Genomic DNA, 230,686 nt, shown 5'->3' on the forward strand with positions numbered 1-230,686 from the left:
GGCCGAGCAGGGCAGGAGCGGCGCCGGCCTCCTGGAACCGCTTGATCTCCTCGTCGGTGATGCCGCCCTCGGGGCCGACCACCACCACCATGTCGCCGCTCGCCGGCGGCTCCAGGCGCGACAGCGGCACGACGGCCTCCTCGTGCAGGACGGCCGCCGCGGCGGCGCCGCGCAGCAGTGCCGCCACCTCGGCCGTGCTCGCCTGCTCGGCGACCTCGGGCAGGTGGAACCGCCGGGCCTGCTTGGCGGCCTCGCGGGCCGTGGAGCGCCAGCGCGCCAGCGACTTGGCGGCGCGCTCGCCCTTCCACTGGGTGACGCACCGGGCAGCGGCCCACGGGACGATGACGTCCACGCCCGCCTCGGTCATCATCTCGACCGCCAGCTCGCCCCGCTCGCCCTTGGGCAGCCCCTGGACGACGACCAGGCGCGGGTCGGGCGCGGGCACCACGCGGCGGCCGACGACCTCCAGCCGCAGAAAGTCCTTCCCGGCGTCGCGCACGGCGCACTCGGCCACCGCGCCCGCGCCGTCGGTCAGGTCGACCCGTTCGCCCGCCCTCAGCCGCCGCACGGTGGCGGCGTGCCGCCCCTCGGGGCCGCCGAGGACGATCTCGTCACCGGACAGGTCGTCGGCCAGGAAAACCGGGACGCTCATCGGCCGTTAAAAGCGTCCCGGAGGCGTGAGAAGAAGCCCTGCTGGCCGGGCGCGAACTTGCCCGGCGGGCGCTCTTCGCCACGCAGCTTGGACAGCTCCTTGAGCAGCTCCTCCTGGGCGGCGTCCAGCTTGGTGGGGGTCTCGACGTTCACGTGGATCAGCAGGTCGCCCCTGCCGGTCTCGTTGAGCCGCTGGATGCCCCGCCCGTACAGCGGGATGACCTGACCCGACTGGGTGCCGGGGCGCACGTCCAGCTCTTCGGCCCCGTCGAGCGTCTGCACGGTGAGGATCGTGCCGAGCGCCGCCGCGGTCATCGGGATCTGCACCGTGCAGTGCAGGTCGTCGCCGCGCCGCTCGAACGTGTCGTGCGGGCGCTCGACGATCTCGAGGAACAGGTCGCCGGGCGGGCCGCCGCCGGGGCCGACCTCACCCTCGCCGGCGAGCTGGATGTGGGTGCCGTCCTCGACGCCGGCCGGGATGCGGACCTTGATCGTGCGCCGGGTGCGCACCCGCCCGTCGCCGGAGCACTCCTGGCACGGGTGGTGGATGACCGAGCCGAACCCGCCGCACTGGGGGCAGGGCCTGGCGGTCATCACCTGGCCGAGGAACGACCGGGTGACCTGGGAGATCTCGCCGCGGCCGTGGCACATGTCGCAGGTGTCGGGATGGGTGCCGGCCGCCGCGCCCGACCCCTGGCACACCTCGCACAGCACGGCGGTGTCCACGACCAGCTCGCGCGTGGTGCCGAACGCCGACTCGGCCAGGTCGAGCTCGACCCGGATGGTGGCGTTGCGCCCGCGCCTGGCCCGCGAACGGGGGCCGCGCGCGCCGCCTCCGCCGCCGAAGAAGGCGTCCATGATGTCGCTGAACGGGAACCCCGCGCCGAAGCCCGCCGCGCCGGGGCCGGCCGCTCCGGCGCCGCCGAAGGGATCGGCGCCGAGATCGAACATCTGGCGCTTGCTCGGGTCCGACAGGACCTCGTACGCCTGATTGATCTCCTTGAAGCGCTCCTGCGTCTCGGGATCGGGGTTGATGTCAGGGTGGAGCTCACGTGCGAGGCGGCGATACGCCTTCTTGATCTCGTCCTGAGTGGCGTCACGGCGCACCCCGAGGATGCCGTAATAGTCGCGGGCCACTTAGGATCCCGCCAGGATCTGGCCGACATAGCGTGCCACTGCGCGCACCGCTCCCATCGTCACCGGGTAGTCCATTCGCGTCGGGCCCAGCACTCCGAGCCGGGCCAGTTCATTGTCGCCCGAACCGTACCCGGCGGCGACGATCGAGGTGCCGTGAAGCCCGGAGTAGGGGTTCTCCGAGCCGATGCGCACGGTCAGGGCGGAGTGGTCGTTCGCCTCGCCGAGCAGGCGCATGAGCACGACCTGCTCCTCCAGCGCCTCGAGCACCTCACGCAGGCCGACGCTGAAGTCGCCCGCGAGATTCGCCGCGCCGGCGAAGACGATCTTCTCGTCGTGCCGCTCGACCAGGGTCTCCAGCAGGACCGACAGGATCGTCGTCGCCATCGGCCGGTCGCCCTCGGGCAGCCGTTCGGGAAGGTCGGCGACCGTCTCGGCCACCCGGCCGAGCCTGCATCCGTCGAGGCAGGCGTTCAGCAACGCCCGCAGGTGGGCGACCTGGTCGTCGGCCACCACGTCCGGCAGGTCGACGACCCGCTGCTCGACGCGGCCGGTGTTGGTGATCACCACGAGCATGATGCGCCGCTCGGCCAGCGGCACCAGCTCGACGTGCCGGACCGTCGAGCGGATGAGCGACGGGTACTGCACCACGGCCACCTGGCGGGTCAGCTGCGCCAGCAGCCGCACGGTGCGGGTCACGACGTCGTCGAGATCGACGGCGCCCGCCAGGAACGTCTCGATCGCACGGCGCTCGGCGGCCGACAGCGGCTTGATCTGGGACAGCCGGTCGACGAACAACCGGTAGCCCTTGTCGGTGGGGACCCGCCCCGCGCTGGTGTGGGGTTGTGTGATGTAGCCCTGCTCCTCGAGCACGGCCATGTCGTTGCGCACGGTGGCGGGCGAGACCCCCAGATTGTGACGCTCCGCCAATGCCTTCGACCCGACCGGCTCGTTGGTGGACACGAAATCCTCGACAACGGCGCGCAGAACGGCCAGCTTGCGTTCATCGAGCAACGTGCTCACCTCCCTGCCTCGCGTTCGTGCCTGCGTAAACGCCTGGTCTGGCACTCAGTGTTCCCGAGTGCCAAGTGTACGGCCATGGGCCTCAGGGTGCGATAACTCAGACCGCACCACCCTCCCCACTCTCCCGCGAATCGGCTCGACTCCGCCCATCCCACCACCGCCCACCGCCCCCCGGCGTGGAAACGTGGCCCCTCCCACCCCCCAGACCTCCACCTCGCCCACCCGTCCTTGTGAAGTTGTGCGGTAGGTCCCCCGGACGGTGGAAGTGATCCCCGCACGGCCGACTCGCGGGTCCGCGACAAGCGACGGCGGGCACTCGCCCGGCCGGATGCCCGGCCGATGGCAAGTGGGTTGCTATTCGGCGGCAAGTCATCTGATCCAGACTCGCTTCATGAGCGAGATCGATCCCCGCCTGACCGACGCGACGAGGCGACCGCCGCGTCCGGACTCCTCGGGTCCGCAGGGCACGCCTCCCCAGCCGCAGAGCGCTCCGCCCGGCTCGGGCCCCGGCCCGCACGGCCCCGCCTCCGGCGGTCCGCCGTACGGCGCTCCCGCCGGGCCCTCCCCCTACGGCGCTCCCGCCGGCTCCTCGCCGCACGGCGCGCCCGCCGGCGGGCCGTACGGCGTCTCAGGCGGCCCCTCGCACGGCGGACCCTCTTATGGCGGGCCTTCGCACGACGGGCCCTCCTATGGCGGGCCCTCGCACGGCGGGCCTCCCTACGGCGGGCCTTCGCCTTCGTACGGGGGCCCCTCCTACGGCGGGCCCGCGTCCGAGGCGGCGCACCCGCTCTACGCCTCCCCCGCGCCCGCCGCGCCCGGACCGGTGCGGCCGCGGGTGCTGTGGATCGTGCTCGCCTGGCTCGTCGCGGTGATCTGCGGCGTCGTGGGCATCGTGGGTTTCGCCGGCGGCCTGTTCAAGACCATCACCGACGCGGCGCCCACGCAGACCTTCCAGAGCGGCGGCAGCGTGTCGGTCCCCATGGACCCGAAGGACAAGCCCATCCTGTACGCCTCCGCGTCCGGGCCCACCGACATCAACTGCCTCGCCGTGGACGGCGCCGGCAAGAAGGTCGATCTCACCTCGCCCAAGGCGTCCCAGACGGTGTCCGCCGACGGCCGGGTGTGGGAGGCCGTGTTCGACATCGGCGTGCCCGCCGCGGGCACCTACAAGGTGAGCTGCCAGGCCGAGGCCGGCAAGCAGGTGCTGTTCGGGGTCGGCAAGTCGCTGACCGCCGACACCGGCGCCCTCGCAGGAGGCGTGGCCTCGCTGTTCCTGATCCCGCTGGCCGGGTTCCTGCTCGCGGTCGTCACCACGATCGTCGTCCTGGTGCGGCGCGGCCGGAACCGCAAGCGGCAGGCGGCGGCCGCCGCCCCCTACGGCGCCGCGTGGCCGCAGGGGGCACCGCCACAGGCATGATCTTTGCTAGCGTGCCCAGGTATGCGGGACTACGGACGGGACGTGCTGGCCGGAGACTGGCGGAGGCCGCTGCGCGGCAAGATCCCCAAGGTCCCGGCCGAGCTCGACCTCGTGGTGGAGGACGCCGAGGGGGGCTTCTGCGGCGCCGTGGTGGCCTGTGACAAGGAGGCCGTCACCCTGGAGGACCGCTTCGGGCGGCGGCGGGTGTTCCCGCTGGCGCCCGCCGCGTTCCTGCTGGAGGGCAGGCCGGTGACGCTGGTGCGACCGGCGCCGGAGGCCGCGTCCACGGGGCCCGGCCGCAGCGCGTCCGGGTCGATCGCCGTCGGGGGGCTGCGGGCGCGTGTCGCCCGAGAGAGCCGCATCTACGTCGAAGGCGTGCACGACGCGTCCCTCGTGGAGAAGATCTGGGGCCACGACCTGCGGGTGGAGGGCGTCGTCGTCGAGTACCTCGAGGGCGTGGACGACCTGCCCGCCATCGTGGCCGAGTTCGAGCCCGGCCCGGGACGGCGCCTCGGCGTGCTGGTCGACCATCTGGTCCCCGGGTCCAAGGAGAGCCGCATCGCCGCCCAGGTCTCCTCTCCGCACGTGCTCGTCGTCGGGCACCCCTTCGTGGACATCTGGGCCGCCGTCAAGCCGTCCGCCGTCGGCATCCGCGCCTGGCCCGAGGTCCCGCGCGGGATCCCGTGGAAGGAAGGCGTGATCGAGGCCCTGGGCTGGCGGCTGGAACCGGCGGATGCCTGGCGCCGCATTCTCGGCGCTGTCCGGACTTACACTGACCTCGAGCCGGAGCTTCTGGGCCGGGTAGAGGAGCTGATCGACTTCGTGTCGATCGAGGAGACGCCATGAGCCACCCTCCGAACGACCCCGAGACCAACGCCCCTCACCCCCGCTCCGATCCCCCCACCACACCGGCCGACCCCCTCGACTCCGAACTCCCCACCACCCCGGCGCCCCACCCCGACGCCGAGCTCCCCGTCGGTCGGCCTGGCGAGGTGTCCTCCGTCGCCACACCGGCCAAGCACCGCGAGTCCGAAGCTCCCGGCGCCCCCGCCGAACCCCCCACCTTCGAACCACCCGCCACGCCTGTCCAGCAGTCCGGCTCCGAACCGCCCTCGTTCCGGCACGCCGATGCCGAGTCGGCCGCCGATGCCCCGCTCCGGCAACCCGGCTTCGAGCCCCCCGCCGGCCGACCTGGCGACGTATCCTCCGTCGCCACACCGGCCAAGGACCGCGAGTCCGAAGCTCCCGGCGCCCCCGCCGAACCCCCCGCCTTCGAACCGCCCGCCACGCCCGTCCAGGAGTCTGGAATCGCGTCCTCCGCCACGCCGGCCGACCGCCCTCGCGACGAGCCCGCCGGGTACGGCGCGGAGCACCGGGACACCGGCGCCGCCGAGCACGGGTACGCGCCACCCCCGCCCTACCAGGCGGCGGCATACGAGCAGCCCGGTTACGAGCAACACGGCTACGGACAGCCCGGTTACGGACAGCCCGGTTACGGACAGCCCGGTTACGGACAGCCCGGTTATGGGCAGCCCGGCTACGGACAGCCGGGGTACGGGCCGGCGGGGTACCCGGGCGGGCCGCACGTCCCTGGCAGGTTCGGGCCGCGCCCGGGGTCGGACGACACGACCCTGGCGATGCTCGCCCACCTGCTCGGCCTGCTGACCTCCTTCCTCGGCCCGCTCATTCTGTACCTGGTCAAGAAGGACGAGTCGCCCTACGTCCGCGACCAGGCGGCCGAGGCGCTGAACTTCCAGATCACGCTCTTCATCGCCTACGCGGTCTCCGCCGTCCTGGTTCTGGTGATCATCGGAATACTGCTGATGATCGTCGTCGGCATCGGCTCGCTGATCCTGATGATCATGGCGGCGGTGGCGGCCAACCGCGGCGAGAACTACCGCTACCCCTTCAACATCCGCTTCATCAGCTGACTCCTGCCGAACCGCTGATCGCCCGCTGGGCCCCGAGTCGCCCTTCAGTGCACATGCCTGCCCCTCGCCGGTCAGGTGAGATCTCGGATGAGGGCGTCGGCCAGCAGGCGGCCCTTGAGGGTGAGCACGGCTCGGCCGCGGGTGAAGGGCCCGGGTTGCAGCAGGCCGTCCGCCAGGGCGCGGGCGACGGCCGGGCGGGCGGGCGGCGCGATCTCGGCGAGGGGGAAGCCGGAGTCGAGGCGCAGTTCGAGCATCAGCCGCTCGACCTTCTGGTCGTCCTGTGACAGCACCTCGCGCGCGTGACCCGGCGATGCGCCCGCCGCCAGCCGGGAGGCGTAGGCCGCCGGGTGTTTGACGTTCCACCAGCGCGTGCCGCCGACGTGACCGTGCGCGCCAGGACCCACGCCCCACCAGTCGCCGCCGGTCCAGTAGAGGAGGTTGTGGCGGCAGCGCGCCTGCTCGGAAGCGGCCCAGTTGGAGACCTCGTACCACGAGAAGCCGGCCTGCGACAGCATCTCGTCGGCGATGACGTAACGGTCGGCGGCCACGTCGTCATCGGGCATGGGCAGCTCGCCCCTGCGGATGCGCGCGGCCAAGCGGGTGCCGTCCTCGACGATCAGCGAGTACGCCGAGACGTGGTCGGGCCGCGCCTCGATGGCCGCGGCCAGGGACGCGCGCCAGTCGTCGTCGGTCTCGCCCGGCGTGCTGTAGATGAGGTCGAGGTTGACGTGCGCGAACCCGGCGTCGCGGGCCTCGCGCACGGCCTGGGCCGGGCGGCCGGGGGTGTGCCGCCGGTCCAGGACGGTGAGCACGTGCTCGGCCGCGCTCTGCATGCCGAAGCTGACGCGGGTGAACCCGCCGGCGCGCAGCCGCTCGAGGGAGGCGGGATCGACCGACTCGGGGTTGGCCTCGGTGGTGACCTCGGCGCCCGGCGCCAGCCCGAACTCGCCGTCGATCGCCCGGAGGATCTCGGTGAGATCGCGGGCGGGCAGCAACGTCGGCGTGCCGCCGCCGAAGAAGACGGTCTCCACCGCGAGCTCGGCCTCACCCAGGACCCTGCGGGCCAGCCGGATCTCCTCGATCGCGGTGGCGGCGTAGTCGGCGCGCGAGGCCCCCGGGCCGAGCTCGGCCGCGGTGTAGGTGTTGAAGTCGCAGTAGCCGCAGCGGGTGGCGCAGAACGGCACGTGGACGTAGAACCCGAAGGGCCGCGAGCCGAGGCCCTTCAGGGCCTCGGCGGGCAGCTCGCCCGAGGTGGGAACGGCGTCGCCGTCGAGAAGTACGGAAGGCACGCCCCCAGTCTGCCGCCCGCGGAGGCGTGCCCCCGCACCGCCTGTGGACAACTCACGGACGACGCAGGAGAGATGTCCCCGATGTCCGGCCTGCCGGCCGCCGCCTGTGGACAACCGCGGAGCTCTGGGAAAAGGCCGCCCCGTCGCCCCTCGCGGTGGGCGGCGGGGCGGAGGTCACTTCTTGGCGGCCTTGTCGGCGGCGCCGCCGCTCTCGGTGGAAAGGGCGGCGACGAACGCTTCCTGGGGGACCTCGACGCGGCCCACCATCTTCATGCGCTTCTTGCCTTCCTTCTGCTTCTCCAGCAGCTTGCGCTTACGGCTGATGTCACCGCCGTAGCACTTGGCGAGAACGTCCTTGCGGATGGCGCGGATGTTCTCACGGGCGATCACGCGGGCGCCGATCGCGGCCTGGATGGGCACCTCGAACTGCTGGCGCGGGATGAGGTCCTTGAGCTTCTTGGCCATCTCGACGCCGTAGGCGTAGGCCTTCTCGCGGTGGACTATGGCGCTGAAGGCGTCGACCGCCTCGCCCTGGAGCAGGATGTCGACCTTGACCAGGTCGGCCTCCTGCTCGCCGGAGGGCTCGTAGTCGAGCGAGGCGTATCCGCGGGTGCGCGACTTGAGCTGGTCGAAGAAGTCGAAGATGATCTCGCCGAGCGGCAGGGTGTAGCGGATCTCGACGCGGTCCTCCGAGAGGTAGTCCATGCCGAGCAGGGACCCGCGGCGGCTCTGGCAGAGCTCCATGATCGCGCCGATGTGGTCGGCGGGCGAGAGCAGCGTGGCCTTCACCACCGGCTCGTAGATCTCGGCGATCTTGCCGGGCGGGAACTCGGAGGGGTTGGTGACGACGTTCTCCTTGCCGTCCTCCATGATCACCCGGTAGATGACGTTGGGAGCGGTGGAGATCAGCGAGAGGTTGAACTCGCGCTCCAGCCGCTCGCGGACGATCTCCATGTGGAGCAGGCCGAGGAAACCGCAGCGGAACCCGAAGCCCAGGGCCGCGGAGGTCTCGGGCTCGTACACCAGCGCCGCGTCGTTCAGCCGCAGCTTGTCCAGGGCCTCGCGCAGCTCGGGGTAGTCGTCGCCGTCGATGGGGTAAAGACCGGAGTACACCATGGGCCTCGGGTGCTCGTACCCGCCGAGGGCCTCCTTCGCCGGGCGCGCGGTGGTGGTGACGGTGTCGCCGACGCGGGCCTGCCGGACGTCCTTCACGCCGGTGATCAGGTAGCCGACCTCGCCGACGCCGAGCGACGTGGAGGGCACCGGCTCGGGCGAGATGACGCCGATCTCCAGCGTCTCGTGCGCCGCCCCGGTGGACATCATGATCGTGCGCTCGCGCTTGGAGAGCTGCCCGTCGATGACCCGGACGTAGGTGACCACGCCGCGGTAGGTGTCGTACACCGAGTCGAAGATCAGCGCCCGGGCCGGGGCGGCGGCGTCGCCGACGGGGGCCGGCACGTGCGCGACGACGTGGTCGAGCAGCTCGCGGACGCCCTCGCCGGTCTTGCCCGACACCCGCAGCACGTCCGAGGGGTCGCAGCCGATGAGGCCCGCCAGCTCCTCGGCGTACTTGTCCGGCTGGGCGGCCGGCAGGTCGATCTTGTTGAGCACCGGGATGATGTGCAGGTCGGCGTTCATCGCCAGGTAGAGGTTGGCCAGCGTCTGGGCCTCGATGCCCTGCGCGGCGTCGACCAGCAGCACCGCCCCCTCGCACGCCTCCAGCGACCGCGACACCTCGTAGGTGAAGTCGACGTGGCCGGGCGTGTCGATCATGTTGAGCACGTGCCCGTCCCAGGGCAGCCGGACGGCCTGCGACTTGATGGTGATGCCGCGCTCGCGCTCGATGTCCATGCGGTCGAGGTACTGCGCGCGCATCTGCCGGGCGTCGACCACACCGGTCAGCTGCAGCATCCGGTCGGCAAGCGTCGACTTGCCATGGTCGATGTGCGCGATGATGCAGAAGTTGCGGATCAACGCGGGGTCGGTCTGGCCAGGGTGGATGCGCACCGGGGTCCGTTTCGGCAGGATTGACGATGGATCGGGAGGCTGGCGGGCCAGCCGCCACCCATGGTGGCACGCCCGGGTGGTCACCCAGGCAGCGTCACCCGGACAGCAGATGCGCGGCAACACGCGCCCGGAGCCGCCGGCCGAATGGGCCCGCCGGCCACGCAGGCGTGTCGGTGCCGCGCTTCGCCCTCCAGTTTACCGGGCACCAAGACCGTCGAGCTCGTCACTGCGCTAGGATGACGGCGCAGGCGTATGCCATGGTCTGTCGATTTGAGGGCGGCCACGGCATGTTGGTAACCTGTTCACCTGCGTGTGGCGCGCCCTCTCTGCCCGCGCGCCCCATCCATCGACTTTCACCGAGGCTTCTTCGTGGCGAACATCAAGTCCCAGATCAAGCGCAACCGGCAGAACGAGAAGGCCCGGCTGCGCAACAAGGCCGTCAAGTCCTCCCTGAAGACGGCGGTCCGCAAGTTCCGCGAGGCCGCCGAGCAGGGCAACTCCGAGGACGCGCTCGTCCTCATGCGCGCCGCCTCGCGTCAGCTCGACAAGGCTGTCAGCAAGGGCGTCATCCACAAGAACCAGGCGGCCAACCGCAAGTCCGCCATCGCCAAGCGCGTCGCCGCTCTGCAGACCGCCGAGTGATCCGCTCGGGCGTCCGCCCGAGCGATCAGGCAGTCCCGCACGTACGGGTATCCCACAACGCCGTGTCCAGGTAGGACGCGGCGTTTTGGCATGCCCGCCCTCCACCGCGCGTGTACGTCCCGGGCTGTAAGCGCTGATGCCCCGACGGCTACGTCCCGGGCGTGAAGGCGGTGACGGCCGGTACGGCGTCCACGGCAAGAGCGGAAGGCCGCCGCGACGGGCGTCTCACGCAGGCCGACGGTGTACGGCGTCCGCGGCACGGGCGAACCGCCGTCCGCCGACGTTACACCTGGGATTGTCCCGATTTCGGTATAACACGGCCGTTGCCAGGTGATATCGGGTCCGTCACCTTCCCTTCCCCATAGCCCTTACCCCACAAAACCGCTCGTAAGGTGCATAAGACGCGAACGGCGCAGGTGGAAGGCGGGCTTCATGCGGGGGCGGACACCTTTGGTGCTGCGGCGTGCCTTCAGTGAGCCGCTCCTGTTGCTGGCGGCGTTCGGCTCGATCCTGCTGGCCACCACCACGCTGGTCGCGCTCACCATGTACGCCTCCTCCATCGCGCAGGTCGGCGTGCGCCGGGCGATGGAGACGGCCTCCCCCGACCTCACCGCGATCCGCGTCACCGCGCCCGTCCAGCAGGCGACCTACCAGCGGATCGACCGGTCGGTCCGCGACCGGCTGGCCGCGCGCGTGCGGGACGGCGGCGCCGAGGTTCCGCAGCGCCTGACCTTCAGCGCCCGCTCCGACTCCTACGCCATGCCCGGGCAGGAGCGGCGCCGGCAGCCCGATCTGACCCGGTTCGGCGTCTACGACGGCATCGAACGGTCGGCCCGGCTGGTCACCGGCGTCTGGCCTCGTCCCTCGGAGACCGGGACGGTGGAGGTCGCGCTGTCCGAGCCCGCCGCCCAGGCGATGAACCTGACCGCCGGGAGCGGGTTCACCGTGGTCGGCCGGCTGGACCACAAGCCCGTGCGCGCGAAGGTGACCGGGGTCTTCCAGCTCCAGGACCCCTACTCCGACCGCTGGAACGGCGAGGACCTGCTCCGCAAGGGCACCGACCGGGGCAACTACACGACCTACGGCCCCCTGATGGTCCCGCGTGCGACCTTCCTGGCCAGGTTCACCGCCACCAGCATCGCCGCCACCTGGACCTCGGTGCCCGACCTGCGCCGGCTGCCGCCCGAGCGCCTGCGGCCGTTCGCCGCCTCGGTGTCCGCCGTCGGCGAGGACCTCCAGCGGGACTGCCGGCCCTGCACGACCTTCACCCGGCTGCCCGACATGCTCACCCAGCTCGACCAGGCCGCGCTGGTCGCCCGCTCGACCATGCTCGTACCGGTGCTGCAACTGCTCCTGCTCGCCGCGTACGCGCTGGTGCTGACCGCGCGGCTGCTGGCCGACCACCGGCGCATGGAGATGGCGCTGCTGCGCTCGCGCGGCGCGGGCAGCCTGCGCCTGACCGTCCTCACCGGCGCCGAGGCACTGCTGGTCGCCGTCCCCTGCGCCGTCGTCGCGCCGTTCCTCGCGCCCGCGCTGCTGAGCCTGGTCAACGCGATCCCGTGGATCCAGGCGGCCGGGGTGCGCATCACCCCCCGGCCGGACGCCGCCACCTTCGCGTTCGCGGCCGGCGTCGCGCTGGCCTGCGCCGTGCTGCTCGCCCTTCCCGCGCTGCGCGGCGCCCGCCGGACCTACGTCGAGGAGCAGGCGGTACGCGGCCGGGGCGAGCGGCAGGGACTGCTGGAGCGGGCCGGCGGCGACATCGCGCTGCTCGCTATCGCCGCGATCGCGATCTGGCAGCTCCAGCACTACGGCGCCCCGGTGACCGCCACCACCGGCGGCGACCTCGGCATCGACCCGCTGATCGTCACCGGCCCGGCGCTGGCCCTGCTGTGCGGCGGGATGCTCGGGCTGCGGCTGGTGCCGCGCGTCTCCCGGCTCGCCGAACGGTTCACCTCGCGGCGTCCTGGTCTGGCGCCCGCGCTCGGCGCCTGGCAGGTGAGCCGCCGTCCGCTGCGCTACTCCGGGCCCGCCCTGCTGCTGACCATGGCGGTGGCGATCGGCGTGGTCTCGATGGCCACCGCCGCCACCTGGCGGTCCTCCCAGCGGGACCAGGCCCGCCACCAGGCCGCCGCGGACCTGCGCGTGTCCGGTCCGGTGGAGGCCCCGGAGCTCGGGCCGCTCGGCCGCGGGGCCACCTACGGCGGGCTGGCCGGGGTGAGTGCCATCAGCCCCGTGTACCGGGGGGTCACCTCCTTCTCCGGCGCCAACCCCACGCTGCTCGCCGCCGACGCGGCCAAGCTGGAACACCTGCTCATGCTGCGTCCCGACCTGTCCTCCGCCTCGGTACCGACGATCGCCGCACGCCTGACCGCCGGACGGCCCGCGGCGCCCGGCCTGCCTCTGCCCGGCACGCCCAAAAGCCTGTCGATGACCGCGCGGTTCGGCGTGGACGCGCCCGCCGACCGGGCCGGATACGACGGGCTGCGGATCCAGGTGCTGCTGTCGGACGCGCTCGGCGCCCACCGCGAGGTCCAGATCGGGCCGCTGCCCGCCGACGGCCGTTCCCACCCCGTCACCGTCGACCTCGCCGCCCTGGCCGGGCGGACGGGCGCTCTCAGTTACCCGCTGAACCTGCGCGGGTTCCTCATGGACGTGCCGGTGCCCGCAAGCGGCAGCGGGCTCACGCTGGCGCTTTCGGGCGCGCGGACCGACACCGGCGCCCCGGTGGTCCTGCCCGAGGCGCTGCGGTGGGGCCCCGTCCTGCGCGGGGAAGGCCACGTCGACGCCTCCAAGATCACCGCCACCGGCGGCCCGGCGCTGCTCTCGCTCGCCGTCCCGGCGCCCAAGGCGCAGAAGCCGCCCCGGCAGAGCGACCCCGAGCACCTGGCCCTCGTCGCCGCGCCCGCCGCGCTGCCCGCCACCGATCTGGCCCCGCACCTGGACGGCTCCGCGGGGGCGATCTTCCGGCCGGTCCCGGTCGTGCTCACCGCCGACCTCGCCTCCGCCCAGAACCTCACCGAGGGCAGGACCGCCACCATCAACATGGAGGGCGAGCAGCTGAAGGTCCAGGTGGCGGCCATCGTCGCGTCGATGCCTGGCACGCCGGCGGGGACGCCCGCCATCCTCGCCGACCTGCCGACCATGCTCACCAGGGACGTCTTCGCCGCCCGGGTGCCGCGCGCGGCCGGAGAGTGGTGGATGGCCACCCGAGACGGCGACACCGCCGCGGCGGCGACCGAACTGGCCCACCACCCCGAATGGGACCAGACCGTGGTGGACCTCGGCTCGCTGACCCAGCGGCTGAGGGACGACCCGCTCGCCAGCGGCCTGCAAGGCGCCCTCATCCTCGGCTTCGTCGCCGCGCTGATCTTCGCCGTGCTCGGCTTCCTGGTCAACGCCGCCGTGGCGGCGCGGGAGCGGACCGCCGAGTTCGCGATCCTGCGCGCCCTCGGCATGAGCTTCCGGCAGATCTTCGGCCTGCTGGCCGTCGAGCAGACCTTCCTCATCGGGCTGTCGCTCGCGGGCGGCACGGTGCTGGCCATCGCCGTCGCGAGCCTGGTCGTCCCGCACATCGTGCTGACCGGGCAGGCGGTCTCGGTGACCCCGTCGGTGCTGCTCGACATCCCCTGGCCGGCCACCGCCGCCCTGCTCGCCGTGGTCGCCGCGCTGCTGTTCGCCATCGTGGGCGGTCTCGCCCGCTCGCTCCGCCGGCAGGGTCTCGGCCGGGCACTGCGGATCGGAGAGGACCGATGAACCCGCTGCTTCTCCTCAGGGTCCACCGGGGCGCCGCGACCGTACTGGCGCTGCTGGCGCTGAGCGCGACGCTGCTGGTGTGCGCGCTGCCCCGGGCGTTCGAGCGGTCCTACGACGACGCCCTGCACGGCGTCCTGGACGACACCGCGGCCAGCCTCACCGACGTCACCGTCGAGGTGCGGGCGCCCAGCACCAGCGCGCTCGGCACCGAAAACGCCTTCGCCGCGGGCGACCGGCACTTCCGCGGCCTGCTGCCCGCCCCGGTGGCGCAGGTCATGGACCACGGACCCGGCGCCGACAGCCACTACGGGGCCAAGACCATCGGCACCCCGGTCGCGGGCCGCCTCGAAGGCGGTGCACGCCCGTACCAGTACGTCGACATGGCCTGGCTGTCCGGCGCCAACCGGCGGATCCGGTACGTGGCGGGCGCGCCGCCCGGGGCCCCGGTCACCCTCGCCCGCGTCCCCGGCCGCCCGGAGCTCACCGACGTCACGCTCTTCGAGATCGCCCTGTCCAAGCAGGCCTCCGACAAGATGGGCATCCCGATCGGCGCCACGCTCATCCTGGGCAACAGCCGTCCCTCGCTGGCACGGGTCACCGGGCTGTACCAGGCCCTGAACCCCCGCGACCGCTACTGGCAGCACAACAACGACCTGCTGACCGTGACCGTCCTGCGCCAGCCCAACTTGGACGCCGAAGAGCTCTACATCACCGGCCTGACCAGCCCGCAGTCGCTGGCCAAGCTGAGCGGCGAGGCCCGGGCGCTGAGGTACCTGTGGGTCCTCGGCGTCCAGAACAGGGCGCTCACCGCCCGCAACGCCGCTCCGGTGATCGACGGCATCGGCGCGTACCTGCGGACGATCGTCACCGACGCCAACGGGCCCATCACCTACGACCCGCAGATCCGCATCGCCCCCTACGACCTTGACACTGCGCTGCCGCAGGTCCTCGGAAAGTTCCTCGACCGGCTCAGCACCGCGCAGACGCTGATGTTCCTCATCCTGGGCGGCCTGATCACGGTGGCCGTCGGCGTCCTGGCCCTGGCCGTGCAACTGCTGGCCGAACGCATGCGGAGCGGCCTCACCCTGGCCCGGGCCCGCGGCGCGTCGCTGCGCCAGATCGTCCTCACCGGCACCGGCGCCGTCACCCTGGCGCTGGTCCCCTCGGTGCTGGCCGGCTACTGCCTGACGTTCGCCTTCCCCGGGCCCGCCACGCCGATCGTGCACCTCGGCCCGCTGCTGATCACCCTGGTCACGATCGCGTTCACCGCCGCCCGCCTGGCCGCCGGCCACCGCAGTCCGATCGAGGACCGCCGCGACGACGTGGTCGCGCGCCGCCCGTCCCCGCGCCGGATCGCCCTCGAGGTCGTGGTGGTCGTGCTCGCCCTGGCCGGCGCCTACCTGCTGCGCACCCGCGGGCTCACCACCCAGGCGCTGCGGCAGGGCGCCGACCCGTTCCTCATGCTCGTGCCCGCCGCGCTCACCGTCGCCGCCGCCCTCATCACGCTGCGCTGCTACCCCTACCCGCTGCGGCTGATCGTCTGGGCCGCCGCCCGCGCGCGCTCCGCCGTCCCGTTCGTCGGGCTGACCCTGGCGGCCCGCGCCAGATCGGTCACCTCGCTGCCCGTGCTGATCCTGCTGCCCGCGCTGACCGTCTCGGTGTACGGAGCGGTCGTCGGCGGCGCGCTGGAGCAGACGCAGCGGCTGGCCGCCTGGCAGGCCACCGGGGCCGCCGCCCGGGTGGAGGCGTCCGCCGAACTGCCCACCGACGTCGTCGAACGGGTCCGCCGCGTGCCCGGCGTTCAGCAGATCCTCCCCGCGGACAAGGGCATCGCCCAGGTCGGCCTCGGCGGCAGGACGGCGACCGTCGTGGCCGTCGACCTCGACGCCTACCGGCGCATCCTGGCCGGGAGCCCGCTGGACCCCCCGCACGCCGCGCCCGGCCTGCCCGGCGCCGCCATCCCCGCCCTCGTCTCACCCGACCTGGCCGGCATGAGCTCCTTCGAGATCGGCTGGCACGTCCGCATGAAGCTCACCAAGGCGGGCGTCATCCGCGAAGGGCTCCCCGGCGTGAGCTTCACGGTGAACAACCTGATCGTGGTGCCCTACGACGCCTCGAAGCGGGCCGGGTTCCGCACCTTCACCACCATGCTGCTCATCGCCGGCCAGGACATCGACGGCGCCAAGCTGAAAGCGGCCACGGGCAACCGTCGCGACATCCTGGTGTCCACCTTCGACGAGTCGCTGCGCCAGGTCACCGCGACGCCGCTCGCCGGCACGATCATGACCAGCTTCCGCGTCGTGACCGCCGCCCTGGCCGTGTACGCGCTGCTCACCGTCATCATCGCGCTGGTGATCGGCGCCGCCGAGCGGGCCCGCGCCCTTTCCTACCTGCGCACCCTCGGCCTGTCCGAACGCCAGGCGTCCGCCCTGACCGTCCTGGAGATCACTCCGTTGATCCTGCTCACCGCGTGCGCCGGGCTGCTGCTCGGCCTCGCGCTGCCCGCCGCGCTCGGGCCTGCCATCGACCTCAGCGCCTACGCCGGCGCCCTGACCGTCGGCGACTACCGGCTCAGCCCCACCACACCCGTCCTGCTCGCCGCCGGACTGGCCGCCGTTTCCGTGCTCGGCGCGTTCCTGCACGCGAGGTTCGGCGCCCACCGCTCCCTCGGCTCGGCCCTGCGAGTGGGCGAATGACCGCCACACCGACACCGCCCACCGGGGAGGCACAGTGAACACACCGGGCGCAGTGAACACCGGCAGCATGGACAGCGCCGGCACGATGGACACCCCGACGCTGTCGGAGCTGGAGGAACAGGCCGGCAAGGCCGGGCCCGCGTTCGGCGAGCACGCGCACATCCTGTGCGACAACCTCGTGCGCATCTACAAGACCGAGGGCGTCGAGGTGGTCGCCCTGCAGGGGCTCGACCTGCTCATCGAGCAGGGCGAGCTGATCGCCATCGTGGGCGCGTCCGGCTCGGGCAAGTCCACGCTGCTCAACGTGCTGTCCGGGCTGGACGTCCCCACCGCGGGCGTCGCACGGGTCGCCGGCACCGACCTGCTGTCCATGACCGCCAAGGACCGCCTTCGCTACCGGCGAGAGATCGTCGGCTTCATCTGGCAGCAGACGGCGCGCAACCTGCTGCCCTACCTGACCGCCCGGGAGAACGTGCGGCTGCCCATGCGGCTGGCCGGCAGGCGCGCGGGCGCGGCGCGCGCCGACGAACTGCTCGAACTGCTCGGCGTGGCCTACTGCGCCGACCGCAAGCCGACGGAGATGTCCGGAGGAGAGCAGCAGCGGGTGGCCATCGCCGTCGCCCTGTCCAACTCCCCGCAGGTCATCCTGGCCGACGAGCCCACCGGCGAGCTGGACACCGAGAACTCCGAACAGGTCTTCGCCGCGCTGCGCCGGGCCAACCGGGAGCTCGGCGTCACCGCCGTCATCGTCACCCACGACGCGCTGGTGTCGGAGCAGGTCGACCGGACGGTGGGCATCCGCGACGGGCGGACCAGCAGCGAGACGCTCCGCCGCGCCTCCTCGGACGGAAAGATCATCGCCGAGGAGTACGCGGTCCTCGACCGGGTGGGGCGCCTGCAGCTCCCCAGGGACTTCACCAACGCCCTGGACATGGAGCGCCGCGTGCGTCTGGAACTCGAACGCGACCACATCGGCGTATGGCCGGACAAGCCACAACCGGGGGACTCCGAATGACCACCCAGCCGAACGACTCCGCCCCCCACGACGCCACCCCCGGCGGCCGGGCTCCCCGCCACGAGGGCGGCGCGCCCCTCCACGAGGCCGGCGCCCACGGCACCGGCGACCACACCTCGCCGGAACCCGCCGCCGAACCCGCCCCCGCCCCCAAGGCGCCACCGGCCCAGCACGCCACCCCCCACACAGACCACCCGCCCAGCGGCCACACGGGCGAAGCACTCGACGACCACCCGAGCGAGACACCCAGCAACCGCACGGGCGAGGCACCGAGCGGCGGCACGTACGAAGCAGCGCGCAGCCGCACGGACCAAGCACCGAGCGACGACAGGGGCGAGGCGGCGACCGATGGCCGCACGTCGGAGGCGCTCGTCCTCGTCCGAGGGCTGCGCAAGGTCTACAACAGCGGCCCCAAGGAGGTCGTGGCCCTGGACGAGGTCTCCTTCGAGGCCTACCCGGGCGAGCTGATCGCGATCAGGGGACGCTCCGGATCGGGCAAGACGACTCTGCTCAACCAGATCGGCGGCCTGGACCGCCCCGACGGCGGACGCGTCGTCGTCGCCGGGCGCACCGTCACCGAACTGGCCGAACCAGGACTGCTGGAGCTGCGCCGGGACGTCATCGGCTTCGTGTTCCAGTCGTTCGGCCTGATCCCCGTCCTGTCGGCGGCGGAGAACGTCGGCGTGCCCATGCGGCTGTCCCGCGTCCCGGCCGCCGAACGCGACGAGCGGGTGCGCATGCTGCTGTCGCTGGTCGGGCTCGAGAAGCACCGGAACCAGCGGCCCTACGAGCTGTCCGGCGGTCAGCAGCAGCGCGTGGCGATCGCGCGGGCGCTGGCGAACCGTCCCAAGCTGCTGATCGCCGACGAGCCGACCGGCCAGCTCGACTCGCAGACCGGCCGCCAGATCATGCAACTGCTGCGCGCCCTGGTCCGCAGCGAAGGAGTGACCGCTCTGGTCGCCACGCACGACCCGGCCCTCATCACCCTCGCCGACCGAGTCCTCCACCTCCACGACGGCGCCTTCACCACCCCCATCCCCATCCCCACCCCGGCCTGAACCTCCCAGGGGGCGTGGTCGGTCAGCGGCCGGTGCGGCTGGCGACGATGAGCTGCACCATTCGCTCCAGCGCGTAGGCGGGGTCGGTGCCGCCGCCTTTCACCTGTTCGTCCGCGGTGGCGACGGCCTGTACGGCGCGGGCGAGCCCCTCCGGGCCCCACCCGTTGAGCTGGCGCTTCACGCGGTCGATCTTCCAGGGAGGCATGCCGAGATGGCTCGCCAGCTGCCCGCCGCGCAGGTTGCGCGGAGCGCCGCCCACCTTGGCCAGCGACCGTACCCCGCCGGCCAGCGCGCTGACGATCAGCACGGGGGCCACTCCGGTGGCTAGCGCCCACCGAAGCTGTTCCAACGCCTCGCCCAGCCGCCCCTCGACCGCCTTGTCGGCGACCGTGAAACCGCTGACCTCGGCCCGCCCTCGGTGGTACCGCGCGACGGCCGCCTCGTCGATCGCCTTGCCGGGGGTGTCGAACGCGAGCTGCCCGCAGGCCGCGGCGAGTTCGCGCAGGTCGTTGCCCACCGCGTCGAGCAGCGCCTGGGCGGCGTCGGCGCTGATGGTGCGTCCGGCGTGCCTGATCTCGTTCTTGACGAAGTCGAGCCGCTCGCCGGGCTTGGTGATCTTGGTGACGGTGACGACGGCCGCACCGGCCTTCTTGACCCCTTCGACCAGGGCCTTCCCCTTCACCCCGCCTGGATGCACCAGGACGACCACGGCGTCCTCGGACGGGTTCTTGGCGTAGGTGACGATCTCGGCGATGACGTCCTTGCCCAGATCCTGCGCGGATCGGAACACGACGACGGCCCGGTCGCCGAACAGGGACGGGGAGGTGAGCCTGGTCAGCTCCCCCGGCTCGACCTTGCCGCCGAACAGGTCATGGACCTTGGTCTCGGGGTCGTCCGCCCGCGCGGCCGCGACGACCGACGCCACGGCCCGGTCGGCGAGCAGCTCCTCGTCTCCGACGACGAGGGTCACGAGTGCTGGTTGCGTCGCCATGCGAGCAGCATCCCACGGCCGCGAGCCCCAGCGGCAACCGACCGGAGACCACCCGGCCGGACCCCGCACGGGCGACCGGACCAAGACCTTCCGGCCGATGACGGCGGCCTGGAAACCTGCCTGCCCACGTGTCTGCGAACGGCGGAAAAGAAGGATCAGACGGGAATCTCCGCCGCACCGATCGGTTCGGCCGGCACAGAATCGGCGTGCGTCATCGAGTTCAGCTTCAGGCTGCACTGCCTCGCCGGCTCAACTAGTGACTTCAGCGATCACGCAGGAAATCATGTGAAAGAGACGACCAGGAAAGGCGAACCTTGGAGGGCGGTCCGTGAACGGTGAGGGTACGTACACCGGCTTAGGCGAGACGATCGGCACCGCGCTCCGGCGCTCCGCCGGAACACGGCCCCGACGGTGGTTGCTCGCGATCACCCTGGTCGTGGGCCTGCTGACCGCCGTGGGGCTGAGCATGACACTGCCTCCCGCGGATCGGACGTTCGCCACGATCATCGAGCCGGTGCAGAGCCTGATGTCGGTCACGGTGCCGTTCCTCGGCGTGCTGCTGGCCGGCGACCTGTGGAAGGCGCCTGGTACGGCCCGCCCCCTGCCGTCCTTGCTGGCCGCGACACTGCTGGCCGCCGCCGTCGGTGTGTTCGGCCTGGTGGTCTGCGCCCTGGCGCTCGCGGTCGCTTCGTCCGGTTCCGCCGCGGATCCATGGCTCAACGCCGGCACCGTCACCGCAGGGAGCGTTCTGGTGCAGATCGTCGGCCAGTTGGTGGGCACCGGGCTGGGCCTGCTGATGCGCTCACCTGTGATCGCGTGCCTCGCCACCCTCGCACCGATGGGCCTGTGGTGGGCGCTGGGCGCCGTCGACTTCCTCCGCCCCGCCCAGGCGTTCACCCCGTACGCCACCCTTCGCAACCTGCTCTCCGGCCACATGAACCCGCTGACATGGACGCAGTGGGTCGCGGTCCTGCTGATCTGGGGCGTGGGCCTGAACGTCCTTGGCGCGGCCCGGCTGAGGCGGAGTCAGCAGCCGACACCGCGAGCGGAATACGCCTGAGCCCGGCGTAACGCCCTCCTCGAACTGACGCGACCCGACGCCACCGGCCCCACGACGCGAAATACGCCTGAACCCGCGTAACACCTTGCTCGAACTGACGCGAGCCGGCACCACCGGCCCCACGACGCGAAATACGCCTGAGGCCGCGTAACACCTTGCTCGAACTGACGCGAGCCGGCACCACCGGCCGCACGACGCGAAATACGCCTGAGGCCGCGTAACATCCTGCTCGAACTGACGCGAGCCGGCGCCGGCGCCCACGATGTGGAATACGCCGCAGACCGCGTAACGCCCTGCTCGATCGGCGTAAACCGGCGCCACCGGTCCCACGATAGGGAGAAGGATCGCCGGAGGGGTGGGCCACCACACACGAGCAAGACGTCCAACCGGCGATTTCCATGTTCCGGCAAAGCCTGGATCCCACTACTCACGGCTGTACCACCGGTAACGCTGCAAGTCATCAGCAATCCAACTGCAGGTAGTGTCGGGCAAGTTGGTAGCAACGGACAACGGAAGAGGAGGTGAATTCCACCATGAACAAGCGCCGTCACAGCTGTCCTCGCTGCGGAGCGATGCTCGACGAGGGTCCCATCCTGTACCGCTGCGCTCCCTGCCGTCGTTCGGTGTATGCCGCCGACCTCGACACCGAGTTCCACACCGAACACACCACCGCACTCCGCTGACCGCCATTCCAGCAGCGGTCGTCGAAGACGCCCAATGACCACCCAGGCTCCGCTCGCCGACACCGCGCCCGGCCGCGAAGAAGCCCGGCGCGCCACCTTCAAACGGCCGCGGACAAACGGCCCCGGATGACGATCGGGTCTGAACGACAGCGAAAGACGATCGTCTCAACGGCCGTGGGTGACGATCGCCAGGTGTCCGGCGTCGGAGATCACCGCCACGTCGCCGTGCTGGTCGGTGCGGTAGACGCGCATGCCGAGGTCGTGCAAGCGGCGCATCGTCACCGGCGCAGGGTGTCCGTAGTCGTTGTCCGCGCCGACGCTGATCAACGCCGCCCGGGCGCCCGTGGCGGCGAGGAAAGCGGGATCTTGGCGTGCCGACCCGTGGTGGGGCACCTTGAGGATGTCGACCCTGGGCAGGCCCCGGCGTAACAGCTCGGCCTGCGCCTCGATCTCGACGTCCCCGGACAGCAGGGCCGACCCGGCCGCCCATCGCGCGTGGACGACGATGCTGGCGTTGTTGGCCATCGAGCCCTCGCCGGGGCCCGCCGACATCGCCTCCGGCGCCGGTCCGACGATGCGCAACTCGACAGGCCCGAGACGCCAGCTCATGCCCGGCGAGGCCACCCACTCGGGCACGTGCCGGCGGCCGAGGTCGGCGGACACCCGCGCGCTCTCCTGATGAGGCTCATGTCCTGGACTGACGACCACGGCACCGACCCCTCTGCCGCGGAACACCCCGTCGAGCCCTCCCACGTGGTCGAGGTGCGGATGGGTGAGGATCACCAAGGGCACCTGTTCGACGCCCAGCGTGCGCAGGCAATGGTCGACGGTGACCGGGTCGGGCCCGGCGTCCACCACCACGGCCCTGCCGGCCCCCGCCGACAGCACGAGTGCGTCTCCCTGGCCGATGTCGCAGCTCACCATGAGCCACCCCCGCGGCGGCCAGGGCGCGACGGCCGGACGGACGAAGATCAAGGCGACCGCCAGGCCCACGGCGAGGGCGCACGCCACCAGCCGCAGAGCCGCCCGGCGCAGCACCACCCACCCCACCACGGCCAGGACGACGAGCAGGAGCAGGCCGATCACCCCGCCGGGCCACGGAATGGCGGCCGCCGGGACGCCGGCCACCTGGCGGGCCACCAGGATGATCCAGCCGACGGCGTACCCCGCTGGACGGACGAGCCATCGCGCGGTCTCCAGGTGGACGGGCGCCACGATGGACGCCGCGAACCCCAGGACCGTCGCCGGGGCCACCGCCGGCCCGGCGAGCAGGTTGGCCGGGATGGCGACCGGTTCGAGCTCCCCCGCCATCAGCACCAGCAGCGGAGTGACCGCGGCCTGAGCCGCGCAGGGCACCGCTATCGCCTCGGCCGCCCAGCGTGGCATCCGCCGGGACATGCGCTCACGCCATCGGGGCGCGAGCGTCAGGATGCCTGCGGTTGCGAGGACCGACAGCGCGAAGCCGTACTCGGCGGCGAGCGCCGGGTCGAACATGACCAGCCCGAGCACGGCCGCCGACAGCGCGGTGACACCGTCTCCGGCGCGTCCGGTGCCGAGCGCGACGGCGGCCACCGAACCCATGACCAGCGCCCGCAGCACGCTCGGCGAAGGGCGGGCGACCACGGCGAAGCCGACCATGGCGGCGATGGTGAGCACCGCCCTCACGGCCAGCGGCAGCCCGGCGACGCGCCCGAACGCGAGCACCATCCCCGCCACGATGGCCAGGTTGGCTCCGGAGACGGCCGTCAGGTGGCTCAGGCCAGCCGTCTTGAGATCGTGCCTCACCTGCTGGTCCAGGAGGGACACATCGCCGACGACCAGCCCCGGGAGGAGTCCGCGCTCGGCCGGGGGCAGGACGGCGCAGGCCTGCCTCAGCCCGTCACGAAGAGCCGCTGCGGCCCGCTGCGGCGGCGACGGGCCGCTGAGCACCTCCGGCGGCCTGCCGGCGAGGATGACGGCGGCCGTCAACACCTCGTCGTCCGCGGGACCGAGCCTGCCGTGGACGCGGACCCGCTGACTCGGCAACAGGGACGCCCACTGCGCCGATCCCTCAGCGAACACCACCACCGGCGCCGACGTGGTGAGGCGCATGCCGAAGGCTTCCACCCGCTCGACGGAGCCCTCGACGATGACCCGTTCGCGGCGTACCAGCCCTCGCCGGCCGGGCAGGACGCGGGGGTCGGCCGTCAGCGACATCTCGACCGTGACCACCGCCCGCTTCCTGGCGAGATCGGCGACCGGCCCGGAGGTCACCGCATGGACCCGGAGGGCGACCGACCCCGAGACGGCGGCCACGCACCCGAGCACGCCAAGGAGCGTGTACCTCCATCTGTGCCACCTGCCCCGCCCCGGCGTCTCACCGCTTCTGCCGGCCGCAGCGCGCAGCGCGGCAGGCGGGCGACGACCGGCGACGATGACCACCACCAGCAGGATCAGGGCAGCGCAGGCCACGCCGAGACCGACCAAGGCCGGACATCGCAGAAGCACACAAGCGGTCCCCCACGCCGCCAACGCCGGCACCGCCAATCGCCACTCCCCCTGCCCAGCCGACCTCTCATCCCCGGCACCCCTCGCAGCTCTGAGCCCCACGCCGCCCACCCCCACACCACCGACCGCCACCCCCTTACGACCGACCGAACTCTCATCCCCAGGCGCCCCCCGCAACGCCGAACACCACGCCCCCCACCCCCACACCACCGACCGCCACCCCCTTACGACCGACTGAACTCTCATCCCCGGGCGCCCCCCGCAACGCCGAACACCACGCCCCCCACCCCCACACCCCCCACCGGGACGCCCTATGGCCGGCCGAACTCTCGTGCTCACGCGCCCCCCACAGCGCGGAGTTCCAGGCCTGCCACGCCCGTACCACCGACCGTGCCTTCCGATGGTCAGCCGAACTTTCGTGCTCGCGTGGCTCTTCGGGAGCGGACACCATCTCGCGTGGTTCCGCGCAGCGGCGGAAGGCGGTCATACGCGCACCTTGTCGCGCAGTTCGGCGAACTTGCGGTCGCCGATGCCGGTGATCTGACGGAGCTGGTCGACGCTCTGGAAGCCGGCATGGCTCTGCCGGAAGTCGATGATGCGGCCGGCGAGGACCTCCCCGACTCCTGGCAGGTCTTCCAACTGGCCGGAGGTCGCGGTGTTGAGGTCCACCGGCATGCCGGGAACGGCGGCGGGATCGACGGGCTGGACGGGAAGGCCCCCGGCGCCGTGGGGACGGCCGACCACGATCTGCTCTCCGTCCACGAGCCTGCGGGCGAGGTTGAGCTCACCGGTCGTGGAGCCGGCCCGGACGCCTCCCGCCGCCGCGAGGGCATCGGCCACCCGGGAACCGCTGGGAAGGGCGACGACGCCGGGCTTGCGCACCTTCCCGATCACATGGACGAGCACCTGGACGGCCACCCCGGCCCCTGTGGAGGGACCACCCAGCGCCGCACCGGACGTGGCGGTCAGAGCAGTGAGAGCGCCGGACGCGGAACTCCCGGCGGACGATGCACCCGACATGGGGCCTGCTGCTGAGGAAGCACCGGGCACGGGAACCCCGGTAAGCGGGGCACCGGGCTTGGAGCCTCCCGCAGGCCGAAGACCGGACGCGGCCGTCACGGCCGGAGGGGCGCCGGACATGGAGTCGACGGCCGGCAGGGCGCCGGATGGCATCGGAGGGCTGAGCGGCTCGACCTGCGGGCGGGAACGCCATGCGTAGACGCCCGCGACCAGGGCCGCCACAAGGCCGATCACGAGCAGCACCCGGACGCCCGGACGGCCGAGGTCGAACCGCGCCCCGTACTCGGTGACCAGCCCCGCCAGCCGGGCGCGCGACGTCAGAGCCGGCAACGGCTCGGAGCGCCCGCGCCCGGCCGGAGCGGCCTCACCCTGCGCGGCCGCGCCGTGCGGAGCCGCGCCGTGCGGGGATTCACCGATGTGGGGCGGCGGGCTCACGCTGCTCCTTCCGGGGGCGTCGTACTGATCGGGCTCGGCATGGTCGTCGTGAGACGGCGGAGACGGGTGCGGGCATCGCCGGCCGAGGGGGCTGAGAGCATGCAGGCGCGACTCGCCGACGTCGCTGCGCAGGAACCGGTCCGCTGATCTCACGTGGGCGACGTTAGGCCGCCCCGCGGCCGGCCATCCGACGCGAACGGCATTCTGTGGATAGAGCCTCGGGAAATGCCCGGGAGTGAGTCACAGACAACACGAGTTGCCGGGGGACACGAAGATGCGCCGGGAGCAAGGCCGCCGCCACGACCGCAGATAGATCTGATGAGGTGGATGAAGCCGCATATTGGGTACAGCTGGCCGGCTGGAGAGAGCCGAGCAGGCTTACGTCCACGTAGGTGCGGGTTACGTCCACGGAGGTGGTGGATGCGTTTCCGCTGGTGGTCAGCGTGGCGTCGTGAAATGAGCACGGCGATCGCGTGATTCGAACGAGGCCGAAGAGCAGGTCGGAGGAACGTCAGCGCACAATTTCCGCGGACCCGCGCCTTTGCGGCACGACACGAAAGGGCGGTGAAGGCGCGGCGAACCGCAGGTCAGAATGCTGGCGGCGAGGTCAGGGGCGTCGGCCCATGATGTTCAGCAGCCGGGCCTGCCGCGACCCGGTGGGGTCGGGCGCGCCATCGGGAGCGGCGAAGAACCGGTGGGTCGTGTGGTCACTGACGGGAGTCTCGGCCAGACCGGCGTAGATCTCGGCGAGATGGTCATCGACCCACGCCACGAGGCCGGCGTCCAGGACGTCGTCCGCCTCGATGGAGCGAGCGAGATCCCAGGTGTGGATCACGGTGTCCGCCGTGCGTACGGCGAGCGCCTGTCCGCCGGTCACCGGGCCTAGCGGGTAATCGAGCACCCGGTCGAGGGCGCCCTGCCGGGCGAACGCCCGCGCACACTCCCCCACCGACCGGATGTAGGCGCCGACCGGATCGTCACCCAGGACATCGGCTTCACGCAGCCGCAGGAACTCCTCCTTGGTGCCGCCCCGCAACAGGCCCACATAGTTGAGGTTGCCCCCCGCCATGTGACCGACGAGCTGACGGACACTCCAGTCCGTGCAGGGCGTGGGCAGGCGCCACTGCTCAGGCCGTACCGCCCGCAGCCTCCGCTCGAACTCCGCACTGGCCAGGACGAAACGGTCGACGATCCCGTCGAATGCGTGGTTCACAGGGACGAGTCTGCTGACGCGCCGGAACCGACGCTGGCAGGAATCAGACCTCGCAGCGCGGGACCCTGGGCTTTGACCATTCGACTTCACCGCCGGCGCCACCAGCGACACGATGATCGAATGCCGGCCATTCCGCTGCCCATAGCGGTGCGGCCATTGATGGCCGGCCGGACATCAGCGTGAGCCATGAAGACCTCCGGCCGGTGAAGACGGCTTCCCACCACCTCCCGGGGTTCTCCCGTTGATCGACCACCTGCCCTAGCGGGCGACCAACCCGCTGACCGAGTACGGCTACCCGTGAGGCGCGCGGCCGGTCAGGCGTTCGGAGGAAGTCCCTCCCAGAAGCCATGGGAGGCGGGCCGTGGATGGCGAACCCTGAGCGGCAAGCCCTAAGCCGAAAGCCATGGATGCGAGCCGTGAGTGGCAGGCCGTGGGCGGCGGACAGAAGACGGCAAGCCATGGGTGTTGGCCGTGAGTGGCAGGCCCTGGGGGCGGGCCGTGCCTGGGGAGGTCAGGTGGTGAGGGCGGGGGCTATGGTGATGCCGAGCATGCCGGGGCCGACGTGGACGCCGACGGCCGCGCCCACCTCCACCACCCGCAACCGACCGAGGGCCGGGATGCGTTTGGCGAGGTGGTCGGCGAGCGTGCCGGCGCGGCCTGCGGCGACGAGGTGGTGGACGGCCACGTCCACCGGATCGTCGCCCGCGGCGCGGACGGCCAGATCCTCGAGTCGCGCGATGGCCCTGCCGGAGGTGCGCACCTTCTCGAGGGGGGCGATGGTGCCCTGGGTGATGTGCAGCAGCGGCTTGATCGACAGGGCGGAGCCGAGGAGGTTGGCGGCGGCACCGATGCGGCCTCCCCTGCGCAGGTGTTCGAGGGTGTCCACGTAGAAGAAGCTCTTGGTGGCCTCGGCGCACGCCCTGGCGGCCTGCGCGACCTCGGTGCGCGTACCGCCCTGGCGGGCCTTCCACGCCGCGGCGAGCACCGGGAAGCCGAGCCCCATGGCGAGCGACCCGCTGTCCACGACCTCGACCGGGATGATGGCGTCGGCGGCCGCAATGCGGGCCGACTCCACCGTGCCGGACATCTCAGCGGAAAGGTGGACCGACACCACGCCGGTCGCGCCCTGGGCCGCGGCCAGTTCGTACGCGTCGGCGAAGCGTTGCGGCGCCGGGCGGGACGTCGAGACCGGCGACCACTGGCGGAGCGCTCCGGCGACGCCCTCGGCGTCGATCTCGGCCACGTCGTCGAGTGCGCGGCCTCCCACGACCACCTGAAGCGGGATCACGGTGACGCCGAAGCGCCGGATCTCCTCGGCGTCGAGGTAGGCCGTGGAATCGGTGACCACGGTGACCGCTTGCGACATGACCGAAGGTTACCCGCCGCCACATCACTCGCCGCCGGTGGAGGCCACCTTGCGACGACCGGCCCTCCAGGCCGTCAGGAGAGGACACCCCGCGACGGCCGGATGCGCCGTACCGCCGCTGGACGCCCTCTGCGAAGGCTGGGTACGCCAGGCCGCCAGGCCGGCAAGAAAGGACACCGCGATGGCCCGATCCGCCGTACCGCCGCTGGACGCTCCCTGGACGGCTGGGTAGGCCAGACCGCCAGGTCGGCGACAGAGGACCCTGCGATGGGCCCATGCGCCGTAGCGTCGTTGGACGGCCTCTGCGATGGCTGGGGTGTCAGACCGCCGGTGGCGGTCGTCCCATCACGACCTGGGGCACCGGGCCGGGGCCCGTGGGTCGAGCGCTACTGGACGGGGGTGCCGCCGCGCCAGACGCGGCGGGGTTTGAGGCCGAAGCCCCAGGCGAAGGCGCCCTCGTGGTCGGCGTCCCACTGGACGATGTCGGCCAGGCGGCCCGGGGTGAGCACGCCGCGGTCGGGAGCGCCCAGGACGGTCGCGCCGCCGAGCGTGGCGGCGCGGAGGGCGTCGCCGACGCTGATGCCGAACGCGGCCACCGCCAGGCTGATCACCAGCGACATCGAGGTGATGCCGCAGTGGCCGGGGTTGTGGTCGCTGCCGAGGGCCACCGTGACGCCCTGGGCGAGCATCCGGCGGACCGGAGGCAGGTTGCCCTGCTGGAGTGCCGTTCCGGGGCACACGACCGCGGGGACGCCGTAGCGCGCGAGAAGCGCGATGTCCTCGTCGGTGGTGTTGTGCAGCAGGTCGGCCGACGCGCAGCCGAGTTCGGCGGCGAGCTGGACGGCGCCGCGGCGCTTGTGGGCGCCGGCGTGGATGCGCGGCAGCAGGCCGACGTTGCGGCCGGAGGCGAGCACCCAGCGGGCCTCGTCGGTGGTGAAGTGGCCGTCGTCGCAGTAGACGTCGACGCTGTCGGCGCCCGCCGCCGCGGCGTCGGCGCACCAGGAGCCGACGGCCTCGACGTAGTCGCGCTGGCGGCCGAAGTACTCGGGCGGCACCACGTGGGCCGCGAGGAAGGTGACGTGCACCCGCGGCATCATCGGCTCTTTCTCGAGCTCGCGCAGCAGCCGCACGTCGGCCAGTTCGCCGTCGCGGGTGAGGTGGTAGCCGGTCTTGGCCTCGACGGTGGTGGTGCCGTTGAGGATCCAGTCGCGCAGGCGCTCGCGGACGCCGTTGCACAGCGTCCACGGGTCGGTGCCGCGGGTCACGGTCACCGTGGAACCGATGCCGCCGCCCGCCGCGGTGATCGCGCTCGGCGTGGAGCCGCCCGAGCGCATGGCCAGCTCGGCGTAGCGGTTGCCGGCGTACACCGGGTGGGTGTGCGCGTCGATGAGCCCCGGCGTCACCAGGGATCCGCCGAGGTTCTCGACGTGATCGACGTCCGTGATGTCGTCCACGACACCGGGCACGCTCTGCGGCAGATCGGCGGCACGGCCGACCCATGCGATGCGGTCGTTGTGAACGAGGATCGCGGCGTTGCTGCAGACGTCGTTGCCGGTCCAGAGCCGGCCGATGTTCGTGAGAAGCCTGACCGTCATGGCATCACCGCCCGGCCCAGGGCCGTGGAAGCATCCGGGAACGCCGCCGGAGCCCAGGTGGTGCCGGGCGCCACGCCCGCTGGGTCCGCTCCGTTTCCGGACGTCATTGGGGGGTCTCCTGATCTCATCCGCACTGGTGTGCGATGACGGTATCGTCCGGATCTTGGCCGGGCGATTTCAGTTCAGTTACGTTATTTCACAGGTCGGCTCGCTGTACAGGGTTATTGAGAAGAACGGCGGTTCGTCTCCCTGCGGCGCGTCGAGGCCCTCTGCACCCCGGCATGTCAGTAATCCGTCCCCGGGAACGCCTGGTGCCGACCTAGCCCCTGCTGTAGCAGCAGTCACACGCGTCATCATGCGAAACCAGCGCCAGAATGTCTTGTCAGGGTGCCCATATCGTAGCAATAATCAAGCCCCGCGGGCCACAGGCACCTTCCTGCGCCTTTGCGAAGTTTCTCTCCCGCGTCGCGCTTCTGTACCTTTTCGGATACTTCATCACGACATCAAGCCGGGACTCCCGTCTCCCCCCGGACGACGGGACGATCTGCGATCGCCGCGCGAAGGCTCCGAGCGAACGCCGCGCCAAGCCCTCCCCGGCACGCCGGCCCGGCTCATCGAGCCTCCGCCGCAGGCCGTCGAGAGCCGTTCACGGCTATCGTTGACCTTTCAACAGAATAGCAGCACGATCTCCGCACCGGGCGGAATCACGCGAGAACGGACCGAGCCGGCCACCGCGCGCAGCGGGCCGGGCCGCTCCCATTCCACGCCCGACCTGCGGCCGGGAATCCCGGCCGGGGACAGAGCCCCGGCCGAGATCAGACGGTTTCGACCGGCTTGGCGGTGCGCTCGAGCTCGGCGTGCAGGCCGGCCGGCACGTGGGCGTGCAGGATGGTGCCGTCCCCCGTGTGGTGGACCGAGTGCACCTCGCCCTCCTTGTGGGCGCGGGCGATGAGGTCGCCGCGCTCGTAGGGCACCAGCACGTGCACCTCGTGGTCGAGCCGGGGCAGCTCGCGCTCGATCACGGCCATCAGCTCGTCCATGCCCGCGCCGGTGCGGGCGGAGACGACCACGCTGTGGCGCTCCCGCGTGGCCAGCCGGGCCAGCACCACCGGGTCGGCGGCGTCGGACTTGTTGACCACCACGATCTCGGGGATGTCGCCCACCCCGTCGATGTCGGCGAGGACCTCGCGCACCGCGGCGATCTGGGACTCCGGATCGGGGTGCGAGCCGTCCACGACGTGCAGGATCAGATCGGCGTCGCCGACCTCCTCCAGCGTGGACCGGAAGGCCTCGACGAGCTGGTGCGGCAGGTGCCGGACGAACCCGACGGTGTCGGCCAGCGTGAACAGCCTGCCGTCTGGCGTGCGGGCGCGCCGGACCGTGGGGTCGAGCGTGGCGAACAGGGCGTCCTCCACCAGCACCCCCGCGCCGGTGAGCCGGTTGAGCAGGGACGACTTGCCGGCGTTGGTGTACCCGGCGATCGCCACCGCCGGCACCTCGCGCCGCGACCTGCGTGAACGCATGGTCTCGCGGGCCGTCGACATGCCGCTGATCTGCCGGCGCAGCTTGGCCATGCGCTCGCGGATGCGGCGGCGGTCCAGCTCGATCTTGGTCTCACCGGGGCCGCGGCCGCCGATGCCGACGCCTCCGGCCGCCCGGCCGCCGACCTGGCGGGACAGGTTGCCACCCCAGCCTCGCAGGCGCGGCAGCAGGTAGCTGAGCTGGGCCAGCTCGACCTGGGCCTTGCCCTCGCGGCTCTTGGCGTGCTGGGCGAAGATGTCCAGGATCAGGGCCGTGCGGTCGATGACCTTGACCTTGACGACCTCTTCGAGCTGGCGGAGCTGACCGGGGGTCAGTTCGCCGTCGCAGATCACGGTGTCGGCGCCGGTGGAGGCCACGATGTCGCGCAGCTCGACCGCCTTGCCCGAGCCGATGTAGGTGGCGGAGTCGGGACGCTGGCGCCGCTGGATGAGCCCTTCCAGGACCTGCGACCCGGCGGTCTCGGCCAGCAGCTTCAGCTCGGCCAGGGAGTTCTCGGCGTCGACGACGGTGCCGCCGGTCCATACTCCGACCAGGACGACCCGCTCGAGGCGAAGCTGGCGGTATTCGACTTCGGTGATGTCCTCGAGCTCGGTCGAGAGGCCGGCGACACGCCGCAGGGCCTGCCGCTCTTCGAGGTCGTAGTCACCGTTGACGAGATCTTCGTCGGACTCGTTATACATATACGTCTTCTCTGTGGCTATGGTCGCGCTCCTCAGCGCTCGTGGGTCACCGCTCGCGGTCGACCGCTCCGCCTAATTCAACACGGGGACCCCTCTGCTGTCTTCCCCCGATGGTGCCACGCCGGTCCCGGCGGTTCACCTGGTTATCGCCCCGCCCTCTTCCCCGTGCGCAGGCGGCTCAGGTGGTGGCGAGAACCTTGGCGTCGCCCGACCCGGTCTTGACGACGATGGTGCGCGGCGAGGAGTCGTCGTCGGTGACGTCGATCTTCTTGTCGCCGGAGCCGGTGCTCGCGGTGACGTTGTAGGCGCCCTTGGGCACGCGCACGGTGCCGGTGCCGGAGCCGGTCTGGACGTCGACCTTGTCCGGCGTGGCGGCGAAGCGCAGCTCGACGTCCCCCGAGCCGGTCTTGGCGGCCGCCTGCTTGGCGCCCAGCTCGTTGGCGTCGACGGTGCCGGACCCGGTGTCGGCGGTGACGACTCCGGACAGCGAGCGCAGCGTGATGTCGCCCGACCCGGCCTTGACCTTGACCTCGACCCCGCGCGGGACCTCGATGAGGTAGTCCACGCCGCAGCTCCCCCCTGAGCGGCAGGTGTAGTCGAGGGTGAGGGTGTCCCCTTCGACCGGGTGCCGCGTGACGGGTTTGTCGCCCTTCCAGTAGAGCTTCTCGGTCACGTGGTACCCGGCGCGGTCGGACTCGGTCACCTCGATGTCCCCGGCGCCGCTGTCGACGCGGAGCACGGGGGCCTTACCGGTCACGTCGTAGGAGTTGGTCTGGTTCTTGGTGGGCGAGGCCAGGTCGGTCACACCGCACCCGGTGAGCAGCAGCCCGGCGCCGAGCACGGCCCCGGCGGCAAGGACGCGTCCCGCCCTCGCCGGCAGGAGTGCGGGACGGGTACGGGGGGAGGTGTCGGTGGGGGAGGTCGGATTCTTCATGGTCCAAGACTGCTGGCCGCGGGCGTGCGGGCCCATCGGGGAAGGCCCGGAGACAACCCTTGGCGATCCCTCAGGGTTGCCTGGCGTTGACCCCCGAGACGGGCACCCGGTAGCGTCGATTCCACAATCTAGAACTGTTTTTCCGCATTATGGAAAGGATGGCCATGGAAGGCGTTGAGATCACCGGCCCCTCGCTGGACCGCTTCGACCAGATCCTCACCCCCGAGGCACTGCGCTTCGTGGCCACCCTCCAGCGCGAGTTCGAGGGCCGCAGGCGCGAGCTGCTGGAGGCCCGGCGGGCCCGCCAGGCCGAGTTGTCCGCGGGCGGCACCCTGGACTTCCTGCCCGAGACCAAGGCCGTCCGCGAGGACGAATCCTGGCGCGTGGCCGAGCCCGCCCCCGGCCTGGTCGACCGCCGGGTCGAGATCACCGGCCCGGTCGACCGGAAGATGACCATCAACGCCCTCAACTCCGGCGCCAAGGTCTGGCTCGCCGACTTCGAGGACGCCAACTCCCCGCTCTGGGAGAACGTCGTCAACGGCCAGCTCAACCTGCGCGACGCGCTCGACCGCGCCATCGACTTCGAGTCGGGCGGCAAGCGGTACGCCCTGCGGCCCGACGAGGAGCTCGCCACGGTCGTCGTGCGGCCGCGCGGCTGGCACCTGACCGAGAAGCACGTGCTGGTGGACGGCGAGCCGTTCTCGGCCTCGCTGTTCGACTTCGGTCTCTACTTCTTCCACTGCGCGCAGCGGCAGATCGACAAGGGCAAGGGCCCGTACTTCTACCTGCCCAAGATGGAGTCCCACCTGGAGGCGAGGCTCTGGAACGACGTGTTCACCCGCGCGCAGGAGCTGCTCGGCGTCCCGCACGGCACCATCAGGGCGACCGTCCTCATCGAGACCTATCCGGCCGCCTTCGAGATGGAGGAGATCCTCTACGAGCTGCGCGACCACTCGGCGGGGCTCAACGCCGGGCGCTGGGACTACCTGTTCAGCGTGATCAAGAAGTTCCGCACCCGCGGCCGTGAGTTCCTGCTGCCCGAGCGCAACGCGGTGACCATGACCGCGCCGTTCATGCGCGCCTACACCGAGCTGCTGGTGCGCACCTGCCACCGGCGCGGCGCTCACGCGATCGGGGGAATGGCCGCCTTCATCCCCTCCCGGCGCGACCCCGAGGTGAACAAGGTCGCCCTGGAGAAGGTCCGCGCCGACAAGACCCGCGAGTCGGGCGACGGGTTCGACGGGTCGTGGGTCGCCCATCCCGACCTGGTGCCGATCTGCCAGGAGGTCTTCGACTCCGTCCTGGGCGAGCGGCCGAACCAGCTCGACCGGCTCCGCGAGGACGTCGTGGTCCCGGCCGCCGATCTGCTGTCGGTGTCCAAGACGCCCGGCGACATCACCGAGGCAGGCCTGCGCAACAACGTCGACGTGGCCCTGCGCTACCTGGCCGCCTGGATGGCCGGCAGCGGCGCGGTGGCCATCCACAACCTGATGGAGGACGCCGCGACGGCCGAGATCTCCCGCTCGCAGATCTGGCAGTGGGTGCACAACGACATCGAGTTGGCCGACACCGGTGAGGTGGTGACCAAGGAACTGGTCGAGCGGGTCATCTCCGAGGAACTGGACAGGATCCGCCAGGAGCCCGGTTTCGACCAGGCCCTGTACGGGCAGGCGGCGGAGCTGTTCACCGAGGTCGCCCTGGACGACGACTTCGCCGAGTTCCTCACGCTCCCGGCGTACGCTCGGATGCCATGACACCGGCACCGGCCGGGCCGTCCGGCCGACTCAGCGCCCTGGTGGACCGCCTCACCTCCGTCCTCGGGCCCGACGGGGTGATCACCGATCCCGTGCGGCTGCGCACCTACGAGTGCGACGGGCTGACCTACCACCGCGCGACCCCGGCCGTCGTCGTGCTGCCCGAGACGGCCGAGCAGGTGGCGGCGGTGGTCGGGCTCTGCGACCGCACCGGCACCCCGTTCGTGGCGCGCGGCTCGGGCACCGGACTGTCCGGCGGGGCCCTGCCGCGCGCCGACGGCGTGCTCATCGTGACCTCCCGCATGCGCCGCATCATCGAGATCGACATCGACAACCGCCTGGCGGTGGTGGAGCCGGGCGTGACCAACCTGGCGATCAGCGAGGCGGCCCGCCCGTACGGCTACTACTACGCGCCCGATCCCTCCAGCCAGCAGGTGTGCTCGATCGGCGGCAACGTCGCGGAGAACTCCGGCGGCGCGCACTGCCTGAAGTACGGCTTCACGGTCAACCACGTCCTGGCGGTCGAGCTGGTCGCCCCGGACGGCGAGATCGTGGAGCTGGACGCGATGGACCCCGGCTACGACCTGCTCGGGGCCTTCATCGGCTCCGAGGGCACGCTGGGCATCGCCACCAAGATCACCGTACGGCTGTCGCGGGTCCCCGAGACGGTGACCACGCTGCTGGCCGCCTTCGCCACCGTCGAGGAGGGCGGCCGGGCGGTGTCGTCCATCATCGGCGCCGGCATCGTCCCCGCGGCCATCGAGATGATGGACGCCCTGGCCATCGAGGCCGCCGAGGCGGCGGTGCGGTGCAATTACCCCGCGGGGGCGGGCGCGGTGCTCATCGTCGAGCTGGACGGCCCCGCCCCGGAGGTCTCCCACCAGTTCGCGCAGGTGGAGGCCATGTGCCGCGACACCGGCGCCTTCGAGCTGCGCGTCGCCGACGACCCGGCCGAGCGCGCCGCCATCTGGCGGGGACGCAGGTCGGCGTTCGCCGCCGTGGGGCGCATCAGCCCCGCCTACCTGGTGCAGGACGGGGTCGTGCCGCGCACCGCCCTGCCCGAGGTGCTCGCGGGCATCGAGCGGCTGTCGCGGCAGTACGGCATCCGGGTCGCCAACGTCTTCCACGCCGGGGACGGCAACCTGCACCCGCTGGTGCTGTTCGACGACGCCGAGGAGGGCGCGGGCGAGCGGGCCGAGCTGGTGTCGGGCGAGATCCTCGACCTGTGCATCGAGCACGGCGGGTCGATCACCGGGGAACACGGCGTCGGGGTGGACAAATCCCGGTACATGCCGAAGATGTTCACGACGGACGATCTGGACACCATGCAGCTCGTCCGCTGCGCCTTCGACCCGAAGAACCTGTCCAACCCCGGCAAGATCTTCCCCACCCCACGGCTGTGCGGTGAGGCCCCGGGCGTGCGCAAGGGCGTGCATCCCCTGGTGGCCTCCGGAGAGGCGGAGCTGTTCTGATGCCCCTTCCCCCCGAGGAGGCCCTGGCCGCGAGCGGCGCGGAGGTCCGCGCCGCCACCCCTGACGACGCGGCCGCCCGCGCGCCCGGCCTCGGCCGGCTCACCCCCCGCTGGATCGCCCTGCCGGAGACCACCGGCCAGGTGGCCGCGCTCATGCGGGCCGCCGCCGAGCACGGACTCGCCGTCGTCGCCACGGGCGGGGGCACCAAGCTCGGCTGGGGGGCGCCCCCCGACCTGTGCGACCTGCTGCTGTGCACCCGCCGCATGGACCGCGTCCTGGAACACGCCGCGGGCGACCTGGTGGCGCGGGTGCAGGCCGGCGTGCCCACCGAGGCGCTCGCCGGCGCGCTGGCCTCCTCGGGCCAGGAGCTCGCCCTGGACGTCCCCGTCGAAGGGGCCACCGTCGGCGGCACGCTCGCCGCCGCCACCGCCGGCCCCCGCCGCCTGCGGTACGGCACCGCGCGCGACCTGCTGATCGGCATCACCGTCGTGCTGGCCGACGGCACCGTCGCCCACTCGGGCGGCAAGGTCGTCAAGAACGTCGCGGGCTACGACCTGGGCAAGCTGTTCACCGGCTCCCTGGGCACGCTGGGCGTCATCACCGAGGCCACCTTCCGCCTGCACCCGCTGCCGGCCGCGCGCGCCTGGATCGGCGTCACCGTCCCCGGCCTGGACGCGCTCCCCGACCTCGCGGCCCTCGCCGGGTCCCAGACCGAGCCGAGCGCCGTGGAGATCGACCGGCCCTGCGCGGACGGCCCGCTGACCGTCGCCGCGCTGTTCGAGGGCGTCGCGGCCGGCGAGCGCGCCAAGGCCGCCGGCGAACTGCTGGGCGGCGCCCCGGTCGCCTCCGAGCCGCCCCCCTGGTGGGGCCGGCTGCCCGGGGAGGAGTTCCTGCTGGAGCTGCGCGTCCGGCCCGCGTTCGCCGTTCCCGCGCTGGCCGCGGTGGCCCGCGCGGCCCGGGAGGCCGGCGACCTGCCGGTGCACGTGCGCGGGTCGGCCGCCTCCGCCGTCCTCCACCTCGCCCTGCCTTCCGACGCCGCCCCCGCCCGCGCGGGGACGTTCGTGTCGGTTCTGCGTTCCGACCTGGCCGCGCACGGCGGCAGACTGGTGGTGTGGACCGCACCGGCGGACGCGGCCGACCGGCTCGACCGCTGGGGCCCGGCCGGGGCCGCCACGCTCATGCGGCGGGTCAAGGAACGCTTCGACCCCGGCGGCCGCCTGTCACCGGGCCGCCTGCCCACCGGCGGGCCGCCGCCCGAGGCCGGGAGCGGGGAACGCGCGTGAGGAGCCGACGGTGATGAACCCCGAGTTGATCAACGACTGTGTGCACTGCGGGTTCTGCCTGCCAACCTGCCCCACCTACGAGCTGTGGGGCGAGGAGATGGACTCCCCGCGCGGACGCATCCACCTGATGAAGCAGCACGTCGAGGGCACCCCGATCACCCCTGAGATGGCCGGCCACTTCGACGCGTGCCTGGGGTGCATGGCGTGCGTCACCGCCTGCCCCTCGGGGGTCCAGTACGACCGGCTGATCGAGTCCACGCGGGCCGAGGTGGAGCGGGCGCACCACCGCCCGCCGGCCGAGCGGGCGTTCCGCGCGCTCGTGTTCGCCCTGTTCCCCTACCCGCGGCGGCTGCGGGCGCTGCGCCTGCCGCTTCGGCTGAGCCGCAGCCTCACGCCGCGGCTGCGCCCCCTGCTCGAACGGGTCGACCCCCGGCTGGCCGCCATGGCCGAGCTCGCGCCGCCCGTCCCGCGCCACCGGGCACGGCTGCCGCGACGGGTGGCCGCGCGCGGCGAGCGCCGGGCGACCGTCGGACTGCTCACCGGATGCGTCCAGGGCGAGTTCTTCCCCGGCGTCAACGCCGCCACGGCGCGCGTCCTGGCGATGGAGGGCTGCGACGTGGTCATCCCGCGAGGTCAGGGGTGCTGTGGCGCGCTGTCGGTGCACTCCGGCCGTCCCGAGGAGGCGGCGAGGTTCGCCCGCCGGACGATCGAGACCTTCGAGCGGGCGGGCGTCGGCACGGTCGTCGTCAACGCCGCCGGGTGCGGGTCCAGCACCAAGGAGTACGCCGACCTGCTCGCCGACGATCCCGCGTGGGCCGCGCGGGCGCGGGCCCTGCGGTTCGCCGACCTGACCGAGTACCTGGCCGAGCTGGGCCCGATCGCCGAACGGCACCCGCTGCCGATCACGGTCGCCTACCACGACGCCTGCCATCTGGCGCACGCCCAGGGCATCCGCGCGCAGCCCAGGGCGCTGCTGGCGGCCGTCCCGGGGCTGCGGCTGCGGGAGATCCCGGACGCGGCGATGTGCTGCGGCTCGGCCGGAACCTACAACCTGTTCCAGCCGGTCGCGGCGCGCGAGCTGGGCGACCGCAAGGCCGCGCGGGTGCTCGGCGTCGGGGCCGACCTGCTGGTCTCGGCCAATCCCGGGTGCACCATGCAGATCGCCGCCGCCGCCCGCCGGCGAGGCGAGCACATCCGTGTCGCCCACACCGCCGAACTCCTCGACGCCTCCCTACGCGGCCTGTCCCCCGTGACCCTCGGCCGGGCGCGATGAGCACGGTCCAGAGCGTCGACCGGGCCCTGGACGTGCTGGAGGCGCTGGCCGACCAGGGCGGGGAGGCGGGGCTGTCGGAGATCGCGGCCCGCACGGGGCTGCCCTACGGGACGATCCACCGGTTGCTGCAGGCGCTGCTGAGCCGGGGATACGTCCGGCAGGAGTCCGACCGCCGGTACGCGCTGGGCGGCGCGCTGATGCGGCTGGGCGGAGCGGCCGAGCGCATGGTCGGCGTGTGGGCGCAGCCGTACCTTTCCAAGCTGGTGGCGCTGTCCGGCGAGACGGCCAACCTCGCGGTGCTGGAGGGCGACTTCGTGGTGTACGTGGCCCAGGCGGCCTCCCCTCGGCGGCTGCGGATGTTCGCCGAGGTGGGCAGGCGGGTCCTGCCGCACAGCACCGCCGTCGGCAAGGTGCTGCTCGCCGACCGGCCGGACGCGGCCGGCATCCTGGCGCGCACGGGCCTGCCCCGCCGGACCGAGCACACGATCACGACGGTCGAGGCGGTGCTGGCCGAGCTGGACGCCGTGCGGTCGCGGGGGTACGCGATGGACTTCGGCGAGGAGGAGCTCGGCGTCCACTGCCTGGCGGTGCCGGTGCGGGACGGGAGCCGGGTGATCGCGGGCATGTCGATCTCGGGACCGGTGGAGCGCATCGAGGCGCTGGACCGCGAGGAGCTGGCCGAAGGCATGCGCGAGATCGCCGCGGACTTCGGGCGCGAGATCTTCCCGGCACACTGACACCGGGCCGCCCGGGGCCGGGTCGTCCGGGACCGGGTCGTCCGGGACCGGGTCGTCCGGAGCGCCTCGCGCCTCATGCTGAGGGGCGGGGCCCGGGACGGGCGCGGGCCGCGGACGAGGGCGAGGGCGAGGGCGAGCCGTGGGCGCCCCGCAGGCCGGCTTCGCGCATGAGCCGTTCGACGCGCTTGCGGCTGACCTCTTCACCCAGATCCGACCGTAGTTTGGCGTAGACGCGCGGCGAGCCGTAGGTGCCGTCGGAGTCGGCGTGTATCCGCCGGATCATCTCGGTGAGTTCCTTGTCCCGGAGGGCGCGCGGCGGCTCCGGACGCCCGAGCCAGTCGTAATAGCCCGATGTCGACACCCGGAGCAGCCGGCAGGCCACCGCGACCGGAACACGGCCGTCGGCGAGCTTACGGATCAGCGAGTAGACCACCTTGGGGGAACGCTCTCCCAGGGCCAGTTCGACCGCCCGCCTGAGAACGTCGTTCTCCGTCTCCAGCCGCTTGTTCCGGCCGCGGAGCTCGGCGAGCTCCTTCCTGACTTCGCGGGCCGGCCGATCCCCGGCGCCGGACCTCGCCTCGGCGGCGTCCCGTTTCAGCCATGTCCGAAGACACGAGCGGCTGATGCCGAGCTCTTTCGCGAGCCTCAGGAGCGATATGTCACCTCGGCGCGCGAGTTCGACCGCACGGCGGCGCAACTCGGGGGGGTGCGGAGGGGGCATGGGCGGTGTGATCTTCTTCTGCTGAGTGCCTGCGGGGCGTCCCAGGGCGCGCACGCGTGCATCCCCCGGTCATCTGACACAGACAAGATGCGTCGCTCACGCGGAGAGTTCGATTTCCGGATCGGTCAACGTGCGGAGTTCCCGGCGGGACGCGGATGGACGAGCCGGATCTTCCGGACCCGGTCCGCGTGCAGGAAGTTCACCCAGACGACGGTGGGCGGGCAGTGGAAGGGATCGTCGGGCGGGTTGATGAGGTCGTTCTCCCAGATGACCACGTCACGGCCGACCACGAGGTCGCCCAGGCGCTGCTGCACACCGGCCTCGAGATCACGGTTCATCGCCCCCAGCAGCCAGCCGAAACCCGGCGTGGTCTCGCCCTTCACCGTGGTGATCTCCACCGCGGGCGAGCAGAGATCCGTCAGCGCCTCCGCGAACGAACCGCTTCCGGCCGCCCGCAGCGTCTCCTCGGCCTGCCTGCGGCGCCTGGTCTCCTGGGCGGCCACGTCGTCGTGGGCCAGGCTCGCCGTCGCCAGCAGTGCCTGCGACAGCTTGGCCCGCGCCTGGCTGAGCCGGCTCCGTACGGTGCCGACGGGGATGCCGCACACTTCCGCGATGTGCTCATAGGCGGTGACCTGGGTGAAATACCGCAACATCGTCACCAGCCGCAGGCGCGGCGAAAGCTCGTCGAGAGCGTGCCAGACCCAGTCCCGCTGGACGTGCCGTTCCAGCAGTTCCGCCGGATCGGGCTCCTCGCGTGGGAGGACCAGCCTCTCCACCGCCTCGACGGGCATCGCTCTGGTGGCGCGCAGGTGCATCCGGCAGACGTTGCGGACGATCGCCCGCAGCCACGGCCCCAGGGCATCGGGATCACGAAGATCCCCGATACGGCGCAACGCGATCAGGACGGCTTCCTGGACGGCGTCCTCGGCATCGGGGCCGTGTCCGAGAATGCTCAGTGCCACCGCCCGCATGTCCGCCTGGTGCCTGGCCAGCAACAGGCCGAGCGAGCAGGCGTCGCCGGATTGGGCCTCGCGAACGAGATCTGCGTCGGCGAACGTGACGGTCCCTCCATATCGGTCAGGTCGGTGACACCGCGACACTGTGCCGAACGCCCGCCGATCTCGCCTCATGGGTCGAGACCGGGACATGGACACGGCCGCGGTGCTCACATGGGGTGCCGGATCCCGATGACCGGCGGCCGTGCCGCGTCCACCGCGACGGACGGCGGCCCGCCTGGTTCAGGCGAGCGAGATGGTGTCGCCGTCGACCTTGATCGGAATCTCGGTCAGGGGTTTGGTGGCCGGGCCGCCCATGACCTTACCGTCGAGCCAGAACATGCTGCCGTGGCACGGGCAGTTGATCATCCCGGAGGAGACGTCGTCCACCAGGCACCCTCGATGTGTGCAGACGGCGCTGAAAGCCCGGAACTTGCCCGCGGCGGGCTGAACGATGACGATCTTGTGGTCCGGGAAGACCTTGCCGCCGTCCTTCGGGATGTCGGAGGTCTTGGCGAGGCTGGTACCGCTCGTCGTGGCGGTGGGTGGGGTGGCGCTCCCGCTGGGTGCGGAGGCACCGGAAGAGGAGGAGCCGATGTCGGCGCTGATCGCGCCTCTGCCGGCGCAGGCGGCCAGGACGGTCGCCAGGCCGGCGCCTCCCACGCCCACGATGGCGGCCCGGCGGGAGGCGCCCGCCGCGGCATCCGTCGTGGACGGTTCCTTTCGCCGGTCGTCGGTCACGGCGCTGAGCGCCTGGCATTCCTGACCAGACTTCGTGCACATACGGTGGTCCTCCAGGTGCTTCCCCTCCGTCGGTCGTGACGCGTGCCGGAGCGGCGTCCCGTGACGGCCGGGGGTGTGTCGGATGGTCGTTCGACTCTCGTCCGAGGTCATCGCGCCTGAACGGCGGCTCCTGAGCGGAACGTCGAGCGGAACACTGAGGAGCTTGCCGGAGTCCCCGTGAAGGTGACCACGTACTTTTCCACACATACCGGACTGTCCGAAAAGCCGTCACCTGCCTGGGCGCGATGACGGAGGCGGAGAGTCGCGACGGGGCGGCGACCGGGCTTGCCGGCGCCGCCCCGAACTCTCCACCCGCGGCGGGAGTCACCCGATCATCGGAAGTCCTCCCCTGCCCCGGCATACGCCGTGTGCGTCCGCGACACGCCGTGGCCGGAGCCCGCGTACGTGGCCCGGCGGTCCGGGAAGCGGACTACCAGCGCCTGCCCGTGTGCAGCTGGCCACGCACCGCGCCGTCGGGGAACTGGGCGGTGTGCAGGTTGGCGTACCACTTCGACGGGTGGTTCTTGATGTCCCTGAGCAGGCTGCTGCTGGCCACGGCGGAGCCGCGCGCGATGTTGCCGCGGATGTCGCCCCTGGACAGCAGGTTGATGACCACGGGACCGTTCACGCCCGCCTTGCCCCGGTGGATGTGGAAGGCCGTCGGCCTGCCGGTCCTGCTCCACTGGACGATGTAGTAGATCCGCTTACCGCTGATGCGGAAGCGGGCCACCGCCCTGCCGTCACGGTCATTGACCTTCTTGCCCGGCTCAGGCACCTCGTTGCGGCCCAGAAGCCCAGCCTCGAAGTAGTACTTCCTTGACGAAGCGGACGTCGCCGTAGTGGCCGTGTGGGCCGTGGCCGCGAGAGTGTGCGCGGCCGACTGGGGCGCCGCGCCGGCGGGCGCGGCGATCACCGTGCCGGCGGCCATCGCCGCGACCGTCCCGGCCGTCGCTCCGACCATGAGTCGTCGCCACGAAATACGCTTGTTGCCGAACTGCTCACCCATGTTGACCGTAATCCTCTCCGCTGCGCCGTGAGTCTGTTTTGTCGCTGTCGACAGCAGGGAAGACAATAGCGGTACTTCTTTGCACAAGACGCGCGATCGACGCCACACGGCTCACCATAAGACCATTGCGGAGGGAGGACCCACACCGTCATCATCAATCACTGATGCCTTTGACCTGGGAAAACATCATTGATGATGATCATCATGAACAATTCCATAGGATGATCTTCAATTCGCCCCATCTCCACCGGTCTCGCGGAAGGACGCCTTTCCCCGCGCAAGGGTGGGCGGCGCGAGAATATCCCCCGTTTCTCCGGACACCCACCCTGAGGCCATTTCGGCAAGGATGCGCGAAACCCGGGGTGCGCGCTTTTCCGGCCCGGTGAACGGCCGACGGAAAAGCGTTCACTACAGGAGATAACAAACCGGCTCGAATTAATTCGGGCCTGTACCTGGACAACCTCGGGATGAAACGGGCCGTGGTCGTCGTCCACAGAGATCGCCGTGTCCACCCGTGCCGGCCAAATTCCAGTGGGGGAGCACTGTCCTGACTCCGGCGAAACGACCGGTCCGTCCGCTCGGCACCGCGAGGTGATCTCAGCTCAGATGTCCGTGCCGCGGGGGAAGATCATGCCCGGGCCGCCCGGGCGTCCCGATGCGCCGCCGGGCGGCCGGCCGGGAACGGCCGGACCCCGCTGCGGGACGGGCGGGTCAGCAGGAGGAGAAGGGCATGGTGCCGACGGGATGGGCGCCGAAGGGGTGCTGGCACAGGGCGAAGTCGGCGCCGAAGGGATCGGACACGACGGCGACCGGCCCACTGCGCGACTCGTACTCGGGGATGTGCACCGACCCGCCCCCCCGGACCACGCGGGCGACCGCCTCGGCGCAGTCGTTCACCCGCAGGTACAGCATCCAGTGGCGGGGCACCCACTCGTACTCGTACGGGACGCGCAACCGACCGCACACCGGCACCTCCCGCACCTTCCAGACGACGTAGTCGTAGTCGACCCCGTCGCCGACCTGGCACTGGCTGTAGCCGAAGATCGAGCGGTAGAAGTCATCGGTCACCCGTGCGTTCCTGGCGTTGACCTCGTTCCAGCACATGGCGCCGACATCCCCGTACAGGCGCGACCCGATGTGGGTGCCCGGCTGCCACAGCCCGAACAGCGTGCCTTCGGGATCGGCGGCCTGGGCGAACCGCCCCTCTCCGGGCAGGGTGGTGGGGAGTATGACCAGCTTGCCGTCGTTGGCCTCGACCCGCACGGCCGAGGCCTCGACGTCGGAGGTCGCGAGGTAGGTGTTCCAGGCCGGGTCAACGTTCTGCAGACCGACCGCCGGCGGGGTGATGGCGGCCACCGGCATGTCGTTGACCAGGCACATCGTGTAGTGCCAGACCTGGGGACCGAGATCGCGGCAGGTCCACCCGAAGACGTCCGCGTAGAAGCGGGCGGCTCGCGGGACGTCGTGCGTGGTGAGCTCCGGCCAGCAGGGCGCGCCGTCCGGGTAGCGCCAGCGCTCCGACATCACAGATCTCCCCCCAGAGACGGTGCCATGTCCTCAGGGGCATACTTCCATCCACGCCGGACCGTGCTTCCGCCGGACCCCCAAGCTTGCCACTACCTGGACATACCCCCACAAATCAACGCATATGCCGTGGGGTCAGCGTGACTGGGGGGTGATGTTGATGGAGCCGTTCTGCGGCACCGGCACCACCTGCACCCTGCCGTCCTGGATGGCCTTCCAGAGGATGGCGCCCTGCGGGCCGAGCACCTTCACCAGGTCCTTGATGGATTCGAGCTCGGTCTTGACCTTGGTGTTGATCTGCTGCTGAGCGAGGTTCTGCTGCTTGGCCGCCTGCTCGGCGGCGAGGGCGTCGATGAGCGACTGCGGCGGCTCGGGCTTCTGGATGGTCAGCACGACATCCCCGCAGTCACCCGAGCCCGCGAAGTTGGGCTGGCAGAAGTAGTCGGCGCCGGCGGTCTCCTTGATGAACTGCCGGGCCAACTGGCCGACCCGCTGCTCCCACTGCTGCTTGGCGTCGGGATCGTTGAACAGCTTCTTCCACTCGAACTCCTGCGAGGCGGCGTCCATAGCACGGTCGAGGGGCTGCTTGAAGTAGAAGTTCAGCATGCGCCGCCAGCCGTCGGAGGACTCGGAACCCTCGAAATACGACCCGTACTTCAGCCCGATCTTCTCGTGGAAGCGGCGCAGGGTCTCACACGAGGTGTTGAGCGTGAACGTCGCCGACCCGGCGACCTCCATCTCCACGTTGTCCTTGGAGACGATGGTGATCGGCTTGGACTCGGCGTCCGGCGAGCCGGAGAAGTCGAAGGTGCGCTGCCCGAACGGATAGGAGTAGGAGGTGTCGCCCGGGCCGAGATAGACGGCGCCGCTGGAGGGGTTGATGCACTTCACGAACTTGATCGCCTCGAAGGGGCCCCCGGCGTAGTGCAGCCTCACCTCGTCGGGCGCCGTGCTCACCTTGGTGCACCCTGTCGCGACGAACCCCAGGACCACGATGGCGATCACCGCGAGCAGGACGCCCCGCAGCAGTAACCGTCCGCGCCTCCCGCCTTGCACGGCGTCACCGGTGCTTTTACGTGCGTTCATCGGCCACCCAATCCTTACTCAGGCTTTACGGTCGGCCGATCCTAGAACACCGGGCCCGAGCGGCGGAGCCACTCTCAAGCCCCTGTGGACAAGCGCCTCCCGCCGCCCGGCGCCTGTGGACGAGCGGCCCGGAGCGCGGAGAGGCGGCCTCAGTCGATCTTCACCCGGGAGACGGGCCTGCCACCGGAACAGTGGACCTCGATCTCGGTCCTGGACTCCCCCTCGAACCGCACCCGCACCTTGTCCCGAGGTCCGCGCTCGGCGTCCTTGACCTCGTAGCCCTGGGCCGGCGTCCACGACAGCAGCCTCACCAGGCCGTCCTCACAGCGAGCCACCACCACTCCCCCTCGCGCCGCGATGACCTTGCTGGTCCCCGCCGGCGTCGACGGCGAGGCGACCGGGCCGGACGGCGAGGCGGACGGGGTGGCCAGCGGGGTGGCGGTGGGCGCCGCTGAGGCGGCCCCTGACCTGGGGGACGAAGCGGCTTCGGGCGAAGAGGCGGCCTGGGCCGCGGAAGAGGACGGGGCCGCGGCAGGGCCGTCGGACGGCGGCGGGCCCCCGGAGAGTGGTGCCGCGGCGTCCAGGGAGCGCCGCACGTCGGCGGGCGAGAGCGCCCTGGTGGCCGAGCCCGTGACGGCGTCCCCGAGGAAGGTGGTCACGACGACGCCGGCGCCGGTGGCCACGGCCGCGGTGACCAGCCAGCCCCCCACCACCAGAAGCGGCCGCCGGTTCACGCCGACCGCGCCCTCAGGCCACCCACGCCCGTGGAGGTGTCCTCGCGGCCGTTCACGTGTGCCTCCGTGGTCGTGGACTCATACGGCCGATGTTCCCTGGCCGAAGCCTAAGGCCGGGTTAAAGGCGACATAACACGGTTCATACCTGTGAGCCGGACCGGTTAGCGTAACCGCCCATGGCCACTGTCCTGCTCGTCGAGGATGACGCGACGATCCGCACCGCCCTCATGCGAGGTCTGCGTGACCGCGGTCACGCCGTGTCCTCCGCGCCGACCGCGCTGGAGGGGCTGCGCATGGCCGTCGCCGAGCGCCCCGACCTGGTCGTCCTGGACCTCGGCCTGCCCGACCTGGACGGGACCGAGATGCTGCGCATGCTCCGGGCGGTCAGCCGGGTGCCGGTGATCGTGGCGACCGCCCGGGACGGCGACGCCGAGGTGGTCCGCCTGCTCGACGCGGGAGCCGACGACTACGTGGTGAAGCCTTTCAGCGCGGCCCAGCTCGACGCCCGCGTCCGCGCGGTCCTCCGGCGCACCGCCGAGAGCCGCACCGACACCTCGGTGACGGTGGGCCACCTGCGACTGGACCCCCGCAGCCGCGAGGCCGTCCTCGCCGGAACCCCCCTGGACCTCACGCCGCGCGAGTTCGACCTGCTGCACTACCTCGCGGTCCGCTCGGGCCAGGTGGTCACCAAGCGGGAGCTGCTCACCGAGGTGTGGCAGGTGCCCTACGGCGGGGCGGACAAGACCGTCGACGTCCATCTGTCGTGGCTGCGCCGCAAACTTGGTGAAACCGCCCAGGAACCCCGCTACCTGCAGACCGTGCGCGGCGTCGGAGTGAAACTGGTCGAGCCGTCATGAGGCGCTGGCTCGCCCTGCTGGTCGCGGCCACCACCTCACTGGTGCTCATCGCGCTGCTGGTGCCGCTCGCACTGCTGGTCCGGGCGCTGGCCGAGAGCAGCGCGGTCACCCAGGCGACCGCCGAGGCGCAGTCGGTCGCGGCGGCGGTCGGGACGGCGGACCTCGCGGGACTCACACTGACCGCCGAGCGCACCTCCGCCGCGAGCGGGCACGCGATCACCGTGTTCCTGCCGGACGGGCGGCTCGCGGGGGCGCCGGCGCCGCGGTCGGCCGCCGCGGAGCTGGCCGCGCGCGGGCAGAGCCTGACGGCCGAGACTCCGGCGGGGCTGGAGGTGCTGGTCGCGGTGCAGGGAGTGCCCGGCGGCACGGCGGTGGTCCGGGCGTTCCTCGGCGAGGACGACCTGCACCGCGGCGTCCGCGAGGTGTGGCTGGGCATGCTGCTCCTCGGGCTCGCGCTGATCGGCGTCGGCATCCTGGTGGCAGACCGCCTGGCCCTGGCGCTGACCCGCCCCATGAGCGGGCTGGCCCGCGTGTCGCACCGGCTGGCCGCGGGGGACCTCACTGCGCGGACCACCCCCGGCGGGCCCGCCGAGGTGCGCGCGGTGGGACTGGCCCTGGACCATCTCGCGGGACGCATCAGCGACCTGCTGGCGGAGGAGCGGGAGACGGCCGCCGACATCTCCCACCGGCTGCGCACGCCCCTCACCGGGCTGCGACTGGAGGTCGAATCGCTGGCCGATCCTGAGGAGGCGACGCGGCTCGGCTTCCGCGTGGACGCGCTGGAGCGCGCCGTGACCTCGGTCATCACGGACGTGCGCCGCCGCTCGCGCGAGCAGGCGAGCTGCGACGCGGCCCAGGTGGTGGCCGAGCGGGTGAGGTTCTGGTCGGTGCTGGCCGAGGACCAGGGACGGACCACGGAGGTGGACGTGCCGCCGGGGCCGCTCACGGTGGCCGTGAGCGCGGCGGAGCTGTCGGCCTGCGTGGACGCGCTGCTCGGCAACGTCTTCGCCCACACCCCCGAGGGCGCGGCCTTCTCCGTGCGACTGGCGCCCGCCGAGGGCGGCGGCGCGCGGCTGGAGATCGCCGACTCCGGGCCGGGGTTCCGTCTCGCCGTGGAAGACGGGCATCTCCTGGAGCGGGGCAGAAGCGGCGCCGGCTCGACGGGCCTTGGCCTGGACATCGCCCGGCGCACCGCCGAGGCGTCCGGCGGTTCCCTGTCCCTGGGACCCGCCCCCACCGGCGGCGCCCGGATCACCCTCCACCTGGCCGCTCCCACCTCACCGGTCACCTGACGCCGCGACCGGAAACGCCCACTGAGTCCCCCGCCGCACAGCGACGCCGAAACCGCCGTCTCCCCGCCGCACAGCGGCGCCGGATTCGCCGTCTTCCCGCCCCGCCGCCCGGCCCCTCGGACAAGAGCTCGGCCCGTCGCTCTTAGGGGGGCCTTAACGTCGCCGCAGCGCGGGGTTAGGGCGGACGGCGGGAGCCTTGGCCCATGACGAACACACACCACTTCGGCAGGACCGCCAGACTCGCCATCGCCGGCGCCGGGATCGTCGCCGTCCTCGGCACCGGAGCCGTCGCCGCCTCGGCCGCATCGGCCCTGGGAGTCTCCTCCGGGAGGACCTCCACCGGCGCCCTGACCCCCGCCGGGACCGGCGGGAGGACCGCCTCGACCACCTCGACGGCCTCCACGGGCTCCACGGGCTCCACGGGCTCCACGGGCTCGACCGTCTCGACGGCGACCGGGACGACGGCCGCGGGCCAGGTCACCGGCTCGTCGATCGGCTACCGGCAGGCGATCAGGATCGCCAAGAAGCGCGTCCCCGGCGCCCGGGTCGGCAAGGTCGAGCGGGAATGGGAGCACGGCCGGCGGGTCTGGAAGGTCGAGTTGCACAAGCGCGGCGTCGAGTACCGCGTCTACGTCTCCGTCAGGACCGGCGCGATCGTCAAGTTCCGCCAGAAGCACGACGACGACTGATCTCGCATCCGTCCCCTACCCCGCGGCGGACGACCGCCGCGGGGCACGGGATGGAGGAGATCCGCACCACGGCCGGCGGACACGACCAGACCGGCGGCCGTTCCCGCCCCCTGAGCCCGCCGCAGCCGCCCGCGTCCCCAGGCCGGCGGTGGTCCGGCCTCTGGGGCATCCGCAACGGCCCGCGTCCCGGTCGGCGACGGTGGTCCGGCCTCTGGGCATCCGCGGCCGCCCGCATCTGGATCAGCGACGGTGGCCCGGTCTCCGGGTCAGCGGCACTGGGTGAGCATGGCGTCTTTGTCGGGGGCGGTGACGGGGAGGTCGTATTTCAGGGCCACCTGGGCGAAGCGGACGGCGTAGGAGCACCGGATGCTCTTGGACGGGGGAAGCCACGTGGCGGGCCCGGAGTCGCCCTTGGAGGAGTTGGTCGAGCCGTCCACCGGCAGCAGGTTCAGCGGGTCGTTGGCGATCTGGACGCGCTGGGACTTGCTCCACCGCGACGCGCCCATCTGCCAGTCGTACGAGAGTGGCATGACGTGGTCGATCTGCACCTCGGCGGCGTCCTGCTTGCTCCACTCGATCGTCTTGTCGGTGTAGGGGTCGTGCAGGGTCATCGAGGTCAGGACGCACTTGGAGCCGGAGCGGTACTTCAGCTTCTCGCCGTCGCGCGCCAGGACGTCGTTCCTGGTGTCGCAGCCGTTGTGCGCGAACGGGATGGACTCGGCGTTGTCCGCCCAGGCATACCCGAACTCGTCGCGGCTGTAGCCGGTCTTGGGGCCGCGTCCCTTGGTCGGCACCTTCTCGATGATCGCCACCGCGGCGGCGCGGTCCTTGGCGGACTTGATCGTCCCGAGGCCGCGATCGGTGCCTTTGGGATTGTCGAGCGGGCTGACACCGGTCGAGCCGCCGCCGCCGTCTCCGCCCGGCCCGCCGTCGGTCCCGATCCCCGCGTTGCCGGCATCGAGGGAACCACATGCCGTGAGCATGACGGCCGCCGCCGCTCCGGCAACGATCGCGCGAGATCCACGCAGGCGCACTGCCACCCCCAGGTAAACGAGAAGTAATGCCTAGGTATAGCAAGTACCCACGAAAGTAGCGATTACGGCAAACCGCGACAGCAAGATCCGCCGACCGGCGGGCCACCCCGACGTCACTACCGACCTCCGAAACGATCAAGCGTGCCGCGCCGGAGGAGCTCAGGACGATCGCGACCTCATGGGGCGACCAGGCTCCCGTCCGCCCGCGGAATCGCCCGTCGAGCCGGAACCGCGCCGGCGACGCGGGGAGGACGAAGCGGCCCCCGGCGAGCGTGACGCTCGGCCGGGGGCCGGCCGGCGCCCCTGAGGTGCTCAGGGGCGCCGCGGTGGATCGGAGTCCGCACTGGACTCAGACGCCGCGAAGGATCAGAGCCCGTTCTGGATCAGACGCCGCGGTGCGGCAGAAGCCCCGGTGGAACGAACGCCACCGTGGCTCAGACGCCACCGCAGGTCCGACGCCACCGTGGATCAGACGCCACCGCAGGTCCGACGCCACCGTGGCTCAAACGCCACCGTGGATCAGACGCCACCGCAGGTCGGACACCGCGATGGGTCAGAGCCCGTACTCCTTGGTGATGCGCTCGTGGCGCTCGACCTCGATGCCGGCGCTCCTGGCCAGGTCGAGCCAGGCCAGAGGGTGGCTCCAGCGCTCGGTGGCGTCGTCGAGCAGGGCGTCGAGCTCGACCGCCTCGACCCCCGGCGGCACGGCGATCCAGCCGTAGACGCCCTGGAGTCGCTCGCCGCTGGAGGGGTGGGTGACCGAGTAGTTCTCGTCGCTGTAGACCCACATGGGCCAGCCGCGCTCGGCCAGGACCTCGTTGAACTCGGTCCAGTCTTCCTCGCTCGGGGCGGCGCCGTCGAAGAACCAGCTGGTGTAGCCGCCCGGGCGCAGCATCGCCACGCCGGCGAACGGGATGACGTAGTTCTCCTGCTCCTCGGCGCTGTCGGGGACCGGCTCCAGCGGGCGGGGGTCGATGACCACGATGTCGCCGGCGTTGTAGTCCATGCCGCGGGGCTGCGGGATGAGCAGCCGCGCGGTGGCCGGGCCGGTGCGTACCGAGAGCACCTCGCGGCGGCTGCCGTCGGAGACGGGCAGGACGACCCGGACGAGGTGCCACTCTTCCTCGATGGGGCCCTCGGCGGACTCGATCGGCATGCCGAGCTTGGCCGCGCCCTCGCGCACGAGCGCCCAGTCTTCCGAGGCGGTCGCCATGACGATCATGCGCCAGACGTCCTCCTCCTCGCCGGCGTCGGACTCGACCAGCTCACGCAGGATGGCCGCGCCCTTGACGTTGTCCCCGAGCTGCTGGGCGGCCCCGGCGAGCAGCCGGCGGGCCTCCAGCGCGACCGTGCCCTGCGCGCCGGAGGAGAGCGACTGCTCGGCCTCCGCCGCGGTCTCGGCCCAGCGCTCGCGCGCCCGGTGCAGACGGGAAAGCGCCAGGTGGGACGAGGCCGGGGGCAGCATGGCCGCGAAGCGCTCGAGCCGCTCGTCCTGCTCGGCCTCGATCAGCACACCGGTGAGGTAGGCGACGTCCTCGTCGTCCGCGGCGGCCGGGTCGGCGTCATCGACGATCGTCTTCCACAGGATGTCGGCGCCCAGCGGCGCGTACCCGAGGAAGCCGAGGGTGGTGGTGTGCCGGCGGGTGGCCTCCAGGTCGGTGCCGGACAGCGGCCACAGCCAGCCGACCCAGCGCTCGGGGTCGGCGTTGTGGCCGTCGGCGGCGTCGAAGTAGGCGACCAGCTCGGGCTGCGGGCCCGGCGGCGGGGGCGGCACGGCGGCGTCGGCCGCGGAGCGCAGAGCGGCCACCCGCTCGGGCAGCCCTTCGGTGACGCGCAGGTCGCCCAGCCACGCCTCGGCGAGGTCGGCGAGCGCGCGGACCTGCCAGACGCCCTGCCGGGCCACGGCCAGTTCTCCGGCGATGAGCGCCAGCTCGACCCGCCCGCGGTGCACTCCCATCGCCTCGAAGTAGGACATCCACTGACGCAGCACCCGGCCGAGCTGCCAGGTGTTGCTGATCACCCCGTCGAGCAGGCGGACGGCCCTGGCCCACTCGACCCAGTCGCGCGGGTGCTCGCCGACCACGTCCAGGTCGGGAAGGGCCTCCAGCCCCTCGGCCTTGCGGCCCGCCGAGGCCAGCACCAGCGCGCGCAGCACCCCCTCGCGGTGGTCCTTCGCCACAGGGTCGTCCGCCGGGAACTCCTTGGCGGCGTCGAGCTCGGTGAGCGCCTCCATGGTGCGGCCGGCGGCGAGCAGCGCCCGCACACCCGCGGCCGCGAGCTCCCAGCTCACCTGCCCGTCGGCGCTCCTGCGCCCGGCGGCGGCGGACTCGTAGTAGGTGACGGCCTGCTCGACCTCGCCCTTGTCGGACAGCGCCGCGATGTACTGGGTGACCAGCCCGCAATAGGCCGGGGAGTCGGGGCGCAGGCCGTCGAGCGCGGCGCCCAGCGCGGCCAGGCGCTCGGCGGCGTACCCGGGGCCGTCGGTGTTGGCCTGGGCGACGGCCAGCGCCTCGATGGCGGCCGGAACGGAAGGACACTCTTTGGTGTCCTCACGGTGCGCGAACTCGACCAGCGCCTCGGCGTCGCCGAGGGCGGCCGCGCCCTGGGCGCGGTCGCCGATGCGGCTCACCAGGTGCCAGTGGCGGGCGAACAGCTCCAGCCAGGGCAACTCCAGCGTCTCCGCCTGCTGGGCCACCGCCGGCGCCATCACGTCGAGCTGGGCGTACCGGCCCTCGAAAGCCTGCGCGGGCAGGTCACCCAGCGCGATCGCCAGCCCGGTGTTCCCCGCTTCGTGCAGTTGCCGCTGGGTGTCTGCGACCCAGGCCCAGATGTCCACGTCCATGGCAGGTCAGTCTGCCAGTTCACAGAGCATGTCCCAAACATGCGGGCGGTGCGGTGGGGATAACTCGCCGCGCGCCCCGCCGGGCCGGCGGGCCGGTGTCAGAGCAGGTGAGCGGCGGGGATGTCGCCGGAGGCCACCAGGACGGCCGGGCCGGTCAGCAGGCTGGTGTTCTCTGTGAGCGTCACCGACAGCAGGCCGCCGGGAACCTCGACCGCCCAGGTGCCCAGCGGGTCGCCGCCGAGCCGGGCCGCCGCGACCGCCGCGGCCACCGCGCCGGTGCCGCAGGACGGCGTCTCGCCGGAGCCGCGCTCGTAGACCCGCATGACGACCCGGCGCTCCCCCACCGCGTTGAGCAGTTCGACGTTGACGCCCTGGGGGAACACCGCCGGGTCGAACGCCGGCGGGGCCGACAGGTCGAGCTGGGTGACCGGCTCGCCGGTGACGCAGGCCAGGTGGGGGTTGCCCATGTCGATGACGAGCCCGTCGTACTCCTTGAGGCCGATGCCGGCCTTGCTCTCGCCGAGCACCTTGGGCATGCCCATGTCGACGGTGACGTCGCCCTCGCGGTCGAGCCTTACGCGGCGGACGCCCGCCCGGGTGACGACGTCGAACTCGCCCGGATCGGCCAGGCCGGCGTCCACGAGGTAGCGCGCGAAGACCCGCAGGCCGTTGCCGCACATCTCGGCCATGCTGCCGTCGGCGTTGCGGTAGTCCATGAACCACTCGGCGGTGGTGGGGGCGCCGGCCTCGCGGGCGCGCTCGGCGATCTGCACGGCCTCGGGGCTCAGCTTGACCGGCACCACCCGAAGGACGCCGTCGCCGCCGCCGATGCCGGCCCGCCGGTCGCACAGCTCGGCGATCAGCGGGGCGTGCAGGTCGAGCCCGCCGTCACGGTCGGGGAGGATGACGAAGTCGTTCTGGGTGCCGTGGCCCTTGACGAAGCGCATGTCACCACATCCTACGCCCCGACGAGGGCCAGCGATCGTTCCAGCAGGTCCGGGGCGTCGAAGGGCAGCCAGATGACGCGGGGGTCGCGCCGGAACCACGACTGCTGGCGCCGGGCGAACCGCCGGGTGGCCCTGACGGTCTCCTCGCGGGCCTGCTCCTCGGTCCACTCTCCGTCGAGGAACCGCAGCACCTGCGCGTAGCCGAGGGCACGGCCGGCCGTGCGGCACTCGGGGAGCCCCCGCGCGGCCAGCGTCCTGACCTCCTCGACCAGCCCGGCCGCCCACATGCGGTCCACGCGGAGCGCGATGCGCTCGTCCAGCACCGGCCGCGGCACCTCGACCCCGATCTGCACGCTTTCGTACACCGCGTCGTAGGAGGGCATCGTGGCCGAGAACGGCTGCCCGGACAGCTCGATGACCTCAAGGGCGCGCACGATGCGCCGGCCGTTGCTCGCGAGCACGGCCTCGGCGGCGACCGGGTCGCGTTCTTTCAGCCGCTGGTGGAGCGCCTCGGGGCCGGCCTCGGCCAGCTCGGCCTCCAGCCTGGCGCGGATGCCCGGGTCGGTGCCGGGGAAGCGCAGGTCGTCCAGGGCCGCCCGCACGTACAGCCCGGAGCCGCCCACCAGGACCGGCACCGTGCCCCTGGCCACCATGGCGTCGATCAGCGGGCGGGCCATGCTCTGGTACTCGGCCACGCTGGCCGTCTCGGTGATGTCCCAGACGTCCAGCAGGTGGTGCGGGACGCCGCGCCGCTCGGCGAGGGTGAGCTTGGCCGTGCCGATGTCCATGCCGCGGTAGAGCTGCATGGAGTCGGCGTTGACCGCCTCGCCGCTCAGGCGCAGGGCCAGGTCCACGGCCAGGTCGGACTTGCCCGCCGCGGTCGGCCCGACGACCGCCACCACCGGAGGACGCCCGCGCCGCCGCTCGCCGTTCATCACAGCTCCCAGTCGAGGGTGGGCGGGAGATGGCCTTCGAGGGTCAGCAGCCAGCGCTTGGAGTCGACGCCGTCACCGCCGCTGAACCCGCCCAGGCCGTTGCCCGCGACGACGCGATGGCACGGCACGATGATCGGGATGGGGTTGCTTCCCATGACCGACCCGATGGCGCGGGCCGGGACGCCCGCGCCGCTGCTCACCGCCAGCTCGCCGTACGTCGTCACCTTCCCGTAGGCGACGCTCTGGTACAGCGTGCCGAGCACACGCCGCTGGAGCGCGGACATCAGGCGCCAGTCGACCGGAACCGTGAACCCGGTGAGCCGCCCGGCGAAGTAGGCGGCCAGCTCCTCGCGGGCAAGGGCGGTGCGGCCGGGGTCGTCCACCGCGCGGGCGCCGAGCCGGTCGAGGATCTCACGGCGGACCCGGTCGCCGTCCTGGAAGGCCGTGGCCGCCACGCCGTCCGGGGTGAGGGCCGCCAGCACGTCACCGAGCGGTGTCGGCACGCTGCCGAAGGCGACGTCTACCATTCGATCATGTCCATCCGCGCGTCGTCGGTCGCGGGAACGGCCCTCGCCGTCCCCCTGTCTTCACCGTAACCACACTCGGAGGCGCCCTCGTCCCGATCGGAGGGACGGCCTACCCGAGGCTCCAGCGGGCCACCAGGTATCCGACGCCGTAGGGGGCGTCGTGGTAGAGCAGTTCCCCGCGCGGCCGGGCCTCCCCGGCCGCACCGGCGAGCACCTGGAACGCCGCCCGCCCCGCCACCCACAGCTCGGCCGCCTCGGCGGCGTCCAGCGCGGCCAGGGCCCGGGCGTCCGCGCCGCCGAGTGCCCGCGCGAGCGCCTCGTCGTAGGCCTCGGCGCGTGGATCATGGTAGCCCGGGGACTTGACGGTCAGCTTGGCCGAGCCGTCGCCCATGACCAGCAGGCCCACCCGCCCGGCCCGCCCCGCCAGCTCCGCGCCCGCGCGCAGGCACTGCTGCGGCGAGGCTCCGGAGGGCACCGCCTGGTACCCGGCCACCGGGCCGGCGCCGGCCAGGTCGGCGAGCAGCCGGCCGACGGTCAGCGACAGCGGCAGGACGGGCGTCCCGGCGCCGGTGCGGACGTCGGCGCCCCAGGGGGCGAGGCTTCCCGCGGCGTCCGGGCCGTACGCGACCGGCTCGGCGATCTCCTCGGCGGCGCCGACGGCGATGAGCACGTCCGGCGCCGCCTCGGCGAGCGAACGGAGCGCCGACACGCACGCCTCCCGGAGCCCGTCCAGCTCCGGCGCGGCCGCGCCCGCGAGTTCGGGCGCGATCAGCGGAGGATGCGGGCACACGGCCGCGGCGACGAGCACAAGATCAGGCTAGCCCCGCCCGTCCACCGAGCGAGCGCCGGGGCACACACGGGCCGGCAGGTCCGCCGGGGATCCGGACCGGCCCTGACACGCGACGCGGACGGGCCGGTCACGCGCGGCGGGATCACAGCAGGCCGAGGACGGGCCGGCGTCGCGCGGGAGAACGCGGACGGGCCGGCCGGGTCCGTGGGGAACCCGGCCGGCCCGTCACGGGCGTCGGCGGCCTGGGGATCAGGTGCCGCCGAAGTCCTGGGTCCACCAGGGGCCGCCACTGCCGAAGTGCACGCCCACGCCGATGGCCTTGAGCTTGCAGTTCATGATGTTGGCGCGGTGACCGGGGCTGTTCAGCCAGCCCTGCACCACGGCCGCCGGCGTGGCCTGGCCGCGCGCGATGTTCTCGGCGAACATGTTGGAGCTGTAGCCGGCCGCCTTGATGCGGTCCCACGGGGAGCGCCCGTCGGCCGAGGTGTGGTCGAAGTACCCCTTGGCCGCCATGTCGTCGGAGTGGCCGCGGGCGGCCGCCCGCAGGTGCTCGTCGATGCGCAGCGGGCCGCAGCCCTGCTCCTGCCTGGCGGCGTTCGTCAGGCGCGCCACCTCGTTCTCGGCGGCCACGACCGACGAGGACCCGCCCGTCGACTTGGTCGGGCTCTTCGACGGCTTCGGCGTCGGCCGGGGAGACGGCTTGGCGGAGGGCCGGGGAGAGGGCCGGGGGGACGGCTTGGTCGAGGGCTTGGTCGAGGGCTTGGTCGAGGGCTTCGCGGACGGCGACGCCGAAGGCTTGGCCGACGGCGACGCGGACGGCCGGGGACCGGGGTCGTCGCCGAGCCCCGCTGACCGTCCGGGCTGCTGCGGGTAGGGCTCGACATAGCCCGCCGGACCGTCCGGGCCGGGGCCGCCGCTCTGGCCCTCGGCCTGCTGATCGGTCTTCGTGCCGGTCTGGCCGGTCATCTTCTGCTTGCTCGCGACCTTTCCGACCGGCTCGGCCTGGTCGGCGTGCGGCGCGGACTGCGTGCCGCCCTCGTCGGCCTGTCCGGAGCCGTCGGAGCCGTCGGCACCGCCGCCCGAACCGGCCGAACCCGGCGAGCCGCCGTCGCCCGAGGAGGCGTCGCCGTCGGACGCGTCGTCCGAGGTGGCGTCGTCCGCCGAGTCGTCCGTGGCGTCGTCCCCGGCCGCCGCGACGTCGCCGGAGCCCGGCCCCTGCTCGGACGAGCGCTGGCTCACCGGCTCGGACCCGCCGGTCAGCGTGATGACCCCTCCGGCGGTGACGGCGGCGGCGAGCACGGCCGCCGCGGCGCAGATGGCGAGGGTGCGCTTCCGGGAGCCCGATGGGGAGGGGGGCTCCGACGAGAGGTACTCGGGGGGCAGTGCAGAGCTGGACTCGTTGTAGCGGCCCGGCGACGGATGGTCGTGCCGATCCATGTGGTGACTCCTGCGGCCTATCGGGGGGAAAGCACTCCGGCTTCCGCGGGCGGTCGTCACACTAGCCCCATAGGACGAATTACCGCACCTCAATCACGGAAGAATCACGACTTGTCATCACTTGGACCGATCTCATGTCGAACTGTGACGCCGCGCGGCGGCGTGGCGGTGATCTTCGGAATATTGGGGCTCGGCGTGACCCTGGGAGCCGGCGCCTGCGCGCCGGGATCCTCGGCGGCACCACCCGATCCGGCTTCCCGGTCAGTGCGCGCGCAGGCCGTCCCGACACCCCGTCCGGGCTCCGGGACGGGCCCGGGTGAGCGCGCCTCGCTCGGCGGAGTTTTCGAACACCGCAAAAGAGGAGGTCAGCCGCCGTCCGTCTCCCCCGGACCGCGGCCGGACGCGCCCGAGCACGCATGGACCGAGGCGGTGCCGCCTCCCGGACGGCCGCCGGCGGCCGAAGACGGGCGCGCCCCCGAGACGAGCCGGCGCGGCGACGGAGGCCGGGCTGAGGGCGGCCCGTCGGGAAGGCATGGCGGGCGCCGTCGCGGGCGCCCGGTGACGGACGGAGGGCGGCTCCCCGACCGGCGGCCCGGCCCCCTGGAGCTCGTGGACCGTCCCAAACCTCCACCGGGAGCCCGGCAACGTCCCCGCCCCGCTCCGCCCGCGTCCCGGCGCCCGAGCGCGCCCCCCGAGCACCGCGACCAGCCAGAACCGCCCCCGGACTCACGAGCCCGCCCCGCGCCCACCCCGGCGCCGGCGCCTCCGCCCCGCCGTCCCGGCGGACCCGAGAAGCCCGGCGGGCCCGCCCGCCGGACGCCGAACCCCTGCGCCACCTTCACCGACTTCCGCAGGGACTACTGCGAACGCCTCATCCACGGCATGGCCGGCGCGGCCGGCCCGTCAACTCAGGCACGGGCGGACGACGCCCCGGCGCCCGAGGAAGGCACACGGAACACCGCGACGCCCACAGAGGACATGCGAGGCGCCGACGTGCCCGCGGAGCGCGTGCCGGGGACCGGCGAGGACGCGGTGTTGATCGTCGTGGAGGTGGGGTGAACGGGCTCGGTCAGGCGCGGCGGAGTGAGGGCATGCCGAGTGACACCGTGCCCGGGCCGCTCGCGCCGCCGCCGGTTCCGCAGGCCGCGCTCTCTCTGGCCTCCCACGCGTCGCCGGCGCGCGTGCGCCTCAGCCCCAGCGCGGGGCCGTCGGCCACCAGGTGGTGCGGCGCGGCGTAGGTGACCTCGACGGTGACCATGTCCCCCGGCCGCGGAGGAGCGGCGTCGGCGCCGCCGTCGCGCAGGGTGGGCACGAAGTGCACCAGGCGGTTGTCGGGCGCGCGGCCGGACATGCGCTGCGTCGCCTCGTCCTTGCGGCCCTCGCCCTCGGCGACCAGCACCTCCAGGGTGCGCCCCACCTGGGCCTTGTTCTCGGCCCACGAGATGTCGTTCTGCAGGGCGACCAGCCGCTCGTAGCGCTCCTGGACGACCTCCTTGGGCACCTGGCCGTCCATGGTGGCCGCGGGCGTGCCCGGCCTGATGGAGTACTGGAAGGTGAAGGCGTTGGCGAAGCGCGAGGCGCGGACGACGTCCAGGGTGGCCTGGAAGTCCTCCTCGGTCTCGCCGGGGAAGCCGACGATGATGTCGGTGGAGATCGCGGCGTCCGGCATGGCGGCGCGCACCCGCTCGATGATGCCGAGGTAGCGCTCGGCCCGGTAGGAGCGGCGCATGGCCTTCAGCACGCGGTCGGAGCCCGACTGCAGCGGCATGTGGAGCTGGTGCATGACGTTCGGCGTCTCGGCCATGGCGGCGATGACGTCGTCGGTGAAGGCCGCAGGGTGCGGGGAGGTGAAGCGCACCCGCTCCAGGCCCTCGACGTCGCCGCAGGCGCGCAGCAGCTTGCCGAAGGCGAGCCGGTCGCCGAACTCCACCCCGTAGGTGTTGACGTTCTGCCCGAGGAGCGTGATCTCAAGGACGCCGAGGTCGACCAGGGAGCGCACCTCGCCGAGGACGTCGCCGGGGCGGCGGTCCTTCTCCTTGCCGCGCAGCGCCGGGACGATGCAGAAAGTGCAGGTGTTGTTGCACCCGACCGAGACGGAAACCCACGCGGCGTAGGGCGACTCGCGCTTGGTCGGCAGGGTGCTCGGGAAGACCTCGAGCGACTCCTTGATCTCGACCTGGGCCTCCTGCGCGATGCGGGCCCGTTCGAGCAGCACCGGCAGCGAGCCGATGTTGTGGGTGCCGAAGACCACGTCGACCCACGGGGCCTTGCGGACGATCTCGCCCTGGTCCTTCTGCGCCAGGCAGCCTCCCACGGCGATCTGCATGCCCGGGTTGCGCATCTTGGCCGGCCGCAGATGGCCGAGGTTGCCGTACAGCCGGTTGTCGGCGTTCTCGCGCACGGCGCAGGTGTTGAACACGACCACGTCGGCCGTCTCGCCCTCGCCCGGGCGGACGTACCCGGCGTCCTCCAGCAGGCCGGAGAGCCGCTCTGAGTCGTGGACGTTCATCTGGCACCCGTACGTAATGACCTCGTACGTGCGGGTGCGCTCCTCGGTGACAGTCATCTCAACAGACAAGGGTAGGCGCTCCTCGCGGCCGCGCGCACGCGGAGCGCCCCGGCGCCGCCCCTCAGGCCGCCGGCGCCCCCGCGCCTGATGAATCGTTCCATCCGCCGGGGCGTCCCGTCGTGACCAGGCCGTGATGCGATCGGTACCGCCTGGTTAGTGACCAGTGCCCCGGACCACTTACGTTGTCCACCATGGAGGACAACGGGGACGCGACTCCTCTCGTCAGAGTCGAGAACGTCAACAAGAACTTCGGTGCCCTGCACGTGCTCAGGGACATCAACCTGACGGTCTCCCGGGGGGAGGTCGTCGTGGTGATCGGCCCTTCCGGGGGCGGGAAGTCGACGCTGTGCCGCGCCATCAACAGGCTGGAGACCATCGACTCGGGCACGATCGTCTTCGACGGGCAGCCGCTGCCCTCCGAGGGGAAGGCGCTGGCCCGGCTGAGATCCGACGTCGGGATGGTGTTCCAGTCCTTCAACCTGTTCGCGCACAAGACGATCCTCGAGAACGTCACCCTCGGCCCGGTCAAGGTCAGGGGCGTGCCGCGCGAGCAGGCCGAGAAGCGCGGCATGGAACTGCTCGAACGGGTGGGCATCGCCAGCCAGGCGGGCAAGTACCCCGCCCAGCTCTCGGGCGGCCAGCAGCAGCGGGTGGCCATCGCCCGCGCACTGGCGATGGACCCCAAGATGATCCTGTTCGACGAGCCCACCTCCGCCCTGGACCCCGAGATGGTCCAGGAGGTGCTCGACGTCATGATCGAGCTCGCGCGCGAGGGCATGACGATGGTGGTGGTCACCCACGAGATGGGCTTCGCCCGCCGGGCCGCCAACCGCGTCGTGTTCATGGCCGAGGGCCAGATCGTGGAGGAGAACACCCCCGACGAGTTCTTCACCAATGCCCGCACGGACAGGGCCAAGGACTTCCTGTCCAAGATCCTGACACACTGACCTGGGCCGTGGACGCGCACGGGCGGCCCGTACGGCAGGCGGCACGGGGCCGCCGCGCCGCCGCACTCCAAGATCGCCCGAGCGAGCACCTAACGTCTCGCGATCACGGGTCGGCAAGGTGGGGCGAGGAAGCCCGTCCGTCCGCACGTCGCCCGTGCGAGAACCGCTCGTCCGCACGCACCGCCGGTCACGCCGTTCCGCACCTGGAACACCGCAGGTCACGCTGTTCGCACGTCACGCTGTTCGCATGTCAGGCACGTCGCACGTCGCGCTCGTCACGCTGTTACGCACGTCACCAAGAAAGCTGAGGTACACGCATATGCGTTCACGACGGTTCGGGGCCCTGCTCCTGTCCGCCGCGGCACTGGCCGGCAGCCTCGCCGCCTGCGGCAACAGCGGCCCGACGACGGCTCTCCAGAAGGCCAAGGACGACAAGAAGCTCACCATCGGCGTCAAGTACGACCAGCCGGGCATGGGCCTGAAGAAGCCGGACGGCACGGTCGAGGGCTTCGACGTCGACGTGGCCACCTACCTGGCCGGCAAGCTCGGCGTCCCGCCGGAGGGCATCACCTGGAAGGAGGCGCGTTCGGCCAACCGCGAGACCTTCCTCCAGCAGGGCCAGGTCGACATGATCGTCGCCACCTACTCGATCACCGAGGCGCGCAAGCCCAAGGTGACCTTCGCCGGCCCGTTCTACATCGCCCACCAGGACACGCTGGTGCGCGCCGACGACTCCTCGATCAACTCCCTGGACACCCTCAAGGGCAAGCGCATCTGCCAGGTCAGCGGCTCCAACTCCTGGAAGAACATCGCCGAGGGCACCAACAAGGAGAACAAGAAGGTCGACGTCCAGCTCGTCCCGGCCGGCGCCTACGACGAGTGCATCACCAAGCTCAAGGGCAACGCGATCGACGCGGTGACCACCGACGACATGATCCTGGCCGGCTACGCCAAGCGTGAGGGCTCCTCGCTCAAGGTCACCGGCGCCCCGTTCACCGACGAGAAGTACGGCGTCGGCCTGAAGAAGGGCGACAAGGAGACCTGCGAGGCCGTCAACAAGGCCATCACCGAGATGTACTCCGACGGGACGATCCAGAAGCTGTTCGACAAGCACTTCTCGGGCACCGGTCTGAAGTTCACCGCGACCGGCGCGCCGCCTGCCGAGGGCTGCAGCTGATCCCCTGTCCACGCGCCGGTGAGGTCACCTCACCGGCGCTCCCCGTCTCCGGTGGAGCCCGATGGAATCGATTCTCGACTTCAGCCCCCTCGTCGAACAGTTCGGCACGATCCTCACCGGTTTCTGGTCGACGATCCGCCTGACCCTGATGAGCGCGATTTTGGCGCTGATCCTCGGCACGGTCCTGGTCGCGATGCGGGTGTCCCCCACGCCCGTGCTCCGCGCCGCCGGGACGATCTACGTCAACACCCTGCGCAACACCCCTCTCACGCTGGTACTGCTGCTGTGCGCGCTCGGCCTTAGCGACACCCTGCAACTGTCGCTGTCGGGTGACTCGGCCACCAACTACTACTGGTGGGCGACGCTCGGCCTGTCTGCCTACACCGCCGCGTTCGTCTGCGAGGCGCTGCGGGCCGGCATCAACACCGTGCCCTCCGGCCAGGCGGAGGCCGCCCGCGCGATCGGGCTGACCTTCACCCAGTCGCTGCGCATGGTCGTGCTCCCGCAGGCGTTCCGCTCGGTGATCGCGCCGCTCGGCAGCATCCTGATCGCGCTCACCAAGAACACCACCATCGTGATCGTCGCCGGCTACATCGAGGCGTCGGCGGTCATGAAGCAGATGTTCGACGACTACGGGGGCACGCTGCCGATCTTCCTCGGGTTCGCCGCCGGGTACATGGTCCTCACCCTGCCCACCGGGTTCTTCTTCGGCTGGCTGGCCAAGCGGATGGCGGTGGCCCGATGAGCACGAGCGTCCTGTTCGACGTCCCCGGCCCCCGGGCCCGGCTGCGCAACAACGTCCTGACCCTCCTGTCGGCCGTCGTGGTGCTCGGCATCGCCTACCTGCTGATCAAGGGACTGACCGACAAGGGACAGTTCGCCGGGCGGCTGTGGGAGCCGTTCCTGCGACTGGACGTGTGGACCGGGCAGATCCTCCCCGGCCTGCTCGCCACGCTCCAGGCCGCGATCGTCTCGGCCGTGCTCGCGCTGGTCTTCGGCGTCGTCTTCGGGCTCGGCAGGCTGTCCGACCATGCCTGGATCCGCAGGCCGGCGGGCGCGGTCGTGGAGTTCTTCCGCGCCATCCCGCTGCTGCTGCTCATCTTCTTCGCCCAGGCCGGGCCGGCGACCATGAGCGGCTACACCATCAGCGTGCCGGCGTTCGCCGCCGTGGTCGTCGGCCTGACGCTGTACAACGGGTCGGTGCTCGCCGAGGTGTTCCGCGCGGGCATCCAGGCCGTGCCGAAGGGCCAGTCGGAGGCCGGGTACGCCCTCGGGCTGCGCAAGGGCGGCGTCATGCGGCTCATCCTGCTGCCGCAGGCCACCACGGCGATGATGCCGGCCATCGTCAGCCAGATGGTCGTCCTGCTCAAGGACACCGCGCTCGGCTGGGTCATCGCCTACGAGGAACTGCTCAACTTCGGGCTCAAGCAGATCCCGGCCAACTTCGGCAACCTCATCCCGAGCGCGATCGTCATCTCGCTGGTGTACATCGCGATCAACCTGGCGCTGAGCTACCTCGCCAACGTGCTCGAGCGGCGCAGCAGGCGCAGCCGCCGTACGAGCGCGGGCGTCGTCACCGCCCCGGCGGCGGTCGGCGTCGGGGTCGAGACCGGAGTCTGACCCGCCTTCGCCGACGGCCGGGGTCCCCTGCGGACCCCGGCCGTTCGCGTTCCTCCGTCCCAGGTACGTCGGACGGGGGAAAACATCCCGCCCCGGCGTGCTTTGCGGCGATACGTGAAACACGATCAGTGGCGTAGCCGCCACGCGGAGCGGGGTTTTCCGGCAGGATGCGGCTATGCCCCCCGATCGCACGTCCGGGCACCCGCAGTCGCCGTTCGGTGCCTGGCCCTCGCCGATCTCCACCGCCGACGTCGTCCGCTACGGACTGCGTCCCGGATACCCCACCGCGCACTCCGGACAGATCTGGTGGGAGGAGGACCGCCCCACAGAGGGCGGGCGGCGCACCCTGGTCCACCACGCGGCGGGCGGCGCCCGGCGCGAGCTGCTCAGCCCGCCCTGGGACGCCCGCACCCGCGTCCACGAGTACGGCGGACGTTCCTACGCCGTGGCGCCAGGGGTCGGCGTCGTGTTCGCCGGCCACGCCGACCAGCGGCTCTACCTGGTCCGCGACGACGGCTCCGGTCCGGCGCGCGAGCCGGTGGCGATCACCCCCGAGCCGGACGCGCCCGCCGCCCTGCGCTACGCCGACCTCACCGTGCACGGCGACGAGGTGTGGTGCGTCCAGGAGCGCCACGCCGGCGGCGGGAAGGTCGTGCGGTCCATCGTCTCGATCCCCCTGCGCGACGGCGGTGAGCCCCGGCAGCGCGTCGCGGGCAGCGACTTCTACGCCTCTCCCTCCATCTCGCCCGACGGCGAGCACCTCGCCTACATCTGCTGGGACCACCCCCGCATGCCCTGGACCGGCACCGAACTCCGGGTCACCCGGCTCGCCGACGGCGCCTCGCGTCAGATCATGGGCGGCGCCGCGGAGTCCGTGCTCGCCCCCCGCTGGAAGGACGCCTCCACGCTGTACGCCCTGTCCGACCGGTCGGGGTGGTGGAACCTGTACGAGATCGGCGGCGGCGCGGCGCGCCCGCTCTACCCGGCCGAGGAGGAGTTCGCGTGGGCGCCCGCCGAGCTCGGCGGCGCCCCGTACGCCGTGCTGGCCGACGGCAGGCTCGCCGTTCTACACGGCAGGCCCGACCTGCGGCTCGGTGTGCTCGACCCGCGCACCGGCGTGCTCACCGACCTCGACCTGCCCTACGACGGCTGGGTGCCGTGCCTCAGCGCCGACGGAGCCACCGTGTGCGGCGTCGCCTACGGGGCGCGGGTGCCCCGGTCGGTGGTGCGGGTCGACACCGCCACGGGCCTCGCCGAGAGCGTGCGCAGCGACACCGGCGCGCTGCCCGACCCCGCCTACCTGCCGTCCTGCCGGCCGGTGGAGATCCGCGGCCGTTCGGGACGGCGGGTGCACGCCTACGTGTACCCGCCCGCCAACCCCACGGTGAGCGTCGGGGAGGCCGCGCCGCCGTATGTGGTGTTCGTCCACGCGGGCCCCGCCTCCCACGCCACCTCGGCCCTGGACCTGCGCAAGGCGTTCTTCACCAGCAGGGGCATCGGCATCATCGACGTCAACCACGGCGGCTCCACCGGGTACGGCCGCGCCTACCGCGACCGGCTGCGGGGCCACTGGGGCGTTATCGACGTGGAGGACACCATCGCCGCCGCCGAGTGGCTCCTGTCGGACGGGCACGCCGACCCGGCCCGCATCGCCGTCAGGGGGGTCGGCGCGGGCGGCTGGACCACCATGGCGGCCTGCTGCTCCTCCGGGCTGTTCTGCGGCGGCGTGGCGATCGCCGGCGTCAGCACCCTGGGGCCACTGGCCTCCTCGACGCACGACTTCGAGTCGCGGTACGCCGAGTGGCTCGTCGGCCCGGCGGACCCTCTGCTGCACGCCTCGCGCGAGCCGCTGGCGCGGAGCGGTCAGATCGACTGCCCGATGCTGCTGCTGCAGGGCCAGGACGACCCCGTGGTGCCGCCGGCGCAGTCGGAGGCGTTCGTGGCCGCGCTGAACGAGCGCGGGGTGCCGTGCGTCTACCTGGCCTTCGAGGGCGAGGGGCACGAGTTCCGCAGAGCCGAGACCAAGAGCGCCGCGCTCGCCGCCGAGCTGTCCTTCTATCAGCGCCTGTTCCGCCTCTGACCTTCCCGCCGGCGTCCGTCCCCGTCTCAGGGGCCCCTCCACGTGAGCGGAGCCGGTTCGGCGGGCACGGAGTCAGCGGGTACGGAGTCAGCGGGCACGAGGCCGGAACTGCCCAGATCACCGCGGCCCGGCCGGCGGGCGAAAGCCGGCGCGGTCGAGGCCGGCGCGGTCGAGGTCAGCGGGCGAACTCGGTGGCGCGCGACTCGCGGACGACGGTGATGCGGATCTGACCCGGGTAGGTCAGCTCCTCCTCCACCTGCTTGGCGACGTCGCGGGCGATCACCTGCGCCTGGATGTCGTCGATGGCCTCCGGGCGCACCATGACCCTGATCTCGCGGCCGGCCTGCATCGCGAAGACCTTCTCGACCCCGTCGTAGGACTGCGCGATCTCCTCCAGGCGCTCCAGGCGCTTGACGTAGGCCTCCAGCGACTCCCTGCGCGCGCCGGGACGGCTGCCGCTGATCGCGTCGGCGGCCTGGGTCAGCACCGCCTCGACCGTGCGGACCTCGACCTCGTTGTGGTGCGCCTCGATGGCGTGCACGACGTCCTCGTGCTCGCCGTAGCGCCGGGCGATCTCGGCGCCGATGAGGGCGTGGCTGCCCTCGACCTCGTGGGTGAGCGCCTTGCCGATGTCGTGCAGCACCGTGCAGCGCTTGAGCAGCATCGGGTCCAGACGCAGCTCGGAGGCCATGATGCCGGCGATGTGCGCCGACTCGATGAGGTGCTTGAGGACGTTCTGCCCGTAGGAGGTGCGGTAGCGGAGCTGGCCGAGCAAGGTGATGAGCTCGGGATGCATGTCGGTGATGCCGAGCTCGACCAGCGCGTCCTCGCCGGCCCGGACGCACAGGTCCTTGACCTCCTCCTTGCTGCGCTCGTAGGCCTCCTCGATGCGCTGGGGATGGATGCGGCCGTCCAGGACGAGCTTCTCCAGCGTGAGCCGCGCCGTCTCGCGCCGCACCGGGTCGAAGCAGGACAGCAGCACGGCCTCGGGAGTGTCGTCGATGATCAGGTTGACGCCGGTGGTGGACTCGAAGGCCCGGATGTTGCGACCCTCGCGGCCGATGATGCGGCCCTTCATCTCGTCGCCGGGCAGGTGCAGCACGCTGACCACCGACTCGGCGGTCTGCTCGGTGGCCACCCGCTGCACGGCCAACGTGACGATCTTGCAGGCGCGCTTCTCGCCCTCTTTGCGGGCCTCGCCCTCGATCTCGCGGACGATCAGCGCCGCCTCGCGCTTGGCCTGGTTCTCGATGGTCATCACCAGCTCGGCCTTGGCCTGATCGGCGGTCAGCCCGGCGACCCGCTCGAGCACCTCGCGGCGCTTGTCCTCGACGTGGTCGAGCTCGGCGCGGCGGTCGGCGAGCTGGGACTCGGTCTCGGCGAGCTCCCTGCCGCGCTCGGCCTGCCTGCGGGCCTCCTCGTCCAGACGCTGCTCGCGCTCGGCCAGGCGGTTCTCGCGGCGCTCGAGGTCGGACCTGAGCTCCTTCAGCTCGTGCTTGAGGGAACGGGTCTCATCTTCGACCTCCTTGCGCATCCGCAGGGCGCCCTCGGCGGCGACCTCGGCCCGGCGGAGCATCTCCCCGGCGTCCGACTCGGCCTTCACGCGGATCTCGACGCCTTCGCGGCGGGCCTGCTCCAGCTCGGACTGGACGTCGGCGATCTCCTCGGCGGTGGGCCCCCGCGTGCCGGACCGGCCGGCACCGGTGCGGCGTATCAGCACGACGAGCGTGACAATCGCGACAAGCGCCAGCAGGACAACGGCTATCGCCAGCATGATCACGACTGTCGAACCCATGCGCGCCCACCCCTCCTCGCGTCGCGAGCTTCAGCACGCGAGGGTTACACGCACAGCACGGACCAGCCCGACCGGGCGATCCTGGTCAGACGAATATGTCCAACGCGTCGGCGCCAAGGCGCCGGTCCGCTGGGTGTGATCGGTCTTGATCGTCCGTCGTGCACCGTTATGGCAATCCGCACTGCGCGGAGTAACTCCTCACTGTGGTCGAGATTAAGCGTCAGAGAGGTAACGAGCAAGCAAAGTCCGCCCGTCAAGCCAGTTTTGTCCTCTCACAGGAACGGGCGCTCGACGGCGCCGCGCCGGATTTATCCCGATATGCAGCGGTAAGTAGTGAAAACGATCTTCTGTCGAGTGACGGAGGTCTCCTTGGTGGTCCGTCTGGTCCTCGGCCCGATTCGGGAGATTTTCCGGGCGTCCGGCACGATCCGGGGACGCCGGGGTATGGGGCGGCCATGGTACAGATCGGTTACTCGCTGATGTGCGAGCAGACACCGCCCAAGCGGCTCGTCGAGGACGCCGTCGCCGCCGAGCGCGCGGGGTTCGACTACGAGACCATCTCCGACCACTACTTCCCGTGGCTGGAGGACATGGACCACTCCCCTTACGCCTGGTCGGTGCTGGGAGCGGTGGCGAACGCCACCGAGCGCATCCCCTTCATGACCTACGTCACCTGCCCGATCATGCGCTACCACCCCGCCGTGGTGGCACAGAAGGCCGCGACGATGGGCGCGCTGTCGGACGAGCGGTTCACCCTCGGCCTCGGCGCGGGCGAGCACCTCAACGAGCACGTCGTCGGGCGGGGCTGGCCGCCGGTCAACATCCGCCACGAGATGTTCGGCGAGGCCATCGAGATCATCCAGGCCCTGTTCGGCGGCGAGTACGTCAGCTACCGCGGCGACCACTTCACGATCGACTCCGCCAAGCTGTACGACCTGCCCGCCGAGCCGGTGCCCGTCGGCATCGCCGCCTCGGGGGCGCAGTCGGTGGACCTCGCGGCCGAGTACGGCGACGCGCTCATCGCCGTCCAGCCCGACGCCGACCTGGTGTCCCGCTTCCACGCCACCGGCGGCGCCGGCAAGCCCGTGTACGGCCAGCTCGCGGTCTCCTACGACACCGACGTCCAGGCCGCCACCGAACGGGCCCACCGGCTCTGGAAGTGGTTCTCAGCCGGGTGGAAAGTGCTCTCAGAGCTGCCCGGTCCGGTGAACTTCGAGGCCTATGCGCAGTTCGTCCGCCCGGAGGACGTGACGAAGAACGTCCCGTGCGGCTCCGACATCGACGCGGTCGTCCGCGCCGTCAAGGAGTTCACCGACGCCGGCTTCACCCACGTGGCCCTGGTGCAGATCGGCGCGGACCACCAGCGCGAGTTCCTCGCCTGGGCCGAGAAAGAACTCCTCCCAGCCCTCCGCGACCTCAACTGATCAGCCGCCCGAGATCGAGGTCGACATCCACCTCGAACCCGATCGAGGTTCGCAGCCGCTTGCGATGGATACCCGTCGGGACATAAGCCCTCACGGCCGGCTCCAGCTCGAAGGTGTAGACGACCGGCGCCTCATCTTCCTGCTCGATCCGCCAGAGGAACCGGATGCCGGCGTTGGAGTATTTGATCGGTTTGGTCGTGCGGTCTCGCTCGGCGGACTCCGGCGACACCACTTCGACGATCAGGTGAACGTCCTCCGGCCTGAACGACGTCGTCGCGAGGCTCGTCATCGCCGTGCGCTTGACCAGGAGGATGTCAGGCTCCGGACGTTGCCGGAGACCAAGGGTCACGCTCATCTGCCGCGCCACGACCAGATCGTCGGGCGGGTCGAGCTCACGCTCGAGAAGCCGGAGCATGAGCATGCGGAAGGCGCTCTGCGGCGACAGCATGATGAGTGATCCATCGATCAGTTCGACGTGCCGGGGCGCGCCGGGAGGAAGATGATCGAGCATGTCGGCCGTCCAGCCGCCGGGCGGCCCCGGATAGGACCAGTCGGGAAGCGCCGTCGACATCTGGTTCCCCCCCACCTCCGCGATCACGTGGCGCTACCATCCTGCCACGGATCGTTACAGCGGGTCACTCCAAGACATCCGGGAGGTCACCCGTCGGCGCAGCGGGTCACTCGAAGGCGTCGGGGAGGTCGTCCGTGGGGTGGCCTTCGCTTTCGAGGGCCTCACGGACGACGCGGTAGGCGAGGCCGCCGGAATAGCCCTTGCGGGCGAGCATGCCGGCGAGCCGCCGCACCCGCGCGGCCGGTTCGAGGTGACGGGTGCCGGAGAGCTTGCGGGCGACGAGCCGGCGCGCGGTCTCCAGCTCCTGGTCGGGGTCGAGCTGGTCGACGGCGTCGCGCACGGTCTCTTCGTCCACGCCCCGGGTGCGCAGCTCGGCGGCGAGCGCTCGCCGGGCCAGCCCCCGCCCGGCATGCCGTGAGGTGACCCACGCCTCCGCGAACGCCTCGTCGTCGATCAGGCCGACATCGGAGAAGCGGGCGAGAACGGCCTCCGCCGCCTCGTCGGGAATGTCGCGCTTGCGCAGCGCGTCGGCGAGTTGGGCGCGCGTGCGGGGCGCCAGCGTCAGCAGCCGCAGACAGACCGCCCGAGCAACCGCCTGCGGATCCGCCGCCGGCCCCTCAGCGGCCGGCGACCCCTCGACCGGCCCGTCGAACCCCTTCCACCGAGCCGACCCCCTGTCCCGCCGTGAGCCCTCCCGCCCCCGGGCCGAACGCCCACCCGGACGGCCGCCGAACACCTCACTCTCCGATGCCCCATGGGACGAGAGACCGTCGTGAAGACCGGACCCCCCGTGAGACGGGAAGCCGTCGTGGGGATCCGGCGCCCAGAGGGGGGCGCCGGTGTCACCGGCCGGGAAGTCGCCTTGGTCGCCCCGGCCGCCTCGGCGGCGACGGCGGGCGGGCTTGCCGGCCGCCTCGTCTTCGACCCAGGCACCCCAGTCTCCCGGCCGTAGCCGGCCGGGTTCGTCGTCGCGCGCGGGCATCGCGGATCAGCTCGGATCGAACATCGACGCGGCGGATCGGCTAGAGACAGGCGTCGGCCTCGAAACAGGCGTCAGCATGACAAGGCGGCTCGGATCAGGCATCGGCATGGCGGATCGGCTCGATCAGACGTCGCCCGGCTTGGGCGCCTTGGAGCCGCGCCCGGACGGGGCGGCAGCGGCGGGGACCGGAGGCGCGGCAGGCTCGACCGGGGTGTCGAGGCGAGGACCGACGCCGAGCTTCTCCTTGATCTTCTTCTCGATCTCGTTGGCGATGTCGGGGTTGTTCTTCAGGAAGTTGCGGGCGTTCTCCTTGCCCTGGCCGAGCTGGTCGCCCTCGTAGGTGTACCAGGCGCCGGCCTTGCGGACGAAGCCGTGCTCGACGCCCATGTCGATCAGGCCGCCCTCGCGGGAGACGCCGAAGCCGTAGAGGATGTCGAAGTCGGCCACCCGGAAGGGCGGGGCCATTTTGTTCTTGACGACCTTGACCCGGGTGCGGTTGCCGACCGGCTCGGTGCCGTCCTTGAGCGTCTCGATGCGGCGGACGTCCAGGCGGATGGAGGCGTAGAACTTCAGCGCCTTGCCGCCGGTCGTGGTCTCGGGCGAGCCGAACATGACGCCGATCTTCTCGCGGAGCTGGTTGATGAAGATGGCGGTCGTGCTGGTGTTGTTGAGGGCGCCGGCCACCTTGCGCAGGGCCTGCGACATGAGGCGGGCCTGCAGGCCGACGTGGCTGTCGCCCATCTCGCCCTCGATCTCGGCCTTGGGCACCAGGGCCGCCACCGAGTCGATGACCACGAGGTCGATCGCGCCGGAGCGGATCAGCATGTCGGTGATCTCGAGGGCCTGCTCGCCGGTGTCGGGCTGGGAGACCAGCAGGGCGTCGGTGTCGACGCCGAGCTTGCGGGCGTACTCGGGGTCGAGGGCGTGCTCGGCGTCGATGAACGCCGCGATGCCGCCGGCCCGCTGGGCGTTGGCGACGGCGTGCAGCGCCACGGTGGTCTTACCGCTGGACTCGGGACCGTAGATCTCGACGATGCGCCCGCGGGGGTAGCCGCCGATGCCGAGAGCGACATCGAGTGCGATGGCCCCGGTGGGGATCACCTCGATGGGAGCTCGGGCGTCATCGCCGAGGCGCATGACAGAGCCCTTGCCGAACTGCCGCTCGATTTGGGCGAGCGCGGTCTCAAGGGCCTTCTCGCGGTCGTTGGCTGCCATGGAGTGCCCCCCTGGAGGGTGAGTCGAAGTCGTTTCCGTCGCTGGCAAGCTACGGGGTGCCACCGACAATTTCCCGGAACGGGCCCAGGGCGCCGGCGGCGCCGGCATGCCCAATATAGCCGAACGACTGTTCGATCACAGCTCAACGGCACGGTCCTCATCCGACTGGCACCTGTGTCAGGGCCTGGCGACGGGGGTGGGCAGCCATGCCGGGCCGCACACCTGCTTGCGGGGTGGGCTCATTCGATGCTCTGGTGACGGCTCGGCCCGGTCAGGTGGGCCGACGGTCGCGAGGAAGCGGGCGCGGCGTGGTCGTCGTCGACATGCTCAGCTCAGAGATGGTGAGCGCAGCTCGCGAGTCGGTCAGCTGCCCAGCCGGGTCGGGTCAGCGCAGCCGGGAGTCGACGTCGGTGACTCCGCAGACCGCGCGCCACACGTCCTTGGCGGACTCGCCGTCGGCGAGGGCCTGGAGCACGGTGCGGCCGCCCAACTCGGCGATGACGTAGTCACGCGCCCAGGACTCGGCGTACATCTCGCCGAAATGGCGGTTCATCCGGCTCCAGAAGTCCGTCAAGCGCATGGTCCCAGTATGGTCCCCGGCCCGCCGTGCCCACGTCGCCCCGTAGCCTGCGGCCCGCCGTACCAAGGCCACCCCCGTAGCCTCCGGCGCGACGTGCCAGACCGCCCGTGGTTCCCGGCCCGCCTGGCTGCGCCGGTCGTGGTGGGGGGGCCGGAGTGTTCGCGCCGGTCAGAGGACGCGGGAGCCGTACATCTCTCCCAGGGGGTCGGCCAGCAGTTCCAGGCGCGCCCCGTCAGGGTCGCGGAAGTAGATCGACGCGTCGCTCTCCACCTGGTAGGGCACCCCGGCGGCGTCCAGCTTCTCCCTCAGCCTCTCCCACTTGCCTCGCTCGACGGAGATCGCGATGTGGTGCAGGCCGCCGAGCACCTCCTGATACGGCCCGAGGTCGAGCCCGGGGAGGTCGAAGAAGGCGAGCAGGTTGCCGTTGCCGATGTCGAAGAAGAAGTGGTTCGAGCCCTTGTAGTCACGGTTCTCGAAGATCTCCGTCAGCGGGAACTCCAGCACGTCCTGGTAGAACTGGATGGTCCGCTCGACGTCTGAACAGATCAGTGCGAAGTGGTGCAGGCCACGTGCGCTGCTCTCTGGCCGTCGTGCTTGGAGGTAGTGCCCGCGGATCCGCTCTCGAGTCGCCTCGATGGCCGCGTAGTCGATGCCCATAGGTCCACATGACGTGCCGGGCGTAGGCCATGTCAAGCCCGCGCGGCGTGGCGGGCCCGGTGAGCACGTCGGCCGGACGGGGTGGCGCGTTCTGTCGGTGGCGAGTTGCATGATGAAGCGGTGACCGGATCCGCGCTCGACCACTTCACTCCGGTGACCCGGCAGTGGTTCACCGACGCCTTCGCCATGCCGACGGCCGCCCAAGAGGGCGCGTGGCGGTCCATCGCGCGCGGCGACAACACCCTGGTCGTCGCGCCCACCGGGTCGGGCAAGACGCTCGCCGCGTTCCTGTGGTCGCTCGACCGCCTCGCCGCCGACCGCATGGCGGCCGGCTCCGATCATGACGCCGGCGGGGGCCACGAGAGCGGCACGGGCGCCGCGGCCGGTGAAGGCCGCCAGAGCGGCGCGGGCCGGGGGAAGGGCGCGCGCGGGCGCGCGCGCGACAAAGGCGCTCCCCGGCGGTGCCGGGTGGTGTACGTCTCGCCGCTGAAGGCGCTGGCCGTGGACGTCGAGCGCAACCTGCGCGCCCCGCTCACCGGCATCAAGCAGACGGCGCGGCGCCTCGGGCTGCACGCTCCCGAGATCTCGGTGGCCATCCGTTCGGGCGACACCACGGCCGAGGACCGCCGGCGTTTCGCCGCCGCCCCGGCCGACATTTTGATCACCACGCCCGAGTCGCTCTATCTGATCCTGACGAGCCAGGCCCGCGAGGCGCTGCGCGATGTCGAGACGGTCATCGTCGACGAGGTGCACGCGGTGGCGGCCGGCAAGCGGGGCGTCCATCTCGCGCTGACCCTCGAGCGGCTGGACGCGCTGCTGGCGCGCCCGGCGCAGCGCATCGGCCTGTCGGCCACGGTGCGTCCCGTGAGCGAGGTGGCGACGTTCCTGGGGGGCTCGCGCCCGACGACGGTCGTCCAGCCGCCGTCCGAGAAGGTCATCGAGGTCGACGTGGTCGTCCCCGTGGAGGACATGACCGAGCTGGACGCCGCCCCCCGGCAGGGCCCGCCCTCCGATGACGAGACGGCCTGGCTGGAGCCCGCGGCCCGGCGATCCATCTGGCCGCACGTCGAGGAGCACCTGCTCGGGCTCATCCAGGCGCACCGCTCGACCATCGTCTTCGCCAACTCCCGGCGCCTGGCCGAGCGTCTGTGCACCCGGCTCAACGAGCTCGCCTACGAACGGTCGAACGGGGGCCCGGCCGGGGCCTTCCCTCCCGACGACCTGTGGACCACCCCACCGGAGGGCGGCGCCGGCACGCCGGTGCCGGCGGCGTCGACCTCCACGCCCGCGGCGATGATGGCTCAGGCCGGCGCCTCCTCCGGGGCGGTGCCCGAGATCGTCCGCGCCCACCACGGGTCGGTGTCCAAAGAGGAGCGCGCCCAGATCGAGGAGGCCCTGAAGTCCGGGCGCCTGCCGGCCGTGGTCGCCACCTCCAGCCTCGAACTGGGCATCGACATGGGTTCGGTCGACCTGGTCGCGTGCGTGGAGGCGCCGCCGAGCGTGGCCAGCGGCCTGCAGCGCATCGGCCGGGCCGGTCACCAGGTGGGGGCCGTCTCCAAGGGCGTCATCTTCCCCAAGTACCGCGGCGACCTGCTCCAGACGGCCGTCGTCTCCGAGCGCATGAAGTCCGGCGAGATCGAGGAGATGCGCTACCCGCGCAACCCCCTCGACGTGCTCGCGCAGCACATCGTGGCCATGTGCGCGCTGGACGAGTGGACCGTAGACGAGCTCGAGAGCCTGGTCAGGCGGGCCGCCCCGTACGCCACCCTGCCGAGGACCGCGCTGGAGGCCACCCTCGACATGCTGGCCGGGCGCTACCCCAGCGAAGAGTTCGCCGAGCTGCGCCCGCGCATCGTGTGGGATCGCGTGACCGGCCGGGTCACCGGCCGCCCCGGAGCCCAGCGCCTGGCGGTCACCAACGCCGGCACCATCCCCGACCGCGGCATGTTCGGCGTCTTCCTCGCCGGAGGCGACACCGGGCGGGGCGGCAGGCGGGTCGGCGAGCTGGACGAAGAGATGGTCTACGAGTCCCGGGTGGGCGACGTCTTCGTGCTGGGCGCCACATCCTGGCGCATCGAGGACATCACCGCCGATCGCGTGCTGGTGTCCCCCGCGCCCGGCCAGCCGGGCAAGCTGCCGTTCTGGCACGGCGACACCCCGGGCCGTCCCGCCGAGCTCGGCCGGGCCCTCGGCGCCTTCACCCGCGAGCTGTCCGAAGGCAGAGCCGACCGGCTCGCGGAGGCCGGGCTGGACGCCTTCGCCACCGGCAACCTGTTGTCCTACCTGGCCGAGCAGCGCGAGGCCACCGGGTACGTGCCCGACGACCGCACCCTGCTGATCGAGCGCTTCCACGACGAGCTCGGCGACTGGCGGGTGGTCGTGCACAGCCCGTTCGGCGCCCGGGTCCACGCGCCGTGGGCGCTGGCCATCGGCAGGCGGCTGCGCGAGCGCTACGACGTGGACGTGCAGGCCCTGCACTCCGACGACGGCATCGTCCTGCGCATCCCCGACACCCTCGACGGCGCGCCCACCGACGTCGCGGTGTTCGACGCCGACGAGATCGAGCAGATCGTCACCGAGGAGCTCGGCGGCTCGGCGCTGTTCGCCTCCCGGTTCCGCGAGTGCGCCGGCCGCGCCCTGCTGCTGCCCCGGCGCAACCCGGGCAGGCGCTCTCCCCTGTGGCAGCAGCGCCAGCGGGCCGCCGACCTGCTCAAGGTCGCCAGCCGGTACGGCTCGTTCCCGGTGGTGCTGGAGACCATGCGCGAGTGCCTGCAGGACGTCTTCGACGTGCCGGGGCTGGTGCGGCTCATGCGCGACATCGCCGCCCGCCGGGTGCGCGTGGTCGAGGTCGAGACCGCCCAGGCGTCGCCCTTCGCGGCCTCGCTGCTGTTCGCCTACGTCGGCGCCTTCATGTACGGAGGGGACGCCCCGCTGGCCGAGCGGCGCGCGCAGGCACTCGCCCTGGACACCCACCTGCTCGCCGAACTGCTCGGCGAGGCCGATCTGCGCGAGCTGCTCGACCCCGACGTCGTGGCCGACACCGAGCGCGAGCTGGCGCGGCTCGACCGGCCGCTGCGCGACGCCGAAGACCTCGCCGACCTGCTGCGCACCCACGGCCCGCTGCGCCCGGAGGACATCGCCGTGCGCGGCGGCGACCCGGCCTGGGCGGCCGACCTCGAGGCGGCCCGGCGGGCGATCCGCGTCCGGGTCGCCGGGGCCGAGCAGTGGGCGGCCGTCGAGGACGCCGCCCGGCTCAGGGACGCGCTCGGCGCGCCGCTGCCGATGGGTCTCCCCCACGTGTTTCTCGAGCCCGTGGCCGACCCGCTCGGCGATCTGCTCGCCCGGCACGCCCGCACGCGCGGCCCCTTCGCCGCCGCCACCGCCGCCACCCGCTTCGGGCTGGGCGTCGCCGTCGTGACCGACGCGCTCAGGCGGCTGGCGTCCTCGGGCCGGGTGGTCTCCGGCGAGTTCCGGCCCGGCGGCTGGGGTGAGGAGTGGTGCGACGCGGGTGTGCTGCGGTCGCTGCGGCGCAGGTCGCTGGCCCGGTTGCGCAAGGAGGTCGAGCCCGTCCCGCCCGAGGCGCTGGCCGCGTTCTCCCCGGCCTGGCACGGCATCACCGAGGGCCGGTCGGCGCGCGGCATGGACGCCCTCGTGCACGCCATCGAGCGGCTGCAGGGCGCCGCGGTGCCGGGGTCCGCGCTGGAGACGCTGGTCCTGCCGAGCCGGGTGCCGGGCTACGAGCCGGCGCTGCTGGACGAGCTGACCGCCTCGGGGGAGGTCCTGTGGGCGGGTCAGGGGTCGCTTCCGGGCGGCGACGGCTGGGTGGCGCTGTTCTTCGCCGACACCGCTCCGCTGCTGCTGCCCGCACCGGCCGAGGTCACCATGACCCCGTTGCACGAGAAGATCCTCGACGCCCTGGGCGGCGGTGGGGCGCTGTTCTTCCGCGATCTGTCCACCCGGGCCGGCTCGCTCGACGACATCGCGCTCGCCGGCGCTCTGTGGGACCTGGTGTGGTCCGGGCGCGTCTCGGGCGACACGCTGGCGCCGTTGCGCGCGGCGCTGGGCTCCGGTCGGCCCGCGCACCGGCCGACGACGGCGCGCAGGCGAAGGGCCGTGCTGCCGACCCGGTCGGGGCCGCCGACGGTGAGCGGCCGCTGGTGGTTGCTGCCCGAGGCCTCTGCTGACGCCACCGAACGCGCCCACGCGCAGGCCGAGGTGCTGCTCGAACGGCACGGCGTGGTGACCAAGGGCGCGGTGGCGGCCGAGCGCCTCACCGGTGGGTTCGCCGGGGTCTACCCGGTGTTCCGCGCCTTCGAGGAGACCGGCCGCTGCCGCCGCGGATACTTCGTGGAGGGTCTGGGCGGCGCCCAGTTCGCCCTCCCCGGCGCCGTCGACCGCATGCGCGCCTCCGCCGCCGGTCCGTCCGCCGCCGGCCCGTTCGCGGCCAACCCTTCGGCGGCCGAGCGGCGGGCGGTGGTGCTGGCGGCGACCGACCCGGCCTGCCCGTACGGGGCGGCGCTGCCGTGGCCGGCGCATCCCGGAGACCTCACGCACAAGCCCGGCCGTAAAGCCGGGGCGCTGGTGGTGCTGGTGGACGGCCGCCTCATCATCTACGTCGAGCGCGGCGGCAAGACCCTGCTGTCCTTCGCCGACGACGACCGCCTCCAGCCGGCGGTGGACGCCCTCGCGCTCGCCGTCCGCGACGGGGCGCTCGGCAAGCTCACGGTCGAGAAGGCCGACGGCGCCGCGATCGTCGACTCCCCCCTCGCCGCCGCGCTGGAGACCGCCGGCTTCTACCCCACCCCCCGCGGCCTCCGTCTGCGCGCCTGACGCGCCGGCGGTCAGGTCAGGGTGCGGGGGCCGTAGAGGGCGGCGGGGGTGTTGGTGGTCATGGCCCAGTAGCGGTCGCCGTAGGACCAGTGCCACCACTCGGTGGGGTAGTTGACCAGGCCGACGGACTCCAGGGCCGCGCCGAGGATCTTGCGGTGCTCGCGCGCGGCGGCCGAGATGTTGGGCGCGTCGGTGTAGCAGGCGCCGTCGCTCTGCTCGGGGTTGGCGTTGACCGGGGTGCCCATGTCCAGCTCGGCGCCGTCGTCGGTGGTGAGGGTGAGGTCGACCGCCGCGCCCGCCGTGTGCGGGGCGACCTCGATGGGCGAGACGTACCGGCTGGCGGCCACGTGCAGCTCTTGCGGCGACATCTCCGGGAAGGCCGCCCGCAGTTCGTCCTTGTACTGCTCGAAGTAGCGCCGCTGCAGCACCGGAGGCCGGTATCCCTCGACCACGAGCAGCCGGTAACCGTAGGGCAGTTGCCGCTGGGCGTCCGAAAGCCGCAGCAGCAGCCCCTCCCGCAGGTGGGCGTAGGCGCCGGCGGGGTCGGCGAGCCTGCCGTCGACACCGAGCACGCCGCGCACGTCGGCCAGCGCCTCACCGTTCTCCTCGACGGGGATGGAGGTCACGCGGGGGTCAGAGATGAGCACGATGTTGCGCATGGCCAGCCAGTCTGACATAACCGACTTTTAACCCCGTTTACCTGGTACCCCGCACCGCGAAGACGTCCTACGGCATGCCGCCGGCACCGGCTTCTCCGCGGTCCACCTGGTCCCGCGGCCGCCCCAAGGCGTCAGTGCGGCATGTCGCCGACACCGGGTTCTCCTCGATTCGCCCGGGCCCGTGGCCGCCGCGAGGCATCAGCAGGACATGCCGCCGACAGCGGCTTCTTCTCGGGTCCGCACGGCCCTGCGGCCACGGTGAGGCGCCAGCGCGGCATGTCGCCGACACCGGGTTCTCCTCGATTCGCCCGCCGGGCCTGCGGCCGCCGCGAGGCATCAGCAGGACATGCCGCCGACACCGGCTTCTTCTCGGGTCCGCACGGCCCTGCGGCCACGGTGAGGCGTCAGTACGGGATGCCGTCGACGGTGCTGGAGAAGACCTCCTCCCGGGCCTGGTCCAGGGCGGCGGTCAGGGCGCCCCCCAGGACCGGGTTGCCCTCGACCTCGGTGACCGCGACCTTCGGCCGGCTCGGGCAGATGCGGGCGACGGCCTTCTCGACCCGCCCGGCGAGCGCCTGACCGCCCGCCCTCCCCACATCCCCGCTGAGCACGACCAGTCCCGGGTCCAGGACGACGGTCACGGCGGCGACCCCGATGGCCAGCCGCTCGGCCACCTCGTCCAGGAAGCCGTCCTTGCCGGTCTCGACGGCGGCGCGGACCATGTCGGCGGCCTGGACCATGTCGGCGCCGGGCCCGGAACGCAGGCCGTGGGCGGCGGCCAGGCGGCCCATGGCGACGGCGCCGACCAGGCGCTGGAAGGAGCCGGACTGCGGCTCTGTGACGTTGACAGGGAGCGGTTCGCCGGGAACGGGGAGCCAGCCGATCTCGCCTGCGCCGCCGGTGGACCCGCGGTGCAGTCGCCCGCCGAGCATGACGCCGAGCCCTTGCCCCACACCCGCCCATACCAGGACGAAGTCCTCGACTCCGCGCGCTGCTCCGTACGCGTGCTCGGCCAGCGCGACCAGGTTCACGTCGTTCTCTATGGTCACCGAGGACCCGAGGGTCGCCCGCAGGTCGGCGAGCACGCCCGCGTGCCAGGAGGGCAGGTCGAAGGAGAAGCGCACGTCCCCGGTGCGCGGGTCGACCACGCCGCGCGTCCCGATGACCAGGGCCCGCAGCCTGCCGAGCGCGATGCCGGCCGCGTCGCAGGCTCGGCCGACGGCGCTGTGCACGGTCTTGACCGGTTCGCCGGTCTCGCGCGGGTCCACCGCGACCTCGGCGATGAGCTCGCCGGTGATGTCGGCGACGCCGGCGGTGACCTGGCCAGGCAGCACCTCCAGCCCGGCGACGTAGGCGCTGGAGGGCACGACCGCGTACAGCGCGGCGTTGGGCCCGCGGCCGCCGGGACGCCGCCCAGAGACCTCGACCAGGCCGCGCTCCTCCAGCCTGGCCAGGAGCTGGCCGGAGGTGACCTTGGACAGGCCGGTGTGCTCTCCCAGCTCGCCGCGGGTGAGCGGTCCCTGGGCGAGCAGGAGCTCCAGCGCCGCGCGGTCGTTGAGCCGGCGCAGCAGCCGCGGCGTTCCGGGGTGTCGTCTGGGCATGAGGCCGCCCCTCTCGTCACGATCCGCTAACAGGGTTTTTTTTAAGAAAGTTTCTTGTTAGTTTAGCGGCAGTCACCCCGCGGGCAAGCGATCAGGGCCTTGGGGATGTCGCAGCGCAGAGCGCGAGGACGGCGCCTTCGCCGTGGCGTGCGGCTCACCCCGCGCGCCCCTGCTCCGAAGAGCGCGAGCCCGACGCGAAGCCGGGAAGGGAGAACCCACACGTGAACATCACAAGGATCGCCACCGCGACGGCCACCACCGCCGCTCTCGCCATTGGTGTGGCCGCCTGCGGGGGCGGCGGCGAGCCCGCCGGCCAGGCCGCCGCGCCCCAGGCGTCGGCCTCCTCAGGGCCGGCGTTCGCCGGCCAGAAGCTGACCGTCTGGCGGCTCGGCGCCCCCAACGACGTGCAGGACAAGTACATGTCGGAGCTGAACGCGAAGTTCAAGGAGCAGACCGGCGCCGACGTCGACCTCCAGTGGATCCCCTGGCCCGACGCGCAGAAGAAGTGGACCGCCGCGCTCGCCGGCGGCGTGGGCCCGGACGTGACCGAGTTCGGCAACGACCAGGTCGCCGCCTGGGTCGCCGAGGACGCCCTCGCCGACATCTCCGACGTGGTGAAGTCCAGCCCCGACTTCCAGCAGATCCCGCAGAACCTGTGGGGCTACGAGACCATCGACGGCAAGGTCTACGCCGCTCCCTGGGGCGGCGGCACCCGCGCCGTCCTCTACCGCAAGGACTGGTTCAAAGACCTCGGCATCGAGACGCCCAAGACCTGGGACGACCTCGTCGCGGCGGCCAAGAAGATCGTCGCCAAGAAGGGCAAGGACGTCGACGGCTTCGCCTTCAACGGCGGCTCGGACGCCAACATGTCGCTCTCGCCATTCGTCTGGTCGGCCGGCGGCGACTTCGCGGCATTCGAGGGCGGCAAGTGGGTCGGCAAGCTGACCGAGCCCGGCTTCAAGGAGGGCTTCCAGTTCTACACCGACCTGGTCGCCAAGGACGGCGTGTCGGGCAAGGGCCGCCTCAACCTGAACTCCGTGGAGATCAGCCAGCGCTTCGCGGCCGGCAAGGTCGGCATGTACGTCACCGGCGGCTGGGACATCGCCACCATCAAGGAGCAGAGCAAGGGCAAGGTCGGCGACGACCAGATGGCCTTCTTCTCGCTTCCGAACAAGGACGGCAGCGGCCCCGCGCCCGCGTTCCAGGGCGGCAACGACATCGCCATCTGGAAGGACGCCAAGAGCCCCGAGCTGGCCGCCGAGTACCTCAAGCTCGCCGCCGGCAAGGAGTACGGCACCCGGTACGCCAAGGAGGGCGGCCTGCTCCCGCTCTACCCCGACGCCCTGGCCGAGTACGCCAGTGACCCGGTGCAGGCGCCGTTCGCCGAGACCTTCAAGGTGGCCAAGGGCTTCCCGGCCGATCCCGACTGGGCGCAGGCCAACGACACCAAGGCCGTGCTGCAGAACGCGGCGCGGGCCGTCATCGAGGGCAAGAAGAACATCGACACGGCCCTCGGCGACGCCAACACCGAACTCGAGACGATCCTCAACCAGCAGCAGTGACGATGGCGCAGACCTCGACCATCGCCCGGGGCGGGGGCACCCCTCCCGCCCCGGCGGGGCGCGCGTCCCACCGCCCCGCCCGCCGGCCGCGCCGGCTGTCCGCCCGGGCGGTCCCCTACGTGCTGCTGCTGCCCGGCCTGCTGGTCATCGGGGTCCTGCTGCTCTACCCGCTGTACCAGATGGTGGAGATGTCCTTCCACAAGGTGGGACTGCGGCAGATCCGCCCGAACCCGCGGCCGGCCGAGTTCGTGGGGACCGGCAACTACACCCAGGTCTTCCAGTCGGAGCTGTTCTGGACCTCCCTGCGCAACACGGTGGTGTTCGCCGTGGTCACCGTCGCGCTGACGCTGCTGCTCGGCACCCTGGTCGGCCTGCTGCTGAACCGGCTGGGCCGCAGGATGTCCACCTTCGTCGTCGTGGGCATCATGGCGGCCTGGGCCACCCCGCCCACCGCCACGGCGATCATCTGGAAGTGGCTGTTCGACGCCGACGCGGGCGTGGTGAACTGGACGCTGAACCTGCTGCCCGACGGGCTGTCCAACCTGGTGTTCGGGCGGTCGGACTGGTCGGGCCAGCCCTGGCTCAACTCCGCCTCGACGATCTACCTGGTGCTGATCGTCGCCGTGGTGTGGGCGTCGTTCCCGTTCATCGCCGTGTCGGTGCTCGCGGGGCTCAAGAGCATCCCCTCGGAGCTGTACGAGGCGGCGCGGGTGGACGGATCGGCGCCGGTGACGACCTTCTGGAAGATCACCTTCCCGCTGCTGCGGCCGGTGTTCTCGGTCCTGCTCGTCCTGTCGATCATCTGGGACTTCAAGGTCTTCACCCAGCTCTACGTGCTGGCCGGCGGCACGACCAACCGGGACGCCTTCAACCTGTCGCTGTGGGCCTACACCGAGGCGTTCAGCGCGCCGCCCAAGATGGGCTTCGGCGCGGCCATCGCGGTCATCCTCACCGTGATCATGCTGCTGATCACCGCCGTCTATGTCCGCCAGATCGTCAGAACGGAGGACGTGCGATGAACCCGCGGACCGCCAGGCGCCTCAAGACGGCCGCCCTGAACGCGGCCGGCGTCGCGGTGTTCCTGTTCGCCGTGTTCCCCGTGTACTGGATGGTCGCGACGGCGTTCAAGCCCAACGACGAGATCTTCACGACACGGTTCATCCCCTTCCCGCTGTCGCCGACGATGGAGCACGTGTCCCGCGTGCTGACCAGGGGCGTCGCCGGGCACTCGGTGTGGCGGTACCTGATGAACAGCGCCGTCGTCGCGGTCGGCACCGTGCTGGCCGGGTCGGTGTTCGCGCTGCTCGCCGCCACCGCCGTGGCGCGTTTCCGGTTCCGGTTCCGCACGAGCTTCCTGATCCTGCTGCTGATCGTGCAGATGGTGCCGGGCGAGGCGCTGCTGATCCCGCTGTTCCTGATGGTCAAGCGGCTCGGCCTGTACGACCAGCTTCTCGGCCTGATCGTCGTCAACGTGGGCTTCACGCTGCCGTTCGCGATCTGGATGCTGCGGACGTTCGTGGCCGCGGTGCCCAAGGAACTGGAGGAGGCGGCCGCCATCGACGGCGCGGGCCGTTTCGTCACCTTCTGGAGGGTGCTGTTCCCGCTCGTCGCGCCGGGCCTGGTGGCGACGAGCATCTTCTCGTTCATCACCGCGTGGAACGAGTTCGTCTTCGCGCTGACGCTGATCAACGATCAGGGCACCTACACGATGCCCGTGGCGCTGGGGTTCTTCACCAGCCAGCGTTCGACGGACTGGGGCGGCATCATGGCCGCCTCGACGCTGATGACCATTCCGGTCATCGCGTTCTTCCTGCTGGTGCAGCGGCGCATGGTCTCGGGACTGGTCGCCGGCGCCGTGAAAGGCTGACGACGACAGTCGGCCCATTTATCGCAACGAAGGAGTCGAGTACAGCCATGTCTGAGTTCTCCGCGGGCGCGTCCCAGGGCGAGCCTCCCGTGGGCGGCGGTGACCGGGGGCTGCGCCGCCTGGCGGCCGGCACGCTCCTGGCCGCCTTCCCCGGGACCACCGCCCCCGACTGGATCCTGCGCGATCTGGAGGACGGCCTCGGCGGGGTGACGCTGTTCGGCTTCAACGTCGCGGGGGCCGAGCAGCTCGCGGGCCTCACGGCGCGGCTGCGCGAGGCGGGCGACCCGGTCATCAGCCTGGACGAGGAGGGCGGCGACGTCACGCGGCTCGCCTACCACGTCGGCAGCCCGTACCCGGGCAACGCGGCGCTGGGCGCCGTGGACGACGTCGAGCTGACCCGCCGGGTGTACCGGTCGATCGGCGACGACCTCGCACGCTGCGGGGTGAACCTGGACATGGCGCCCGACGCGGACGTGAACACCGCCGACGACAATCCCGTGATCGGCACCCGGTCGTTCGGGTCGGACGCCGCTCTGGTGGCGCGGCACACCGTCGCGGCGGTCGCCGGGCTGCAGGACGCCGGCGTGGCCGCCTGCGTCAAGCACTTCCCCGGCCACGGCGCCACCCGGCAGGACTCCCACCTGGAGATTCCCGTGGTGGACGTCTCGCGCGAGGTGTTGTGGGAACGTGAACTCGTCCCCTTCCGCGCCGCCATCGAGGCCGGGACCCGGTCGATCATGACGGCGCACGTGCGGGTCCCGTTCCTCACCGGCGCGGCGCCCGCCACGCTCTCGGCCCCGGCGCTGACCGAGCTGCTCAGGGGTGAGCTCGGTTACACCGGCGTCGTCATCTCCGACGCCCTGGACATGCACGCGATCACCGAGAGCGTCGGGCTCGGCGGGGGCGCGGTGCTGTCGCTGGCCGCCGGTTCCGACCTGCTGTGCCTGGGGCCGCTGCCGACGCGCGAGCAGATCGAGGCGATCAAGGACGAGATCGTGGCCGCCGTGCGCGACGGGCGCCTGCCGCTCGCCCGCCTGGAGGAGGCCGCCGAGCGCGTCGCGCGGCTGCGCGGCTGGTTCGGCGCGCCGCGCGAGGAGGCCAGGGACGGCAACGTGATCGGCCTGACCGCGGCCCGCCGGGCGGTGCGGCTGTCGGGCACCGCCGCCCCGCTGGTGGATCCGCTGGTCGTCGAGGTGGACACCCCGCCCACGATCGCCGTCGGCGACGTGCCCTGGGGCTTCGCCCCCTGGCTGCCGGAGGCGGAGATCACCCGGGTCAAGCCGGACGCGGCCGACGCGAGCGGCCTGCTCGAACGGGCCCGCGGCCGGTCGCTGGTGATCGTGGTCAAGGACGCCCACCGCCACCGGGCCAGCCAGGAGATCGTCTCGGAGCTGCTCGCCGTGCGTCCCGACGCGATCGTCGTGGAGATGGGCCTGCCGATCTGGCGGCCCACGGCGGGCGCCTACCTCGCGACGTACGGGGCCGCCCGCGCCAACGCCCAGGCCGCCGCCGAGCTCCTCACCGCCTGACGACCGGGCGGCGCGGGTCAGCGCAGGTCAACGGGTCAGCGCAGGGCAGCGGATCAGCGGGTCAGGGCAGATCAGCGGGTCAGGGGAGGACGGCGCGGGTCGGCGGGTCAGCGCAGGTCACACAGTTCCCGGGTGGCCGGTGAGGCGGTGCAGGGCTGGAAGCCCGTGGCGCTGAGCCTGGCCTGCGCGCGGACGTGGGAGCGGACGAACTCGACGAAGGACGCCTTCAGCGATCCCGGCTCCAGCGGGCCGCGGAAGTACAGGTACTCGGTGGTCCAGAAGGGGTAGCCCTCACCCGGTCTGGCCGCGGTGGCGGAGGCGAACGCCCGGCCGTCCAGGGTCAGCGCGGTGACGCTGCCCGCTCCGCGCGCCTCGGCGATGGACACCTCGTCGGCGTAGCCGATCGCCCCGGGGATCGTGCTGATCTTCTGGATGATCTCGGCGTTGTCGTCGCGCTCGCAGCGGATCACCGGCGCGGCGGGGTTGCGGTCCTTCTCCAGGCAGGAGTTGGACGACAGCAGGCCCTCGCCGGTGCCCGGGCCGAGCACCTGCCTCTCGAACAACTGCCGCGTGCCGGAGTTCTGCCCGCGCCCCACGATGCGGATCGGCAGGGACCTCCCGCCGGCGCCGGGCACCTGCTTCCAGTCGGTCCACGTGCCGTCGTAGATCTTGCGCAGGTCCGCGGCGCGCACCGCGGACAGCCCGACGCCGCTGTTCACCACCACGTGGTAGACGACGATCGCGATCTTATACGACCGGAGCCCGCCGCCGGTCTCGTCGCTGCGTCCGTCCGACAGCGCGACCAGCCCGCGGGACGGCGCCGGATCGGCCTCGATCACACCGCGGACGCCTTCGAGCGAGCCGGTGGCCTCGGTGGTGACGCGCGCGTCGTCCCCGCACGCGCTGCGGTACTCCTCCGCGAGCGCCCGCATCGCCGGCATGAACACGCTGGACCCCTCGACGCGCAGGTCGCCGGCCGCGCACGCCACGGTGCCGTCGACCGGCCGGGACATCAGGCCGAGCACCAGCACGGCGGTGAGCACCCCGGCGAGCGCGCCGCTCACCCGTGGAAGAGTGACGCGGCGCCTCTCCCCCTCGTCCTTGATCAGGCCGGTGTCGCGCATCTTGCCGGACGTGCGGACGACCTTGGTGATCTCGCCCTCCGGGCCGTTGGGCTCACGCAGGACGACGACGAGCTTGGCCTTCTGCCCCCGCTTCAGCGACAGCCCGTCGATGCGCACCCCGTGCCAACCGGGCTCGGCGACGTCCTGGCCGCTCTGGGGCACCACCCAGCGGGTGAGGCGCTCGCCGAGCCGCTGCCGGACGGTGAGCAGGTTGTCCCGGGCCGGCCGGCTGTCCTCGGCGGGAAAGAAGCGCAGGCCGTTCCTGAGCTCCTCGCGCAGCTCAGGGGTGCTCGCCTCGGAGATCCTGGCGTTCCACACCACGCGCCCGCCGAAGGTGAACGACAGCGGGCGCTCGAAGTCCTCGGGTTCGATGTCGTAGGTGCCGCCGTTGCGGATGCGGATGACGACCATGCTCATCCGGTCGAGCAGCCGGGCGACCTGGCGCAGCTGGGGCGGCCCGTGCGCGGCGGGGTCGGCCCCGTCGTGCAGCGTCTCGGGCCCCACGCCGATCTTCGAGTTGTACAGAACCCGGAAGATCACGCGCTTGCGCCGGACGAGCAGCCGGTCGACGAAGGGGGTGGCCACCAGCAGGACGATCGAGAAGATGACCGGGCCGGCGCCGCCGAAGAAGCCGACCAGGCGCGCCAGCCACTCCAGTACGGCCGCCACCGAACTCCCTCCCCACCGAACCGGTTCAATTCTCCCGGCCCGCCAGGGACAGCGGCTCGCATGGTCGATCAGTTCATCGGGAATTCAGCCGGCGGACACGAAGGGGCGGTCGCGGGGATCAGGAGGCGAAGATCTCCTCGCGGGCCTGTTCGAGGGCGGCCAGGACGGCGCCGCGCAGCACGGGGCGGCCCTTGACCTCGCTCGCCACCACCTCGGGCCTGATCGGGCAGATGCGCGCCACCGCCTCCTCCACGCGATGGGTCAGCGCGGCCCCGCCGGCCCGGCCGATCTCGCCGTTGAGCACGACCAGCGCCGGGTCCAGGACCACGCACACCGAGGCGACTCCGAGGGCCAGCCGGTGGGCCAGCTCGTCCAGGAACCGCGCCCCGGCGTCCCCGCCCTCGACGGCCGCGTGGACGGCGTCGGCGGCCGAGCCGCCCGCGAAGCCGTACGGGCCGGCCAGTTCGGCCACGGCCTCGGCGCTGATCAGGGCGTGCAGGCCGCCCGCCAGGGCGGGCATCCGGCCGGGGACGGCCTTGACGTCCTCGGCCAGCGGCACGCCGGGGACCGGCAGGTATCCGATCTCGCCCGCGCTGCCCGAACGCCCCCGGTGCAGCCGGCCGCCGAGGACGACCGCGAGGCCGACGCCGCGTTCGACCCACAGCAGCACGAAGTCGTCCACGCCCTTGGCGGCGCCCTCGGCGCGCTCGGCGATCGCCGCGAGGTTCACGTCGTTCTCGATGGACACCGGCCGCCGCAGGTCCTGGGCCAGGGCCTGGTGGCTGCCCTCGTGCCAGCCCGGCAGGTCGAAGGAGAACCGGACGTCGCCCGTGCGCGGGTCGACCACGCCGGGGGTGCCGATCACAATGGCCCTGAGGCGGGAAAGGGCGACCTTGCCCGAGCGGCAGGCCTTCACCACCGCGTTGTGCACCATCGCGACCGGATCGTCGTGCCCATTGGGGGAAATGACGGCCTCGGCCACGATTTCGCCATTGATATCGGCGATGGCGGTGGTCACCGTTTCCGGGCCGACATCGAGCCCGGCCACATAGGCCGACGACGGAATCACCCCGTAAAGGGCGGCATTGGGCCCCCGGTTACCGGCCTGCTCCCCGACCACCTCGACCAGGCCGCGATCTTCCAGCCGCGACAGCGTCTGGGAGGCGGTGACCTTGGAAAGGCCGGTCATCTCCCCGATCTGGCCCCTGGTCATCGGGCCGGAGGCGAGCAGCAGCTCCAGCGCGGCCCGGTCGTTGATCTCCCGTAGCAACCTGGGCACGCCAGGACGTCGCTCCATCGCAGGCTTTCTTGTCGTCGGTCCCCGTTGGTTTCATCACAAAACGCGCGCGTGGCGTGACACAACCAGTACTCAGTAAAGCTTCCTGCCAGTTTAGCGGCAGCGTTCCCGCGCGAAAGGCCACCGCACCTCCGGTTCCGCCGTTCGCCCGCCGTCCCGGCCGTCGCCGCGCCGGACGCCTTGCGTTTGGCCCCGCATTGACCCGAGGATCACTCATGTCTTTCTGAGGAGCATTCATGGGCGCCGCCACCGACACTTCCCCCGCCTTCCGGATTCCGCTCCGCCCGCTCGCCGCGCACCACAGGTCGATGGTCGTCCTCGCCCTCGGCGTCGTGTTGCTCACCGACGTGCTGCGGGTGCTGCTGCCGTCGCTGATCACGCTGTTCGGCCGCGCGGGCGACACTCCCCCCGAACACATGGGCCTGTTCGCGGCCCTGTGGTTCCTCCTGCCGTTCGCCGCGGCGCCGCTCGCCCGGCGGTGGGGACCCCGGCCGGTCACGCTCGGCGGCGCGGCCCTGCTGGTGGCCGACCGGCTGGCGCTCCAGGCGGCCGACGGAGGGGCGCCGCAGCTCTACCTGGCCGGCGCCGGCGTCGGCTTCGGCCTGGTCTTCCTGTACGGATGCGCGCTGAGGCTGCCGCGCCGCACCGTCCCGGCCGGCCTGGCCGCCGGCATGGCCGCCTCGGCCACCGCCCATCTCGCGCTGGACCAGGTGGACCTGGTCTGGCGGGACGGCGTCCTGCCCTGGCTCCCCGTCCTGGCCGTCGGCGCCGCCTTCCTCCGGCTCGCGTGGGCGGCGCCCGCGCCCGGCGACCCCGCGCCACCGGGGGTGTGGTTCGCCTTCGGCCCCGCGCTGGCGCTGCACGGCATGTATCTGGCGACGCTGGGCCTGGCCGAGCATCCCGGAGGCGAGCAGGGCGGCCCGTGGCGCATCGCCGTCGTCGCGGCGGCGCTGGTCTGCGCCCAGTTCGTCATGGTCTCCTACGCCGCGCGCCCGCCCTACCGGCGCTGGGTCGTCGTCGTCCTGCTCCCGGCGGCGGTGGCGGCGCTGGCCGTCTCGTCGGCGCTTCCGTTCGCCCTGTTCGCCGCGGTCGCGCTCGGCGGCTGCCTGGGCATGGCGGCCCTGCCCGCCACCTCGCCCGCCTCCGCCCGGCGCGGCGGGATCGCGCTGCTCGGCGGCGCGCTGGTGTTCCTGGCCGCCGTCTTCCTGTACTACGCCGCCTACGACGCCGACCTCGGCTTCCCCAACGGCGTGGTCCCCGTGCTGCTCGCCGGCACGGTGGCCGCGATCGCCGCCGCGGCGGCGCGCGGGCGGGCCGTCCAGCACCTCGCCCGCCCCCGGCCCCGGGCGGTCGTCGTCGCGGCGCTGGTCACGGCGGCCGCCGTCGCCGCGCTCACCTGGCGTCCCCTGCCGGAGACACGGCCCATTACGCGCAGCGAGTTCACGCTGATCGCCTACAACATCCGGATGGGGTTCGGGCTGAAGGGCACCCTGGACCTGGACCGCATCGCGGCCTGGGCCCGGGCCGAGCGTCCCGACGTGGTCCTGCTCAGCGAGGTGGACCGCGGATGGCTGCTCAACGGCGGCCACGACGACTTGGCGCGCATCGCGCGGGGGCTCGGCATGCGCTACCACTTCGCTCCCGCGGCCGACCCGCTGTGGGGCGACGCGATCATCACCAACCTGCCGGTCCGGCAGGTCGTCTCGCATCCGCTGGGCCGGCACGACTATCCGACCGGCGCCCAGGCGCAGGCGGCCGTCGTCGAGGTGGCGGGAAGGCAGGTGGGGATCGTGGGCACCCACCTGCAGGCGCCGTCCGGCCAGGCGCCCGAGGTGGCCGCCGTCGTCCGCGACCTGGGGAGCGGCCGGCCGGTCCTGCTGGCCGGTGACCTCAACACCAGGCCGGGCGACCCTGCGATGCGCGTGCTGTCGGCCGCGGGCCTGTCCGACCCGCTCACGGCCCTGGGCGACCCGCTCACCTCCCCCGCCGACGCGCCGGTCGAGCGCATCGACCACGTGCTCGTGGGACCGGGGCTGGCGGTCACGGCGGCACGGGCGCCGGGGGTGGAATTCTCAGATCATCGGCCACTCGTGGTCAGGTTGCGTGTAACCGGGGTTTAGCAGGCGGGATAATCGACAACATGCGTCTCTCCGCCCGTGTCGACTACGCCCTTCGCGCCGCCGCCGAGCTGGCCGCCTCCGGCAGCGGCCCCACCACGGTGGGCGAGCTGGCCAAGGAACAGGAAATGCCTCCGAAGTACCTGGAGAACATCCTGCTCCAGATGCGCCGGGCCGGGCTGGTCCGCGGCCAGCGCGGCCCCGAGGGCGGCTACGTCCTCGCCCGGCCCGCCTCCGAGATCACCCTGGCCGACGTCATCCGCGCCGTGGACGGGCCACTGGCCAACGTCCGGGGCGAGCGGCCCGAGCACGTCGGCTACCGGGGCGCGGCCCGGTCGCTCCAGCAGGTGTGGATCGCCCTGCGGGCAAGCGAGCGCGCCATCCTGGAGGAGGTCACGCTGGACCAGATCGCCTCCGACGCCCTGCCCGAACGCGTGATGGAACTGGCGGCCGACCCCGCCGCCTGGGACTGACCCATGCCCGAGGGCGACGCCGTCTACCGGGCCGCGGCCAGGCTGCGGGCCGCCCTCGACGGACGGGTGCTGACCCGCTCGGACTTCCGCGTCCCCCGGCACGCCACCGCCGACCTGACCGGCCGCGCCGTGCTCACGACCGCCTCCCGCGGCAAGCACCTGCTGACCAGGGTCGAGGGCGGACTCACCGTCCACACCCACCTGCGCATGGACGGAAGCTGGCGCGTGGAGCGGGCGGGGGCGCCGCTGCGGGCCGGGCATCTGATCCGGCTGGTCCTCGCCAACGAGCGATGGCAGGCGGTCGGGGTCCGGCTCGGCATGGTCGACCTGCTGCGCACCGACCAGGAAGACCGGGTGGTCGGGCATCTGGGGCCCGATCTGCTCGACCCGGAGTGGGACCAGGAGCAGGCGGCGCGGGCCGCGCGCAACATCGCGGCGCGGCCGGGGACGACCATCGGGGAGGCGCTGCTCGATCAGCGCAACGTCGCGGGCATCGGCACGATCTGGCGGGCCGAGACGCTGTTCCTGGCGGGCGTCTCGCCGTACCGGCCGGCCGGGGAGGTGGACGACCTCGCGGGAATGATGGGGCTGGCCCACCGGCTGATGGACGCGGGAAAGAACCAGTCCGGCGGTCCGGTCACCACCGGCGACAGACGCCCAGGACGGCGCCTGTGGGCGTACGGCCGGGCCGGGCGGCCCTGTCTTCGCTGCGGCAACAAGGTGATCGGCGACGAGCTCGGGGCGCAGCCATACGAAAGAGCGATCTTCTACTGCCCGGTGTGCCAGCCCCGCTAGCGGGCCCGGTCACAGGCAGCGCGATGACACAGACCATCACGCGGAGTGCGTGACGGTCCGAACTTCAGGACGGGAACGCTGCGGGCGTGACCTACGCGGCGACCATGTCCTTGACTTCGGGGAAGCCGTCGAACTCGGGACCGGAGATCGTGGTGGACACGGTCTCGGCCATGGGCAGACGCTCGTGCTCGGGCGCATCGGCCAGCACGGGTGCGTGTTGAAGCTCGGCCAGCGCGAACTGGTCGGAGACCTCCCGGAGCACCTGCGACAGCGGAACGCCCAGGGCGCCGCAAATCGAGGCGAGCAGCTCCGACGACGCCTCCTTCTGGCCACGCTCAACCTCGGACAGGTAGCCAAGGGAGACACGTGCCAGCGTGGAGACCTCACGCAAGGTGCGCGCCTGCCGCACCCGCAGCCGCCGCAGTACGTCACCGAGCAGCTGACGCAGCAGGACCATCTGTCGCTCCCTCCCAGGCGCGGGAGCTTTCACGGCGCTCCGCGCGGTCGGTTCGTATCGCCCGTTCTTCGGGTGCCCTTCGTACATACTCCTCGCCGTCATCATTGGTTCGCTCGGCCCCTTTGCCGGGCGTACGCCGGACCTGCTCCTCACCGATGGGTCACGAACCTCACTCACAGCTCCACCGTACCTGCATAGGCCAACGGGGCGGCAGACCATGGGGAGCATGTTCGCTGGTGACGTAACGCGGTAATCATCCTGATTGTTCCCCCACATACGCCTCCAGCACACCTCTCAGGAGATCCAAACCCTCCGTAACGGTGCTTTTGCGGATGTCTTCCCTTGAACCAGGTAAAAGTACGTCTCGGTGCCATATGTCGCCATCCGGACCGGCGACGGCGAGATGGACGGTGCCCACGGGCCGGCCGTCCTGCTCGTCCGGACCGGCCACTCCGGTCACCGCGAGCCCGTACGACGAGCCGGTCACTCGCCGCACGCCGGCCGCCATGGCCGCGGCGACGTCCGGATGGACGGCACCCTCCCGATCGAGGAGATCTTCGGGGACGCCGAGCAGGCGCGCCTTCAGATCGGTCGCGTAGACGATCACGCCGCCGCGGAACGCGGCGGAGGCTCCGCCCGGGACGGTGAGCGTGGCGCCGATCAGCCCCGCGGTCAGCGACTCGGCCACGGCCACCGTGGCCCGCCCGCGCACCAGGAGGGCCAGCACCTCGGCGGCGAGCCCGGCGCTCACCCGCCGCGGGCCTTCTCCGCGACCTTGCGCAGCCGCATGGCGCGGATGACGTAGTCGAGCCCGGTCACCACGGTCACCGCGAGGGCGAGGCCGATCAGCCCCCACCTCAGCGACTGCGGCACCCCCGGCAGGATGTAGAGCGCGATCGCCGCGATCTGCAGGACCGTCTTGACCTTGCCGCCGTAGCTGGCCGGGATGACGCCGTGGCGGATCACCGCCACCCGCAGCGCCGTGACGCCGACCTCCCTGCCGAGGATGGTGCAGGTCACCCACCAGGGCAGCTCCCCCGCCGCCGACAGCGTGACCAGCGCCGCGCCGATGAGCGCCTTGTCGGCGATCGGGTCGGCGATCTTGCCGAAGTCGGTGATCAGCCCGTACCGCCGGGCGAGCCAGCCGTCGAGCTGGTCGGTCAGCGAGGCGAGCAGGAACACCACCAGGGCCGCGTACCGCCAGCCCGTCCCGTCGACGAGCATGCAGGCGACGAAGAACGGGACGACCACCAGCCGGAGGACGGTGAGCACGTTGGCGATGTTCCACGGGCTGACCCGCCGGACCACGGGCGTGGTCACCGGCTCGGTCCCGGTCTCCGGCGTGTTCGTCATGGTCCGGCCTTGATGCGGGCGATCAGGTCGACCCCCTCGGCGTCGACGACGGTCGCCCGCACGATCTGCCCGGGCGCGAGGCCGATGCCCTGGACGGTCACCGAGCCGTCCACCTCGGGGCCCTGGTGGGCGGCCCGGCCCTCGTAGCCGCCGTCGCCGAGGTCGTCCTCGACCAGCACCTCGATGTCGGCGCCGATGCGCTCCTCGGCGCGCTGCGCGGTGAGCTCCTCGGCCAGCTCGGTGAGCGCCGCCACCCGCTCGTCCACGGTGTCCTGGTCGAGCTTGCCGCCCATCTTGGCGGCCTCGGTGCCGTCCTCGTCGGAGTACCCGAAGACGCCGATGACGTCCAGGCGGGCCTCCTCCAGGAAACCGGCCAGCTCGCCGAACTCGGCCTCGGTCTCGCCGGGGAAGCCGACGATGAAGTTGGAGCGCACACCGGCCTCCGGGGCGAGCTCACGAATGCTCTGGAGCAGGTCCAGGAAGCGCCGCGGGTCGCCGAAGCGGCGCATGCGGCGCAGCACCGGGCCGCTGGCGTGCTGGAAGGAGAGGTCGAAGTACGGGGCGACGCCCGGCGTGCCGGCGATCACCTCGATGAGACCGGGACGCAGCTCGGCGGGCTGGAGATAGCTCACCCGGACCCGCTCGATGCCGTCGGTGGCCGCGAGCCGCGGCAGCAGCTTCTCCAGGGCGCGCAGGTCGCCGAGGTCCTTGCCGTAGGAGGTGGAGTTCTCGCTGACGAGCACCAGCTCGCGCACCCCCTCGCCGGCGAGCCAGGCCGCCTCGGCGAGGATCTCCTCGGGCCCGCGCGAGACGTACGCGCCGCGGAAGGCCGGGATGGCGCAGAACGTGCACCTGCGGTCACAGCCGGAGGCGAGCTTCAGCGAGGCCACCGGGCCGCCGGACAGCCGCTTGCGCAGCGTCCGCGGGCCGCTGGCCGGGGCCAGGCCCTCGGGCAGCTCGCCGTGGCCGGGGATGTGGGCGTGCGACCCGCCCGCGGACCGCTCCACCGGCGAGATCGGCAGCAGCGTGCGCCGGTCGCGCGGGCTGTGCGGCACCAGCGGCCGGCCGGACAGCACGTCGTCCAGCCGGGCCCCGATGTCGGTGTAGTCGTCGAAGGAGATGACGGCGGAGGCCTCGGGCAGCGCCTCGGCCAGCTCTTTGCCATAACGCTCGGCCATGCAGCCCGCGGCGACGACCTTGGCGCCGGAGTCGGCGGCCGCGAGCAGCGTGTCGATGGAGTCCTTCTTCGCCGAGTCGATGAAGCCGCAGGTGTTGACGATGACGACGTCGGGGTCGCCGTCGTCGAGCCGCCACCCGGCAGCCTCCATGCGCGCGGCGAGCTCCTCGGAGTCGACCTCGTTGCGCGCGCAACCCAGTGTGATCAGCGATGCGGTTCGGCGGGAAGACATGATGGGCTCTACGGTATCGGGAGTTGGCCACCGCGTGACGCACTCCCCCCGTACTTCCCCGCCGGACCGTCGCGCGCGGCGCCCCGGGGCCTCACCCCGGGGCGCGTCCCTGGCGGGCGGAGCCGGTCACCGCGACCCCGGTTCCTCGGGGCCGAAGGACTTGCGCACGAGCTCGCCGGGCTTGCCGGGCACGCCGAGGTGCTTGCCGTTGACCTCCAGGTCGACGCCTCCGGCGTTGCCGATGGTGACCTTCATGTGCTTGCGGGTCTTCCACGTCGAGGAGTCGCCCGCGCGCATGGTGCCGCGGAACATCGCCTTGCCCTTGTCGTCGCTGACCTCCACCCAGGACGGCTTGTTGGCCTTCACCCGCAGCGTCACCAGGTCGCTCGCCGGTCGGGCCGCGTTGGGGTGGGTGGAGGCCCTGACCGTGGCGGAGGGCTTGGGCGCGGGCGGATTCTTGAGCTCGGCGCCGGTGGCGAGGTTCTCGCCCGGCCGGCTCATGACGCGGGTGACCCCGAAGACCGCGACGATGGCCAGCGCGATCGCCATCGCGGTGGACCAGTTGGGGCTGCGGCGCTCGCGCAGCTTGATCTGGCTCTCGGCCTGGAAGACGGCGGCGGCCCGCACGGGGAGGGGGACGCCGCCGTGTTCCTCGTCGAATTGGTGCACCACGGCGTCGGGGTCGAGCCCCACCGTCTTGGCGATGTTGCGGACGTGACCCCTGGCGTAGAAGTCGCCCCCACAGAGCGAGAAGTCGTCCCGCTCGATGGCGTAGATGACCGTCTCCCTTATCCGCGTGCGGCCGCTCAGCTGAGCGACCGTCATCCCCGCCGCGTTCCGTGCCGCGGCCAGCGTCACTCCAATGCTCATACGTCCCCCTCGCCGTGCACCTGCGCTACGCGCCCGTAATCCGACGATGCGTAGTCATTCACATTCAACCAGTAACCGAGGGGGTCGGTCGCGGAGGGGTCACTCTCCCCGCAAGTCGGCGAGCAGGCCGGGCAGTTCGTCGGGTTTCACCATCACTTCGCGGGCCTTGGACCCTTCGCTCGGCCCGACGACGTTCCGGCTCTCGAGCAGGTCCATCAGGCGACCGGCCTTGGCGAAGCCCACCCGCAGTTTGCGCTGGAGCATCGAGGTGGAGCCGAACTGGGTGGAGACGATCAGCTCGGCCGCCTGGACGAGCAGGTCGAGGTCGTCGCCGATCTCCTCGTCGATCTCGCGCTTGGCGCTCGCCACGGCGGCGACGTCGTCGCGGTACTCCACCTGCATCTGCGCCTTGCAGTGGGCGACGATCTCGTTGATCTCCTTCTCGGAGAGGAACGCGTTCTGCAGGCGCATGGGCTTGCTGGCGCCCATCGGCAGGAACAGCGCGTCGCCCTGGCCCACGAGTTTCTCGGCGCCGGGCTGGTCGAGGATGACCCGGGAGTCGGCCAGGGAGGAGGTGGCGAAGGCCAGCCGGGACGGCACGTTGGCCTTGATCAGGCCGGTGACCACGTCGACCGACGGGCGCTGGGTGGCGATGACCAGGTGGATGCCGGCGGCGCGGGCGAGCTGGGTGATGCGGACGATGGAGTCCTCGACGTCGCGCGGGGCGACCATCATCAGGTCGGCGAGCTCGTCGATGATCACCAGCAGGTAGGGGTAGGGCTGGTAGACGCGCTCGCTGCCCGGCGGCGGCACGAGCTTGCCGGCGCGCACGGCTTTGTTGAACTCGTCGACGTGCCGGAACCCGCTCGCGGCCAGGTCGTCGTAGCGGCGGTCCATCTCGCCCACGACCCATTCGAGGGCTTCGGCGGCCTTCTTCGGGTTGGTGATGATCGGGGTGATCAGGTGGGGGATGCCCTCGTAGGTGTTGAGCTCGACGCGCTTGGGGTCGACGAGCACCATGCGCACCTCGTCGGGCGTGGCGCGCATGAGGATCGAGGAGATCAGCCCGTTGACGCAGACCGACTTGCCCGCGCCGGTGGCGCCGGCGATGAGCAGGTGGGGCATCTTGGCCAGGTTGGCCACTATGGTGCGCCCCTCGACGTCCTTGCCGAGCCCGACGATCATCGGGTGGTGGTCGGCCTGGGCGACCTGCGAGCGCAGCACGTCGCCGAGGCTGACCAGGTCCTTGTCGGTGTTGGGGATCTCGACGCCGATCGCCGACTTGCCGGGGATCGGCGACAGGATGCGCACGTCCGCCGACTTCACGGCGTAGGCGATGTTCTTGGTGAGGGCGGTGACCTTCTCGACCTTGACCGCCGGGCCGAGCTCGATCTCGTACCGGGTGACCGTCGGGCCGCGGGTGAAGCCGATCACCTGGGCGTCGATGGCGAACTGCTCCATCACGCTGGTGAGGGCGTTGACCACGGTGGTGTTGGCCTTGGTCTGCGGCTTGGGCGGGGTGCCGGCACGCAGCACCTGAAGGTCGGGCAGGGCGTACGGGCCGGCCTGCGGCGACAGGACGAGTTGCTCCACCTTGCGCGGGGCGGGGGTGGGCTCGGGCGGCTCGGGCAGGCGGGGCGCCTCGGGGGGCTCCTCGTCCACCAGGCCGGGGACGATCTCGGGCGAGTGGTCGGCCATCTTGCCGGCCCCGTCCGCGATGACCGGAGTGTCGTAGGGCTTGACGTGCTCGCCGACCTCGACGTCGGCCTCGCCGTCCTTGCCGGAGCCCCGCGTGCGGCTCTTGCGCGGGGCGCGGGGCGCCCGGGCGGGGCGCTCGCCCGGCGCGGCCTCGGGGCCGGCGGAGCCCTTCTGGAACAGCATGTGCTGGATCTCGGCCAGGCGCTCGGGCACGCGGTGCACCGGCGTCGCCGTGACCACCAGGACCCCGAAGCCGGACAGCAGCAGGAGCAGGGGGATGGTGATGAAGGCCGGCAGGATGCTCGCGGGAGGCGCCGAGACGATGAAGCCGACCATGCCTCCGGCGGCCGACACCTTGTCCATGCCGTCGGTGGCGGCCGGGCCCGAGGGGTAGGGCGTGGCGTGCGCGACGTGGATGATGCCGAGCAGGCCGGCCAGCAGGGCGGTCCAGCCGATGATCATGCGGCCGGTGTCGGCGTTCTGGTCGGGGTGACGCAGCAGGCGCCAGGCGACCAGCGCCAGCAGGACGGGCACCGACCAGGCCAGCGAGCCGACCGCGCCGCGCAGCACGGCGTCGACCACGGTGGCCGCGGCGCCCTTGGTGGTGCGCCACGTCATGGCGGCCAGGACGATGGCGCCGCCGAGCACGGCCAGGCCGAGGCCGTCGCGGCGGTGGGCGGGGTCCAGTTCGCGCGCCTGCTGCCCGAAGGCCCGCGCGGCGGTGCCGATGCCGTTGGCGAACAGCAGCCACACGCCGACGAACAGCTTGCCGATGGCCAGGAAGACCCAGCCGATCGGGTCGGGCTGCTGGGCGGCGGGACGCCGGGCGGGCGGGCGCCCGCCGGCGCGTGGGCTCGCGGACCGCGCGGCGGCCGGCCGCTTGGCGGAGGACGGGCGCGATGACGTGGACCGCTTCGCCGACCCCTTCGGGGTGCTTTTCGACGTACGGGTGGCCATGGTACCGAGGGTACGCATGGGACGACGGCGCCGCGGGGAGGCGCGCCGGGGCTGTCGTGATCGTCGGGGAACGTCCGGATCTGGCCAGGAGTTGCGTTTTATGTATTGACATCATGTTTCATGTAATGGAACCTCCATCCAACAGGACGTTGGAAGGAGAAGTGATGTCCGCACTCGACTGGACCGTGCTGGGCGCATACTTCGCCGTGATGATCGTCATCGGCGTGTGGTCGAAGAACCGCATCAGGACCGTCATCGACTACTTCACGGCCGGAGGGAAGATCCCCTGGTGGCTGTCGGGGATCTCCCACCACATGTCGGGTTACAGCGCGGTCATGTTCGTCGCGTTCGCCGCCGTCGCCTACGACTACGGGCTCACCGTCTACGTCTGGTGGGCGATGACCATCGGCATCGGCGTGGGCATCGGCGCCTTCCTGTTCGCCGCGCGGTGGAACCGGCTCAGATCCAGGCACGGCGTGGTCTCGCCGCTGGAGTACCTCACCCGGCGCTACAACCTGCCCACCCAGCAGGTCATGGCCTACAGCGGCGCGCTTCTGAAGGTCGTGGACATCGCCGCCAAATGGGTGGCCATCTCGGTGCTGCTCAAGGGCTTCGCCGGCATCCCCATCCAGTACGGCATCGCCATCACCGGCGCGGTCACCGTGGTCTACGTGACGGTCGGCGGGCTGTGGGCCGACGTGCTCACCGACTTCGGCCAGTTCGTCATCCAGGCCGTCGCCGGCGTCGTCATGTTCGCGGCCGTCCTCGGGCACCTCGGCGGGATCTCGGCGCTGTGGACCATGTGGGGCGACCTGCCCGAGGGGCACGGCGATCCGCTGAGCGGGCCCTACACCACGACGTACTTCTTCGCCTTCCTGCTGATCAAGACCTTCGAGTACAACGGCGGGATGTGGAACCTCGCCCAGCGCTACATGGGCGCCCCGTCGGGCTCGCAGGCCAAGCGGGCGGCGCTGCTGTCCAGCGCCCTGTGGCTGCTCTGGCCGCTGGTGCTGTTCATCCCGATGTTCGCCGCGCCGCTCATCGTCCCGGGCCTGACCAACTCCGACCAGTCCTACGTGCGGCTCGCGCAGGAACTGCTGCCGACCGGCCTCATCGGCCTAGTCCTGGCCGGGTTCTTCTCCCACACGATGGCCATGGTCTCCTCCGACGCCAACGTGATCTCGGCGGTGATCACCCGCGACATCCTGCCGGTCTTCGTCCGCCGGCTGCGCGAGCTGCCGGCCGCGGGCGCGCTGCGGCTGGCCCGGGTGACCACCTTCGTCTTCGTAGTCGTCAGCATGACCATCGCGATCACCACCCAGGGGCAGGGCGTGGTGCTGAAGATCGTCGTGGACGTGGTCGCCGCCACGATGGGACCGATCTCGATCCCGCTGATGCTCGGCCTGCTCCCCTGGTTCAAGCGGAGCGGGCCCACCGCGGCCATCACCTCGTGGGCGGCGGGCCTCGCGGTGTGGGCCGTGATCAAGTGGGTGATCGCCTCCGCCGACCAGACCCTCGTCGTCGCGGCCCCGCTGGTGACGTCCTTGGTCCTGTACGTCGTCATCGGGCTCCTGCGCCCGGAGAACACCCCGTCCCGCGACGAACTGGTCGACTCACTGAACACTGATCTTCCTTCGGCGTCTCCCGATCGGCCGACCGCCACCCTCGCGTGACGCGCGCCGGTGGGCGGGGTGAGAGGATCTCTCACCCCGCCCACCGGCTTGTACCGTGACGTGTACGGCTATTTGTCCGACTCCAGGATGCCGCCGTTGGCGACGTCGGACTTCTCGATCTCGGTGAACACGATGCGCACGGCCTCGGGCCGGGCCTTGAGGATGCCCACGGCGGCGTCGGTCACCGCCGCCACGAACTCGCGGCGCTGGTCCATCGTCCGCCCCGACAGCAGTTCCACGGTGATGTTCGGCATAATGCCCTCCGGATTCCATGTGTTGCATCACATGAAATCAGATTCCACTACATGAACCAAGAAGGAGGCAGCCGGCGTGGACGTGATAGTGATCGGCGAGCCGCTGGTCGAGTTCTCGGCGTCCGCTCCCCTCACCGAGGCGGACACCTTCCGCCTGTCGTTCTCCGGAGACGCGCTGAACGCCGCCGTGGCGGCGGCGGCCGCGGGCGCGCATGTCGCCCTGGTGACGCGGGTGGGCCAGGACGAGTTCGGGGAACGGCTGATCCGGTTCGCGGCCGCGCACGGCGTGGACACCCGGTGGATGCTGCCGGGCGCCGGGTCCACGGGGGCCTACGCCGTGGGCGCCGACCCCGCCGGCGAGCGGGCCTTCGCCTACATGCGGGCGTGCAGCGCCGCCTCCAGGCTCGGCCCCTCGGACGTGGCCGACGCGCCGCTGGCCGAGACCGCCGTGCTGCTGGTCAGCGGCATCACCGCCGCACTGTCGGCCTCGTGCGCCCACGCGGTGCGCCATGCGGCCGAGATCGTGCACGCGTCCGGCGGCAAGGTCGTGTACGACCCGAACTTCCGCTCCCGGCTCACCACGCCCGAGCAGGCCGCCGGCGTGCTCGCCGACATCGCGCCGATGGCCGCCCTCGTCGCCCCGTCATGCCCGGGCGACAGCCTCCCCCTGCTCGGCACCGCCGACCCGGCCGAAGTGGTGCGTGCCTGCCTGAAGCTCGGCGCCCGCGCGGTCGCCGTCACCCGCGGCCCCGAGGGCGTCCTGCTCGGCCTGCCCGGCGGGAGGGACGGGTGGCCGGACGGGAGCGCGGGCCCGCTGGTGGAGATCCCGGCGGTCACCGCCCAGGCGGTGGTGGACCAGACAGGGGCCGGTGACGCCTTCATCGGCACGGTGGCGGCGCGACTGGCCACGGGGACGGCGCTGCGCGACGCCGTACGGGCGGGAACGGCGGCCGCCGCCATCAGCCTGCAAGGCCAGGGCGGCACCGGCCGCGTCGCCACCCCCGAGGAGATCGACCGCCTCCTCACCCGCCCCCAGAACCCCTGACCCGGCCCGCCGCGGCGGGCCACCCGGCCCGCCGTACATGGGCGCCGGCTTCGCCGTACCCCCTTCCCACCGCCGCGGCGCCCCTTGTGACCCAGCAGCGAAGCAGAGGAGGCAAGGGCCTGCTCGGCCCGGATGGCGGCGCGGTGGCGGGTGGGCGGGGGTCAGCGGGTGGGGGTGGTGGTGGGGGCGCCCAGGGCTTGGGAGACGTCGCGGGCGGCGGCGGTGACGATCGGGGCGAGCTCCTCCAGGGCGGCGCGGTCCATGTCCATGGCGAGGGTGGAGATGGAGATGCCGCCCAGCACCTGGCCGGTGTGGTCGAAGACGGCCGCGCCGACGCAGCGGATGCCCGGCTCGTTCTCCTCGTCGTCCATGGCGTAGCCGAGGGCGCGGATCTTCTCGAGGTGGGCGAGCAGCTCCTCCACCCCGGTCAGCGTGCCCGGGGTGAGCCGCGGGAGGCCGGTGCGCCCGGCGATGGCGCGCACCTCGTCGTCGTCCAGCCCGGCGAGGATGGCCTTGCCGATGGCCGTCGTGTGCAGGCGCAGGCTCATGCCGACCCGGGAGGGCATCTGGTAGGGCCTGCGGCCCTCCAGCTTGTCCACGTAGACCGCCTCGTCGCCGCTGCGGATGCCGAAGTGGGTGGTGTAGCCGGTGCGTTCGTGCAGGGCGCGCAGCGCCGCCGAGGCCTGCCGGGACGGGTCGAACCTGGTCATGACCCGGCCGGCGAGGGTGAGGATGCGCGGCCCCGGCTCATAGCCCCCCGCGCCGTCGGCGCGGGCGAACCCCCACTCGACGAGCGACTGCAGGATGCGGTGAACGGTCGACTTGGAGACGCCGGTCGCCGCGGCGATGTCGGTCACGCGGTGGTGCTCGGCGATCGCCTCGAGCACCGCCAGCGCCTTGTCGATGGAGCTGCCTTCCCTGACCACGTCCTGAGCCTACTAACAGCCACCGCCTCGCACGCTCCGCACGACCGTGCGAGGGCCGTGACAGGGCCGTGACAGGGTGAGGTCGCGCGGTCGGCGGGCGAGGTCACCGGGCGAGCCAGCCGCCGTCCACCGCCAGAATGTGGCCGTTGACGTAGTCGGAGGCCGCGGAGGCGAGGAAGACGGCCGCGCCGGCGAGGTCCTCGGGGGCGCCCCAGCGGCCGGCCGGGATGCGGGCCCTGATGGCGGGCTCGCGGTCGGGGTCGGCGCGCAACGCGCGCGTGTTGCCGGTGACGATGTACCCGGGGGCGATCGCGTTGACCTGCACCCCCCGCGGCGCCCACTCGCAGGCCAGCGAGCGGGTGAGGCCGGCGACGCCGTGCTTGGCGGCGGCGTACCCGGCCGCGTTGATGCCGCCCTGGAACGACAGCATCGACGCGATCATGATGATCTTCCCCTGCCCCCGTTCGAGCATGGGGACGCCGAGAGCCCGGCTGAGCAGGAAGACCGCGTCGAGGTTGACGTCGAGCACGGCCCGCCAGTCGGCGTAGTCGTGCTCGACGGCCGGCGCCCTGCGGATGATCCCGGCGTTGTTCACCAGGATGTCGACCCGGTGCCGGGCGGCCAGCTCCTCGGCGGCCTCGGGCAGCCGGGCGACGTCGGACAGGTCCAGGACCCACCGCCAGGCCTCTCTGCCGGCCTTGCGGACCTCGGCCTCCACCTCGTCCAGGTCGTCGCGGTGGCCGTGCAGGACGACGTCGGCCCCCGCCCTGGCCAGGCCGGCCGCGATCGCCCGGCCGATGCCGGTGCGCGAGCCGGTGACCAGCGCCGTCCGGCCTTCCAGGGAGAACATCACCGCATCTCGCCGATCGCGACCTGCTCCATGTCGTCGTAGGCCTGGTTCTCGCCGCCCATCGCCCAGACGAAGGCGTAGTTGCGGGTGCCGAACCCGCAGTGCACCGACCACGGCGGCGAGATGACGGCCTGCCGGTCGGCGACGATCAGGTTGCGCGTCTCGTCCGGCCTGCCCATGAGGTGGACGACGCGGGCGTCCGGCGGCACGTCGAAGTACAGGTAGACCTCGGTGCGCCGCTCGTGGGTGTGGCAGGGCATGGTGTTCCACATGGAGCCCGGCTCCAGCACCGTGACGCCGAGGACGAGCTGGCAGCTCTGGATGCCTTTGGCGTGGATGTACTTGTAGATGGTGCGGTCGTTGGAGCCCTCCTGCGAGCCCAGCCGCACCGGCTCGGCGTCCGGCAGCCCCGCCCTGACGGTCGGGTGCCCGGCGTGCGCGGGGGTGGACACCAGGTAGAACGCCCCGCCGCTGAAGGACACCGCGCGCGAGCCCATGCCCACGTACAGGCACTCCTTGGTCCCGAGCGGGTGCTCCTCACCGTCGACGGTGACGACGCCGGGCTCGCCGAGGTTGACGACGCCGAGCTCGCGGCGCTCCAGGAAGTACTCCGCGCGGAGCGCATCGGGGCAGGGAAGGTCCAACGGCGCGTCGCCGGGCGCCGCGCCCCCGACGATGATGCGGTCCTCGTGGGAGTACACCAGGCGGATCTCACCGGGGACGAAGAGGTCCTCGGCGAGGAAGCGGCTCCTGAGCCGGTCGGTCGTCATGCCCGGCACCTGGTCCGGTGCCGTCGCGTACCGTACCTCCACCACGCCTCCTATTCCGTTACATAAAATGCCATATCGCTATATAGAACAGCGCTGGGCGTGCCAGGTCAAGCCGCCGGGAGGACGGCGTGGCGGGACCCGCCCGGAGGGCGTCTAGTACGTGCGGCGGACGCCGCGGGCGGCCACCTCGATGCGGTCGCGCGCCTCGAGCAGGCAGGCGGCGATCTCGCGGTCGCGGCCCGCCGTCAGCCGGGGCACCGGGACCGACACGCTCACCGCGTCACGCGGCGGATAGGCGATGTCCAGCGCCACCCCGAAACAGCGCAGTCCCTCGGTGTTCTCCTCGCGGTCGATGGAGTACCCCCGCTTGCGGATGCGCCGCAGATCGGCCATGAGCTGCGCCTGGTCGACGATGGTGCTCTTGGTGAGGCGGGGCAGCTCGGCCGGCAGCAGGCGCGCCACCTCGGCGTCGTCGCGGGTGGCGAGGATGGCCTTGCCGAGCGAGGTGGTGCTGGCCGGCAGCCGCCGGCCGACCCTGGTGAAGGGCCGCAGGTAGTGGCGCGAGGCCCGCGTGGCGAGGTACACCACGTCGAAGTGGTCGAGCCGCGCCAGGTGGACCGTCTCGCCCGTGACCTCGGCGAGCCAGTCGAGCGCGTCGCGCGCGATCTGCACGACCGGGTCGCCGTCGATGTAGGTGGCGCCCACCAGCAGCGCCCGCATGCCGATGCGGTAGAGGGTGCCCGTGACGTCGGTCTCGATCCACCCGAGGCCGACCAGCGTGCGCAGCAGGGCGTGCAGGCTGCTCTTGGGATAGCCGAGCTTGCCTTGGAGGTCGGACAGGCTGTGCAGGCCGGGATACTGGGCGAAGAAGTCGAGCAGCTCGACGGTCCGCACGGCGGACTTGACGTGCGGCACCGCGGTCCCCTCTTGCGGCACCGCGGTTCCCTGCTCCGTCATTTGCGCCCTCCCTGCCGCACGTTACCTCCATTGTCGCCCGGTCACGACTCGACGACGCGACCGCCGAGCCAGGCGTACTCGGGATCGGACGCATCCAGCTCCGCCAGCTCGGCCGCGTAGGCCTCGGCGTCGTCCACCGGCTCGTAGCCGAGCGCCCGTCCCGCCGACAGGTCCCACCAGTTGCGGGTGTTGGCCGACACGCCCCAGACCACCGCGTAGGTCAGATCCGACGAGGTCAGGCAGGCGTGGGCCAGGCGCACCATGTCCCCCGGGCTGAGCCAGGTGGACAGCGCGCGCGGGCTCGGCGGGCGCTGCTCGAACGTGCCGATGCGCAGGCACGCGACCCGCATGCCGTACCGGTCGGAGTAGTAGCGGCCGAGGGCCTCGCCGTAGGCCTTGGACACGCCGTAGTGCGAGTCGGGCGCCACCGGGGTGTCGGCGGGCACCGACTCCCGCCGGGGCGTGAACCCCGCCGCGTGGTTGCTGCTGGCGTACACGAACCGCTCGACCCCGGCCTGCCGCGCGGCCTCCATCACGTGGTAGGTGCCCTCGATGTTGGCCGTGAGCGCCTCCTCGAACGTGGCGCCGGTGGAGGGGACGCCGGCCAGGTGCACGACCGCGGACACCCCCTTCATCGCCCGGTCGAGCACCGCCGGGTCGGCGATGTCCCCGCAGATCACCTCGAAGCGCTCGTGCTCCATCGGGGTGCGGTCGAGCAGCCGCAACGTGTGGCCGTACTCGGGCAGACCGGAGGTCAGGCAGGCGCCGATACGTCCGGCGGCACCGGTCACAAGAACGTTGTTCGCCGGGTTCACTGGGGTCGCCGTGTTCGCTGGATTCGCCGTGTTCGCCGTGTTCGCCGTGTTCACCATGTGGCCACCGTATGGGCGGCGATGTGGTCCACGTCAAGATCGTCACCCAGTCCTGGACGACACGGGAGTGCGACATTTCCTGAATCGTCCAAAGGATCGATGATCGAGCGGAGATGCGGCGGCGGGGCGTCGTAGTCCGAGTGCGGGTGCAGCAGGCCGCGCTCGTACCACTCGCCGCACAGCGTCGCCCCGATCACGGCGAGCGCGCCCGACCCGTTGCCGTGGATCTCACAGCCCATCCCGAACGACTCGGCGGTGTGCACGGCCTTCAGCGCCGGGATGATCCCTCCGGAGCCGACGACGCCCACGCGCAGGATGTCGCACGCCCCCGCCGCGATCCACTCGGCCCGCGCCATGTGCTTGCCCCAGGAGGTCTCCGGCCCGAGGATCGGGGTGGCGAGCTGGTCGGCCAGCCAGCGGTAGGACTGCACCGACGCCTCCTCCATCGGCTCCTCGTACCAGGCGAAGTTCAGCTCGTCCAGCGCCCGGCCGAGCCGCAGGGCCTCGGTGCGGCTGTACCAGTGGTTGCTGTCCAGCATCAGGGCGACGTCGGGGCCGACCGCGTCCCGCACGGCCGCGCACGCCTTGATGTCCAGCTCGACGCCATGACGCATCGGCGGCATCCAGGTGTGCAGCTTGATGCCCCGGTAGCCCCGCGCCACCAGATCCTTGGCGAAGCTCGCGTAGTCCGACAGCGTGGCCAGGCCGCCGGGTATGTCGTCGCCGCACATCGTGCTGGCGTAGGCGGGGACGACCGAGCGGGCGCCGCCGAGGAGCTTCCAGACGGGCAGGCCGAGCCTGCGGCCCGCCAGGTCCCACAGGGCCTGGTCCACGGTGCTCAGCAGGCGGTCGGTGAGGTGGCCGTGGGCGCCGCGCTGGCGCCGCGCGAGCGCGTGCCACAGCCGCTCGCGCTCGAGACCGTCCTGGCCGGTCAGCACGGGGCGCACGTGCGCCTGGATCATGCTCTCGCGCAGCGTCTCGGGCTGTCCGAGGCAGTACCCCTTGGCGCCGTCGCTGTCGGTGATCTCCAGCAGCGCCTCCTTGACCTCCCGCGGCGGGCCCGGATGCCGGTGACCGTGCCCGTCCACCACCGATCTGGCGACGGTCGTGAACACCGTGACGCCGACGCGCTCGATGACGGCCATGACCTCTCCTTCCGCTCGATCGCCCCCGGCCTCGCCGGGGTGGAACCGGGACCGGCGCCCGCGGTCAGGTGACGGGTACCGGTCCCGGGGTCGTGCCGGGCCGGGCTAGGAGTGCGACTGCTTCCACTCGGCCTGCGCCTCGGTGAGCTTCCGCGCCAGGGTGTCGAGGAACTCCTGCGGCTTCATCCGGCCGAGCAGGACCTTCTGGAACAGCGGCTCGGTGTCGGCCTTGGTGATGGAGGAGAACTGCGGCAGGTAGTACGGCGGCGAGACCACCACGGTCGAGGGGTCGCCCAGGACCTGCACGGCGTTCTTCAGGTAGGGCCGCTCGTCGAGCCAGGAGTCGGCCTGGGCGTCCTTGTTGGCCGGGATCTGGCCGGTCTGCTGGTTCCAGTAGCTGTTGCTGTCCTTGGAGACCAGGAAGTCGACGAACTTCCAGGCCGCGTCCTTGTGCTCGCTGTTCTTGAACACCGCGAACCCGTCGACCGGGTTGGCCACGATGGTGCGCTTGCCCGAGGCACCGACCGGCATCGGGAAGGCGTCGATCTTGTCGGCGCCGAACGCCTTCACGTGGTCGTTGTAGGACCCCAGGTTGTGGTGCATCATCGCGACCTTGCCGCTGGTGAACTGGGCCACCATCTTCGGGAAGTCGTTGGTGACGTCCGCCTCCGGCGTGTCCTTCTTGTACAGCGCGGCGATCTTGGACACCAGCTCGACGTTCCTGGGGTCGTTGACGGTGCTCTTGCCGGAGGCGTCGAAGAACTCGGTGACCCCGGAGTAGGCGTAGGCCTCGGCCAGGAGCTGGAAGATCGAACCGGCGCCGCCGCGGATGGTCCAGCCGTACTGGTCGGGGGCCTTGGTCAGCTTGTCCGCCGCCGCGAAGAACTCGTCCCAGGTCTTGGGCGCCTGGACCCCGGCGGCCGACAGCTTGTCCTTCTGGTACCAGACGACGTCGAGGTTGGAGGTCGCCGGCACCATGTAGAGCTTGCCGCCGGGGTCGGTCCGCTTGACCGAGGCGAGCATGCTGTCCAGCAGCTTGCCGTTCGCCGGGCTCTTGGCCAGCCAGTCGTCGGCCGGCTCCAGCGCCTGCTGCCCGGTCAGGCCGGCCAGGTAGCTGGTGGTCACGCCGCCCACGTCGGGCGTCTCGCCGCCGGCGATCGCGGTGTCGTACTTCTGCTGGACCGAGGCGATCGGGATGCCCACGTACTCGACGTGGATGGTCGGGTTGGCCTGCTCGAACCGCTTGATCAGCTCCTGGTAGAGCGGCGTGCGGACGCCGCCGTTGTTGTCCCAGAAGGTGATCGTCGTCTTGCCGCCGGACGCCTGCCCGCCGCCTCCGGAGTCCGACCCGCAGGCCGACGCGGTGACCGAAAGGGCGAGGACGGCGACGGCCGCCGTGCAGACCTTGGTGATGGTTCTCATGGTGTGGTGTCCTCCAGGCGGGGGTGGCTATCCCTTCACGGCACCGGCGCTGATGCCGTGCACGAGATAGCGCTGGATCACTGCGAACACGCAGACGACAGGGACGGCCGCCACCACGCCGCCCGCCGCCAGGGCCCCGAAGTCGGCGCTGTACTCCCCGATCGTGTAGCTCAGGCCGACGGGGATGGTGAAGTTGGCCTGCTTGCTGATGAACATCAGCGCGAACAGGAAGTTGTTCCAGGTGTGGATGAAGGCGAACGACCCGACCGCGATGAGGCCGGGACGCAGCTGCGGGAGCACGACCGCGAAGAAGGCACGGACGCGCGTGCAGCCGTCCACCATCGCCGCCTCCTCCACCTGGAAGGGCACCGCGGCGACGAACCCGCTCATCAGGATGATCGAGAGCGGGAGGTTGAACACCGTGTCCGCGATCACCAGGCTCCACAGGGAGTTGATCAGCCCGAGGCCGCGGAAGATCGTGAACAGCGGGATCAGCATCATGGCGCCCGGGATGAACTGCGTGCACAGCAGGGCCACCATGAACACCGTCCGGCCGCGGAAGCGGAATCGCGCCAGCGCGTACCCGCCCATGAGGGCGACCACCGTCGTGAACAGCAGCGACAGCACGCCCACGACCACGCTGTTCCTGAAGAAGACCGCGTAGCCGATGTCGTTCCACACGGTCTCGAAGTGCTCGAAGGTGATCGGCCAGGGCACCGGCGCGGTGGAGCCGGTCGGCCGCAGCGCGAAGACGATCATCCAGTAGAACGGCACCAGCGTGAAGATCAGGTAGAGGCCCAGCGGGACGTACAGCCGCAGCACCCTGCCCGGATCCTTGCGGGGCCGCGGCCCGGGGGCCGTCCGGACGCCCACCTTCCCGGGGCGCCGCACGATGGTCTCGGTTGCCATGGAAGCGCCCCTCATGCCTTGTGGTCCGCGCCGAACCGGCTCAGCCGGAGGTACAGCAGCGAGCAGAACAGCAGGATCAGGAAGCCCGCCGTCGTGAGCGCCGAGCCGTACCCGAAGTCCTTGGAGTCGATGGCGCGCTGGGCCACGTACAGCGGCAGCGTGGTGGTGACCTGGGCCGGGCCGCCGCCGGTGAGCGTGTAGATCAGGTCGACGTTGTTGAACTCCCACACCGAGCGCAGCAGTGTGGCCAGCACGATGGCGTCGCGCAGGTGGGGCAGGGTGACGTGCAGGAAGCGGCGGGCGCGCCCCGCCCCGTCGACGGCCGCCGCCTCGTACAGCTCGCCGGGGATGCCCTGGAGCCCCGCGAGCAGCAGGATCGCGAAGAAGGGCACGCCGCGCCACAGCTCGGTGACCACGACGGCGCCGAACACGGTGTCGGGATTGCCGAGCACCGCGGCCTCCGGCGCGCCGAGGTAGCGGACGATGCCGGTGGTGGGGTTGTAGAGCAGGATCCAGATGCCGGTGGTGAGCACTCCGGAGACCGCCCACGGGGAGAAGACCATCGAACGGGCGAGCCCCCGGCCGATGAAACTTTCATTGACGATGAGCGCCAGCGCGAGGCCGAGCACGAGTTGCAGCGCGATCTCGACGACCACCCATTTGGCGGTGAAACCGAGGCTCGTCCAGAACAGCGGGTCCTCGAAAAGCATCTCCCGGAAGTTCGCCAGCCCGGCGAAGCCGTTGGACCACGGCTTGGTCAGGTTGTAGTGCTGGAGGCTGTAGTACAGGACGCTGCCGATCGGGTAGACGAGGAACACCGTGATCAGCAGGACGGTCGGGGAGATCAACAGGTACGGGGCCCAGCGCAGGGCCCGGGGACGCCCCCTCGCCGCCGCTGTCCTGGCGAATGCCACCTGGCGCTCCGTTCGGTCGGCCGTCGAATGAGTGACACATTCTTGAACAAGGTTCACACTTGTGGACGCGCCGTCAACGTAGGAAGGCGGCACGCGCGATGTCAACCCTTCGCCAGGTAACCAAAGCATTTCGGATGCCGGGCACGCAGGTTTCCCCCGCTCCCTTGACTGGCGGGGCATGGCCGCCATACGTTCCCTGTGTTCATATACGTGAATACAGTCCTGGCATGTGTACGCGAGAGAGGACCGTATGACTTCGCTGGTGGATCGGCTCGACGGGCCGCTCTTCTTTCCCGTCACCCCCTGCGACGACCGGGAGCGGCTCAACCTCGACGCCTTCCGCGAGCACGTCCGCGACGGCGTGGCCGCCGGATGCGGCGCGGTGTTCGCCTGCTGCGGCACGGGCGAGTTCCCCTCGCTGAGCCTCGCCGACTACGCGGCGTGCGTCGCGGCCGCCGTCGAGGAGACCGCCGGGCGGGTGCCCGTCATCGCCGGCACCGGATACGCCACCGCGCTCGCCGCCGGCTTCTCCGCGGCCGCCGAACAGGCCGGCGCCGACGGGCTGCTCGCCCTGCCGCCCTACCTCGTGCAGCCCGACCAGGAGGGCTTGCGGCGCCACTACCAGGCCCTCGCCGACGGCACCCGGCTGCCGGTGATCCTCTACCAGCGCGACAACGCGATCTTCGAGCCGCGGACCGTCGTCGAACTGGCCCGCCATCCCGGCATCATCGGGTTCAAGGACGGCCACGGCGACCTGGACCTGCTCCAGCGCGTCATCAGCGCCGCGCGCACCGCCTCGGCGGATCTGCTGTTCTTCAACGGCCTGCCCACCGCCGAGATGTCCGCGCTCGCCTACCGCGGGCTCGGCATCACCCGATACTCCTCCGCGGTGTTCTGCTTCGTCCCCGGCGTGGCCCTGGCCTTCCACAAGGCCCTGCTCGCCGGGGACGACGCCGTGACCGACCGGCTGATCGACGAGTTCTACCGGCCGCTGGTCGAGCTGCGCCGCCAGGGCGCCGGATACGCGGTGTCGCTGATCAAGGCCGGCGTGCGCCTGCGCGGCCTGGACGCCGGCCCCGTGCGCGCCCCGCTGTGCGAGCCGGCGCCCGAGCACGTCAAGCGGCTCGGCGAGCTGATCGAGCGCGCACTGTCGATCACCGAGAGCCCCTGACCCGCACGGCGCCGCGTCGGGGAGGCGCCCGCCCGGGCCCCGCGGGCACGCCCGCCCGGGGCCCGGACCCCCTGGAGGCCGCCCTCCGCCGGAGCGGGGGCCTCCCTGACCCAGGAGGTATCCCCTTGCCAGCACCCACCACGACCGCGGCCGTCCTGGCCGCGGCCGTCCTGGCCGCGGCGCTGTGCGCCGCCACGCTGACCGCCGTCCCCGCGGCCTCGGCCGCCACCGGCCACGACGTCCCGCTCGGACGGCGCACGCTGCCCGCCGGCGACGGATGGGCCGCCGCGACCACCGGCACCACCGGCGGCGCCGCGGCCGACGACGCCCACGTGTTCACCGTCCGCACCCGCAAGGAACTGGTCACCGCCCTGAACAAGGGCGACGCCACCCCCAAGATCATCTACGTGAAGGGTGTCATCGACGGCAACACCGACGACACCGGCGCCCGGCTGACCTGCGACGACTACGCGACCGGCGGCTACACCCTGCCCGCCTACCTCGCCGCCTACGACCCGGCGGTGTGGGGCCGCGACGCCGAGCCGTCCGGGCCCCTGGAGGACGCGCGCGCCGCCTCCGCCGCCCGCCAGACCGCCCAGATCAAGCCGAAGGTCGGCTCCAACACCACCATCGCCGGCCTCGGCAACGCCGTGATCAAAGGCCTGAACCTGCACGTCGACAAGGCCGACAACGTCATCATCAGGAACATCAGGTTCCAGGACGCCTACGACTGCTTCCCCCAGTGGGACCCGACCGACGGCGCCGAGGGCAACTGGAACTCGCTGTACGACGACATCTCGGTCACCGGCTCCACCCACGTCTGGGTGGACCACAACGGCTTCGACGACGGCGGCGACCCTGACTCGGCCCAGCCGCTGTACTTCGGCCGGCCCTACCAGGTGCACGACGGCGAACTCGACATCACCAGCGGCTCCGACCTCGCCACCGTCTCGTGGAACCGGTTCGCCGACCACGACAAGACCATGCTGATCGGCTCGACCAACAACCCCGCCGCCGACCGCGGCAAGCTGAACGTGACCGTGCACCACAACGTGTTCGACACCATCCTGCAGCGGGCGCCGCGCGTGCGGTTCGGCCAGGTGCACGTGTACGACAACTACTACGACATCCCGGCCGGCGACGAGTACGTCTACAGCTTCGGCGCCGGGGTGGAGTCGAAGATCTACGCCGAGGACAACTTCTTCCGGCTCGGCGCCGGGGTGGACCCGGGCACGATCATCTACAACTGGGGCGGCACCGCCCTGCACGCCACCGGCACGCTGGTGGCCTCGGGCGGCAGGGTGCGCCAGGTGGACATCCTGGCCGCGCACAACGCCACCCACGACCCCGACCTGTCCGGCGACGTCGGATGGACCCCGGCCCTGCACACCCGCGTCGACCCCGCGGCCGTCGTGCCGCTGACCGTGCCGCTGCTGGCGGGCCCCGGCCGCCTGCGCTGACCCGGCGCGGGCGGCGACGTGCCGCCACGCCCCGCCCCGGACCCCTGAGCCGAGCGCCCTGTCAGGTCAGACCTGACGGGCCCCTTCCCCGGCGGCCAGGCACCCCCCGGACCGTCACGCCGTCGAACCGCGGCGTGACGGTCCCCGTGCTCACACCTCGACGATGACCGGGACGATCATCGGCCGGCGGCGGTAGGTGTCGTTGACCCAGCGCCCGACGATGCGGCGGGTGACGCGGCGCATCTGCTGGATGTCGGCCACGCCGTCGGCGGCGGCGTCCTGCAGCGCCTTCTCGATCAGCGGGATGACCGCCTCGAAGGCGTCGATCTCGATGCCCGACCCCCGCGCGTACATCTCGGGGCCGCCGCTGACCTTCCCCGTCGTGGAGTCGACCACCACGACCACCGAGATGAAGCCCTCGTCCCCGAGGATGCGGCGGTCCTTCAGCGCGACGTCGGTGATGCCGCCGACCGACGAGCCGTCCACGTAGACATAGCCGCACGGGACCGCGCCGACGATGCGCGCCCGGCCGTCGACCAGGTCGACGACCACGCCGTCCTCGGCGATGACGATGTGGTCGTCCGGCACGCCGGTGAGCGCGGCCAGCTTCGCGTGCGCCCGCAGGTGGCGCCACTCGCCGTGCACGGGCATGAAGTTCGACGGCTTGGTGGCGTTCAGCACGTACAGCAGTTCACCCGCGGCGGCGTGACCGGAGACGTGCACCAGCGCGTTGCCCTTGTGGACCACGCGCGCGCCCCAGCGGGTGAGCCCGTTGATGACCTTGTTGACGGCCGTCTCGTTGCCCGGCACCAGCGACGACGCCAGCACGACCGTGTCACCCTCGGCGACCCGGATGGGGTGGTCGCGGTTGGCCATGCGCGACAGCGCCGCCATCGGCTCGCCCTGCGACCCCGTGCAGATCAGCACGACGTCCTCCGGCGGCCACTCCTCGATCTCGCGGGCGTCCACCAGCAGGCCGGCCGGCACCCGCAGGTACCCCAGCTCGCGGGCCACGCCCATGTTCCTGACCATCGAGCGGCCGATGAGCGCGACCTTGCGCCCGTTCTGCTCGGCGGCGTCGAACACCTGCTGCACGCGGTGCACGTGCGAGGCGAAGCAGGCCACGATGATGCGCTTGGTCGCGCTGCGGAAGACCTCGTCGATCACCGGGCTGATGGTGGCCTCGCTCGGCACGAAGCCGGGCACCTCGGAGTTGGTGGAGTCCGACATCAGCATGTCGACGCCCTCGGCGCCGAGCCTGGCGAACCCGCCGAGGTCGGTCAGCCGGCCGTCGAGCGGAAGCTGGTCCATCTTGAAGTCGCCGGTGTGCAGGACGATGCCCGCGGGCGTCCTGATCGCCACGGCGAGGGCGTCGGGGATCGAGTGGTTGACCGCGAAGAACTCGCACTCGAACGGGCCGAACCGCTGCCGCTGCCCCTCGGCCACCTCGACCTTGACCGGCTGGATGCGGTGCTCGGTGAGCTTGCTCTCGATCATGCCCAGGGTCAGGCGGGAGCCGACCAGGGGGATGTCGCGGCGCTCGCGCAGCAGGTACGGGACGGCGCCGATGTGGTCCTCGTGGGCGTGGGTCAGCACGACCGCCTCGATTTGGTCCAGGCGGTCCCGGATGTAGTCGAAGTCGGGCAGGATCAGATCGACGCCCGGCTGGTCGGGCTCCGGGAACAGCACGCCGCAGTCGACCACCAGCAGCCGGCCGTCGAACTCGAAGACCGCCATGTTGCGGCCGATCTCACCGAGCCCGCCGAGCGCGACGATGCGCAGGCCGTGCTCCGGCAGGGCCGGAGGCGGCCCCAGCTCGGGATGCGGATGACTCATGCTCTCCCCCCGTGTACATCGGCCCGCCGCGCGTGTACGGCTCCCTCGCCGAGCCGTCCGGCGCGTCGCGGGCCGAGATCGTCGTGTCTCTCTCTCAAACTCTCAGTTCCTCCCCGCCGCGAACAGCGCGCGGCGACTCGTTCAGGTGGGTGCTCCGCCGCTCACGACGTACGCGCGGCGGCCCCGGCCCGGCGCGCGCCCGGCCGGGCGCGCGGTTTCGTCGGCCGCACCCAGAGTAGGCGGCATTTCAGTCGGACAACTTCACCCCGCCCGCGACCAGGTCTTCGCGCAAAGTCGCGACGAGCTCCCCGGTGGCGTCGACGAGCGGCGCGCGCACCGGGCCCACCGGCCTTCCCATGAGGCCCAGCGCGGCCTTCGCCATGATCGCGCCCTGGCTGCGGGTCATGATGCCCGTGACCACCGGCAGCAGGCGCTGGTGCACCGAGCGGGCGCCCTCCACGTGGCCCGACTGGAACAGGCCGATCATGGAGGCCAGCTCGGCGCCCACCACGTGGCTGACCACGCTGACGAACCCGGCCGCCCCGATCGACAGCCAGGGCAGGTTGACCGCGTCGTCCCCGGAGTAGTACGCCAGGTCGGTGGCGGCCATCACCTGCGAGGCGGCGAACAGGTCGCCCTTGGCGTCCTTCACCGCGGCGATGCGCGGGTGGGCTCCAAGGCGCAGGAGCGTCTCGGTGGCGATCGGAGTGCCCGTGCGGGCGGGGATGTCGTACAGCATGACCGGCAGGCCGGTGGCGTCGGCGACGGCCGTGAAGTGGCGGTACAGCCCCTCCTGGGGCGGCCTGTTGTAATACGGGGTCACCAGCAGCAGGCCGTGGGCGCCGGCGCGCTCGGCGGCCCTGGCCAGCTCGACCGAGTGGCGCGTGTCGTTGGTGCCCGCGCCGGCCACGACGGTCGCCCGGTCGCCCACCGCCTCGAGCACGGCCTTCAGTATGAGCTCTTTCTCGGCATCGCTGGTGGTCGGGGACTCCCCCGTGGTGCCGCTGACGACGAGACCGTCGTTGCGCTGGTCGTCAACGAGGTAGGTGGCCAGGCGCTGGACACCGTCGATGTCCACGGCGCCGTCGGCGGTGAACGGCGTGACCATCGCGGTCAGCATGCGCCCGAAGGGCGCGTCGGAGGTTCCGGTTGGCGATGCCATAGACGGAACGGTACCCGGATCCGCGAAGACGGTGGACCCCGCCACCCCGGTTCGTGACGGCACGTCGGTCGATCCGGGTGTGCACCGGTTCCTGGGGAGATGGTGTGACATGGACAGAGGCCGTCGATATGTGCTCGGGGGTACACACATCGACGACCTCTATCCGTGCAATCGGCCCCGCTTACGGCGGCGTTACACACATCTGAGAAGAATTTTCCGATCGTCCGCGCGGGCGGTGCCGGCGGGGGCTACGGCCCGCCCACCGGATGCGCCCCCGTCCCGCCCGGCCGCGCGCCCGTCCTGGTGGCGGGCGGTGTCCCCCGTACCGCTCCTCACCTTTTCCGTCCAGGCGGAACGCAATGTCGCCACAGAATCACGTTTCGTAAAGTTGGGACTCCAAGTGTTCGCCATTACTCCTAGTTGTCCTTCGATTACGGCAAGATAGGAAAACGATCTCGAACACCCATAGGGATGGACGGATGACTGGCAACGATCCGGTGTACCTCCGTGTGGTCGAAGAGCTGCGGGCGCAGATAGTCGATGGCACCCTGCCGCCGGGCGCGCCCATCCCGTCCCGCGCGCAACTCACCCAGCGCTTCCGCGTCGGCGAGACCGCCGCCCGTCACGCCCTGCGCGTCCTGGCCGCCGAAGGCCTCATCATCGGCAAGGTCGGCTCCGGGCACTACGTCCGCGAGAAGTCCGTGCTCTACCCCCTGCAACGGTGCCGCAACATCGACCACGACGCCCCGTTCGCCGCCGACATGCAGGCCGGCGGCCACCGCGCCACGTGGGACTGGCGCAGCGAGCCCGTCAAGGCCGGGCCCGAGATCGCCCGCCGCCTCCGGCTCGACGCCTCCGAGCCGGTCACCCGCACCCGCTACGTCTTTCGCACCGACGGCAAGCCGATGCAGCTCGCCACCTCCTATGAGCCGGTCGAGTTCGGCCGCCCCCACTCCTGCCCCGAAGAGGGCACCAACGGGCGCAAGAGCCTGCTGGCCCGCATGTCCGCCGCCGGAGTCAAGATCACCGACATTCGCGAGAGCGTGCACACCCGCGTCCCGCAGCCGACCGAGAGCGACCTGCTCGACCTGCCCACCGGCGTGCACGTCCTGCACATCGAGCGCACCCACTGGTCCGGCGACCGCCCCGTGGAGACCAGCGACATCGTCGTCCCCGGCGACCGCTTCCGCCTGGTCTACTCCGTCCCCCTAGGCGCCTGACCCCTTCCCTCGGCACCCGACTCCACAAGCGCCCACCACCCCATCCGCCTCCCTGCACCGCCGCTACCCAACACCGCGCGGCAGAAGGGATAGCGCCGAACGCCCGACCTCCCACCCCTCCCCGGCACGATCCTCTCCCCGCCCCGACCGGGCCTGCATCCGGCGCCCGACTCCACAAGAGCGCACCGCCCCACCTGCCCTCCGTGGGCCGCCGCTACCCGCCGCCGCGCGGCAGGAAGAGGTAGCGGCCGAACGCCCGACCACCCACCCCTCCCCGGCACGATCCTCTCCCCGCCCCGACCGGGCCTGCATCCGGCGCCGCGTCGGTGGGAAGGAGTACGGCGAATTCGGCGCCATGTGCGGCGCGCGGCCGTTCCTCGGACACGGAGTCGTTCCCCGGACATCGGTCAACGGGCGCGCTGGGTCAGGGCTACGCACACCAGCACGGCCACGGCGGCGGTCAGGGTGGCGGGGTCCAGGCTCTCCCGAAGCAGCCACCATGCCAGCAGCAGCGTCAGGAGCGGCTGGAGGAGCTGGGTCTGACCGGCGCGGGCGATGCCGCCCCGCGCGAGGCCCGCGTACCAGGGGATGAAGCCCAGGAACATCGACACCAGTGACACGTAGGCGAACCCGGCCATCACGTCCGTCGACAGACGGTGAGCGGTGGTGAACCACAGGATCACCGCGACCGGCACGGTCACCGGGGCCGCCAGCACCAGGGCGTGGGAGATCACCCGCCATCCGGCCGTGTGCCGCGCCAGGCGTCCACCCTCGGTGTACCCCACCGCGGCGCAGACCAGTGCGGCGACCATGAGCAGGTCCGCGGCGGCGAGCCGGCCGCCTCCCCTGGTGAGCGTGAAGACCGTGACCGAGGCCGCGCCCGCCGCGCTCGCAACCCAGAACAGCGGGCGCGGCCGTTCCCCGGCCCGAAGAACGGCGAACACGGCGGTAGCGGCCGGGAGCAGGCCGACGACGACGGCCGCGTGCGAGACGCTCGCCCCGGCGGCCAGAGCCAGGCCGCTGAACAGGGGAAACCCGAAGACGACGCCGAACGCGATCGCGGCGTAGGACCGGAACTGGGCCCGAGGAGGCAGCGGCGCGGCGCCGGCGGCCAGCAGGCAGACCACCGCCGCCACCGCGGCCACGGCGGCCCGGCCGACCGCCACGAAGTACGGGTCGAAGCCCCGCAGGGCGAAGGCGGTCGCCGTCAACGTCCCCGAGAACGCCACGACCCCCAGGCCCGCCAGCGACGTCCCCGCCCACCGGCTCGCACCGGCGACCATCCGGCCACCGGGCACGGACGGCTTCCCCGGCACCGCGCCGTCCCCTACTCCGGTCAGTACTCCCAGCTCGGCGCCCCGCGCCACTCCGGCCCGCACCCCCGGCTCGACGCCCTGCGCCACTCCGGCCCGCACTCCCGGCACCGCGCCGTCTCCTGTGCCGGCCTGCACTCCCGGCTCGACGCCCTGCGCCACTCCGGCCCGCACTCGCGGGACCGCGCCGTCCGCCGTCCCGGGCCCTGATCCTGGCGCGGCATCCTCCGCCACTCCGGCACGTTCTCCCGCCGTCGCCGCTCGGGGGACGTCGCTCTGGTCGCCGGTGGGCCTGCGCCGGGAGCGGAGTAGGCCGAGGGGGATCGCTACTGCCGTGCGAGCAGTAGCGCTACTCTTGTCTTTCATGAATGACGATAGCAGTATCGTCCGGATCGCCGCATCGCTGCGCGAGGAGGCGGCGCGGCTGCGGCCGGGCGACCGGTTGCCGTCCAGCCGCGAGCTGGTGCGACGCCACAAGGTCAGCCCGGTCACCGTGTCCCGGGCGCTGGCGGCGCTCGCGGCCGAGGGCAGGGTCGTCACCCGTCCGGGGAGCGGCGCCTTCGTCGCGCCTTCCGTCGCCGCGACGCCCGGAGAGGCCACCGACCTGTCATGGCAGACGGTCTCGCTCGGAGACCGGTCCGTCGACGACGCGGCGGTCGCCGGACTCCTCACCCCGCCTCCCGAGGGCGTCATCCCGCTCGCAGGCGGCTACCTCCACCCGGGGCTGCGCCCGTCCAAGGCCCTGGCGAACGCCGCCGTCCGCGCCGTGCGCCGCGCGGACGCCTGGGCGATCCCGCCGTTGAACGGACTGGCCGAGCTGCGGCGCTGGTTCGCCGCCGAGGTGGGCGGCGGCGTCACCCACGGCGACGTACTGATCGTCAGCGGCGGGCAGGCCGCGCTGACCCATGCCTTCCGTGCCCTGTCAGCGCCCGGCGCCGCGATGCTGGTCGAGACGCCCACCTACCCCGGAGCGCTGGCCGCCGCCCGCGCCGCCGGGCTGCGCGCGGTGGCCGTGCCGATGGACGCCGACGGAGTGCGTCCCGACCTGCTGGCCGAGGCGTTCGCCGTCACCGGCGCGCGGGTGTTCTACTGCCAGCCGACCCTGCACAACCCCACCGGCGTGGTGCTGTCGGCCGAACGCCGCGGCCAGGTCCTCGCCGTGGCCAGGGCCGCCGGGGCGTTCGTGATCGAGGACGACTACGCGCGCTACCTGGCCACGAGCCCCGTCCCGCCCCCGTTGGTCACCATGGACGCCCACGGCACCGTCGTGCACGTCAACTCGCTCAGCAAGGTCACCTCGCCGAGCCTGCGGGTGGCCGCGGTGATCGCGCGGGGCCCGGCGGCGCGGCGGCTGCGAGCCGCCCAGCTCGTGGAGTCGTTCTTCGTCGCCCGCCCCCTGCAGGAGACCGCGCTGGAGCTGCTCGGCTCCCCCGCCTGGCGGCGTCACCGGGCGGCGGTGACGGCGGAGCTGGCGGTGCGGCGTGACGCGCTGGCCTCCGCCCTGGCCCGCCACCTGCCCTCCGCGCGCGTGCCCTACATGCCCCCGGGCGGGCTCCACCTGTGGGTGCGGCTCCCCCGGGACGTCGACGAGACGGCGCTCGTCGAGTCCGCCCAGCGCGCCGGGGTCCTGGTCAGCCCAGGGGCGATCTACCACTCCGCCGAACCGCCCTGCCCGCACATCCGGGTCACCCACATCGCCGCCGCCCATGTCGCCGAGCTGACCGAGGGCGTCCGTCGCCTCGGCGCGACGCTGGACGCCCAGCTCGCGCCGGGGTCCGGCTGAGCCCGGCGCAGGCGGACCGTACCGGAGGCTGCCCTACAGTGGTCGCATGGACGGGCCAGTCGAGCTGCTCCGCGACTTCATGAACACCTACGACGCCGAAGCGGACACAGACGAACTGGCCTCCCCCGCCGAGCTGGCCGTCTGGCTGCGCGAGCGCGGCCTCATCTCCGCGACCGACCGCGCGGTGGACGATGACTGGGCGCTCGCGATCGCCCTGCGCGAAGGGCTGCGCACGGCTCTGCGCCAGCGCCCCTCCGGACACCCGCGCCCCGCCCGGCAGGACACCGCGCAGAACCCTGCACCCGCCGAACCGGACCCGGCACGGAACAACCTCCACCCGCCCGCCGAACCGGACCCGGCGCGGAACGACCTCCACCCGCCCACCGGCCCGTACGCGACCGGCGCCCTGGGTCCGACCACAGACCTCGGCGCAACCCCCGCCTCTGGCCCGACCGCCGACTCCGGCCCGACCGGAGATCCTGGCATGACCGGAGATCTCGGCCCGGCGGAAGACCTCGGCGCAACCGTGGCCCTCGGCCCAACCACCACCCCTGGCCCAACCACCACCCCTGGCCCAACCGCCGACCCCGGTCCGCCCGCAGACCTCGACGCGGCCGACGACCTAGACGGGGCCGATGACCTCGACGCGGCAGACGACCCCGACGCGGCAGACGACCCCGACGCGGCAGACGACCTGGACGCGGCGGATGACCTCGGCGCAGCGGCCCACCTGAGCGAGACGCCGGTCGGGCCTGACGCGATGCCGGGCGAATTGGAGGGGGCGCTGGCGGCACTTCCTCTGCGGGTCAGGATCGGCGCGGGGCGGGTTCCCGTCGCCGAGCCGCTGGGCGCCGGCGCGGCCCGAGGCGTCGGGATGCTCGCCGCGGCCATCCTGCGGGCGCATGCCGAGGGCGGCTGGCCGCGCCTGAAGGTCTGCGCCGAGGATTCCTGCCAGTGGGCGTTCATCGACGCCTCCAAGAACCGCTCGCGTTCGTGGTGCTCCATGCGGGTCTGCGGCAACCGCACCAAGACCCGCGCCTACCGCGCCAGACGCCGCCGGCACGACCCTCTCCCCTCCTGAGCCTTCCGGCCGCGGTCCGCCGAAGCCCACGGGTCACCCGCAGGCACAGGCGCCAACCAAAGCCATCCCACCCGCGATCCGCCGAAACCCACGGGTCACCCACAGGCACACGCCCCAAGCGAAACCATCCCGCCCGCGGTCCGGCGCGGCTCACGGGTCAGCCGCAGGCAGGGATCCCAAGCGAAGCCATCCCGCCGCGGTTCGCCGAGGCCCACGGGTCACCGGCGGGTGCGGGTCCCGATACGGTGTTGGAAACCGGAGGAGAAGGGGGCGGCCCGATGGCTGACGTTGGGGTGCGCGCGGCGCGGCGCGAGGACGTCCCGGCGGTGACGGGCACCCAGATCCGGGCCTGGAAGGCGGCCTACCGCGACGTCCTGCCCGAGGGGCCGCTGGAGCAGATGACCGGCCCGGCGTCCCAGGAGATCTGGAACCGCCAGTGGGAGGAGGCCGTGGTCTCGCCTCCCTCTCCGCGCCACCGCGTGCTGGTCGCCGTCGAGACCGACGACCCGCTGACCTCCCTCGCCGAGGGGCACGCCGAGCCCGGCGGTCAGCGCGTGGTCGGGCTGGCCTCCCACGGGCCCGCCGAGGATCCCGATCTCGATCCGGCGACCACCGCCGAGCTGCTCACGCTGCTCGTCGACCCCGACCACACCCGCCGCGGCCACGGCAGCAGGCTGCTGAACGCCACCGTGGACCACCTCCGCGAGGACGGCTTCACCACGGTCGTCACCTGGGTCTTCGCCGAGGACAAGGCGATGCTCGACTTCCTGTCCTCGGCCGGCTGGGGCCCCGACGAAGCCGAGCGCATCCTGGAGATGGACCGCGCCGTGCGCATGATCCGCATGACCACCGACATCGGCTGACCGATCCGCCCCAGCCGGCGCCCCCGTCCCGACCGGCCTCCACTCCTCCCCGCGCACCCTCCGGAGCGTCCGGCAGCGGGGCCGGTGGTTCGGCGGCGCGGTGGGATGTGGTGTGGTCGGCACCCCGGCGCTGGTCATGGAGTCATCATGATTTACCCTGCATAGGCACTTTCCTGGGCGGCTCCGGCGCGCGCGCGTACCACCGTGGAGGCCAGGCCGCGCAGGACCGGACTCGTGGAAGAGGCGACGTTGGCGACACCCGCTCAGTGGCTCGCGGGGGCACGGCCCCGCACCCTCCCCGCCGCGGTGGTCCCCGTCGCCGTCGGCACGGGGGTGGCCATCTCCTACGGCGGAGCGGTCTGGTGGCGGGCGCTGCTCGCCCTGTTCGTCGCGCTGGTCCTGCAGGTAGGCGTCAACTACGCCAACGACTACAGCGACGGCGTGCGCGGCACCGACGAGCAGCGCGTCGGGCCGCTGCGGCTGGTCGGCTCCCGCGTCGCCGCCCCTCGCTCGGTGCTGCTCGCCGCGCTGGGATGCTTCCTGGCCGCCGCCGTGGCCGGGCTCGCGCTGGTCGTCGCGACCGGCGCCTGGTGGCTGCTCGCCGTCGGGGCGCTGGCGATCGCCGCCGCGTGGTTCTACACCGGAGGCTCGCGCCCGTACGGCTACCGGGCCTTCGGCGAGATCTCGGTCTTCGTCTTCTTCGGCCTGGTGGCGGTCGCCGGCACGACCTACGTCCAGCTTGAGTCCCTGCCCTGGCTCGCGGTCGTGGCGGCCGTGCCGGTGGGGCTGCTGGCCTGCGCGCTTCTGGTGGTCAACAACCTGCGCGACATCGCCACCGACGGCCCGGCCGGCAAGCGCACGCTCGCCGTCGTGCTCGGCGACGCGCGCACCCGCACGCTGTACGCCGGCTGCCTGCTGCTGCCCTTCGCCGTCGCGCTGGCCCTGGCATTCGCACGCCCCTTCACGGCGCTCACCGTGCTGGCGCTGCCCCTGGCGCTGATGCCGGTGCGGGCGGTGCGGGACGGTGCGACGGGGCCGGTCCTGATCGCCACGCTGCAGCAGACCGGGCGCCTGCAGCTCGCCTTCGGCCTTTTGTTCACGATCGGGCTCGCGCTGTAAGCGGCTAGGACGGCGTATGACCCGTTATAGGTAGCAATCCCGCCCCGAGGGCTGAATGCCGCTCTGTGGTGCCTGGGGACGCCGCCAGGCCGGTCTCACGGCCACCGCCAAGAGGTGCGTGCCGGGGGCCCGGCACGCCGGACGGTCACAGGTCGAGCAGGTGCTCCAGGCCGACGGTGAGGCCGGGCAGGTCACGGACGCGGCGGACGCCGAGCAAGACGCCCGGGGTGAACGACGAGCGGTTCATGGTGTCGTGGCGGATCGTGAGGATCTCGCCATCGCCACCCAGCAGGACCTCCTGGTGGGCGATCAGACCGGCCAGGCGGATCCCGTGCACGCGCACTCCCTCGACGTCGGCGCCGCGCGCCCCGGGGAGCTCGGCGGTGGTGGCGTCGGGCATGGCGCCGAGACCGGCTTCGCGGCGGGCGGCGGCGACCAGCTCGGCCGTGCGACGGGCCGTGCCGGAGGGGGCGTCGGCCTTGTTCGGGTGGTGCAGCTCGACGATCTCGACGGAGTCGAAGTAGCGCGCGGCCTGCTGGGCGAAGTGCATCATCAGTACGGCGGCGATGCCGAAGTTGGGGGCGATCAGCGCGTTGACCCCGGGGTTGGCCTCCAGCCAGCCTCGAACGGTCGCCAACCGTTCGGCGTCGAAGCCGGTGGTGCCGACCACGGGGTGGACACCGTGCTCGACGCACCACCTGAGGTTGTCCATGACCACGTCGGGATGGGTGAAGTCGACGACCACCTCGGCGGCGGACAGCCCCTCGATGTCGTCGCCGGCGTCGACCGCCGCCACCAGCTCCATGTCGTCGGCCGCGTGCACAGCCTTGCAGACTTCCACGCCGACGCGCCCACGGGCGCCCAGAACCCCAACCCTGATCACGAGCCCCAAGCGTACCGCCAACACCACCGCGCGCTTCCGGGGACCACTGGAGGGCGGCAAAGACGGCGAGGATGCCCGGCCGGCTCTCGCGGGCGGGGCATCCTCGGGGTGTGGCGGCGGGTCAGGCGATGAAGGAGCTGAAGTCCTTGTCGCCGTAGGGGCCGATGACGGCCAGGGTGAGGGGCTGGGTGAGGATCTCCTTGGCCACCGCGTCGACCTGGTCGGGGGTGACCGCCTCGATGCGGGCGAGCACCTCGTCCACCGGCATCAGCGTGTCGTACACCAGCTCGCTCTTGCCGATGCGGGACATGCGCGAGCCGGTGTCCTCCAGGCCGAGGACGAGGCCGCCGCGCATCTGGCCCTTGCCCCGCTGGAGCTCCTCCTCGGTGAAGCTCTCGGCGACGACGCGGGCGATCTCCTCGCGGCAGATCTTCAGCACGTCGTCGGCCTTGCCGGGCAGGCAGCCGACGTAGATGCCGAACTGGCCGGTGTCGGCGTACTGCGCGGTGTAGCTGTAGGCCGAGTAGGCCAGCCCGCGCTTCTCGCGGATCTCCTGGAACAGCCGCGACGACATGCCTCCGCCCAGGGCGGCGTTGAGGACGCCCAGGGCGAAGCGGCGGTCGTCGGTGCGCGCGTAGGCGGTGGTGCCCAGGACCAGGTTGGCCTGCTCGGTCGGCCGGTCGACGACCCGGACGCCCGCGCGGGGCGCGGCTCCCGGGCCGGACAGGCGCGGGGCGGCCGGCTCGGCCGAGCCGCCAAGGGCGCCCGCCCGCTGGTAGGCCGCGGCCACCAGCTCGACCACGCGCTCGTGGGTAATGTTGCCGCACACCGACACGACGGTGTGCGGGGGCCGGTAGTAGCTCTGGTAGTACTCGGCGATGCGGTCGCGCGACAGCTCGTTGATCGACTCGACCGAGCCGAGGATGGGCCGCCCGATGGGGGTGTCGCCGTACAGCTCGGCGGAGAACTGCTCGTGCACGACGTCCGAGGGGTCGTCGTCGTGCATGGCGATCTCCTCCAGGATCACCCCGCGCTCGGACTCGACGTCCTCGGCGGTGACCAGGGAGGAGGTCACCACGTCGGCGAGCACGTCGATGGCCAGCGGGAGATCCTCGTCGAGCACCCGCGCGTAGTAGCAGGTGTACTCCTTGGCGGTGAAGGCGTTGATCTCGCCGCCGATGCCCTCGATCGCCGCGGAGATCTCCAACGCGTCGCGGGTGGGAGTGCCCTTGAACAGCAGGTGCTCGAGGAAGTGGGTGGCCCCCGTGTGCTCGGGGGCCTCGTCACGCGAGCCGATGCCGACCCACATGCCGACCGCGACGGATCGCACGGTCGGCATGGTCTCGGTCACCACCCGGAGCCCACCTGGGAGGACGGTGCGCCGGACGACTCCGGCGCCGTCCTTGCCGGGGTGCAGAGTGGCGGTCGTCACGAGTTGCGGTCGTCCCGTCCGCCTCGGGTGCGGGAACGGCGCGGCCGGTCGCCGCCGGAACGCTCGGAACGCTCACCGCGCTCCGGACGGTCCTCGCGCGGCTCGGCGTCGGCCTGCGGGGCGTCATCGGCGTCCCCGCCGCTCTCGGCCTTGGCCGCGGCCTCCTTCTCGATGACCTCCACCGGCACCAGGGACAGTTTGCCGCGCGAGTCGATCTCGGCGATCTCCACCTGGACCTTGTCGCCGACGTTCATGACGTCCTCGACGTTCTCGATGCGCTTGCCGCCGTGCAGCTTGCGGATCTGCGAGACGTGCAGCAGGCCGTCCTTGCCGGGCATCAGGCTGATGAACGCGCCGAAGGCGGCGATCTTGACGACCGTGCCCAGGTAGCGCTCGCCGATCTCGGGCATGTGCGGGTTGGCGATCGAGTTGATCGTCGTCCGCGCGGCCTCGGCCGACGGGCCGTCGGTCGCCCCGATGTAGATCGTGCCGTCGTCCTCGATGGTGATCTCGGCGCCGGTGTCGTCCTGGATCTGGTTGATCATCTTGCCCTTGGGGCCGATGACCTCGCCGATCTTGTCGACCGGGACCTTGATGGTGATGATGCGCGGCGCGGTCGGGTTCATCTCCGCCGGGGAGTCGATCGCCTCCTGCATCACGTCGAGGATCGCCAGCCGCGCCGCCCTGGCCTGCTTGAGCGCGCCGGCCAGCACCGAGGCCGGGATGCCGTCGAGCTTGGTGTCGAGCTGCAGGGCCGTGATGAGCTCACGGGTGCCGGCGACCTTGAAGTCCATGTCGCCCATGGCGTCCTCGGCACCGAGGATGTCGGTCAGGGTGACGTACTGGTCGCCCTCGCCGATGAGGCCCATGGCGATGCCCGCGACCATCTCCTTCAGCGGGACGCCCGCGTCCAGCAGGGCCATGGTCGAGGCGCAGACCGAGCCCATGCTGGTCGAGCCGTTGGAGCCGAGCGCCTCCGACACCTGGCGGATGGCGTACGGGAACTCCTCGCGCGTGGGCAGCACCGGCAGCAGCGCCCGCTCGGCGAGCGCGCCGTGGCCGATCTCACGGCGCTTGGGCGAACCCACGCGGCCGGTCTCACCGGTGGAGTACGGCGGGAAGTTGTAGTTGTGCATGTACCGCTTGGTGCGCTCGGGGTTGAGCGTGTCGATCATCTGCTCCATGCGCAGCATGTTCAGCGTGGTGATGCCCATGATCTGGGTCTCGCCGCGCTCGAACAGGGCCGAGCCGTGGACCCGCGGGACCACGTGGACCTCGGCGCTGAGCTGGCGGATGTCCTTGGTGCCGCGGCCGTCGATGCGGACGCCCTCGCTGATGACCCGCTCGCGCATGAGCTTCTTGGTCAGCGAGCGGAAGGCGGCGGAGATCTCCTTCTCGCGGCCCTCGAAGTCGGAGCCGACCTTCTCCAGGGCAAGGGTCTTGACCCGGTCGAGCTCGGTCTCGCGCTCCTTCTTGCCCGCGATGGTCAGCGCGGAGGCCAGCTCGCTCTTGACGGCCCCGGCGACGGCCTCGTAGGCGTCCTCCTGGTAGTCCAGGAAGATCGGGAACTGCGCGGTCTCCTTGGCGGCGACCTGGGCGATCTTGGCCTGCGCCTCGCAGAGCACCTTGATGAAGGGCTTGGCGGCCTCCAGGCCCGCGGCGACGGTCTCCTCGTTCGGGGCGACCGCGCCGTCGGCGACCAGCTTGAGGGTGTCGCGGGTGGACTCGGCCTCGACCATCATGATCGCGACGTCGCCGTCCTCGAGCACCCGACCGGCGACGACCATGTCGAAGGTCGCGCCCTCCAGCTCGGAGTGGGTCGGGAAGGCCACCCACTGGCCGCTGATCAGCGCGACGCGCACGCCGCCGATCGGGCCGGAGAACGGCAGCCCGGCGAGCTGGGTGGACAGGCTGGCCGCGTTGATCGCCACCACGTCGTACAGGTGGTCGGGGTTGAGGGCCATGATCGTCGCCACGACCTGCACCTCGTTGCGCAGGCCCTTGACGAAGGACGGGCGCAGCGGGCGGTCGATCAGGCGGCAGGTGAGGATGGCGTCCTCGGACGGCCGCCCCTCACGGCGGAAGAACGAGCCGGGGATGCGGCCCGCGGCGTACATCCGCTCCTCGACGTCGACGGTGAGCGGGAAGAAGTCCAGGCTCTCCTTCGGATGCTTGGACGCGGTGGTGGCGGACAGGACCATCGTGTCGTCGTCAAGGTAGACGACGGCGCTTCCCGCCGCCTGGCGCGCGAGCCGCCCGGTCTCGAACCGGATGGTACGCGTGCCGAACGAGCCGTTGTCGATCACGGCTTCCGTGCTGTGGACACCCTCCACGGGGGACCTCCTCTTCGGTCGCCCGCGTCCGTGTTGTCGCGCACTCAGGCACTCGCCGGGCCGACCGGTTTCTCGTCGCGGTCGGCGGGCTCGTGCCTGGCTCCGTTATGCCGGCTCCCCGTCATGTGCAGCGCCGGTCTTCGATCGAAGCACCCGGACTGCGCGGCGCATTCGCCGTCGGCATCCGGAAGCCACTACCGAGGACCGGCCCGCAGGCGTCACGGGACGCGCGTTGCTGTGCTGTGCGGACGCGGGGCACTTTCTCGGCTGTTCAGTTGTCTCGTCAGGCCAGTGTGCTCGGAAACGGCGCCCGTCGCACGGGACGCGCCGACCCGTTTCTCCATATCAGGTGGCCTTTGCCCTGATATGAGAGAGGGAGCGGCGCGGAGCCGCTCCCTCCCAGACTATCGGCGCAGGCCGAGCCGCTCGATCAGGGTGCGGTAGCGCGTGATGTCCTTGCTCATGAGGTACTTGAGCAGGCGCCGGCGCCGGCCGACCAGCAGCAGGAGCCCCCGGCGGCTGTGGTGGTCGTGCTTGTGGGTCTTGAGGTGCTCGGTGAGCTCGCTGATGCGCTTGCTGAGCAGCGCGATCTGCACCTCGGGGGACCCGGTGTCACCGTCTCCGGTCCCGTACTCGTCGATGATCGTCTTCTTGGCGGCGGTGTCGAGCGACACGGCTCTCCTTCAACTGTCTACGGGCACACCTCAGATTCGGAACTACGCACGACCGTGTGTGCCTACAGTCGCCGTAACAGGTCGGCGGGCAGCGCGAAGCCGCGACCGAGCCGACACGTCAGGCTACCATCGCCGCGAGACCGGCGCGTTCAATGCGCGAACAGGCCCGCGAACAGGGCGCGGACGGCCGGCCGCGGCGCCGGGCCGCCGCCCGGGTCGCGGCGCGGCGCGCGGGTCAGGGGCCGGTGAGCAGCCGGCGCGCCTGGTCGACGTCGTGGCGCATCTGGTCGATCAGCGCGTCGATGGAGTCGAACTTCAGCGTGTCGCGCAGCCGGGCCGTGAAGTCGACCACCACGTGCGCCCCGTACAGGTCGAGGTCGTCGCGGTCGAGGGCGTAGGCCTCGACGGTGCGCTCGACGCCCTCGAAGGTCGGGTTGGTGCCGATGGAGATCGCCGCCGGCCACCGTTCGCCCTCGTACGGGGAGGGCGACTGGGTGCACTCGAGCCACCCCGCGTAGACGCCGTCGGCCGGGATGGCGGTGAACGAGGGCGACTCGACGTTGGCCGTCGGGAAGCCCAGCAGCGCCCTGCCGCGCTGGTGGCCGCGCACGACGACGCCCTCGACGCGGTGCGGCCGGCCGAGCGCCACTGCCGCGCCCTCGACGTCGCCCGAGGCGAGCAGCTCGCGGATCATGCTGGAGGAGATCGCCTCGCCGTTGCTCACCAGCGGAACCCCTTCGGCCACGAAGTCGTACTTCTCACCGAGCTGGCGGAGCGTCTCGATGTCGCCCGCGGCCTTGTGGCCGAAGCGGAAGTTCTCCCCCACGACGACCCCGGCGGCGTGCAGGCGGTCGACGAGCACCGCCTGGACGAACTCGTCCGGGCTCATCTGCGAGAACTCCAGCGTGAACGGCAGCACGCACACGGCGTCCACGCCGAGCGCGCCCAGCAGTTCGATGCGGTGCCGCGCCGTGCTCAGCCGGGGCGGGTGGGTGCCCGGCCTGACCACCTCGTCCGGATGGGGGTCGAACGTGATCGCCACGGAGGCGGCCCCCAGGTCGGCCGCCATGGCGACGGCACGTTCGACCATGCGCTGATGACCTTGGTGCACACCGTCGAACACCCCGATCGTGATGACGGACCTGCCCCAGTCTCCGGGCACGTCGTCGAGTCCGTGCCAGCCCTGCACCTCGACCTCGTTCCTTGGTGATGGTCGCGCTCATCCAAGCCTGCCATGCGCGGAGGGCATTTCCCCGCACGGGGACGAGGGTAGCCCAGCGGCGGGCCCGGCGGGCGACGGCCCCGGCTCGCGGACACCGCGACGACCGGGTGCGGGCGCCGCGACGGCCGGGTGCGGGCGCCGCTCCAGGGTCTCCGGCGCCGCGCGGCCGGGCGTCGTGCGCGCCGAACGGGCTCAGAGGGACGCCTTGAGCCCCGAGCCGCACAACGGCGCCACGACCTCCCCCTCGGCGTAGGGCGAGCCCTCGGCGCCCAACCGGCGCACCGCCGCGTACGCCACCGCCGCCGTGGGCTCCACCCAAAGCCCCCGGGCGGCCAGGGCGGCGTGCGAGCCGGCGACCTCCTGCTCGGACACGGTGACCACGGCGCCGCCGGTGTCGCGGACGGCCTCGAGGATGCGCGCGCCGCGGGCGGGCGCCGCGATGGCGATGCCCTCGGCCACCGTCGGCCCGGCGGCCACCGGCGCCACCTCGGCGCGCCCGGCGGCGAACGCCGCGGCGACCGGCGCGCACCGCTCGGCCTGCACGGCGACGATGCGCGGCACCCGATCGGCGAGGCCCGCCTCGCGCAGGGCGGCGAACCCGAGGTGGGCGCCGATCACCAGCGTGCCGTTGCCCGCCGGCAGGACCACCGTGCCGGGGACCCTCCCGCCGAGCTGCTCGAACAGCTCGAAGGCGTAGGTCTTGGTGCCCTCGTAGAAGTAGGGGTTGTACACGTGGCTGGCGTAGAAGGCTCCGGTACCTTCCACGTGGCCGGCGGCGGCGCGGGCGGTGTCCTCGCGGGTCCCCTCGACCACGGTCACCCGGGCGCCGTGCCCTCTGATCTGGTGGAGCTTCTTCTCGCTGGTGCCGGCCGGCACGAAGATCTCGGCCGGGACGCCCGCGCGGGCCGCGTACGCCGCCACGGCCGTGCCCGCGTTGCCGCTGCTGTCGGCGACCAGCCGGTCGGCGCCGAGCAGGCGGGCGAGCGCCACCAGCATGACCGCGCCGCGGTCCTTGAACGAGCCGGTCGGCGAGGCGTACTCGAGCTTCAGCCGCACGCCGGGCTCGCCGTCGAGGGCGGCGTCGACCAGCGGCGTCATGCCCTCGCCCAGGCTCAGCTCCCGGCCGGGCACGGCGATGGCGTCCCGGTAACGCCACAGGGAGTGGTCGCCGGCGCGGGGGTTCCAGGCGAGCGGGACGGGCGCGAGGTCGAGCGTTCCTCCGCAGTCGCACCGCCACCGGCCGGCCGAGGGAGCGCTGGAACGCCCGCAGGCGCACACGTAGTCCGGCAGATCACGCGTCAAGGGGCACCTCAGGGGACGAAGACGGCGAGAGGCTTGACCGAGCGGCCGCGCTCCTCGACCAGGGCGAGAAGGGCGCCGTCCGGCCCGAACACGCCGATCGGGCCGCTTCCCAGACCCGCCGAGGCGAGCCGGCCCCCGTGGCCGATGAGCCGGGCGTCCTCGGCCGAGACGTCCATGCGGGGGAACGCCGCCGCGACCGCCTCGGCCATCGGCAGGATCACGCAGTCCTGCGCGAGCTCGTCCAGGGTGCGCGCCACCGACAGGTCGTAGGGGCCGACGCGGGTGCGGCGCAGGCGGGTCAGGTGACCGCCGACGCCGAGCGCGGCGCCGAGGTCGCGGGCCAGCGAACGGATGTAGGTGCCGCTGGTGCACCGCACCGAGGCGTCCACCTCGACCGCGTCGCCCTCGCGCCGCACGGCGGTGATCTCGAAGGCGTGGACGGTCACCGGGCGGGCCCGCAGCTCGACCTCCTCGCCGGCCCTGGCCCTCTTGTAGGCGCGCTCGCCGTTCACCTTGATCGCGCTGACCTGCGGCGGGACCTGCTCTATCGGCCCGGTGAGCGCGGCGACGCCGGCGTGGATCGCCTCGTCGGTCACCTGGCCCGCCGCGACCTCGGTCAGGACCTCGCCCTCGGCGTCGTCGGTGTTGGTGGTGACCCCGAGCCGGATCGTGGCGTCGTAGCCCTTCTCGGTGAGCGCCAGGTGGCCGAGCAGCCGGGTGGCCTTCTCGACGCCCACCACCAGCACCCCGGTGGCCATCGGGTCCAGGGTGCCCGCGTGGCCGACGCGGCGGGTGCCGGCCAGGCGCCGCATCCGGCCCACGACGTCGTGGGAGGTCCAGCCGGCCGGCTTGTCCACGATGACCAGCCCGCTGGGCGGCGCGGGACGCTTCTCGCGCGTCCCTCTGGCGGCCGGGGCACCCGGCTCACCGGCCGCCAGGGTGATCGGCTCGCTGCCCGCCAGGGGGCTCGGCTCGCTGCCGGCCGTACTCATCGGCACATCCTCGATGTCTCGTCTGCGGGTGGAAGGGAACGGGCGGGGCGCCGCTCAGCTCTTCGGGCCGAGGAGCGCGCATAGCTTGGCGATGGTCTCCTCGGGGGTGTCGTGGGAGGTGAAGCCCGCCGCCCGGACGTGGCCGCCGCCTCCGAGGGCCGTGCAGGCACGGCCGACGTCCACCCCTCCCTTGGAGCGGGTGGAGACCTGCCAGGCCCCGTCGTCGTCCTCCTTGAGCACGACCGCGACGTCGGGCTCGTCGGTGCGGCGGATGACGTCGATGATGCCCTCGACCTCCTCGTAGGGAAGGCAGTAGGCGGCCCGGTCGACGCGGGACACGTAGGTCCACACCATGCCGGCGCCCGCGGCGGCGTCCTGGTCGAGCCGGACGCGGCCGAGGACCGTGCCGAGGAGCTTGAGGTAGCAGAACGGGGAACGGTCCCACAGCTCGCGGGCGATCTCGTCGGTGCGCAGGCCCGTCGCCACCAGCCGCGCCGCCATCTCGTGCACGGCCGGCGTGGTGGAGGAGTGCTTGAAGGAGCCGGTGTCGGTGACCAGGCCGGTGTAGAGGCAGGTGGCGACGTCGCGGTCGAGCTCGTAGCCGAGCCGGGCCATCAGCTCCTCGACCAGCATGGACGTCGAGGCGGCACGGGGGTCGACGATGGGGACGCTGCCGAACCCGGTGTTGGAGGGGTGGTGATCGATGACGATCAGTTCGGCGGCCTTGCCCGCGTGGGGGGCGAGCAGGCCGAGCCGGTCGATGGTGGGGACGTCGAAGCTGATCATCAGGTCGGGCTCGGCGGGGTAGGCCGCCGGCTCCACCAGAAGGTCCTGGCCTGGCAGGAAGCGCAGCAGGCGCGGCACGGCGAACCGGCGGTCGCCGAAGGAGGCCACCACGTGCTTGCCCGCCCGCCGCAGCGCCATGCCGAAGCCGAGCATGGAGCCCAGGGCGTCGCCGTCAGGGGTCACGTGGCAGATCAGCGCCACCTCGCGCGCGCCTGAGATGAGGGCGACGGCCCGGCGCCAGTCCTCCTCCCGCACCGCGGGCACGGGATCGCCGGTGTGCGTGCTGGGCATCACTGGGCCGAACGCCCCGCCCGGTCGTGCGACTCTGCCTCCACCCCCACTGGCGGCTCCTGGCCGTCCGGGCTCTCTTCGTCGCCCGGCTTGCGGTAGGGGTCGGGCTCACCGGCGTGCACGGCGCCCTGCGCGCGCTTGGCGATCTCCTCGTCCCGGGCCCTGGCCTCGGCGAGCAGCTCGTCGAGGTGGCGGGCGCTGTCGGGCAGAGGGTCGTGGCTGAAGGTCAGGGTCGGGGTGAACCGCACGCCGGTCTGGCGGCCGACCTCCGCACGGATGATCCCCTTCGCGCTTTCCAGGGCCGCGGCGGTGTCGGCGCGCTCGGCCTCGGAGCCGAACACGGTGTAGAACACCGTCGCGTCACGGAGGTCGGCGGTGATGCGGGTGTCGGTCACCGTCACGAAGCCGAGGCGGGGATCCTTGATCCGCCGCTCCAGCATCTCGGCGACGACCTGCTGAATGCGGTCCGCAAGTTTGCGGGCGCGTGCTGCGTCCACGATCGCGCTCCCCCTCTTTACTCGCTTTAATCGCTTAACGGCCCGCGGGAATGGAGACTTCCCGCGGGCCCCTAATCTTCGTCCTCGTTGAACAGCCGCCGCTTGGCGGACAGCAGCTCGATCTCCGGATGGAATGCCACCAGCCGCTCGCAGGCGTCGAGCACCTCGTCGCAGTTGCCGGCCGTCGCCGACACCACGGCGACGCCGATCTCGGTGCGCCGGTGCAGGTCGAGATGGCCGGTCTCGGCCACCGCGACCGCCGGGAACCGGCGGCGCACCTCGGCGATCAAAGGACGCACCACTGAGCGCTTCTGCTTCAGCGAGTGCACGTCGCCGAGCAGGATGTCCAGGGTCAGAGCACCTATGTACATGGCTGTCGCCGCGGGTGCGGGGCGATGGAACGCCGGGGGTGTCCGTGGGCCGAGACCCACGGACACCCTCCGTCGTGTCCGTCACCGCCGTCAGGCGCGCGGCTTCTCCCGCATCTCGAACGTCTCGATGACGTCGTCGATCTTGATGTCGTTGTAGCCGAGACCGATACCACACTCGAAGCCCTCGCGGACCTCGGTCGAGTCGTCCTTGAAGCGGCGGAGCGACGAGACGGTGAGGTTGTCGGCCACGACGACGCCGTCGCGGATGATGCGCGCCTTGCTGTTGCGGGTGATCGTGCCCGAGCGGACCAGACAGCCCGCCACGTTGCCGATCTTCGGGACCTTGAAGACCTCGCGGACTTCGGCGGTGCCCGTCTGGGCCTCCTCGAACTCCGGCTTGAGCATGCCCTTCAGGGCCGCCTCGATCTCCTCGATCGCCTGGTAGATGACCGAGTAGTAGCGGATGTCGACGCCCTCGCGCTCGGCCAGGTCGCGCGCCCGGACCTCGGGCCGCACGTTGAAGCCGATGATGACGGCGTTGTCGTCCGCGATCGCCAGGTTGACGTCGTACTCGGTGATCGCGCCGACCGCACGGTGGAGCACCCGCAGGCGCACCTCGTCGCCGACATCGATCTTGAGCAGCGCGTCCTCCAGGGCCTCCACGGAACCGGAGACGTCACCCTTGATGATGAGCTTGAGCTCGTCGACCTTGCCCTTCTCCAGGTCGCTGAACAGCTCTTCGAGGGTGCGACGACGGCTGGACCTCGCCATGTCGGCGATGCGCTGCCGGGCCGCCCGCTGCTGGGCGATCTGGCGGGCCATGCGGTCGTCGGTGACGACGATGAAGTTGTCACCGGCGCTCGGCACGGCCGTCAGGCCCAGCACCAGGACCGGACGCGACGGGTCGGCCTCGGTGACCTGCTCGCCGCTGTCGTCCAGCATCGCCCGGACGCGGCCGAAGGCCTCGCCACAGACGATGGAGTCGCCGACCCGCAGGGTGCCGCGCTGCACGAGCACGGTCGCCACGGGGCCGCGGCCCTTGTCCAGGTGGGCCTCGATCGCGATGCCCTGGGCGTCCATCGTCGGGTTGGCCCGAAGGTCGAGCTCGGCGTCGGCGGTCAGCAGGATCGCCTCGAGCAGGTCGTCGATGCCGAGGCCCTGCTTGGCGCTGATGTCGACGAACATCGTCGAGCCGCCGTACTCCTCGGCCACCAGACCGTACTCGGTGAGCTGGGCGCGCACCTTCGTCGGGTCGGCGCCCTCCTTGTCGATCTTGTTGACCGCGACCACGATCGGCACCTCCGCCGCGTGGGCGTGGTTGAGGGCCTCGATGGTCTGCGGCTTCACACCGTCGTCGGCGGCGACCACCAGCACGGCGATGTCGGTCGCCTGCGCACCACGGGCACGCATGGCGGTGAACGCCTCGTGACCCGGGGTGTCGATGAAGGTGATCTTGCGCTCCTGGCCTTCGTGCTCGGTCGCGACCTGGTAGGCGCCGATGTGCTGGGTGATGCCACCGGCCTCACGGGCCACCACGTTGGTGTTGCGGATGGCGTCCAGCAGCTTGGTCTTACCGTGGTCGACGTGACCCATGACGGTCACGACCGGCGGGCGTGCCGCGAGGTCGCTCTCGTCGCCCTCGTCCTCGCCGAACTCGATGTCGAAGGCCTCGAGAAGCTCGCGGTCCTCCTCCTCCGGGCTGACGACCTGGATGGCGTAGTTGAGCTCGGCGCCGAGAAGCTGCAGGGTCTCCTCGTTCACCGACTGGGTGGCGGTCACCATCTCGCCGAGGTGCAGCATGATCTGCACCAGCGAGGCGGGGTTCGCACCGATCTTGTCGGCGAAGTCGGACAGCGAGGCTCCGCGCGGCAGGCGCAGGGTCTGGCCGGTGCCGCGGGGGACCTGCACGCCGCCGATCGACGGGGCCTGCATGTTGTCGAACTCTTGACGCCTCTGGCGCTTGGACTTGCGTCCGCGCGTCGGACGGCCGCCGGGACGCCCGAAGGCTCCCGCCGTGCCGCCGCGGCCGCGACCGCCGCCACCACCGGGACGACCGGCGAAACCGCCGCCGCCACCGGCACCCGCGCCGGCGCCACCGCCGCCACCGGGACGACCGCCGGTGCCCGTGCGGGGACCGCTGAAGCCGCCGCCACCAGGACGACCGGCGCCACCGCCACCGCCGGGACGGCCACCGCCGCCACCGGGACGACCGCCACCGCCACCGGGACGGCCACCGCCGCCACCGCCGCCACCGCCCTGGCCGGGGCCGGACGGGCGGGAAGGCATCATCATCGGGTTCGGACGCGGACCGCCGGGACGGGGACCACCCGCACCGGGACCGGGACGCGGACCGCCGGGGCCGGGACCCGGACGCGGACCGGCCGCACCGGGCGGACCGGAACGCGCGCCCGGCGGACGCGGCATCGCGCCGTCGCGGGGACCCTCGCGACGCGGCTCGCGCGGACCGGCGCCGTCGCGGCGCGGCTCGCGGGGACCGCCCTCACGGGGACCGCCGTCGCGGCCGGGAGGGCCACCGCCCTCACGACCCGGACGCGGCGGGCGCTGGCCCATGCCGCTCGCGGTCGAGGAGAACGGGTTGTTGCCCGGACGCGGGCCGCGCGGGCCCGGCTTCGGGCCGCCCGGACGCGGAGCGCCGGAGCCCGGGGCACCGGAACGCGGACCCGCCGGAGCGCCAGGAGCGCTCGGAGCGCTCGGAGCACCGCCACCGGACGCCGCCGGGGCGCCGGAGCGCGGAGCGGCCGGACCCGGACGAGGGCCGGGCTTCGGGCCGGAACCCGGACGCGCGCCGGGCGAGGCCGGGCGGGCGTCGGAACGCGGGGCCTCGAACCGCGGGGCCTCGGTGCGGGGGGCCTCGGCGCGAGCGGCCTCAGGACGCGGCGCAGCCGGACTCGGAGCCTCGGTGCGCGCGGCCTCGGGACGCGGCGCGGCCGGGCGGGGGGCCTCCTGCGGAGGCTGGTTCACGTGGGGCATCGGAACTGGCGGGCGCGGCGCGACGTTCGCCGGACCCGGACGCGGACCAGGGCCGGGACGCGGGCTGGGGCCCGGCCGCGGAACACCCTGACCCGGCGCGGGCGCGCCGTTGCCGGCCTGGCTCGGAGCCGGCCGGGGGGACGCCTTCGGCGCCCTGGACGACCTGTCGCCGCCCCTGGAATCGGAGGACCCCTTCAGGGCCTCCGTAAGCTTGCGGACCACCGGCGCTTCTATCGTTGAAGACGCCGATCGCACGAACTCGCCCATTTCTTGGAGCTTGGCCATCACGACCTTGCTCTCTACTCCGAACTCCTTGGCGAGCTCGTAGACTCGGACCTTCGCCACTGCACTCCCTAACTCGGCCCGGGAGGCTGTGCCGCCGGACCGTCGCTACCTAGACGTACTCATCGCCGCATGCTCATCAGGCGCTCATCGCTATCTGACCCGCCCATCGACTCGGCGTCCTACATGACAGTTGGTAACCATTCACCCGGTCCTACTCGGCGTCAAGCCCTGCCAGGTGAGCGCGCAGACACGCCGCGTCAAGCGACTCCGCGACTCGGAACGAACGCGGAAACGCCCGGCGACGTTCGGCGAGCTCCAGGCAGCTCAGCGCCCGGTGCAGATATGCACCTCGGCCCTGAAGCCGTCCTCGCTGGTCGGGAATGATCTCACTCCCGACCACTACCAGGCGGAGCAGCTCGGACTTTACCGTGCGAACCCGGCAGCCCACACACGTTCTCAGCGGGGCCGCCCGGCCACCGTACTCAAGCTTACCTTGTGGAGGCATCGGCGGGGCCGACGGCATCCCCTGCGGCGGGCGCCTGGGTATCGGGCCGGATGTCGATGCGCCACCCGGTGAGGCGAGCGGCCAGCCGGGCGTTCTGCCCCTCTTTGCCGATCGCGAGCGAGAGCTGGTAGTCGGGCACGGTCACCCGGGCGACGCGACCATCGAGATCGATCACCTCGACATGTGAAACCCGCGCCGGCGACAGGGCATTCCCGACGAAGTCGGCAGGATCGTCCGACCAGTCGATGATATCGATCTTCTCGCCGTGCAGCTCGGTCATGACGTTGCGCACCCGTGACCCCATCGGGCCGATGCACGCGCCCTTGGCGTTGACCCCGCCCCGGCGCGAGCGGACCGCGATCTTGGTGCGGTGGCCGGCCTCGCGGGCGATGGCGGCGATCTCCACGGTGCCGTCGGCGATCTCGGGCACCTCCAGCGCGAAGAGCTTCTTCACCAGGTTCGGGTGCGTGCGCGACAGCGTGACCGAGGGGCCCTTGTGGCCCTTCTTCACCTGCACCACATAGCAGCGCAGGCGCTCGCCGTGCACGTAGTCCTCGCCGGGGACCTGCTCGTTGTGCGGCAGGATCGCCTCGATCTTGCCCAGGTCGACCAGCACCACCCGGGGGTCCTTGCCCTGCTGGATGACCCCGGCGACCAGCTCGCCCTCGCGGCTGGCGAACTCGCCGAAGTTGATCTCGTCCTCGGCGTCCCTGAGCTGCTGCAGGATGACCTGCTTGGCCGTGGTCGCGGCGATGCGGCTGAAGTTGCCGGGGGTGTCGTCGTACTCCCTGGCGATCTGGCCCTCGTCGTCGAGCTCGGCCGCCAGGATGGTCACGTGCCCGGAGGTGCGGTCGAGCTCGGCGCGAGCCTTGGCCGCCGCTCCCTCGGTGCGGAAGTACGCGATCAGAAGCGCGTCCTCGATGGCCTTGACGACCAGGTCGAAGGAAATGTCCTTCTCCCGCTCCAGGCTGCGCAGGACGCTCATGTCAATGTCCACAAGGCTCCCCCCTAGCCCTCATCGCCGTCGTCGTCGCCGGCGTCGTCTTCATCATCCGTCTCGTCGTCGAGCCGGCGGAACTCAACCTGCACCCGCCCCTTGGCCAGCTCTTCCCACGCCAGCGGGCGTGAGGCCTCCCCCACCGACAGCTCGACGCCGGTGTCGCCGACGGCCAGGACGCGGCCCTCCAGCGAGGTGCCGTCACGCAGGTCGGCCTTCACCAGCCTGCCCTTGGCGCGGCGCCAGTGGCGCGGCTCGGTGAGCGGGCGGTCGACCCCGGGCGAGGAGACCTCCAGCACGTACGGGCTGCCGCCCATCACGTCGCTGTCGTCGAGTGCCTGCGACACCATCTGGCTGATGTCGGCGACCTTGTCGAGGCTGACCCCGTCGTCGCCGTCCACGATGACGCGCAGGAGGCGCCGCTTGCCCGCCGGGGTGACGATGACATCTTCAAGATCGAGGCCCTCGGAGGCCGCGACGGGTTCAAGAAGCTTGATCAGGCGGTCACGTCGAGCGTCTGCGCCCATGCTGACCTCCCAGTTGTTTCAACGGCCGTCTCAAGGGACGGCCGAATGCGTACCTCGCCCAACGGTTCACCAGCCTATCGACACCGGGGCACGGAAAGAGCGTCACTCGGTTACCCACCGGGCGACGCGCCGTACGATGCTATGTGCCAAGCCAGGAAAAGCCGTCATTCACAAGGAGGCCGCACCGTGCGTCAGCGTGCCCTGACCCGGCGCGTGGTGCTGCGCGGCACCGCGGCCGCGGCGGTCGCCGCCTCCGTGGCCGGATGCTCCGGCGCGGGGCCGGCGCCGGGCGCCGCGCCCACGCCGCGGCCGCCCGATGCCGAGACGGTGCTGCTCACCGGCGTCATCGCCGACAAGGAGCAGATGGTCGCCCTCTACCGGCAGGCGGCCCGCGCGAACGCCAAGACCGCCGCGAGGCTCCAGCCGTTCCAGCAGCGCCATGAGGCCCACCTGGCCGAGCTGCGGCGCCGCCTGCCCGCCCCGGTGCCGCCTCCGGCGGGCACGCCCACGCCGTCGGCCTCGGCGGGCGGCTCTCCTTCGGCGGCGGCGGTCTCCATCGGCACGCTGAGGCATATGGAGGGCAAGGCGGCGGCCGCCCGGGTCCGGCAGGTCCGCACGGTCTCCGCCCCGCTGGCCCAGTTGCTCGCCTCCATCGGCGCGTGCGAGGCCGCGCACGCGGCGGCCCTGGCGAGGCCGAGGTGACCGACGCCCTCAGCGAGCTGAACAAGGTGCTGGCCGCCGAGCACGCGGCCGTCTACGCCTACGGCGTCGTCGGCGCGCACTCCTCCGGCGACCAGCGCACCACGGCAACGGCGGGCTTCAACGCCCACCGGGCCAGGCGCGACCAGATCCGCGGCCTGATCGCGGCCAGGGGCGGCACCCCCTCGGAGGCCGGCCCCGCCTACGAGCTGCCGTTCCCGGTGACCGCCCCGCGCGAGGCCGCCCGGCTGGCCGCGCTGGTCGAAGACCGCGTGACGGCGGCCTATCTCGAGCTGGTCGCGGTCGGCGATCTGTCGCTGCGGCGGCTGGCCGCGCAGGCCATGCAAGAGTGCGCCGTACGGGGCTACGGCTGGCAGCCGGTGATCGCCGCGTTGCCGGGGCACCCGGCGCCCGCGCCGGCCCCTTCTCCGGCGGGACGGGCGACCGGCTCGCCGCCCGTCTCCCTCGACCAGTAAGGCACTTTCTCCCATACCTCCACGTTTGCGATCGGTGCGCGGGGTAGTTGCTGATCCATCGCAACGCACGGAGGGACACATGGGCTGGAGTTACCGTAAGTCGATCAAGATGGGGCCGTTCCGGCTCAACCTGTCGCGCAGCGGTGTCGGACACAGCTATGGCGGACGAGGCTTCCGTGTCACCAAGACCGCCGACGGGCGGCGCACCATCACCGTCAACCTGCCGGGCGGCTTTCACTGGCGCAAGACGCTCGGCAGCAGCCGTAGTTAGACCGGTCGCCGGGCCGGTGGCCCGGCCTCCACGAGCCGCGCGCCGTGCAGTTCGACTCTGACGCGGTGCGTGTTGGGGCTCGCCGCCTCGGGCCGAGAGGCGGCGGGCCCTTTTCCATGCCGGCTTTCCATGCCGGCCGGGTTTCCAGGCCGGCCGCCCGGAGCGCGCGGGCGCCGCGCGAGGCGGCACGGGCGGCCCGGGCCGCGGGCGTCAGGCGCCCTGGGCGGGCTCCGGCTCGGCGGTGGCGGCGGCCAGCACGCGGCCGACGGCCTCGGGCAGGGGGATCTCCTGCTTGGTCCCCGAGGCGCGGTCGCGCAGCTCCACGACCCCCTGGGCCAGCCCGCGGCCGATGATCAGGATGGTGGGGACGCCCAGCAGCTCGGCGTCCTTGAACTTCACGCCCGGGGAGACCGAGGGGCGGTCGTCGACCAGGACGCGCAGCCCCTTGCCCTCCAGCTCCTCGGCGAGCGCGAGCGCCACCTCGACCTGGTTGTCCTTGCCGGTGCCGACGATGTGGACGTCGGCGGGCGCGATCTCGCGCGGCCAGACCAGGCCGAGCTCGTCGTGCTTCTGCTCGGCGAGCACCGCGACGGCGCGCGAGACGCCCACCCCGTAGGAGCCCATGGTGATGCGGATGGGCTTGCCGTCGGGGCCGAGGGCGTCCAGGCCGGCGGCGTCGGCGTACTTGCGGCCGAGCTGGAAGATGTGGCCGATCTCGATGCCGCGGTCGATGGACAGCGGGTGGGCGCAGCGGGGGCAGGAGTCGCCGACGCGCACCTCGGCGGCCTCGATGGTGCCGTCGGGCTCGAAGTCGCGGCCCGCGACGACGTGGGCGGCGTGCCGGCCCTGCTCGTTGGCGCCGGTGACCCAGGACGAGCCCGCCACGACCCGGGGGTCCACCAGGTAGCGGATGCCGAGCCCCTTGAGGACCTGCGGGCCGATGTAGCCGCGCACGAGGCCGGGGTGCTTGGCGAAGTCGGCGGCCTCGAAGATCTCGGGGACGCCGGGCGACAGCGAGGCCTCCAGCCGCTTGAAGTCGACCTCGCGGTCGCCGGGCACGCCGATGACCAGCGTCTCGGCCTCGCCGGACCCGGGGGTGCGCACCTTGACCACGACGTTCTTCAGGGTGTCGGCGGCGCCGACGCCGAGGCCGTAGCGCTCGTTGACGAAGGAGACCAGCGAGTCGATGGTCGGGGTGTCGGGGGTGTCCAGCACCTCCATGGCGGGGTGCTCGGCGGTCACGGCCGGGGGCGCGGGGGTGGTGAAGGCCTCGGCGTTGGCGGCGTACCCGCAGTTGTGGCAGGCCACGAAGGTGTCCTCGCCGGTGGGGGTGGGCGCGAGGAACTCCTCGGAGGCCGAGCCGCCCATCGCGCCGGACATCGCGAAGCAGATCTTGTAGTGGATGCCGAGCCGGTCGAACATCTTGATGTAGGCCTCGCGGTGCAGCTCGTAGGAGCGCTTGAGGCCGTCGTCGGCGAGGTCGAAGGAGTAGGAGTCCTTCATGACGAACTCGCGCCCGCGCAGGATGCCGGCCCGGGGCCGGGCCTCGTCGCGGTACTTCGTCTGGACTTGATAGAGGATGACCGGATAGTCCTTATAGGAGGAGTACTCCCCCTTGACCATGTCGGTGAACATCTCTTCGTGGGTGGGGCCGAGCAGGTAGTCGGCGCCCTTGCGGTCCTTCAGCCGGAACAGCGTGTCGCCGTACTCGGTCCAGCGGCCGGTCGCCTCGTAGTACTCACGGGGCAGCAGCGCGGGGAACAGGACCTCCTGGCCGCCGATGGCGTTCATCTCCTCGCGCACGACGCGGGCGACGTTCTCCATGACGATCTTGCCGAGGGGCAGCCACGAGTAGATGCCCGGGGCGACGCGGCGGACGTAGCCGGCGCGGACGAGCAGCTTGTGGCTCGGCACTTCCGCGTCCGCCGGATCCTCACGCAGGGTGCGCAGGAACAGGGTGGACATACGCAGCAGCACGGCTACTCCTCGGTCGCGGTGGTTGACAGGTATACAGGCTATCGAGTCCCGCGGGACCGCCGGCCGATTTATGCCGCTCACCCGGTGGCCCCGCCGCCGTCGCCGGGTGGCCCGACCGGATTATTGCGACCGCCCTCGGCGTGCGAGTCTGGTCGGGAGGACCCGCCTGGGCGAGAATCGGCGCAAGACGTCGCGGGGCCGGCAGGTCCCGCTAAGGAGGCCGCATGTCGCTGCGCGTGGCGATCGTCGGATCGGGTCCCGCCGGTATCTACACGGCCGAGGCCCTGACCAAGCAGGCGGGCGAGCCCGTCGAGATCGACGTCCTGGACCGCCTGCCCACCCCGTACGGGCTGGTGAGGTACGGCGTCGCCCCCGACCACACCTCGATCAAGTCGATCGCCGGCTACCTGCGCAAAGTGCTGGAGCTGCCGTCGGTGCGCTTCCTCGGCGGTGTGGAGCTGGGCTCCGACGTCACGGTCGACGATCTCGCCGCCTGCTACGACGCGGTGGTCTACTGCACGGGCGCGATGGTCGACCGGCATCTCGGCATCGCCGGCGAGGACCTCCCCGGCAGCGTGGCCGCCACCGACTTCGTCAACTGGTACTGCGGTCACCCCGACGTGCCGCCCGACGCCTTCTCCCTCGACAGCGCCGAGGTGGCGGTGATCGGGGTCGGCAACGTGGCGGTCGACGTGGTGCGCATCCTGGCCAAGACGGCCGACGAACTGCGCTCCACCGACGTGCCGCAGGAGGTCCTCGACCGGCTGGCCAAGAGCCAGGTGACGACCATCCACATGATCGGCAGACGGGGTCCCGAGCACGCCAAGTTCACGCTCAAGGAGCTTCGCGAGCTCGGCGAGCTGACCAACTGCGACGTGCTCGTCCGTCCGGACGAGGCCGGGTCGGGCGAGCTGGGCGAGCTGTCGCGGCAGATCCGGGGCAACGTGGAGGTCCTGAGGTCCTGGTCGTCGCGGACCCCGTCCGGCCGGCCCCGCCGGCTGGACGTGCGGTTCTGGCTGCGCCCGGTGGAGATCCTCGGCGCGGGCAGGGTCGAGGCGCTGCGGCTGGAGCGCACGCGCCTTTCGGAGGGCCGGGTCGTGGGCACCGGCGAGTACGAGACGATCCCGGCCGGCATGGTGCTGCGCTCGGTGGGCTACCAGAGCGTCCCGCTGCCGGGGGTGCCGTTCGACACCGCGACGATGACCGTGCCCAACACGGCCGGGCGGGTCGGCGAGGGGCAGTACGTCGCGGGCTGGCTCAAGCGCGGGCCGACCGGCGTCATCGGCACCAACAAGTCCGACGCCGCCGAGACCGTGCGCACCTTGCTGGCCGACCTCGCCGCGCGTCCTGAGCGGCCCGAGCCGGGCGCCCGGCTGGAGGACGTGCTGGCCGCGCGCGGGGTGCGTCCGGTGACCTACGCGAACTGGCTGGCCATCGAGGCCGCCGAGGCGGCCCTGGCCCTGTCCCTGGGCCGCGGCGAACACGTCAAGCTAGTAGGCCGCCCCGCCATGCTCGCCGCCTTCACCCCCTCCACCCCCGAACCCTGATCCGCCTTCCGCGACGGGGGCCCCGAGGGCGTGGCCGGCGCGGCGGAGGGCGGCGGCCAGGGTTTTGATGGTCGCGGGTTCCTCCATCACGCCGCCGCCGGCGTCGCGCCGCTCCTCCCAGGCGCGGACGCGCTCGGCGTAGGCGTCGCGGGTCGCCAGGTGGAAGGCGTACACGGTGGCGTAACGGCTGACCAGGTGCGAGGGGTGCATGTCCCAGCCCTGGTAGAACCCGTGGCGCAGCGAGTGACGCACCATGCCGGCGTGCGCCCGCCACAGCGCGTGCACGTCCCGCGTCGAGCCGGAGGCGGGTGAGGCGGCCAGCGAGCCGTCCGACAGCTCGACCCCGGTGCCGGCGAGCGCGACGCGCATCACCTCGCGGGCGTGGTCGCAGACCGGATGGTCAAGGCGCTGCTCGGCCGGCGGGAGCCCGCAGGCGGCGGTGTAGTCGAACACCCCGAAGTGCGCCGCGGCTAGGCGCCCGCCCAAAGACGGCACCAGGTCGGGCGAGCGGGCGAGGAAGAGCACGGTCTGCGGCGCCTCCACCTGCATCTCGAAGCGCAGCGTGCCGGACGCCAGCTCCAGTCCCTCCTCCAGAGAGGCCAGGCACCCGGCGAACCGCCCGAGGTAGGTCTCCATGAGGACCTTGGGGAAGGTGACCGTGAAACCGGGCGGCAGCCCGCCGGCCCGGGCGGCGACCTCGGTGAGGAAGCCGTCGAGGGTGCGCAGGCTGCGGGCCGGGTCCCCGTCGGCGAACGACTTGACCCGCAGCCCCCAGCGGCGCGGCAGCGTACCGGCGGCGTGCATGGCGGCGACCGCCTCGGCGGCCCGGACGGCGTGCTCGTCCTCCTCGGCCGCCGGGCGCGTCCCGTACCCGTCCTCGAAGTCGATCCGCAGGTCCTCGACGGGCTCGCGGGCGAGCTTGCGGGCCACCCGGCCGCGGACGTCATCGGCCGTCTCCGCCGCGGCGGGCCCGAACAGCGCCGGCAGGGCCACGCCGCCGGGCAGGTGGCGCTCCAGCAGGCTCAGGGCCTCCTCGCCCCACGCCCGCACGGTCTCCGCGCCGAAGCGGTCGGCGGGCACGTACACGGTGTGCACCGGCTGCCAGGAGGCGCCGGTCGCGGGGTAGCGCCGCGCCTGCTCGGCCAGGGCGGCGTCCACGCCCGGCACGTCGTGGCCGCCCAGGGTCAGGCGCACCTCAGATCGTGTCCACCAGGTCGCGCCAGCGCCGGACGCGCTCGGCGTCGACCGGGTCGGACCAGGACGAGCGCGCGGCGCTGCCGATGTGGAAGGCGCGCACGCCGTAGTCGAGAAGCGGGGGGACCAGGTGGGGCCGGAGCCCGCCGCCGGCCAGGATGATCGGCGCGTCGCCCGCCTCGGCGCGCGACCGCAGCACCGGCAGCCCCGCGGCGATGCCCGAGGGGTCGCCGGAGGTGAGCACGGTGGCGAGGTTGGGCAGCAGCCGCACGGCGCGCCAGCCCGCCTGCACGTCGGCCGCGTTGTCCACCGCCCGGTGGAAGGTCCAGGGCAGCGGCGTGACGGCCTGGATCAGCGCCTCGGTGGCCGCCAGGTCCACCTTCCCCTCCTCGTCGAGGAAGCCGAAGACGAACCCCGCCGCTCCGGCGTCGGCCAGGACGCGCGCGTCGCGCTCCAGGCCCTCCAGTTCCTCCGGGGTGACGCCGTAGCCGGCGTTGGAGCGGAGCATCACCATCTGCGGCAGCGCGGACTTCTTGGCGATCGCCGCCACGGTCTCCGGGGCGGGGGTGAGCCCGCCGACGGACATGTCGGCCACGATCTCAAGGCGGTCCGCGCCGCCGTCCTCTGCGGCCACGGCGTCGCGCACGTTCAGCGCGATCACCTCGAGCAGCGATCCGGTCATGGGTCCTGAGGTTATCGGACCCTCTTGTCCATAGATGGACCGCTACCACCCGCAAGCCGGCCAATGGTCCGGTGTAGGCCGGCTACATCGTGATCTGTTCCGGGGGCGCCATGATCCGATCCACCGCCGGAAAGTGCCGCCGGGCAGGCGGTTCAGTGGGTCGCCACATGCGCGGACCTGCGACGCCGCGCGTGCGGCAGCGCCGGGGACGCCAGGTCGGCGGCCCGCTGGAACAGCGCACCCGAGGCGCGGTGCGGGAGGTCCACCGTGCGGACGTGCCGGAACCCGAGCTTGCGGTAGTACCCCTGAAGGCCCGGGTTGTTCTTGGAGCAGTCGAGCCGCAGCCACCGCCGGCCGGTGGCCGCCACGCGCAGAGCCGCCCAGTCGAGCAGGGTCCCTCCGAGGCCGGACCCGGCGAAGGCCCGCTTGACGGCCAGCTTGTGGACGTACAGGCCCGATTCGGGGTGGTCGGCGCGCCGCCAGAACTCCGGGTCGGCGTGGTCGTCCAGGGCCATGGTGGCGGCGGGGACGCGGATCTCTCCCTCCTGGCGGGCGTCCTCGTCGTCCAGCACGTACATGGTCCCCTCGGCGATCAGCGGCTCGATGCGCGCGGCCGGGAAGCCGTCGGCCGGCCACTGGCGGATGCCCCGGGTGTGCAGCCAGCCCGCCGTCTCCGCCAGTAGCGCGAGAACGCCGGGCAGGTCGTCGGGGGTGGCATTACGCAGCGTGAGGGAACCGGCCTGCTGGAGGGTGTGGGAGTACATGACTCGTCCTTTCGTCGCCGTGTGTAGCGCCTCGAACACCGAACGTGCTCGACCGGGGGCGCGGCCCTATCAGTCAAGGCCGGAGTGAACGGCGTTAGCCGCCGGGCCTGTGGGCGTCAAGGGCCGCGATGGCGGCCCCGGCCCGCGCCGGCGGCAGGACGGCGCGGCCGCGTCGCGAAGCGAGACGGCGCGCGCGAGGTCAGCTCAGTGCGAGCTCGTACCTGATCAGATGCTTGTCGGCGGGCAGTACCGACAAGGCGACCCGGACCGGGGTGCCCTCACGGTCGTAGCCAACTCGGACATATACGACAACAGGGGTACCAGGTTCGAGTTGCAGGCGGGCGGATTCCTCAGGAGTCGGCATACGAGCCGAGATGTCGTCCACGACGCGGACCTGGCGGTGACCCAGTTCCTCCAGCACGCGGTTGGCCCCACGCGTGATGTCCGCCGGACGGGCGATCTCGGAATCGCGCACCAGCGTGTGCGGGAAGTAGGAGTCGTTGGTGTTGTAGGGCTGGTCGTCGACATAGCGCAGCCGCCGCCGCACCACCGCGAGCGCGTGCTCCTCCAGCTCCAGCCTCGCGGCGATCTCCTCGGGCGGCTCCACGATCGAGACCTCGATCTCCTGGCCGGGCTTGCGGCCCTCCTTGGTGACCGCCTCGGCGAACGCCTCCCGGCGCAGCACGCCCGGCGGGGTGTTGAGCTCGGCCTGGGGACGCATGAGAAGCGCGCGGCGGTCGCGAACGAAGCTGCCGCGCCGGCGCATCCGGGTGATCAGACCCTCGTTCTCCAGCTCGGCCAGGGCGAGCCGTACCGTGTTGCGACTGACCTCATGGCTGTCCATGAGGTCCATCTCCGTCGGCAGCTGGGCGCCCGGCCCGAGCTCGCCGGAGTAAATCGCCCTGCGTAGCTCGCCGGCCACCTGCTGGTACAGCGTCGACCGTGCCAAATCTCACCTACGGTTGCGTCCTTTTGTACCTACGAATTTAGACGATCTCGATCTGACGGCAAACAACCCCTTGACCCAAGCGTCTCCACACCGCATTATCCAAACGTTGGTACAAATCCATCAAAGAGGCGGCGAGGGGTGAGGGCCTGTGCTGGCAGTCCGGGCGGGAACGCCATATCTGCCCTGGCACGATCCCCGCGAGGCGACGCGTCTACTGCGCTACGCGCTGCACCGGGAGGGGTTCACCCACACCTACCAGAGCAGCGCGAACGGGATGTCGGTGCTGTCGGTGACCACCGGGCTGACCGTGTGGTGCCGCAGCGGGTCGTTCGTGTGGAACGAGGACGGCCTCACGGTCACCCATCCGTCCGATGACCCCGTCGGCGCCGCGCAGCTCGTCAAGCGCCATCTCCGCCGGCCGGTCGAGGAGGAGCCCGAGGATTCCCGGGCCCACGACTCCGGCGACCGGCCGCCCACAGACTCCGTGCGGTAAACGACGGCCAGGACCCCAACCCTCGCCGGGGTCCTGGAAGTCGCGCCGGGGCGGAACGTGTCCTGGCGGGTCCCCCACGCCCGCCAGGACACGCCTTCCGCCATCACCGTCGGCCACGGCCCTCCTCCCGTCAAGGCCGTTCCCCGCCCCCTCACGGCGCTCCCCGCCCCATCACGGCGGCTCCCCGTCCGCGCCCGGCCCCCGGCTCCTCGTGACGCTTCCCGTCCCGCACCGGCCCTCCCCGGTTCCTCGTCGCGGCCGCTTCCTGTTCCCTCGCGGCCGGCCCGCTCTTGATGGAGCCGTCCTCCCGGCCCTGGTCACGGCCGCTCCTCCGTCCTCGCCAGGGCCGCTCGCCGGCTCTCCATCGGCACCGCCGCCCGGCGGCGCGCGCCGGGACCGCGGGCGCGGACGTGGCCTGCGTCACACGTCGCGGCCTTGACCTGAACCACGGTTGAGGTTGCATGCTGATCGCGGCACCCTCGCCGGGCGGACCGACCCGCCCGGCCGCGCGGGGCAGCCTTCCAGGAGGGACCGGGCGTTGATCGACAGGCAGAGCGCTCCGCCTCCCCTTCCCCCTCTCCCCTACGTGCGGGCCGCCGGCTCGCCCGGGCCGGACGTCTCCGGCCGGAGCGGGCCGCCCGCCCCGGCCGCCGGGCGCCACTCCGCCGGGGCCGACGGCCACGTCCCGGAGGCGGGCGGCCGACGCTCTCAGACCCCCGATAACGGACACCGACCGCACCCCGATAACGGACACGCGCCGGCGCCCGGCACGTCGTCCGCGGGAGGCGACGCGTCCGACCCCCGGCACTTCAGGAACGTGCTCGGCAGGTTCGCCACCGGCGTGGTCGCGGTGACGGCGATCGACCCGGCCGACGGCGCACCCCGTGGTCTGGCGGTGAACTCCTTCACCTCGGTGTCGCTGGATCCGCCGCTCGTGTCCTTCTGCGTCTCGACCGCCAGCACGACCTGGCCGCGTATGAAGGCCGCGCCCACCCTCTGCGTGAACGTCCTGTCCGAGCGGCAGGAGCACGTGAGCAGGCGGCTCGCCGCCAGGGTCCCCGACAAGTTCACCGGCCTGTCGTGGAGGCCGTCGCCGGGAGGCGGCCCGCTGTTCGAGGGCGCGCTGGCCTGGCTCGACTGCGCGATCGAGTCCGAGCACCCGGCGGGCGACCACATCATCGTCGTGGCCCGCGTGCTGGCGCTGGACGCGCACGCCGACCACGGCCCCCTGCTGTTCTTCCGCGGCGACTACGGCCGCTTCGACGCCTGACACCGCCGCTCAGGCGCACCGACCAACGCCACCTGGGGCCCCACTGCCCGGACCGACCAGTCGGTATGGACGGGCCGGGGACGGGTACGGCATCATCGGGGGGCATGACTCTGTTCTCGGTGGACGGCAAGACCGTCGTGGTCACGGGCGGCTCGCGGGGCATCGGCAAGATGATCGCCGCCGGCTTCGCGGCGGCCGGCGCCACCGTGTACCTCTCCTCGCGCAAGGCCGCCGAGCTGCACGAGACGGCCGCCGAACTCGGCTGCGCCGCCGTCCCCGCCGACCTGTCGACGCCGCAGGGCATCGAGACGCTCGTCTCGGCCGTGTCCGAGCGCGAGAGCCAGCTGGACGTGCTGGTGAACAACGCCGGCGCCACCTGGGGCGCTCCGCTGGAGGAGTATCCCGAGCACGCCTTCGACAAGCTCTGGGGCATCAACGTCAAGGGCGTGTTCTACCTGACCCAGCGCTTCCTCCCGCTGCTGCGCGCCTCCGCGACCGCCGACGACCCGGCCCGCGTGATCAACATCGGGTCCGTGGACGGGCTCCGCGCGCCGGGCGTCGAGAACTACGCCTACTCGGCGGCCAAGGCGGGCGTCCACATGCTGACCCGCCACCTGGCGCACCGGCTCGCCGGCGAGTCGATCACCGTCAACGCCATCGCACCCGGGCCGTTCGAGTCCAAGATGATGGCCTTCGCGCTGGACGATCCGGGGATGCGCGCGGCCGTCGAGTCCCAGGTGCCACTCGGGCGCATCGGACGGCCGGACGACATGGCCGGAGCGGCGATCTTCCTGGCCTCCCGCGCGGGCGCTTACCTCACCGGCGCCGTGATCCCCGTGGACGGCGGCATCTCCACCGTCTGACCCGCGCGTGGTGGCCTCCCACCCGGACCTCGGCCATCTCGAGTCGGCGGCGGGCATCGTCCGCGGGCTCAAGGCGCTGCCGGCGCCGTGGCACGGCCGAGCATGGCATGCTGCGCGAGCAGTCCGGCCCGGGTCCTGTTGGGGCAGTCCAGCTTGACCAGGATGCGCGACACGTGCCCCTTGACCGTGGCCTCGGACAGGTTTAGCCGGCGGGCGATCTCGGCATTGGACAGACCCTCGCCGAGGCAGTCGAAGACCTCCCGCTCCCTCCTGGTCAGGGCCCCGATCAGTGTGAGCCTGCCGTCCTGGCTCGCCTGGCGGCCGGCCGCGGCGTTCAGCAGCCGCCGCGTCGTGGCGCCGGACAGCACGGTGTGGCCGCCGGCCGCCACCCGGACCAGCCCGATGAGGTCCTGAGGCGGGGTGGACTTGAGCAGGAAGCCGGCCGCCCCCGCCTGCAGGGCTCGAATAACGTGGTGGTCGGTGTCGAACGTGGTGAGCGCTACCACGATCGGCGGCTCACGCAGCGCGGCGATGTGACGGATGGCGGTGATGCCGTCGACGCCCGGCATCCGCAGGTCCATGAGGACGACATCGGGACGGTACCTGGTGACGGCGTCGAGGGCCTCGGCGCCGTCGTACGCCTCGCCGACGATGTCCACGTCGCCGGAGGTGCCGAGAATCGTCCGCAGGTGCGCGCAGACCAGCGGGTCGTCGTCGACCAGCAGGACGCGGATCACGGGCCCTCCCCCGCCGCCGGGAGGATCGAGGGCAGGTCCGCCTCGACCCGATAGCCGCCGTCGGCGCACGCTTCGGCGCGCAGCGTACCGTTGATCAGTTCGATGCGCCGTCGCAGGCCGAGCAGCCCCGCACCGGCACCGGCCGACGCCAGCACCGCGTCGCCCGCTCTGGTCGGTGCGGTGTTGCGGACGCTCACCCGGACGCCGGCGGGGAGTTGCCGGACCTGGAGCCGCACCCGCGCTCCCGGTGCGTGCTTGTGCACGTTCGTCAGGGCCTCCTGGACGACGCGATACGCGGTACGGCCCACCACGGGCGGCAGCAGGCACGGGCCTTGCGCGCCGTCCACCTCGACGACCGTCCCGACCGACCGCGCCGACTCCACCAGCCCGGACAGGTCGGGCATCGGTTCGAGCGGCCCCGTGCTCGCCGCGTCCGAGGGGCCGGCGGCGTTGAGCAGGCCGACCAGGTCACGCAGTTCGCCGAGGGTCTGGCACCCGGTCGTGCGAAGTTGTCCCGCCGCCTGTCTGGACGCCTCGTCGGCCGCGGTCAGCTGCAACGCTCCGGCCTGCAGCACCATGACACTCACCCGATGACTGACCACGTCGTGTATCTCCGCCGCCAGCCGCAGCCGCTCCTGCCTGCGGGCCTGCTCGGCACGCAGGTGGTGGCCGCGCCTGGCGCGTTCGGCTCGCGCCACGACGTACCTGCCCAGGACGACGGGCGCGCCGACCAGGATCAGGACCATGCCGGCCACGGCGACCGCGCGGGACGAGGGCGGCGCGCCCAGAAAGGCGATGGCGGCCACCAGGACCAGCGGCGGCCAGGCCAGGCGGGGGTCGCGGGCGAAGACCGCCGCGGCGTACGCGGCGAAGGGGACGGCCGCCGGAAGCAGCGTGATCTCCGGTTCCAGGCCGGTTCCCGGCGTGAGCCCCGGCCACACCCGCACCGCCGCCACCAAGATCACCGCGAGCAGCGCCATGAGCCAGGCGACCGCCACCGGCGCCCGGCGGCGGAACCAGAGCGATAGCGCGCTCGCCACCAGCAGGCAGAAGACGCACAGGTCATACGGCTCGCGGAGAACCGGGACCTGGGTCACCGTTCCCGACAGGGAGACGACGCCGGCCAGGACCACCACGGCGATGTCCGCAACCCGCTCGCGCCCCATGGCGAGACCCTAGCCAACGCCGTTCAGCTGACGACCGAGGCCGAGCGAAAACCCTACTAAAGTCGCATACAGCACCCCCTTCGGGACGGTTCAGCGGTCGCGAATCCCTTCTTCACGCGCTGTCGCCGGCGGTCCGCGCCGGGCTGGAATCGGCTCATGCTCGACAGACGAACACTGCTGCTGGGATCCGCCGCGGCCACGGGAGCGATATTGCTCGGCGCGTGCGGGCAGAGCACGACGAGACCTCGGCCGAAGGCCCGCACGGGGTACCTGAAGGTACCGGGAGCACGGCTGTACTACGAGACGCGAGGCTCCGGGCCACCCCTGCTGATGATCCATGGCGGCGGGACCGACGCCGGCTCCTTCGCCGCCATGGCGCCCGAACTGGCCGAGCACTACACGGTCATCACCTACGACCGGCGCGGGAACTCCAGGAGCCACCTGGACGGATCGCCGGCCGACCTGCGACTCGACCAGCAGGCCGACGACGCGGCCCTGCTGCTCAAGACGCTGATCGACACGCCGCCGCACGTGTTCGGCAGCAGCGGAGGCGCCATTGTCGCCCTCGAACTCGCCACCCGCTACGGAGACCGCCTCGGCACGGTGGTCGCACACGAACCCGCGGTGCCGGCCGTGCTCGCGGACGCCGCGGCACAGCAGGCCAAGTACGAGGCCGTCTACCAGACGTACCGCTCAAGTGGGGTACAACAGGCATTTCGCCAGTTCATCGCCATAGATCCAGGAAAGGAGGATCCGGCGGCGGACGGCGACTATCCCGCCGACCCGGATTTCGGCGCCCGGATCCAGGGCAACCAGGAGTTCCTGCTGGCCCACGAGATGCTCCCGTTCATCCGGTACCGGCCCGGCCTCGCCGCCCTCCGCCTGAAGCTCCCCGGCCTGGTGCTGGGAGTGGGCCGGTACCAGGCCAAGATCGCGACCCGGATCGTCCTGACCCTCGCCGATCGACTCGGCGCCGAGGCGACGCCATTCCCCGGCGACCACACCGGCTACATCTGGCGCCCCCGGGAGTTCGCCGGGAAACTGAACGCGGTCCTGACCTGAGCACGCACGCCAGCGGAGAGCTCTGCGTCATATCCGGCCGACAACCGGCAATCGGCTCAGACGTAACGTAAACCTAAAAAATCACTCTTGTCATGGATATGTGTCGATGACACGGTGATCACATGCTCACGCGTCTCAAGGTGGTCGCGCCGGTCGCAGTGACCGTCGCGCTCGCCCTCCCCGCCGGGGCCGCGCTCGCGGATCCCACCCCTACGCAGGCGTCCAGCACGTGCGATCCCACCCAGACCGCACCTGTGTACTTGAACAAGGTCCCCACCCCCAAGAGCGTGCTCGGCTTCGACCTCGGCGAGCGCGAGGTCACCTCCGCCGAGTCCGACACGCTCCTTGAGTCGATCGCGCGGGCCAGCGACCGCGTCGTCTCCGGCACCCTGGCCACCACCGCCCAAGGCCGGCCGCTGAAGTACGCGATCGTCGGCAAGCCCGCGAACGTCACCAAGGCCGGGCTCACCGTGACCGAACTGGCCATCAAGACGCTGCGCGATCCGCTCACGCCTTCTGCTCTGGCCAAGCTGCTCGCCAAGCGCACCACCGCCGTCCTGTGGGTCACCGGCAACGTCCACGGCAACGAGGAGAGCGGAGCCGACGCGGCGCTGAAGACGCTGTACGACCTGTCCGACCGCGACGACTGCGCGGCCAGGCACATCCTGGACAACGCCACCGTCGTCATCCTGCCCATCCAGAACCCCGACGGGCGCGAGGCGGACAACCGGCGCAACGCCTACGGCTTCGACATGAACCGCGACTGGTTCGCCCGCACCCAGCCGGAGACCGACGGCAAGCTGGAACTGCTGCGCAGGTACCCGCCGCAGCTCTACATCGACGCCCACGAGCAGGGCGGCACGGCGTACTTCTTCCCGCCGAACGCCGACCCGATCTACCACGAAATCGCCGAGCCGGCCTACGACTGGATCAGCAACCTGTACGGCCAGGCGATGATCGACGAGTTCACCCGGCGCGGCCTGCCCTTCACCAACCGGGACGTCTACGACCTGTTCTACATGGGATACGGCGACACCGTCCCGACCACCGGCTTCAACGCCGCCGGCATGACCTACGAGAAGGGCGGCAGCTCCCCCATCGCCACCCGCGCCTTCGAGCAGTACCTCACCCAGTGGGTGTCGCTGTCGGCCGCGGCCTCGCACAAGGAGAGCATCCTCACCACCTGGCACGGCATGTACACCGACGCGCTCAAGGAAGGCCTGGCCGGAAGGCTGGAGCCCAACCAGGTGTACAACCCCGGCCACGACGTGATCAGCCAGGTGCCCGACCGGCCGGTCCGCCACTACTTCCTGCGCGCCGGCGACCCCGCCAAGAAGGCCGCGGTCGAGTCGGTCGTGCGCCGGCTGCAGCGCATGGACGTCAAGGTCTTCAAGCTCGCCAAGCAGATCACCGTCTCCGACTACAAGGAGTACGGCCGCCCGCCGGCCCGTGCCACCCTGCCCAAGGGCACGTACTGGATCCCCATGGCCCAGGGCCAGAAGCACTGGATCCAGGCCATGCTCGGCGAGGACGGCTACACCCCGTTCCCCTACTTCTACGACGTGACCGCCTGGAGCCTGCCGCTGCTGGCGAACGTCTCCGGCGGCTCCTCCGGCAGCGTCCTGGCGCCGCCCGCCTCTCCGGCCGAGCGCGTCCCCGACGTCGTCTCGCCCCCGGCTCCCGTCAAGCGGCCCAAGGTCGGCGTGCTGGAGCTGTCCGCCACCTCGGGCACCACGGTGGAGTCCCTCGGCTGGCTGCGCCACCGGCTGGACCGCGAGTGGAAGCTCCCCTACACCAAGCTGACCCCGGCGGACGTCGCGTCCGGCAAGCTGGCCGGCCTCGACGTGCTGCTCGTCCCGGCCGGCCCCGCGGCCACCGCGAACACCGCCCTCGGCGAGCCCGGGCGTGCGGCGCTCAAGACGTGGGTGAGCGGCGGCGGCCGGTACATCGGCTGGAGCGGCGGCGCGCAGCTCGCGTCCCTCGCGGGGGTGAGCACGGCGACCTTCACCGAACCGACCTCCGACGTCCCCGGCTCGCTGTTCCGCGTCCAGGTCGCCAAGGGCGCGCTGGCCGCCGGCGTCGGCTCCACGGCCTGGCAGTTCTACTCCTACGACCCGCTGATGCGGGCCTCGGACCCGGCCCAGGTAGTGGCCTCCTACCCGGCGGCGGACTCGGCGGACTGGTTCGTGTCCGGCTTCCAGCTCGGCGCCGAGGAACTCGGCGGGACGGCCGCCGCGCTGGACGAGCCCGTCGGCCGCGGCCACGCGATCCTGTTCGCCGCCGAGCCCAACTTCCGCGCCTTCACCGACGGCACCGCCCACCTCATCACCAACGCCCTGACCGCCGACCTCCCCCGGCCCCGCACCTCCGGCCTGGAGAGCCGCACCGCCGCCCCGCAGAATCGGACCTCCGCCGCCGGAAACCCGACGGTGACGGCCGCGGCCGCTCCGGACCGCGAGTCGGCCATTCGCATCACCGTGAACTCCGCCGACAAGGCCAAGGTCGCCGCCGCCCTGACCGGCTTCGGCGCCACCTGGACCGAGCGCCCCGGACCCGGCGGTTCGCTCCGCTTCGTCGTGCCCAACCCCGAAGGCCTCGGCCTCGACGAGCACCCCTGGGCCGCCAAGCTCCCGGCCGCCCTCCGCGCCGCCGGAGTGACCCCGCTCGCGGTGGTCCTCCCCTGACCCTGCCCACCGCCTGACAACCGCGGCTCGCGCCTCCTGCGAAACAGCACAAGGCGCGAGCCGCACCCATCCCGGGCACCGCGAAGCCCAGGTCACCCCTCAGCGCCCACCTCTGACGCCCCGGCGCCCCGGAACCTCACCGCGAACCAGACGACCCTCCCCCCGCCGTCCCGGTACATCCCCCACCGATCCGAGATGGCGTCCACCAGAAAGAGCCCTCGCCCGCCTTCCTCATCAAGGCCACCCCGGACCCGCGGCTCCCGCTCCGATCCCGCGTCGACCACCTCGACATGGACGGCGCCGTCACACTCGCTGATCGCGAGCGTCACGACCGTCTGAGGAACCCGCCTGGGGGTCCGAGGGCGAGGGGGGCGGCAGCCTTCTGGAAAGAACAGCCCGAGCCGAAGGCGAGGCCCGTTTCATGGCCTAGCAGTCAGAGGCGGGTCAGGAGGGCTGTGGTGAGGCGGTCGGCGGCGCCGGGGGTGGTGCTGAGGAACAGGTAGGGCTCGGTGAGCTCGAGTTCGATCAGCGCCGGGGCGCCGCCGGGGAGGCGGACAAGGTCGACGCGCGCGTACAGCAGGTCCTCGCCCACTTCGGCGAGGACCCGTTCGGCCAGGGCGAACTGGTCCGGGCCGGGGTCGCGGGCGGGGACGGCCCGGTGGTCGGCGGGCACGACGTCCGCGAGCATCGCGTTACGGCGCCGGGCGTGGCTGAACCGGCCGCCGATGTAGATCATGGAGGTCTCGCCCTCGGTCTCCACCATGTCCAGGTACGGCTGGACCATCGCGACGCGACCGGCCGCGACGAGGTCCCGTGCGTGGGTCTCGGCCGTGGCGCGGTCGGTGGTGCGGAGGGTGTCGCGGGCGCCGGCCGAGATGGCCGGCTTGACGACGTACTCGGCCTGGTGGGGCAGCGTCACCTGCTCGCCCGGGTGGATCCAGTGCGTCGGCACGGTGGGCACGCCGAGATCGCGCAGGTAGGTCTTGTCGGTGTTCCGCTCGATCACCGAGGCCGGGTTGAACAGCCGGGTGCCGCTCTCCACCTTGTGGGCCCATTCGACGAACTGGTCCCGGCGCAGGATGTAGTCCCAGGGGGAGCGCACGACGGCGGCGTCGAAGGAGTCCCAGTCGGCGGCAGGGTCGTCCCATCGGACCGCGGCCCCCTCCACGCCGGCCCGCCGCCAGGCGGCCAGCAGGACCTCCCGGTCGTCATCCGGCCCGTCATACGTGACATAAGCGAATCTCACGACACTCCATCCCATACTTCACGAATCCCGGGCTTGAGCATCGTACGGACATGCCGACTATTTGCGACCGAGGAGGTGTGCGGTGAGCCGGGCTTTGTCAACGGCCGACGAGGATGTTCGTGGAGGCTCGTGTGTCGTTCGCGTACACCAGGCGGGAGGACGAGCGGCTGCTCACCGGACAGGGCCGCTTCGTCGCCGACATCGACGTGCCCGGCTGCCTGTCGGCGGTCTTCGTCAGGAGCCCCGTCGCGCACGGCAGGCTGCGCTCGGTGGACTGTTCCCCGGCCGCGTCGGTGCCGGGCGTCGTCGGCGCCTGGTCGGCGGTCCACCTCACCGGCCTGCCCGCGTGCGCGCAGACCGCCGCCGACCTGCCGGACCTGCCGCCCATCCCGCCCGTGCTGCTGGCCAGCCTGTCCACCCGTGAGGCCGTCGCCGGACGCGAATGGCCGACGCTGGCCACCGACCGGGTGCGCTACCCCGGCGAGGCGATCGCCGTGGTCGTCGCCGAGGACCGCTACCAGGCCGAGGACGGCGCCGCGGCGGTCGGCGTCGTGATCGACCCGCTCCCGGCCGCCGTCACCACGGCCGCCGCGCTGGACGGGACGGTCACCCTGTTCGAGGGCATGAGCAACGTCGCCTTCGAGTTCGAGGCCGGCCATCCCATCGACGAGGAGGTGTGGCGGAGCGCGGCCGTGGTCGTCGAGGCCCGCTACCGCCAGCAGGTGCTGCTGCCCTCGCCGATGGAGTGCAGGGCTTTCCTCGCCGTGCCCCGAGGGGACGCGCTGACCGTGTGGTGCTCGCACCAGATGCCGCACCGGCTGCGCCGGGAGCTGGCGGAGGTCCTCGGGTGGCCCCCCGGCCGCATCCGCGTCATCGTCCCCGACAGCGGCGGCGCGTTCGGCTCCAAGAGCGCCATCTTCCCCGAGTACGTCGTGACCGCCACGCTCGCCGTGGCGCTCGGCCGGCCCGTCCGGTGGATCGAGGACCGCATGGAGTCGCTGCTGGCCGCCACCCGGGGCCGCGGGCAGGACCAGCGGGTGCGGCTGGCCGCCGGCGCCGACGGGCGCCTGCTGGCCTACGAGCTGGCGATCGACGCCGACGTCGGGGCCTACCCGCACCTGGGCGCGGCGCTGCCGACGCAGACGGCACGGATGGCGACGGGCCCCTACCTGACGCCCCGGGTGCACGCCACCGTCCGCTCGGTGCTCACCAACACGATGATGACCTACCCCTACCGCGGCGCCGGGCGCCCGGAGGCGGCCTCCGCGCTGGAGCGGACCATGGACGAGCTGGCCCGCCGCCTCGGACTGGACCCCGCCGAGCTGCGGCGGCGCAACTTCATCCCGCCCGAGCGCTTCCCGTACGACACCCCGACCGGCCGGCGCTACGACAGCGGGAACTACGCCGCCGCCCTCGACCTGGCGCTGGAGACCCTCGGCTACGAGCGGTGGCGGCGGGAGCGTGACCGGCGCCGGGCCGACCCGGCCGCCCTCCCGCTGGGCATCGGGCTCGCCTGCTACGTCGAGCGCTCCGGCGGCGAACCCGGCGGCCTGCACGAGTTCGGCGGCGTCGAGGCGTGCCCGGACGGCACGGTGGTCGCCCGGTGTGGCAGCGCCGCCGGCGGGCAGAGCCACGAGACCACCTTCAGCTCCCTGGTCGCCGACACCCTGGGCCTCGACCCGGCGCGCGTCCGGCTGATCGAGGGGGACACCGGCGAGGTGCCCGAGGGCGTCGGCTCGTTCGCCAGCCGGTCGGCCCAGATCGCCGGCGCGGCGCTCCAGCGGGCCGCCAGGACCCTCATCGACCAGGCCAGGCAGCGGGCGGCGGCCCTGTGGGAGCTGCCGGTGCACAAGGTGAGCTGGTCCCGGGGCACCCTGCGGGCCGAGAGCGATCCGCCGGCCGCCGCCGACCTGGGCGAGCTGGTGAAGGAGACCGGGCCGCTCCGCGTGGACGACCGGTTCGAAGGGGCCATGGCCTTCCCGTTCGGCACCCACGCGGCGGTGGTCGAGGTCGACGTGGACCTGGGCACCGTGCGTGTGCTGCGGCTCGTCGCGGTGGACGACTGCGGGGTGGCGATCAACCCGGTCGCGGTCCACGGGCAGGCGCTCGGATCGGCCGTGCAGGGCATCGGACAGGCTCTGTACGAGGGGGTGCCCTTCGACGACGCCGGCGTGCCCGTCCTGCCGAACGGGCTGCTGGACTATCTGCTGCCGACCATCGCCGAGGTGCCCCCCGTCGACATCGCGGCCACCACCACCCCGACCCCGGTCACGCCGCTCGGCGCCAAGGGGGCGGGCGAGTCAGGGTGCATCGGGACGCCGCCCGCGATCGTCAACGCCGTCGCCGACGCCCTGCGCCTCGCCGACCCCGGCCTGCTCCAGATGCCACTCACGCCCGACGTCGTCTGGCGCGCCGCCCGCGCCTCGGAGAACGCCCGGCGCGCGGCGGCGGCCCGGGAACCCGGCCGGGCCGAGAACGCACAGCGATCAGGCCACGGCGCACACGGCACGAGCGGCGGCGCGGACCGGTCGAGGCACGGCGCGGACCGGACGGGGCGGGGGCGATGAAGCCTCCCTCCTTCGACTACCTGGCGCCCGGCACGGTCGCCGAGGCCGTGCACGCGCTCGCCGTCCCCGGCAGGCGCGCCGAGGTGCTGGCGGGCGGTCAGAGCCTGATCCTGGACATGCGCCTGCGCCGGACCAGCCCTGACGTGGTGGTCGACATCAACGGCATCGACGAGCTGGCCGACGTGCGGGTGGAGCGGGGCGCGCTGCTGGCCGGGGCGCTGGCCCGGCACCGCGACTTCGAATCCCCGCTGGTCGCGCCCGGCCCCCTCGGACGCCTGCTCTCGCGCGCCGTCGTCAACGTCGCCCACCCGCCCATCCGCGCCCGCGGCACCATGGCCGGCAGCCTGGCCTGGGCGCATCCGGCCTCCGAGTGGTGCGCCGTCGCCCTCGCGCTGGACGCCGGCATCGAGCTGCGCGGCCCGGCCGGGACGCGGGTGGTCGCGGCCCGGGACTACTTCCGCGGGCCGCACGCGACCGCCCGCGCCCCGCAGGAGCTGATCACCTCCGTGCGGCTCCCGCTGCTCCCCGGCGGCACGGGGGTCGCCTTCGCCGAGCATCGGCGCACGCAGTTCTGCTTCGCCCAGGTCGCGGTGGCGGTGGCGCTCACCGTGCGCGACGGCGTGATCGCCGAGGCGAGGATCGCCCTGGCCAACTGCGCGGACCGGCCGCTGCGCGCGTACGCCGCCGAACGCTCCCTGATCGGCGCCGAGGCCCTTCCGCCCGGCCACGGCCGGGCGCCGCCCACGCGGACCGAGGCCCTCCCGGACCTGCCGCCATCCACGCGGACCGAGGCGGTGCCGGACCTGCCGCCGCCCGCGTACGGTCCGTTCGCGCGGGCGGCCCGCATCGCGGCCCAGGACGACGCCGACCCCGTCCCCGAGCCGTACGCCGATGTCGAGTACCGCCGGCACGCCATCGCCGTCCTGGTGGCCCGCGCCCTGTACGAGGCGACGGCGGACGGGCGGGCGCACGCCGCCGACGACCTCCCCGTAGGTGACCCGCGATGAGGATCACGCTGGTGGTGAACGGGCGGGACTACCTGCTGGACGTCGAACCCCGGCGCGTCCTCGCCGACGTCCTGCGGGAGGACTGCCACCTGACCGGGACACATCTGGGCTGTGAGCTGGGTGTCTGCGGGGCGTGCACGGTGCTGCTGGACGGCGAGGCCGTCCGGTCGTGCCTGCTGCTGGCCGTGCAGTGCGACGGACGGCCGATCCGCACCGTCGAAGGACTCGCGTCTCCGGACGGCCGTCCACACCCGCTCCAGGAGGCGTTCTCCGCCGAGCACGCCCTTCAGTGCGGTTTCTGCACGCCCGGGTGGCTGATGCTGGCCGCCGGGGCGCTGGAGTCCGACCCGGCCCTCGCCGACGATCCGGAGCGGCTGGCGGCCCTGCTCGGCTCCAACCTCTGCCGGTGCACCGGCTACACCCCGATCTACCGCGCCGTCCTGCGGGCGGCCGGGCGGCCGCCCGCCGAACCACCGGCCTGACCCCCGTCAAGGCCGGTGGACGACGTGACCGTCAGGGCCGGAAGACGGCGTCGAACTCCTCGCCCGCGTTGAGGCGGTCGATCAGGGACAGGACGGCGCGGGAGCCGCCGTTCGCGGTGACCCACCGGCTCACGCGGCACGCCGCCTCGGCGTACAGGTTCCCGTCACCGCCTGCCGCCTCCCGCCAGCGCCCCAGCTCCGCGGGGAGGGCCTTGTCCGAGGCCACCAGGCAACGGTCGGGCGACCCGGCCGGCGCCAGGTAGCGGGCGTCCCCGGAGACCAGGACGGCGAGTCCCTCGTTGAACCACTGCGGCACGTCGCCTCCGTCCAGCCGGGCTCGCAGCTCGACGTGCGACAGCTCGTGGGAGGCGATGACCACGTCCAGGCCGCGAGGAGAGAGCATGACCGCCCGGTTCAGCACCGCGACCCCGCGCTCCCCTCCCCCGCCGATGCGGCGGTAGCACCCGTCGGTGACGCACGCCAACACGCGGGGACTGCTCTTGCGGCCCCCGTAGAAGTCCGCGACCCTCCGCTCGGCCTCGCGGACGACTCCGAGCAGCCGCTCCCCGCGCACCGCGGGCGTCTCCGGTTCGGCGTACACGCCTTCCCCGAGGTCCTCCAGCCCGTAGCAGCCCGGGCAGGCGACCGCCGCCACCGAGGGGAACGCCACCGCCACCCCCAGAACAGCTGCGATGACCAGCGCGGCCGCCCCGCCCAGAGCCCATCTCCGCCGCCGACGCACCGCACCCCTCCACCGCCGAACCCCGCCGTCCACCACCACGCCGCCCAGCCTTCCCCATCTCCATCCCTACGGCATCAGCCCGTGGACCGTATTCACCCCCACCCCAGGGATGACCTCCGCGCGCCAGGGCGGTGGTCGACGCGAGGAGCACACGGCCGGCGGGCGGGGGCGTGTCCCGGCGGGCGGGCCATAACGCTTCTCTGTGAATCGGGAGGTGTGATTCGTCGCTTTTGGGGTGGTCGTGGAACGCTCTGGAGGAGACGGAACGATGAGGATCGGGTGGTCAGGTGTCAGCGGGTGGCGGAGGATCGACAGGGCGGCGATCCGGCCGGGTGATCGCCGCGGCCGCGGCGGTCGTGGCGGCGCTGGTCATGGCGGGGTGCTCCTCCGGCGCGGACGCCGGCCGGGCGGCCCCTGTGGAGCGCCAGTCCACCGTCGGGTCGCCGGGGTCCGCGGCCCCGTCGTCCGAGGCGGGCGGGGCGTCGATCCGCAAGCCGCCGCCGGTGGACCCCGCCTGGCCCCGCTGGGGGTTCACCCACACGGGGGTGAGCGCCAACAACGTCACCGAGCGGTTCGAGCGGAACGTCAGCGGCGCGCTCGCGCGGACGCCGATGGCGCAGAACCAGCACATCATGGGCTTCGGAGCGCTCAACCCCGAGCCGCGGCCGGAGGAGTTCTTCTGGGAGGACCTCGACAGCCGGACCGACTTCATGCTGCGCTCCGGCGGCGCGCCGATCATCACCCTGTGCTGCGCCCCCGACTGGATGAAGGGCGGCCCGGAAGGCCCCACCGAGGAGTCGGCCTGGACCGAGCACCTGGAGGACGCCCCTTACCCCGAGCACTTCGACGACTTCGCCAAGCTGTCGGCGGCCGTCGCCAAGAGGTACACCGACGTCAAGTACTTCATGGTTTGGAACGAGCTCAAGGGCTTCTGGCCGGACCACTCCAAGCCGGCCGACATCAAGGGCTACACCGAGCTCTACAACAAGGTCTACGACGCGGTGAAGGCGGTGCGTCCCGACGCCCAGGTCGGCGGCCCGTACATCGGCTTCGACAGCAACAAGACAGGGAAGTCCGTGCTGCGGGGCTCGTGGGGCGTCGTCAACCAGAACGTGCTGGACGCCTTCGACTACTGGTTCGAGCACAAGAAGGGCGCCGACTTCGTCGTGGTCGACGGGGCCTCGCTGACCGACGCCCACGAGCTGCTGCCCGACGCGTTCGGTGCGCTGGACAAGTTCGGCGCGGTGACCGCCTGGCTGCGCGACAGGACCGGCGACCTGCCCGTCTGGTGGTCGGAGTGGTACTTCGTCCCCGAGGACGGCACCACGTGGGCCGAGCCGATGCGGCTCGCCGTGCAGGCCGTGTCGATGATGGAGTTCGCCGAGAGCGGGGCCGCCACCGCGCTGTACTGGAACCCGCAGGCCAAGTCGGGGGCCTGCCGGGGCTGCATGTGGGCCCCCGGCACGGGCGCCCTGGAGCCGACCGGCAAGCTGATCGGCGACTTCGCCGCTTCCTTCCCCGCCGGGGCCGAGCTGGAGCGGGTGACCTCCTCCGATCCCCGGGTGCGTGTGCTGGCTCAGCCGCGGCGGCTGGTGATGGTCAACACCACCGGCCGGCGGCTGAGCGCGACCGTGGACGGCGAGCGGGTCGACCTGCGGCCCTACGAGATCAAGTGGAGCGACCGCTAGCCCGCCCGGGACCTCCCCCGCTTCGCCCGGGCGGGAACGCCCCAGCCCGGGTTCGCGCAGGCCGATCGGCCGGAGGGTTCTTCGGAAGGGGGCACTGCGGGTAAGTAACTCATGACTGGGGGGAGTCATGAGACGAATCACCACGGCCGTCGTGCTCGCCACGACGACGATGTTCGGCACCGTCGCGGCCGGGGGGCCGCCTGACCAGGATGGCAGGCAGTCGGTAAGTGCGGACCAATATCGGATTCTGACCCGTCAATGCCGGTACGCCAACACGGCGCAGGCCCAGAGCGACTGCCGTGCGGAGGTCCGGCGCAAGTACCGCGTCGGCGAGCGGGCCACCGGCCTCGACTGCCGCACCTACTCGGGCGTCACCGTGTGCGGCACGCTCAAGCTCGGCCCGCGCGAACAGCGGTGCGTACAGGACTCGGTGAGCAAGGGCCTCACCTACCGCCGGGCCGAGGTGGAGTGCTACGCCTTCTTGTGACGGGGCCCGTCATCGGGCGCCGTCATCGGGCGCCGTCACGGCGGCGGCGCCCGGCCGGAGCCCCCGGGCGTCTGCGGCGTCCGGCCGGCATCCCGGATGCCGCGGCTCACGGCCGATGTCCGAACGCCCGAACGCCCGCACGCCGGCGGCGCCGGGCTCCGGTCGTCAGCGGGGGGAGATCCCGTACACCGGGTCGGGGACGGGGGCGTCGGCCAGCAGCTTGGCGACGGCGTCGCCGATCTCCCCCACGTTCCACCGCTCGCCCTTGTCGACGCCGGGCCCGTGGTGCCAGCCGGTGGCGATGGAGATCATGCCGCCCTCGATCTCGAACACCCGCCCGGTGACCCCCGACGCCTCCGCCGAGCCCAGCCACACCACCAGGGGAGCCACGTTGGCGGGGTCCATGATGTCGAACCCGGTCTCCGGCGGCGCCATCATCGCGGAGAAGACCTGCTCGGTCATGCGGGTGCGCGCGGACGGCGCGACGGCGTTGACCGTGACGCCGTAGTGCGCGAGCTCGGCGGCGGCGGTGTGGGTGAGGGCCACGATGCCGGCCTTGGCGGCGGCGTAGTTGGCCTGGCCGACGCTGCCGAGCAGCCCGGCCCCCGATGAGGTGTTGATGACGCGGGCGTCCACGGGCCGGCCGGCCTTGGCCCGCTCCCTCCAGTACGCGGCCGCGTGCCGCAGCGGCAGGAAGTGGCCCTTGAGGTGGACGCGGACGACGTCGTCCCACTCCTGCTCGGTCATGGACACGATCATCCGGTCGCGCAGGAAGCCCGCGTTGTTGACCAGCACGTCGAGCCCGCCGAAGGCGCTGACGGCCGTCTTGACCAGCCTGCCCGCACCGTCCCAGTCGGCGATGTCGTCGTAGTTGGCGACGGCCTCGCCGCCGAGGCCGGCGATCTCCTCCACGACGGCACGCGCCGGGTCTCCCGAGCGCCCCGCCCCCTGTGGGCCGGTGCCGAGGTCGTTGACCACGACCTTGGCGCCCTGGCGCGCGAACTCCATGGCATGGGCGCGACCGATGCCCCGGCCGGCACCTGTCACCACGACGACCCGTCCCTCGCAGAGACCGCTCACTTCACCGTTCCCTTTTCTGTTAGACCACCGCTCTTTTCCCCATCCCTTCGGATTTATGTGTATTTGAGGCGATCGTCACAGTGGGGCACCGCTGATCGCCGGGGCGGGCCACCCCAGGTGGAAGGCGCCTCCGGCCGTGCGGCGAGGCCGGTTCCGCGACGGCGGTGAAGATCGTCCGACCGGATGTATAGCAAGCGCTTGGTCAGTTCGGGAACGTAAGGTGAGCAGGTGACTCGTGCCGGTCGTCAGGTGAACAAGCGATTGCATGGAGGCCCATAATGGAGGACGTGAACACGCGCAAGAACTCCGGCGGCGCGCCGGCGGCGACGGGTGCGACCAGCGAAATCGCTCCGCGCGGCGACGCCACGGCGCCCAGGCGCCAGGGCTCCCCCCGGCGCGCGGCCACCTCCGGCTCCGCCTCCGAGCGCCGCGAGCACCTGGTCAAGCTCGCCGCCGAGCTCTTCGCCCGCAAGGGATTCCAGGCGACCACCGTGCGGCAGATCGCCGACGAGGCGGGCATCCTCTCCGGCAGCCTCTACCACCACTTCGACTCCAAGGAGTCGATCGTCGACGAGGTCCTGTCGACGTTCCTGAAGGACCTTATCGGGCGCTACCGCGAGATCCTCGCCGGGGACGGCGACCCCCGCACCATGCTGTCGGAGATGGTGCGCATCGGCTTCGGCACCCTCGAGCCGCACCGGGCCGCCATCACCGTGATGCAGAACGACTGGAACTACCTGCGCTCGCTGCCCGGCGACCGCTTCGACTACCTCATCAGGGCCGAGGACGAGGTCGAGCGCATGTGGATCGGGCAGATCAAGCGCGGCCAGTCGGCGGGCCAGCTGCGGTCCGACGTCGATCCCAAGATCACCTACCGGATGATCCGCGACAGCATCTGGGTGGCCGTGCGCTGGTTCCGCCCGGGCGGACGGCTCAACACCACCCACCTCGCCGAGCACTACATCACCGTCCTGTTCGACGGTCTGGCCACGGGCGAGCGCACGAGCCAGGAAGCATGACGCCTCTGCACAAGGCCGTGCGCACGGCGCTGACCGACGTCGCCGACCCGGCCAAGGCTCCCGCCATGCAGGCGTACATGAAGTCGGCCATGCCCTTCCTCGGCGTCCAGGCCGCGCCGCGGCGGGCGGCGCTGCGCAAGGTGCTGGCCGAGCACCGCATCGACGGCGCGCCCGAGTGGCGCAAGACCGTGCTGGCCATGTGGCGCGACGCCGAGTACCGCGAAGAGCGGTACGCCGCCATCGAGCTGTGCGCCTTCCGCTACTACAAGCCCTTCCAGACGCTCTACACCGTGCCGATGTACGAGGAGATGATCGTCACGGGAGCCTGGTGGGACTACGTCGACGACCTGGCGATCCACCGGGTGGGCGCGCTCCTGCGGGCCTTCCCCGACACGATGCGCCCGCTCATGCTCGAATGGGCCCGCGACGGCGACCTGTGGCGGCGGCGCACGGCCATCCTGTGCCAGAACGGCTTCAAGGACCGCACCGACGCAGGCCTGCTGTACGCCTGCATCGAGCCGAGTCTGGCCGACACCGACTTCTTCGCCCGGAAGGCGATCGGCTGGGCCCTGCGCGAGTACGCCAAGACCGATCCGGAGGAGGTCGTCCGCTATGTCCGCCACAAGGGTCTCACCGGCCTCAGCCGCCGCGAGGCACTGAAGAACCTCCCGGCCACCTGACCTCGCAGGTCACTCACGATCTTGTGACGACACGTCCGCAATTCAGGCGAAAAATGGTTACATGATCAATATCGTCGGCGGCTTCGTCTATATTCGAGCCGAGGGCGATGTTCATGGTGACCTGTCACCGGAACGGGCGAGGCGAGGGGGCGCGGGTGAGCGAGCAGGAGAAGGCTCCGGCCGGGATCGATCCCACGACACCCAGCGTGGCGCGGATGTACGACTACTACCTCGGCGGCAAGGACAACTTCGCCGCCGACCGCGCGGCGGCCGAGCAGATCATCAAGCTGCTGCCGAACGCCCGGCACGTCGCCCGCGAGAACCGCGCCTTCCTCGGCAGGGCCGTGCGCCACCTCGCCGGCCTCGGCATCGACCAGTTCATCGACATCGGCGCCGGCCTGCCCACCCGCGAGAACGTCCACCAGGTGGCCCAGGCCCGGGCCCCGCGCTCGCGCGTCGTGTACGTCGACAACGACCCCATCGTGCTGGTCCACGCCCGCGCGCTGCTCGCAGACAACCCGCAGACCACCGTCGTCGAGGGCGACCTGCGCGACCCGAAGGCGATCACCGAGCACGCCGCCGTCCTGGCCACCATCGACTTCGACCGGCCCTTCGCCGTGATCCTCTGCGCGATCATGCACTTCGTCCAGGACGACGAGGAGGCCGCGAGCATCGTGGCGCACCTGCGGAGCACGCTGCCGCCCGGCGGCGCACTGGTGCTCTCGCACGGGTTCCGCGGCCACCAGGCCGGCCCGAACATCGCCAGGGCCGAGGCGGTCTACGCGCGGACCTCGCGGCCGCTGAAGATCCGCGACCGCGAGACGATCGAGCAGTACTTCTCCGGGCTGGACCTGGTGGAGCCCGGTCTGGTGCACGTGGGGTCGTGGCGTCCCGAGCACGACCTGCTGGAGGACGAGTCCGCGGCCGGCGGTCTCGGCGGCGTGGGGCTGGTCCCTCGCCGCCGCACCTTCAGATAGTCGGGCTATCCAGCATGGGTACGATGCCCGCATGCGGATCTCCCAGCTCAGCGCCGCCTCGGGGGTGCCGATCCCCACGATCAAGTACTACCTGCGCGAGGGCCTGCTCCCGCAGGGCGAGCAGACCGGCGCGACCAGGGCCGAATACGGACAGGCCCATCTGCGCAGGCTGCGGCTGATCCGCGCCCTGCTGGAGGTCGGCCGGCTGCCGGTCGCCTCGATCGCCAAGATCGTGGCGGCGGTGGAGGACGAGAGCACCCCGGTCCACCGCATGCTCGGCACGGCGCACTACGCCCTGGCCTCCCCGGCCGCGTCCGACCCCGGCGACCAGGAGCAGCGCGCCGCCCGCGAGCGGGTCGACCGGCTGATCGACGACCTCGGCTGGCGGATCACCCCGGACGCGCCCACCCGGGACGAGCTGGCGCAGGTGCTCGTGCGGCTCGCCCAGCTCGGCAGGCCCGCCGGCGAGGACGACCTGCGCCACTACGCCGATGTGATCATGCGCCTGGTCGCCGAGCGCGAGATCGGCAAGGTCCCCATGGACGGTCCCCGCGAGACGGCCGTCGAGTCCCTGGTGATCGGCACCGTGCTGTACGGCAAGGTCTTCGACGTGCTCAGGAGGCTGGCCCACGAGTCGGAGTCCGCCCGCCTCCTCGAAGGCCCGCCCGCGCCGCCCGTCCGGCGCACGTCCAGGCCGGAACGAGCGGGATAGGACGGACAGGGCCCCCGTGCGGCCTCAGTCGCCGAGCAGCCAGCGGGCGGCGCGCAGGAGGAGGGCGCGGTGGGACGGGCTCTCGTATGACCGCGCGTCATGGCCGAGCGCGTCGTACACCAGCCGCCCCCCGCGCACCTCACGGGCCCACACCAGCGGCTGCCCGAGCGACGAGGCCAGCGGCCGGACGCCGGGCGACACCTCAAGGTCGCTGTAGATCTCGTCGACCAGCTCGAAGTCCGCAAGCCCCTCGACGATCGGGTGGCCGCCGTGGACCTTCACCTCCGCGGGGCCGAGGGGCGGGTGATGGGAGGCGCCCCAGACCCAGGCCGCCCCGACGAGCCCCCGCCACGCGGGCCAGTCGTCGAAGCAGATCGAGGCCGCGTGCACGGCGAGGACTCCCCCGCCCCGGTCGAGATGGGCGAGCAGCGCCGCGCGGGCGGCGCGGGGCAGCCGGAACGGAGCGACCCCGAGGCTCCGCGACCAGCCGTCGTCCGCAAGGCGGCGCAGCGCGTTCACGGTGACCAGGTCGGGGCGGGGGCCCGCCGCGAGCGTCCCGGCGATGTCGTCGGTGACCAGCGACCGCACCCCGGCCTCGGCCAGGACCTCCGCCAGCGCCGCGGACGTCGCCGGGAAGTCGTGCGCGGGCCCGCCGGAGAGGATCACGTTCGTCGCCACGGACCCAACCCCATCACGGACGCCACCCCCACGCCACCGGCCCGGATCGGGATCGCACGGGTCAGGGGGACGGGCAGGAGAGCGGGCGGCGCGGGGACGGCGAGGAAGGGGGCGCAACGGCGCGGGGAGGACGGGGACGGGGACCGCACGGCTCGGGGACGGCGGGTACGGACGGGATCGGGGCGCCAGTAAGTTGGGGGGATGCCGACCGAGCGTCGTTCTGGGTGAGACGTCGCCGGGCGCGGCGACCGAGCGAGCCACCGCCACCGGAGGTCTGTGATGGGTGCCCAGGGCCACTGCGATCCACGGTTCGCCCGTGTCCGGGAGGTCTTCGAGAACCACTTCGCTAAGGGCGAGGAACTCGGCGCCGCGTTCGCCGTCCACCTCGACGGCGAGCCGGTGGTGGACCTGTGGGACGGCGTGGCCGACCGGCACACCGGGCGTCCCTGGGAGCGGGACACCCCTGCCCTCACCTACTCGTGCACCAAGGCCGTCACCGCCGCCGTGGCGTTGATGCTCGCCGAGCGGGGCGAGGTGGACCTGAGCGCCCCGGTCGCGGAGGTCTGGCCGGAGTTCGCGGCCGGCGGCAAGGAACGGGTGACGGTCGAGCACCTGCTCACCCACCAGTCCGGGCTCCCGGTGATCGAGGAGGACGTCCCGGCCGAGGAGTTCGGGGACCAGCCGGCGATCGCCGCGCGGCTCGCCGCGCAGCGGCCGATGTGGGAGCCGGGCACCGCCCACGGCTACCACGCCCTCACCTACGGGTTCCTGGTCGGCGAGGTGGTCCGCCGGGTCACCGGCAAGAGCGTGGGCGAGTTCGTCGCCGCGGAGATCGCCGGCCCGCGCGGGCTGGACCTGTGGCTGGGCGCTCCCCCCGACGTGATCGCCCGCGCCGCCCGCCTCTCGGCCGGCGAGCGCAGGACCCCCGGCGGCGCGACGGGCTCCGACGGGACCGAGGCGGTGCGCGCCGCGGCCGAGCTGCCGGGACGGGGGCCCGGTGACCCCATGTGGGAGATGGCGCGGGCCGCGCTGGACAAGGGCAGCGTGATGAACCGGGCGATGGGCAACCCCAGCCCCGGCAAGGTGAAGGGCGGGGCCAACAACCCGGCGATCATGGGGGCCGGGTGGCCGGCCATGGGCATGGTCACCACGGCGCGCGGCCTCGCCGGGTTCTACCGCGACCTGCTCGCGGGCGAGATCGTCCGGCTGGACACCCTCCAGGACGCACTGCGGCCGAGGGTCAGCGGCCCCGACCGGGTGATGTTCCTGGACAGCGCGTTCGGCCTGGGCTTCATGCGCCCCGCGACGATGTTCTTCACCCCTGGCAAGGGCGCCGCGACGGCGTTCGGCCACCCGGGTCTCGGCGGCTTCGTCGGCCTGGGGGACCACCGGTACGGGCTGGCCGTGGCGTACACGATGAACCGGATGGCGAACGCGGTGGCGGGGAGCATGCGCGGCTACCGCCTGCTCGAGGCCGTGTACGACTCCCTTCCCTGACCCCCGAGCCCTGCGCCCTGAGTCCTGCGCCCTGCCCCTCGGAGGGCTTTACCCGGTCGAGCACGCAGGAGGTGGGTTTCCTGGAAAAGGAGCGCTGACCTTGACATATGCTTAACGGGCATACCTTCCGTAATTGAATCGTCACCGTGGTGATCTACCAAATCCGTGACAACCGGCGTATCGGATGAGACCTTCGTCTGGGGAGTCAGGAGCATCACCACTCCGAGGGGACAAGATGGACGCCTGGTCCGTTCCGGGATACCGCGAAGAACGCGTGCTCGGCTCCGGTGGCAGCGGCCGGGTGGTCCTGGCCGTCTACAACGGCACCGGCGCCTATGTGGCGATCAAGTACCTCAGTGACGAGCTGAGATCCGACCCGCGCTTCCTGGCCGCGTTCCGCGAAGAGGCGCGCACGATGGTCGAGATCGGCGACCCGAACATCGTGCGGTTCTACGAGTACGTCGAGAGCCCGCTGGGCGCCGCCATCGTCATGGAGCTGGTGAACGGCGTCCCGCTGCGCAAGATCCTCCACGAGCATGGGACCACCAGCCCGGAGGCCGCGCTGGTCGTCCTGAAGGGCTCGCTTCTCGGCCTGTCGGCGGCCCACGCCGCGGGCATCGTGCACCGCGACTACAAGCCCGAGAACGTCCTGGTCCAGGCCGACGGGTTCAGCAAGCTGGCCGACTTCGGCATCGCGACCCCGGCCGGGCGGCCGGGCCTGCCCTCCGGCACCCCGCCGTACATGGCCCCTGAGCAGTGGAACGGCTCCCCCGCCGGCCCCGCGACCGACGTCTACGCCGCCACCTGCGTGTTCTTCGAGTGCCTGACCGGCCAGAGGCCGTACCGCGCCGACCACCCTGCCGCTCTGATGCGCCAGCACCAGTCGGCCGCGATCCCCGCCGAGGCGGTGCCCGGCTCGGTGCGCGGGCTGGTGACCCGGGGTCTGGCCAAGAACCCCGCCGACCGTCCTTCGACCGCGCGGGCGTTCGTCGGCGAGCTGGAGTCGGCGGCGGTCGCGGCCTACGGCCCCGAGTGGGAAGAGCGCGGGCGCCGCCACCTGGCCGAGCTCGTCGCTCTGCTGGCCTTCGGCTTCCCGTTGTCCGAGCCTGGGCCGCAGGCGAGCACCAGCCTGGCCAGTACCGTGCTGCGCGGGCCGCTGCGCCCCCTGAGCCGGGTTCGTCACCCGGGGCGCGTGCTGGTCGGCGCCGGCGTCGTGGCGGTGGGCGTCGTGATCGCGGTGCTGGCCGCCGGCCGCGGTGGCACGCCCGTGCGGGACGTGGCGCTGACCACCTCCCCGACCGCGCGGGCCGTCGCGCAGGTCCCGGCGGGCGAGCCGTCGAAGGCGCTGGCGAAGGCGCCGGTCACCTCGAGCCCGGACGACGGGACCGACCCTCCGGAGTCCTCGCCGTCCCCGTCGCACGCGACCCACACCTCTCCGGCTCCGGCGCAGGTCGACCCGCCGGCCACGCCACAGGGCACCCCCGGAACGACGCACAGGCCGACCCACAGGCCGACTCCGACGCCCACCCGCACTCCCACCCGGACGCCGACCCCGACCCCGACCCCGACCCCGTCCCCCACGCCGTCCCCCACCCCCACACCCACCCCCACACCCACCCCGACACCGAGCCCCACCCCCACACCGACGCCCACGCCGACCCCCACGCCCATGCGGTTGTCGGTGCGGGAGCTGGCGGTGGCGGCGTTCGACGGGCGCACCGCGACCGTGCGGGTGCGCACCTCCACGGCGCAGACCGTCACGCTGAGCGTCCGCTTCACCGAGCGCTCCTCCGGCGGCGCCCTGGCCGCCCCGGCCGCCCCGGTCACGCAGACGTTCACGCTCGTCGGCTCCACGTCCTACACCCGCCAGGCCACGGCCGGTTTCGCCGCGCCGGCCTGCGGCAAGACGGTCTACCGGCAGGTCACCGTCTCCACCACGCCGGGCGCCGCGGGCGGCTCGCGCAGCCGCACGGTCCCGGTCAAGGGCGACCCGTGCCCGCCGCCCACGGTCGACGACGTCTCGGTCCGCTGGAACGGCAAGACGGCCCGCGTGGGCGTGCGCACGGGAGGGACGGGCGAGGTGCGCCTGGCCGCCGCGTTCACCCGCAGGCAGGGCGAAGGCGCGGCCAAGGTCGTCGACCAGGCGAGCCGCACCCTGTCCGGCGACACCTCCTACGCGCTCTCGCTCTCCGGCGACCTGGGCGAGGTGGCCTGCGGCGAGACGGCGTACTTCGGCGTCCGGGTCACCACCACGCCCGCCGCGGCGAACGGCGCCCAGTTCAAGGAGGTGGGCGTAGAGGGGCCCAAGTGCGCGCCGCCGACGGTCTCGATCACCTCCTGGGACGGAGGCACGCTCAGGGTGCGGGTGAGGAGCTCGTCCCCCGACCCGGTGCGGCTGTCGGCGAGCTTCCAGCAGACCGTCACGGCCGGAGAGCGCACGGTCACCCGCACCGCCGCCCGCCGGGCGACCCTGTCGGGCGACTCGGTGTACGACCGGGTGTTCACGGTGCGGTTCGCCGACCCCAGATGCGGCTACGTGGACGTCAGGAAGGTCACCGTGACCGTCGCCTCCGCGCTCGGGACGGCGAGCGACTCGGCCGCGCGCACGCGCAGGGGCCGGCCGTGCGCCGAGCCCACGCCGGAGCCCACCAAGTCCGACCCGCCGACCGAGGAGCCGCCGGACAAGGACCCGCCGAAGGACCCGCCGCCCTCGCCCGAACCGCGGGACGAGCCGTCCGGCGACTCCGGCGACGGTCCCGTCCTGACCTGAGCGACCCTCCCGCGGGCGCCCGCCGCGAGCGCACCTGACCGAACGCGCACGCACAGGCGCGAATGACCAGGCGCGCTCGCAGCCGCGGATGACCAGGCGCGCATGACCGGGTCCGCTCACGACCGGGACCGCCCACGACCGGGTCCGCACGCCGTGTGCGCACGTCGCGTGCGCACACGGCGGAGTGCGCACGTCGCCGGGTGCGCGGCGGGCCGCCCGCCGGGCAGACTCTCGTCCAAGACGACCTACCCGGTGGAGGCACTGTGAGCGCGCGCGTGCAGAAGCTCGGCAACGTCCTGATCCCGGTGGACGACCTGGACAAGGCTCTGACCTTCTACGGCGAGGTGCTCGGGCTGACGGTCAGGTTCAGGGACGGCGACCGTTTCGCCGCGCTGGACGCGGGGGGCGTCACCATCGCGCTGGCCGCCCCGGCCGAGCAGGTGGCCGGCGCCGTCACCGCGCCGTCCTACAAGGTCGGCGATCTCGCCGGAACGGTGGCCGAGCTGACGGCCGCGGGCGCCGAGCTGGTCAGCGGCCCGGAGGCCGGTCCGCACGAGAGCAGGGCCGTGCTGCGCGACCCGTCCGGCAACGTCCTGGTGCTCTACTCCCCTCTGTGACCCTCCGCGGAGACTCTGTGCCCCTCCGCGGGGACGCGGGTGCGGGTGAACCAGATGGTCTTGCCGGGACCGGCCGGCAGCGGTACCACGCCCCACGCGTCGGTGAGCGCGGCGACGATGCGCAGCCCCCGGCCGTGCTCGGACTCGGCGCCGGCCTGGCGCAGGCGCGGCCATCCGGCGCCTCCGTCGGCGACCGAGCCCGTCACGGTGTCCGGGGCCGTTCCCAGCGCGAGCCGCACGGGAGCGGCGCCGTGCACGAGGGCGTTGGCGACCAGTTCGGTGACGACGATCGCCACGTCGTCGATCAGGTCGTGCAGGTCCCACTCGGCGAGCCTCTCGCGGACGACCGCACGGCACTCGGCCGTGACACCCGGCTCGGCGCGCAGCTCCCAGCGGATTTCGCGGGGACAGGACGGAATGCCGATCATCTCTGATCCCTGGCCTTTCGCTCGGGGTGCATCGGCCGCGTGACGGCCCCCGCACGGATCCCCCGATCCGGGTAACGGGGCGGACCTTTACCTTCCGGTGGACGGCATGGCCGCCAACAGGCGTCGTGGCGGGGTGTGTCTGTAGGCGGGAGCCCCTGATTCGGCGCGCGTGCGGCCGGTCGTCGCAGAAACCGGCGGCCTGGTCGCCGATTACCGGCGACCGTGCGTAGTCACCAGACGGCTTTGGCTACTGTCGGTGTCGGCGATACGCATCCACGGGGGTCGGAGGGTACGCGATGCCACGTAAGCCACGCAGCCTCAAAGAGGAGATGGACCGCCTCAGCGCCGAGCTTCGCGAGCGGGGGTCCACCTGGACCGAGATCGCGCGGGAGTTCCAGCGCCGCTATCGGCTCAACTCCCGCCAGGCGTTCCGCGAGGCGCACCGCTACACGCAGGAGCGCGTGGTCGAGGAGTGGAAGGCGCTGTGGCCGTCGGAGCCGTTCAGCGTGCGCAAGCTCGGCTCGTGGGAGGCGTGGCCGAGCGCCAGCGGCAACGAGCCCCCGGTGGCGGGGCTGAACCGGCTGGCGCGCATCTACGGGTGCCGGGCGTGCGACCTGATCGACGGGGAGGACCACACGGCGTCCGACCAGAACGCGCAGGTCGCCCGCGTGCGGCACTTCCCGTCTCCGCCGAGCCCGGCCGGCCTGGCCTTCGCCGACATCCAGGGCCTGCTCGCGCCTCTATCTCCGCGCGGGCCGGCCTCTCAAGAAGACCTGCGTGAACGGGAGTACGAGCGGCTCGTCCACGCCTTCACCGATTGGGCAACACAGATGAACCGACGTGACGCTCTCGCGCTGATCGGCGCGGCCGCGACCTCGGCGTACGCCTCGCCGCACCTCGAACGGCCGGACGAGGACGAGTCCCGGCGCCTCGCCATGGCGGGAGCCGACCCGAGCCGCGTGGACGAGGTGACGCTCGGCCATATCCAGGCGGTGCTGCGCCACTCCATGCGCCAGGAGGACACGCTCGGCCCGCACGCCGCGCTGGCCACGGTGCTCGCCCAGCAGCAACTGGTCGTCTCGCTGCTGTCGGCGGGGGTGCCGGAGCACATGCGCGCCAAGACGCTGTCCCTGCTCGCCGACATCCGCCGCTGCACCGCGTGGATGCTGTTCAACCTCAACGACTTCCGCGGGGCCGACCGCCACTACGCGCGGGCCCGCGACGCCGCCCACCAGGCCGACGACGACGCCATGTGCAGCATGGTGCTGGCCAACTGGAGCCAGCTCGCCACCTGGCGCGGCGACCCGCGCCTGGGCGTCGAACACGCGCTCGGGGCCTTCGCGTGGGGGCAGCGGGCGGGCAGCCGGCTGCTGACCGCCTATGCCTGCGACGTCGGCGCCCGCGCCCACGCCGCCGTGGTGCGCCGCTCGGCCCGGGGCGAGCGGCGCAAGGACCACACGCGCTGCCTGCGGTCGCTGGACCAGGCGCAGCGCGAGCTGCACGGCGCCGCGGCCGACGACCCGGGCGCGCGGCTGGTCACCTTCTTCGGCCAGGGCCAGTACCTGTCCACCAAGGCGGGCTGCCTGCTCGACACCGGCGACCCATCGCAGGCGCTCCAGGTGGCCGCCACCGCCGCCTCCGGCATCGACCCGGCGTTCGTCCGCAACGCCGCCTACCTTCGGTTGAAGACCGCGCAGGCCCACATGGACCTGCGGGACATCGACGTGGCGTGCGAGCACCTGGCCGAGGCGGCCCGTCTGGCGGGGCGCAACACCTCTCCCCGCCTGGTGCGCTCGGTCGTCGAGACGCGCGAGAAGCTCAGCCCGTGGCACCGCACCCGCAGCGTGGCCGCTCTGGACGAGCGGCTGCACGCCGTCCGGCTCATCGCCTGACCGGTCCGCCGGCCCCGGCCCACACCCCGCGGCGCGTCCGGCCCGCCAGGGCCAGCGCGAGGACGCAGATGATGATCAGGTCCGCGGCCAGCGGGGCGACCCACGGCCGGTAGGTCTCGGCGACCCACTGGGTGAACGGCGTGGGGGTCATGATCCTCGCGGCGCCGGGCAGGTAGATCAGGCTGGTCAGGACGCTTCGGGTCACCAGCAGGCCGTCCAGGCGGCCGGCCGGCATCAGGGCGAGCAGCGGGAACAGCAGCGCGTCGTACCACGGATGCTGCACCGGCGAGGTGAGCAGCCAGCACAGGCACCACGCCAGCGCGGGGCGCGCGGCGTCCAGCCCGGGCGGTCCGGCGGGAAGCCCCCAGCACAGCACCACCCCGATGACGAGCGCGGCGCCGAGGGCGAGCTGCCCCTCCAGCAGGGACGCCTGCATGCCCAGGCCCAGCGCGTCGGTGACCACCCGCCACGGGTCGGCCAGCGAGTGCGCCCCGATCTTGCCCATCAGGTTGCCCAGCGCCTCGGGTCCCTGGGTCGCGTAGGCGGCGACCAGGGCCGCGCCGGCGCCCATCGCCAGGCACCCGAGGGTGGCGAGCGACCTGCGGGACGCCCAGGCGAGGCCGGCGCCGGCCAGGACGAACGGGGCCTTGACGGCCGCGGCGGCGCCGAGCAGCGCGCCCGCCACCAGGCCGGCGGCCGCCCCGGCCCGCCGCACGGCCAGCAGGGCCCCCAGCAGGAACACCACGCCGAGGCCGTCCACGTGCCCGCCGAGCACGACATGCCAGAGCATCAGCGGGTTGAAGCTCCACAGCAGGTGGACGCGGATCCGCCGCTCGCGGTCGCGCCCGGCCAGCCGGTCGAGCGCGAGCGCCGACAGCAGGAACGCCAGGGCGGTGCCCACCTTGAGCGCCAGCACCGTGCCCGCCATCGTGCCGCCGCCGGCGACGGACGCGGCCGTCTGCGCCCAGGTGGCCAGCGGCCCGTACACCGAGGGGGCGTGCCGCCAGGCGAGCGGGGCGTACCGGCCGACCGGGTCGGCGATCTCGTACAACCATGCGGGCGTCGTCACGTAGGGGTCGTGGCCGAGTTCGGCGATGCGCCCGTAGACCGCGTAGTTCAGCACGTCGGTGGAGCCGGCGGGCGGCAGGACGGCCAGGACTGCGACGGCCGTGACCGTGCCGAGGGGCAGCACTCCGCGCGGGGGGCGCCACCCACGGCGCAGGGCCCCGAGCGCGACGCCCAGGCCCAGGCCGCCCGCGATGAGGGCCGTCCAGCACAGCCAGAGCACCAGGGCGTCGGAGGGGGCGGCCCGCAGGGACCACGGCGGGCCGTCGCCGCCGACGTCGGGCACCGCCGCGGACGGGCCGAGCAGGGCGATGGCCGCCATGGCGGCGATGGCGAGGCCGAGGAGGACGAGCCCCGCGCCTCCGGCCAGGCGGGCGCGCCGTGGGGGCGCGGCGCCGGGCTCCCGGCCCGTCATCGATGGTCGCGCAACAGCGGGAACCGTCGTCGGCACCGGCCGGCCCTCCCAGGGTAGCTACCACGGTGGTCGCGCCGCCGCGGCGTCCGGGCCGCGTACCGGCGCCGGCGCCTCTCCTGCCTCATGATCGCTCCCCCCGCGACACTCCGGCATCGCCGGCGTCGCGGAAGCGGCCGGATCACCGGCGGCTTGGCGCGCTATTTCGCAAGATGCCTACCTTAAGGGTAGATCGCCCCACCCAACGCCGCGCGGCGCCAGGACGCCCCATCCCCCGCCCCGGTCGCCATCCCTAAGGGGACATAGCATCACATATCCCCTACCGAACACGCTTTCCGATAGGGCGCAGATGGCCGGATGAATCGGTTTGGCGCCACTTATCCGTGAACGTACACCATCACGCTTTCGCGACAGCTAACGGCGGCCGATCCGGTATAACGGGAAATGACCGTCGAGCCCGGGTAAAGGCCATGGGAATCACCGCTCGCGCGATTCACGCGCGCCATCGCGAGGTCAGGAGAACGACACCGGCGCGCCCCGATCAACGCGTCCGACCGACGACATCTTAAGCGCATTGGGATGGTTTCGGCATGACACGCCGACGCGGTTTCCCCGCGACCACCGAAATCCTCCGAAATGGCGGACTTACTACGGGGAGACCGGCAACGGCCCTTCCGAGGGGGTGGAGCCCGACGGGGAGGAGCCGGGGCCCGGGCGGCGACGGCCGCGGAAGGGGAGGGACAGGCGGCCCACGGTCAGGAACGCCTCGGCCTGCAGCGCGGACAGGCCGATGCGGGGCAGGTCGCGTGCCGTCGGGTACACCAGGAACCGCGGCTCCCAGAAGGGCCGGAACTTGGCGTTGAACCTGTACAGCGACTCGATCTGGAACCAGCGCGACAGGAAGACCAGGACTCCGCGCCAGGCCCGCATCACCGGCCCCGCGCCGAGCCGCTCGCCCCTTGCCAGCGCCGAGCGGAACATGGCGAAGTTGAGTGAGACCCGGGTCACGTCGAGGGACGGCGCGGCCTGCAGGGTCTTGACGATCAGCAGCTCGTTGAGGCCGGGATCGGCGTCGCGGTCGCGTCGCATCAGGTCCAGGGAGATGCCGGCCCGGCCCCAGGGGACGAAGTGCAGCACGGCGCGGATGTCGCCGCCGGGCGAGACCTTGCCGTCCTCGCCGGGCTTGTGCGCGGTGACCACGACGCACGCGTCGTCGGCCGGGTCGCCGAACCGGCCGAGGGCCATGGAGAACCCGCGCTCGCTCTCGGTGCCCCGCCAGGACCCGGCCGCGGTGCGGATCTGCTCCCGTTCCTGCTCGCTCAGGTCGCCCACCCGCCTGACCATGCAGGTGTACCCGGCCCGCTCGGTGCGGTTGACCATCTGGCGGACGTTGCGCATGGCGCGCCCTTCCAGACTGAACCCGGCCACGTCCACGATCGCCTCGTCACCGATCTCCAGGGCGCACAGCCCGGCCTCCCTGGTCCAGATCTCGCCGCCCGTCTCGCTGCACCCGATGACGGCGGGGACCCAGGCGTGCCGCCGGACCTCCTCCATGAACCGCCGGATCGCCCCGGGCCACGCCTCGGGGTCGCCGATGGGGTCGCCGCTGGCCAGCATGACCCCGGAGACCACGCGGTAGGCGATCACCGCCTTGCCGGACGGCGAGAACACCACGCTCTTGTCGCGCCGCAGCGCGAAGTAGCCGAGGGAGTCGTGGCGGCCGTGCCGGTCGAGCAGCGCGCGGACCCGCCGCTCGTCCTCGCCGCTCAGCGCCGCCGCCGGCCGTTCGGGACGCAGGGCGAGGTAGAGGGTGGTGATCGCGGTGAGCGCGCCGAGGCCGGCCAGTGAGTAGTACACCAGGTCGGCGGTACCGTCGAGGGAGTACTCGACCGGCCCCTGCATGCCCACCAGGCCGAGCAGGACGTGCTGGACGCGCTCGCCGGCGGAGGGGTCGCCGACGATGGTGGCCGGGTGAACGCTCACGACCACCCAGCCGATGCCGAGGTCGAGGACGCCGAGGGCCAGGAAGTTCCACAAAGCCCGCCAGCGTGAGCGCGGATCGGGCAGGGCGTGGAACTCACCGCGATTGAGCAGGAGCACGACGAACAGCCCGAGGCTGATGGCGGCGGTGGTGGAGTGCCGCCAGCGCAGCGCCTCGACCACGGCGCCGAGAGGGAGGAGCAGGACCACCGCGCGCCAGGCCCGCACCTTCCGGCGGCGCAGCGCGTGGGCGAGCATGACCAGCAGCACGCCCACCAGGAGCGAGGCCGCCGCCGCCAGAGTGGTGGCCGTTCCGGGGAACACGTCGGCGATGAGGATCACGCGACTGCGGCGGAAATGGGGGATGACGCCGCGGACGATATCGAGTATTCCGATGAAAAGTGCGGCATATCCCGCCGCGGCCGGAACCCACGACCGCGAGAAGAGCATTCGCGAAAGGCGTGTCCGTTCGTTCACATCACGACACACTAGAGGGTGGGGTCCGTGCTTCGAGTGTCTGAGAGGTGATACATGCTTACCTTGGCCTTATTTCGGTTGGGTAACTTTCACGTGGGCACCACCATGAAAGACGTGGGCGGCGGGACCAGGACCAGGGGAGATAAAGATTGGGACTCACAGCGCTGAAGCTGGAGCTTCTGATGTGCCTGCTCGCCGTCGCGGGTCTGGTCACGTCGGCCTGGTGGGTATGGCCGCGCCTGAGCGTCCGCACCTGGCCGGCCGTCATCGGGCGCGTCGCGGTGCTCCTGGGGAACCAGGTCCTCATCCTCGTCGCCCTCGCGCTCGCCCTGAACAACTACTTCGGCTTCTACGGCAGTTGGAGCGACCTGCTCGGCGCGGACGACGGCGTCGCCGCGCCCATCGTCAGCGACGCGGGCGATCCCGGGCAGGCCGGGCGCCAGATCGGCGGCGTGCAGGTCGTGCGCACCGCGCGGGTGCCGCCCATCGAGGGGCACAAGGGCCACCCCGGCGGGCGCCTGGAGCAGGTCGTGATCTCCGGCGGCGCCTCCGGCCTGAGCGCCCCCGCGTACGTCTACCTTCCGCCGCAGTACTTCGAGAAGAAGCACGTCCACACCCGCTTCCCGGTGATCGTGGCTCTGACCGGCTACCCGGGGGACGCGCGCAACCTGCTCACCCGCATGAACATGCCCGCCGTCGCGGCCATGGCCATCGAGCGGCACGAGATGGCGCCCACCGTGCTGGTGCTCATGCGGCCGACGGTCGCGCCGCCCCGCGACACCGAGTGCATGGACGTGCCCGGCGGGCCGAAGGTCGAGACGTACTTCGCCCAGGACGTGCGCGAGTCCATGGCCGGCGCGTTCCGCGTGGGCACCGACGCCGCGAGCTGGGGCATCATGGGCACCTCCACCGGCGGATTCTGCGCGCTGAAGATCAGCATGCGCCATCCCGAGGCGTACTCCGCCGTGGCGTCCCTGTCGGGCTACTTCCGGGCGCCGACCGACGCCACGACGGGCGACCTGTTCGGCGGCGACCGCAGGCTGCAGAACGAGAACGACCTGATGTGGCGCCTGGCCAACCTGCCGCCCCCGCCGATCACGGCGCTGGTGACCACCAGTGAGCTGGGCGAGTCGAACTACCGGCCGACGCTGGACTTCCTCGCGGCCGTCCGCCCGCCGATGCGGGCCTCCTCGCTGATCCTGCCGAGTGGCGGGCACAACTTCAACACCTGGAACCGCGAACTGCCGCAGGCGCTCCCCTGGCTGGCCCAGCAGCTGCACCATCCGGCCGAAGGCCACGGCGGCGCCACCCCGACACCCCGCTCCTGAGCGGGCCTCCGGTCAGGAGCGAGTCTCGACGCCCACCCACTGGGAGGGCGTGATGAACAGGCCGGTGGCCTCCACCAGCGCCGTGCCGTCCGGCAGGGCGATCAGGCCCTCGGCCCAGGTCTTGCGGCCCTCGCCGCGCGAGACGGCCGCGGTGGCCACCAGCGGCGCGCCGTAGGGCACCGGGCGGCGGTACCTCAGGCTGAGGGTGCCGGTCATGGCCGCCTTGCCGGCGGCGGCGACGGCCGATCCGAGCAGGTGGTCCAGCACCATGGCGCTCACGCCGCCGTGCACGAAGCCGGGCGGGCCCTCGTGGGAGGGGCGGAAGGCGAGGTCGGCCCGGACGCCCCCGCCCGCGTCCGGCTCGACGACCAGCGGGAGCGCGTGGGGGTTGCAGTCGCCGACGACGGCGTTGCCGAGGTGGCGGTACCGGCCGCCGGGCCCGAACTCTGGCGGCAGCGGGGTCTCGCGCCGCGCCGCGCCGAGCCGTTCGGTCAGCGCCACCAGCTCGGCGGTCACGGCGGTCAGCTCGGCCTGCGGCACCTCGGTCAGCGTGACGGCGTCGGCGAGGTCGCGGACCTGCTGGGCGAGCACGGCGAGAGCCGCGAGGCGGGCCTCGCCGTCGGACTCCTGGGACGTGGCGAGCTCGGGCATCATGCGCCGATTGTAAGCCGGGGACCAAAACGCGTTCGGTTCTGACCGTTTTAGTCAAGTTTAGGGAAAGAAATCCCGTTCGAGGAATGATCCGCCGCGAACCCGTCCGTGGCCGCGAAGCCCGGCGGGCACGGGGTTTCCGGTGCGCCGACCGCCTCGCGCGCCGCCACCCCGGGCGCTTTTGACCCCCTTTTGACCTGCGCTTTTCCTGGCTAACGTCCTGCCACACGGACATGACCGGCGCCCCCCGCGCCGGCCCCGCACCCGACCGACACCGGCGTCCCCAGCGCCGGTCCCAAACCCGACTGACACCGGCGTCCCAGCGCCGGTCCACCACCTGTTCGACACCGGCGTCCCCAGCGCCGGTCGCACCAAAGCGGAAGGGCTCCCACTTCCTATGTCGCCTGAACTGCAGAAGCTCATCGACCTGCTCCAGACCCAGCTCGGCTACAGCGAACAAGCCGGCGGATACACCAAGTACGGAGACTGGTACGGCAAGAACGTCGAGTTCGACTCCGACTACTCCGCGCAGCCCTGGTGCGACATGTTCCTGTCGTGGGCGGCGCACCGGCTCGGCTACGAGAAGTGGTTCGGCCAGTTCGCCTACACCCCCGCCCACGCCGAATGGTTCGCCGACCAGGGGGCGTGGGGCACCACACCCAAGCCCGGCGCGGTCGTGTTCTTCGACTGGGGCGGCTCGCACGTCATCGACAACATCGACCACGTCGGTATTGTCACCTCGGTGGACGGCGACACCATCCACACCATCGAGGGCAACATCGACGGGCAGTACGCCAAGGCCAAGGTCAGGGACCAGACCTACGTCGCCGGCTACGGCTACCCCGACAAGGTCAAGGCCCAGCAGGACGCGCGGGTGCTGGCCGGCAAGCCCTCCTCGGTCGCCACCCCCGCCCTGAAGAACACCGCGGCGGAGTTCCCGATGCCGGCCGCCATGGTGGGCGTGCCCGGCGCCGCGGGCGGCGCCGGGCAGCCCGCCGCCGGCGCCGGCGCTCTGGTGCTCCCCGTGCTCATCGCCGTCCTGGCCCTGATCGTGTGCCTGAAGACACGGCGGGCGGCCGTCCGCCTCGCCGCCTCCGCGCGCCGCCCGGCCTCCCCCTCCCCCTCGCCCTCCGCCGCCGACCCCCGGGAGTAGCGGGTGCCATCCTCTTTGACGGTCTTTAGCGCCGGTTGACCACGCTCCGCGATCGATCGCGCGTACCCGTGTTACCGTGCGCGTGAGCCTTGATCGTGAAGCGACGGGCTCGCCACTCCTCCCGGCCACCGCCCCGGTTTCGCGTTGGGAGATCTCGTTGCGCAGAACACCGTTCGTCCTCGCGCCCGGCACCGGCCCGACCACCGGGGCCGGCGCCCGCACCGGCGCCGTCGCCCGGCCGGCGGCCTGACGGCGGACCACCCGAACCGTGCCGCGCCGTCTCCTCATCCTGGGACCACTGGTGGTCGGGGTGCTCGCCCTGACCGCCCTGCCGCCGTCCACGGCCTGGTCGGCCGCCCCCCTGCCGTCCCCCGCCGCCATCCGCCGCGACCCCGCCCGCCCGGGCCCCGGGCGCATACGGATCCGCCGGGAGGACGGGCCGCCCGCCGCCCACCGGCCGGTCGGGCAGGGTGACCCGCCGCCCTCGGACTTCACCATCGACACCATCACCGCGCAGCGGTCGATCACCGGCGAGCCCGCCCTGTACGCCCAGGTGCACAACACCGGCGGCCGGGCGCTGGACCTCAGCGGCACGCTCAAGCTCACCAGCGTGGCGAGCGCCATGACCGCCGGCCCGTTCCCGGTCAAAAGCGGCACCATCCTGGCGCCCGGGGATTCCGGCGCCATCACGGTGACGCTGAACAGACGGGTGACCGACGGCCCCTGGGTGGCCCGCGTCACCTTGCGCAGCGGCCCGACCGAGCGGACGGCCCGGGCCACCGTCACCTTCCCCCTGCCGGGCGGCACCGCCGCGCCCGTCATGGCCGAGACGAACTCACGCGTCCCGGCGTTGCTCGTCGCCGCCGTCGCCTTCGCGGCACTGGCGGCCCTCGGCGTGGCCCTCCTGCTGTGGCAACGCCGCTCTCACCACCGCCGCGCCCCCTGATCGCGGTCGATCCCGCGCGGGCGGCCGTGTCGCGAGGGAAGTTCGGCCACCCAGCGCCCCCGCCTCATTACCATCGGTGACGATCATCGTTTTCGGCCGTCTGACCAGCGGTGACGTCCGTCGACGTGGGCGCGCGCCGGCCGGTCCACCCGCAGGGCCCCTTGTTAGCAGGATCTAAGGAGAAGCATGTTCGCCAAGATCGTCACTGCCGCCGCCCTGTCCGCGGCCCTCTCCGCCGGCACCGCACTGGCGACGGGCGCGGGCGCGTACGCCGAGCAGGCTCCGCCCGGCGGGCCGTCCGACGCGGTGAAGGAGGTGCCTGCCGCGGGGACGCCGGTCGCCGAGAGGTCGGGGGTGCGCATCGGAGCGGGCCGGACCATCCCGGGGCAGGGCTGGGCGCCCTACGGCCCCAACGGCCTGTACCTGAACGTCGACACCACCTCCGGCCACTTCGTCGGCACTCCGACCTACACCTGGTCGATCGGCGGCTTGGAGGACCACTGGGCGCTGACCGGCGTCAACGCCGTCTACATGCCGACGGCGCTCGGGTTTCGCATCTACGTCCGCTGGTGGGACAGCCATGCCATCACGCCGGCCGACGCCGCCAAGAAGGGCTGGTACGTCAACTGGATCGGCGTCGAGACGAACGAGTGACCGGCCACGCCGTGCGGGCGGAGGCCCGCCCGCACGGTTCCGCCGGCGGGGACGAGGATGTCATGAGAGCCGGCCGACGTGGGCGAGGGCCTGTTTGAGCAGCACACCCTGGCCGCCGGGCATCTCCTGCTGCACCATCGGCGAGCCGGCCTCCTCGGGGGTGAACCAGACCAGGTTCAGGGCGTCCTGACGGGGCCGGCAGTCACCGGCCACCGGGACGATGTAGGCCAGCGACACCGCGTGCTGCCGGGGGTCGTGGTAGGGCGTGACGCCGGGCGTCGGGAAGTACTCGGCGATGGTGAAGGGCTGCGGCGAGGAGGGGATGCGCGGCAGCGCCACCGGCCCGAGGTCCTTCTCCAGGTGGCGCAGCAGGGCGTCGCGGACGCGCTCGTGGTGCAGCACCCGCCCGGAGACCAGGGCCCGGCTGACCGTCCCGTCCGCGGAGATGCGCAGCAGCAGGCCGACGTGGGTGACCACGCCGGTGTCGTCGACGCGCACGGGCACCGCGTCGACGTAGAGGATCGGCATCCGCCCCCGCACCGACTCCAGCTCCTCCGGAGCAAGCCACCCGGGTGCGGTTTCGGTCTGTTCGGTCATCTCTTGATCGTACTTCCCCGCCCAGGCGCACCGGATCCCGCCATTCCGGTGACCGGCCCCCACAATCCTGAAATGTGCCGCAAGACACCAGAAGGGGAGCTGTTCAGGTGTCCAGGCCGAGCAGGCGGGCGGCGTTCAGTTTGAGGATCTTGGGACGGACCTCGTCCTTGATCGGCAGCTTGTCGAAGTCGGCCAGCCACCGGTCCGGGGAGATGAGCGGAAAGTCCGAGCCGAACAGCACCTTGTCCTTCAGCAGCGTGTTGGCGTACTGCACGAGCTGCGGCGGGAAGTACTTGGGCGACCAGCCGGACAGGTCGATGTACACCTGCGGCTTGTGCGTGGCCACGGCCAGCGCCTCGTCCTGCCAGGGGAAGGACGGATGGGCCAGGATGATCGGCAGGTCGGGGAAGTCGACGGCGACGTCGTCCACGAACATCGGGTCGGAGTACTTCAGCCGCACTCCCCCGCCGCCGCGCACCCCGGCGCCGATGCCGGTCTGGCCGGTGTGGAACAGCGCGGGCACCCGCAGTTCCTCCAGCACCTCGTACAGGCCGTAGGCCATCCGGTCGTTGGGGAAGAACGCCTGAAGGTTCGGGTGGAACTTGAATCCGCGCACGCCGTACTCCTCGACCAGCCGCCGGGCCTGGCGGACCGCGGCCCTGCCCTTCCACGGGTCGAGGCCGGCGAACGGGATCAGCACGTCGGCGTTGTCGGCGCACGCCTGGGCGATCTCCTCGTTGGGCACCGGAGGGTGCCCGGTCGCGGTCTCGGCGTCCACGGTGAACACCACCGCCGCCATGTCGCGTTCCCGGTAGTAGGCGGCCATCTCGCGCACGGTCGGCCGGTGCTGCCCGGCCAGCTTGAAGTAGTCGTCCGCGCCGGCCTTCAGCTCTCCTGAGAGCGACTCGGCGCCGTGCTCGGAGACCTCGGCATGGGTGTGCACGTCGATCGCGACGAGGCTGTCGATGTTCATTCAGGCGTCTCCCCCGTGGTCGGTCAGGGCTGGTCGCGCGTGATCGGTCCGGGCGCCTCGCGCGTGGCTCACCCGGGCGCGGTCCGTGTGGCGCGCTCGGGCGCGGTCCGTGTGGCGCGCTCGGGCGCGGTCCGTGTGGGTCATCCGGACGCGGTCCGCGGGGCTCATTCGGGCGCCTCTCGCGCGAGGCCGCCGGCCGACCCGTACAGCGCGCGGAGCCGGGCCTTGAGCACCTTGCCGGCGCCGTTGCGCGGCAGGACGGGCAGCAGCTCCACGTGTTTGGGGATCTTGTAGGACGCGAGCCGCCCGGACAGGTGGGCCAGCAGGTCGCCGGGCGCGGCCACGGCGCCGGGCCGCAGGACGACCAGGGCCTTGCCCACCTCGCCCCACCGGTCGTCGGGCACCCCGATGACCGCGCACTCGGCGACGGCGGGATGCCCGTACAGCACGCTCTCGACCTCGGCCGGGTAGATGTTCTCACCGCCGGAGATGATCATGTCCTTGACCCGGTCGACGATGCGGACGTAGCCGTCCTCGTCGGCGACGGCGATGTCGCCCGAGTGGAACCACCCCTCCGGCGACACCACCGCGGCGGTGTCCTCCGGACGCCCCCAGTATCCCGTCATGACGTTCGGCCCCCGCACGACCACCTCGCCCGGCTCGCCGGGCGCCGCCTGCTCGCCGTCGGCGCGCACCAGGCGGACGTCGGAGAAGAAGCACGGCACGCCGGCCGTGCCCGCCTTGCGCACCGACTGCTCCGCCGCCAGGAACAGCGCGCCCGGCGAGGTCTCGGTCATCCCGTACCCCTGCAGGAAGGTCAGCCCGCGCTCCTGGTAGGTGCGGATGAGCGGCTCGGGCACCGGCGCGCCGCCGCACAGCAGGTTGCGCAGGCTGGACAGGTCGGCGCCCTCCCATCTGGGCGACTGGGCGAGGAAGGCGAACATGGCCGGGACGCCGAACATGAGCGTGATCCGCTCGCGCTCGACCAGGTCGAAGGTCTGGTCGACGTCGAACGACGGGACCAGGACGGCCGTGCCGCCCTTGAGCACGGTGGGCACGAGCGTCTGGGCGAGCGCGGCGATGTGGAACAGCGGCGCGCTGATCAGCGTCACCTCGTCATGGGTCAGCTCGACGTCCACGAGCAGGTTGAAGGTGTTCCAGACGAGGTTGCCGTGGCTCAGCGTCGCGCCCTTGGGCCGCCCGGTCGTGCCGGAGGTGTACATGATCAGGCAGGGCTCGTCCAGGCCCACCGGCTCGTCGGCAGGCACGGGGCCGGCGCCGGCCAGCAGATCTTCGTACTCCCCCGCCACCGCCACCCGGCGGGCCACCGGCAGCGCGGCGCCGGCCTCCTCCTGACCGGGGCCGCACACCAGCACGGCCACCCCGGCGTCGGCCACGATGTAGGACAGCTCCGGCGCGGTCAGCCGCGTGTTCAGCGGGACGAACACCGCACCGGCGGCGCCGGCCGCGAAGAAGGTCTCGACGAAGGCGGGATGGTTGGGCCCGAGGTAGGCGACCCGGTCGCCGTGCCGCACGCCCAGCGACCGCAGGGCTCCGGCCAGCCGGTCGACGCGCTCGCGCAGCTCGCCGTAGGTCCACGACCGCCCGTCGTGGCGCAGCGCGACCTTCGCCGGAGTCATGCGCGCCCGCCGCGCCGGCCACGACCCCAACCCCTCGTTCCGCATGGCGCCGCTCCCTGACGGTCGGGTGTGATCTCCGCTCGAATTTACAACAAAGAGGACAATCCGATCTTGGACAAGACGTGGTTCGCCGAGCACATCAGGCCGCGGGCGGCTCATACGCACAGCGACGCCCCCCGCCTGCCGGCGGGGTGGCGTCCCTGTTCCTCACGTCCCTTCCTTCTTACGTCGTCTCCTTCTCACGTCCCTTCCGACCGGGAGAGTCTCACCGCGCCGTGAACGATCAGGACGCGCTGCAGGTCAGTGCGGGGGTGGCCGCCGTGCCGTTGGCGGTGAAGCCGAAGTCGGTGGCGGCTCCGGCGGCGAGCTTGCCGTTCCAGCTCTCGTTGCCCACCGAGACGTCGGCGCCGGAACCGGAGCGCAGGCCTCCCCACAGCTGACTGATCGACTGGGATCCCGGCCAGCTCCAGCTCACCGTCCACCCATTGATCGCGCCGTCGCCGGCCCGCACCGTGACCGACGACTGGAAGCCGCCGCCCCAGGAGTTCACCGTCGTGATCGTCGCCGTGCAACCGCCCGGCACCGGAGTCGGGGTCGGCGTGGGAGTCGGCGTCGGGGTGGGAGTGGGCGTGGGAGTCGGGGTCGGGGTCGGTGTGGGCGTAGGAGTCGGCGTCGGCGTCGGCGTCGGAGTGGGCGTCGGCGTCGGAGTGGGCGTCGGCGTCGGAGTGGGCGTCGGCGTCGGAGTGGGCGTCGGCGTCGGAGTGGGCGTCGGCGTCGGGGTGGGGGTGGGAGTCGGCGTCGGGCCGGGGCCGCCGATCACGACGGTGGTGAGTGCGCGGGGCTTGAGGGTGACGGTGCCGCCCGCCGTCGAGGTGGGGGTGAGCGAGTTGGCGTTGTCGGTGACGTAGGCGGTGGCGTTCCCCTCCACGCCCTGCCAGGTCACGGCCGCGGTGCCGGTGTTGAGCACCTCGACGACCTTCGTGCCGTCGGAGTTGCGATAAGCCGACACCTTCAGGCCCGAATTGGTGGTCGAGGCGTCGAGCCGGACGGCGCCCGGCCGGATGAACCGGCTGTAGGCGGCCATCGCCCAATATCGCTTGGACACGCGATAGGTCTTCGCGGCCGTGTCTATCTGGAACAGCGCAGCGGTGTTCCCCTTCGATCCCCCCAGCCAGAAGAGGTAACCGCTCGCGTTGCCGCTGGTGAGCGACTGGTGGATGTGCTGGGCGACGGTGAAACCGTCGACGCCTCCGTTGTCCCAGCCCTCGTTCCAGCTGGTCGCCGAGGGAGCCCACTCCGACATCCAGACGGGCTTGCTCGTGGGTTGCGCGCTGGTGGGCGAGCTGGCGTAGGAGTGAGCCGAGTACGTCGAGATCCAGCGCCGGGCCTCGGAGTCGGCCTCGATGGCGCTGGTGTAGGACTTGCCCTGGTCCCACCCGTAGGAGTCGCAGCAGACGAGTTTCACGTCCCCGGCGATCGGGCCGAGGGCCTTCACCATCGCGACCGCCTGGGCGGGGGTGAAGCGCATCGACTCATAGGGCGCCGTGAAGTCGGGCTCGTTGGTGAACCCCAAATCCGTGATCTTGACGCCTTCTTGCGCGTAGAACTTCGTGTACTGCATCAGATAGCGGGCGTAGGCCGCTCGCCACTCCGGCTTGAGGGTGCCGCCGTTGTCCTGGCTCCCGTTGTCCTTCATGTACCCCGGTGCGCTCCAGGCGTCGGCGTAGAACCGCTTCACACCGTACGACTGGGCGGCCTTGGCCACCCAGACCTGGGCGCCGTCGTCACCGTCCCACACGTACTTCGGCGCCGCGTCCGGACCACCCGGATTCTGGGGCTGGATGGAGATCATCTTGTCGTACGGGCTTCCCAGCGGTGACGCGCCGACGCCCAGGCGCAGGATGCTGAGCCCCGCCCCGGTGGTGCGGTCGAACCACAGGCGGAAGATGTCGTTCTGCTGCGCCGACGTGAGGTCGCGGAGCAGTTCTCCCCGCCGGAACGCCGTCGAGACGCCGAAACCGTCGATCTGCTGGCGCTGGACGCCATCCGACACGGTGATGACACCGGCGGCGGCGGCGGAGGTCGCGGCCTGTACGGCCACCAGTGACGTACCTAATAGAGCGGTCGCTACGACGATCCGTATCACGGACTCTCCGATCATTCATCTCAGACGGGTTCAAGGGCCTGGGCGGTCGCCCCGACCTCCGCCGCAGGGCGCCGCCGTGGTGATCGTGACGGTCACCGGGCCTGCCATCCGCCAGGGATGAAGGTCAGGGGACGACACGTTCGCGGCGCGCGGCGAAGAGAATCCGCTCGGCTCAAGCGAGGCGCGAGCGCGGCGGGGTAGGTCGGACAGTCCATGCGGATGAGGCAAGGCACGGCAATCCGGAATGTTAGCGCTAACATCGAGCAGGAGGCAGGTTCCCCTTCCACCGAGGGCGGTAGCTCACCGTGGCCGGAGCCAATCCGACGGAGCGCGGCCGTGTCAACCGCCCGGACACCGGCGCGCTCACCTCGTCCGACACCTCACCGCTCCCAACTGGGCGGTGCGGCTCACGCAGACCGGACGCCGCCCGGCGGCCGGTGAAACGTTCAGCTGATCGACCCGGACGTCACCCGCTCCCTACCTCACCCCGGCGGCGGCGGACGGGACACCGGCCAGGATGTTTCCGCCCGGCTCGATAGTTTCGGCGCCCACCATGGCGATGTGAGCAGGGCGGCACCGGACGAGCACCGGCACGGCTCCGGAAACGTCCGAGTGTGCTCTGACGCGTTTCGTACCGCTTTCCCGAGCCGGCCCGGCAGGGCCTGCCAGGCGCATGGCCGGACCGCCGCGTCCGCGCCCCTTCACCGCCGAGAACGGCCTGAACCTCCCCTTTCCTGACCCCGTCGCCGCGCCCTCCCAGGCCGGCGCGTCATGGATGCCACGGCCGCGCCCGGCGCCCGCCCGCCGGGCGCCTGCGGCGGACGCCGCCTCGACAAGGGGTTTTCAGGATGTGGGGCTTTGTATTGACAGCCGAAAAACGCCATGCCTAAATTCTTGCGATCGGGGGTTTGATCTCTTCGTTCCTCCTGTGCGCCGGGCCGTGCCGGTGCGCGGTGGAGGCACGCGCGAGAGCCTGTTGCCGCGACATGACCTCCAGGAGGCGCACGTGCGCAAGCTCGTTCCGACGATCACCTTCATCGTGCTGGCCGCGTCCGCGTGCGGCGGCTCGGGCGGCGGGTCCGGCGGCGGATCCTCCGGCGGGGCCGCGGAGCCCATCCGCGTCGGCCTCATCGTCTCCCTGACCGGCAACTACACCCCCCTCGGCAGCGAGGACAAGAAGGCGGTCGAACTCGCCGTCGAGCAGGTCAACGCCCAGGGCGGCCTGCTCGGGCGCAAGGTCGAACTGGTCGAGCGGGACGACAAGACCGCACCCGACCAGGGCATCGTCGCGTTCAACCAGATCAAGGGGCAGATCGACGCGCTGATCGGCCCGGTCTTCTCCAACTCCGCGCTCGCCGTCGAGCCGCTGACCGAGCGCGCGAAGATCCCCCAGCTGTCGCTGGCCCCCGCCCAGGAGCAGGTCGAGCCGATCAAGTCCTACGTCTTCGTCACCCCCGCGTTGTCGAACATGTACGCCGAGCGGTACCTGCAGTACATCCAGTCGGAGAAGATCACCAAGATCGCCGTGGCGCACGACACCAAGAGCGCCTACTCCGTCGCCGGCCACAAGGCGATGGTCGCGCTGGCGCCCAAGTACGGGGTGAGCGTCGTCGCCGACGAGCCGTACGAGACCACCACCTCCGACTTCAGCGCGATCTTCACGCACGTCCGCGACTCCGGGGCGCAGGCCCTGGTGTTCTGGGGGTCGGGCGCCCCGGGGGTCACCGTCGGCAAACAGTACGCCGCCTCGGGGCTGAAGGTGCCGCTGTTCCTCACCGCCGCGCAGGCCAGCAAGCTGTGGCTGGAGCCGATGGGCTCGGCCGCCGAGGGCATGACCGTGCAGAGCGCCATCGGCGTCATCGGCGACCACCTGCCCGACAGCAAGCAGAAGCAGGTCATCGACCAGATGGCCACCCCGTTCAAGCAGAAGTACGGCTACCCGCCGCCGCAGTTCGCCCAGGACGGCTACAGCGCGAGCCTGCTGCTGTTCGAGGCGATCAGGAAGGCGGGCAGCACCGACAAGGAGAAGGTGCGCCAGGCACTGGAGAACATGGACCTGGTCACACCCAACGGGCGGTTCCGCTACTCCGCGACCGACCACTCCGGGCTGAAACCCGACTACATCTCCGTCAACACGGTGAAGAACGGACAGTTCGTGCCGACCAAGTGGGCGGCCGAGCAGCTCGCCAAGACCGTCACCGCCGAGTAGGGGCGACGTGCCGGGCATGCTCACCGTCGACGGCGTCTCGCGTTCCTTCGGGGGCGTCTACGCCGTCCGCGACGTCAGCCTCGACATCGCCGAGGGCGAGGTGCGCGGCATCATCGGCCCGAACGGCGCCGGCAAGTCGACGCTGTTCAACCTGATCACCGGCCACCTGCCCGCCGACCACGGCGCCATCGCGCTGCGGTCCGCCCCGCTGGACCGGCTGCCGCCGCACCGGCGCGCCCGGCTCGGGATGTCCATCGTCTTCCAGGGCGCTCGCGTGTTCCGCGGCATGACGGTGCGCGAGAACGTCATGGTGGGCGCGCACACCCGCGGGCGCACCGGTTTCGCCGCCGCCGCGCTGCGCCTGCCACGCCACCGCCGCGACGAGCGTGAGATCGCGCGGCGCGCCGAGGAGGCCCTCGACCGGGTCGGCCTCGGCGCGTGGGCCGAGAGCCAGGCGGGCCTGCTGCCCCTCGGGCAGCAGCGGTCCATGCAGGTCGCCCGCGCCCTGTGCGCGCGGCCGAGCCTGCTGCTGCTGGACGAGCCGGCCTCGGGGCTGCGGGCCGCCGAACGCGAGGCGCTGGCCGTGCTGATCGAGGAGTTGCGGGCGGGCGGGCTGACGATCATGCTGATCGAGCACGACGTCGCGTTCGTCACCCGGCTCGCCGACCGGATCACCGTGCTCGACCTGGGCCGGGTGATCGCCGAAGGCACGCCCGGCGAGGTGCGCGCGGACCCGCACGTGGTCTCGGCCTACCTGGGAGACGCCTCATGATCCCGCGCGAAAAACGCCCGGGGGCCCTGCGCGAAGGACCTCCGGAGACCCCGGGCGAAAAATCTGCGGGAACCCCGCGCGGCCCACGCCCCGCCGGTCCGCGGGGAGGACGCCTCGCGGGGCGTCACGGGGCGGCGGCATGATCGAGGTCAGGGACCTGGTCGTGACCTACGGTGCGGCGACCGCGCTCGACCACGTCCGGCTCTCGGTGGGGCGCGGCGAGATGGTCGCCCTGCTCGGCCCGAACGGCGCCGGCAAGTCCACCCTGGCCGACACGCTGTCGGGCATCCTCACCCCCGCCGCGGGGACGGTCGAGGTCACCGGCCGGCTCGCGCACATCCCCGAGGGCCGCCAGCTGTTCCCCGACCTCACGGTGGAGGACAACCTGATGCTGGGCGGCTGGCGCGCGGGAACGCGCGACCCCTCCCCGGTCTTCGAGATACTGCCCGCGCTGGCCGGGCTGCGCCGGCGCCGCGCGGGCGTGCTGTCCGGCGGCGAGCAGCAGATGGTGGCCTTCGGCAGGGCCCTGATGTCCCGGCCGGAGGTGCTGGTGGTGGACGAGCTGTCGCTCGGGCTCGCCCCCATCGCCACCCGCGACCTGGCCGCCCACCTGGTGGAGCTCAACCGGGAGCGGGGGCTCACCGTGCTGCTCATCGAGCAGAACGCCCGGCTGGCCTTCGGCGTCTGCGAGCGGGCCTACGTGCTGGAGGCGGGCCGCGTCGTGGCCGAGGGGCCGTGCGCCGAGCTGGCCGAGGATCCCCGCGTCGCCCGCGCCTATCTCGGCGGCTCCGTCGAGGAGCCCCGGTCGTGACCGCCACCGCCCCGGCGACCGGGCCGGCGCCGCCCATGGAGCCCCGAGGGGTCCCGGGAGCGGTGGGCAGTGTGAGCGGCGTACCGCGGCCGGGAGGGCCATGACGTGAGAGAGTTCCTGACCTACCTGGTCAACGGCCTGGCCGTCGGCTGCGGGTTCGCCCTGGTCGCCAGCGGCCTGGTCGCCGTCCACCGGGTGACCGGCGTGGTGAACTTCGCCCAGGGCATGTTCGCCGTGGTCGCGGGGCTGAGCGGCTCGTGGCTGCTCGGCGCCGGCGTGCCGCACGGGCTCGGCGAGGCCGGCGCCGTCCTGATCGCCACCCTGGCCGGGCTGCTGACCGGCGTGCTCGCGATCGGCAGGCGCGGCACCACGCCCCAGTCATCGCTGATCATCACGCTGGGCGCCGGCGTGCTGGCCTACGCCGTCGAGATCGTCGTGTGGGGCGACCAGCCGCGCTCGTTCCCGGGCCTGCCGGGCTCGCTCACGATCGCCGGGGTCGGCGTCCAGAGGCAGCACCTGCTCGTCATCGCCGCCACCGCCGTGACCATCGCCGCGCTGGCCGGGTTCTTCGGCCGCACCTACCTGGGCAAGGCGCTGAGCGCGTGCGCCTCCAACCCCTACGCCGCCCGGGTGATCGGCATCGACGTCCGGAAGATGGGACTGCTGGCCTTCGCCCTCGGCGGGCTGCTCGGCGGGGTGGCCGGGGTGCTGGTGACCCCGCTGCGGCCCATCTCGTTCGACACCGACGTCGCGCTCATCGTGAACGGCTTCGCCGCCGCCGTGTTCGGCGCCCTGACCCGTCCGGGGCTCGCTCTGGTGGGCGCGCTGCTGCTGGGCGTCGCGGAGTCACTGGCCGCCGGGTACGGCTACGGCGCCTACCAGACGGAGATCGCCCTCGGCCTGATGCTCGTGATCATGGTGCTGCAGTCGGCGCGGCGCCCCACCGTCCTCGGGGAGACCGTATGACCCGCCTGGTGCCCGGCCTGGGCGTCGCCGCCCTCACGCTGGCGCTGCCGGCGGTCCTGGACGACAGCGCCCTGACGGTGTACATCTTCCTCGGCCTGGCCGCGATGGTCACGGTCGGCGTCTCGCTGCTGATGGGCTACGCCGGCCAGGTGTCGCTCGGGCAGGGCGCGTTCTACGCGGTGGGCGGCTACACGGCCGGCATCCTGGCCGTGCGCGGCGGCCCGCCGCTGGTGGGGCTGCTGGCCGCCCCGCTGGTCGCGGCGGCGTTCGCGGTCGTGGTGGGGCTGCCGCTGCTGCGGCTGCGCGGGCACCATCTGGCGTTCGCCACCCTGGCCATGCAGCTGATCCTGCTGTCGCTGGCGGGCCGGCTGTCGTTCACCGGCGGCGACATCGGGCTGCAGGGCATCCCTCAACTCGGCGCCGGCCCGTTCGAGCTGGGCGGCGCCGTCGGCTACGCCTACCTCACCTGGGCCGGCGTCGCGCTGGTGATGCTGGTGACCCGCAACGTCATCGCCTCGCGGCCGGGCCGCGCCCTGCGGGCCCTGGCCACGAGCGAGACGGCGGCGGCGTCTTCGGGCGTGCCGGTCGGCCGCTACAAGCTGGTGGTCTTCGCCCTGTCGGCCGCGTTCGCCGGGCTGGCCGGCGGCATCTACGCCTTCTACGCCGGGTACGTCGCGCCCTCCTCGTTCCCGGTGCTGCTGTCGATCGAGTACATCGTCATGGCCGTGGTCGGCGGGCTCGGCACCGTCTGGGGCGCGGTGGTGGGCGCGACCGCGATCACACTGCTCGTGCAGGCGCTCAACGTGGTCGGGACGGCGCCCGGGATGCCGAGCTACGCCCCCGGCGTGCTGTCCTACGCGGTCTACGCGCTGGTGCTCATCGTGGTCGTGCTGTTCCTGCCCCAGGGGCTGGTGCCGGCCCTCACCTCCCGGCTCCGGCGAGGGCCTTCTCGGAGTGGGCGGTGACCTGAGGCTCCTCGTCGTCCTCGCCGTGGCCGGCGACCGACAGGTCGGGAAGGATCCGGTCCAGCCAGGCCGGGCACCACCAGTTGAGCCGGCCCAGCAGCACCATGGTGGCCGGCACGAGCAGCCCGCGGATGACCGTGGCGTCCACGGCGATGGCCACCGCGAGACCCACGCCGAACACCTTCACCAGCGGGTCGGGGTAGGCGATGAAGGCGACGAACACCACCACCATGATCAGCGCGGCCGAGGTGATGACGCGGCCGGTCGCCCCGAGCCCCTCGGCGACCGCGCGCCGGTTGTCGCCATGGCGCTGGTAGGCCTGGCGCACCGAGGTCAGCAGGAAGACCTCGTAGTCCATGGACAGCCCGAACAGCACCGCGAACAGCATCAGCGGCACGTAGGAGTCGATGGGCACGGTGAAGAACAGCGTCGACAGGTAGGAGCCCTCGGCCGAGACCGGCGGGTCCAGGCCGACCAGGCCGCTGCCGAGCCCGTAGGAGAACACGATGGCCAGCGCGCCGAACGCCGCGCCGAGCGAGATGAGGTTCATCAGCGCCGCCTTGATGGCCACCAGCGGCGCCCGGAAGGCGAGCAGCAGGAGCAGGGCGCTGAGCAGCACGACGACGCCGATGACCAAGGGGGTGCGCTCGGCGATGCGGTCACTGGCGTCCGCCATGCCGGCGACCTCGCCGCCGACGTGCAGCCGCGCCCCGGGGATGCCGAGGGCGCGCACGTCCCGTACGACGTCACCGGCGCGCGGGTCGCTGGGCGCGTACCGGGTGACCACCTGGAACAGCACCGACCGGCCCGACACGTTGACCTTCGCGGGCGAGACGTAGGTGACGCCCGGGACGTCGGCCAGGCGGTCGCCGACGCGCTTGACGGCCGGGGCGGGCGGGTCGCCGGCGGCGACCGCGGCGTCCAGCTCGCCGACCACGATCAGCGGGCCGTTGCTCCCCGGCCCGAACCCGGTCTCCATCAGCTCGTAGGCCCGGCGGGCGTCCTGCCCCCGGTCGGCGTAGCCGTCGTCGAGCGGGCCGAGCTTCAGCGCCAGGGCGGGGGCGGCCAGGGCGCCGAGCACGGCGATCGCCACCACGAGCACCCGCCACGGGCGTCCGGCGACCCAGGTGCCAAGGCCCGCCCAGCCGCTCGCCGCCGAGTGCGCCGCGTCCCGCCGCGGGCCGACGAACGGGACGCGCAGCGCGTTGATCCGGTGACCGAGCAGGCCGAGCAGTGCGGGCACCAGGGTGAGCGAGGTGAGCACGGCGCAGACGACGGAGATGCCGGTGATCCAACCGAGCGTGCGCAGCAGCGGGAAGCCGCCGAGCATGAGCGCGGTGAGCGCGATGACGACCGTGCCGCCGGCGAAGAAGACCGCCCCGCCCGCGCCCTGGGCCGTCCGGCGGGCCGACTCCTGCACCGGCACCCCGTCGGCCAGCAGCTTGCGGTGCCGCGACAGCAGGAACAGGGCGTAGTCGATGCCCACGCCGAGCCCGATCATGGACGCCATGACCGACGCCTGCTTGGGCACGTCCACCAGGTGGCCGAGCAGGCCGATGACGCCGAGGCCGACGCCCAGGCTGATGAGGGCGGTGAAGACGGGCACGAGCGCGGCGACCAGCGTGCCGAAGGCGAGCAGCAGCACCACCAGGGCGCATGCCACGCCGATGATCTCGCTGCTCCCGGTCTTGATCTCCTTGTCGGCGGGGGTGCCGTTGTCGGCCAGGACGGCCTCCACACCCGCCGCGCGCACCGGCTCGACGGCCGCCGAGATGCTTCGCGAGGTCGCGGCCAGGTCGCCGGAGTCGTTGCCGGAGAGCCGGACGGTGATGACGCCGATGACCAGGTTGCGGGACAGGCCGCCGACCCGGTACGGCGTGTCCACCTGGACCACGTGCGGCACGTCGCGCACCCGCGCCATGGCGCGCTCGACGGCGCGCTTGCGTCCGGCGTCGATGAGGGGCTTGTCCTTGGAGTACAGGACGACCTGGAAGGTGCCGCCGGGGTCGTACCCGGGGCCGAAGCCCTGGCGCATCAGGTCGTGCGCCTGCTGGGCGTCGGTGCCGGGGATGGAGGCGTTGTTGCTGACCGGCCGTCCGAACACCAGTGTGCCCGCGGTCAGCGCCGCGGCGAGCAGGATCCAGGCGGCCAGCACGAGGCGGCCGTGTCTCGCGCACCAACCGCCCAATCGGCCGAGCATGCTAGCCATCGGTGACCGTCCCAGACAGTATTGGTGGATTCGGAAACACGCCGGAAACATCCTTCTGTACGGCCGTGCAGGACGTACGTCAAGAAGCTTAGGCGGGAATATCGTTGGACGCCCGACCGCGCTGAGAAGTGAGACGATGACCACAATCGACCGCGGTGGTGAAACGCGCACCCGCATCCTCGCCGCCGCACGCCAGCTGTTCGCCGAGCGCGGCTACGCCGCCACCTCGCTGTCCGACATCGCCGCCCGCGTCGGCCTGACCAAGACGGCCGTGGCCTACCATTTCCACCCCAAGGACCGCCTGGCCGCCGAACTCATCGCCCCCGCGGCCGACGACCTCGTCGCGCTGCTCGATAGCGACCACGGCGGCGATCCCCGCGCCTTCGTCGAGCCGCTCACCACGTTCGTCGTGCGGCACCGGGCCATCGTCGGCCTGCTCATGGAGGACATCGGCGGAGCCGACCAGGCCACCCCCGGCTCGCCCCGCGAGGCCATCCGGGCCTTCCGCGACGAGATCCACGCCCGGCTCGCCGGGCCCTCCCCCGATGACGCCGCCCGGGTACGGGCGTGGGCGGTCATGGGGTCGCTGCAACTGGCGGTGGTCAAGACGATGGAACTGCCCGAGAAGACCGTGCGCGACCTGGTCCTCACCGCCGCGCTCGCCGTCCACGACGCGTTCCCGCCGCCGGAGGCCGGCGAGGCTCCCGGGTCCGCCGCATCCCACGACCAGGCCGGGTGACGGTGACAGGCCACCACGAAGACGCCCCTCCGTCCGCCGCCGGCCCGGAGGCACCGCTCAGGTGGCCCGACGCCGGAGCCGACCCTCCCGCCGACCGCCCCGCCATCCTGCGGGGACTGGAGACGGCGCTGCTGCGCCCGCCGCTGACCGTGCTGATCCAGGGCGAGGCGGGCATCGGCAAGTCCCACCTGCTGGCCGAGACCGAGGCCCTGGCCACGACCATGGGCTACCGCGTCCTGCACGGCCAGGCCCGCGACTTCGGCAGCGGCCTGGCCTACGCCTCCCTCGCCGACGCCCTCGGGCCTCTGCACGCCGAACCGGCCGCGCGCGAACCGCTCAAGGAACTGCTGGACGCCATCGACCAGGCCGCGCTCGGCGTCACCGGCGCCGCCCCGGCCGTGCGCACCGCCAACCTGCTGGAGTCGCTGCCCGGCCGCACCTTCCTCGCCATCGACGACCTGCACCTGGCCGACGCCGACACCGTGGGCGCGCTTTCCTACCTGCCCCGCCGCGTGCGCGGCCTGGTCGTCGCCGGCACCGCCCGCCGGCTCCCCGCCATGGACGCCGACCTGGTGGTCAGGCTCAGCCCGCTGTCGCTGGAGGAGGTCGCCGCGCTGGTGAGCGGCCTGCTCGGCCGGGTGCCGAGCGAGGCGACCGTGCGCCGCGTGCACGCCGAGAGCCGCGGCAACCCGTGGTTCGCCCGCGAGGCGGTGCTCACCCTGGTGCAGGGCGGCGCCGTTCAGTCCGCCTTCCCCGGTGACCGCCGCGGCGCCATCCTCAGCCGGCTGTTCCAGCGCGACCAGGGAGGCCGCAGCCTGGCCCGGGTGCTGGCCGCGCTGCGCCGCACCCGGCCCGCCTCCACGACCGACCTGCCCGCGCTGGCCGAGGTCGCCGGCCTGGACGCGGCCGACGCCGAGCGCGCCTTCGACGGCCTGGTGCGGGACGGCCTGGTCGAGCCCACCCGCGAGGGCGCCTACGAGTTCACCCACCCGCTGGTCGCCGAGGCCCTGTACGCCGACCTCGGGCCGGCCGAGCGGCGGCGCGTCCACGCCCGCATCGCCGAACTGCTCCACCGGCAGGGTCTGAGCGGCACCCGGCGGGTGCTCGAGTGGGCCACCCACGTCGCCGAGGGCGGCAGCAGCGCCGAGGCGCTGACCGCCATGCTGCGCGCCGCCGAACTGACCCGCTGGACGGCGCCGCTGTCGGCCGCCCACTGGTACGGCAGGGCCGCCGAACCGGCCCCCGCCGAGGAGCGCGGCGTGCTGCTGTCCCGGCAGGCCCTGTCGTACTGGAAGGGCTCACGGCCGGCGGACGCCCTGGCCGCCGGCCAGGCCGCCCTGGCCGTGCTCGCCCCCGGGCGCCGGCACACCCGCACCGCGCAGACGATGGTCAACGCCGCGCACGCCATGGGCCGGTACGAGGTCGCGGTGTCCATCGCCGCCGAGCAGCTTCCCCACGCCGACGACCCGACCGCCCTGCTGGCCCAGCAGGCGGTCATCAGCACCCAGCTCGGCCTTCCCTCGGCCGGCCTCGCCGAGGCCGCGTGGCGGGCGCTTCCGGGATGCCCGGCGCAGGACCTGGTGATCACCCTCAGCGCGCTGGCCGGGGACGCGATCATCAAGGCGCGGTGGGAGGAGACCGAACGCGCCCTCGACGCGCTGCTGTCGGCCTCGGCCGCGCTCCCCCCGGCCGGCCGGCTGGCCGGGCTGGAGTCGGCCGCGCACATCCTGGCCAGCGCCGGCGCGCGCACGCGGGCGCTGGACCTGCTTTCGCAGGCCGAGCAGATCTACCGGGGGCTCGGCTGGCACAACATCGCCGGGCAGCACGCGCGCACCATGGCCGTCGTCCGCCGGCTCGGCGGCGAATGGGAGCACGCCCTGCGCGACATCCGCTCCGACGCGGTCGCCCTCACCGAGGCCGGGCTGTGGGAGAACGTCGCCCTGCTGCGCAACATCGAGGTGGACATCCTGCTGGACCAGGGACGCTACGACGAGGCCGGGCGGCTGCTCGCCGATCCGCCGCCCAACTGCGTGCTCCAGCTCTCGCTTCGCGCCGTGTTCAAGGCCCGGCGCGCTCTCGGGCTCGGCGACCGGGGCACCGCCGCCCGCCTGCTGGACGAGGCCGCCTCCGGTCCGCCCGACGTCCGGCACCGCGAGTTCGCCATCCGCGTCAACATGCACGCCAGCGCCGGCGAGCTGGACGCGGCCCGCGCCGCGGCGACCGCGCTCGCCGAGACCGCCCGCACCGGCACCCCGCGGGCGCGGATGTCCGCCGAGCTGGCCGGCGCCATGGTCTTCGGGGACGCCGCCGCCGCCGAGGCCGCGCTGGAGACCGCGCGGGCGGACGGCCTGCGCTTCGAGGAGGGCAAGGCCCGACTGGTCCTCGGCGCGCTCGCCGACGGCTCCCACCTGGTCAGGGCGCACGCCATCTTCACCGACCTCGGCGCCGCCCCCTGGCGTGACCGCGCCGCCCGCGCGATGCGACAGGCCGGGCTGGTCCCCTCCCCTTCCACCGGGCTCACGCCCGTCGAGCGGCGCGTGGTCGAACTGGTCGCCGAGGGCATGTCGAACCCGCAGATCGCCGACGAGCTGCACTACAGCCGCAAGACCGTCGAGGTTTACCTCTCCCGCGTGTACGCCAAGACCGGGCTGCGCTCCCGCGTCGAACTCGCCCTCGCCCACGAACGCGGCGAGGTCTGACCCACCCGAACCCGGCCCTGGACTGGGCCTGACCCCACCCTGGACCCGCGGCCCCACCCCTGCATCCGGAGATCGGGGTCGTCATGGAAGCCTCCGGTATCGCATGGAGACCGGAGCCGGAAGGGGCTCGGTGTACACCCGACAAAGGCGGTGCGGAGAATGTCGGGCGCTCGGGGCCGGTGTGCCCGCACGATGGGGGCATGCACGACATGGATGACATGAATGACATGGATGACACGGCCTTGATATCCCGCTTCCTCCGCGACGGCTTCGTGAAGCTGGAGGGCGCCGTCGCGCCGCGCGTGGCCGCGGACTGCGCGCGGCTGCTGTGGCGAGAGACGGGCTGCGACCCCGACGATCCGGCGACGTGGACGCGGCCCGTGCACTGGGTGGGCGGCATGGCGCAGGGGCCGTTCGCCGCCGCGCCCAACTCCCCGTCTCTGCACCGCGCCTACGACCTGCTCGTCGGCCCGGGACGCTGGGAGCCGCGCTACTCGCTGGGCACATTCCCGCTGCGCTTCCCGCACGAGGAGGAACCGGACGACGCGGGCTGGCACATCGAGGGGAGCTATCTGCCGGAGGGCGAGAGCTGGTACTTCACCAACCTGCGCTCCCGGGGCCGGGCGCTACTGATGCTGTTCCTGTTCAGCGAGGTCGGCGAGCAGGACGCCCCGACCCGGATACGGGTCGGCTCACACCTCGACGTGCCGAAGGTGCTGGAGAAGCACGGAGAGGACGGGGCCAGCGGGCTGGCCCTCGCACCCGATCTGGTGGCGGCGTCCGACCACCGGCCACTCGCCCTCGCCACCGGGTCCCCGGGTGACGTCTTCCTGTGCCATCCGTTCCTGGTGCACGCCGCGCAACCGCACCACGGGGTGCGTCCGCGCTTCATGGCCCAGCCGCCGCTGATGCCGGCCGCGCCGTACGAACTGGAGCGGGCCGACGGCGCGTACTCACCCGTGGAGATCGCGATCCGCCGGGGCCTGGGACAGCACACCCCCGGGCCGGACGGGGACGGCGCCGGCCGCTGCGCCGGGTAGACACCCTTCACCCGCTCCTGTGACCGGGCGGAGAACCAGTCCCCGGCAGCGGCACGTCCGGCGCATCACAGAGCAGGTCTCACCACTCGCCGAGCACCGGCGGCCGAAACAGGCGGCGCCGCCGATGTCGGGTCCCGCGTGGTCGGGCACTGCCTAGTGTGGTGGTCGTCACGAGGAAGGGGGCCGGGCGTGCTGGAGCGGCTGAACCAGGCCATGGAGCACATCGAACGCCATCTCGACCAGGCCGTCGAGGTGGAGGAGCTGGCACGCGTCGCGGCCACCTCGGAGTACCACCTGCGCCGGATGTTCTCCGCGCTCGCGGGCATGCCGCTGTCGGAGTACATCCGGCGCCGCCGGCTCACCCTCGCGGGCGCCGAAGTACTCGCGGGGCGTGAAACGCTGCTGGAGATCGCGGTGCGCTACGGCTACGGCTCCGGGGAGGCGTTCGCGCGGGCGTTCCGTGCCATGCACGGCATCGGACCGGGCGAGGCCCGGCGTACCCGCGCCGCGCTCAGCTCCCAGTCGCGCATGGCCTTCCGCCTCACCATCGAAGGAAGTAGCAGTATGCGATACCGCGTTGTGGACAAGCCGGACTTCACCGTCGTCGGGCTCAAGACTCGGGTGCCGCTGGTGCATGCGGGGCCGAACCAGGCGATCATCGACTTCGTCCGCGCGATCGACCCGCGGACCCTGGAGCGCCTGGAGAAACTCTCCGACCAGGAGCCGCACGGCATCGTCGCGGTCTGCGACGACCTGGACCCCAGCCGCGCCGAGGGCACCGACCTCGACTACTACCAGGGCGTGATCACCTCCGTGGCCGCTCCGGAGGGCACGACCACGTTGGCCGTGCCGGCCGGCGCCTGGGCGGTCTTCACCACCTCCGGGCCGGCGCCGCGGGCCATCCAGGAGCTGTGGCGGGATGTGTTCACCGAGTGGTTCCCGTCGAACCCGTACCGCACCCGCACCGGCCCCGAGATCGTGCGCATCCGCCTGTCGCCGGAGAAGACCGAGGCCGACGCCGAACTGTGGCTCCCGGTGGAGCCCGAACACGGCTGAACAGAGCCCGCCGGGGCAGCCGGGGCGTGACGCCGCTTCCCGCCGTCCTCACGGCGGTGTGCGGCGTCAGCCGGTCATCTCGCCGCCCGGCCCGGGCGTAGGGCAGGCCAGGTGGTGAGGGTGGCGGCGCCTGCCGCGATGGTCAGGCACGCGCCCACCACGCCCAGCAGCAACGGCCCCGGCAGGACGAGCGCGACCGGAGTCGCCATGGCCTCCTCCAACCCCGCGCGCATCCCGAGCAGCGCGGGCAGCGCCACCGCCAGGCCCAGCACCGTCCCGAGGATGACCACGAGCGCCGACTCGGCGGCCACCGTCCCGAGCACCTGCCGGGTCGTCGCGCCGGACAGGCGCAGCACGGTCATGTCGCGGAGCCGGCCGGCCGCCGCCATCATCAGCGTGCCGGCGATCGCCACGGCCGTGTAGCCCGCCGACACGACGACCAGGAAGACGGTGAAGATCCACACGAGCCGGTCGTCCTCGGTGTCGGCCAGGGCCCGATAGGTCGGGAGGTCGACCACCCGGGCGCCGAACCCGGACGGCGGCGGCCCCGCGCGCTCGCCCAGGACGAACGCCTCGTCGGCGAGCACCGACCTGTCATGCGTCCTGACCAGGTCCCGCGGCACCAGTACGCCGCCCGGTCCGCCCTCGACCACCGCGATCACCCGTAGCGGCACCTCGATGCCGTCCTCGAAGGCCGCTCGCACCGTGCGGCCGGGCGTCCAGCCCCACTGGTCCGCCACCCACGACGCGACGGCGATGCCGTCCCCCCGCTCACCGAAACCGTCGAGTGACCCCGACAGCACGCGGAGCCTTCCCCATCCCCGCGCGACCAGCTCGGGGCTGACGCCCGCGGTGGGCGCGGCGTCGCCGTTCCCCCTGTACAAGGCCGTGGTCAGTATGGACGTCGCGCCGGCCGCGGAGACCGCCGCATCGGAAAGGCCGTGCACGCCGTCCGCGACCACCATCGCCTTCACCGGGAAGGAGGCGGTCCGCGCGGACACGAACGCGCCCGCCGTCGTCTGCACCATTCCGGTGATCAGCACGGCGAACCCCACCGTGACGAGTACGGGCGTCGCCGTCGAGGCGGTACGCCTGACCGCGACCAGCGCGCTCTCCCGCACCAGCATTCCCGCCGCGCCGCGCAGCCGTCCGAGCGGCCAGGTGAGCACCCGCACCACCATAGGGACGACGGCCGGACCGAGCAGGGCGAGGCCGACGATGAGCGCCATCGCGGTGGCGAGGCCGGAGCTCACCAGGCCGTCGCCGCCGGTGCTCGCGGTGAGCACCGCGCCGGCCAGGCCGGCGGCGCAGAACAGCAGGCCGGCGATCCACCGGCCGCGCGGCATCGGCCGCTCGTCCGCCCCGGCCTCGCGAAGCGCTTCCAGCGGGCTAACCCGGGCGGCACGCCGCGAGGCCGCCCCCACGCCGATCAGGGCGACGAGCACACCGACCGCGAACGAGCCGGCGAGCGGGACCGGCCGCGGTTCCACCGCGAATCCCCGCGGTTCGAACCCGGCCTCCACCAGCAGGTGTCCGAAGACCGGAGCGAACAGGGCGCCGAGCGCGACCCCCGTCGCCGCGGCGGCGACCCCGACCACGAGCGCCTCGCCGTACACCATCGCGCGGACCTGGCGGGGGGTCGCCCCGACGGCCCGGAGCAGCCCGAACTCGTGCCGCCGCTGCGCCACGCCGAACGCGAACGTCGAGGCCACCACGAAGATCGAGACGAACGCCCCCATGGCGGCCATGGCGGTGAGCACCTGCATCCCGATCCAGCGGATCCGCGCGTCGTCCAAGGGCTCCAGCGCGGCCCGCGCCTCGCCGGCGAACACCCGGCCGCCGCCGCCCGTGACCGCCCGCGCGGCGGCCTCGACCGCGGCGACGTCCGCGTCGGGCGCGGTGACCAGCCCGATCGTCCGCACCCCGGCGGCGAGGGTCTGCGCTTCCTCATCGCTCACGTACACGCCCGGCGCGTCGACGGTGCCCGAGACCGTGTGGACCGCAGGTCCTCTCGCGGTCAGCACGGTGACCCGGGCTCCCGGGGCGAGGCCGAGCGCCCGGTCGAGCACGACCTGCCCCGGGCCCCGCGGCGCCGTGCCAGACGCCAGACGGTAGGGGGCCAGCGCCGCGGTGGACCAGGCGTACCCCTGGTGGGCCTCGACCGGTTCGCCCGCGATGACGGCCTGCGCGTAGAAGGATCTGTCGGGTATGGCCCGCGCCACGCCGGGGATGCCGCCGAGCCGCTCGGTGAGCGCCGCGGCCGTCTCGGGCGACCAGGGCCGGTCGGGGGTGAAGTTCCCTTCCTGCCGCTCGATGGTCGGCACCGCCACCAGGACGGCGGCGCCCGCGAGCCGGGCCGGGAGCCGGGGCCCCGCCGAGAAGAACGCCTGGGAGGTCACCGACACGATCGCCACCGCCAGGAAGAGCGTCACGAACGTGCCGGCAAAGGTGGTCCAGCGCTCGCGCACCCCGGCGACGCCCAGCCACGCGCCACCACCCGAACGCCGCACCCCGCCGCCACCAGAACGTCCCACCACACCACCGCCCGAACGCCGCACCCCGCCGCCACCAGAACGTCCCACCACACCACCGCCCGAACGCCGCACCCCGCCGCCACCAGAACGTCCCACCACGCCGCCTCCCGCACCCTCCGGCCCCGCGCCGCCTCCCGCACGCTCTGACCCCGCGCCACCGGCGGTCGCGTTCAGCATGCCGACCGCTCCAGACCTGCCATGCGGGCCGCGACCGACTCCGCGTCGAGGTTTCCGGTGACCTCCTCCACCAGCCGGCCGTCGGCCAGGAACAGCACCCTGTCCGCGTGGGCCGCCGCGACCGGATCGTGCGTCACCATGACCACCGTCTGCCCCTGGTCGTCGACCATGCCGCGCAGCAGGCCGAGGACCGCGCGCGACGCCTTGATGTCCAGCGCGCCGGTCGGCTCGTCGGCGAACACCACGGCCGGCCGGGTGATCAGAGCGCGCGCGATGGCCACCCGCTGCTGCTCACCGCCGGAGAGCCGGCTCGGCCTGTGACCGGCGCGCTCGGCCATCCCGACCCGTGCCAGCGCCGCGCGAACCTCCGCGGAGGCGACCGCCCGCCCCGCCAGGCGCAGAGGCAGCGAGACGTTCTGCTCCGCGGTGAGCGCGGAGACCAGGTTGAACGCCTGGAAGACGAACCCCACCCGCTCGCGTCGCAGCACGGTCAGAGCGGTCTCTTTCAGCGTGGCGAGGTCGGTGCCGTCGATGACGACCTTCCCACCGTCGGGCCGGTCGAGCCCCGCCGCGCACTGCAGCAGCGTGGACTTCCCCGAGCCGGACGGACCCATGACGGCCGTGAAGGTGCCGGTGGGAAAGCCGGTCGTCACCCCGTCGAGCGCGGTCACCTCATGTGCGGCCGTGCGGTATGTCTTGCTCACCGACCACAACCGCACGGCGTCCGGGGGATCCGTCCCTGCACGCCCCATGCCTGAATTGGTGGCATCCGGGCGACCCGTTCCCGCGCGGTCCGTGCTCAGGCGTTCCAAGGCCGGGTGACCCATGCCTGGGCGGGCCGTCTCTGCGTTCTCCATGACGGCAAGCCAAGCCGGTCGGGGGCGGCCGCACACTGGCGCTACGGCGAGGACCGGAGGTAGACCCAGCACCACTGTGCGGGCTGCGGAGGTCGGATAGCGTCGGACCGTGCTCGCCCGGACCGCCCTGGAGTCCCTCACCCGCAAGCCGTCGGCGTTCCTGCGCTCGCCTTGGCCGTGGCGTTCGCTGGCGTACCTGCTGTCCAGCGCCTATCTCGCCCTTGCCCCCGCCGCCCTGGCCGCCCTCGCGTACCTGTACGGGCTCGCGGTCGCCTGCGCCGTCCTGCCGCCGCTCGTCGTGGTGAGCGGGCTTGCCGCCGCGCGGCTCGAGCGGGCGCGGCTCGGCCTGGTGGACCTCCGCCCCACCGCCGACCCGCACCGGCCCCCCGAACGGCCGGGCGTGCGCGCCTGGTTCGCCACCCGGCTGCGCGAACAGGCCACCTGGCGTGAGATGGCCCTCCTGCCGGTCGCGATGGTCATGTGGTTCGTCGACCTGGGCGTGGCGTTCCAGGCCATCTGGCTGCCGCTGCTCCTGCTGTCGGGACCGTTGCAGCCCACCGTCGACTCCCCGACCGGCTGGCTCCTGGCCGCCGGTGGGCTTCTGCTGTTCCCCGTGGCCGCCTATGTCGTCACCGCCTGGGCGGGCACCCGGGCGAGCATCGTCCGCGCGGTCCTCGCGCCGGACGACACCGAGGTCGTCCGCTCGCGCGCCCGGCTCGTCGACGCCTTCGAGAGCGAGCGGCGGCGCATCGAGCGCGACCTGCACGACGGGGCCCAGCAGCGGCTGGTCTCGCTCACCATGAAGCTGGGGCTCGCCCTGCTCGACCTGCCACCGGGCTCGCCGGCCGCCGTCCAGATCGACCAGGCGCACGGGGAGGCCAAAAGAGCGCTGGCGGAGCTGCGCGAGCTGATCCGCGGCATCCATCCGCACGTGCTGACCGATCGTGGGCTGCCCGCCGCCGTGCTCGACGTGGCGGGCCGGTCGCCGGTGCCCGTCGAGGTGGACATCTCCCTGCCCGCGCGACTGCCCGGCCCGATCGAGGTGACCGCCTACTACGTCACCACCGAGGCGCTGGCGAACGTGGCCAGGCACAGCGCGGCGAACCACTGCCTGGTCCGCGGCAGGCTGCTGGACGACACGCTGGTGCTCCAGGTGGAGGACGACGGGGTCGGCGGCGCCGACCCGGCGGCGGGGTCGGGGCTGTCCGGGCTGGCCGACCGGCTCGCCGTCGTCGACGGCGTCATGACCCTGTCCAGCCCGCCCGGCGGCCCCACCTCGCTTCGAGTGGAAATTCCGTGCCCCCTCTCCGCGTAGCCATCGCCGAAGACGTCGTCCTGCTGCGCGAAGGGCTGGCCGGGCTGCTCGAACGGTTCGGCCACCAGGTCGTCGCGTCGGTCGGCGACGCCGGCGCCCTGCTGGACGCCGTGCGGGAGCACGAGCCCGACATCGTGGTCATGGACGTCCGGATGCCGCCCGACTTCACCGACGAGGGCGTGCGCGCCGCCCTGGCCCTGCGGGCCGACCGCCCGAGGACGGCGGTGCTGCTGCTCAGCCAGTACGTCGAACAGACCTACGCGGCCGAGCTCCTCGACATGGGCGCGGACGCGGGCATCGGCTACTTGCTCAAGGACCGCGTCGGCGACGTCAGGGACTTCGTCGACGCCCTTGAGCGGGTCGCCGCCGGCGGCACGATCGTCGATCCCGAGGTCGTCCGGCAGATGCTCGGCCGCCGCCGCGCCCCGCTGGCCCGTCTGACGCCCCGCGAGCGGGAGGTGCTCGGGCTCATCGCCGAAGGCCGCTCGAACGCCGCCATCGCCCGGCGGCTGGTGGTCACCGAGGCGGCGGTGTCCAAGCACATCGCCGGAATCCTGGCCAAGCTGGACCTGCCCCCCGCCGAAGACGACCACCGCCGCGTCCTGGCCGTCCTCACCTACCTGCGAGGCTGACGGCCGGGCAGGAGTCGAGAGCGGGAGTCAGCGATGAGCCCGAAAGCCGCCGGTCGCCGGGGAGCCCGACACCGCCGGGCTGCTCAACGCCGAAGGCGATGTGCTCTGCTCGACGATCTTCCCCCCGGCGTTGGCGTAGAGCACATAGACCCAGTACGCGAAGTAGGGGGAGGAGAGGTACCGCTTGCCGTCGGCGGTGACCACCAGGCTGACGACTCCGTTGACGTAGCCCATCTTCTTGGCGGCGTCATATTTCAGGATGAACGGCCCGCCGATCGCCTGGTCGGACAGCTTGCAGGCGATGCCGATCTGGTTGTTCACGCCGTATCTCCGCTGCGGCGCGGTGGTCTTCGACGGCCCGGCGCAGTAGCCGGGCGTCTGCCGGGTGCCGTAGCCGAACGCGGCGAAGACCTGCGCGTCCTTCTGGCTCCAGGTGAAGCCCTGACCCCCCACCACCTCGCCGAGTGTGCCCGCGTCCTCCCAGGCGTCCCCGTCGCGCTTGAGACCGTCGTGCACGGTGACGAAGGCGACGTCGAAGTCGAAGTCACCGTGCTGGGTGAAGTGGTTCCAGACGTACCCTGTCTTCCCCGCGTACACCCCGTACGGCGCCTCACCGCGTCTGTACCCCGGGACGAACACCAGGGACTTCACGGCCGCCCTGCCGACGACGTCGTACACGCAGTGGCCCGCGGTCATGACGAGGCTCTGCTCGGCCCCCGATACGGAGGTCGCCGCGCAGGTGTAGTCGCGGCCGCCGCGAGTGAAGAAGACCCGGCCGACCGTCTTGGGCACGCCGGTGACCTTGGGCGGCTTTCCCTTCACCTTCCCGATCTCGTGCGGCTTCCCGGTCGGGAACTCCGGATGCCGCACCTTCTTGACCGGCACGGCCTCCGCGACCCTGGCCGCCTTGAACCGCGCCGGAGTCCAGCCGAGCACGGTCTTGCGCACGGACGTGACGTTCACCATGGATACCTTGACCCAGGTGGGGTCGTCCGCGGGGGCCCGCGCGGAGGCGGGAGCCGCCGTCAGGACGCAGGCCACGGCGGCGACCGCGAGCAGAGGCGGAACGACCCATCGTCGGCTCATCGCACTCCTCAGGAGGTGGGGGCAGCGCAGGCGATGATAACGGATCTTGACCAAGGATCGGTCCAAATTCCCCCACACCGGGCGACCTCCCATCAGTCGCCGACCGGCCCCGTCCGACCGTGGCCGTGACGCCGGACGCGAGCGAACCGCGCGGGACGGGACGCGCCGTGGTCAGGTGTAGGGATCTCCCTACTGCTGCCACCGGATCGGTCGAGGCCATGCTTGGCATATGACATCGCCGATCCTCGAGCACGCGGACAGTGTCTGGCGCGGGTCGGTGCCCCCGCAGGAGGTGCCGCTGCGGGACCTGCGCTCGAGGGGGGTGCAGGAGGTGGCCGAAGGCGTGGTCATGTGGCCGGCGTTCGGCAACGTCTACGGCATCAGGGGGGACGGCGGCCTGGCTCTGTTCGACTCGGGCAACAACGTGGACGCGCGCACGATGCACGCGGCCATGCGCGCCTGGTCGGACGAGCCGGTCCGTTACGCGATCTTCTCGCACGGCCACTTCGACCACGTCGCCGGCATGGAGCCCTTCGACGCCGAGAGCGGCCCGCGGCCCCAGGTGATCGCCCACGAGAAGGTCGCCGCCCGGTTCGTCCGTTACGCCAGGACGGCCGGGTACAACACGGTGATCAACCAACGCCAGTTCGGCTTCACCCGGATGGTGTGGCCGACGAGCTTCCGCCGGCCGGACCTGACCTACCACGACCGGATCGACCTCTCCCTCGGTGACGTCACCCTCGAACTGCGGCACGCGCGCGGCGAGACCGACGACGCCACCTGGGCGTTCCTGCCCGAGCGCGGCGTCCTGCTGACCGGTGACCTGTTCATCTGGGTCACCCCGAACGCGGGCAACCCGCAGAAGGTCCAGCGGTACCCCGACGAGTGGGCTCTGGCCCTGCGCAAGATGGCCGCCCTGTCGCCCGAGGTGCTGCTGCCCGGCCACGGCCTGCCGATCGCCGGCGCGGCGCGCGTGCGCCAGGCGCTGACCGACACCGCCGACTACCTGGACAGCCTGGTCGAGCAGACGCTGGACATGATGAACGCCGGCGCCCGGCTCGACGAGATCATCCACGCCGTCCGCCCGCCCGAGGCGCTGGCCGGCCGGCCCTACCTGCAACCGCACTACGACGAGCCGGAGTTCGTCGTGCGCAACATCTGGCGGCTGTACGGCGGCTGGCACGACGGCAACCCCGCCCGCCTGAAGCCCCCGCCCGACGACGTCCTCGCCCACGCGCTGGCCGACCTGTCCGGCGGGGCGGCGGCCCTGGCCACGCGCGCCGCCACGGCGGCCGCCGAGGGCGACCTGCGCCTGGCCTGCCAGCTCGCCGAGCTGGCCACCCAGGCCGACCCGTCCGACCGAAAGGTGCACGAGATCAGGGCGCGCGTCTACACGCTGCGGGTGCGGCAGGAGACCTCCACCATGTCGCGCGGCGTCTACACCTGGGCGGCGGCCGAGTCGCGCAGCGTGACGACCGGCAAGGACCTGCTCGACGTGTACCACGAGATCGCCGGCGGCCAGATGTGGTGGGTGCCCTCCACCGCCGCCCACGACGGAGGCCGGCCGCCGGGTGCCCGCGGGCCGGCGGCTCCATGAACGCCCGTCCCGCGCCCGGCTTTCCCCCGTAGCCGAGCGCGGGGCGGGTCGACCTTCGCGGAAGGCCGCGCGACCCGGCCCGAAAGCCTTGACGGCACGCTAGTGCGCCGAGGTACGCCTGCGGACCAGCCGGTCGAGCAGGCATTCCAGCTCGGCCTCCGGGTCGCCGGTCAGCCCGGCGTGGACCGGGCCTGTCTGCACGACCGTGCTGCGCGGGGCGGTGAGCCAGCGGAAGCGTCCGCCGAGCGACTCGCCGCGCAGCGGCCCCGCGTCGGCCGAGCACGCGCGCTCGTAGGCCGCCAGCGCCTTGCCGACCTCCCCCACGTCCACGGTCTCGTCCAGCGCGCGGAGCCGGGACTCCTCCAGCTCGGCGCGGGCGCACAGGTAGCCGTTCGGCTGGGAGTAGAGGATCACCCCCACGTTGAGGAACTCGCCGCGGACCACGCAGGGCATGACGCGGATCACCGCGTACTCGTAGACGGCCATCGTCTCGCGGGTATCGACGGAGCCGGCGCGGTGCTCGGGCGGGAGCGCGGTGGTCATCGGCCGGCCTCCGGCAGCCAGGCGCGCGGGCCGTGGGCGCGCGCGAGCAGGTGGTCGACGTAGGCGCGGCGCACGGAGGCGGCGTCGGGGAAGCCGGGCTCGCCCTCCAGCCACTCGTCGGGGACCAGGGCGACGACCTCGCCGAGCAGCTCCTCGGTGATCAGGCCGGGCAGCTCGGCGTCGGCCTGCTTGACGCGCGTGGCGAAGGGCGCGAGCACGTGGTCGCCGGCGTCGAAGCGGCGCTGCGGGTCGGCGGTGCGCCAGTTGTGGTGGAACCACAGCGCGGCGCCGTGGTCGATCAGCCAGATGTCGCCGTGCCAGACCAGCAGGTTGGGGTTGCGCCAGCTGCGGTCGACGTTGTGGACCAGCGCGTCGAACCACAGGACGCGGGAGGCGAGGTCGGCGTCGGCGGTCCAGGCCAGCGGGTCGAAGCCGAGCGACCCGGGCAGGAAGTCGACGCCCAGGTTGTGGCCCTCGCTGGCCTGGAGCAGATCTTGGATCTCCTGGTCGGGCTCGCGCGCGCCGATGCGCGGGTCGAGGTCGACGACCTTCAGCTCAGGGGTGCGCAGCCCGATCCGCCGGGCCAGCTCCGCGCAGATGATCTCGGCGACCAGCACCCGCCGCCCCTGCCCCGCACCGCGGAATTTCACGACATAGGTACCAAGATCGTCCGCCTCGACGACGCCGGGCAGCGATCCCCCCTCCCGGAGGGGGGTCACATAGCGCGTCGCGGTCACCAGTTCGAGCACCCGCCAAGGGTACCCAGCTCTCCGCCCCACCCCGCGCCCCCGGGGAGGCACGCCTGACGGGTTCAGAAAAGGACGGACATGAAGGTGTCGACCTCTTTGAAGCCGACTCTGCGGTAGGCCGCGCGAGCGGGGACGTTGAAGTCGTTGACGTAGAGCGACACCACCGGGGCGAAGTGGCGCAGCGTCAGGTCCACGATGGCGGCCATGCCCGAGACGGCGTGCCCCTGGCCGCGGCGGTCGGGATGCACCCACACGCCCTGGATCTGGCAGACCTGCGGCGTCACCGCCCCGACCTCGGCCTTGAAGACGACCTGGCCGTCCTCGATGCGGGCGAACGAGCGGCCGATGCGGATCAACTCGGCCACCCGGGAGCGGTAGAGCGCGCCGCCGTCCCCCAAATCGGGCGAGATGCCGACCTCCTCGGTGAACATCGCCACGCATGCGGGCAGCAGCGTGGCGAACTCCTCCGGGCGTACCTGGCGGACCAGCGGGTCGGGCGGCACCGGAGAGGGCGAGGAGGTGGCCATCACCGGCTGGGCCCAGCGGATCGCCCGCGCGGACCCCCAGTAGGGCTCCAGCCGCTCCCACAGCTTCTCCACCGCGTCGGCCGGGCCCACGATCGAGGAACACCGCCGGCCCTGCCTGCGGGCACGGTCGGCGAAGGCCTGCACGGCCTCGGGGCCGGCGTTGACCGGGACCAGGTTGGCGCCGGCATAGCACAGCGAGGTCAGCCCACCGCGCGGGCCGAACCCCCACATCTGTCCGCCGAGCCGGGCCGGGCTCAGCCCGACGGACCGGACCCGGGAGGCGACGAAGACGTTGGCGACGGGGTCCGCGTCGAGGAGCGTGAGCACCTCGTCGCGGTCCTGATCGTCGAGCACCCGCGACGCCGATGTTCGCAGCATCACGGGCTTAGCCTACGCGACAGCCCCGATTTTGGAACGAACCGACCCTACTGGCCGTTGATCGCCTGCGCCGGCCTTGGGTGCGCGGGGTTGGCCTCGGCCGGCTGCGGCGGGCGGGGCTCGGCCGAGGCGGCGCAGAAGGCGTCCGGCCGCCGCCCGGTGCGCTGCTCGGCCCTGCCGCCGGGAACGGTGCCGTCCCGCAGGTAGGCGGCCAGGTGCCGGTCGACGCAGGAGTTGTCCCCGAGAGAGACCCCGTGGTTGCCGCCGCCCTCCACCAGCAGCCGGGCCGTCGGGAAGCGTTCGCGCACCCGCACCGCGCCCGCGTAGGGCGTGGCGGCGTCGTGCCTGGACTGGACGAGCAGGATCGAAGGCAGGTGGGCGACGTCGCCGACGTGCACCGGCGTGCCGCCCTTCTCCGGCCAGAACGCGCAGGGCGCGTTGTACCAGGCGTTCGGCCAGGCCATGAACGGCGCCTTGGCGTTCACCTTGGCGGTGTCGGCCTGCCAGCGCGCCCAGTCGCGCGGCCATGCGGCGTCACGGCACTGCACCGCCAGGTAGACGGCGTAGTTGTTCTCGGCGGCGGCGTCGTGGTCCACGTGGCGGCGGTAGGCGGCCACCAGGCCCTCCGGCCGCCCCTTCTTGACGTAGGCGGAGAAGACGGCCGCGAACAGCGGCCAGACGGCGTTGGTGTACCCGCCGACGGTGTAGATGTCGTCCAGCTCGCTCGGGCCGACCAGGCCCCCGGCGGGCCGCAGGCCGAGCCGCCGGCGCATGCCGTACCAGGCCCTGGCCACCTCGGTCTCGGTGTCGCCCAGGTGGTAGGCGTCGTCGTGCCGGGCGACCCAGGCGAGGAACTGGCGGTGCCGCCGGTCGAAGGAGTAGTCCTGGGCGATGTTCGAGTCGTACCAGACCCCCTCGGGGTCGACCACGCTGTCGAGCACCAGCCGCCTGACCCGGTTGGGGAACAGCGTCGCGTACACCGAGCCGAGGTAGGTGCCGTAGGAGTACCCCAGGTAGCTGATCTTGTCCTCGCCGAGCGCCCGCCGGATGGCGTCCATGTCCCGGGCGGAGTTCTCCGTGGTCATGTGCGGCAGCAGCCACGACCAGCGCGTCGCGCACGCCTCGGCGTACCCCTTGGCCCGGGCGAGCAGCGCCGCCTCTGCCGCGTCGTTGGCCGGCACCTGGTCCGGGCGCGGCGCGGCGAAGTGCGTCTTGGGGTCCACGCAGTGGAGCGCCGGCTCGCTGGCCCCGACGCCCCTGGGGTCGAAGCCCACGATGTCGTAGCGCGCGGCGACGTCCTTGGGCAGGGCGGCGGCCACGTACCGGGCCAGGTTCACCCCGGGCGCGCCGGGACCGCCGGGGTTGACCAGCAGGACGCCGAGCCCTCGGCGGTGGTCGTGGGACTCCGCGCCCCGGACGCGGCTGAGCGCCAGGGCGATGGCGCGCCCGTCCGGCGCGGCCGGGTTCAGCGGCACGTTCAGCGACGCGCACTCGACCGTGACCACCGACTTCGGCCCGGGGCACTCGGCCCACGTCGGCCCGCCCTTGGGCTCGGCGGCCGCTCCGCGCGCCGTCGCTCCCGTCAGCCCGGTGACCAGCAAGGTCACGCCGGCCATGACACTGACAACCCGTCTCACCCGTTGACTCCCCTCTGCGGCTGTGGCAGAAGCCGATGCTCCCGGACCCGGCCGCGCGACGACCGGCGACCCGGCCCAATGTTTACCGATCTGTAGTCATTCGATTGCGCACCGTTATCCAACGCTTCGCGCGCGGTCGCGCTCGGGCGGATCGAAGGCATGACGGAATGACCCGGATGATGACGGTGGAAGGTCAGTCCGGCAGGCGCTGGATCGCGACCATCGCGGCGTCGTCGCCGAGCCGCCCCCCGACATAGGCGAGCAGGTCGTCGCGGACGTGCCGCACCAGCGTCTCGGGACCGTCGCCCTCCCAGCTCATCAGCCGGTCGGCCAGCGGGTAGAACTCGCCGCCGCGGCCGCGGGCCTCGATGACGCCGTCGGTGTAGAGCAGCAGCGTGTCACCGGCCTTGAAGTCGAAGGTCTCCACCTCGTACAGCGGGTCGGCCAGCTCGCCGAGGCCGAGCGGCGGCGCGGGCCTGGCCGCGTCCAGCGTCATGACCTGGTGGTCGCGCAGGAGCAGCGGCGGCGGGTGGCCGCAGTCGATCATCTCGATCACCGCCCGGTCGTGCGGGATCTCGATGACGGCCGCGGTGATGAAGTTCTCCTGCGCCTGCTCGAGGTCCTCTGTGTGCTCGTCGAGGTCGGACCGCACGCTCTGGTCCAGGTACCGGGCCACGTCGGGCAGGGTGGCGTGCCTGCGCGCCGCCTCGCGGAAGGAGCCGAGGAGCAGGGCGGCGTCGGACACCGAGGGAAGCCCCTTGCCACGGACGTCGCCGATGACGATGCGCGCCCGGGAATCGGTGCGGGCCGCGGCGTACAGGTCGCCGCCGATCTGCGCCTCCTCCTCGGCCGCCAGGTACATGGAGGCCAGCCGCAACGACCCGAGCCGCGCGGGCAGGGGGCGCAGCAGCGCCCGCTGGGCGGCCTCGGAGACCGACCGCACGCGCGTGAGGACCTGCTGGTGCCGCTCGCGCAGGTAGGAGAACAGCACCAGGAACACCGTGACCACGACGGCCGCGGCGAACTGCGTCTGCACGGGCCGGTCGGCGATGGTGCCGTCGTGCGCGCTGACGACCATCTCGCCGGCGAAGGACAGCACGCCCACGCTCCCGGTGACCCACGGCCCGGAGAACGAGGCGGTGATCGCCGGAGCGGTGATCAGCAGGGGGCTCAGCTCGATCTCGCGCGGCGTCAGCAGGTCGGCCACGGTGATCACGAAGATGAGCACGAGCGGGATCGCCACCAGCGCGTGGCCCGTCCGCCACGGCCGGTGCCCGTCCGTTCTGCCCCGCGCGTGCCGCACCCTTCATGCATACACCAGCACGAGCCCGGGCGAAAAACCCGTGCCCGCTGTGACCTGCGGAAACGCCTGCACTGCAGGGGATTTCGCCCTGTGCCGCCGACCGGCCGCCGTCCCGAATGGTGAGACAGCCGGGGGCGGGCGGAGATCAGCCGACGACGACCTGCGGGCCGGACGCCTCGTCGTCGTCGAGGTCGACCTCCACGCCCATCTCCTCGGCCAGGCGCAGGGCCTCCTCGATGAGCGTCTCGACGATCTGCGACTCGGGGACGGTCTTGACGACCTCGCCCTTGACGAAGATCTGCCCCTTGCCGTTGCCGGAGGCGACGCCGAGGTCGGCCTCGCGGGCCTCGCCGGGACCGTTCACCACGCAGCCCATCACGGCCACCCGCAGCGGGACCTTCAGCCCGTCGAGCCCGGCGTGCACCTGCTCGGCCAGGGTGTAGACGTCCACCTGGGCGCGCCCGCAGGAGGGGCAGGAGACGATCTCCAGGCCGCGCTCGCGGAGGTTCAGCGACTCCAGGATGCCGATGCCGACCTTGACCTCCTCGACCGGGGGCGCCGACAGCGAGACGCGGATCGTGTCGCCGATGCCCTCGGCGAGCAGCGCGCCGAAGGCCACCGCCGACTTGATCGTGCCCTGGAACGCCGGGCCGGCCTCGGTCACGCCGAGGTGCAGCGGGTAGTCGCACTGGGCCGCGAGCAGGCGGTACGCCTGGATCATGACGACGGGGTCGTGGTGCTTGACGGAGATCTTGATGTCGCGGAAGCCGTGCTCCTCGAACAGCGAGCACTCCCACAGCGCCGACTCCACCAGCGCCTCGGGGGTCGCCTTGCCGTATTTGGCCAGCAGGCGGGGGTCGAGCGAACCGGCGTTGACGCCGATGCGGATGGGGACGCCCGCGTCGGCGGCGGCCCTGGCGATCTCGCCGACCTTGTCGTCGAACTTCTTGATGTTGCCCGGATTCACCCGGACGGCCGCGCACCCGGCCTCGATGGCGGCGAAGACGTACTTCGGCTGGAAGTGGATGTCGGCGATCACCGGGATCTGCGACTTGCGCGCGATGGCCGGCAGCGCGTCGGCGTCGTCCTGCGAGGGCACGGCCACGCGGACGATCTGGCAGCCGGAGGCGGTGAGCTCGGCGATCTGCTGCAGCGTCGCGTTCACGTCGGCGGTCAGCGTGGTGGTCATGGACTGCACCGTCACCGGCGCGCCCCCGCCCACGGGCACCGAGCCCACCATGATCTGCCGCGACACCCGCCGCTCGGCGATCGGCTTGCTCCGTACCGAGGGAATCCCCAGATCAACAGATGTCATCTTTTCCAGCACCTTGATAGTGGCGACGCGCTAAGACGCCCCCCAGTCTAAGGACCCCCGCGCACCGGTGGGCTCCGCCCGCCGACAAAGCCGGAGTTCCCGGCCACCTGTGACTCCCGCCACACCCCGGTGACCGGGCGCGGCTCAGCCCTCCTGGGCGGCCACCAGTTCGCGGGCCCGGGCGCGGGCCCAGGCGTCGGCGTCCAGGACCTCCTCCACCGACCCCGCCGGCGTCACGGAATGCTCGCCGACCACGGCCGCGACGGTGTCGACGATGCCGAGGAACGGCAGCCGCCGGGCCAGGAACGCCTCCGCGCACTCCTCGTTGGCGGCGTTGTAGACGGCCGGCGCCGTGCCGCCTTGCGTGCCGACGTGCCGGGCCAGCGCCACGGACGGGAACGCCTCGTCGTCCAGCGGCTCGAACGTCCAGGTGTGGGCCTTGGTCCAGTCGACGGCGCCGGCCGCCCCCGGCACGCGCGACGGCCAGCCCAGCGTCAGCGAGATGGGCAGCCGCATGTCGGGCGGGCTGGCCTGGGCGATGGTGGACCCGTCGACGAACTCGACCATCGAGTGGACGACCGACTGCGGGTGGACGACCACGGTGATGCGGTCGAAGGGGATGTCGAACAGCAGGTTGGCCTCGATGACCTCCAGGCCCTTGTTGACGAGCGTCGCCGAGTTGAGCGTGATCATCGTGCCCATGTCCCAGGTGGGGTGCTTCAGCGCCTGCTCGGGGGTCACGCCGGTCAGCTCCGCCCGCGCGCGGCCGCGGAAGGGGCCGCCGCTGGCGGTGATCACCAGCCGCCGCACCTGCGCGGGGTCGTGGCCGGAGGGCCCCGCCGCCCACAGGCACTGGGCCAGGGCCGAGTGCTCGGAGTCGACCGGCAGGATGCTGCCCGGCCCGGCCAGCCGCTTGACCAGCGGCCCGCCGATGATGAGCGACTCTTTGTTGGCCAGGGCCAGCACCCGCCCCGCCGACAGCGCGGCCAGCGTGGAGGTCAGCCCTACCGCGCCGGTGATGCCGTTCAGCACGATGTCGCAGGGCCAGGCGGCGACCTGCGCCACCCCTTCGGCGCCCGCCACGACCGGCACCGGGCCGATCGCCTCGCGAAGCGCGGGCACGGCCCGCTCGTCGGCGACCGCGACGACCTCGGGACGGAACCGCCGCACCTGCTGGGCCAGCAGGTCGACCTGGCCGCCGCCGGCGACGAGCCCGGCGACGCGGAAGCTCGCGGGGTCGCGCTCGATGACCTCCAGGGCCTGGGTGCCCACCGAGCCGGTGGAACCGAGCACGACGATCGAGCGCGGCTCCGCGGCGCCGGGACGGCCGGCGCGCGCGAGGGCGGCGGTGGAGTCCGCGGGACCGGCCGGCGCGGCGAGAGGGGTCTGCATGCCCCCATTATCGCGGCCCGCCCCGGCCCCGCCCGCCGGACCGCCGAGGAGAGGTCCGCGGGGGCCGTTCCGTGTCACCACTGCGACTGGTGAGAAAACAGCAGCTCAATGCCCGAAACCCGCCATACCCGTCTCGGCGAATCACGAGAAATGCCGCATTCCACCGCACTACCTTCCCGCGTCAGAGCACGGCACCCGATCACGCGGGAGCCGGGCCCGCGTCCAGCGTCCCGCGCCGGCCCGACACCGGGCGGGCGCCCCGCCGGCGCGGCGCCCGGCTCCCGCGACCACCGCATGGAGGACCCCGCATGCACCCCACGGCACGACGTCTCATCCCCATCCTCGCCATCACCCCCGTGGCGGCGGCGGGAATCCTGCTGAACGCCTCGACCGCCGAGGCGGCCAAGCCGTCCGCCGCGCCCCGGCCGGCCGTTCACGACGCGGCCGACAGCACCAAGGAACAGCGCGTCGTCAAGCAGTTCTGGACCCCGGCCAAGATGGCCGCCGCCAGGCCGCTGGACCTGGTGCGGTCGCGCGGCGGGCGCACGACCGCCACGCCCGGCGGCGGCAGGACGATCACCCTGCCGGCTCCCGGCGCGCACGCCGTGAAGCGCGCCGACACCCCGGCCGAGCCCACCGCCTCCGCCTCGCCCACCCAGGCGGCGCCGACCGCGCCGGCCACGCCCACGCCGACGGCGCAGGCCGAGACCCCGGCCCCCACGCCCTCGCCGACCTCGCCGGCCGCCACGCTGTCGGCCCGCTCGCCGGGCGCCGCGTGGACGGCGGGCGGCACGATCGTCAGGACCGAGGGACGGGTCTTCTTCACCTACCAGGGGCGCAGCGCCTCCTGCTCGGGCACCGCGGTCACCAGCGCCAACAAGAGCGTCGTGCTCACCGCCGGCCACTGCGTGAAGCTCGGCGGCGCCTTCCACACCAACTGGGTGTTCGTCCCCGGCTACGACAACGGCGCCCGCCCCTACGGCACCTGGGTCGCCACCAGCCTGCTCACCACGCCGCAGTGGAACGCCAGTGAGGACATGAACTTCGACGTGGCCGCCGCCGTCGTGGCGCCGCTGAACGGCCGGCGCCTGGTCGACGTCGTCGGCGGCCAGGGCGTGGCCTTCAACCAGCCGCGCGGGCGGCAGATGTACGCCTTCGGCTACCCGGCGGCCGGCCCTTACAACGGCTCGAAGCTGATCTACTGCAGCGGCCGGGTGTTCGACGACTTCCTGGTCTCCAGTGACCAGGGCCTCACCTGCGACATGACCGGCGGCTCCAGCGGCGGCGGGTGGTTCCTCGGCTTCAGCGAGGCGACCGGCACGGGCACCCTGAACTCGGTGAACAGCTTCAAGTACAACTTCGCGTCGTACTGGATGTTCGGCCCGTACTTCGGCCCGGAGGCGCAGGCGGTCTACACCACGGCGCAGAACCAGGACGCCACCTGATTCACCGAAAGTATCCACAAGGCGACCTTGCGTAGTCCACACTCGGGATCCATGACCCCGATCCTCCCCTTGATCGCCGCCGCGTCGCTCATCACGGGGCTGGCCGGTGCCGCGCCCGCCGCCTCCGCACGGGTCCTTCCACCGGCGGGCTCCGGCCTGCCGGCCACGCCGTTCTCACCGCCCGCCGCGCTCGTTCCGGTCGCCGGGGCGGGCGTCCTCCAGCAGGTGGCCTCGGTCCCGGCGGGGGTGGTCCAGCACGTGGCCGCCCTCACCGAGGCCGAGCAGCGCAGGGTCCTCGCCTACTGGACGCCCCGGCGCATGGCGCGGGCGCTGCCCGGCGGGCTGCTCGGCTCGGTCGCCAGGCTGGGCGGGCTCGGCTCCGGCGGCCTGCCCCTGCGCATCGCCGCCGCCCGTCCTCCGCACACCAGGCCCCCGGGGCACACCCGGCCCCCGGCCCCGTCGCGTCCCGCCGCCCCGTCCCGTGAGAGGCCGGCCGGGCAGGGCCGGTCCACCACCGGCCGCGCGTCCACCGCGCCGGTGGCCGCGCGGCCGGCCGCGCGGACGCCCGGCGTCAGCACCAGCGGCGCCCGGTGGGCGGCGGGGGGCGCGGTGACGCGCACCACCGGCCGGGTGTTCCTCACCATGCGCGGCGTCGACTACGTCTGCTCGGCGGGGGCGGTGCGCAGCCGCACCATGGACGTGGTCGTCACCGCCGGCCACTGCGTCAAGGACGGCCGGGGCCCCTGGGCCGAGAACTGGACGTTCGTGCCGGGTTACGAGGCGGGCGAGCGGCCCTTCGGGGTGTTCACCGCCCGGCGGACGCTCGTGCCGGAGCCCTGGTCGGCCAAGGGCGACGACAGCCACGACATCGGCATGGTCGCGGTCAACCCGGTGGACGGGCGCCACCTCGGGCAGGTCGTCGGCGGCCAGGAGATCGCCTTCGACGCGCCGCGCGGCGAGCGCGCCTTCGGGTTCGGCTTCCCCGCCGACCCTCCCTACGACGGCGAGCACCTGATCTACTGCTCGGGCGCAACGCACGCCGACCCGCACGGCCAGACCCGCGACCAGGGCATGCGTTGTGACCTCACCGCCGGGTCGAGCGGCGGCCCGTGGCTGAGCTCCTTCGACCCGGCGACCGGGCAGGGCGTGGTCACCTCGGTGAGCAGCTTCAAGTACAGCGACGACCCGCGCACGATGTACGGGCCCTACTTCGGCGATCAGGCCCGCCGGCTGTTCGAGGCGGCGCAGCGAGCCTGAGGTGGACGACAGTCCGGCGGACGCCGAGGACGCGACCGGCTCACAGGGTAAGGCCGGTGAGCACCATGACCTTCTCGTAGGTGTAGTCCTCCATGGCCGAGCGCAGACCCTCGCGTCCGATGCCCGACTCCTTGACGCCGCCGTAGGGCATCTGGTCGGCGCGGTAGGACGGCACGTCGCCGATGATCACACCGCCGACCTCCAGTTCCTTGGCGGCGCGGAAGGCCGCCTCGATGCTGCGGGTGAACACCCCCGCCTGGAGCCCGTACTTGGAGTCGTTGGCGGCGGCGAACGCCTCGTCGGCCGAGCCGACCGGCTGGACGACCAGCACCGGGCCGAAGACCTCCTCGCGCACGACCTTGGCCTCGCCCGGCACGTCGGCGAGCACGGTGGGGGCGACGGTCGCCCCGTCCCGGCCGCCCCCGGTGAGCACCCGGCCGCCCGCGGCGACCGCCTCGGCCACCCACTGCTCGACCCGTTCGGCGGCCTCGACCGACACCATCGGCCCCACCTGCGTCTTGTCGTCGGCGGGGTCGCCGACGACCAGGCTGTCGACGGCGGCGACGAGCTTGGCGGTGAACGCCTCGGCCACCGGCTCCTCCACGATCACCCGCTGGACCGCGATGCAGCTCTGCCCGGCCTGGTAGTTGGAGAACAACGCGACGCGGGTGGCCGCCCAGTCGAGGTCGGCGTCGGCGAGCACGATCGCGGCGGCGTTCCCGCCGAGCTCCAGCGTGACGTGCTTGCGCGGCACCCGGTCCTTGATGGCGTAGCCGACCGGCCCGGAGCCGGTGAACGACACCACCGGCAGGCGCGGGTCCTCCACCAGCGCCCCCGCGCGGTCGTTGGGCACCGGCAGCACCGAGAACATGCCCTCAGGCAGACCGGTCTCGGCGAGGATCTCGCCGAGCACCAGCGCCGACAGCGGGGTCGCCGGGGCGGGCTTGACGATCACGGGCGCGCCGACCGCGATGGCGGGCGCCACCTTGTGAGCCACCAGGTTGAGCGGGAAGTTGAACGGCGTGACGGCCAGCACCGGCCCGTACGGCTGGCGCGAGACGTAGGCCAGGCGGCCGGCGGCGGCGGGCTCGGTGTCCAGCCGCTGGGCCTCGCCGCTGAAGCGCCGCGTCTCCTCGGCGGCGAAGCGGAAGGTGGAGACGGCGCGGGCGACCTCGCCGCGCGCCCAGAAGATCGGCTTGCCGTTCTCGGCGCTGATCAGCCGGGCGACCTCCTCCGAGCGCTCGGCCAGGCGGCGCGAGACGTGGGCCAGCGCCTCGGCGCGGGCGTGGATCGGCAGCGCGGCGGCCTCCTTGCGGACGGCGTGCGCGGCCGCCACCGCCTGCTCCACCTGGTCAGGGGTCGGCACCGAGCCGACGCCGACGACGCGGCCGTCGTGGGGATTGGTCACCGTGAGCTCGTCATCGCCCGTCGCGGGCGAACCGGCGAGCCAGAAGGGGCGTACGTCCATGTCCCGACGCTATGCCTTCCCGCGGTCCGGGACGCTACTCCGGTACGGACAAGTGCGCCCTGGCACCGCTACATTCCGCATAAGAAACGTTCTTTCCCCGTTCCGTAACGAGCATGCCGCAATTTCGGGATGTTTTCTGTTGCATGGCGGTTTGAAGGTCGCGACACATGGTTAAGTCAACATGCGGGTCCGCGCGGGACCCTTGGGGAGAAGGGGCTGAGTCGCTCATGGGTTCGCCTGCGCCGCTCGGTCTCCAAGGCGCCTATGCGATGGGCGGCCAGAGCTCCCAGGACGAGCTGCGCGCGCGGCTGATCGCGGTGGCCGGCGAGCTGCTGGTCACCCGCGGCGCCGACAGCCTGACCGTCCGGCGCATCGCCACCGAGGCCGGGTGCGCCACCACGGTGGTGTACACCATGTTCGGCAACAAGGAGGGCCTGGCCGAGGCGCTTTACCTGGAGGGCTTCGAGCGGTTTCGCCGCAGGCTCGCGGCGGTCCCCCGCCACCCCGACCCGCTGGAGTACCTCACCTCGCTCGGGCCCGCCTACCGCGAGGCGTGCCTTGCCGAGCCCGGCTACTACAGCGTGATGTTCGAGAAGGCCATCCCCGGCTTCGAGCCGAGCGAGCGGGCGCGCACCCTCGCCAGGGCCGCGGTGAACATCCTCGACCGGGCCATCGCCGACTGCATCTCGGCCGGCTACCTGGTGCCGACCCAGCCGCGCAAGATCGCCGACTGCCTGTGGGCGGCGGCGCAGGGCGCCGTGAGCCTCGAACGCGCCGGCCACCTGCGCGACGACCGCGTCTACACCTCCGTCACCCTGGCCGCCATCAGCCGCTACCTCGTCCACAAGGACACCCTGCCGGCCCCTTACTGACACCTCACCGGGGGGACGCCCTGCCGGCCCTCACCGAGGCGCGGGGGGCCGGACCGCCAGCGCCATCCACAGCTCCGCGCGCACGGCCGGGTCGTCCAGGTCACGGCCGAGCAGTTCGGCGACCCGCCGCATGCGGTAGCGCAGGGTGTGCCGGTGGACGCCGAGCCGTTGGGCCGCCGCGTCCCAGTGGCCGTTGCACGCCAGGTAGGCGCGCAGCGACTCCACGAGGTCGGCGCGCGAGCCGTACTCGCGGAGCGGGGCCAGCAGCGAGGCGGCGAACCCGGACAGCAGGTTCGGCTCCACCAGCGAGAGCAACCCCTGCCCGGCGAGGTCGGCGAAGCGCATGACCGGGCGGGCCGACAGCAGGGCGCGCTGCGCCTGCTCCAGGCCGGCGGCCAGCCCGGACGGCCCGGACGACTCCACCGGTTCGCTGACCCCGACCCTGCCTCGCCGGGCCGCCGCCTCGGCCATCGGGCCGGCCTGCTCGGCGGGCGCAAGCGCGATCACGACGCCGCCCCACGGAGCGGTGAACCCCGGCAGCGCGTCCTGGAGCTCCTCGGCGTCACCGGCCTCGCAGGCCAGCACCACGAACGGGCCGCCGTCCATGAACGCCGTCTCGGCGGGGCCGCCGGGCAGCGCCGCCAAGGTCTCACGCGCGGCCTCGCGCTCGCCGGCCAGCAGCAGCCGCAGCACGGCGGAGCGGACGCGGCGCACGGCGGCCAGGCGGTCGCGCCGCTGCTCCAGCGACAGGGCGAGCAGCGATCCGGCGGTGTTGACGACGGTGTGCCCGACCGGTGAGAAGGGCCGCTGCGCGCCGACCGCGAAGAAGCCGGTGACGCGCCGCTGGTCTCCGAGCGGCTGGACGATCACGTGTTCGTGCGGCCCGGACAGCGCGAGGCTCGCGGGCGCGCCGTCGGGGGCGCGCAGGCGGTGGAGCTCGCCCCGCACCAGGGCCGCGGCCTTGTCGGCGCCCTCACCGGCCGCGTGCAGGACGCCGCCCGTCTCGTCGAACAGGACGGCCCAGCCGTGGATCTCACGGGCCAGCCGCCGGACCACCCCCGCCATTCCCCCCGCCCGGAGTGCGGCGCGGGTCAGCCGGCCCTGGGCGGCGAAGGCGTCGCCGAGCTCCTCGTACCGCTCGGCCGCGAGCATGTCGCTGACGGCCTTGCCGATGGAGATGAACGGGGTCTCCCTGGGCACCTCGACCAGCGGGAGCCCGGCGTCCGCGGCGGCGGCGACGAACTCGGGCGGCACGCTCTCGTGGCCCAGGCCCACGCCGAACCCGAGGCCGGCCGCTCCCCGGCCGACCAGCCGCGAGACGTAGGCGGGCGCGTCGTCCGGGGCGAGCCGCATGCCGGTGGTGAGGACGAGCTCGTCGCCCTCCAGGAACGGCGTGGGGTCCTCCAGTTCGCTCACCGCCACCCAGCGCACCGGGCGTTCCAGCGCGTCATGGCCCGCGCGCACGCGGAGCCGCAGCCGCGCGAGCGCGACCACCCGCCGCAGGGTTGGTGCCATGTCACTTCCTCGGGACGCCGGAGGCGGACGACTCCGTTCCCGGAGCCTCGCGGCTCCTCCGCGAAGAGGGCCGGATCCACCGGGGGTCCGGAGTTGTACAACCTGGACAAGCTGGACCGACATATTGTGACATGTCGCCAGGTCGGCACCTGGAGGCGGCGGCCGTAACGTCACAGGCATGAGCATCGAGCGTGAGGTACACCAGCAGCCGGGCGTGGCTCCCGACCAGCCCGTCACGCACGGCGGCCCGTCCCTGCCCCAGGTGCGCCGCCTGGTCACCGAGGTCCCCGGCCCGAAGTCCCGCGAGATGTTCGCGCGCAAGCGGTCGGCGGTGCCGCCGGGCATCGGCACCACCCTGCCGGTGTTCGTGACCCACGCCGGCGGCGGCGTGCTCGTGGACGCCGACGGCAACTCTCTCATCGACTTCGGCTCGGGCATCGCGGTGACCACCGTCGGCAACGCCGCGCCCCGCGTCGTGGAGCGCGTCACAAAGCAGGTCGCCGACTTCACCCACACCTGCTTCATGGTGACGCCGTACGAGTCGTACCTGGAGGTCTGCGAGCGGCTCAACGCCCTCACCCCCGGCGACCACGACAAGCGCTCGTTCCTGGTCAACAGCGGCGCCGAAGCCGTGGAGAACGCCGTCAAGGTGGCCCGCCACGCCACCGGGCGGCAGGCGGTCGTCGTGTTCGACCACGGCTACCACGGCCGCACGCTGCTCACCATGACGCTGACGGCCAAGAACATGCCCTACAAGCACCGGTTCGGCCCCTACGCGCCGGAGGTGTACCGCATGCCGATGGCCTACCCCTACCGGTGGCCCACCGGCCCGGACAACTGCGCCGAGGAGGCCGTGGCCCAGGCCATCGACGCGATCGACAAGCAGATCGGCGCGCAGAACGTGGCCGCCATCGTGATCGAGCCGATCCAGGGCGAGGGCGGCTTCATCGAGCCCGCGCGGGGCTTCCTGCCCGCGCTGCTGGAGTACGCCCGGGCCAACGGCATCGTGTTCGTCGCCGACGAGGTGCAGACCGGGTTCGCCCGCACCGGGCACCTGTTCGCCTGCGAGGACGAGGGCATCGTGCCGGACATCATCTGCACGGCCAAGGGCATCGCGGGCGGCCTGCCGCTCGCGGCGGTCACCGGCCGGGCCGAGCTCCTGGACGCCGTGCACGTCGGCGGCCTCGGCGGCACCTACGGCGGCAACCCGCTGGCCTGCGAGGCGGCGCTGGCCGTGCTGGACACGATCGAGGCCGACGGCCTGGTGGAGCGCGCGCGGCAGGTCGGCGCCATCATGCTCCCCCGGCTCAGGGCGCTGGCGGAGCGGTTCGACATCATCGGGGACGTGCGGGGGCGCGGCGCCATGATCGCCATCGAGCTGGTCGTGCCGGGCACCAAGAAGCCCGACGCGGCCGTCACCGGGGAGATCGTCCGGCGCTGCCACGCGGAGGGCCTGGTCGTGCTCACGGCGGGCACCTACGGCAACGTGCTGCGCTTCCTTCCGCCGCTGTCCATCCCGGACTCCCTGCTGGAAGAGGGCCTGTCCATCCTGGAGAAGGCCATCGCGTCCGTTTAGGAGCACCACAAAAGGGGCACCCGGGTTTCACCCGAGGTGTCCCTTTTGTCATTGAACGGGCGGGGCGAGGGACGCGATTTAACCCGTCCTTGACATCGCCCTAGTCGATCACTTTCAGTAACGGGGTTATAACGGTTCGGGTAGGAGCCATTCGAGCCACGGGAGCGTGATGAGCTGGGATCCGACCGGAGCGGCACGGCTCAACCTGACCTTCGACCCCAACGATCTGACCGGCCCGCAGCGCGAGGGGGACGCCTGCGTGGTCTGCCACAAGAAGTGGCCACGGCCACGGGTCCGCGTCGGCCGGCTGCCCGACGACGCCCCCGTCATGGCCTGCGAGGACTGCGCCGAAGCCCTTCTGCCCGCGCCCCCCGCACCCCGCAAGAAGCCCGCCCCGCGCAAGGCCGCCCTCCCCTAGGCCGCTGCGGCGCCTTCCTCACGCATGCCCCAGGGGGAGCCGTACTCGCCGAGCAGGTCAAGGAAGGGCACCGGGTCGAAGGCCTCGGGGCCGAGGACGCCGCGTCCGCTCCAGGTGCCGCGCGCCAGCAGTTCCAGCGCCACGACCGGATGGACCGCCGTCTGCCACACCACCGCCTGGGCTCCGTACTCGCGCATCGACCATTCGTTGTCCACGACGTGGTACAGGTAGACCTCCCGCGGCCGGCCGTCCTTGCCGGTGCCCCTGATCCAGGTGCCCGCGCAGGTCTTGCCGCGCATCCGGTCGCCCAGTGTCGCCGGGTCCGGCAGCGAAGCGGCCACCACGTCGCGCGGGGACACCTCGACGCCCTTGATCCGCACCGGCTCGGTCGAGTCCAGGCCGAGCTTGTGCAGGGTGCGCAGCACCTCGATGAACTCGGCGCCCAGGCCGTACTTGAAGGTCACCCGCCGGGCCTTCACCCAGCGCGGGACCAGCAGTACCTCCTCGTGCTCGACGTTCACGCACTCGACCGGGCCGATGCCCTCGGGGAAGTCGAACATCTCCGGCTCGCTGAACGGCTCGGTGGTGTGCCAGCCGCCGTCCTCCCAGACCACCGGCGGGTTGAGGCACTCCTCGATGGTGGTCCAGATGGAGAAGGTGGGCGCGAACGCCTCCTGCCCGCCGGGACCTCGCACGACCAGGTTGGCGCCGTCGCGGATGCCGATCTCGTCGATGCTCTCGAACAGGTGGTCGGCCGCGTACCGGGCGAAGACGTCGGCCAGGCCCGGCTCGACCCCCATGCCCACCAGGGCGAGCCTGCCCTCGGCCTCCCAGCGCCGTGACATGGCGAACTGCTCGTCGCCGAGCTTGACGCCGGGCAGCTCGTACGGCCGGGAGGGGTGCGGCCGCGACAGCGACATGGCCATGTCGAGGTAGTCGGCGCCCGCGGCGAGGGCCGCGCGGAACAGCGGCATGTCGAACCGGGGATCGACGGCGTTGAACAGCACGTCGCAGCGGTGCTCGCGCAGGGCGGCCTCCACCGCGGCCTGGTCGGAGGCGTCCAGCCCGATCGCGCTGAACCGGTCCTCCACCGGGCGCGCGGAGGCCACGCGCCGGCCCGGGGCGCGTCCCGGCCCAGAGGGCGGCACCTGTTCTGACGCGCCGATGCGTTCGGACGCGCCGACCTGTTTGGAGACGACGGCCTCGGCGCGTGAGCGGTCATAGTCGGCGACGACGATGTGGTCGAAGAAGTCACGGCGGGCGGCGATCGGCACCACGGCGGAACCCACGCCGCCCGCGCCTACGAGAAGGATGCGCATGCCGGGACCGTATCAACTGACTGGTCAACCAATCAATATGATGCCCGCCACCCGGCCACCCCTTTCCACCATGGATTTCGTCGCCGACGACCCCAGACGGCGACGAGAAGGAGGGCAGCCGGCCGCCGGCACGACCGATACCGGAAACCCCGGCGGCGCCCCGTCTAACCGGCGAGCGAGCGCCAGCGGGCCGCCCACTCGGCGTAGTCGGTGCATGGTCCGTCCCGGTCTTCGCAGTCACTCCCCGGGAGGACGGCGAAGACGACCTTCTTGCCCCAGGAGGCGTCGGGGACCCGGAACGCCGCGCACACGGCCTTGGCGAGCCTGGCGCGGCCCGCCGCCGCCGGCCCCTTGCCGTGGTAGGCGCAGGCCCCGGGGTTGGCCGGCGCCAGCATGTTGCGCGCCGACGCCTGCTGCTGCACGTCCTTGGAGGAGGCCCAGTCGATCCAGCGGTAGGCGCAGTTGGGCGAGGCGGCCGTCGCCGAGACCATCCACGCGTCCACCCAGCCGGTGGCCGGGTCGTCCCGCACCGCCTTGACGGAGTGGCCGCCCGCGCGAAGGGTCTCCATCAGGAACGGCAGGCCCCGCCCTGCGGAGACAGAGCCGCCGGCGAACGCCTGCAACGCCTGGACCTGCCTGGCGTAGTAGAACCGGTCGCCGCCGCCCCGTTCGCCGAGGAGCGCCATCGCCGCGTCGAGCTGGGGCCGGGTGAGGTTGAACGGGTCGCCGATGCCGAGCTTCGGCCGCTGGCGCTTCACCGCGAGCGCGGCGTCGGCGATGGTCAGCGGGCTGTCCTTGAGCATGACCGGGCCGCGGGCGGAGTACA

189 protein-coding genes (2 of these 189 only partly in view) are annotated in these 230,686 nt (G+C 72.4%); 83 read left to right on the forward strand and 106 right to left on the reverse strand.

Annotation, left to right across the window (positions count from 1 at the left end; genetic code table 11):
* The 3 genes in view from ABZU32_RS00985 to hrcA are tightly spaced (each overlapping or abutting the next) and all read right to left on the reverse strand, a layout consistent with a single transcriptional unit that may run on beyond the window.
* Positions 1–652, reverse strand: partial view of a 16S rRNA (uracil(1498)-N(3))-methyltransferase gene (locus ABZU32_RS00985; RefSeq protein WP_354835045.1) — the 5' portion only. The gene continues 74 nt to the left of window position 1, outside the view; 652 of the gene's 726 nt are visible here — the first part of the coding sequence; its start codon is at positions 650–652; the stop codon falls past the left edge of the window.
* Entirely contained in the window at positions 649–1,788 is a 1,140-nt protein-coding gene (gene dnaJ / locus ABZU32_RS00990; protein WP_354835047.1) for a molecular chaperone DnaJ, read from the reverse strand. The genes ABZU32_RS00985 and dnaJ overlap by 4 nt, the downstream gene beginning before the upstream one ends.
* Entirely contained in the window at positions 1,789–2,799 is a 1,011-nt protein-coding gene (gene hrcA / locus ABZU32_RS00995) for a heat-inducible transcriptional repressor HrcA (protein ID WP_354835049.1), read from the reverse strand.
* Between the two features lie 400 nt (positions 2,800–3,199).
* On the opposite strand from hrcA, the gene ABZU32_RS01000 reads away from it, so the two are divergent.
* Genes ABZU32_RS01000 through ABZU32_RS01010 form a run of 3 tightly spaced genes read left to right on the forward strand, consistent with a single transcriptional unit; the run spans position 3,200 to position 6,156 of the window.
* The gene (locus tag ABZU32_RS01000) at positions 3,200–4,225 is read left to right on the forward strand and encodes a hypothetical protein (protein WP_354915365.1); all 1,026 of its coding nucleotides are present in this window, start codon (positions 3,200–3,202) and stop codon (positions 4,223–4,225) included.
* Positions 4,226–4,246: 21 nt separating this feature from the next.
* On the forward strand, positions 4,247–5,071 hold the full coding sequence (locus tag ABZU32_RS01005; RefSeq protein WP_354915368.1) for a DUF3097 domain-containing protein: 825 nt from the start codon (positions 4,247–4,249) through the stop codon (positions 5,069–5,071).
* Positions 5,068–6,156, forward strand: coding sequence for a DUF4870 domain-containing protein (locus ABZU32_RS01010; RefSeq protein ID WP_354915370.1), 1,089 nt, complete (start codon positions 5,068–5,070; stop codon positions 6,154–6,156). Before ABZU32_RS01005 ends, ABZU32_RS01010 begins: the two co-directional genes overlap by 4 nt.
* A gap of 71 nt (positions 6,157–6,227) precedes the next feature.
* On the opposite strand, the gene hemW is transcribed toward ABZU32_RS01010, so the two are convergent.
* Both hemW and lepA read right to left on the reverse strand, forming a co-directional pair.
* Positions 6,228–7,445 carry a radical SAM family heme chaperone HemW gene (gene hemW / locus ABZU32_RS01015; protein WP_354915373.1) on the reverse strand — a complete coding sequence of 406 codons (1,218 nt, stop codon included), beginning with the start codon at positions 7,443–7,445 and terminating at the stop codon, positions 6,228–6,230.
* Positions 7,446–7,619: 174 nt separating this feature from the next.
* Positions 7,620–9,446, reverse strand: coding sequence for a translation elongation factor 4 (gene lepA, locus ABZU32_RS01020; protein WP_354915835.1), 1,827 nt, complete (start codon positions 9,444–9,446; stop codon positions 7,620–7,622).
* A 375-nt stretch (positions 9,447–9,821) separates the two neighbouring features.
* On the opposite strand from lepA, the gene rpsT reads away from it, so the two are divergent.
* The 5 genes from rpsT to ABZU32_RS01045 all read left to right on the forward strand — a co-directional run bounded on the left by rpsT (position 9,822) and on the right by ABZU32_RS01045 (position 18,616).
* Positions 9,822–10,094 (forward strand): 30S ribosomal protein S20, encoded by a 273-nt coding sequence (gene rpsT / locus ABZU32_RS01025; protein WP_354915376.1) that lies wholly within the window; start codon positions 9,822–9,824, stop codon positions 10,092–10,094.
* A 432-nt stretch (positions 10,095–10,526) separates the two neighbouring features.
* Positions 10,527–13,847 carry an FtsX-like permease family protein gene (locus ABZU32_RS01030; RefSeq protein ID WP_354915379.1) on the forward strand — a complete coding sequence of 1,107 codons (3,321 nt, stop codon included), beginning with the start codon at positions 10,527–10,529 and terminating at the stop codon, positions 13,845–13,847.
* Positions 13,844–16,543: an FtsX-like permease family protein gene (locus ABZU32_RS01035; protein ID WP_354915382.1), complete on the forward strand. Its 2,700-nt coding sequence runs from the start codon at positions 13,844–13,846 to the stop codon at positions 16,541–16,543. Before ABZU32_RS01030 ends, ABZU32_RS01035 begins: the two co-directional genes overlap by 4 nt.
* A gap of 34 nt (positions 16,544–16,577) precedes the next feature.
* The gene (locus ABZU32_RS01040; protein ID WP_354915385.1) at positions 16,578–17,558 is read left to right on the forward strand and encodes an ABC transporter ATP-binding protein; all 981 of its coding nucleotides are present in this window, start codon (positions 16,578–16,580) and stop codon (positions 17,556–17,558) included.
* Positions 17,555–18,616 (forward strand): ABC transporter ATP-binding protein, encoded by a 1,062-nt coding sequence (locus ABZU32_RS01045; RefSeq protein ID WP_354915388.1) that lies wholly within the window; start codon positions 17,555–17,557, stop codon positions 18,614–18,616. Before ABZU32_RS01040 ends, ABZU32_RS01045 begins: the two co-directional genes overlap by 4 nt.
* 22 nt (positions 18,617–18,638) lie before the next feature.
* On the opposite strand, the gene holA is transcribed toward ABZU32_RS01045, so the two are convergent.
* Entirely contained in the window at positions 18,639–19,607 is a 969-nt protein-coding gene (gene holA / locus ABZU32_RS01050) for a DNA polymerase III subunit delta (RefSeq protein WP_354915391.1), read from the reverse strand.
* Positions 19,608–19,935: 328 nt separating this feature from the next.
* Between holA and ABZU32_RS01055 the strand changes: the two genes are divergently transcribed.
* Positions 19,936–20,667 carry a hypothetical protein gene (locus ABZU32_RS01055; RefSeq protein WP_354915394.1) on the forward strand — a complete coding sequence of 244 codons (732 nt, stop codon included), beginning with the start codon at positions 19,936–19,938 and terminating at the stop codon, positions 20,665–20,667.
* An 848-nt stretch (positions 20,668–21,515) separates the two neighbouring features.
* On the opposite strand, the gene ABZU32_RS01060 is transcribed toward ABZU32_RS01055, so the two are convergent.
* The 7 genes from ABZU32_RS01060 to ABZU32_RS01090 all read right to left on the reverse strand — a co-directional run bounded on the left by ABZU32_RS01060 (position 21,516) and on the right by ABZU32_RS01090 (position 32,622).
* Entirely contained in the window at positions 21,516–23,657 is a 2,142-nt protein-coding gene (locus ABZU32_RS01060) for a ComEC/Rec2 family competence protein (protein WP_354915397.1), read from the reverse strand.
* Between the two features lie 663 nt (positions 23,658–24,320).
* Positions 24,321–25,445 (reverse strand): ComEA family DNA-binding protein, encoded by a 1,125-nt coding sequence (locus ABZU32_RS01065; RefSeq protein WP_354915400.1) that lies wholly within the window; start codon positions 25,443–25,445, stop codon positions 24,321–24,323.
* Positions 25,446–25,899: 454 nt separating this feature from the next.
* Positions 25,900–26,505: a TIGR03086 family metal-binding protein gene (locus tag ABZU32_RS01070; RefSeq protein WP_354915402.1), complete on the reverse strand. Its 606-nt coding sequence runs from the start codon at positions 26,503–26,505 to the stop codon at positions 25,900–25,902.
* A 511-nt stretch (positions 26,506–27,016) separates the two neighbouring features.
* Positions 27,017–27,871: a DegV family protein gene (locus ABZU32_RS01075; RefSeq protein WP_354915405.1), complete on the reverse strand. Its 855-nt coding sequence runs from the start codon at positions 27,869–27,871 to the stop codon at positions 27,017–27,019.
* Positions 27,872–28,257: 386 nt separating this feature from the next.
* Complete coding sequence (locus ABZU32_RS01080; protein WP_354915407.1) at positions 28,258–29,466, reverse strand: amidohydrolase family protein; 1,209 nt, start codon at positions 29,464–29,466, stop codon at positions 28,258–28,260.
* Positions 29,467–30,281: 815 nt separating this feature from the next.
* Positions 30,282–31,688, reverse strand: a complete 1,407-nt coding sequence (gene hflX / locus ABZU32_RS01085) for a GTPase HflX (RefSeq protein WP_354915410.1) — start codon at positions 31,686–31,688, stop codon at positions 30,282–30,284.
* A 178-nt stretch (positions 31,689–31,866) separates the two neighbouring features.
* The gene (locus ABZU32_RS01090) at positions 31,867–32,622 is read right to left on the reverse strand and encodes a DUF4097 family beta strand repeat-containing protein (protein ID WP_354915413.1); all 756 of its coding nucleotides are present in this window, start codon (positions 32,620–32,622) and stop codon (positions 31,867–31,869) included.
* A gap of 164 nt (positions 32,623–32,786) precedes the next feature.
* Here ABZU32_RS01090 and aceB point away from each other — a divergent pair, with 164 nt between their 5' ends.
* The 5 genes from aceB to ABZU32_RS01115 are packed head-to-tail and all read left to right on the forward strand — an operon-like array spanning position 32,787 to position 39,141.
* Positions 32,787–34,376, forward strand: coding sequence for a malate synthase A (gene aceB / locus ABZU32_RS01095; protein ID WP_354835087.1), 1,590 nt, complete (start codon positions 32,787–32,789; stop codon positions 34,374–34,376).
* On the forward strand, positions 34,373–35,848 hold the full coding sequence (locus ABZU32_RS01100) for an FAD-linked oxidase C-terminal domain-containing protein (RefSeq protein ID WP_354915416.1): 1,476 nt from the start codon (positions 34,373–34,375) through the stop codon (positions 35,846–35,848). The genes aceB and ABZU32_RS01100 overlap by 4 nt, the downstream gene beginning before the upstream one ends.
* Positions 35,848–37,131, forward strand: coding sequence for an FAD-binding oxidoreductase (locus tag ABZU32_RS01105; protein WP_354915419.1), 1,284 nt, complete (start codon positions 35,848–35,850; stop codon positions 37,129–37,131). The genes ABZU32_RS01100 and ABZU32_RS01105 overlap by 1 nt, the downstream gene beginning before the upstream one ends.
* A gap of 13 nt (positions 37,132–37,144) precedes the next feature.
* On the forward strand, positions 37,145–38,404 hold the full coding sequence (locus ABZU32_RS01110) for a heterodisulfide reductase-related iron-sulfur binding cluster (RefSeq protein WP_354915421.1): 1,260 nt from the start codon (positions 37,145–37,147) through the stop codon (positions 38,402–38,404).
* Positions 38,401–39,141, forward strand: coding sequence for an IclR family transcriptional regulator (locus ABZU32_RS01115; protein ID WP_354915424.1), 741 nt, complete (start codon positions 38,401–38,403; stop codon positions 39,139–39,141). The genes ABZU32_RS01110 and ABZU32_RS01115 overlap by 4 nt, the downstream gene beginning before the upstream one ends.
* A 73-nt stretch (positions 39,142–39,214) precedes the next feature.
* Here the strand turns inward: ABZU32_RS01115 and ABZU32_RS01120 are convergent, their stop codons facing one another.
* The 7 genes from ABZU32_RS01120 to ABZU32_RS01150 form a co-directional block, all read right to left on the reverse strand.
* Positions 39,215–39,916: an IS3 family transposase gene (locus ABZU32_RS01120; protein WP_354915427.1), complete on the reverse strand. Its 702-nt coding sequence runs from the start codon at positions 39,914–39,916 to the stop codon at positions 39,215–39,217.
* A 71-nt stretch (positions 39,917–39,987) separates the two neighbouring features.
* Positions 39,988–41,010, reverse strand: coding sequence for a sigma-70 family RNA polymerase sigma factor (locus ABZU32_RS01125; RefSeq protein ID WP_354915430.1), 1,023 nt, complete (start codon positions 41,008–41,010; stop codon positions 39,988–39,990).
* Between the two features lie 90 nt (positions 41,011–41,100).
* On the reverse strand, positions 41,101–41,640 hold the full coding sequence (locus ABZU32_RS01130) for a Rieske (2Fe-2S) protein (RefSeq protein WP_354915432.1): 540 nt from the start codon (positions 41,638–41,640) through the stop codon (positions 41,101–41,103).
* 430 nt (positions 41,641–42,070) lie between these two features.
* The gene (locus ABZU32_RS01135) at positions 42,071–42,646 is read right to left on the reverse strand and encodes a CHRD domain-containing protein (protein WP_354915435.1); all 576 of its coding nucleotides are present in this window, start codon (positions 42,644–42,646) and stop codon (positions 42,071–42,073) included.
* A 711-nt stretch (positions 42,647–43,357) separates the two neighbouring features.
* On the reverse strand, positions 43,358–44,170 hold the full coding sequence (locus ABZU32_RS01140; RefSeq protein ID WP_354915438.1) for a VOC family protein: 813 nt from the start codon (positions 44,168–44,170) through the stop codon (positions 43,358–43,360).
* 135 nt (positions 44,171–44,305) lie between these two features.
* Positions 44,306–45,256, reverse strand: a complete 951-nt coding sequence (locus ABZU32_RS01145) for an SPFH domain-containing protein (RefSeq protein WP_354915441.1) — start codon at positions 45,254–45,256, stop codon at positions 44,306–44,308.
* 149 nt (positions 45,257–45,405) lie between these two features.
* A complete protein-coding gene (locus ABZU32_RS01150; RefSeq protein ID WP_354915444.1) occupies positions 45,406–45,990 on the reverse strand; it encodes a hypothetical protein in 585 nt (194 codons plus the stop codon).
* Between the two features lie 176 nt (positions 45,991–46,166).
* Here ABZU32_RS01150 and ABZU32_RS01155 point away from each other — a divergent pair, with 176 nt between their 5' ends.
* The 3 genes from ABZU32_RS01155 (at position 46,167) to ABZU32_RS01165 (ending at position 48,828) form a co-directional block, all read left to right on the forward strand.
* Positions 46,167–46,847 carry a response regulator transcription factor gene (locus tag ABZU32_RS01155; RefSeq protein ID WP_354915447.1) on the forward strand — a complete coding sequence of 227 codons (681 nt, stop codon included), beginning with the start codon at positions 46,167–46,169 and terminating at the stop codon, positions 46,845–46,847.
* On the forward strand, positions 46,844–48,139 hold the full coding sequence (locus ABZU32_RS01160) for a HAMP domain-containing sensor histidine kinase (protein ID WP_354915449.1): 1,296 nt from the start codon (positions 46,844–46,846) through the stop codon (positions 48,137–48,139). Before ABZU32_RS01155 ends, ABZU32_RS01160 begins: the two co-directional genes overlap by 4 nt.
* A gap of 203 nt (positions 48,140–48,342) precedes the next feature.
* On the forward strand, positions 48,343–48,828 hold the full coding sequence (locus ABZU32_RS01165; RefSeq protein ID WP_354915452.1) for a PepSY domain-containing protein: 486 nt from the start codon (positions 48,343–48,345) through the stop codon (positions 48,826–48,828).
* Between the two features lie 266 nt (positions 48,829–49,094).
* Here ABZU32_RS01165 and ABZU32_RS01170 read toward each other — a convergent pair whose 3' ends face one another.
* The 8 genes from ABZU32_RS01170 to miaB form a co-directional block, all read right to left on the reverse strand.
* Positions 49,095–49,811, reverse strand: a complete 717-nt coding sequence (locus ABZU32_RS01170) for an HNH endonuclease family protein (protein WP_354915455.1) — start codon at positions 49,809–49,811, stop codon at positions 49,095–49,097.
* Between the two features lie 604 nt (positions 49,812–50,415).
* Positions 50,416–52,704 carry a tetratricopeptide repeat protein gene (locus tag ABZU32_RS01175; protein ID WP_354915458.1) on the reverse strand — a complete coding sequence of 763 codons (2,289 nt, stop codon included), beginning with the start codon at positions 52,702–52,704 and terminating at the stop codon, positions 50,416–50,418.
* 98 nt (positions 52,705–52,802) lie between these two features.
* Positions 52,803–53,651, reverse strand: a complete 849-nt coding sequence (gene dapF, locus ABZU32_RS01180) for a diaminopimelate epimerase (RefSeq protein WP_354915461.1) — start codon at positions 53,649–53,651, stop codon at positions 52,803–52,805.
* An 11-nt stretch (positions 53,652–53,662) separates the two neighbouring features.
* Positions 53,663–54,586 carry a tRNA (adenosine(37)-N6)-dimethylallyltransferase MiaA gene (miaA, locus tag ABZU32_RS01185; RefSeq protein WP_354915464.1) on the reverse strand — a complete coding sequence of 308 codons (924 nt, stop codon included), beginning with the start codon at positions 54,584–54,586 and terminating at the stop codon, positions 53,663–53,665.
* Positions 54,586–55,113 (reverse strand): methylated-DNA--[protein]-cysteine S-methyltransferase, encoded by a 528-nt coding sequence (locus ABZU32_RS01190; RefSeq protein WP_354835125.1) that lies wholly within the window; start codon positions 55,111–55,113, stop codon positions 54,586–54,588. The genes miaA and ABZU32_RS01190 overlap by 1 nt, the downstream gene beginning before the upstream one ends.
* Positions 55,114–55,222: 109 nt before the next feature.
* A complete protein-coding gene (locus tag ABZU32_RS01195; RefSeq protein ID WP_354915466.1) occupies positions 55,223–55,921 on the reverse strand; it encodes a hypothetical protein in 699 nt (232 codons plus the stop codon).
* 231 nt (positions 55,922–56,152) lie between these two features.
* A complete protein-coding gene (locus ABZU32_RS01200; protein WP_354915469.1) occupies positions 56,153–57,340 on the reverse strand; it encodes a CAP domain-containing protein in 1,188 nt (395 codons plus the stop codon).
* Between the two features lie 1,069 nt (positions 57,341–58,409).
* Positions 58,410–59,906, reverse strand: a complete 1,497-nt coding sequence (miaB, locus tag ABZU32_RS01205) for a tRNA (N6-isopentenyl adenosine(37)-C2)-methylthiotransferase MiaB (RefSeq protein ID WP_354915472.1) — start codon at positions 59,904–59,906, stop codon at positions 58,410–58,412.
* A gap of 194 nt (positions 59,907–60,100) precedes the next feature.
* Here miaB and ABZU32_RS01210 point away from each other — a divergent pair, with 194 nt between their 5' ends.
* From ABZU32_RS01210 to ABZU32_RS01230, 5 genes are all read left to right on the forward strand, one after another.
* Complete coding sequence (locus ABZU32_RS01210) at positions 60,101–60,856, forward strand: amino acid ABC transporter ATP-binding protein (protein WP_354835133.1); 756 nt, start codon at positions 60,101–60,103, stop codon at positions 60,854–60,856.
* A 319-nt stretch (positions 60,857–61,175) separates the two neighbouring features.
* Positions 61,176–62,033: a glutamate ABC transporter substrate-binding protein gene (locus ABZU32_RS01215; RefSeq protein WP_354835135.1), complete on the forward strand. Its 858-nt coding sequence runs from the start codon at positions 61,176–61,178 to the stop codon at positions 62,031–62,033.
* Between the two features lie 61 nt (positions 62,034–62,094).
* A complete protein-coding gene (locus ABZU32_RS01220; protein ID WP_354915475.1) occupies positions 62,095–62,778 on the forward strand; it encodes an amino acid ABC transporter permease in 684 nt (227 codons plus the stop codon).
* On the forward strand, positions 62,775–63,653 hold the full coding sequence (locus tag ABZU32_RS01225) for an amino acid ABC transporter permease (RefSeq protein ID WP_354915478.1): 879 nt from the start codon (positions 62,775–62,777) through the stop codon (positions 63,651–63,653). The genes ABZU32_RS01220 and ABZU32_RS01225 overlap by 4 nt, the downstream gene beginning before the upstream one ends.
* Positions 63,654–63,828: 175 nt before the next feature.
* A complete protein-coding gene (locus ABZU32_RS01230) occupies positions 63,829–65,733 on the forward strand; it encodes a prolyl oligopeptidase family serine peptidase (RefSeq protein WP_354915481.1) in 1,905 nt (634 codons plus the stop codon).
* 175 nt (positions 65,734–65,908) lie between these two features.
* Here the strand turns inward: ABZU32_RS01230 and rny are convergent, their stop codons facing one another.
* Positions 65,909–67,528 (reverse strand): ribonuclease Y, encoded by a 1,620-nt coding sequence (rny, locus tag ABZU32_RS01235; protein WP_354915484.1) that lies wholly within the window; start codon positions 67,526–67,528, stop codon positions 65,909–65,911.
* A gap of 455 nt (positions 67,529–67,983) precedes the next feature.
* Between rny and ABZU32_RS01240 the strand changes: the two genes are divergently transcribed.
* On the forward strand, positions 67,984–68,952 hold the full coding sequence (locus ABZU32_RS01240; RefSeq protein ID WP_354915487.1) for a TIGR03557 family F420-dependent LLM class oxidoreductase: 969 nt from the start codon (positions 67,984–67,986) through the stop codon (positions 68,950–68,952).
* Here ABZU32_RS01240 and ABZU32_RS01245 read toward each other — a convergent pair.
* The 5 genes from ABZU32_RS01245 to ABZU32_RS01265 all read right to left on the reverse strand — a co-directional run bounded on the left by ABZU32_RS01245 (position 68,945) and on the right by ABZU32_RS01265 (position 72,957).
* Positions 68,945–69,550, reverse strand: coding sequence for a Uma2 family endonuclease (locus ABZU32_RS01245; protein WP_354915490.1), 606 nt, complete (start codon positions 69,548–69,550; stop codon positions 68,945–68,947). The genes ABZU32_RS01240 and ABZU32_RS01245 overlap by 8 nt on opposite strands.
* A 79-nt stretch (positions 69,551–69,629) precedes the next feature.
* Positions 69,630–70,505, reverse strand: a complete 876-nt coding sequence (recX, locus tag ABZU32_RS01250) for a recombination regulator RecX (protein WP_354915493.1) — start codon at positions 70,503–70,505, stop codon at positions 69,630–69,632.
* Between the two features lie 123 nt (positions 70,506–70,628).
* A complete protein-coding gene (gene recA / locus ABZU32_RS01255; RefSeq protein ID WP_354835149.1) occupies positions 70,629–71,720 on the reverse strand; it encodes a recombinase RecA in 1,092 nt (363 codons plus the stop codon).
* Between the two features lie 385 nt (positions 71,721–72,105).
* Complete coding sequence (locus tag ABZU32_RS01260) at positions 72,106–72,300, reverse strand: DUF3046 domain-containing protein (RefSeq protein WP_354835151.1); 195 nt, start codon at positions 72,298–72,300, stop codon at positions 72,106–72,108.
* A 168-nt stretch (positions 72,301–72,468) separates the two neighbouring features.
* Complete coding sequence (locus ABZU32_RS01265) at positions 72,469–72,957, reverse strand: VOC family protein (protein ID WP_354835153.1); 489 nt, start codon at positions 72,955–72,957, stop codon at positions 72,469–72,471.
* A gap of 120 nt (positions 72,958–73,077) precedes the next feature.
* On the opposite strand from ABZU32_RS01265, the gene ABZU32_RS01270 reads away from it, so the two are divergent.
* Positions 73,078–77,787 carry an ATP-dependent helicase gene (locus ABZU32_RS01270; protein ID WP_354915496.1) on the forward strand — a complete coding sequence of 1,570 codons (4,710 nt, stop codon included), beginning with the start codon at positions 73,078–73,080 and terminating at the stop codon, positions 77,785–77,787.
* An 11-nt stretch (positions 77,788–77,798) separates the two neighbouring features.
* Here the strand turns inward: ABZU32_RS01270 and ABZU32_RS01275 are convergent, their stop codons facing one another.
* Positions 77,799–78,464 (reverse strand): M15 family metallopeptidase, encoded by a 666-nt coding sequence (locus ABZU32_RS01275; RefSeq protein ID WP_354915499.1) that lies wholly within the window; start codon positions 78,462–78,464, stop codon positions 77,799–77,801.
* A gap of 386 nt (positions 78,465–78,850) precedes the next feature.
* The gene (locus ABZU32_RS01280) at positions 78,851–80,047 is read right to left on the reverse strand and encodes an ROK family transcriptional regulator (RefSeq protein WP_354915502.1); all 1,197 of its coding nucleotides are present in this window, start codon (positions 80,045–80,047) and stop codon (positions 78,851–78,853) included.
* Positions 80,048–80,268: 221 nt separating this feature from the next.
* Here ABZU32_RS01280 and ABZU32_RS01285 point away from each other — a divergent pair, with 221 nt between their 5' ends.
* The 4 genes from ABZU32_RS01285 to ABZU32_RS01300 are packed head-to-tail and all read left to right on the forward strand — an operon-like array spanning position 80,269 to position 85,005.
* Positions 80,269–81,609 carry an extracellular solute-binding protein gene (locus ABZU32_RS01285; protein ID WP_354915505.1) on the forward strand — a complete coding sequence of 447 codons (1,341 nt, stop codon included), beginning with the start codon at positions 80,269–80,271 and terminating at the stop codon, positions 81,607–81,609.
* 2 nt (positions 81,610–81,611) lie between these two features.
* Positions 81,612–82,628, forward strand: a complete 1,017-nt coding sequence (locus tag ABZU32_RS01290) for a sugar ABC transporter permease (RefSeq protein ID WP_354835164.1) — start codon at positions 81,612–81,614, stop codon at positions 82,626–82,628.
* The gene (locus ABZU32_RS01295; protein ID WP_354915508.1) at positions 82,625–83,476 is read left to right on the forward strand and encodes a carbohydrate ABC transporter permease; all 852 of its coding nucleotides are present in this window, start codon (positions 82,625–82,627) and stop codon (positions 83,474–83,476) included. The genes ABZU32_RS01290 and ABZU32_RS01295 overlap by 4 nt, the downstream gene beginning before the upstream one ends.
* A gap of 47 nt (positions 83,477–83,523) precedes the next feature.
* Positions 83,524–85,005, forward strand: coding sequence for a glycoside hydrolase family 3 N-terminal domain-containing protein (locus tag ABZU32_RS01300; RefSeq protein WP_354915511.1), 1,482 nt, complete (start codon positions 83,524–83,526; stop codon positions 85,003–85,005).
* Between the two features lie 107 nt (positions 85,006–85,112).
* On the opposite strand, the gene ABZU32_RS01305 is transcribed toward ABZU32_RS01300, so the two are convergent.
* Together ABZU32_RS01305 and ABZU32_RS01310 are read right to left on the reverse strand one after the other, a co-directional pair.
* The gene (locus ABZU32_RS01305; protein ID WP_354915514.1) at positions 85,113–86,798 is read right to left on the reverse strand and encodes a substrate-binding domain-containing protein; all 1,686 of its coding nucleotides are present in this window, start codon (positions 86,796–86,798) and stop codon (positions 85,113–85,115) included.
* 118 nt (positions 86,799–86,916) lie between these two features.
* Positions 86,917–88,095, reverse strand: coding sequence for an ROK family transcriptional regulator (locus tag ABZU32_RS01310; RefSeq protein WP_354915517.1), 1,179 nt, complete (start codon positions 88,093–88,095; stop codon positions 86,917–86,919).
* A 236-nt stretch (positions 88,096–88,331) separates the two neighbouring features.
* Here ABZU32_RS01310 and ABZU32_RS01315 point away from each other — a divergent pair, with 236 nt between their 5' ends.
* Genes ABZU32_RS01315 through ABZU32_RS01325 form a run of 3 tightly spaced genes read left to right on the forward strand, consistent with a single transcriptional unit; the run spans position 88,332 to position 91,480 of the window.
* The gene (locus ABZU32_RS01315) at positions 88,332–90,215 is read left to right on the forward strand and encodes an endonuclease/exonuclease/phosphatase family protein (protein ID WP_354915520.1); all 1,884 of its coding nucleotides are present in this window, start codon (positions 88,332–88,334) and stop codon (positions 90,213–90,215) included.
* Between the two features lie 20 nt (positions 90,216–90,235).
* A complete protein-coding gene (locus ABZU32_RS01320; protein ID WP_354835176.1) occupies positions 90,236–90,685 on the forward strand; it encodes an Rrf2 family transcriptional regulator in 450 nt (149 codons plus the stop codon).
* Positions 90,686–90,688: 3 nt separating this feature from the next.
* On the forward strand, positions 90,689–91,480 hold the full coding sequence (locus ABZU32_RS01325) for a DNA-formamidopyrimidine glycosylase family protein (protein ID WP_354915523.1): 792 nt from the start codon (positions 90,689–90,691) through the stop codon (positions 91,478–91,480).
* Positions 91,481–91,571: 91 nt separating this feature from the next.
* Here ABZU32_RS01325 and ABZU32_RS01330 read toward each other — a convergent pair whose 3' ends face one another.
* The 6 genes from ABZU32_RS01330 to ABZU32_RS01355 all read right to left on the reverse strand — a co-directional run bounded on the left by ABZU32_RS01330 (position 91,572) and on the right by ABZU32_RS01355 (position 98,224).
* On the reverse strand, positions 91,572–91,937 hold the full coding sequence (locus ABZU32_RS01330) for a helix-turn-helix transcriptional regulator (protein WP_354835180.1): 366 nt from the start codon (positions 91,935–91,937) through the stop codon (positions 91,572–91,574).
* Positions 91,938–92,190: 253 nt separating this feature from the next.
* The gene (locus ABZU32_RS01335; RefSeq protein ID WP_354915526.1) at positions 92,191–92,688 is read right to left on the reverse strand and encodes a nicotinamide-nucleotide amidohydrolase family protein; all 498 of its coding nucleotides are present in this window, start codon (positions 92,686–92,688) and stop codon (positions 92,191–92,193) included.
* On the reverse strand, positions 92,685–93,290 hold the full coding sequence (pgsA, locus tag ABZU32_RS01340) for a CDP-diacylglycerol--glycerol-3-phosphate 3-phosphatidyltransferase (protein ID WP_354915529.1): 606 nt from the start codon (positions 93,288–93,290) through the stop codon (positions 92,685–92,687). The genes ABZU32_RS01335 and pgsA overlap by 4 nt, the downstream gene beginning before the upstream one ends.
* Complete coding sequence (gene rimO, locus ABZU32_RS01345; RefSeq protein ID WP_354915532.1) at positions 93,287–94,699, reverse strand: 30S ribosomal protein S12 methylthiotransferase RimO; 1,413 nt, start codon at positions 94,697–94,699, stop codon at positions 93,287–93,289. Before rimO ends, pgsA begins: the two co-directional genes overlap by 4 nt.
* Before the next feature lie 126 nt (positions 94,700–94,825).
* Positions 94,826–95,569, reverse strand: coding sequence for a RodZ domain-containing protein (locus tag ABZU32_RS01350; protein ID WP_354915534.1), 744 nt, complete (start codon positions 95,567–95,569; stop codon positions 94,826–94,828).
* Positions 95,570–95,668: 99 nt separating this feature from the next.
* Positions 95,669–98,224 (reverse strand): DNA translocase FtsK, encoded by a 2,556-nt coding sequence (locus tag ABZU32_RS01355; RefSeq protein WP_354915536.1) that lies wholly within the window; start codon positions 98,222–98,224, stop codon positions 95,669–95,671.
* 164 nt (positions 98,225–98,388) lie between these two features.
* Between ABZU32_RS01355 and ABZU32_RS01360 the strand changes: the two genes are divergently transcribed.
* Positions 98,389–99,897 (forward strand): sodium:solute symporter family protein, encoded by a 1,509-nt coding sequence (locus ABZU32_RS01360; RefSeq protein WP_354915540.1) that lies wholly within the window; start codon positions 98,389–98,391, stop codon positions 99,895–99,897.
* Between the two features lie 68 nt (positions 99,898–99,965).
* Here the strand turns inward: ABZU32_RS01360 and ABZU32_RS01365 are convergent, their stop codons facing one another.
* Positions 99,966–100,151 carry a tautomerase family protein gene (locus tag ABZU32_RS01365; protein WP_354915542.1) on the reverse strand — a complete coding sequence of 62 codons (186 nt, stop codon included), beginning with the start codon at positions 100,149–100,151 and terminating at the stop codon, positions 99,966–99,968.
* Between the two features lie 76 nt (positions 100,152–100,227).
* Between ABZU32_RS01365 and ABZU32_RS01370 the strand changes: the two genes are divergently transcribed.
* Positions 100,228–101,196, forward strand: a complete 969-nt coding sequence (locus tag ABZU32_RS01370) for a sugar kinase (RefSeq protein ID WP_354915545.1) — start codon at positions 100,228–100,230, stop codon at positions 101,194–101,196.
* Between the two features lie 161 nt (positions 101,197–101,357).
* Here ABZU32_RS01370 and ABZU32_RS01375 read toward each other — a convergent pair whose 3' ends face one another.
* The 9 genes from ABZU32_RS01375 to ABZU32_RS01415 form a co-directional block, all read right to left on the reverse strand.
* On the reverse strand, positions 101,358–102,122 hold the full coding sequence (locus ABZU32_RS01375; protein WP_354915548.1) for an IclR family transcriptional regulator: 765 nt from the start codon (positions 102,120–102,122) through the stop codon (positions 101,358–101,360).
* 103 nt (positions 102,123–102,225) lie between these two features.
* Positions 102,226–102,972 (reverse strand): SDR family oxidoreductase, encoded by a 747-nt coding sequence (locus ABZU32_RS01380; protein WP_354915551.1) that lies wholly within the window; start codon positions 102,970–102,972, stop codon positions 102,226–102,228.
* Complete coding sequence (gene kduI, locus ABZU32_RS01385; RefSeq protein WP_354915554.1) at positions 102,972–103,784, reverse strand: 5-dehydro-4-deoxy-D-glucuronate isomerase; 813 nt, start codon at positions 103,782–103,784, stop codon at positions 102,972–102,974. Before kduI ends, ABZU32_RS01380 begins: the two co-directional genes overlap by 1 nt.
* 111 nt (positions 103,785–103,895) lie before the next feature.
* Positions 103,896–104,699 carry an IclR family transcriptional regulator gene (locus ABZU32_RS01390; protein ID WP_354835205.1) on the reverse strand — a complete coding sequence of 268 codons (804 nt, stop codon included), beginning with the start codon at positions 104,697–104,699 and terminating at the stop codon, positions 103,896–103,898.
* Between the two features lie 41 nt (positions 104,700–104,740).
* Positions 104,741–105,571, reverse strand: a complete 831-nt coding sequence (locus tag ABZU32_RS01395) for an NAD(P)-dependent oxidoreductase (RefSeq protein ID WP_354915557.1) — start codon at positions 105,569–105,571, stop codon at positions 104,741–104,743.
* Entirely contained in the window at positions 105,565–106,716 is a 1,152-nt protein-coding gene (locus ABZU32_RS01400; protein WP_354915560.1) for an enolase C-terminal domain-like protein, read from the reverse strand. The genes ABZU32_RS01395 and ABZU32_RS01400 overlap by 7 nt, the downstream gene beginning before the upstream one ends.
* A gap of 105 nt (positions 106,717–106,821) precedes the next feature.
* The gene (locus tag ABZU32_RS01405) at positions 106,822–108,138 is read right to left on the reverse strand and encodes a sugar ABC transporter substrate-binding protein (RefSeq protein ID WP_354915563.1); all 1,317 of its coding nucleotides are present in this window, start codon (positions 108,136–108,138) and stop codon (positions 106,822–106,824) included.
* 27 nt (positions 108,139–108,165) lie between these two features.
* On the reverse strand, positions 108,166–109,047 hold the full coding sequence (locus ABZU32_RS01410) for a carbohydrate ABC transporter permease (protein ID WP_354835213.1): 882 nt from the start codon (positions 109,045–109,047) through the stop codon (positions 108,166–108,168).
* 11 nt (positions 109,048–109,058) lie between these two features.
* Positions 109,059–109,961 carry a sugar ABC transporter permease gene (locus tag ABZU32_RS01415; RefSeq protein WP_354835215.1) on the reverse strand — a complete coding sequence of 301 codons (903 nt, stop codon included), beginning with the start codon at positions 109,959–109,961 and terminating at the stop codon, positions 109,059–109,061.
* Between the two features lie 250 nt (positions 109,962–110,211).
* Here ABZU32_RS01415 and ABZU32_RS01420 point away from each other — a divergent pair, with 250 nt between their 5' ends.
* A complete protein-coding gene (locus ABZU32_RS01420; RefSeq protein ID WP_354835217.1) occupies positions 110,212–111,132 on the forward strand; it encodes a 5-dehydro-4-deoxyglucarate dehydratase in 921 nt (306 codons plus the stop codon).
* A gap of 125 nt (positions 111,133–111,257) precedes the next feature.
* Positions 111,258–112,592, forward strand: a complete 1,335-nt coding sequence (locus tag ABZU32_RS01425) for a pectate lyase (RefSeq protein ID WP_354915566.1) — start codon at positions 111,258–111,260, stop codon at positions 112,590–112,592.
* 150 nt (positions 112,593–112,742) lie between these two features.
* Here the strand turns inward: ABZU32_RS01425 and ABZU32_RS01430 are convergent, their stop codons facing one another.
* Positions 112,743–114,428, reverse strand: coding sequence for a ribonuclease J (locus ABZU32_RS01430; RefSeq protein WP_354835221.1), 1,686 nt, complete (start codon positions 114,426–114,428; stop codon positions 112,743–112,745).
* 247 nt (positions 114,429–114,675) lie between these two features.
* Entirely contained in the window at positions 114,676–115,590 is a 915-nt protein-coding gene (gene dapA / locus ABZU32_RS01435; protein WP_354915569.1) for a 4-hydroxy-tetrahydrodipicolinate synthase, read from the reverse strand.
* 479 nt (positions 115,591–116,069) lie between these two features.
* Between dapA and ABZU32_RS01440 the strand changes: the two genes are divergently transcribed.
* Positions 116,070–116,810 carry a GntR family transcriptional regulator gene (locus ABZU32_RS01440; protein ID WP_354835225.1) on the forward strand — a complete coding sequence of 247 codons (741 nt, stop codon included), beginning with the start codon at positions 116,070–116,072 and terminating at the stop codon, positions 116,808–116,810.
* Positions 116,811–117,217: 407 nt separating this feature from the next.
* Here ABZU32_RS01440 and ABZU32_RS01445 read toward each other — a convergent pair whose 3' ends face one another.
* Positions 117,218–118,297, reverse strand: coding sequence for a DMT family transporter (locus ABZU32_RS01445; RefSeq protein ID WP_354915572.1), 1,080 nt, complete (start codon positions 118,295–118,297; stop codon positions 117,218–117,220).
* A 190-nt stretch (positions 118,298–118,487) separates the two neighbouring features.
* Between ABZU32_RS01445 and ABZU32_RS01450 the strand changes: the two genes are divergently transcribed.
* The 4 genes from ABZU32_RS01450 to ABZU32_RS01465 all read left to right on the forward strand — a co-directional run bounded on the left by ABZU32_RS01450 (position 118,488) and on the right by ABZU32_RS01465 (position 122,969).
* Complete coding sequence (locus tag ABZU32_RS01450; protein ID WP_354915575.1) at positions 118,488–119,906, forward strand: PLP-dependent aminotransferase family protein; 1,419 nt, start codon at positions 118,488–118,490, stop codon at positions 119,904–119,906.
* A gap of 46 nt (positions 119,907–119,952) precedes the next feature.
* Positions 119,953–120,987, forward strand: coding sequence for a CGNR zinc finger domain-containing protein (locus tag ABZU32_RS01455; protein ID WP_354915578.1), 1,035 nt, complete (start codon positions 119,953–119,955; stop codon positions 120,985–120,987).
* Positions 120,988–121,265: 278 nt separating this feature from the next.
* Positions 121,266–121,850: a GNAT family N-acetyltransferase gene (locus ABZU32_RS01460; RefSeq protein ID WP_354915580.1), complete on the forward strand. Its 585-nt coding sequence runs from the start codon at positions 121,266–121,268 to the stop codon at positions 121,848–121,850.
* A gap of 249 nt (positions 121,851–122,099) precedes the next feature.
* Positions 122,100–122,969: a 1,4-dihydroxy-2-naphthoate polyprenyltransferase gene (locus ABZU32_RS01465; RefSeq protein ID WP_354915583.1), complete on the forward strand. Its 870-nt coding sequence runs from the start codon at positions 122,100–122,102 to the stop codon at positions 122,967–122,969.
* 145 nt (positions 122,970–123,114) lie between these two features.
* Here the strand turns inward: ABZU32_RS01465 and dapB are convergent, their stop codons facing one another.
* The 14 genes from dapB to rimP form a co-directional block, all read right to left on the reverse strand.
* Positions 123,115–123,852, reverse strand: coding sequence for a 4-hydroxy-tetrahydrodipicolinate reductase (dapB, locus tag ABZU32_RS01470; RefSeq protein WP_354915586.1), 738 nt, complete (start codon positions 123,850–123,852; stop codon positions 123,115–123,117).
* A gap of 121 nt (positions 123,853–123,973) precedes the next feature.
* Entirely contained in the window at positions 123,974–125,284 is a 1,311-nt protein-coding gene (locus tag ABZU32_RS01475) for a pitrilysin family protein (protein ID WP_354835239.1), read from the reverse strand.
* Positions 125,281–127,617, reverse strand: coding sequence for a polyribonucleotide nucleotidyltransferase (locus ABZU32_RS01480; protein WP_354915589.1), 2,337 nt, complete (start codon positions 127,615–127,617; stop codon positions 125,281–125,283). Before ABZU32_RS01480 ends, ABZU32_RS01475 begins: the two co-directional genes overlap by 4 nt.
* A gap of 404 nt (positions 127,618–128,021) precedes the next feature.
* Entirely contained in the window at positions 128,022–128,291 is a 270-nt protein-coding gene (rpsO, locus tag ABZU32_RS01485) for a 30S ribosomal protein S15 (RefSeq protein ID WP_354835243.1), read from the reverse strand.
* Between the two features lie 235 nt (positions 128,292–128,526).
* A complete protein-coding gene (locus ABZU32_RS01490) occupies positions 128,527–129,480 on the reverse strand; it encodes a bifunctional riboflavin kinase/FAD synthetase (protein WP_354835245.1) in 954 nt (317 codons plus the stop codon).
* A 225-nt stretch (positions 129,481–129,705) separates the two neighbouring features.
* Positions 129,706–130,815, reverse strand: a complete 1,110-nt coding sequence (locus tag ABZU32_RS01495) for a pyridoxal-phosphate dependent enzyme (protein WP_354915592.1) — start codon at positions 130,813–130,815, stop codon at positions 129,706–129,708.
* Between the two features lie 8 nt (positions 130,816–130,823).
* Positions 130,824–131,807, reverse strand: coding sequence for a tRNA pseudouridine(55) synthase TruB (gene truB, locus ABZU32_RS01500; RefSeq protein ID WP_354915595.1), 984 nt, complete (start codon positions 131,805–131,807; stop codon positions 130,824–130,826).
* 54 nt (positions 131,808–131,861) lie between these two features.
* Positions 131,862–132,884, reverse strand: coding sequence for a bifunctional oligoribonuclease/PAP phosphatase NrnA (locus tag ABZU32_RS01505; RefSeq protein ID WP_354835251.1), 1,023 nt, complete (start codon positions 132,882–132,884; stop codon positions 131,862–131,864).
* A complete protein-coding gene (rbfA, locus tag ABZU32_RS01510) occupies positions 132,884–133,384 on the reverse strand; it encodes a 30S ribosome-binding factor RbfA (RefSeq protein ID WP_354835449.1) in 501 nt (166 codons plus the stop codon). The genes ABZU32_RS01505 and rbfA overlap by 1 nt, the downstream gene beginning before the upstream one ends.
* 68 nt (positions 133,385–133,452) lie before the next feature.
* Entirely contained in the window at positions 133,453–133,752 is a 300-nt protein-coding gene (locus tag ABZU32_RS01515) for a DUF503 domain-containing protein (RefSeq protein WP_354915598.1), read from the reverse strand.
* 90 nt (positions 133,753–133,842) lie between these two features.
* Positions 133,843–137,088, reverse strand: a complete 3,246-nt coding sequence (gene infB / locus ABZU32_RS01520; protein ID WP_354915601.1) for a translation initiation factor IF-2 — start codon at positions 137,086–137,088, stop codon at positions 133,843–133,845.
* Between the two features lie 151 nt (positions 137,089–137,239).
* On the reverse strand, positions 137,240–137,551 hold the full coding sequence (locus tag ABZU32_RS01525; RefSeq protein WP_354915604.1) for a YlxR family protein: 312 nt from the start codon (positions 137,549–137,551) through the stop codon (positions 137,240–137,242).
* Positions 137,517–138,530 (reverse strand): transcription termination factor NusA, encoded by a 1,014-nt coding sequence (nusA, locus tag ABZU32_RS01530; protein ID WP_354915607.1) that lies wholly within the window; start codon positions 138,528–138,530, stop codon positions 137,517–137,519. The genes ABZU32_RS01525 and nusA overlap by 35 nt, the downstream gene beginning before the upstream one ends.
* An 11-nt stretch (positions 138,531–138,541) precedes the next feature.
* On the reverse strand, positions 138,542–139,057 hold the full coding sequence (gene rimP, locus ABZU32_RS01535) for a ribosome maturation factor RimP (protein ID WP_354835261.1): 516 nt from the start codon (positions 139,055–139,057) through the stop codon (positions 138,542–138,544).
* A 186-nt stretch (positions 139,058–139,243) separates the two neighbouring features.
* Here rimP and ABZU32_RS01540 point away from each other — a divergent pair, with 186 nt between their 5' ends.
* The 3 genes from ABZU32_RS01540 (at position 139,244) to ABZU32_RS01550 (ending at position 140,503) form a co-directional block, all read left to right on the forward strand.
* Positions 139,244–139,759: a hypothetical protein gene (locus tag ABZU32_RS01540; protein ID WP_354915610.1), complete on the forward strand. Its 516-nt coding sequence runs from the start codon at positions 139,244–139,246 to the stop codon at positions 139,757–139,759.
* Positions 139,756–140,232 carry a ferritin-like domain-containing protein gene (locus ABZU32_RS01545; RefSeq protein WP_354915613.1) on the forward strand — a complete coding sequence of 159 codons (477 nt, stop codon included), beginning with the start codon at positions 139,756–139,758 and terminating at the stop codon, positions 140,230–140,232. The genes ABZU32_RS01540 and ABZU32_RS01545 overlap by 4 nt, the downstream gene beginning before the upstream one ends.
* Before the next feature lie 79 nt (positions 140,233–140,311).
* A complete protein-coding gene (locus ABZU32_RS01550; protein WP_354915616.1) occupies positions 140,312–140,503 on the forward strand; it encodes a DUF4236 domain-containing protein in 192 nt (63 codons plus the stop codon).
* Positions 140,504–140,713: 210 nt separating this feature from the next.
* Here the strand turns inward: ABZU32_RS01550 and ABZU32_RS01555 are convergent, their stop codons facing one another.
* Positions 140,714–142,480, reverse strand: a complete 1,767-nt coding sequence (locus ABZU32_RS01555) for a proline--tRNA ligase (protein WP_354915619.1) — start codon at positions 142,478–142,480, stop codon at positions 140,714–140,716.
* A gap of 224 nt (positions 142,481–142,704) precedes the next feature.
* Between ABZU32_RS01555 and ABZU32_RS01560 the strand changes: the two genes are divergently transcribed.
* Positions 142,705–144,027: an FAD-dependent oxidoreductase gene (locus tag ABZU32_RS01560; protein WP_354915622.1), complete on the forward strand. Its 1,323-nt coding sequence runs from the start codon at positions 142,705–142,707 to the stop codon at positions 144,025–144,027.
* Here the strand turns inward: ABZU32_RS01560 and ABZU32_RS01565 are convergent.
* From ABZU32_RS01565 to ABZU32_RS01580, 4 genes are all read right to left on the reverse strand, one after another.
* A complete protein-coding gene (locus ABZU32_RS01565; RefSeq protein WP_354915625.1) occupies positions 143,971–145,221 on the reverse strand; it encodes an aldolase in 1,251 nt (416 codons plus the stop codon). The two genes, ABZU32_RS01560 and ABZU32_RS01565, sit on opposite strands and share 57 nt — an antisense overlap.
* Position 145,222: 1 nt before the next feature.
* On the reverse strand, positions 145,223–145,903 hold the full coding sequence (locus tag ABZU32_RS01570; protein WP_354835275.1) for a copper homeostasis protein CutC: 681 nt from the start codon (positions 145,901–145,903) through the stop codon (positions 145,223–145,225).
* Between the two features lie 152 nt (positions 145,904–146,055).
* The gene (locus ABZU32_RS01575; protein WP_354915628.1) at positions 146,056–146,667 is read right to left on the reverse strand and encodes a GNAT family N-acetyltransferase; all 612 of its coding nucleotides are present in this window, start codon (positions 146,665–146,667) and stop codon (positions 146,056–146,058) included.
* Positions 146,668–146,866: 199 nt separating this feature from the next.
* Positions 146,867–147,616, reverse strand: a complete 750-nt coding sequence (locus tag ABZU32_RS01580) for a GntR family transcriptional regulator (protein WP_354835279.1) — start codon at positions 147,614–147,616, stop codon at positions 146,867–146,869.
* A gap of 148 nt (positions 147,617–147,764) precedes the next feature.
* Here ABZU32_RS01580 and ABZU32_RS01585 point away from each other — a divergent pair, with 148 nt between their 5' ends.
* The 3 genes from ABZU32_RS01585 to ABZU32_RS01595 all read left to right on the forward strand — a co-directional run bounded on the left by ABZU32_RS01585 (position 147,765) and on the right by ABZU32_RS01595 (position 150,242).
* Positions 147,765–148,109 (forward strand): hypothetical protein, encoded by a 345-nt coding sequence (locus ABZU32_RS01585; RefSeq protein ID WP_354835281.1) that lies wholly within the window; start codon positions 147,765–147,767, stop codon positions 148,107–148,109.
* 817 nt (positions 148,110–148,926) lie between these two features.
* Positions 148,927–149,379 carry a flavin reductase family protein gene (locus ABZU32_RS01590; RefSeq protein WP_354915631.1) on the forward strand — a complete coding sequence of 151 codons (453 nt, stop codon included), beginning with the start codon at positions 148,927–148,929 and terminating at the stop codon, positions 149,377–149,379.
* Positions 149,380–149,483: 104 nt separating this feature from the next.
* Complete coding sequence (locus ABZU32_RS01595; RefSeq protein WP_354915634.1) at positions 149,484–150,242, forward strand: SDR family oxidoreductase; 759 nt, start codon at positions 149,484–149,486, stop codon at positions 150,240–150,242.
* A gap of 68 nt (positions 150,243–150,310) precedes the next feature.
* Here the strand turns inward: ABZU32_RS01595 and ABZU32_RS01600 are convergent, their stop codons facing one another.
* Positions 150,311–150,979, reverse strand: coding sequence for a response regulator transcription factor (locus tag ABZU32_RS01600; protein ID WP_354915637.1), 669 nt, complete (start codon positions 150,977–150,979; stop codon positions 150,311–150,313).
* Positions 150,976–152,145: a histidine kinase gene (locus ABZU32_RS01605; RefSeq protein ID WP_354915640.1), complete on the reverse strand. Its 1,170-nt coding sequence runs from the start codon at positions 152,143–152,145 to the stop codon at positions 150,976–150,978. The genes ABZU32_RS01600 and ABZU32_RS01605 overlap by 4 nt, the downstream gene beginning before the upstream one ends.
* Before the next feature lie 156 nt (positions 152,146–152,301).
* On the opposite strand from ABZU32_RS01605, the gene ABZU32_RS01610 reads away from it, so the two are divergent.
* Complete coding sequence (locus ABZU32_RS01610; protein WP_354915642.1) at positions 152,302–153,207, forward strand: alpha/beta hydrolase; 906 nt, start codon at positions 152,302–152,304, stop codon at positions 153,205–153,207.
* 122 nt (positions 153,208–153,329) lie between these two features.
* Complete coding sequence (locus ABZU32_RS01615) at positions 153,330–155,891, forward strand: M14 family zinc carboxypeptidase (protein ID WP_354915645.1); 2,562 nt, start codon at positions 153,330–153,332, stop codon at positions 155,889–155,891.
* A gap of 92 nt (positions 155,892–155,983) precedes the next feature.
* On the opposite strand, the gene ABZU32_RS01620 is transcribed toward ABZU32_RS01615, so the two are convergent.
* Positions 155,984–156,220, reverse strand: coding sequence for an ATP-binding protein (locus ABZU32_RS01620; RefSeq protein ID WP_354915648.1), 237 nt, complete (start codon positions 156,218–156,220; stop codon positions 155,984–155,986).
* 104 nt (positions 156,221–156,324) lie between these two features.
* A complete protein-coding gene (locus ABZU32_RS01625) occupies positions 156,325–157,137 on the reverse strand; it encodes a hypothetical protein (RefSeq protein ID WP_354915651.1) in 813 nt (270 codons plus the stop codon).
* A gap of 119 nt (positions 157,138–157,256) precedes the next feature.
* Here ABZU32_RS01625 and ABZU32_RS01630 point away from each other — a divergent pair, with 119 nt between their 5' ends.
* Genes ABZU32_RS01630 through ABZU32_RS01640 form a run of 3 tightly spaced genes read left to right on the forward strand, consistent with a single transcriptional unit; the run spans position 157,257 to position 161,193 of the window.
* Positions 157,257–159,704 carry a xanthine dehydrogenase family protein molybdopterin-binding subunit gene (locus tag ABZU32_RS01630; RefSeq protein ID WP_354915654.1) on the forward strand — a complete coding sequence of 816 codons (2,448 nt, stop codon included), beginning with the start codon at positions 157,257–157,259 and terminating at the stop codon, positions 159,702–159,704.
* Complete coding sequence (locus ABZU32_RS01635) at positions 159,701–160,711, forward strand: FAD binding domain-containing protein (RefSeq protein WP_354915657.1); 1,011 nt, start codon at positions 159,701–159,703, stop codon at positions 160,709–160,711. The genes ABZU32_RS01630 and ABZU32_RS01635 overlap by 4 nt, the downstream gene beginning before the upstream one ends.
* Positions 160,708–161,193, forward strand: coding sequence for a (2Fe-2S)-binding protein (locus tag ABZU32_RS01640; protein WP_354835307.1), 486 nt, complete (start codon positions 160,708–160,710; stop codon positions 161,191–161,193). The genes ABZU32_RS01635 and ABZU32_RS01640 overlap by 4 nt, the downstream gene beginning before the upstream one ends.
* A gap of 31 nt (positions 161,194–161,224) precedes the next feature.
* On the opposite strand, the gene ABZU32_RS01645 is transcribed toward ABZU32_RS01640, so the two are convergent.
* On the reverse strand, positions 161,225–161,935 hold the full coding sequence (locus ABZU32_RS01645) for a hypothetical protein (protein WP_354915660.1): 711 nt from the start codon (positions 161,933–161,935) through the stop codon (positions 161,225–161,227).
* A gap of 332 nt (positions 161,936–162,267) precedes the next feature.
* Between ABZU32_RS01645 and ABZU32_RS01650 the strand changes: the two genes are divergently transcribed.
* Both ABZU32_RS01650 and ABZU32_RS01655 read left to right on the forward strand, forming a co-directional pair.
* Positions 162,268–163,623: a xylan 1,4-beta-xylosidase gene (locus ABZU32_RS01650; protein WP_354915663.1), complete on the forward strand. Its 1,356-nt coding sequence runs from the start codon at positions 162,268–162,270 to the stop codon at positions 163,621–163,623.
* 127 nt (positions 163,624–163,750) lie between these two features.
* Positions 163,751–164,110, forward strand: coding sequence for a hypothetical protein (locus ABZU32_RS01655; protein WP_354835313.1), 360 nt, complete (start codon positions 163,751–163,753; stop codon positions 164,108–164,110).
* A gap of 165 nt (positions 164,111–164,275) precedes the next feature.
* Here ABZU32_RS01655 and ABZU32_RS01660 read toward each other — a convergent pair whose 3' ends face one another.
* A complete protein-coding gene (locus ABZU32_RS01660) occupies positions 164,276–165,190 on the reverse strand; it encodes an SDR family oxidoreductase (RefSeq protein WP_354915666.1) in 915 nt (304 codons plus the stop codon).
* 344 nt (positions 165,191–165,534) lie between these two features.
* On the opposite strand from ABZU32_RS01660, the gene ABZU32_RS01665 reads away from it, so the two are divergent.
* The 4 genes from ABZU32_RS01665 to ABZU32_RS01680 all read left to right on the forward strand — a co-directional run bounded on the left by ABZU32_RS01665 (position 165,535) and on the right by ABZU32_RS01680 (position 168,578).
* On the forward strand, positions 165,535–166,209 hold the full coding sequence (locus tag ABZU32_RS01665; RefSeq protein WP_354835451.1) for a TetR/AcrR family transcriptional regulator: 675 nt from the start codon (positions 165,535–165,537) through the stop codon (positions 166,207–166,209).
* The gene (locus ABZU32_RS01670) at positions 166,206–166,889 is read left to right on the forward strand and encodes a DNA alkylation repair protein (protein ID WP_354915669.1); all 684 of its coding nucleotides are present in this window, start codon (positions 166,206–166,208) and stop codon (positions 166,887–166,889) included. Before ABZU32_RS01665 ends, ABZU32_RS01670 begins: the two co-directional genes overlap by 4 nt.
* 155 nt (positions 166,890–167,044) lie before the next feature.
* Positions 167,045–167,866, forward strand: a complete 822-nt coding sequence (locus ABZU32_RS01675) for an SAM-dependent methyltransferase (RefSeq protein ID WP_354915672.1) — start codon at positions 167,045–167,047, stop codon at positions 167,864–167,866.
* A gap of 31 nt (positions 167,867–167,897) precedes the next feature.
* Complete coding sequence (locus ABZU32_RS01680; protein ID WP_354915675.1) at positions 167,898–168,578, forward strand: MerR family transcriptional regulator; 681 nt, start codon at positions 167,898–167,900, stop codon at positions 168,576–168,578.
* A gap of 24 nt (positions 168,579–168,602) precedes the next feature.
* On the opposite strand, the gene ABZU32_RS01685 is transcribed toward ABZU32_RS01680, so the two are convergent.
* Entirely contained in the window at positions 168,603–169,256 is a 654-nt protein-coding gene (locus tag ABZU32_RS01685; RefSeq protein ID WP_354915678.1) for a ThuA domain-containing protein, read from the reverse strand.
* Positions 169,257–169,535: 279 nt separating this feature from the next.
* Between ABZU32_RS01685 and ABZU32_RS01690 the strand changes: the two genes are divergently transcribed.
* From ABZU32_RS01690 to ABZU32_RS01700, 3 genes are all read left to right on the forward strand, one after another.
* Positions 169,536–170,753 carry a serine hydrolase domain-containing protein gene (locus ABZU32_RS01690; protein ID WP_354915681.1) on the forward strand — a complete coding sequence of 406 codons (1,218 nt, stop codon included), beginning with the start codon at positions 169,536–169,538 and terminating at the stop codon, positions 170,751–170,753.
* Positions 170,754–170,988: 235 nt separating this feature from the next.
* Positions 170,989–173,523: a serine/threonine-protein kinase gene (locus ABZU32_RS01695; RefSeq protein ID WP_354915684.1), complete on the forward strand. Its 2,535-nt coding sequence runs from the start codon at positions 170,989–170,991 to the stop codon at positions 173,521–173,523.
* Positions 173,524–173,786: 263 nt separating this feature from the next.
* Positions 173,787–174,140 (forward strand): VOC family protein, encoded by a 354-nt coding sequence (locus ABZU32_RS01700; RefSeq protein ID WP_354915687.1) that lies wholly within the window; start codon positions 173,787–173,789, stop codon positions 174,138–174,140.
* Here ABZU32_RS01700 and ABZU32_RS01705 read toward each other — a convergent pair.
* A complete protein-coding gene (locus ABZU32_RS01705; protein WP_354915690.1) occupies positions 174,125–174,568 on the reverse strand; it encodes an ATP-binding protein in 444 nt (147 codons plus the stop codon). The two genes, ABZU32_RS01700 and ABZU32_RS01705, sit on opposite strands and share 16 nt — an antisense overlap.
* A gap of 296 nt (positions 174,569–174,864) precedes the next feature.
* Between ABZU32_RS01705 and ABZU32_RS01710 the strand changes: the two genes are divergently transcribed.
* Positions 174,865–176,460 carry a hypothetical protein gene (locus ABZU32_RS01710; RefSeq protein ID WP_354915693.1) on the forward strand — a complete coding sequence of 532 codons (1,596 nt, stop codon included), beginning with the start codon at positions 174,865–174,867 and terminating at the stop codon, positions 176,458–176,460.
* Here ABZU32_RS01710 and mptB read toward each other — a convergent pair.
* Complete coding sequence (gene mptB / locus ABZU32_RS01715) at positions 176,450–177,940, reverse strand: polyprenol phosphomannose-dependent alpha 1,6 mannosyltransferase MptB (protein WP_354915696.1); 1,491 nt, start codon at positions 177,938–177,940, stop codon at positions 176,450–176,452. The two genes, ABZU32_RS01710 and mptB, sit on opposite strands and share 11 nt — an antisense overlap.
* A gap of 645 nt (positions 177,941–178,585) precedes the next feature.
* Positions 178,586–180,367, reverse strand: coding sequence for a phosphatidylglycerol lysyltransferase domain-containing protein (locus ABZU32_RS01720; RefSeq protein ID WP_354915838.1), 1,782 nt, complete (start codon positions 180,365–180,367; stop codon positions 178,586–178,588).
* Positions 180,368–180,543: 176 nt separating this feature from the next.
* On the opposite strand from ABZU32_RS01720, the gene ABZU32_RS01725 reads away from it, so the two are divergent.
* Positions 180,544–181,722 (forward strand): alpha/beta hydrolase-fold protein, encoded by a 1,179-nt coding sequence (locus ABZU32_RS01725; protein WP_354915699.1) that lies wholly within the window; start codon positions 180,544–180,546, stop codon positions 181,720–181,722.
* Positions 181,723–181,734: 12 nt separating this feature from the next.
* On the opposite strand, the gene ABZU32_RS01730 is transcribed toward ABZU32_RS01725, so the two are convergent.
* The gene (locus ABZU32_RS01730; RefSeq protein WP_354915702.1) at positions 181,735–182,376 is read right to left on the reverse strand and encodes a PaaI family thioesterase; all 642 of its coding nucleotides are present in this window, start codon (positions 182,374–182,376) and stop codon (positions 181,735–181,737) included.
* A gap of 394 nt (positions 182,377–182,770) precedes the next feature.
* Here ABZU32_RS01730 and ABZU32_RS01735 point away from each other — a divergent pair, with 394 nt between their 5' ends.
* From ABZU32_RS01735 to ABZU32_RS01745, 3 genes are all read left to right on the forward strand, one after another.
* Positions 182,771–183,526 (forward strand): CHAP domain-containing protein, encoded by a 756-nt coding sequence (locus ABZU32_RS01735; protein WP_354915705.1) that lies wholly within the window; start codon positions 182,771–182,773, stop codon positions 183,524–183,526.
* A gap of 268 nt (positions 183,527–183,794) precedes the next feature.
* Entirely contained in the window at positions 183,795–184,472 is a 678-nt protein-coding gene (locus ABZU32_RS01740) for a hypothetical protein (RefSeq protein WP_354915708.1), read from the forward strand.
* 186 nt (positions 184,473–184,658) lie between these two features.
* The gene (locus ABZU32_RS01745; RefSeq protein ID WP_354915711.1) at positions 184,659–185,126 is read left to right on the forward strand and encodes a hypothetical protein; all 468 of its coding nucleotides are present in this window, start codon (positions 184,659–184,661) and stop codon (positions 185,124–185,126) included.
* A 60-nt stretch (positions 185,127–185,186) separates the two neighbouring features.
* Here the strand turns inward: ABZU32_RS01745 and ABZU32_RS01750 are convergent, their stop codons facing one another.
* The 4 genes from ABZU32_RS01750 to ABZU32_RS01765 form a co-directional block, all read right to left on the reverse strand.
* On the reverse strand, positions 185,187–185,723 hold the full coding sequence (locus tag ABZU32_RS01750) for an NUDIX hydrolase family protein (RefSeq protein ID WP_354915714.1): 537 nt from the start codon (positions 185,721–185,723) through the stop codon (positions 185,187–185,189).
* A gap of 103 nt (positions 185,724–185,826) precedes the next feature.
* Positions 185,827–186,696 carry an amidohydrolase family protein gene (locus ABZU32_RS01755; RefSeq protein ID WP_354835349.1) on the reverse strand — a complete coding sequence of 290 codons (870 nt, stop codon included), beginning with the start codon at positions 186,694–186,696 and terminating at the stop codon, positions 185,827–185,829.
* Between the two features lie 164 nt (positions 186,697–186,860).
* A complete protein-coding gene (locus ABZU32_RS01760) occupies positions 186,861–188,381 on the reverse strand; it encodes a long-chain fatty acid--CoA ligase (RefSeq protein ID WP_354915717.1) in 1,521 nt (506 codons plus the stop codon).
* A 238-nt stretch (positions 188,382–188,619) separates the two neighbouring features.
* On the reverse strand, positions 188,620–190,437 hold the full coding sequence (locus ABZU32_RS01765; protein ID WP_354915720.1) for a cellulose binding domain-containing protein: 1,818 nt from the start codon (positions 190,435–190,437) through the stop codon (positions 188,620–188,622).
* A gap of 1,051 nt (positions 190,438–191,488) precedes the next feature.
* Between ABZU32_RS01765 and ABZU32_RS01770 the strand changes: the two genes are divergently transcribed.
* The 5 genes from ABZU32_RS01770 (at position 191,489) to ABZU32_RS01790 (ending at position 196,205) form a co-directional block, all read left to right on the forward strand.
* Positions 191,489–192,691, forward strand: a complete 1,203-nt coding sequence (locus ABZU32_RS01770) for an ABC transporter substrate-binding protein (RefSeq protein ID WP_354915723.1) — start codon at positions 191,489–191,491, stop codon at positions 192,689–192,691.
* A 16-nt stretch (positions 192,692–192,707) separates the two neighbouring features.
* Positions 192,708–193,463, forward strand: a complete 756-nt coding sequence (locus ABZU32_RS01775; protein WP_354915726.1) for an ABC transporter ATP-binding protein — start codon at positions 192,708–192,710, stop codon at positions 193,461–193,463.
* 139 nt (positions 193,464–193,602) lie between these two features.
* Positions 193,603–194,274, forward strand: a complete 672-nt coding sequence (locus tag ABZU32_RS01780; protein WP_354915729.1) for an ABC transporter ATP-binding protein — start codon at positions 193,603–193,605, stop codon at positions 194,272–194,274.
* 105 nt (positions 194,275–194,379) lie between these two features.
* Positions 194,380–195,240, forward strand: coding sequence for a branched-chain amino acid ABC transporter permease (locus ABZU32_RS01785; RefSeq protein ID WP_354835361.1), 861 nt, complete (start codon positions 194,380–194,382; stop codon positions 195,238–195,240).
* Entirely contained in the window at positions 195,237–196,205 is a 969-nt protein-coding gene (locus ABZU32_RS01790; protein ID WP_354915732.1) for a branched-chain amino acid ABC transporter permease, read from the forward strand. The genes ABZU32_RS01785 and ABZU32_RS01790 overlap by 4 nt, the downstream gene beginning before the upstream one ends.
* Here the strand turns inward: ABZU32_RS01790 and ABZU32_RS01795 are convergent.
* Entirely contained in the window at positions 196,162–198,405 is a 2,244-nt protein-coding gene (locus ABZU32_RS01795) for an efflux RND transporter permease subunit (RefSeq protein ID WP_354915734.1), read from the reverse strand. The genes ABZU32_RS01790 and ABZU32_RS01795 overlap by 44 nt on opposite strands.
* A 145-nt stretch (positions 198,406–198,550) precedes the next feature.
* On the opposite strand from ABZU32_RS01795, the gene ABZU32_RS01800 reads away from it, so the two are divergent.
* The 4 genes from ABZU32_RS01800 to ABZU32_RS01815 all read left to right on the forward strand — a co-directional run bounded on the left by ABZU32_RS01800 (position 198,551) and on the right by ABZU32_RS01815 (position 203,948).
* Positions 198,551–199,153, forward strand: coding sequence for a TetR/AcrR family transcriptional regulator (locus tag ABZU32_RS01800; RefSeq protein ID WP_354915737.1), 603 nt, complete (start codon positions 198,551–198,553; stop codon positions 199,151–199,153).
* Positions 199,150–201,852 (forward strand): LuxR C-terminal-related transcriptional regulator, encoded by a 2,703-nt coding sequence (locus tag ABZU32_RS01805; RefSeq protein WP_354915740.1) that lies wholly within the window; start codon positions 199,150–199,152, stop codon positions 201,850–201,852. Before ABZU32_RS01800 ends, ABZU32_RS01805 begins: the two co-directional genes overlap by 4 nt.
* Positions 201,853–202,079: 227 nt before the next feature.
* Positions 202,080–202,892: a phytanoyl-CoA dioxygenase family protein gene (locus ABZU32_RS01810; protein WP_354915743.1), complete on the forward strand. Its 813-nt coding sequence runs from the start codon at positions 202,080–202,082 to the stop codon at positions 202,890–202,892.
* 189 nt (positions 202,893–203,081) lie between these two features.
* Complete coding sequence (locus ABZU32_RS01815) at positions 203,082–203,948, forward strand: AraC family transcriptional regulator (RefSeq protein ID WP_354915745.1); 867 nt, start codon at positions 203,082–203,084, stop codon at positions 203,946–203,948.
* A gap of 74 nt (positions 203,949–204,022) precedes the next feature.
* Here ABZU32_RS01815 and ABZU32_RS01820 read toward each other — a convergent pair whose 3' ends face one another.
* Together ABZU32_RS01820 and ABZU32_RS01825 are read right to left on the reverse strand one after the other, a co-directional pair.
* Entirely contained in the window at positions 204,023–206,482 is a 2,460-nt protein-coding gene (locus tag ABZU32_RS01820) for an ABC transporter permease (protein ID WP_354915748.1), read from the reverse strand.
* A 170-nt stretch (positions 206,483–206,652) separates the two neighbouring features.
* Positions 206,653–207,411, reverse strand: a complete 759-nt coding sequence (locus tag ABZU32_RS01825) for an ABC transporter ATP-binding protein (RefSeq protein WP_354915751.1) — start codon at positions 207,409–207,411, stop codon at positions 206,653–206,655.
* Between the two features lie 214 nt (positions 207,412–207,625).
* On the opposite strand from ABZU32_RS01825, the gene ABZU32_RS01830 reads away from it, so the two are divergent.
* Positions 207,626–208,831, forward strand: coding sequence for a sensor domain-containing protein (locus ABZU32_RS01830; protein ID WP_354915754.1), 1,206 nt, complete (start codon positions 207,626–207,628; stop codon positions 208,829–208,831).
* Positions 208,813–209,463 (forward strand): response regulator transcription factor, encoded by a 651-nt coding sequence (locus ABZU32_RS01835; RefSeq protein ID WP_354915758.1) that lies wholly within the window; start codon positions 208,813–208,815, stop codon positions 209,461–209,463. The genes ABZU32_RS01830 and ABZU32_RS01835 overlap by 19 nt, the downstream gene beginning before the upstream one ends.
* A gap of 27 nt (positions 209,464–209,490) precedes the next feature.
* Here the strand turns inward: ABZU32_RS01835 and ABZU32_RS01840 are convergent, their stop codons facing one another.
* Positions 209,491–210,549 (reverse strand): hypothetical protein, encoded by a 1,059-nt coding sequence (locus ABZU32_RS01840; protein ID WP_354915761.1) that lies wholly within the window; start codon positions 210,547–210,549, stop codon positions 209,491–209,493.
* Positions 210,550–210,778: 229 nt separating this feature from the next.
* Here ABZU32_RS01840 and ABZU32_RS01845 point away from each other — a divergent pair, with 229 nt between their 5' ends.
* Positions 210,779–212,146, forward strand: a complete 1,368-nt coding sequence (locus ABZU32_RS01845; protein WP_354915764.1) for an alkyl sulfatase dimerization domain-containing protein — start codon at positions 210,779–210,781, stop codon at positions 212,144–212,146.
* Positions 212,147–212,245: 99 nt separating this feature from the next.
* On the opposite strand, the gene ABZU32_RS01850 is transcribed toward ABZU32_RS01845, so the two are convergent.
* The 7 genes from ABZU32_RS01850 to dxr all read right to left on the reverse strand — a co-directional run bounded on the left by ABZU32_RS01850 (position 212,246) and on the right by dxr (position 219,990).
* Positions 212,246–212,632 (reverse strand): DUF3037 domain-containing protein, encoded by a 387-nt coding sequence (locus ABZU32_RS01850; RefSeq protein WP_354915841.1) that lies wholly within the window; start codon positions 212,630–212,632, stop codon positions 212,246–212,248.
* A 53-nt stretch (positions 212,633–212,685) separates the two neighbouring features.
* Positions 212,686–213,438 carry a HipA family kinase gene (locus tag ABZU32_RS01855; RefSeq protein WP_354915767.1) on the reverse strand — a complete coding sequence of 251 codons (753 nt, stop codon included), beginning with the start codon at positions 213,436–213,438 and terminating at the stop codon, positions 212,686–212,688.
* 62 nt (positions 213,439–213,500) lie between these two features.
* A complete protein-coding gene (locus ABZU32_RS01860; RefSeq protein WP_354915845.1) occupies positions 213,501–214,343 on the reverse strand; it encodes a GNAT family N-acetyltransferase in 843 nt (280 codons plus the stop codon).
* Positions 214,344–214,390: 47 nt separating this feature from the next.
* Complete coding sequence (locus tag ABZU32_RS01865) at positions 214,391–215,980, reverse strand: alpha/beta hydrolase (protein WP_354915770.1); 1,590 nt, start codon at positions 215,978–215,980, stop codon at positions 214,391–214,393.
* Positions 215,981–216,173: 193 nt separating this feature from the next.
* On the reverse strand, positions 216,174–217,283 hold the full coding sequence (locus tag ABZU32_RS01870) for a PP2C family protein-serine/threonine phosphatase (protein ID WP_354915773.1): 1,110 nt from the start codon (positions 217,281–217,283) through the stop codon (positions 216,174–216,176).
* Between the two features lie 145 nt (positions 217,284–217,428).
* Positions 217,429–218,598, reverse strand: coding sequence for a flavodoxin-dependent (E)-4-hydroxy-3-methylbut-2-enyl-diphosphate synthase (gene ispG / locus ABZU32_RS01875; protein WP_354915776.1), 1,170 nt, complete (start codon positions 218,596–218,598; stop codon positions 217,429–217,431).
* A 144-nt stretch (positions 218,599–218,742) separates the two neighbouring features.
* Positions 218,743–219,990: a 1-deoxy-D-xylulose-5-phosphate reductoisomerase gene (dxr, locus tag ABZU32_RS01880; protein WP_354915780.1), complete on the reverse strand. Its 1,248-nt coding sequence runs from the start codon at positions 219,988–219,990 to the stop codon at positions 218,743–218,745.
* A gap of 308 nt (positions 219,991–220,298) precedes the next feature.
* On the opposite strand from dxr, the gene ABZU32_RS01885 reads away from it, so the two are divergent.
* A complete protein-coding gene (locus tag ABZU32_RS01885) occupies positions 220,299–221,435 on the forward strand; it encodes a peptidase (protein ID WP_354915783.1) in 1,137 nt (378 codons plus the stop codon).
* Between the two features lie 51 nt (positions 221,436–221,486).
* Complete coding sequence (locus ABZU32_RS01890) at positions 221,487–222,692, forward strand: hypothetical protein (RefSeq protein ID WP_354915786.1); 1,206 nt, start codon at positions 221,487–221,489, stop codon at positions 222,690–222,692.
* A gap of 40 nt (positions 222,693–222,732) precedes the next feature.
* Here ABZU32_RS01890 and ABZU32_RS01895 read toward each other — a convergent pair whose 3' ends face one another.
* Positions 222,733–224,160 (reverse strand): aldehyde dehydrogenase family protein, encoded by a 1,428-nt coding sequence (locus tag ABZU32_RS01895; RefSeq protein ID WP_354915789.1) that lies wholly within the window; start codon positions 224,158–224,160, stop codon positions 222,733–222,735.
* A 269-nt stretch (positions 224,161–224,429) separates the two neighbouring features.
* Here ABZU32_RS01895 and ABZU32_RS01900 point away from each other — a divergent pair, with 269 nt between their 5' ends.
* Positions 224,430–225,032 (forward strand): TetR/AcrR family transcriptional regulator, encoded by a 603-nt coding sequence (locus ABZU32_RS01900; protein ID WP_354835400.1) that lies wholly within the window; start codon positions 224,430–224,432, stop codon positions 225,030–225,032.
* A gap of 30 nt (positions 225,033–225,062) precedes the next feature.
* Here ABZU32_RS01900 and ABZU32_RS01905 read toward each other — a convergent pair whose 3' ends face one another.
* On the reverse strand, positions 225,063–226,547 hold the full coding sequence (locus tag ABZU32_RS01905; RefSeq protein ID WP_354915792.1) for a PucR family transcriptional regulator: 1,485 nt from the start codon (positions 226,545–226,547) through the stop codon (positions 225,063–225,065).
* A 178-nt stretch (positions 226,548–226,725) separates the two neighbouring features.
* Between ABZU32_RS01905 and gabT the strand changes: the two genes are divergently transcribed.
* Both gabT and ABZU32_RS01915 read left to right on the forward strand, forming a co-directional pair.
* A complete protein-coding gene (gene gabT, locus ABZU32_RS01910; protein ID WP_354915795.1) occupies positions 226,726–228,123 on the forward strand; it encodes a 4-aminobutyrate--2-oxoglutarate transaminase in 1,398 nt (465 codons plus the stop codon).
* Between the two features lie 169 nt (positions 228,124–228,292).
* A complete protein-coding gene (locus ABZU32_RS01915; protein WP_354835406.1) occupies positions 228,293–228,541 on the forward strand; it encodes a hypothetical protein in 249 nt (82 codons plus the stop codon).
* On the opposite strand, the gene ABZU32_RS01920 is transcribed toward ABZU32_RS01915, so the two are convergent.
* Both ABZU32_RS01920 and ABZU32_RS01925 read right to left on the reverse strand, forming a co-directional pair.
* The gene (locus ABZU32_RS01920; protein ID WP_354915798.1) at positions 228,538–229,860 is read right to left on the reverse strand and encodes a saccharopine dehydrogenase C-terminal domain-containing protein; all 1,323 of its coding nucleotides are present in this window, start codon (positions 229,858–229,860) and stop codon (positions 228,538–228,540) included. The genes ABZU32_RS01915 and ABZU32_RS01920 overlap by 4 nt on opposite strands.
* Positions 229,861–230,024: 164 nt before the next feature.
* On the reverse strand, positions 230,025–230,686 hold the 3' portion of the coding sequence (locus ABZU32_RS01925) for an extracellular solute-binding protein (protein ID WP_354915801.1). It continues 670 nt past the right edge of the window; the window shows 662 of its 1,332 coding nt (coding positions 671–1,332); its start codon lies off the right edge, out of view — the gene reads right to left on this strand; its stop codon occupies positions 230,025–230,027.

Origin of the sequence: Sphaerisporangium sp. NPDC005288, from assembly GCF_040607475.1 — a bacterium.
GTDB classification, from domain to species: Bacteria; Actinomycetota; Actinomycetes; order Streptosporangiales; family Streptosporangiaceae; genus Sphaerisporangium; species Sphaerisporangium rhizosphaerae.

Bases quoted from the DNA above. Each gene is read 5' to 3' on its own strand.
- ABZU32_RS01760 (WP_354915717.1), bottom strand. From the start codon at position 188,381: ATGCGGAACGAGGGGTTGGGGTCGTGGCCGGCGCGGCGGGCGCGCATG.
- ABZU32_RS01140 (WP_354915438.1), bottom strand. From the start codon at position 44,170: ATGTCGGAGCGCTGGCGCTACCCGGACGGCGCGCCCTGCTGGCCGGAG.
- ABZU32_RS01135 (WP_354915435.1), bottom strand. From the start codon at position 42,646: ATGGGTGAGCAGTTCGGCAACAAGCGTATTTCGTGGCGACGACTCATG.
- ABZU32_RS01380 (WP_354915551.1), bottom strand. From the start codon at position 102,972: ATGTTCTCCCTGGAAGGCCGGACGGCGCTGGTCACCGGCTCGCGCACC.
- ABZU32_RS01145 (WP_354915441.1), bottom strand. From the start codon at position 45,256: ATGAACGCACGTAAAAGCACCGGTGACGCCGTGCAAGGCGGGAGGCGC.
- ABZU32_RS01075 (WP_354915405.1), bottom strand. From the start codon at position 27,871: ATGTCGCAAGCGGTCACCGTGGTCACCGATTCCACGGCCTACCTCGAC.
- ABZU32_RS01905 (WP_354915792.1), bottom strand. From the start codon at position 226,547: ATGGCACCAACCCTGCGGCGGGTGGTCGCGCTCGCGCGGCTGCGGCTC.
- ABZU32_RS01400 (WP_354915560.1), bottom strand. From the start codon at position 106,716: ATGGCCGTCATCGAGCGCGTCGGCGTCACGGTGTTCACGACCGTCGCC.
- ABZU32_RS01035 (WP_354915382.1), top strand. From the start codon at position 13,844: ATGAACCCGCTGCTTCTCCTCAGGGTCCACCGGGGCGCCGCGACCGTA.
- ABZU32_RS01550 (WP_354915616.1), top strand. From the start codon at position 140,312: ATGGGCTGGAGTTACCGTAAGTCGATCAAGATGGGGCCGTTCCGGCTC.
- ABZU32_RS01560 (WP_354915622.1), top strand. From the start codon at position 142,705: ATGTCGCTGCGCGTGGCGATCGTCGGATCGGGTCCCGCCGGTATCTAC.
- ABZU32_RS01825 (WP_354915751.1), bottom strand. From the start codon at position 207,411: ATGGGGCGTGCAGGGACGGATCCCCCGGACGCCGTGCGGTTGTGGTCG.
- ABZU32_RS01575 (WP_354915628.1), bottom strand. From the start codon at position 146,667: ATGTACTCCCACACCCTCCAGCAGGCCGGTTCCCTCACGCTGCGTAAT.
- ABZU32_RS01005 (WP_354915368.1), top strand. From the start codon at position 4,247: ATGCGGGACTACGGACGGGACGTGCTGGCCGGAGACTGGCGGAGGCCG.
- ABZU32_RS01365 (WP_354915542.1), bottom strand. From the start codon at position 100,151: ATGCCGAACATCACCGTGGAACTGCTGTCGGGGCGGACGATGGACCAG.
- ABZU32_RS01170 (WP_354915455.1), bottom strand. From the start codon at position 49,811: ATGCTCACGGCATGTGGTTCCCTCGATGCCGGCAACGCGGGGATCGGG.
- ABZU32_RS01360 (WP_354915540.1), top strand. From the start codon at position 98,389: ATGTCCGCACTCGACTGGACCGTGCTGGGCGCATACTTCGCCGTGATG.
- ABZU32_RS01455 (WP_354915578.1), top strand. From the start codon at position 119,953: ATGGACGGGCCAGTCGAGCTGCTCCGCGACTTCATGAACACCTACGAC.
- ABZU32_RS01130 (WP_354915432.1), bottom strand. From the start codon at position 41,640: ATGTGCACGAAGTCTGGTCAGGAATGCCAGGCGCTCAGCGCCGTGACC.
- ABZU32_RS01295 (WP_354915508.1), top strand. From the start codon at position 82,625: ATGAACCCGCGGACCGCCAGGCGCCTCAAGACGGCCGCCCTGAACGCG.
- ABZU32_RS01790 (WP_354915732.1), top strand. From the start codon at position 195,237: ATGACCCGCCTGGTGCCCGGCCTGGGCGTCGCCGCCCTCACGCTGGCG.
- miaA (WP_354915464.1), bottom strand. From the start codon at position 54,586: ATGAACGGCGAGCGGCGGCGCGGGCGTCCTCCGGTGGTGGCGGTCGTC.
- ABZU32_RS01350 (WP_354915534.1), bottom strand. From the start codon at position 95,569: ATGAGCATTGGAGTGACGCTGGCCGCGGCACGGAACGCGGCGGGGATG.
- ABZU32_RS01840 (WP_354915761.1), bottom strand. From the start codon at position 210,549: ATGAGCCGACGATGGGTCGTTCCGCCTCTGCTCGCGGTCGCCGCCGTG.
- ABZU32_RS01795 (WP_354915734.1), bottom strand. From the start codon at position 198,405: ATGCTCGGCCGATTGGGCGGTTGGTGCGCGAGACACGGCCGCCTCGTG.
- hflX (WP_354915410.1), bottom strand. From the start codon at position 31,688: ATGTATAACGAGTCCGACGAAGATCTCGTCAACGGTGACTACGACCTC.
- ABZU32_RS01750 (WP_354915714.1), bottom strand. From the start codon at position 185,723: ATGACCGAACAGACCGAAACCGCACCCGGGTGGCTTGCTCCGGAGGAG.
- ABZU32_RS01695 (WP_354915684.1), top strand. From the start codon at position 170,989: ATGGACGCCTGGTCCGTTCCGGGATACCGCGAAGAACGCGTGCTCGGC.
- recX (WP_354915493.1), bottom strand. From the start codon at position 70,505: ATGCCCGCGCGCGACGACGAACCCGGCCGGCTACGGCCGGGAGACTGG.
- ABZU32_RS01515 (WP_354915598.1), bottom strand. From the start codon at position 133,752: ATGTACATAGGTGCTCTGACCCTGGACATCCTGCTCGGCGACGTGCAC.
- mptB (WP_354915696.1), bottom strand. From the start codon at position 177,940: ATGACGGGCCGGGAGCCCGGCGCCGCGCCCCCACGGCGCGCCCGCCTG.
- ABZU32_RS01635 (WP_354915657.1), top strand. From the start codon at position 159,701: ATGAAGCCTCCCTCCTTCGACTACCTGGCGCCCGGCACGGTCGCCGAG.
- ABZU32_RS01030 (WP_354915379.1), top strand. From the start codon at position 10,527: ATGCGGGGGCGGACACCTTTGGTGCTGCGGCGTGCCTTCAGTGAGCCG.
- ABZU32_RS01710 (WP_354915693.1), top strand. From the start codon at position 174,865: ATGCCACGTAAGCCACGCAGCCTCAAAGAGGAGATGGACCGCCTCAGC.
- rimO (WP_354915532.1), bottom strand. From the start codon at position 94,699: ATGTCTTCCCGCCGAACCGCATCGCTGATCACACTGGGTTGCGCGCGC.
- ABZU32_RS01190 (WP_354835125.1), bottom strand. From the start codon at position 55,113: ATGGTAGACGTCGCCTTCGGCAGCGTGCCGACACCGCTCGGTGACGTG.
- ABZU32_RS01720 (WP_354915838.1), bottom strand. From the start codon at position 180,367: ATGCTCTTCTCGCGGTCGTGGGTTCCGGCCGCGGCGGGATATGCCGCA.
- ABZU32_RS01570 (WP_354835275.1), bottom strand. From the start codon at position 145,903: ATGACCGGATCGCTGCTCGAGGTGATCGCGCTGAACGTGCGCGACGCC.
- ABZU32_RS01895 (WP_354915789.1), bottom strand. From the start codon at position 224,160: ATGGACGTACGCCCCTTCTGGCTCGCCGGTTCGCCCGCGACGGGCGAT.
- ABZU32_RS01440 (WP_354835225.1), top strand. From the start codon at position 116,070: ATGACTGGCAACGATCCGGTGTACCTCCGTGTGGTCGAAGAGCTGCGG.
- ABZU32_RS01775 (WP_354915726.1), top strand. From the start codon at position 192,708: ATGCTCACCGTCGACGGCGTCTCGCGTTCCTTCGGGGGCGTCTACGCC.
- truB (WP_354915595.1), bottom strand. From the start codon at position 131,807: ATGAGTACGGCCGGCAGCGAGCCGAGCCCCCTGGCGGGCAGCGAGCCG.
- ABZU32_RS01125 (WP_354915430.1), bottom strand. From the start codon at position 41,010: ATGTCCCGGTCTCGACCCATGAGGCGAGATCGGCGGGCGTTCGGCACA.
- ABZU32_RS01200 (WP_354915469.1), bottom strand. From the start codon at position 57,340: ATGGATCGGCACGACCATCCGTCGCCGGGCCGCTACAACGAGTCCAGC.
- pgsA (WP_354915529.1), bottom strand. From the start codon at position 93,290: ATGACGAACACGCCGGAGACCGGGACCGAGCCGGTGACCACGCCCGTG.
- ABZU32_RS01090 (WP_354915413.1), bottom strand. From the start codon at position 32,622: ATGAAGAATCCGACCTCCCCCACCGACACCTCCCCCCGTACCCGTCCC.
- ABZU32_RS01355 (WP_354915536.1), bottom strand. From the start codon at position 98,224: ATGGCCACCCGTACGTCGAAAAGCACCCCGAAGGGGTCGGCGAAGCGG.
- ABZU32_RS01800 (WP_354915737.1), top strand. From the start codon at position 198,551: ATGACCACAATCGACCGCGGTGGTGAAACGCGCACCCGCATCCTCGCC.
- ABZU32_RS01735 (WP_354915705.1), top strand. From the start codon at position 182,771: ATGTCGCCTGAACTGCAGAAGCTCATCGACCTGCTCCAGACCCAGCTC.
- ABZU32_RS01885 (WP_354915783.1), top strand. From the start codon at position 220,299: ATGCACCCCACGGCACGACGTCTCATCCCCATCCTCGCCATCACCCCC.
- ABZU32_RS01745 (WP_354915711.1), top strand. From the start codon at position 184,659: ATGTTCGCCAAGATCGTCACTGCCGCCGCCCTGTCCGCGGCCCTCTCC.
- ABZU32_RS01290 (WP_354835164.1), top strand. From the start codon at position 81,612: ATGGCGCAGACCTCGACCATCGCCCGGGGCGGGGGCACCCCTCCCGCC.
- ABZU32_RS01325 (WP_354915523.1), top strand. From the start codon at position 90,689: ATGCCCGAGGGCGACGCCGTCTACCGGGCCGCGGCCAGGCTGCGGGCC.
- ABZU32_RS01010 (WP_354915370.1), top strand. From the start codon at position 5,068: ATGAGCCACCCTCCGAACGACCCCGAGACCAACGCCCCTCACCCCCGC.
- ABZU32_RS01115 (WP_354915424.1), top strand. From the start codon at position 38,401: ATGAGCACGGTCCAGAGCGTCGACCGGGCCCTGGACGTGCTGGAGGCG.
- ABZU32_RS01670 (WP_354915669.1), top strand. From the start codon at position 166,206: ATGACGCCTCTGCACAAGGCCGTGCGCACGGCGCTGACCGACGTCGCC.
- holA (WP_354915391.1), bottom strand. From the start codon at position 19,607: ATGGCGACGCAACCAGCACTCGTGACCCTCGTCGTCGGAGACGAGGAG.
- ABZU32_RS01900 (WP_354835400.1), top strand. From the start codon at position 224,430: ATGGGCGGCCAGAGCTCCCAGGACGAGCTGCGCGCGCGGCTGATCGCG.
- ABZU32_RS01845 (WP_354915764.1), top strand. From the start codon at position 210,779: ATGACATCGCCGATCCTCGAGCACGCGGACAGTGTCTGGCGCGGGTCG.
- ABZU32_RS01210 (WP_354835133.1), top strand. From the start codon at position 60,101: ATGGAGGACAACGGGGACGCGACTCCTCTCGTCAGAGTCGAGAACGTC.
- ABZU32_RS01320 (WP_354835176.1), top strand. From the start codon at position 90,236: ATGCGTCTCTCCGCCCGTGTCGACTACGCCCTTCGCGCCGCCGCCGAG.
- gabT (WP_354915795.1), top strand. From the start codon at position 226,726: ATGAGCATCGAGCGTGAGGTACACCAGCAGCCGGGCGTGGCTCCCGAC.
- ABZU32_RS01260 (WP_354835151.1), bottom strand. From the start codon at position 72,300: ATGCGCTTGACGGACTTCTGGAGCCGGATGAACCGCCATTTCGGCGAG.
- ABZU32_RS01430 (WP_354835221.1), bottom strand. From the start codon at position 114,428: ATGAGTCATCCGCATCCCGAGCTGGGGCCGCCTCCGGCCCTGCCGGAG.
- ABZU32_RS01395 (WP_354915557.1), bottom strand. From the start codon at position 105,571: ATGGTGAACACGGCGAACACGGCGAACACGGCGAATCCAGCGAACACG.
- ABZU32_RS01525 (WP_354915604.1), bottom strand. From the start codon at position 137,551: ATGCCGTCGGCCCCGCCGATGCCTCCACAAGGTAAGCTTGAGTACGGT.
- ABZU32_RS01615 (WP_354915645.1), top strand. From the start codon at position 153,330: ATGCTCACGCGTCTCAAGGTGGTCGCGCCGGTCGCAGTGACCGTCGCG.
- ABZU32_RS01505 (WP_354835251.1), bottom strand. From the start codon at position 132,884: ATGCCCAGCACGCACACCGGCGATCCCGTGCCCGCGGTGCGGGAGGAG.
- ABZU32_RS01405 (WP_354915563.1), bottom strand. From the start codon at position 108,138: ATGAGAACCATCACCAAGGTCTGCACGGCGGCCGTCGCCGTCCTCGCC.
- ABZU32_RS01175 (WP_354915458.1), bottom strand. From the start codon at position 52,704: ATGGACGTGGACATCTGGGCCTGGGTCGCAGACACCCAGCGGCAACTG.
- ABZU32_RS01080 (WP_354915407.1), bottom strand. From the start codon at position 29,466: ATGACGGTCAGGCTTCTCACGAACATCGGCCGGCTCTGGACCGGCAAC.
- ABZU32_RS01810 (WP_354915743.1), top strand. From the start codon at position 202,080: ATGGATGACACGGCCTTGATATCCCGCTTCCTCCGCGACGGCTTCGTG.
- ABZU32_RS01310 (WP_354915517.1), bottom strand. From the start codon at position 88,095: ATGGAGCGACGTCCTGGCGTGCCCAGGTTGCTACGGGAGATCAACGAC.
- miaB (WP_354915472.1), bottom strand. From the start codon at position 59,906: ATGACTGTCACCGAGGAGCGCACCCGCACGTACGAGGTCATTACGTAC.
- ABZU32_RS01860 (WP_354915845.1), bottom strand. From the start codon at position 214,343: ATGCTGCGAACATCGGCGTCGCGGGTGCTCGACGATCAGGACCGCGAC.
- ABZU32_RS01105 (WP_354915419.1), top strand. From the start codon at position 35,848: ATGCCCCTTCCCCCCGAGGAGGCCCTGGCCGCGAGCGGCGCGGAGGTC.
- ABZU32_RS01330 (WP_354835180.1), bottom strand. From the start codon at position 91,937: ATGGTCCTGCTGCGTCAGCTGCTCGGTGACGTACTGCGGCGGCTGCGG.
- ABZU32_RS01915 (WP_354835406.1), top strand. From the start codon at position 228,293: ATGAGCTGGGATCCGACCGGAGCGGCACGGCTCAACCTGACCTTCGAC.
- ABZU32_RS01155 (WP_354915447.1), top strand. From the start codon at position 46,167: ATGGCCACTGTCCTGCTCGTCGAGGATGACGCGACGATCCGCACCGCC.
- recA (WP_354835149.1), bottom strand. From the start codon at position 71,720: ATGGCAGCCAACGACCGCGAGAAGGCCCTTGAGACCGCGCTCGCCCAA.
- ABZU32_RS01300 (WP_354915511.1), top strand. From the start codon at position 83,524: ATGTCTGAGTTCTCCGCGGGCGCGTCCCAGGGCGAGCCTCCCGTGGGC.
- ABZU32_RS01280 (WP_354915502.1), bottom strand. From the start codon at position 80,047: ATGCCCAGACGACACCCCGGAACGCCGCGGCTGCTGCGCCGGCTCAAC.
- ABZU32_RS01220 (WP_354915475.1), top strand. From the start codon at position 62,095: ATGGAATCGATTCTCGACTTCAGCCCCCTCGTCGAACAGTTCGGCACG.
- ABZU32_RS01265 (WP_354835153.1), bottom strand. From the start codon at position 72,957: ATGGGCATCGACTACGCGGCCATCGAGGCGACTCGAGAGCGGATCCGC.
- ABZU32_RS01275 (WP_354915499.1), bottom strand. From the start codon at position 78,464: ATGTCAGACTGGCTGGCCATGCGCAACATCGTGCTCATCTCTGACCCC.
- ABZU32_RS01920 (WP_354915798.1), bottom strand. From the start codon at position 229,860: ATGCGCATCCTTCTCGTAGGCGCGGGCGGCGTGGGTTCCGCCGTGGTG.
- ABZU32_RS01160 (WP_354915449.1), top strand. From the start codon at position 46,844: ATGAGGCGCTGGCTCGCCCTGCTGGTCGCGGCCACCACCTCACTGGTG.
- ABZU32_RS01315 (WP_354915520.1), top strand. From the start codon at position 88,332: ATGGGCGCCGCCACCGACACTTCCCCCGCCTTCCGGATTCCGCTCCGC.
- ABZU32_RS01230 (WP_354915481.1), top strand. From the start codon at position 63,829: ATGCCCCCCGATCGCACGTCCGGGCACCCGCAGTCGCCGTTCGGTGCC.
- ABZU32_RS01390 (WP_354835205.1), bottom strand. From the start codon at position 104,699: ATGACGGAGCAGGGAACCGCGGTGCCGCAAGAGGGGACCGCGGTGCCG.
- ABZU32_RS01610 (WP_354915642.1), top strand. From the start codon at position 152,302: ATGCTCGACAGACGAACACTGCTGCTGGGATCCGCCGCGGCCACGGGA.
- rimP (WP_354835261.1), bottom strand. From the start codon at position 139,057: ATGGGCGCAGACGCTCGACGTGACCGCCTGATCAAGCTTCTTGAACCC.
- ABZU32_RS01595 (WP_354915634.1), top strand. From the start codon at position 149,484: ATGACTCTGTTCTCGGTGGACGGCAAGACCGTCGTGGTCACGGGCGGC.
- ABZU32_RS01225 (WP_354915478.1), top strand. From the start codon at position 62,775: ATGAGCACGAGCGTCCTGTTCGACGTCCCCGGCCCCCGGGCCCGGCTG.
- ABZU32_RS01780 (WP_354915729.1), top strand. From the start codon at position 193,603: ATGATCGAGGTCAGGGACCTGGTCGTGACCTACGGTGCGGCGACCGCG.
- ABZU32_RS01890 (WP_354915786.1), top strand. From the start codon at position 221,487: ATGACCCCGATCCTCCCCTTGATCGCCGCCGCGTCGCTCATCACGGGG.
- ABZU32_RS01240 (WP_354915487.1), top strand. From the start codon at position 67,984: ATGGTACAGATCGGTTACTCGCTGATGTGCGAGCAGACACCGCCCAAG.
- ABZU32_RS01680 (WP_354915675.1), top strand. From the start codon at position 167,898: ATGCGGATCTCCCAGCTCAGCGCCGCCTCGGGGGTGCCGATCCCCACG.
- ABZU32_RS01655 (WP_354835313.1), top strand. From the start codon at position 163,751: ATGAGACGAATCACCACGGCCGTCGTGCTCGCCACGACGACGATGTTC.
- ABZU32_RS01730 (WP_354915702.1), bottom strand. From the start codon at position 182,376: ATGATGCCCGAGCTCGCCACGTCCCAGGAGTCCGACGGCGAGGCCCGC.
- ABZU32_RS01450 (WP_354915575.1), top strand. From the start codon at position 118,488: ATGAATGACGATAGCAGTATCGTCCGGATCGCCGCATCGCTGCGCGAG.
- ispG (WP_354915776.1), bottom strand. From the start codon at position 218,598: ATGACATCTGTTGATCTGGGGATTCCCTCGGTACGGAGCAAGCCGATC.
- ABZU32_RS01100 (WP_354915416.1), top strand. From the start codon at position 34,373: ATGACACCGGCACCGGCCGGGCCGTCCGGCCGACTCAGCGCCCTGGTG.
- ABZU32_RS01605 (WP_354915640.1), bottom strand. From the start codon at position 152,145: ATGGGGCGCGAGCGGGTTGCGGACATCGCCGTGGTGGTCCTGGCCGGC.
- rny (WP_354915484.1), bottom strand. From the start codon at position 67,528: ATGGGTTCGACAGTCGTGATCATGCTGGCGATAGCCGTTGTCCTGCTG.
- ABZU32_RS01705 (WP_354915690.1), bottom strand. From the start codon at position 174,568: ATGATCGGCATTCCGTCCTGTCCCCGCGAAATCCGCTGGGAGCTGCGC.
- ABZU32_RS01215 (WP_354835135.1), top strand. From the start codon at position 61,176: ATGCGTTCACGACGGTTCGGGGCCCTGCTCCTGTCCGCCGCGGCACTG.
- dapF (WP_354915461.1), bottom strand. From the start codon at position 53,651: ATGCGCTTCGTCAAGGGCCACGGCACCCAGAACGACTTCGTCATCCTC.
- ABZU32_RS01850 (WP_354915841.1), bottom strand. From the start codon at position 212,632: ATGGCCGTCTACGAGTACGCGGTGATCCGCGTCATGCCCTGCGTGGTC.
- ABZU32_RS01410 (WP_354835213.1), bottom strand. From the start codon at position 109,047: ATGGCAACCGAGACCATCGTGCGGCGCCCCGGGAAGGTGGGCGTCCGG.
- ABZU32_RS01420 (WP_354835217.1), top strand. From the start codon at position 110,212: ATGACTTCGCTGGTGGATCGGCTCGACGGGCCGCTCTTCTTTCCCGTC.
- ABZU32_RS01640 (WP_354835307.1), top strand. From the start codon at position 160,708: ATGAGGATCACGCTGGTGGTGAACGGGCGGGACTACCTGCTGGACGTC.
- dxr (WP_354915780.1), bottom strand. From the start codon at position 219,990: ATGCAGACCCCTCTCGCCGCGCCGGCCGGTCCCGCGGACTCCACCGCC.
- dapA (WP_354915569.1), bottom strand. From the start codon at position 115,590: ATGGCATCGCCAACCGGAACCTCCGACGCGCCCTTCGGGCGCATGCTG.
- ABZU32_RS01460 (WP_354915580.1), top strand. From the start codon at position 121,266: ATGGCTGACGTTGGGGTGCGCGCGGCGCGGCGCGAGGACGTCCCGGCG.
- ABZU32_RS01000 (WP_354915365.1), top strand. From the start codon at position 3,200: ATGAGCGAGATCGATCCCCGCCTGACCGACGCGACGAGGCGACCGCCG.
- aceB (WP_354835087.1), top strand. From the start codon at position 32,787: ATGGAAGGCGTTGAGATCACCGGCCCCTCGCTGGACCGCTTCGACCAG.
- ABZU32_RS01110 (WP_354915421.1), top strand. From the start codon at position 37,145: ATGAACCCCGAGTTGATCAACGACTGTGTGCACTGCGGGTTCTGCCTG.
- ABZU32_RS01165 (WP_354915452.1), top strand. From the start codon at position 48,343: ATGACGAACACACACCACTTCGGCAGGACCGCCAGACTCGCCATCGCC.
- ABZU32_RS01755 (WP_354835349.1), bottom strand. From the start codon at position 186,696: ATGAACATCGACAGCCTCGTCGCGATCGACGTGCACACCCATGCCGAG.
- ABZU32_RS01690 (WP_354915681.1), top strand. From the start codon at position 169,536: ATGGGTGCCCAGGGCCACTGCGATCCACGGTTCGCCCGTGTCCGGGAG.
- ABZU32_RS01045 (WP_354915388.1), top strand. From the start codon at position 17,555: ATGACCACCCAGCCGAACGACTCCGCCCCCCACGACGCCACCCCCGGC.